At 71.1% G+C, this 203,495-nt stretch carries 185 protein-coding genes, 5 tRNA genes, 2 pseudogenes and 1 riboswitch; of the genes and pseudogenes, 62 read left to right on the forward strand and 130 right to left on the reverse strand.

Annotated elements, in window-relative coordinates; genetic code table 11:
* Positions 1-155: 155 nt before the first annotated feature.
* Positions 156-1,193: an adenosine deaminase gene (locus tag G3I78_RS28395; protein WP_164429596.1), complete on the forward strand. Its 1,038-nt coding sequence runs from the start codon at positions 156-158 to the stop codon at positions 1,191-1,193.
* 18 nt (positions 1,194-1,211) lie between these two features.
* Positions 1,212-1,943, forward strand: a complete 732-nt coding sequence (locus G3I78_RS28400) for a glycerophosphodiester phosphodiesterase (protein ID WP_164429598.1) — start codon at positions 1,212-1,214, stop codon at positions 1,941-1,943.
* A gap of 16 nt (positions 1,944-1,959) precedes the next feature.
* Here the strand turns inward: G3I78_RS28400 and G3I78_RS28405 are convergent, their stop codons facing one another.
* Complete coding sequence (locus tag G3I78_RS28405; RefSeq protein WP_164429600.1) at positions 1,960-3,636, reverse strand: sigma-70 family RNA polymerase sigma factor; 1,677 nt, start codon at positions 3,634-3,636, stop codon at positions 1,960-1,962.
* A 234-nt stretch (positions 3,637-3,870) separates the two neighbouring features.
* On the opposite strand from G3I78_RS28405, the gene G3I78_RS28410 reads away from it, so the two are divergent.
* Positions 3,871-5,016 (forward strand): serine hydrolase domain-containing protein, encoded by a 1,146-nt coding sequence (locus tag G3I78_RS28410; RefSeq protein ID WP_164429602.1) that lies wholly within the window; start codon positions 3,871-3,873, stop codon positions 5,014-5,016.
* On the opposite strand, the gene G3I78_RS28415 is transcribed toward G3I78_RS28410, so the two are convergent.
* The 8 genes from G3I78_RS28415 to G3I78_RS28450 form a co-directional block, all read right to left on the reverse strand.
* A complete protein-coding gene (locus G3I78_RS28415) occupies positions 5,009-5,524 on the reverse strand; it encodes a hypothetical protein (protein WP_164429604.1) in 516 nt (171 codons plus the stop codon). The two genes, G3I78_RS28410 and G3I78_RS28415, sit on opposite strands and share 8 nt — an antisense overlap.
* A gap of 125 nt (positions 5,525-5,649) precedes the next feature.
* A complete protein-coding gene (locus tag G3I78_RS28420; RefSeq protein WP_164429606.1) occupies positions 5,650-6,174 on the reverse strand; it encodes a hypothetical protein in 525 nt (174 codons plus the stop codon).
* On the reverse strand, positions 6,158-6,649 hold the full coding sequence (locus G3I78_RS28425; protein WP_164429608.1) for an RNA polymerase sigma factor: 492 nt from the start codon (positions 6,647-6,649) through the stop codon (positions 6,158-6,160). Before G3I78_RS28425 ends, G3I78_RS28420 begins: the two co-directional genes overlap by 17 nt.
* An 85-nt stretch (positions 6,650-6,734) precedes the next feature.
* A complete protein-coding gene (locus G3I78_RS28430) occupies positions 6,735-7,313 on the reverse strand; it encodes a class F sortase (RefSeq protein WP_239158107.1) in 579 nt (192 codons plus the stop codon).
* A 122-nt stretch (positions 7,314-7,435) separates the two neighbouring features.
* On the reverse strand, positions 7,436-7,813 hold the full coding sequence (locus tag G3I78_RS28435; RefSeq protein WP_164429610.1) for a Tat pathway signal sequence domain protein: 378 nt from the start codon (positions 7,811-7,813) through the stop codon (positions 7,436-7,438).
* Positions 7,814-8,001: 188 nt separating this feature from the next.
* Positions 8,002-8,940: a helix-turn-helix domain-containing protein gene (locus G3I78_RS28440; protein WP_239158097.1), complete on the reverse strand. Its 939-nt coding sequence runs from the start codon at positions 8,938-8,940 to the stop codon at positions 8,002-8,004.
* Positions 8,941-9,150: 210 nt separating this feature from the next.
* A complete protein-coding gene (locus G3I78_RS28445; RefSeq protein WP_164429613.1) occupies positions 9,151-10,341 on the reverse strand; it encodes a spermidine/putrescine ABC transporter substrate-binding protein in 1,191 nt (396 codons plus the stop codon).
* 152 nt (positions 10,342-10,493) lie between these two features.
* Positions 10,494-11,933, reverse strand: coding sequence for a gamma-aminobutyraldehyde dehydrogenase (locus G3I78_RS28450; protein WP_164429614.1), 1,440 nt, complete (start codon positions 11,931-11,933; stop codon positions 10,494-10,496).
* A 168-nt stretch (positions 11,934-12,101) separates the two neighbouring features.
* Here G3I78_RS28450 and G3I78_RS28455 point away from each other — a divergent pair, with 168 nt between their 5' ends.
* The 7 genes from G3I78_RS28455 to G3I78_RS28485 all read left to right on the forward strand — a co-directional run bounded on the left by G3I78_RS28455 (position 12,102) and on the right by G3I78_RS28485 (position 18,764).
* Positions 12,102-12,620, forward strand: a complete 519-nt coding sequence (locus tag G3I78_RS28455) for an Lrp/AsnC family transcriptional regulator (RefSeq protein ID WP_164429615.1) — start codon at positions 12,102-12,104, stop codon at positions 12,618-12,620.
* Between the two features lie 19 nt (positions 12,621-12,639).
* Positions 12,640-14,004: an aspartate aminotransferase family protein gene (locus tag G3I78_RS28460; RefSeq protein ID WP_164429616.1), complete on the forward strand. Its 1,365-nt coding sequence runs from the start codon at positions 12,640-12,642 to the stop codon at positions 14,002-14,004.
* Positions 14,005-14,194: 190 nt separating this feature from the next.
* Positions 14,195-14,935, forward strand: coding sequence for an ATP-binding cassette domain-containing protein (locus G3I78_RS28465; protein WP_164429617.1), 741 nt, complete (start codon positions 14,195-14,197; stop codon positions 14,933-14,935).
* Positions 14,917-16,254 carry a hypothetical protein gene (locus tag G3I78_RS28470; RefSeq protein WP_164429618.1) on the forward strand — a complete coding sequence of 446 codons (1,338 nt, stop codon included), beginning with the start codon at positions 14,917-14,919 and terminating at the stop codon, positions 16,252-16,254. The genes G3I78_RS28465 and G3I78_RS28470 overlap by 19 nt, the downstream gene beginning before the upstream one ends.
* 85 nt (positions 16,255-16,339) lie before the next feature.
* The gene (locus G3I78_RS28475; RefSeq protein WP_164429619.1) at positions 16,340-16,759 is read left to right on the forward strand and encodes a VOC family protein; all 420 of its coding nucleotides are present in this window, start codon (positions 16,340-16,342) and stop codon (positions 16,757-16,759) included.
* 37 nt (positions 16,760-16,796) lie between these two features.
* Positions 16,797-17,918, forward strand: coding sequence for an LOG family protein (locus G3I78_RS28480; protein WP_164429620.1), 1,122 nt, complete (start codon positions 16,797-16,799; stop codon positions 17,916-17,918).
* Between the two features lie 156 nt (positions 17,919-18,074).
* Complete coding sequence (locus G3I78_RS28485; RefSeq protein WP_203615641.1) at positions 18,075-18,764, forward strand: LAETG motif-containing sortase-dependent surface protein; 690 nt, start codon at positions 18,075-18,077, stop codon at positions 18,762-18,764.
* A gap of 65 nt (positions 18,765-18,829) precedes the next feature.
* Here G3I78_RS28485 and G3I78_RS28490 read toward each other — a convergent pair whose 3' ends face one another.
* The 13 genes from G3I78_RS28490 to rpsB form a co-directional block, all read right to left on the reverse strand.
* The gene (locus G3I78_RS28490; RefSeq protein ID WP_164429623.1) at positions 18,830-19,852 is read right to left on the reverse strand and encodes an ABC transporter ATP-binding protein; all 1,023 of its coding nucleotides are present in this window, start codon (positions 19,850-19,852) and stop codon (positions 18,830-18,832) included.
* On the reverse strand, positions 19,853-21,511 hold the full coding sequence (locus G3I78_RS28495) for an iron ABC transporter permease (protein WP_203615642.1): 1,659 nt from the start codon (positions 21,509-21,511) through the stop codon (positions 19,853-19,855).
* Positions 21,487-22,563 (reverse strand): thiamine ABC transporter substrate-binding protein, encoded by a 1,077-nt coding sequence (locus G3I78_RS28500; RefSeq protein WP_164429625.1) that lies wholly within the window; start codon positions 22,561-22,563, stop codon positions 21,487-21,489. The genes G3I78_RS28495 and G3I78_RS28500 overlap by 25 nt, the downstream gene beginning before the upstream one ends.
* Positions 22,560-22,667: riboswitch (TPP riboswitch) on the reverse strand. (Overlaps the previous gene by 4 nt.)
* 19 nt (positions 22,668-22,686) lie before the next feature.
* Positions 22,687-23,793 carry a 23S rRNA (adenine(2503)-C(2))-methyltransferase RlmN gene (gene rlmN / locus G3I78_RS28505; RefSeq protein ID WP_164429627.1) on the reverse strand — a complete coding sequence of 369 codons (1,107 nt, stop codon included), beginning with the start codon at positions 23,791-23,793 and terminating at the stop codon, positions 22,687-22,689.
* A 197-nt stretch (positions 23,794-23,990) separates the two neighbouring features.
* Positions 23,991-24,251 carry a hypothetical protein gene (locus tag G3I78_RS28510; RefSeq protein WP_164429629.1) on the reverse strand — a complete coding sequence of 87 codons (261 nt, stop codon included), beginning with the start codon at positions 24,249-24,251 and terminating at the stop codon, positions 23,991-23,993.
* Positions 24,252-24,260: 9 nt separating this feature from the next.
* Positions 24,261-24,509 (reverse strand): hypothetical protein, encoded by a 249-nt coding sequence (locus G3I78_RS28515; RefSeq protein ID WP_164429631.1) that lies wholly within the window; start codon positions 24,507-24,509, stop codon positions 24,261-24,263.
* The gene (locus G3I78_RS28520; RefSeq protein WP_164429633.1) at positions 24,506-25,630 is read right to left on the reverse strand and encodes a WXG100 family type VII secretion target; all 1,125 of its coding nucleotides are present in this window, start codon (positions 25,628-25,630) and stop codon (positions 24,506-24,508) included. The genes G3I78_RS28515 and G3I78_RS28520 overlap by 4 nt, the downstream gene beginning before the upstream one ends.
* Positions 25,627-25,956: an ESX-1 secretion-associated protein gene (locus G3I78_RS28525; RefSeq protein ID WP_239158098.1), complete on the reverse strand. Its 330-nt coding sequence runs from the start codon at positions 25,954-25,956 to the stop codon at positions 25,627-25,629. Before G3I78_RS28525 ends, G3I78_RS28520 begins: the two co-directional genes overlap by 4 nt.
* Before the next feature lie 191 nt (positions 25,957-26,147).
* The gene (locus G3I78_RS28530) at positions 26,148-27,338 is read right to left on the reverse strand and encodes a phosphatidate cytidylyltransferase (protein ID WP_164429637.1); all 1,191 of its coding nucleotides are present in this window, start codon (positions 27,336-27,338) and stop codon (positions 26,148-26,150) included.
* Positions 27,338-27,895 (reverse strand): ribosome recycling factor, encoded by a 558-nt coding sequence (frr, locus tag G3I78_RS28535; RefSeq protein WP_164429639.1) that lies wholly within the window; start codon positions 27,893-27,895, stop codon positions 27,338-27,340. The genes G3I78_RS28530 and frr overlap by 1 nt, the downstream gene beginning before the upstream one ends.
* A gap of 147 nt (positions 27,896-28,042) precedes the next feature.
* Positions 28,043-28,801 carry a UMP kinase gene (pyrH, locus tag G3I78_RS28540; RefSeq protein ID WP_030315804.1) on the reverse strand — a complete coding sequence of 253 codons (759 nt, stop codon included), beginning with the start codon at positions 28,799-28,801 and terminating at the stop codon, positions 28,043-28,045.
* 189 nt (positions 28,802-28,990) lie between these two features.
* Complete coding sequence (gene tsf, locus G3I78_RS28545) at positions 28,991-29,827, reverse strand: translation elongation factor Ts (protein ID WP_164429641.1); 837 nt, start codon at positions 29,825-29,827, stop codon at positions 28,991-28,993.
* Between the two features lie 158 nt (positions 29,828-29,985).
* Positions 29,986-30,921 carry a 30S ribosomal protein S2 gene (gene rpsB / locus G3I78_RS28550; protein WP_164429643.1) on the reverse strand — a complete coding sequence of 312 codons (936 nt, stop codon included), beginning with the start codon at positions 30,919-30,921 and terminating at the stop codon, positions 29,986-29,988.
* 281 nt (positions 30,922-31,202) lie between these two features.
* Here rpsB and G3I78_RS28555 point away from each other — a divergent pair, with 281 nt between their 5' ends.
* Complete coding sequence (locus G3I78_RS28555; protein ID WP_239158109.1) at positions 31,203-31,847, forward strand: M23 family metallopeptidase; 645 nt, start codon at positions 31,203-31,205, stop codon at positions 31,845-31,847.
* Between the two features lie 28 nt (positions 31,848-31,875).
* On the opposite strand, the gene G3I78_RS28560 is transcribed toward G3I78_RS28555, so the two are convergent.
* The 18 genes from G3I78_RS28560 to proS form a co-directional block, all read right to left on the reverse strand.
* On the reverse strand, positions 31,876-32,433 hold the full coding sequence (locus G3I78_RS28560; protein ID WP_164429897.1) for a TetR/AcrR family transcriptional regulator: 558 nt from the start codon (positions 32,431-32,433) through the stop codon (positions 31,876-31,878).
* Between the two features lie 105 nt (positions 32,434-32,538).
* A complete protein-coding gene (gene whiG, locus G3I78_RS28565) occupies positions 32,539-33,381 on the reverse strand; it encodes an RNA polymerase sigma factor WhiG (protein WP_164429645.1) in 843 nt (280 codons plus the stop codon).
* A gap of 243 nt (positions 33,382-33,624) precedes the next feature.
* Positions 33,625-34,782: a DNA-processing protein DprA gene (gene dprA, locus G3I78_RS28570; protein WP_164429647.1), complete on the reverse strand. Its 1,158-nt coding sequence runs from the start codon at positions 34,780-34,782 to the stop codon at positions 33,625-33,627.
* Positions 34,779-36,404: a YifB family Mg chelatase-like AAA ATPase gene (locus G3I78_RS28575; protein ID WP_164429649.1), complete on the reverse strand. Its 1,626-nt coding sequence runs from the start codon at positions 36,402-36,404 to the stop codon at positions 34,779-34,781. The genes dprA and G3I78_RS28575 overlap by 4 nt, the downstream gene beginning before the upstream one ends.
* 1 nt (position 36,405) lies before the next feature.
* The gene (locus tag G3I78_RS28580) at positions 36,406-36,768 is read right to left on the reverse strand and encodes a YraN family protein (RefSeq protein WP_164429651.1); all 363 of its coding nucleotides are present in this window, start codon (positions 36,766-36,768) and stop codon (positions 36,406-36,408) included.
* Positions 36,769-36,888: 120 nt separating this feature from the next.
* Positions 36,889-37,197: a DUF2469 domain-containing protein gene (locus G3I78_RS28585; RefSeq protein ID WP_003965949.1), complete on the reverse strand. Its 309-nt coding sequence runs from the start codon at positions 37,195-37,197 to the stop codon at positions 36,889-36,891.
* A 56-nt stretch (positions 37,198-37,253) separates the two neighbouring features.
* On the reverse strand, positions 37,254-37,778 hold the full coding sequence (locus G3I78_RS28590; RefSeq protein ID WP_164429653.1) for an NUDIX hydrolase: 525 nt from the start codon (positions 37,776-37,778) through the stop codon (positions 37,254-37,256).
* Positions 37,768-38,541 carry a signal peptidase I gene (gene lepB / locus G3I78_RS28595; RefSeq protein ID WP_164429655.1) on the reverse strand — a complete coding sequence of 258 codons (774 nt, stop codon included), beginning with the start codon at positions 38,539-38,541 and terminating at the stop codon, positions 37,768-37,770. The genes G3I78_RS28590 and lepB (G3I78_RS28595) overlap by 11 nt, the downstream gene beginning before the upstream one ends.
* 114 nt (positions 38,542-38,655) lie before the next feature.
* Positions 38,656-39,627 carry a signal peptidase I gene (gene lepB, locus G3I78_RS28600; RefSeq protein WP_164429657.1) on the reverse strand — a complete coding sequence of 324 codons (972 nt, stop codon included), beginning with the start codon at positions 39,625-39,627 and terminating at the stop codon, positions 38,656-38,658.
* Entirely contained in the window at positions 39,515-40,609 is a 1,095-nt protein-coding gene (gene lepB, locus G3I78_RS28605) for a signal peptidase I (RefSeq protein WP_164429659.1), read from the reverse strand. Before lepB (G3I78_RS28605) ends, lepB (G3I78_RS28600) begins: the two co-directional genes overlap by 113 nt.
* Entirely contained in the window at positions 40,602-41,297 is a 696-nt protein-coding gene (lepB, locus tag G3I78_RS28610; RefSeq protein ID WP_164429661.1) for a signal peptidase I, read from the reverse strand. The genes lepB (G3I78_RS28605) and lepB (G3I78_RS28610) overlap by 8 nt, the downstream gene beginning before the upstream one ends.
* Before the next feature lie 45 nt (positions 41,298-41,342).
* Positions 41,343-41,693, reverse strand: coding sequence for a 50S ribosomal protein L19 (rplS, locus tag G3I78_RS28615; protein ID WP_164429663.1), 351 nt, complete (start codon positions 41,691-41,693; stop codon positions 41,343-41,345).
* A gap of 136 nt (positions 41,694-41,829) precedes the next feature.
* Positions 41,830-42,663 (reverse strand): tRNA (guanosine(37)-N1)-methyltransferase TrmD, encoded by an 834-nt coding sequence (trmD, locus tag G3I78_RS28620; RefSeq protein WP_164429665.1) that lies wholly within the window; start codon positions 42,661-42,663, stop codon positions 41,830-41,832.
* A 3-nt stretch (positions 42,664-42,666) separates the two neighbouring features.
* Complete coding sequence (rimM, locus tag G3I78_RS28625; protein WP_164429667.1) at positions 42,667-43,209, reverse strand: ribosome maturation factor RimM; 543 nt, start codon at positions 43,207-43,209, stop codon at positions 42,667-42,669.
* Positions 43,210-43,305: 96 nt separating this feature from the next.
* Positions 43,306-43,545, reverse strand: coding sequence for an RNA-binding protein (locus tag G3I78_RS28630; protein WP_003973401.1), 240 nt, complete (start codon positions 43,543-43,545; stop codon positions 43,306-43,308).
* Between the two features lie 2 nt (positions 43,546-43,547).
* A complete protein-coding gene (gene rpsP / locus G3I78_RS28635) occupies positions 43,548-43,967 on the reverse strand; it encodes a 30S ribosomal protein S16 (protein ID WP_164429669.1) in 420 nt (139 codons plus the stop codon).
* A gap of 254 nt (positions 43,968-44,221) precedes the next feature.
* Entirely contained in the window at positions 44,222-44,824 is a 603-nt protein-coding gene (locus G3I78_RS28640; RefSeq protein ID WP_123991862.1) for a hypothetical protein, read from the reverse strand.
* 261 nt (positions 44,825-45,085) lie between these two features.
* Positions 45,086-46,501 carry a proline--tRNA ligase gene (gene proS / locus G3I78_RS28645; RefSeq protein WP_164429670.1) on the reverse strand — a complete coding sequence of 472 codons (1,416 nt, stop codon included), beginning with the start codon at positions 46,499-46,501 and terminating at the stop codon, positions 45,086-45,088.
* A 199-nt stretch (positions 46,502-46,700) separates the two neighbouring features.
* On the opposite strand from proS, the gene G3I78_RS28650 reads away from it, so the two are divergent.
* Complete coding sequence (locus G3I78_RS28650; RefSeq protein ID WP_164429671.1) at positions 46,701-47,558, forward strand: SAM-dependent methyltransferase; 858 nt, start codon at positions 46,701-46,703, stop codon at positions 47,556-47,558.
* A gap of 6 nt (positions 47,559-47,564) precedes the next feature.
* Here G3I78_RS28650 and ftsH read toward each other — a convergent pair whose 3' ends face one another.
* The 6 genes from ftsH to G3I78_RS28680 form a co-directional block, all read right to left on the reverse strand.
* On the reverse strand, positions 47,565-49,493 hold the full coding sequence (gene ftsH / locus G3I78_RS28655; RefSeq protein ID WP_164429672.1) for an ATP-dependent zinc metalloprotease FtsH: 1,929 nt from the start codon (positions 49,491-49,493) through the stop codon (positions 47,565-47,567).
* Positions 49,494-49,542: 49 nt separating this feature from the next.
* A complete protein-coding gene (ffh, locus tag G3I78_RS28660) occupies positions 49,543-51,090 on the reverse strand; it encodes a signal recognition particle protein (protein ID WP_164429673.1) in 1,548 nt (515 codons plus the stop codon).
* An 81-nt stretch (positions 51,091-51,171) separates the two neighbouring features.
* Positions 51,172-53,625: a [protein-PII] uridylyltransferase gene (locus G3I78_RS28665; RefSeq protein WP_164429674.1), complete on the reverse strand. Its 2,454-nt coding sequence runs from the start codon at positions 53,623-53,625 to the stop codon at positions 51,172-51,174.
* A 26-nt stretch (positions 53,626-53,651) separates the two neighbouring features.
* Complete coding sequence (locus tag G3I78_RS28670) at positions 53,652-53,990, reverse strand: P-II family nitrogen regulator (RefSeq protein WP_003997576.1); 339 nt, start codon at positions 53,988-53,990, stop codon at positions 53,652-53,654.
* Positions 53,987-55,315 carry an ammonium transporter gene (locus G3I78_RS28675; RefSeq protein ID WP_164429675.1) on the reverse strand — a complete coding sequence of 443 codons (1,329 nt, stop codon included), beginning with the start codon at positions 55,313-55,315 and terminating at the stop codon, positions 53,987-53,989. The genes G3I78_RS28670 and G3I78_RS28675 overlap by 4 nt, the downstream gene beginning before the upstream one ends.
* A gap of 313 nt (positions 55,316-55,628) precedes the next feature.
* Positions 55,629-57,119: a hypothetical protein gene (locus tag G3I78_RS28680; RefSeq protein WP_164429677.1), complete on the reverse strand. Its 1,491-nt coding sequence runs from the start codon at positions 57,117-57,119 to the stop codon at positions 55,629-55,631.
* 434 nt (positions 57,120-57,553) lie between these two features.
* Between G3I78_RS28680 and G3I78_RS28685 the strand changes: the two genes are divergently transcribed.
* Positions 57,554-58,210: a bifunctional DNA primase/polymerase gene (locus G3I78_RS28685; protein WP_164429679.1), complete on the forward strand. Its 657-nt coding sequence runs from the start codon at positions 57,554-57,556 to the stop codon at positions 58,208-58,210.
* Positions 58,211-58,328: 118 nt separating this feature from the next.
* Here the strand turns inward: G3I78_RS28685 and ftsY are convergent, their stop codons facing one another.
* Positions 58,329-59,522: a signal recognition particle-docking protein FtsY gene (gene ftsY, locus G3I78_RS28690; protein WP_164429680.1), complete on the reverse strand. Its 1,194-nt coding sequence runs from the start codon at positions 59,520-59,522 to the stop codon at positions 58,329-58,331.
* 62 nt (positions 59,523-59,584) lie between these two features.
* Here ftsY and G3I78_RS28695 point away from each other — a divergent pair, with 62 nt between their 5' ends.
* From G3I78_RS28695 to G3I78_RS28705, 3 genes are read left to right on the forward strand one after another with little or no spacing between them, the layout of a single operon-like run.
* Positions 59,585-61,000, forward strand: coding sequence for a cytosine permease (locus tag G3I78_RS28695; protein WP_164429682.1), 1,416 nt, complete (start codon positions 59,585-59,587; stop codon positions 60,998-61,000).
* Positions 61,001-61,053: 53 nt separating this feature from the next.
* Positions 61,054-62,025 (forward strand): LLM class flavin-dependent oxidoreductase, encoded by a 972-nt coding sequence (locus tag G3I78_RS28700; RefSeq protein WP_164429684.1) that lies wholly within the window; start codon positions 61,054-61,056, stop codon positions 62,023-62,025.
* A gap of 38 nt (positions 62,026-62,063) precedes the next feature.
* Positions 62,064-62,441: a hypothetical protein gene (locus tag G3I78_RS28705; protein WP_164429685.1), complete on the forward strand. Its 378-nt coding sequence runs from the start codon at positions 62,064-62,066 to the stop codon at positions 62,439-62,441.
* 126 nt (positions 62,442-62,567) lie between these two features.
* Here G3I78_RS28705 and G3I78_RS28710 read toward each other — a convergent pair whose 3' ends face one another.
* The 4 genes from G3I78_RS28710 to G3I78_RS28725 all read right to left on the reverse strand — a co-directional run bounded on the left by G3I78_RS28710 (position 62,568) and on the right by G3I78_RS28725 (position 68,866).
* Entirely contained in the window at positions 62,568-63,986 is a 1,419-nt protein-coding gene (locus tag G3I78_RS28710) for a sugar porter family MFS transporter (protein ID WP_164429687.1), read from the reverse strand.
* A gap of 204 nt (positions 63,987-64,190) precedes the next feature.
* Positions 64,191-67,775, reverse strand: a complete 3,585-nt coding sequence (smc, locus tag G3I78_RS28715) for a chromosome segregation protein SMC (protein ID WP_164429689.1) — start codon at positions 67,773-67,775, stop codon at positions 64,191-64,193.
* Positions 67,776-67,998: 223 nt separating this feature from the next.
* Positions 67,999-68,202, reverse strand: a complete 204-nt coding sequence (locus G3I78_RS28720; protein WP_057616507.1) for a hypothetical protein — start codon at positions 68,200-68,202, stop codon at positions 67,999-68,001.
* Between the two features lie 382 nt (positions 68,203-68,584).
* Positions 68,585-68,866: an acylphosphatase gene (locus G3I78_RS28725; RefSeq protein ID WP_164429690.1), complete on the reverse strand. Its 282-nt coding sequence runs from the start codon at positions 68,864-68,866 to the stop codon at positions 68,585-68,587.
* 171 nt (positions 68,867-69,037) lie between these two features.
* On the opposite strand from G3I78_RS28725, the gene G3I78_RS28730 reads away from it, so the two are divergent.
* Both G3I78_RS28730 and G3I78_RS28735 read left to right on the forward strand, forming a co-directional pair.
* Positions 69,038-70,111: a CAP domain-containing protein gene (locus G3I78_RS28730; RefSeq protein WP_164429692.1), complete on the forward strand. Its 1,074-nt coding sequence runs from the start codon at positions 69,038-69,040 to the stop codon at positions 70,109-70,111.
* Between the two features lie 128 nt (positions 70,112-70,239).
* On the forward strand, positions 70,240-70,641 hold the full coding sequence (locus G3I78_RS28735) for a helix-turn-helix domain-containing protein (RefSeq protein WP_164429694.1): 402 nt from the start codon (positions 70,240-70,242) through the stop codon (positions 70,639-70,641).
* Here the strand turns inward: G3I78_RS28735 and mutM are convergent.
* The 8 genes from mutM to recG form a co-directional block, all read right to left on the reverse strand.
* A complete protein-coding gene (gene mutM, locus G3I78_RS28740; RefSeq protein WP_164429695.1) occupies positions 70,614-71,474 on the reverse strand; it encodes a bifunctional DNA-formamidopyrimidine glycosylase/DNA-(apurinic or apyrimidinic site) lyase in 861 nt (286 codons plus the stop codon). The genes G3I78_RS28735 and mutM overlap by 28 nt on opposite strands.
* A 139-nt stretch (positions 71,475-71,613) precedes the next feature.
* On the reverse strand, positions 71,614-72,423 hold the full coding sequence (gene rnc, locus G3I78_RS28745; RefSeq protein WP_164429899.1) for a ribonuclease III: 810 nt from the start codon (positions 72,421-72,423) through the stop codon (positions 71,614-71,616).
* A 19-nt stretch (positions 72,424-72,442) separates the two neighbouring features.
* Entirely contained in the window at positions 72,443-72,616 is a 174-nt protein-coding gene (rpmF, locus tag G3I78_RS28750) for a 50S ribosomal protein L32 (RefSeq protein ID WP_007493396.1), read from the reverse strand.
* A gap of 2 nt (positions 72,617-72,618) precedes the next feature.
* Entirely contained in the window at positions 72,619-73,269 is a 651-nt protein-coding gene (locus tag G3I78_RS28755) for a DUF177 domain-containing protein (protein WP_164429697.1), read from the reverse strand.
* Between the two features lie 132 nt (positions 73,270-73,401).
* Positions 73,402-74,469: a cell division initiation protein gene (locus G3I78_RS28760; RefSeq protein ID WP_164429699.1), complete on the reverse strand. Its 1,068-nt coding sequence runs from the start codon at positions 74,467-74,469 to the stop codon at positions 73,402-73,404.
* Positions 74,470-74,526: 57 nt separating this feature from the next.
* Entirely contained in the window at positions 74,527-75,036 is a 510-nt protein-coding gene (gene coaD / locus G3I78_RS28765; RefSeq protein ID WP_164429701.1) for a pantetheine-phosphate adenylyltransferase, read from the reverse strand.
* Positions 75,033-75,635 (reverse strand): 16S rRNA (guanine(966)-N(2))-methyltransferase RsmD, encoded by a 603-nt coding sequence (gene rsmD / locus G3I78_RS28770; protein ID WP_164429704.1) that lies wholly within the window; start codon positions 75,633-75,635, stop codon positions 75,033-75,035. Before rsmD ends, coaD begins: the two co-directional genes overlap by 4 nt.
* 39 nt (positions 75,636-75,674) lie before the next feature.
* Positions 75,675-77,882: an ATP-dependent DNA helicase RecG gene (recG, locus tag G3I78_RS28775; protein ID WP_164429707.1), complete on the reverse strand. Its 2,208-nt coding sequence runs from the start codon at positions 77,880-77,882 to the stop codon at positions 75,675-75,677.
* Between the two features lie 168 nt (positions 77,883-78,050).
* Here recG and G3I78_RS28780 point away from each other — a divergent pair, with 168 nt between their 5' ends.
* Both G3I78_RS28780 and G3I78_RS28785 read left to right on the forward strand, forming a co-directional pair.
* A complete protein-coding gene (locus G3I78_RS28780; protein ID WP_164429709.1) occupies positions 78,051-79,886 on the forward strand; it encodes an HSP90 family protein in 1,836 nt (611 codons plus the stop codon).
* Complete coding sequence (locus G3I78_RS28785) at positions 79,886-82,918, forward strand: tetratricopeptide repeat protein (protein ID WP_164429711.1); 3,033 nt, start codon at positions 79,886-79,888, stop codon at positions 82,916-82,918. The genes G3I78_RS28780 and G3I78_RS28785 overlap by 1 nt, the downstream gene beginning before the upstream one ends.
* A gap of 31 nt (positions 82,919-82,949) precedes the next feature.
* On the opposite strand, the gene G3I78_RS28790 is transcribed toward G3I78_RS28785, so the two are convergent.
* Positions 82,950-84,644: a DAK2 domain-containing protein gene (locus tag G3I78_RS28790; protein WP_164429713.1), complete on the reverse strand. Its 1,695-nt coding sequence runs from the start codon at positions 84,642-84,644 to the stop codon at positions 82,950-82,952.
* 256 nt (positions 84,645-84,900) lie between these two features.
* On the opposite strand from G3I78_RS28790, the gene rpmB reads away from it, so the two are divergent.
* On the forward strand, positions 84,901-85,086 hold the full coding sequence (gene rpmB / locus G3I78_RS28795) for a 50S ribosomal protein L28 (RefSeq protein ID WP_003993230.1): 186 nt from the start codon (positions 84,901-84,903) through the stop codon (positions 85,084-85,086).
* 86 nt (positions 85,087-85,172) lie between these two features.
* On the forward strand, positions 85,173-85,364 hold the full coding sequence (locus tag G3I78_RS28800; RefSeq protein ID WP_239158099.1) for a hypothetical protein: 192 nt from the start codon (positions 85,173-85,175) through the stop codon (positions 85,362-85,364).
* A gap of 21 nt (positions 85,365-85,385) precedes the next feature.
* On the opposite strand, the gene thiD is transcribed toward G3I78_RS28800, so the two are convergent.
* Both thiD and G3I78_RS28810 read right to left on the reverse strand, forming a co-directional pair.
* A complete protein-coding gene (gene thiD, locus G3I78_RS28805; RefSeq protein ID WP_164429715.1) occupies positions 85,386-86,186 on the reverse strand; it encodes a bifunctional hydroxymethylpyrimidine kinase/phosphomethylpyrimidine kinase in 801 nt (266 codons plus the stop codon).
* Entirely contained in the window at positions 86,183-87,151 is a 969-nt protein-coding gene (locus tag G3I78_RS28810) for a thiamine-phosphate kinase (protein ID WP_164429717.1), read from the reverse strand. Before G3I78_RS28810 ends, thiD begins: the two co-directional genes overlap by 4 nt.
* A 203-nt stretch (positions 87,152-87,354) precedes the next feature.
* Here G3I78_RS28810 and G3I78_RS28815 point away from each other — a divergent pair, with 203 nt between their 5' ends.
* Positions 87,355-87,588, forward strand: a complete 234-nt coding sequence (locus tag G3I78_RS28815; RefSeq protein ID WP_003997603.1) for an Lrp/AsnC ligand binding domain-containing protein — start codon at positions 87,355-87,357, stop codon at positions 87,586-87,588.
* Positions 87,589-87,607: 19 nt separating this feature from the next.
* Complete coding sequence (locus G3I78_RS28820) at positions 87,608-88,099, forward strand: DUF3515 domain-containing protein (RefSeq protein WP_164429719.1); 492 nt, start codon at positions 87,608-87,610, stop codon at positions 88,097-88,099.
* A gap of 59 nt (positions 88,100-88,158) precedes the next feature.
* Here G3I78_RS28820 and G3I78_RS28825 read toward each other — a convergent pair whose 3' ends face one another.
* The 3 genes from G3I78_RS28825 to G3I78_RS28835 form a co-directional block, all read right to left on the reverse strand.
* Positions 88,159-89,316, reverse strand: a complete 1,158-nt coding sequence (locus tag G3I78_RS28825) for a D-alanine--D-alanine ligase family protein (RefSeq protein WP_164429720.1) — start codon at positions 89,314-89,316, stop codon at positions 88,159-88,161.
* 82 nt (positions 89,317-89,398) lie between these two features.
* Positions 89,399-90,409 carry an NAD(P)H-dependent glycerol-3-phosphate dehydrogenase gene (locus tag G3I78_RS28830; protein ID WP_164429722.1) on the reverse strand — a complete coding sequence of 337 codons (1,011 nt, stop codon included), beginning with the start codon at positions 90,407-90,409 and terminating at the stop codon, positions 89,399-89,401.
* A complete protein-coding gene (locus G3I78_RS28835) occupies positions 90,406-91,170 on the reverse strand; it encodes a lysophospholipid acyltransferase family protein (protein ID WP_164429724.1) in 765 nt (254 codons plus the stop codon). Before G3I78_RS28835 ends, G3I78_RS28830 begins: the two co-directional genes overlap by 4 nt.
* Before the next feature lie 155 nt (positions 91,171-91,325).
* Here G3I78_RS28835 and cofC point away from each other — a divergent pair, with 155 nt between their 5' ends.
* Both cofC and G3I78_RS52200 read left to right on the forward strand, forming a co-directional pair.
* The gene (cofC, locus tag G3I78_RS28840; protein ID WP_164429726.1) at positions 91,326-92,003 is read left to right on the forward strand and encodes a 2-phospho-L-lactate guanylyltransferase; all 678 of its coding nucleotides are present in this window, start codon (positions 91,326-91,328) and stop codon (positions 92,001-92,003) included.
* A gap of 5 nt (positions 92,004-92,008) precedes the next feature.
* Positions 92,009-92,200 carry a hypothetical protein gene (locus G3I78_RS52200; RefSeq protein WP_164429728.1) on the forward strand — a complete coding sequence of 64 codons (192 nt, stop codon included), beginning with the start codon at positions 92,009-92,011 and terminating at the stop codon, positions 92,198-92,200.
* 83 nt (positions 92,201-92,283) lie between these two features.
* Here the strand turns inward: G3I78_RS52200 and G3I78_RS28850 are convergent, their stop codons facing one another.
* The 4 genes from G3I78_RS28850 to leuC all read right to left on the reverse strand — a co-directional run bounded on the left by G3I78_RS28850 (position 92,284) and on the right by leuC (position 95,629).
* Complete coding sequence (locus G3I78_RS28850; RefSeq protein ID WP_164429730.1) at positions 92,284-92,931, reverse strand: HU family DNA-binding protein; 648 nt, start codon at positions 92,929-92,931, stop codon at positions 92,284-92,286.
* Between the two features lie 137 nt (positions 92,932-93,068).
* Entirely contained in the window at positions 93,069-93,299 is a 231-nt protein-coding gene (locus G3I78_RS28855; protein WP_028809826.1) for a hypothetical protein, read from the reverse strand.
* Between the two features lie 299 nt (positions 93,300-93,598).
* A complete protein-coding gene (gene leuD / locus G3I78_RS28860) occupies positions 93,599-94,192 on the reverse strand; it encodes a 3-isopropylmalate dehydratase small subunit (protein WP_164429732.1) in 594 nt (197 codons plus the stop codon).
* 6 nt (positions 94,193-94,198) lie between these two features.
* Positions 94,199-95,629 carry a 3-isopropylmalate dehydratase large subunit gene (gene leuC, locus G3I78_RS28865; RefSeq protein ID WP_164429734.1) on the reverse strand — a complete coding sequence of 477 codons (1,431 nt, stop codon included), beginning with the start codon at positions 95,627-95,629 and terminating at the stop codon, positions 94,199-94,201.
* Positions 95,630-95,820: 191 nt separating this feature from the next.
* Between leuC and ndgR the strand changes: the two genes are divergently transcribed.
* Entirely contained in the window at positions 95,821-96,537 is a 717-nt protein-coding gene (ndgR, locus tag G3I78_RS28870; protein WP_007384919.1) for an IclR family transcriptional regulator NdgR, read from the forward strand.
* A gap of 199 nt (positions 96,538-96,736) precedes the next feature.
* Here the strand turns inward: ndgR and G3I78_RS28875 are convergent, their stop codons facing one another.
* The gene (locus G3I78_RS28875) at positions 96,737-97,243 is read right to left on the reverse strand and encodes a DUF4188 domain-containing protein (protein WP_164429736.1); all 507 of its coding nucleotides are present in this window, start codon (positions 97,241-97,243) and stop codon (positions 96,737-96,739) included.
* An 80-nt stretch (positions 97,244-97,323) separates the two neighbouring features.
* Between G3I78_RS28875 and G3I78_RS28880 the strand changes: the two genes are divergently transcribed.
* Entirely contained in the window at positions 97,324-97,968 is a 645-nt protein-coding gene (locus tag G3I78_RS28880; protein ID WP_164429738.1) for a MerR family transcriptional regulator, read from the forward strand.
* 67 nt (positions 97,969-98,035) lie between these two features.
* Here G3I78_RS28880 and G3I78_RS28885 read toward each other — a convergent pair.
* The 6 genes from G3I78_RS28885 to G3I78_RS28910 form a co-directional block, all read right to left on the reverse strand.
* Positions 98,036-98,108: transfer RNA gene (locus G3I78_RS28885), tRNA-Glu, on the reverse strand.
* Between the two features lie 44 nt (positions 98,109-98,152).
* Positions 98,153-98,224, reverse strand: a tRNA-Gln gene (locus G3I78_RS28890).
* 20 nt (positions 98,225-98,244) lie between these two features.
* A tRNA-Glu gene (locus G3I78_RS28895) sits at positions 98,245-98,317 on the reverse strand.
* Between the two features lie 62 nt (positions 98,318-98,379).
* Positions 98,380-98,452: transfer RNA gene (locus tag G3I78_RS28900), tRNA-Glu, on the reverse strand.
* Positions 98,453-98,494: 42 nt separating this feature from the next.
* Positions 98,495-98,566 (reverse strand) — tRNA-Gln (locus G3I78_RS28905).
* A gap of 91 nt (positions 98,567-98,657) precedes the next feature.
* Positions 98,658-99,392 (reverse strand): HAD family hydrolase, encoded by a 735-nt coding sequence (locus tag G3I78_RS28910; RefSeq protein WP_164429740.1) that lies wholly within the window; start codon positions 99,390-99,392, stop codon positions 98,658-98,660.
* A 36-nt stretch (positions 99,393-99,428) separates the two neighbouring features.
* Between G3I78_RS28910 and G3I78_RS28915 the strand changes: the two genes are divergently transcribed.
* Complete coding sequence (locus G3I78_RS28915; RefSeq protein ID WP_164429742.1) at positions 99,429-99,713, forward strand: hypothetical protein; 285 nt, start codon at positions 99,429-99,431, stop codon at positions 99,711-99,713.
* 59 nt (positions 99,714-99,772) lie between these two features.
* On the opposite strand, the gene gltX is transcribed toward G3I78_RS28915, so the two are convergent.
* From gltX to G3I78_RS28930, 3 genes are all read right to left on the reverse strand, one after another.
* Positions 99,773-101,257: a glutamate--tRNA ligase gene (gltX, locus tag G3I78_RS28920; RefSeq protein WP_164429752.1), complete on the reverse strand. Its 1,485-nt coding sequence runs from the start codon at positions 101,255-101,257 to the stop codon at positions 99,773-99,775.
* The gene (locus G3I78_RS28925; protein ID WP_164429753.1) at positions 101,241-102,026 is read right to left on the reverse strand and encodes a fumarylacetoacetate hydrolase family protein; all 786 of its coding nucleotides are present in this window, start codon (positions 102,024-102,026) and stop codon (positions 101,241-101,243) included. Before G3I78_RS28925 ends, gltX begins: the two co-directional genes overlap by 17 nt.
* Positions 102,027-102,279: 253 nt before the next feature.
* The gene (locus tag G3I78_RS28930) at positions 102,280-102,462 is read right to left on the reverse strand and encodes a hypothetical protein (RefSeq protein ID WP_164429754.1); all 183 of its coding nucleotides are present in this window, start codon (positions 102,460-102,462) and stop codon (positions 102,280-102,282) included.
* Between the two features lie 565 nt (positions 102,463-103,027).
* On the opposite strand from G3I78_RS28930, the gene G3I78_RS28935 reads away from it, so the two are divergent.
* The 8 genes from G3I78_RS28935 to G3I78_RS28970 all read left to right on the forward strand — a co-directional run bounded on the left by G3I78_RS28935 (position 103,028) and on the right by G3I78_RS28970 (position 113,778).
* The gene (locus tag G3I78_RS28935; protein WP_164429755.1) at positions 103,028-106,918 is read left to right on the forward strand and encodes a nitrate- and nitrite sensing domain-containing protein; all 3,891 of its coding nucleotides are present in this window, start codon (positions 103,028-103,030) and stop codon (positions 106,916-106,918) included.
* A gap of 9 nt (positions 106,919-106,927) precedes the next feature.
* Entirely contained in the window at positions 106,928-107,341 is a 414-nt protein-coding gene (locus tag G3I78_RS28940) for a roadblock/LC7 domain-containing protein (protein WP_003973453.1), read from the forward strand.
* A 110-nt stretch (positions 107,342-107,451) separates the two neighbouring features.
* On the forward strand, positions 107,452-107,850 hold the full coding sequence (locus G3I78_RS28945) for a DUF742 domain-containing protein (RefSeq protein WP_003973454.1): 399 nt from the start codon (positions 107,452-107,454) through the stop codon (positions 107,848-107,850).
* Positions 107,831-108,406 (forward strand): ATP/GTP-binding protein, encoded by a 576-nt coding sequence (locus G3I78_RS28950; RefSeq protein ID WP_007384912.1) that lies wholly within the window; start codon positions 107,831-107,833, stop codon positions 108,404-108,406. Before G3I78_RS28945 ends, G3I78_RS28950 begins: the two co-directional genes overlap by 20 nt.
* A 402-nt stretch (positions 108,407-108,808) precedes the next feature.
* Positions 108,809-112,108 carry a nitrate- and nitrite sensing domain-containing protein gene (locus tag G3I78_RS28955; RefSeq protein ID WP_164429756.1) on the forward strand — a complete coding sequence of 1,100 codons (3,300 nt, stop codon included), beginning with the start codon at positions 108,809-108,811 and terminating at the stop codon, positions 112,106-112,108.
* Between the two features lie 10 nt (positions 112,109-112,118).
* Complete coding sequence (locus G3I78_RS28960; RefSeq protein WP_007384910.1) at positions 112,119-112,532, forward strand: roadblock/LC7 domain-containing protein; 414 nt, start codon at positions 112,119-112,121, stop codon at positions 112,530-112,532.
* A 96-nt stretch (positions 112,533-112,628) separates the two neighbouring features.
* Positions 112,629-113,216, forward strand: a complete 588-nt coding sequence (locus G3I78_RS28965; RefSeq protein ID WP_164429757.1) for a DUF742 domain-containing protein — start codon at positions 112,629-112,631, stop codon at positions 113,214-113,216.
* Complete coding sequence (locus tag G3I78_RS28970) at positions 113,197-113,778, forward strand: ATP/GTP-binding protein (protein ID WP_009314218.1); 582 nt, start codon at positions 113,197-113,199, stop codon at positions 113,776-113,778. Before G3I78_RS28965 ends, G3I78_RS28970 begins: the two co-directional genes overlap by 20 nt.
* A gap of 95 nt (positions 113,779-113,873) precedes the next feature.
* Here the strand turns inward: G3I78_RS28970 and G3I78_RS28975 are convergent, their stop codons facing one another.
* The 4 genes from G3I78_RS28975 to G3I78_RS28990 form a co-directional block, all read right to left on the reverse strand.
* A complete protein-coding gene (locus G3I78_RS28975; RefSeq protein ID WP_164429758.1) occupies positions 113,874-114,404 on the reverse strand; it encodes a hypothetical protein in 531 nt (176 codons plus the stop codon).
* 109 nt (positions 114,405-114,513) lie between these two features.
* Positions 114,514-114,705: an acyl-CoA carboxylase subunit epsilon gene (locus G3I78_RS28980; RefSeq protein WP_164429759.1), complete on the reverse strand. Its 192-nt coding sequence runs from the start codon at positions 114,703-114,705 to the stop codon at positions 114,514-114,516.
* Between the two features lie 57 nt (positions 114,706-114,762).
* Complete coding sequence (locus tag G3I78_RS28985; RefSeq protein ID WP_164429760.1) at positions 114,763-116,358, reverse strand: acyl-CoA carboxylase subunit beta; 1,596 nt, start codon at positions 116,356-116,358, stop codon at positions 114,763-114,765.
* Between the two features lie 151 nt (positions 116,359-116,509).
* On the reverse strand, positions 116,510-118,837 hold the full coding sequence (locus G3I78_RS28990; protein ID WP_164429761.1) for a polysaccharide lyase 8 family protein: 2,328 nt from the start codon (positions 118,835-118,837) through the stop codon (positions 116,510-116,512).
* A 135-nt stretch (positions 118,838-118,972) separates the two neighbouring features.
* Between G3I78_RS28990 and G3I78_RS28995 the strand changes: the two genes are divergently transcribed.
* The gene (locus G3I78_RS28995; RefSeq protein WP_164429762.1) at positions 118,973-119,527 is read left to right on the forward strand and encodes a YceI family protein; all 555 of its coding nucleotides are present in this window, start codon (positions 118,973-118,975) and stop codon (positions 119,525-119,527) included.
* 7 nt (positions 119,528-119,534) lie between these two features.
* On the opposite strand, the gene G3I78_RS29000 is transcribed toward G3I78_RS28995, so the two are convergent.
* Entirely contained in the window at positions 119,535-123,638 is a 4,104-nt protein-coding gene (locus G3I78_RS29000) for a helix-turn-helix domain-containing protein (protein ID WP_164429763.1), read from the reverse strand.
* A 251-nt stretch (positions 123,639-123,889) separates the two neighbouring features.
* On the opposite strand from G3I78_RS29000, the gene G3I78_RS29005 reads away from it, so the two are divergent.
* A complete protein-coding gene (locus tag G3I78_RS29005) occupies positions 123,890-125,209 on the forward strand; it encodes a glycosyltransferase 87 family protein (protein WP_164429764.1) in 1,320 nt (439 codons plus the stop codon).
* Entirely contained in the window at positions 125,140-125,505 is a 366-nt protein-coding gene (locus G3I78_RS52205) for a hypothetical protein (protein WP_239158100.1), read from the forward strand. Before G3I78_RS29005 ends, G3I78_RS52205 begins: the two co-directional genes overlap by 70 nt.
* Before the next feature lie 260 nt (positions 125,506-125,765).
* Here the strand turns inward: G3I78_RS52205 and G3I78_RS29015 are convergent, their stop codons facing one another.
* Positions 125,766-126,896 (reverse strand): FUSC family protein, encoded by a 1,131-nt coding sequence (locus G3I78_RS29015; protein WP_164429765.1) that lies wholly within the window; start codon positions 126,894-126,896, stop codon positions 125,766-125,768.
* 61 nt (positions 126,897-126,957) lie between these two features.
* Here G3I78_RS29015 and G3I78_RS29020 point away from each other — a divergent pair, with 61 nt between their 5' ends.
* Positions 126,958-127,389, forward strand: coding sequence for a MarR family transcriptional regulator (locus tag G3I78_RS29020; protein WP_164429766.1), 432 nt, complete (start codon positions 126,958-126,960; stop codon positions 127,387-127,389).
* A gap of 144 nt (positions 127,390-127,533) precedes the next feature.
* On the forward strand, positions 127,534-128,316 hold the full coding sequence (locus G3I78_RS29025) for a serine protease (protein ID WP_164429767.1): 783 nt from the start codon (positions 127,534-127,536) through the stop codon (positions 128,314-128,316).
* Between the two features lie 60 nt (positions 128,317-128,376).
* Here the strand turns inward: G3I78_RS29025 and G3I78_RS29030 are convergent, their stop codons facing one another.
* Together G3I78_RS29030 and G3I78_RS29035 are read right to left on the reverse strand one after the other, a co-directional pair.
* Positions 128,377-129,759: a hypothetical protein gene (locus G3I78_RS29030; protein WP_164429768.1), complete on the reverse strand. Its 1,383-nt coding sequence runs from the start codon at positions 129,757-129,759 to the stop codon at positions 128,377-128,379.
* A 37-nt stretch (positions 129,760-129,796) separates the two neighbouring features.
* On the reverse strand, positions 129,797-130,186 hold the full coding sequence (locus G3I78_RS29035; protein WP_343243875.1) for an ATP-binding protein: 390 nt from the start codon (positions 130,184-130,186) through the stop codon (positions 129,797-129,799).
* Between the two features lie 112 nt (positions 130,187-130,298).
* Here G3I78_RS29035 and G3I78_RS29040 point away from each other — a divergent pair, with 112 nt between their 5' ends.
* Together G3I78_RS29040 and G3I78_RS29045 are read left to right on the forward strand one after the other, a co-directional pair.
* On the forward strand, positions 130,299-131,105 hold the full coding sequence (locus G3I78_RS29040; protein WP_164429770.1) for a helix-turn-helix transcriptional regulator: 807 nt from the start codon (positions 130,299-130,301) through the stop codon (positions 131,103-131,105).
* Positions 131,102-131,353 carry a DUF397 domain-containing protein gene (locus tag G3I78_RS29045; protein ID WP_164429772.1) on the forward strand — a complete coding sequence of 84 codons (252 nt, stop codon included), beginning with the start codon at positions 131,102-131,104 and terminating at the stop codon, positions 131,351-131,353. Before G3I78_RS29040 ends, G3I78_RS29045 begins: the two co-directional genes overlap by 4 nt.
* On the opposite strand, the gene G3I78_RS29050 is transcribed toward G3I78_RS29045, so the two are convergent.
* The 11 genes from G3I78_RS29050 to G3I78_RS29105 all read right to left on the reverse strand — a co-directional run bounded on the left by G3I78_RS29050 (position 131,335) and on the right by G3I78_RS29105 (position 145,476).
* Entirely contained in the window at positions 131,335-132,228 is an 894-nt protein-coding gene (locus G3I78_RS29050) for a PQQ-binding-like beta-propeller repeat protein (protein WP_164429774.1), read from the reverse strand. The genes G3I78_RS29045 and G3I78_RS29050 overlap by 19 nt on opposite strands.
* Positions 132,229-132,308: 80 nt before the next feature.
* Positions 132,309-133,913: a citramalate synthase gene (cimA, locus tag G3I78_RS29055; RefSeq protein WP_164429777.1), complete on the reverse strand. Its 1,605-nt coding sequence runs from the start codon at positions 133,911-133,913 to the stop codon at positions 132,309-132,311.
* Positions 133,914-134,212: 299 nt separating this feature from the next.
* On the reverse strand, positions 134,213-135,457 hold the full coding sequence (locus G3I78_RS29065; RefSeq protein ID WP_164429781.1) for a PD40 domain-containing protein: 1,245 nt from the start codon (positions 135,455-135,457) through the stop codon (positions 134,213-134,215).
* Between the two features lie 26 nt (positions 135,458-135,483).
* Positions 135,484-137,514, reverse strand: coding sequence for a PD40 domain-containing protein (locus G3I78_RS29070; protein ID WP_164429783.1), 2,031 nt, complete (start codon positions 137,512-137,514; stop codon positions 135,484-135,486).
* Positions 137,514-138,539 (reverse strand): protein TolB, encoded by a 1,026-nt coding sequence (locus G3I78_RS29075; protein WP_164429785.1) that lies wholly within the window; start codon positions 138,537-138,539, stop codon positions 137,514-137,516. The genes G3I78_RS29070 and G3I78_RS29075 overlap by 1 nt, the downstream gene beginning before the upstream one ends.
* A gap of 124 nt (positions 138,540-138,663) precedes the next feature.
* On the reverse strand, positions 138,664-139,263 hold the full coding sequence (locus G3I78_RS29080) for a TetR/AcrR family transcriptional regulator (RefSeq protein ID WP_164429787.1): 600 nt from the start codon (positions 139,261-139,263) through the stop codon (positions 138,664-138,666).
* A 15-nt stretch (positions 139,264-139,278) separates the two neighbouring features.
* Positions 139,279-140,295 carry an agmatine deiminase family protein gene (locus G3I78_RS29085; RefSeq protein ID WP_164429789.1) on the reverse strand — a complete coding sequence of 339 codons (1,017 nt, stop codon included), beginning with the start codon at positions 140,293-140,295 and terminating at the stop codon, positions 139,279-139,281.
* An 8-nt stretch (positions 140,296-140,303) separates the two neighbouring features.
* A complete protein-coding gene (locus tag G3I78_RS29090; protein ID WP_164429791.1) occupies positions 140,304-142,016 on the reverse strand; it encodes an urease subunit alpha in 1,713 nt (570 codons plus the stop codon).
* A gap of 223 nt (positions 142,017-142,239) precedes the next feature.
* Entirely contained in the window at positions 142,240-142,935 is a 696-nt protein-coding gene (gene ureA / locus G3I78_RS29095; protein WP_164429793.1) for an urease subunit gamma, read from the reverse strand.
* A 152-nt stretch (positions 142,936-143,087) separates the two neighbouring features.
* Positions 143,088-144,176 (reverse strand): branched-chain amino acid aminotransferase, encoded by a 1,089-nt coding sequence (locus tag G3I78_RS29100; RefSeq protein WP_164429795.1) that lies wholly within the window; start codon positions 144,174-144,176, stop codon positions 143,088-143,090.
* Between the two features lie 256 nt (positions 144,177-144,432).
* Positions 144,433-145,476 (reverse strand): 3-isopropylmalate dehydrogenase, encoded by a 1,044-nt coding sequence (locus G3I78_RS29105; RefSeq protein ID WP_164429797.1) that lies wholly within the window; start codon positions 145,474-145,476, stop codon positions 144,433-144,435.
* A 142-nt stretch (positions 145,477-145,618) separates the two neighbouring features.
* Here G3I78_RS29105 and G3I78_RS29110 point away from each other — a divergent pair, with 142 nt between their 5' ends.
* On the forward strand, positions 145,619-147,181 hold the full coding sequence (locus tag G3I78_RS29110; protein WP_164429799.1) for a metallophosphoesterase family protein: 1,563 nt from the start codon (positions 145,619-145,621) through the stop codon (positions 147,179-147,181).
* An 82-nt stretch (positions 147,182-147,263) separates the two neighbouring features.
* Here G3I78_RS29110 and G3I78_RS52915 read toward each other — a convergent pair whose 3' ends face one another.
* The 3 genes from G3I78_RS52915 to G3I78_RS29120 form a co-directional block, all read right to left on the reverse strand.
* Positions 147,264-147,395, reverse strand: coding sequence for a hypothetical protein (locus G3I78_RS52915; protein ID WP_275424855.1), 132 nt, complete (start codon positions 147,393-147,395; stop codon positions 147,264-147,266).
* 259 nt (positions 147,396-147,654) lie between these two features.
* Positions 147,655-149,286 (reverse strand): L-glutamate gamma-semialdehyde dehydrogenase, encoded by a 1,632-nt coding sequence (gene pruA, locus G3I78_RS29115; protein ID WP_164429811.1) that lies wholly within the window; start codon positions 149,284-149,286, stop codon positions 147,655-147,657.
* 172 nt (positions 149,287-149,458) lie between these two features.
* Positions 149,459-150,385 (reverse strand): proline dehydrogenase family protein, encoded by a 927-nt coding sequence (locus G3I78_RS29120; protein ID WP_164429813.1) that lies wholly within the window; start codon positions 150,383-150,385, stop codon positions 149,459-149,461.
* 127 nt (positions 150,386-150,512) lie between these two features.
* Between G3I78_RS29120 and G3I78_RS29125 the strand changes: the two are divergent.
* From G3I78_RS29125 to G3I78_RS29135, 3 genes and pseudogenes are all read left to right on the forward strand, one after another.
* Positions 150,513-151,304 (forward strand): annotated as a pseudogene (locus G3I78_RS29125) (PucR family transcriptional regulator); the annotation flags it as partial.
* Between the two features lie 786 nt (positions 151,305-152,090).
* A pseudogene (locus G3I78_RS29130) lies at positions 152,091-152,504 on the forward strand (helix-turn-helix domain-containing protein); the annotation flags it as partial.
* Between the two features lie 268 nt (positions 152,505-152,772).
* Complete coding sequence (locus G3I78_RS29135; protein ID WP_164429815.1) at positions 152,773-154,278, forward strand: GMC family oxidoreductase N-terminal domain-containing protein; 1,506 nt, start codon at positions 152,773-152,775, stop codon at positions 154,276-154,278.
* Between the two features lie 120 nt (positions 154,279-154,398).
* On the opposite strand, the gene G3I78_RS29140 is transcribed toward G3I78_RS29135, so the two are convergent.
* Positions 154,399-155,403: a helix-turn-helix transcriptional regulator gene (locus G3I78_RS29140; RefSeq protein WP_164429817.1), complete on the reverse strand. Its 1,005-nt coding sequence runs from the start codon at positions 155,401-155,403 to the stop codon at positions 154,399-154,401.
* 111 nt (positions 155,404-155,514) lie between these two features.
* On the opposite strand from G3I78_RS29140, the gene G3I78_RS29145 reads away from it, so the two are divergent.
* From G3I78_RS29145 to G3I78_RS29165, 5 genes are all read left to right on the forward strand, one after another.
* A complete protein-coding gene (locus tag G3I78_RS29145) occupies positions 155,515-156,216 on the forward strand; it encodes an HAD family hydrolase (RefSeq protein WP_203615646.1) in 702 nt (233 codons plus the stop codon).
* 79 nt (positions 156,217-156,295) lie between these two features.
* The gene (locus G3I78_RS29150; RefSeq protein WP_164429819.1) at positions 156,296-157,777 is read left to right on the forward strand and encodes an ABC transporter substrate-binding protein; all 1,482 of its coding nucleotides are present in this window, start codon (positions 156,296-156,298) and stop codon (positions 157,775-157,777) included.
* A complete protein-coding gene (locus G3I78_RS29155; protein WP_164429821.1) occupies positions 157,774-159,549 on the forward strand; it encodes an ABC transporter permease subunit in 1,776 nt (591 codons plus the stop codon). Before G3I78_RS29150 ends, G3I78_RS29155 begins: the two co-directional genes overlap by 4 nt.
* On the forward strand, positions 159,539-160,477 hold the full coding sequence (locus G3I78_RS29160) for an ABC transporter ATP-binding protein (RefSeq protein ID WP_164429823.1): 939 nt from the start codon (positions 159,539-159,541) through the stop codon (positions 160,475-160,477). The genes G3I78_RS29155 and G3I78_RS29160 overlap by 11 nt, the downstream gene beginning before the upstream one ends.
* Positions 160,474-161,148: a dipeptide/oligopeptide/nickel ABC transporter ATP-binding protein gene (locus G3I78_RS29165; RefSeq protein ID WP_164429825.1), complete on the forward strand. Its 675-nt coding sequence runs from the start codon at positions 160,474-160,476 to the stop codon at positions 161,146-161,148. The genes G3I78_RS29160 and G3I78_RS29165 overlap by 4 nt, the downstream gene beginning before the upstream one ends.
* Here G3I78_RS29165 and G3I78_RS29170 read toward each other — a convergent pair.
* The gene (locus G3I78_RS29170) at positions 161,135-161,725 is read right to left on the reverse strand and encodes a TetR/AcrR family transcriptional regulator (protein ID WP_164429827.1); all 591 of its coding nucleotides are present in this window, start codon (positions 161,723-161,725) and stop codon (positions 161,135-161,137) included. The genes G3I78_RS29165 and G3I78_RS29170 overlap by 14 nt on opposite strands.
* 76 nt (positions 161,726-161,801) lie before the next feature.
* Here G3I78_RS29170 and G3I78_RS29175 point away from each other — a divergent pair, with 76 nt between their 5' ends.
* Positions 161,802-163,340 carry an MFS transporter gene (locus tag G3I78_RS29175; RefSeq protein ID WP_164429829.1) on the forward strand — a complete coding sequence of 513 codons (1,539 nt, stop codon included), beginning with the start codon at positions 161,802-161,804 and terminating at the stop codon, positions 163,338-163,340.
* Positions 163,341-163,407: 67 nt separating this feature from the next.
* Here G3I78_RS29175 and serA read toward each other — a convergent pair whose 3' ends face one another.
* The 6 genes from serA to G3I78_RS29205 all read right to left on the reverse strand — a co-directional run bounded on the left by serA (position 163,408) and on the right by G3I78_RS29205 (position 173,338).
* Positions 163,408-164,997, reverse strand: a complete 1,590-nt coding sequence (gene serA / locus G3I78_RS29180; protein WP_164429831.1) for a phosphoglycerate dehydrogenase — start codon at positions 164,995-164,997, stop codon at positions 163,408-163,410.
* 235 nt (positions 164,998-165,232) lie between these two features.
* Positions 165,233-166,231: a ketol-acid reductoisomerase gene (ilvC, locus tag G3I78_RS29185; RefSeq protein ID WP_164429833.1), complete on the reverse strand. Its 999-nt coding sequence runs from the start codon at positions 166,229-166,231 to the stop codon at positions 165,233-165,235.
* 117 nt (positions 166,232-166,348) lie between these two features.
* Positions 166,349-166,876 (reverse strand): acetolactate synthase small subunit, encoded by a 528-nt coding sequence (gene ilvN / locus G3I78_RS29190; protein WP_037712203.1) that lies wholly within the window; start codon positions 166,874-166,876, stop codon positions 166,349-166,351.
* Between the two features lie 21 nt (positions 166,877-166,897).
* Positions 166,898-168,742, reverse strand: coding sequence for an acetolactate synthase large subunit (locus tag G3I78_RS29195; RefSeq protein ID WP_203615647.1), 1,845 nt, complete (start codon positions 168,740-168,742; stop codon positions 166,898-166,900).
* Positions 168,743-168,955: 213 nt separating this feature from the next.
* Positions 168,956-171,946, reverse strand: coding sequence for an EAL domain-containing protein (locus tag G3I78_RS29200; RefSeq protein ID WP_164429837.1), 2,991 nt, complete (start codon positions 171,944-171,946; stop codon positions 168,956-168,958).
* A 441-nt stretch (positions 171,947-172,387) separates the two neighbouring features.
* Complete coding sequence (locus G3I78_RS29205) at positions 172,388-173,338, reverse strand: 2-hydroxyacid dehydrogenase (RefSeq protein WP_203615648.1); 951 nt, start codon at positions 173,336-173,338, stop codon at positions 172,388-172,390.
* Positions 173,339-173,413: 75 nt separating this feature from the next.
* On the opposite strand from G3I78_RS29205, the gene G3I78_RS29210 reads away from it, so the two are divergent.
* Together G3I78_RS29210 and G3I78_RS29215 are read left to right on the forward strand one after the other, a co-directional pair.
* Positions 173,414-174,412, forward strand: a complete 999-nt coding sequence (locus G3I78_RS29210) for an aldo/keto reductase (RefSeq protein ID WP_164429839.1) — start codon at positions 173,414-173,416, stop codon at positions 174,410-174,412.
* A 197-nt stretch (positions 174,413-174,609) separates the two neighbouring features.
* Complete coding sequence (locus G3I78_RS29215) at positions 174,610-175,821, forward strand: PQQ-dependent sugar dehydrogenase (RefSeq protein ID WP_164429841.1); 1,212 nt, start codon at positions 174,610-174,612, stop codon at positions 175,819-175,821.
* Positions 175,822-175,831: 10 nt separating this feature from the next.
* Here G3I78_RS29215 and G3I78_RS29220 read toward each other — a convergent pair whose 3' ends face one another.
* The 7 genes from G3I78_RS29220 to G3I78_RS29250 all read right to left on the reverse strand — a co-directional run bounded on the left by G3I78_RS29220 (position 175,832) and on the right by G3I78_RS29250 (position 183,686).
* Positions 175,832-176,113 (reverse strand): DUF6191 domain-containing protein, encoded by a 282-nt coding sequence (locus G3I78_RS29220; RefSeq protein WP_164429843.1) that lies wholly within the window; start codon positions 176,111-176,113, stop codon positions 175,832-175,834.
* Between the two features lie 35 nt (positions 176,114-176,148).
* Positions 176,149-179,211: a helix-turn-helix transcriptional regulator gene (locus G3I78_RS29225; protein WP_164429908.1), complete on the reverse strand. Its 3,063-nt coding sequence runs from the start codon at positions 179,209-179,211 to the stop codon at positions 176,149-176,151.
* A gap of 140 nt (positions 179,212-179,351) precedes the next feature.
* Positions 179,352-179,540, reverse strand: a complete 189-nt coding sequence (locus tag G3I78_RS29230; protein WP_164429845.1) for a hypothetical protein — start codon at positions 179,538-179,540, stop codon at positions 179,352-179,354.
* A gap of 196 nt (positions 179,541-179,736) precedes the next feature.
* A complete protein-coding gene (locus G3I78_RS29235; protein WP_164429847.1) occupies positions 179,737-180,354 on the reverse strand; it encodes a hypothetical protein in 618 nt (205 codons plus the stop codon).
* A gap of 35 nt (positions 180,355-180,389) precedes the next feature.
* Positions 180,390-180,965: a GNAT family protein gene (locus G3I78_RS29240; protein WP_164429848.1), complete on the reverse strand. Its 576-nt coding sequence runs from the start codon at positions 180,963-180,965 to the stop codon at positions 180,390-180,392.
* Positions 180,943-183,186, reverse strand: coding sequence for an MMPL family transporter (locus tag G3I78_RS29245; RefSeq protein WP_164429850.1), 2,244 nt, complete (start codon positions 183,184-183,186; stop codon positions 180,943-180,945). Before G3I78_RS29245 ends, G3I78_RS29240 begins: the two co-directional genes overlap by 23 nt.
* Positions 183,187-183,380: 194 nt before the next feature.
* The gene (locus G3I78_RS29250) at positions 183,381-183,686 is read right to left on the reverse strand and encodes a hypothetical protein (RefSeq protein ID WP_164429852.1); all 306 of its coding nucleotides are present in this window, start codon (positions 183,684-183,686) and stop codon (positions 183,381-183,383) included.
* 97 nt (positions 183,687-183,783) lie between these two features.
* Here G3I78_RS29250 and G3I78_RS29255 point away from each other — a divergent pair, with 97 nt between their 5' ends.
* On the forward strand, positions 183,784-184,563 hold the full coding sequence (locus tag G3I78_RS29255; RefSeq protein WP_164429854.1) for a methyltransferase domain-containing protein: 780 nt from the start codon (positions 183,784-183,786) through the stop codon (positions 184,561-184,563).
* 54 nt (positions 184,564-184,617) lie between these two features.
* Here G3I78_RS29255 and gatB read toward each other — a convergent pair whose 3' ends face one another.
* From gatB to G3I78_RS29300, 9 genes are all read right to left on the reverse strand, one after another.
* Complete coding sequence (gene gatB / locus G3I78_RS29260; protein ID WP_164429856.1) at positions 184,618-186,132, reverse strand: Asp-tRNA(Asn)/Glu-tRNA(Gln) amidotransferase subunit GatB; 1,515 nt, start codon at positions 186,130-186,132, stop codon at positions 184,618-184,620.
* 15 nt (positions 186,133-186,147) lie between these two features.
* Positions 186,148-186,387, reverse strand: a complete 240-nt coding sequence (locus G3I78_RS29265) for a hypothetical protein (RefSeq protein ID WP_164429858.1) — start codon at positions 186,385-186,387, stop codon at positions 186,148-186,150.
* A complete protein-coding gene (gene gatA / locus G3I78_RS29270; RefSeq protein ID WP_164429860.1) occupies positions 186,384-187,886 on the reverse strand; it encodes an Asp-tRNA(Asn)/Glu-tRNA(Gln) amidotransferase subunit GatA in 1,503 nt (500 codons plus the stop codon). Before gatA ends, G3I78_RS29265 begins: the two co-directional genes overlap by 4 nt.
* A gap of 5 nt (positions 187,887-187,891) precedes the next feature.
* Positions 187,892-188,188 (reverse strand): Asp-tRNA(Asn)/Glu-tRNA(Gln) amidotransferase subunit GatC, encoded by a 297-nt coding sequence (gene gatC / locus G3I78_RS29275; RefSeq protein WP_007384860.1) that lies wholly within the window; start codon positions 188,186-188,188, stop codon positions 187,892-187,894.
* A gap of 160 nt (positions 188,189-188,348) precedes the next feature.
* The gene (locus G3I78_RS29280; RefSeq protein WP_164429862.1) at positions 188,349-190,589 is read right to left on the reverse strand and encodes a bifunctional diguanylate cyclase/phosphodiesterase; all 2,241 of its coding nucleotides are present in this window, start codon (positions 190,587-190,589) and stop codon (positions 188,349-188,351) included.
* A gap of 273 nt (positions 190,590-190,862) precedes the next feature.
* A complete protein-coding gene (ligA, locus tag G3I78_RS29285) occupies positions 190,863-193,115 on the reverse strand; it encodes an NAD-dependent DNA ligase LigA (protein WP_164429864.1) in 2,253 nt (750 codons plus the stop codon).
* Positions 193,116-193,130: 15 nt separating this feature from the next.
* Positions 193,131-194,132, reverse strand: a complete 1,002-nt coding sequence (locus G3I78_RS29290; protein WP_164429866.1) for a methionine synthase — start codon at positions 194,130-194,132, stop codon at positions 193,131-193,133.
* 49 nt (positions 194,133-194,181) lie between these two features.
* On the reverse strand, positions 194,182-194,871 hold the full coding sequence (locus tag G3I78_RS29295) for an SDR family oxidoreductase (RefSeq protein WP_164429868.1): 690 nt from the start codon (positions 194,869-194,871) through the stop codon (positions 194,182-194,184).
* Between the two features lie 23 nt (positions 194,872-194,894).
* Entirely contained in the window at positions 194,895-195,434 is a 540-nt protein-coding gene (locus G3I78_RS29300; protein WP_164429870.1) for a TIGR00730 family Rossman fold protein, read from the reverse strand.
* 50 nt (positions 195,435-195,484) lie between these two features.
* Between G3I78_RS29300 and G3I78_RS29305 the strand changes: the two genes are divergently transcribed.
* Both G3I78_RS29305 and G3I78_RS29310 read left to right on the forward strand, forming a co-directional pair.
* Positions 195,485-195,814 carry a DUF427 domain-containing protein gene (locus G3I78_RS29305; protein WP_164429872.1) on the forward strand — a complete coding sequence of 110 codons (330 nt, stop codon included), beginning with the start codon at positions 195,485-195,487 and terminating at the stop codon, positions 195,812-195,814.
* 37 nt (positions 195,815-195,851) lie between these two features.
* Positions 195,852-196,634 (forward strand): alpha/beta hydrolase, encoded by a 783-nt coding sequence (locus G3I78_RS29310; protein WP_164429875.1) that lies wholly within the window; start codon positions 195,852-195,854, stop codon positions 196,632-196,634.
* Positions 196,635-196,662: 28 nt separating this feature from the next.
* Here G3I78_RS29310 and mnmA read toward each other — a convergent pair whose 3' ends face one another.
* Complete coding sequence (mnmA, locus tag G3I78_RS29315; protein WP_164429877.1) at positions 196,663-197,787, reverse strand: tRNA 2-thiouridine(34) synthase MnmA; 1,125 nt, start codon at positions 197,785-197,787, stop codon at positions 196,663-196,665.
* A gap of 60 nt (positions 197,788-197,847) precedes the next feature.
* Here mnmA and G3I78_RS29320 point away from each other — a divergent pair, with 60 nt between their 5' ends.
* Together G3I78_RS29320 and G3I78_RS29325 are read left to right on the forward strand one after the other, a co-directional pair.
* The gene (locus G3I78_RS29320) at positions 197,848-198,513 is read left to right on the forward strand and encodes a peptidoglycan recognition family protein (RefSeq protein WP_164429878.1); all 666 of its coding nucleotides are present in this window, start codon (positions 197,848-197,850) and stop codon (positions 198,511-198,513) included.
* A gap of 183 nt (positions 198,514-198,696) precedes the next feature.
* Positions 198,697-200,247, forward strand: a complete 1,551-nt coding sequence (locus G3I78_RS29325; RefSeq protein WP_203615649.1) for a multicopper oxidase domain-containing protein — start codon at positions 198,697-198,699, stop codon at positions 200,245-200,247.
* Positions 200,248-200,439: 192 nt separating this feature from the next.
* Here G3I78_RS29325 and G3I78_RS29330 read toward each other — a convergent pair whose 3' ends face one another.
* From G3I78_RS29330 to G3I78_RS51285, 4 genes are all read right to left on the reverse strand, one after another.
* Positions 200,440-200,817, reverse strand: coding sequence for a DUF1304 domain-containing protein (locus tag G3I78_RS29330; RefSeq protein ID WP_164429880.1), 378 nt, complete (start codon positions 200,815-200,817; stop codon positions 200,440-200,442).
* 26 nt (positions 200,818-200,843) lie between these two features.
* Positions 200,844-202,013, reverse strand: a complete 1,170-nt coding sequence (locus tag G3I78_RS29335; RefSeq protein ID WP_164429882.1) for a cysteine desulfurase family protein — start codon at positions 202,011-202,013, stop codon at positions 200,844-200,846.
* 66 nt (positions 202,014-202,079) lie between these two features.
* The gene (locus tag G3I78_RS29340) at positions 202,080-202,346 is read right to left on the reverse strand and encodes a DUF4190 domain-containing protein (RefSeq protein WP_164429884.1); all 267 of its coding nucleotides are present in this window, start codon (positions 202,344-202,346) and stop codon (positions 202,080-202,082) included.
* Between the two features lie 34 nt (positions 202,347-202,380).
* Positions 202,381-202,545: a hypothetical protein gene (locus G3I78_RS51285; RefSeq protein ID WP_203615650.1), complete on the reverse strand. Its 165-nt coding sequence runs from the start codon at positions 202,543-202,545 to the stop codon at positions 202,381-202,383.
* Positions 202,546-202,690: 145 nt separating this feature from the next.
* On the opposite strand from G3I78_RS51285, the gene G3I78_RS29345 reads away from it, so the two are divergent.
* Positions 202,691-203,317 carry a TetR family transcriptional regulator gene (locus G3I78_RS29345; protein WP_164429886.1) on the forward strand — a complete coding sequence of 209 codons (627 nt, stop codon included), beginning with the start codon at positions 202,691-202,693 and terminating at the stop codon, positions 203,315-203,317.
* Positions 203,318-203,495 lie beyond the last annotated feature (178 nt).

Consider the following 203,495-nt stretch of genomic DNA (forward strand, 5'->3'; position numbering starts at 1 on the left):
GAAGCCGAGCAGGCCGCCGCAGGCATCCAGGGGCGCGGGGAACTGCGCAAAACGCCCGCCCCCACCGCACCCGCAGACGACACACCCACCCGACCGACAACCACCCCCGCCTAACATGTTCCGCATCGATCAGCCGATCACCCGGGAAGGCCCCCATGACAACACCCGACCTCCACCCCTTCATCGCCACCCTTCCCAAGGCCGAACTACACGTCCACCACGTCGGCTCAGCCTCCCCCCGCATCGTCTCCGAACTGGCCGCCCGCCACCCCGACTCCAAGGTCCCCACCGACCCCGAAGCCCTCGCCGACTACTTCACGTTCACGGACTTCGCCCACTTCATCGACGTCTACCTCAGCGTCGTGGACCTGATCCGCACCCCCGAGGACGTACGGCTGCTGACCTACGAGGTGGCAAGGGACCTCGCCCGCCAGCAGGTCCGCTACGCCGAGCTGACCATCACCCCGTTCTCCTCCACCCGCCGCGGCATCGACGAACGCGCGTTCATGGAGGCGATCGAGGACGCCCGAAAGGCGGCGGAGTCGGAGTTCGGCACGGTCCTGCGCTGGTGCTTCGACATCCCCGGCGAGGCCGGCCTGGAGGCCGCGGAGGAGACGACGAGGCTCGCCACGGACGACCGCCTCCGCCCGGAGGGCCTCGTGAGCTTCGGCCTCGGCGGCCCCGAGATCGGCGTACCCCGCCCGCAGTTCAAGCCGTACTTCGACAGGGCGATCGCGGCAGGCCTGCACTCCGTCCCGCACGCCGGTGAGACGACGGGCCCGGAGACGGTGTGGGACGCCCTCACCCACCTCCGCGCCGAACGCATCGGCCACGGCACGAACTCCGTCCAGGACCCGAAGCTCCTCGCGCACCTGGCCGAGCACCGCATCCCGCTGGAGGTGTGCCCCACCTCCAACATCGCGACCCGGGCCGTCCGCACCCTCGACGAGCACCCGATCAAGGAGTTCGCGAAGGCGGGCGTCGTCATCACGATCAACTCGGACGACCCCCCGATGTTCGGCACCGACCTGAACAGCGAGTACGCGGTGGCGGCAAGGCTCCTGGACCTCGACGAACGCGGCCTGGCGGAGCTGGCGAAGAACGCGGTCGACGCGTCGTTCCTGGACGAGGCCGGCAAGTCCAGGATCAGGAACGAGATCGACACGTACACCGCCTCCTGGCTCGCCTCCTGAGCCCACCACAATGGACGCATGCAGAAGCTGACGGCCGTGGCACACCGCGGCGACCCCTACCGCGTCCGTGAGAACACGATCGACTCCCTGCGTGCCGCGCTCGACCGGGGCGCGGACGCGGTGGAGACCGACGTACGGCTCACCAAGGACGGCGTCCCCGTCCTGTTGCACGACGAGACGCTGAAGCGCCTGTGGGAGCACGACCGTCCGCTGCTGTCCCTGTCCGCGGCCGAGGTGCGGGGCCTGACGGACGGCAGGGTGCCGACGCTGGCGGACGCTCTCCAGGCCACCGACGGCCATCGCCTGATGCTCGACCTGCCCGGCACCAGGGAGGTGCGGGTCGCCCGCCGCGTGGTGGACGTGGTCCGTGAGCACGGCGCCCAGGACCGCGTCTACTACTGCGCCGACGCCACCGCGATGCTCGCCGTACGCGCGGCCGACCCGGCCGCCGAGATCGCCCTCACCTGGACGAGCCTCGCACCCCCGCGCCCCGCCCTCCTGGACGCGGTCAAGCCCCGCTGGCTCAACTACCGCTTCCCCCTGCTCGACGGCGCCCTCGCCGATCGCATCCACGCGGACGGCTACCTGATCTCCGTCTGGACCCCCGACACCCGCCGCTCGATGCGCCGCCTGACCGCGATGGGCGTCGACTCGATCACCACGAACCGCGTGGACGTGCTCTGCGCCCTACGCGCAAGCGCCAACGGGAACGCCAACGGGAACGCGAGCACGAACGGGAACGCGACCTGAGAGCCCCACGGCACCGCTACACCCGCGACCCCTGAGCCACGGTCGCCGCGTCGGCGGGAGTCGACCTGGTGACGTACTGCGGGACGGGGGTGTCGTCCGTGCCGGTGTCGCGGACCAGGCCGTAGCGGATCGCGCCGTTCGGGGGGCCGTAGTGGACGTCCTTGTCGACCGCGTCCCAGGTCGACGGGAACACGCTGAGGCCGTAGTCGGCGCCGCGTTCGTTCTGGACGAGGGTGACGCTGCCGTCGACGTAGAAGTACTCGTTCTGCCACATCTGCTGGGTGCCGGCGGGCGGGACGGCGTAGCCGGTGGTGGGGTCGCCCATGCCGGTGGAGGCGGTGTCGGCGGGGTTGAGCGGGTCGTCCATGCGGCGGCCGCCGCCCGAGGCGACGTGGAAGAGCTTGCCCTGGAGGCCGGTCCAGGCGGGCATGACCAGGCTGCCGGAGCGGGAGAGCGGTGCGATCTGCCAGCGGACGAGGACATAGCCCTTGCCGGTCAGGGTCACGCTGTCGCCACGGTGGTTCATGACGGCGTGCGCGCCGCCGGTGCTGGTGATGCCGGTCTCGGGGCGGTGCGGCAGGGCGGCGGGCGGGGTGTCCGGGTCAGGGGCCCGGTCGACGGCGTCCACGACACTGCCGTAGACGACGGTCTTCCGCCGGGTGGCCGAGGGCGACGGGGACGGGGTGGGCGAGGCCGAGGGCGTGGGCGTGGGGGACGCGGTGGGCGAGGGCGGCCGGTGGGTGCTGGCGGCCGTCGGCGAGATCGCCACGCGGGGTGCCGGGGTGTCCGGGGTCTGGGTGACGACGTACGCGCCGCCCGCGACGATCGTGGCGCCCGCGGTGGCCGCGACGACCGGCTGGGTGAGCGCGCTCATCACCTTGGCGGACCAGCTGACGGAGGCGACGGCGGTGGCGGCCGCGGCCGTCTTGCCGCCGAGGGCGAGGGACAGGGTGAAGCCGACCGGGACGGGCACGAGGGCGATCCCGACCAGCAGCCGCTCCGCCGGTACGACGGTCTCGCGGGCGTCGCCGCAGTAGCCGCAGCCGCGGATGTGCCGGGCGAGCCGCTTGCGCCAGACCGAGTCGGGGCCGCCGTCCCAGCGGCCGGTGAGTTCGCGCAGGTCGGGGCAGGCGCCGTCGAGGGCGCGGACGATGCCTCGGGAGGTCTCCAGGCGCTCCTTCATGCGCTGGACGCGGACGGCGGCGTGCTGGCGGCTGATGCCGACGGCGGCGGCGAGTTCACGCCGGGTGAGTTCGCCGGCGACCTCCAGCCACCACAGGGACAACAGTTGCCTGTCCTCGTCGTCGAGCCAGCGCACCGCCTCCGCGACCTCGCGCCGCTGTCCCTCCAACTGGAGCCGGAGCACGGTGAGTTCGGCGAAGTCGGCGGCCTCGCGCGCGGCCGACTCGTCCAGCGGGGCGGGGGTTCTGCGGCGGGCCCGGTCACGTATCTGGCGCATGGCGATGGCGACCAGCCAGGACCGGAAGCTGTCCGGGTCGCGCAGGCTGCCGAGGTTGTCGACGGCCCGCAGCATGGTCTCCTGGACGACGTCGTCGACGTCGGCGTGGCCGTTCAGGGCGCGGCCGACGATGTTGTACACCAGCGGCAGCCAGCCCTCGACGAGTTCGTCCAGCGCGCGCCGGTCGCCGTCCTGCGCCGCCGCGATGGTGTCGCGCCACTGCCGCGTGTCCACGTCGTCCTTTCCGGCCGGTGCCCCTCCGTGCGTGTTCGTGCGTGGAGACGGAGTGAAGGGCTCCGCGATAACACTTTTTTCGTCCCCTAGGGGGCCTCCCTCCACAACTCCCCTACGCTCAGCGGGAGTTGCTCAGGGTGAGACCAGGGTCGGGGCCCTCCTCGCCAACGATCCCGCCGCCTCGACGGCCCCGCAGGATGATCACACATATCCCACATCCGCAGGAGCCGCCCCATGCGTGACATCCGTCGCAGAAGCATCCTGACCGGCGCCCTCGCCGTACCCCTGAGCGCCGCCCTGCCGGTCTCAGTAGCACAGGCGCACACCACCGCCATCCCCACCGCCCCCGCGCCGGGCGCCGAGGCGCTACGCGCCGCCATCGCCGGACTCCCGGACGCGGACGCCACCGCGGCCCTCGTGCGGGTCGGTGGCAGCGGAGGCGGGTGGCGGGGCAGTTCGGGCGTGCACGACCTGGAGAGCCGCGGGCCCGCCGATCCGGCCGCGCGGTTCCGGGCCGGTTCGACGACGAAGGTGGTGACGGCGGCGGCCGTGCTGCGGCTGGCGCGGGAGGGGCGGATCGACCTGTGCCTGCCGGTCCAGCACTATCTGCCCGGTCTCCTCGGCAGGCGCTTCCGGCCGGTCACCGTACGGCAGTTGCTGAACCACACCAGCGGCATCCCGGCGGGCGACGGCCTCGGCACCACCTTCGAGGAGGTGTACGCCCACCGCTTCGACACACTCACTCCGCAGCGGGTGGCCGCGTCGGCGGGTGCGAAGGAGCCGGAGTTCCGCCCGGGCGGGGGCCAGCACTACCTCAACATCAACTACACGTTCCTCGGCCTGCTGATCGAGCGGGTGACCGGGCGGCCGTACGCCTCCGAGGCCACCCGGCTGGTGCTGGCGCCGGCCGGGATGCGGGACACGTACTTCCCCGGCACCGACCCGCGCATCCGGGGCCCGCACAACCGGGGCTACCAGGCGGTGCGGAGGGCCGACGGGACGACGGAGTTCCTGGACGTCACCGAGTGGAACCAGGCGGACCGGTTCGCCGCCGGGGACATGATCTCCACGACCGCGGACCTGGAGCGGCTGCTCACCGCCCTGTTCCGGGGCCGGATCGTGCGCGGTCCGCAGTTGGCGGAGATGTTCACGGTCCCCTCGGACGTCCCCGGCGCGAGCTACAGCGCGGGGCTCCAGCGTTTCGCGTCCGAGGGGAAGGTGTTCTGGGCCAAGTCCGGTGGCCGGTACGGCTACAACTCGGCGATCGCCGCCACCCGCGATCTGAGCCGCACCCTGGTCTGCTCGGTCAACTCCACCGACGCGAAGAGCCAGGACGCGAACCCGGTCGTGGTCAGGATCGTCACGGCCGCGCTCAAGTAGCGGGTACGGCGAGGGAGCCGGCCGGGGTGAGCGCCTCCAGCCGCTTGATCTTCCTGCGCACGACGTACAGCGGGATCACCCCGAACACCCCGAAGGCCATGTCGATCACGCTCCACCAGACCGGGATGCCCCGGATCGGTCCGCAGATCAGGGCGAGCGGGACGATCCCCGCGCAGGCGATCATGCCGAACTCGACGACCCAGATGTTGCGGACCGGGTCGCGGTAGGGGCCGTAGAAGGCGACCGCGATGACCAGGTGGGCGAAGGCCAGCCAGTCGGTGCCGTAGAGGAGGAAGGGGTAGTCGGAGTCGGCGGTGTCGAGGCCGCGCCGCACGCGGGTGATCCAGTCGGTCAGGGCGTCCGGCGCGGGGAGGTGCCGCAGCAGGTCCTCGGTCCAGCGCAGTTCGTGGACCAGCGGGAAGGCCGTGGCGCCGCTGAGCACCAGGCAGACGACGAAGAGGGCCAGCCACGCGCGGATGCCCCTGAGTTGGGCGGCTCTGTCGCTCATGGCAGCAGCGTACGCCTGGAGTTGAACACGTTCAAAAGAGGTTTCCGGTGGTGTGAGTCACCCTCCGATGTGGATCACCCTTCTGCGTGGGTCATCCTTCTGCGTGGGTCGCCCTTCTGCGTCGGTCACCCTTCCGCGTGGGTCACCCCCCCGCCACGGACCGCCGACGGCTCGTTCGACGGCGCCCGGGTCGCGGACGCCACGGCGGAGTCCGACGAAGCCGTGCGGGTGGGGGTCGGGTCCGACGGGGTGGCGCGGACGGCGGACGGGACCGTCGAGTCGGACGGGGCGGTGCGCGGGGCCTTCGACGGCCGGTCGCTGGGGCGCCGTTCGCTGGGCACGGGGCTCGGGGTGGGGGACGCGGACCGCTCGGGCGCGGGGCTGGTCACCGGCGGCGGGGCCATGGGGACGGTCGGGGCGCGGTGTGTGTCGGTGGCGGACAGACGCAGAGGCAGTACGGCGAGCGCGGCGACACCGACGGTCAGCGCGGCCCCGGCGGCGGCGCGCAGCAGCTTGCGGCGGGCGGCGCCGCGGCGGATCGCCTCGTAGTGGCCGGGCGGTGCGCCGAGGTAGTCGGCCGGTGGGCGCAGGAGGACGGTGAGCGGGTCGTCGGGGTCGCGGTCCGGGCCCTCGTCAGAGTGTGTGATCAAGGCTTCTCCTCAGATGGGCGCGGAGCAGTTCACGGGCCGCGTGGAGGTCGGCCTTGACGGTGCCCTCCTTGCGTCCGGTCAGCACGGACACCTCCCGGATCGGCATGTCAGCGTAGTAGTGGAGCAGGATCGGCACGCGCAGCCGTTCGGGCAGGGACTGCACGAGCAACCGGACCGAGGGGTCCGTCTGTTCGGTGGGCGGGCTGATCGCCGCCTCGGTGGTGGCGCGGCGCACGGCCTTGCGCTCGCGCTCCAGCTTGCGCCAGTGGTCGCGGACCAGGTTGGCCGCGGTGACGTAGAGGAAGCCGCGTGGTTCGTCGACGCTCGTCCAGCGGGCCCACAGGCGGGTGAACGCCTCCGAGGCGATCTCATGGGCGGTCCCGTCGTCGTCGACGAGCCGCCTGCACCAGCCGGCGAGGCGCGGGTAGAGGGCGGCGAACAGCTCGGACGCGGCCTTCTCGCTGGACCGTTTCAACGTTCTCCATAGGGTGGTGGCGTTCGCGGAGGAAGACCCCGGACCGGCGGGAGGGGTTCCCGCGCGGCCCGGGGCACGGACGCCGTCAGGGCTTCGCGGAGCGCAGGGCCGCGAAGACGATCACGTTGTCGAGGTAGCCGTCACCGGTGCGGGCGCCGCCGCAGGTGATCAGCCGCAGCTCCGGCCGGTCGACATCGCCGTAGACCTCCTCGGTGGGGAAGTCCGCCTTGGCGACCGTGCGCACCTCGGTGACGGCGAACACCGCCGACGTGCCGTTCTTCAGGCGCGTCACGATCTCGTCGCCCTTGCGCAGGTCCGTGAGGCGCCGGAAGACGCCGTCGCCGTAGGAGCCGACCGTGACATGGCCGAGGATCACCGACGGGCCCTTCTGCCCGGGGGTCGGCGAGTGCTCGTACCAGCCGGCCCGGTCGTGCGCGACGATCGGCGGCACCTGCACGCTGCCGTCCTTCGCGAGCCCGAGCCTCATGAGCGGGGTGTCGACGCCGATGGCCGGGACACTGAGCGCGACGGGGACCGAACGGCCCACGCCGGTACCGGACTTGGCGGCGGCGGTCGATCCACCGGCGGAGATTCCGCTCACTTCGCTCTCCCGCACGCCACTCCCGTCGGAGCCGCCCGGCCCACCGCAGGCGACCGCCAGCAGGGCCAGGAGGGCGACGAGGAGGGTGCGTACGGCCGCGGTGGCGCGGGTCCGCCGTGGCGGTGCTCCGACGGCAGCCCTCGGAGTGGTCCCGCCCGGCGTTCCGACGGCAGCCCTGTTGCCGGTCACGCCTCGTTCGCGCGCCGGCGACGGAGCAGCACGACCGTGCCGCCGCCCAGGAGGACGGCCGCGGCGGCGCCCCCGCCGATCAGGGCGCCGTTGGAGGAGCCGGAGGAGGTCGGGACCTCACCGGTGTTCGGGGCACCGCTGGGGACGACGGCGACCTGGCCCCGGGAGTCCGAGGGCACCGCGCTCGGAACTCGGGTCGGCTCGGCGACCTTGGACGGGACCGGGCTCGGCGCGGTGGTCGCGCCCGAAGCGTCCGAGGTGGCGGAGGGGACGGCGCTCGGGGAGTCGGACACCCCGTCGGCGAACGCGGGCATCGCGCCCGCCAGGACGGCGGTGCACGCGAGGGCCAGGGCACTGAGGCCGGTTCGACGCATGGATCGTTCTCTCTTTCGTCGTTCGCCCCACCGGCGCGGCCGGGGGGCGGTGGCGTTGATCGAGCGGAGAGACGACCCGGCCGGGAGCCAGGTTGTAAAGAGAAGGCAAAGACACGAGGGCCGTTCGCGCGGGCGAGCGGATACGTGGAACTGGCCCAAGACGCACGGCGCACGTCGGTGGCGCAGCGTCACCTGTTCGTCGACGCCGCTTCCACCGTCGTACCGGCCGTCCGCAGGGCCTGTCGCCGGTAGTCGCCCGGGGGTACGCCGTGCGCGGTGCGGAAGGCGCGGCTGAAGTCGGCGGCGTGCTGGAAGCCCCAGCGGGCGCCGAGGGCGTGGACCGGGTGGTGGCGCAGCAGCGGGTCGGCGAGGTCGGCCCGGGCGCGCTCCAGGCGCAGATGCCGTATCCAGGCGGCGACGGTGAGTTCGCGGTGCCGGAAGAGCCGGTGCAGATAGCCCAGGGATATGTGGTGGTGGGCGGCTATCACCGCGGGGGTCAACTCCGGGTCGGCGAGGTTGAGTTCGACGAACGCCTCGATCCGCGCGAGCAGCGCCTGGCGCCGGGTCTCCGGGGACAGCCGGTCCTCGGCGTCGACGTACGAGGCCAGGGTCGCGGCGGCCAGGTCGAGGGCCACCTCACCGAGCCGCCCGACCTCGCGCTCGCCGACCTCTCCCCGTCTGACGGCCCCGGCGACGCTGACGAGGTAGCGGGCGAAGACCGCGCTCATCCCGGTGGCGCCGGACATGGCGCGGGCGAGCAGCGGGTACAGCCGTTCGGGGCGTAACGGCAGCGCGGTCCTGGGCAGTTGGAGCATCACCATCTCTCCCCGCCCGGCGCCGGCGTGCGTCTCCAGGGGCTGGGAGGTGTCGTGGAGCAGCAGGTGGCCCGGGGTCAGCCGGGACTCACGGTCCCGCTGGGCGAAGCACAGGTCGTTCGCCATGACGACACTGAGTCCGTACCGCTCCGGGTCCGACCGGCGCACCAGGGCCGGCGAACGCACGGAGTGCAACTCCGGGTAGTCCAGCGCCGTCAGCACCACCGGCCCCAGCTCCGCGACGGTCACCACGGACCGGAAGTCGTCGGCGTGCGGGCTGCTGACCATCGACGGCACGATGTCCTGTGCCATCTGCTCACACCACCACGGAAACCGGTCGGCAGGCGGCAGATCCTCACTGCGCATGGTCACTATCACGTACTGTCCTCCCCCGGAAAGTCTCCGAAAACAGGACAGCACAGCAGTTTCAACGCCCTGTCATGGAATCCCCAAACAGGACCTTCACTCTCGCAACCACTGGGTCAACTCACCTGGCTCTTACGTCCCGTGGACCCCGGCCGCCTAAAGCCCCACGATCGCGTTCCACCGCTTCGCGTACCCCACCCGCTCCTTCGACGTGATGTCCCGGGCGATCACCAACCGCTTGCGCATCTCCGAGTCCGGGAAGATGAGCGGGTTCTCGGCGAGGGCGGCGGTGTCCTCGTCCTTGGAGGCGGCCAGGACGGACCGGGCGGCCGGGACCGGGCAGACGTAGTTGACCCAGGCGGCGAGTTCCGCGGCGACCTCGGGGGCGTAGTAGTAGTCGATCAGGCGCTCGGCGTTGGCCTTGTGGAGGGCGCGGTCGGGGATCATCAGGGAGTCCGACCAGAGCTCCGCGCCCTCCTCGGGGACGACGAAGCGGATGTCGGGGTTGTCGGCCTGGAGCTGGATGACGTCCCCGGAGTAGGCCTGGCAGGCCAGGACGTCGCCGGTGACGAGGTCCTTGGTGTAGTCGTTGCCGGTGAAGCGGCGGATCTGGCCGTTCCTCACGTACTTCTCGACCTGGTCGCAGACCTCGTCGAAGTCGGCCGCCGTCCACTTGGTGATGTCGACGCCGTTGCCCTGCATGAGCAGCGCGAACGCCTCGTCGAGACCGGAGAGCAGGGTGACCCGGCCCTTGAGGTCGCTCGCCCAGAGGTCCTTCACGTGCCGGATCTCGCGGCCCAGCTTCTTGTGGTTGTACGCGATCCCGGTGATCCCCGACTGCCAGGGCACGGTGTACTTGCGGCCCGGGTCGAAGGCGGGCGAACGCAGCAGCGGGTCCAGGTACTTCGTGACGTTCGGCTGGTTCGCCCGGTCCATCTCCTGGACCCAGCCCAGCCGCACGAACCGCGCGCACATCCAGTCGCTGATGACGATCAGATCGCGGCCGGTCTGCTGGTGGTTCATCAGCGCCGGACTGATCTTGCCGAAGAACTCGTCGTTGTCGTTGATCTCCTCGACGTAGTCGACGGAGATCCCGGTCTTCTTCTCGAAGGCGTCCAGGGTGGGTCGCTTCGTCGAGTCGTCGTCGTCCGTGTCGATGTAGAGCGGCCAGTTCGCCCAGGTCAGCCGCTTGTCCTCGGCGGACCGGTCGGTGACGGCCCGGTCCCCCGCATCCACGTACGCGGCGGGCACCCCGCACCCGGCGAGCCCACCCAGCACCGCCCCGCCGCCGAGTGCGCGCAGCAGGGTCCGACGGGAGAGCGGGGACGTCCGCGGTGTGAGTGGCATGGCCGCAGCATGCCGCCCCGCACCCCGGGCCGACAATCGACGCAGCGTCGAGCGGAGCGGGGTGGGGCGGACACCCTGTCGAGCGCGGCCGCACCCACCTGCCGGCGCGGGGCGCTGCACGACCGGCCCCCGCTCACCCGCGCGCAAAAGACCTACGCGTCCAACGAAGTCATCACATGCTTGATCCGCGTGTAGTCCTCGAACCCGTAGCCCGAGAGATCCTTGCCGTACCCCGACTTCTTGAACCCCCCGTGCGGCATCTCCGCGACCAGCGGAATGTGCGTGTTGATCCACACGCACCCGAAGTCCAGCTTCTTGGACATCCGCATGGCCCGCCCGTGGTCCTTGGTCCACACCGAGGATGCAAGCGCGTAGTCGACGCCGTTGGCCCAGGACACGGCCTGGTCCTCGTCGGAGAAGGACTGGACGGTGATGACCGGCCCGAACACCTCGTTCTGGATGATCTCGTCGTCCTGCTTCAGCCCGGAGACGACGGTCGGCGCGTAGAAGTACCCCTTCTCGCCCACCTGGTGACCGCCCGCCTCGACCTTGGCGTGCGCGGGCAGCCGCTCGATGAACCCGGAGACCTGCTTGAGCTGGTTCGGGTTGTTGAGCGGGCCGAACAGCACGTCCTCGTCGTCCGGCTGGCCCGTCTTGGTCTCGGCGGCGGCCTTCGCCAGCGCGGCCACGAACTCGTCGTGGATCGAGGACTGCACCAGCACGCGCGTGGCCGCCGTACAGTCCTGCCCGGCGTTGAAGAAGCCCGCCACGGAGATGTCCTCGACGGCCTTGGCGATGTCGGTGTCCTCGAAGACGACGACCGGCGCCTTGCCGCCCAGCTCCAGGTGGACCCGCTTGAGGTCCTTGGACGCCGACTCGGCGACCGACATGCCGGCCCGCACCGAACCGGTGATCGACGCCATCGCCGGGGTCGGGTGCTCGACCATCAGGCGGCCGGTGTCACGGTCGCCGCACACCACGTTGAAGACGCCCTTGGGCACGATCGAGCCGATGATCTCGGCGATCAGGACCGTGGAGGCGGGGGTGGTGTCCGAGGGCTTGAGCACCACGGTGTTGCCGGCCGCGAGCGCGGGGGCGAACTTCCACACGGCCATCATCATCGGGTAGTTCCAGGGCGCGACCTGCGCGCAGACCCCGACCGGCTCGCGGCGCACGATGGAGGTGAGGCCCTCCATGTACTCACCGGCCGAGCGGCCCTCCAGCATCCGCGCCGCACCGGCGAAGAAGCGGATCTGGTCGACCATCGGCGGGATCTCCTCGGACCGCGTGAGCCCGATCGGCTTGCCGGTGTTCTCCACCTCGGCCGCGATGAGCTCCTCGGCCCGCTCCTCGAACGCGTCGGCGATCTTCAGGAGGGCCTTCTGCCGCTCGGCCGGGGTCGAGTCCCGCCAGCCCGGGAAGGCCTCGGCGGCGGCGGCCATCGCCGCGTCGATGTCCTCCTGCCCGGACAGCGGCGCGGTCGCGTACGCCTCACCGGTCGCGGGGTTGACCACGTCCGTGGTCCGTCCGTCGGCGGCGTCCCGGAACTCACCGTCGATGTAGTTGCGCAGACGACGCAGCTCGGTGCTCACTGCCGGCCTCCTGAGGGTTGGAACTGTCCACTGGCTGAGACACCCACCCTAATCGTCAGCACCACGTTTTCAACACCCCCGATCGCGCCAAGGCTGCGAAATCCGCAGGTCCCAGTAGCGTAAACAACGGATTTCATCGCCCCGGCCTTGCGGAAGTGTCGAGACGTCGTGCACAGTGACGTCGTGGCCAGTCGAAGCGCAGACCCCAGGGACTCCCGTGAGTCCAGGAACGGCACCAGCCCCAATCTGGACGCCGTCTCCCTCGCCATCATCGAGCAGCTCCAGGAGGACGGCCGCCGTCCGTACGCCGCGATCGGCAAGGCCGTGGGCCTGTCCGAGGCGGCCGTGCGCCAGCGTGTCCAGAAGCTGCTCGACCAGGGCGTGATGCAGATCGTCGCCGTCACGGACCCGCTCACCGTGGGCTTCCGGCGTCAGGCGATGGTCGGCATCCACGTCGAGGGCGATGTCGAGTCCGTGGCCGACGCGCTGACCGCCATGCCCGAGTGCGAGTACGTGGTGATGACGGCCGGCTCCTTCGACCTGATGGTGGAGATCGTCTGCGAGGACGACGACCACCTCCTGGAGGTCATCAACCGCCGCATCCGGGCCATCCCCGGAGTGCGCTCCACCGAGAGCTTCGTTTACCTGAAGCTCAAGAAGCAGACCTACATGTGGGGAACCCGATAACCGTGAGGACCCGATAACCGTGAGCTCCAAGGACCTCAGCCAGACCGCGTACGACCACCTGTGGATGCACTTCACCCGCATGTCCTCGTACGAGAACTCCCCGGTCCCGACGATCGTCCGGGGCGAGGGCACCTACATCTACGACGACAAGGGCAAGCGCTACCTCGACGGTCTCGCGGGCCTGTTCGTGGTCCAGGCCGGCCACGGCCGTGTCGAGCTCGCCGAGGCCGCCTTCAAGCAGGCGCAGGAGCTGGCGTTCTTCCCGGTGTGGTCCTACGCCCACCCGAAGGCCGTCGAACTCGCGGAGCGCCTCGCGCACCACGCGCCCGGCGACCTCAACAAGGTCTTCTTCACCACCGGTGGCGGCGAGGCGGTCGAGACCGCCTGGAAGCTGGCGAAGCAGTACTTCAAGCTCACCGGCAAGCCCACCAAGTACAAGGTCATCTCCCGCGCGGTCGCCTACCACGGCACCCCGCAGGGCGCCCTGTCGATCACCGGCCTGCCGGCTCTGAAGGCCCCCTTCGAGCCCCTGGTCCCGGGCGCCCACAAGGTCCCGAACACCAACATCTACCGCGCCCCGATCCACGGCGACGACCCCGAGGCGTACGGCCGCTGGGCCGCCGACCAGATCGAGCAGCAGATCCTCTTCGAGGGCCCGGACACGGTCGCCGCGGTCTTCCTGGAGCCGGTCCAGAACGCGGGCGGCTGCTTCCCGCCCCCGCCCGGCTACTTCCAGCGCGTGCGCGAGATCTGCGACCAGTACGACGTCCTGCTCGTCTCCGACGAGGTCATCTGCGCCTTCGGCCGCCTCGGCACCATGTTCGCCTGCGACAAGTTCGACTACGTCCCGGACATGATCACCTGCGCCAAGGGCATGACCTCGGGCTACTCCCCGATCGGCGCCTGCATCGTCTCCGACCGCCTGGCCGAGCCGTTCTACAAGGGCGACAACACCTTCCTGCACGGCTACACCTTCGGCGGCCACCCCGTGTCGGCCGCGGTGGGCCTCGCCAACCTCGACCTGTTCGAGCGCGAGAACCTCAACCAGCACGTGCTCGACAACGAGTCCGCCTTCCGGAGCACCCTGGAGAAGCTGCACGACCTGCCGATCGTCGGCGACGTCCGCGGCAACGGCTACTTCTACGGCATCGAGCTCGTCAAGGACAAGGTGACGAAGGAGTCGTTCAACGACGAGGAGACCGAGCGCGTCCTGTACGGCTTCCTCTCCAAGGCGCTCTACGACAACGGCCTGTACTGCCGTGCCGACGACCGCGGCGACCCGGTCGTCCAGCTCGCCCCGCCGCTGATCTCGAACCAGGAGACCTTCGACGAGATCGAGCAGATCCTGCGCGCCACCCTGACCGAGGCCTGGACCAAGCTCTAGCCCCCGGCAGTTCAGCCGCTTATACGGCCCGGAGTGCGCCCGTCCGAGTGACAGGCACGCACCCCGGGCCGTGTGCTGTACGGCGTTCCGCCCCCGTCTCCTTAGCGTGCCTGGTAACCGATCGGCCCTGCTTTCGTTCCCCCGCACGGGGGATGGCAAGGCACAACGGACCAGAACGAGGTGTACGCCCATGGAGGCCCCGCCGGACAACGATGTGCTCTGGGCACGCTCCCTGCACTTCACCCACCGCGACGGCTCGCCGGCGCTCCAGGGCGTCTCCCTGGGCGTGCGCGAGGGCGAGATCCTCGCCGTCAGCGGCCCGCGCGGCAGCGGCAAGACCGCTCTGCTGCGCTGCCTTTCGGGGCTCGCACCGGCCCAGCGCGGTGAGGTCTGGTTCAACAGCGTGCCCGTGCACACCATGGGTCCGATGACCCGTGAGCGGCTGCGCCGGGACCGCTTCGGCTGGATCGACCCGGCCCCGGTGCTCGTCCCGGAGCTCAACGCCTGGGAGAACGCCGCGCTCCCCCTCATGCTGCGCGGCACCAGCCGCCGCCGGGCCAAGACGGCCGCGCTGGAGTGGCTGGAGCGCCTCGACATCGGCGACCGCACCCGCAGCCGCCCGCACGAACTGACCCGCTCCGAGCGCCAGCGCGTCTGCGTCGCCCGTGCCCTCGCCCCGGCCCCGTCGGTGCTGTTCGCCGACGAACCGACGGCTCCCCTGCACCGCGCGGACCGCGGCCATGTGCTGCGCACGCTCACCACCGCGGCCCGCTCGCACGGCATCACCGTGGTCCTGGCGACGCACGACCCCGACACCGCGGCCCTGGCGGACCGCACGGTCACCCTCCTGGACGGACGCCGGGTGCACACCGTCCACCTTCCCCCGATGGCCGACCCGGAAGGCCGCACCGCGTGCTCGCTCTCCGTCTGACCTGGGCCGCCCGTCCCGCCGTACAGCTGCGCCGCCTGCTGGTGGCCATGGCCTCGGCGGGCACGGGCTTCCTCCTCCTGTGCACCCTCGGCTACGCGATCAGCCACCCCGAGGACCCGTCCGGCGCGCTCCTGCGGCTGGCCTGGTGCCTGACCCCGTTGGCCGCGACGGTCTACTTCACCCTGGCGGTGGCACGCACCGACCCCGGCACCCGCCCCCGCCCGGGCCTCGCGGCGATCGGTCTGGGCCCGGCCCGGCTGATGGCCGTCTCGGCGGCGACGACGGCCCTGTCCTGCCTCCTCGGCTCGATGCTGGCGCTCCTCTTCTTCCTCCATCTGAGGGGCGACCTGACCGGTATGCCCTTCGACGGAGCGGCGGCGGACTTCCTCGCCGCGGACTCCCCGCTCCCCCTCCCGGCCGCCCTGACCCTCCTGGGCCTGGTCCCGGTGATCTCGTCGGTGACGGTGGCCCTGGTGCTGCGCCCCCGGGACGACAGGTCGGCGTCGGCGAAGCGGGAGGCACGGTCGTACGGCCGCTTCGGGGCGTACGGCAGGACGACGGCGAGGGAGCCCTTCGGGGCGTACGGCCGCTTCCGGGCACGCCGGACGACGGGCGAGCGCGCGGGCCCGGCCCCGGGCACCGACGAGGCCACCGCACCCCCCGCCGACGGGAACCCGGAGCCCGGCCAGGACACCGGTCTCCCGCCGGCACCCCGAGAAGCCCCCCGCGGTCTCCCCTGGGGCATCGCCGTCCTCGCCGCGGGCCTGGCGGTGGAGGCCTACGCCAACCGCGAGGGCACCGGCTCCGCCACCCCCCTCCCCGGCGGTCTCGCGGGCACCCCCTCCGTCCTGATCGGCTGGCTCCTGACCGCCGTGGGTCTGGCGGTGGCGGGTCCCGGCCTCACCCACCTCTGCGGCCGCCTCCTCCAGTCCGCCGCCCCGGGCGCGCTGCGCCTGCTCGCGGGGCGGGTCCTGATGACGGAGGCCGACCGGATCGGGCGCCCGCTCGGTGTCGTCTGCGCGGTGGCGTCCGGGGCGTACGCCATGACGACGCTCTACGACCCCACGGGCCCCGACGTCGGTCCGCTGACCACCCTCGGTCTGCTCCTGGTGACCTGCTGCACGCTCGCCACGCTGTTCACCGCCGCGGTGGAGGCCAGGCAGGCGAGGTCGGACACCACGGAGGCGCTGCTGCGCCTGGGCGCCCCGGCGGCCATGCTGCGCAGCGCGGCGGCGATCCGCGCCGGCGCCCTTCTCGCTCTCTTCGGCCCGCTCACCCTGGTCGTCGCCGAGCTGGCCGCCCTGCCCCTGACCCGCTGAGAAAAATCCGCGCGCACCGATGAGTTCCGCGCGGACCCCCGGTCTACCTCACCGAACAGCACGCATCCGACAGGGAGAGACCGCCATGACCGCGACCCAGTACCAGCAGATGATCTTCGTGAACCTGCCGGTGAACGACCTGGCCGCCTCGAAGAAGTTCTACACGGACCTCGGCTACACGCTCAACGAGCAGTTCAGCGACGACAACGCGGCCTCCGTCGTGATCAGCGAGACCATCGTCGCGATGCTGCTCACCAAGCCGTTCTACTCGACCTTCACCAAGAAGGAGATCGCGGACGCGACGAAGACCACCCAGGTGCTGCTCTGCCTGAGCGCCGAGAGCCGCGCCAAGGTGGACGAGCTGGTCGAGAAGGCGGTCGCCGCGGGCGGCACCGCCAACGACGACGTCCAGGACCAGGGCTTCATGTACGGCCGTTCCTTCGACGACCTCGACGGCCACGGCTGGGAGGTCGTGTGGATGGACCCGGCGGCCGTCCAGGGCTGAGCCACGGGCCCGCGGCACGGCGTGCAAGCATGGGCGGGTGCAGACGAGTCCCGCCCATGCGGCACACCACGACGACCGTGAGATCGAGACCGTCGAGGAGTTCGACGCGGTCGTCTCGGCCCGCGGCACCCTCACCGGCTTCCGCGTCCAGGCCGTCGATCTGACCGACCGGACAAGGGAGTTGCTCGCCACCGACACCGCGGGCGCCGTCTTCCTCGGCTGCCCCATGCGGGAGAACGCGGCGGCGAAGATCCGTACCGACGGCGCCCTGGTCTTCCCGCCCGTCCCGGGTCTCCCCTTCGACCCGTACCGCGGTCTCCTCTACTCCCCCGACGAGCTCTTCGACGGGCTGGAGAAGGGCTACGAACAGACCCCGGACGCCCTCGCGTACGCCTGGTTCCAGCGCACCAAGGCCGACCGCGACATATACGCCTCGACGCTGCGCGCCGTCCACGACGACGCCGTGTCCGACGCCCTCGACGAACTCCTGGGCGCCACCAGGGTCGTGGGGGTCATGGGCGGCCACGCGATGGCCCGCGGCACCGAGGCGTACGCCGGTGCGGCACGGCTCGGCCGTGAACTGACCCGTGCCGGGCTCACGGTGGCCACCGGCGGCGGCCCGGGCGCGATGGAGGCGGCCAACCTCGGCTCCTACGCGGCCCCCTTCGAGGACGCGATGCTCGACGAGGCGTGCGAACTCCTCGGCGGGGCACCGTCGTTCACGCCCTCGATCACCGACTGGGCGCGCGCCGCCTTCGAGGTCCGCGCCCGCTGGCCCCGCGGCGGCTGCTCGGTGGGCATCCCGACCTGGTTCTACGGCCACGAGCCGCCGAACGCCTTCGCCTCGCACATCGCCAAGTACTTCGCCAACGCCACCCGCGAGGACGGCCTGCTCGCCCGCTCCAGCGCCGGGGTGGTCTTCCTGCCGGGCGCCGCCGGGACCGTACAGGAGATCTTCGACAACGCGACGCCCAACTACTACGAGTCGCGCGGCGAACCGACACCGATGGTGCTCGTGGACCGCGCGCACTGGACGGAACGGCTGCCGACCTGGCCGCTGCTCCGGGCGCTCGCGCGGGAGCGGTCGATGGAGGCCCGAATCGCCCTGGTTGACCGGATCGAGGAGGCTCCGGAGGCGCTGAAACGTCTCACACCTTAATAAGAATGCAAAGCCAACGGTTGTAGGGCGCCTACACGTTGACACTTCTTATGCAGCGCTTATAGACCTGTGAGACTCCTGGGGATGGTGATGTCACATCACCACCCTCTCAGCCCCCCGCATTTGCGCATCCCGTGAAGGACGAACGTGGCATTCATGCCCATATCCCGCCGCACCTCCCGCGCCGCGCGCTTCCTCGGCGTCGCCGCCGCCTCGACCGCCATCGCGCTCGGCGCCTCCGGTAACGCGTTTGCCTGCAACATCAACGAGTTCTCCGCCGAAGCCAAGTGCGACGGCACCCAGGGCGTCATCACCGTCACCGACATCGACAAGTCCGGTGTCGAGGCGACCGTCTCCGTGTTCCTGGAGAGCAACGGCGCCGACGAGAAGAAGATCGGCGAGCAGACGGTCAAGGGCTCCGCCGACGGCACCACCATCACGTTCAACGAGGACTGGAAGCCCAACGCGGAGTACCGCATCCACGTCGTCGCCCTGCCCTACATCAAGGGCAAGGACATCACCCCGAACCTGACGACCCCGGCGACCGCCTGCAAGACCGAGGACACGCCGACCCCGACTCCCACCCCGACCCCGACCCCGTCGGACTCGGCCAGCACCCCGGCCGAGGACACCCCGACCCCGACGCCCTCCGAGAGCGACAGCACCGCTCCCGCGACCGTCGAGAGCAACGCCCCGTCGCCGGCCACCGGTGACTCCAACCTCGCCGAGACCGGCGCGAACTCCAACACCGGCCTGATCGCCGGTATCGCGGGCGCGCTGGTCGTCGTCGGCGGCGGCGCCGTGTTCTTCGGCATGCGCCGTCGTGGGGCGAGCAGCAACCGCTGACGCCACACCCGTACATGAGTCGTGGCCCGTCCCGGGTTCGGGGCGGGCCACGACCATGTCGGCGTTCAGCCCAGGACGACGATCTCGGCCGCGTCGAACTGCACCCCGACCGCGTCCCCGACCTCCGGCGCCTCCCGCAGCGCGCACGCCGCCTCCAACCGCGGCCCGTCGTCGGCGGGTTGCAGACGTACGGCGACATGGGTGCCCCTGAAGGTCCGCGCGGCGACCGTGCAGCGCAGCCCCTCGTCGGCCGCCACGAGCCGCACGCCCGCGGGCCGCACCAGCACGCTCCGGGCGCCCTGGGCGGCCCCTGAGGGCACCGGGACCTTGCCCCAGACGGTGTCCGCGGCCTCGCCCGTCACCGTCCCGTCGACGACGTTCTCGAAGCCGAGGAAGCGGGCCACGAACTCGTCCGCCGGACGCTGCCAGACCTCAAGGGGCGTACCGGACTGGGCGATCCGCCCGTCCCGCATCACCACGACCCGGTCGGCGAGCGCGAACGCCTCGCCCTGGTCGTGGGTGACCGCGAGCACGGTCGTGCCCAACCGCCCGAACAGCTCCCGCAGTTCGACGACCAGCCGCTCCCGCAGCGAGCGGTCCAGCTGCCCGAGCGGCTCGTCGAGCATCAGCAGCCGGGGCCGGGGAGCGAGCGCCCGGGCCAGTGCGACCCGCTGCTGCTCACCGCCGGAGAGCGCGCCGACGGCCCGGCGCCCGGCACCGGGAAGCCCGACCAGATCGAGCAACTCCGCGACCCGCTCGCCCTGTCGGGCCTTGGAGGCCCCGTGCATCCGCAGCCCGAACGCCACGTTGGCGCCCACGTCCCGCTGCGGGAACAGCTGATGGTCCTGGAACATCAGGCCGACGCCACGCCGGTGCGCGGGCACCCCCGCCTGGTCGAGCCCGTCGAGCGACACCCGCCCCTCGTCCAGCGGTTGGAGCCCGGCCACCGCCCGCAGCAGCGTCGACTTCCCGCTCCCGCTCGGCCCGAGCACACACACGATCTCGTGCTCGGCGACATCGAGCCCGACCGCGTCGAGCACGGCCCGCCCACCGAACCGTACGGTCGCGTCCTCAAGGCTCAGCAGCATCTAGAACTCCCCGGTCCGATCGGTCCGCAGCCGCTCAAGGACCAGCAGCGCCACCGCGCACACCACCATCAGGAACGTCGAAAGGGCCATCGCCTGGCCGTAGTTGAGATCACCGGCGCGGCCGAGTAGCCGGGCCACGGCGACCGGCAGCGTCGGGTTGTCGGGCCGTGCGATGAACACGGTCGCCCCGAACTCCCCGAGCGACACCGCGAAGGCGAACCCGGCCGCGATCAGCAGCGCCCGCCGCACCATCGGCAGGTCGACCTCGCGCCACACCCGCCAGGGCGAGGCCCCGAGCACGGCCGCCACCTCCCGCAGCCGGTGGTCCACGGCCCGCAGCACGGGCAGCATGGTCCGCACCACGAAGGGCACCCCGACCAGCGCCTGCGCGAGCGGCACCAGGATCCAGGACTGCCTGAGGTCCAGCGGCGGTTCGTCCAGCGAGATCAGGAACCCGAACCCGACGGTCACCGCGGACACCCCGAGCGGCAGCATCAGCAGCGCGTCGAAGCCCCGTACGAAACGCCCCGCGTCCCGTCGTGTGAGCGCGGCCGCCGCGAGTCCCCCGATCACCACCGCGATGGCGGTCGCGGCGAGGGCGTACTCCAGCGAGTTCCCGATCGCCTCGATCGGCGCGACCAGGAAGACCCCGCCGTCGCTGTGGGTCAGCGCCCGGTAGTAGCCGAAGTCGGGGGCGTCCAGGGACCGTTGGACCAGCACGGCGAGCGGCAGCAGCAGGAGTACGGCGACGCTGCCCACGACCCCGGCCAGCAGCCCCCACTCCCCCGCCCCGCGCGGCCGCCGGGCGGTGCCGGAGGCGTCCACGAGCCGGAGCGCGGTCTCCCGGCGCCGTACCGTCCACGCGTGCAGGGCGAGCACCGCGCCCACCGCGGCGAACTGGATCAGCGTCAGCACGGCGGCCGTGGAGAGGTCGAAGATCTCGGAGGTCTGCCGGTAGATCTCCACTTCGAGGGTGGAGAAGGTCGGCCCGCCGAGGATCTGGACCACGCCGAAGGAGGTGAAGGTGAAGAGGAAGACCATCAGCGCCGCGGCGGCCACGGCGGGCGCGAGCGCGGGGAGCGTGACCGAGCGCCAGGCCCTGAGCCGGGACGCCCCGAGCATCCGCGCGGCCTCCTCCTGGCGCGGGTCCAGCTGCGCCCACAGCCCGCCGACCGTCCGTACGACGACCGCGTAGTTGAAGAAGACGTGCGCGAGCAGGATCGCCCACACGGTGGTGTCGAGCCGTACGCCCCACAGCTCGTCCAGCAGTCCGCCCCGGCCGACGAGCGCCAGGAAGGCCGTACCGACGACGACCGTCGGCAGCACGAACGGCACGGTGACCACGGCCCGCAGGAGCTGCTTGCCGGGGAAGTCGAAGCGCGCGAAGACATACGCGCCGGGGAGCGCGACCAGCAGCGTGAGCGCGGTGGAGACGAGCGCCTGCCAGGTGGTGAACCACAGGACGTGCCGGATGTCGGCCTGCGTCAGGACGTCGACGATCCGGCCGAACCGCCAGCTCCCGTCCGTCTCGAGTCCGCGCCGGACGATCGCGGCGACGGGCCAGGCGAAGAAGACGCCGAAGAACGCGACGGGCCCGGCCAGGAGACCGAGCCGGGCCGCCGCGCCCCTGCGCGTCACTTGAGTACGAGCGAGGTCCATGACTTGACCCAGTCGTCACGGTGCTCGGCGATCTTCGCCGGGTCCATGGTCTCGGGATCCTTGGCCTGCGGGCCGTACTCGGTGAACTCGGCGGGCACCGAGGCGCCCTCGACGACCGGGTAGACGAACATGTTGAGCGGCATGTCCTGCTGGAACTCCTTGGTCAGCAGGAAGTCCAGCAGCGCCTTGCCGCCCTTGGTGTTCTTCGCGTTGCTCAGCAGCCCCGCGTACTCGATCTGCCGGAAGCAGGTGCCGTCGGCGACCCCGGTGGGGGCGGTCTTCGGCTTCGGGTCGGCGTAGATGACCTCGGCGGGCGGCGAGGAGGCGTACGACACGACGAGCGGCCGGTCCCCCTTGGCCTTCTTGCCGCCGGCCGACCCCGAGAACTCCTCGTTGTAGGCCTGCTCCCAGCCGTCGACGACCTTGACGCCGTTGGCCTTGAGCTTCGTCCAGTAGCCCTCCCACCCGTCGTCCCCGTACTGCGCGGCGGACCCGAGCAGGAAGCCGAGGCCCGGCGAGGAGGTGGAGGCGTTCTCGGTGACGAGGAGGTTCTTGTAGGCGGGCTTGATCAGATCGTCGTACGACGTCGGCGGCTGGAGCTTGTGCTCGGTGAAGTACGCCTTGTCGTAGTTGACGCAGATGTCGCCGGTGTCGATGGGCGTGACCTTGTCCCCGTCGACGCGGTACCCCGACGTGATCGTGTCGGCGCCCTTCGCCTCGTAGGACTGGAAGAGGCCGTTGTCGAGCGCCCTGGACAGCAGGGTGTTGTCGACGCCGAAGAAGACGTCTCCCTGCGGGTTGTCCTTGGTGAGGATGGCCTTGTTGACGGCCTGCCCGGCGTCGCCGTCCTCCAGGACCTTGACCTTGTAGCCGGACTTCTTCTCGAAGTCGGCGAGGACGTTCTTGGAGACGGCCCAGGAGTCGTGGCTGACGAGCGTGACGCTCTTGTCGGCGCTTCCGGAGCCCTCCGCACCGGAGGACGAGGATCCGCACGCGGACAGCGTGACGAGGCCGAGGCCCACGACGGCAGCAAGAAACTTCTTGTTGTTCACGGTGATGACCGAACTTCCTACCCAGAATGACCTGGGCGAGGTTCAGAGGGTCTGCGGCCCGGTCGCCGCACTCTCAGCGCTGTTGCGCTCCCCTGTCGGATATGAAGATGTACGTCCGTCAGACTACCGCTCGGTGGCCGCGAGCTGTCCGCAGGCCCCGTCGATCTCCTGACCACGGGTGTCCCGGACCGTCACCGGCACACCATGGGCGGCGATGGCCTCGACGAACGCCTTCTCGTCCTCGGGCCGGGAGGCGGTCCACTTGGACCCGGGAGTCGGGTTCAGCGGAATCAGGTTCACATGCACGGGCTTGCCCCTGAGCAGCCGCCCGAGCCGGTCCCCGCGCCAGGCCTGGTCGTTGATGTCCCGGATGAGCGCGTACTCGATGGAGAGCCGACGCCCGGACTTCTCGACGTACTCGAACCCGGCGTCGAGGACCTCGCGCACCTTCCACCGCGTGTTCACGGGGACGAGGGTGTCGCGCAGCTCGTCGTCGGGGGCGTGCAGCGAGATCGCGAGCCGGCACTTGAAGCCTTCGTCGGAGAACCGGTGGATGGCCGGCACGAGCCCGACGGTCGACACGGTGATGCCCCGCTGCGACAGCCCGAGCCCGTCGGGAGCGGGGTCGGTGAGCGCCCGAATGGACTGCGTCACCCGCTTGTAGTTGGCGAGGGGCTCGCCCATCCCCATGAAGACGATGTTGGAGAGCCGCGCGGGGCCCCCGGGCACTTCCCCGTCCCGCAGCGCCCGCATCCCGTCCACGATCTGGTGGACGATCTCGGCGGTGGACAGATTCCGGTCAAGACCGGCCTGCCCGGTCGCACAGAAGGGGCAGTTCATCCCGCACCCCGCCTGCGAACTGATGCACATGGTCACCCGGTCCGGATACCGCATGAGCACCGACTCGACGAGCGTCCCGTCGAACAGCCGCCACAGCGTCTTGCGCGTGGCCCCCTGGTCCGTCGACAGATGCCGTACGACGGTCATCAGCTCCGGAAGCAGCGCCTCCTGAAGCTTGCCGCGCGCCCCGGCCGGGATGTCGGTCCACTCCGCCGGGTCGTGCGCGAACCGCGCGAAGTAGTGCTGCGACAGCTGCTTGGCACGAAACGGCTTCTCCCCGATCCCGGCCACGACCTCCTTGCGCTCGGCAGGAGTGAGGTCGGCGAGATGCCGCGGCGGCTTCTTGGCTCCGCGGGGGGCGACGAAAGTGAGTTCTCCGGGTGCAGGCATAACCCTTCTAGTGTGGCAGATCATCACCGGGGGCCCGGGCCGGAGTGGGGTGGGGATGGTCACCTGGTGGTCGCCTGCGGGTGCGGACTGTCGGCGCCGGTCGGCTTCGGACGGTCCAGGGACGGCCCAGGACGGCCCGGAAGGCGTGCTCCAGGGGTGGGACATGCGCGGTGTCGTAGGTCATTCCGGGCCCGTGGTCAGAAGATCCACACACCGAAGGCGGCGACCGCCAGGCCGATCACCACGAAGATGCCGCCGGTCAGGGTGACCGGGAGGGTCTGGCCCCGGCGCCGCGCGAGCGCCAGGCCGCGCCAGGTGCTGATCGCCGCGTACAGACCGATGAGAGCGATCGCACAGCCGATGACAAGGGCGAGGACGCCGAAGAAACCGGACCAGGTGGAAGGGTGGTCCGGGTCAGGGGTGGAGACCGCCGCGAGGATCACTCGCTCTTCCACCACTGCCCTCTCCTAGAGCAGCGCGACACCGGCGTACCCGATCGCGAGCCCGACAGCGAGGATGAACGGTCCGATCACGAACGAACCCCACTTCCTCTCGCCGGGGCCGCGCAGCAGCGTCACCGTCGCGAAAGCGCCGGTGACCGTGATCGCGCCTCCGAACACCAGCAGGAGGAACCCGAGGAACATGGCCCAGGTGTAGGGATGGTCCGGGTTCGGGGTCCACACCGCGGCAAGCGTCACGTCGCTCAGAGCCCTCACTGGTCCTTGTCGCCCTTCGCCAGTTGTTGAAGATCTGCCTCGATGCCGGAGCCCGCGGCGTAGACGGTGGTGTTCAAGGTTGTGCCGACCGTGGTCGTGAAAGCGTCGTCGGCGAGCTTGCCCCGGTCACTGAGGTGCTCGCCGCCCAAGCTGCCGTGTTGCTCCAGAGCATGGTCGACGCCGTGGTTCTGGGCGTTCCCGAAGGCCCCCGTGGCCGCGTTCGTCAGCGCGTCCTGGGCGGACGTCGAACCACTCGCACCGCCCACGGTGTCGGCCGTGTAACCGCCCGCCACGTTGCCGACCGCACCGTTGAGGGTGGTGCCGAGGAGCCCCTCCCCTCGCAGAAGGTCGCCCGCCGTTCCCGTGAGACGGGCTCCGACGGCTCCGGCAACCCCGCTGAACGCGGCTGTGCCGGCCGCGGCCCGGCTGCCGTAGGTGAGGTCGTCCCCGACGGTCACCGGTTGCCCGTGGACCGACTGGTTCAACATCATGCTGCCCGAGTCGGCGACGAAGTTGGTGGCGAAGGTCTGCGTGAACTTGGCGGTGAAGCGCCCGAGCCCGGAGAGCAGCTTCGCCAGGTTCGCCGCCTTTTCCGCGCTCATCGCGTCGCAGCGCTCCAACAGCCCGGCCACCCGCTCCGCCGCCGACGTGAACAGCCCGACCAGGTCCACGACCTTCGCTACGCGCTCCGCCACCGCCGTGTTCGCGACGAGGTCGGAGATGAAGCCCGTGAAGAACGACAGCGCGACCCCGGCGATCTCCATCTCCGCGATCTCGACGCAGATGTCGATGATCTCCTTGTTGATCCCGTCGATCTCGTCCGCGTAGGACCGCAGGCCGTCGGCGACCTGATGGAAGTTGGCGGCGACGTCCTGGACGACCTTCCTCTGCTCGCCCCAGTGCTTCTCGAAAGCGTCCCGTGCGGCCCCGTGCCAACCCTGCTTGTCGACCCCGGCGATCGCGGAGTCCACGGCCCGTACAACATCCGTCAGTTCGGTGCCGGTGGCGTCCCAGGAACGGGCGACGGCCCGCAGGGTGTCGCCGTCGCCGCCGGGGAGTTCCACACCGGCGGCCTGGAGGATCTCCAGGACCTTGCCGTCGATCCACTCGTCGACGCTCACGGACGGCCGGCCGAGGCCGCGGCGTGCAGATGGCCGAGGGCGGTCCGGTCCGAGTCCGTGTAGTGGGTGACGTTCAGCCGCAGCCGCTCGCCGTCGCTCCTGAGCACCTCCGGGAGATGCCCGAGCGCCCTGACCGTGTTCTCCAGCAGCTGCCGGTACTTCTCCGACGCCCCGTCACAGATCCCCAGCAGCCCGAACGCCTGCCCGATCTCCGCCGCGCTTCCCGAGAACGCGCTGATGGGCCCGGCGAGCCCCGCCGCCTCCCGGTCGAACCGGCCCGCCAGATCCGTCAACGTGTCGGGGTCCACCCCGAACTGCCCGCTCATCCCGCTCCCCCGTTCGAAAACCGACGCGATGGTCAGCATCCCGGACAAGATCGCGCAGAAACGGCTCCTTTTACGTATGCGAAGCAGGGTCTGACCCACAATTTGCGTCGCTCTGGCCTGAGTCAAGCCCGTCTTTGCGCAACGCAAAAGGGCGACAGCCGTCGCTGTCGCCCCTCGCCCGCAGTCGTACGTCAGCCGCTGCCCACGAACAGCACCAGCAGCAGCCACACCACCGGAGCCGTAGGCAGGAGGGAGTCCAGCCGGTCCATGATGCCGCCGTGTCCCGGCAGCAGCGTGCCCATGTCCTTGATGCCGAGGTCGCGCTTGATCATCGACTCGCCGAGGTCACCCAGGGTGGCGCTGGCCGCGACCGCGAGGCCCAGGAGCAGGCCCTGCCACCACGTGCCGTCGTCGATCAGGAACTGCATGCACAGCGCGCCCGCGGCCATCGCGAAGGTGACCGCGCCGACCAGCCCCTCCCGGGTCTTGCCGGGGCTGATGCGCGGGGCCAGCTTGTGGGTGCCGAAGCGCCAGCCGACGGCGTAGGCCCCGGTGTCGCTGACCACCGTCAGGAGCAGGAAGGTGAGGACCCGGGCCGCCCCGTCGTCGGCCGTCAGCATCATGGCGACGAAGGTGGCCAGGAACGGGACGTAGAACGCGGCGAAGACGCCCGCCGTGACGTCCTTGAGGTAGCCCTCCGGCGGTTCCGTCATCCGCCAGACGAGGACGGCGAGCGCGGTGAGCGCCATGGCCACCCAGGCACCCTCGGCACCCCGGACGTACCCGGCGACGACCATCGCGGCCCCGCCGAGCGCCAGCGGCACCAGCGGCGCCTTGATGCCCTTGCGCTCCTGGAGCCTGCTGGTCAGCTCCCACAGACCGACGACGACGGCGACCGCTATCACGCCGACGAACACGGCCTTGACGAAGAACAGCGACGCGACGATCACCACGCCGAGCCCGACCCCGACCCCTATGGCCGCACCCAGATCCCGCCCCGCGCTCTTCTTCTGCGGCGCGGGAGCCGGCTGCGGGGCGTCGGGCATGGGCTCCGGATTCTGCGTCTGCGGCGCCGCCGGGTAGGGCTGCGCCGAGCTGGTCTGGTCGTGGAACGACGTCGTCCCTTCGCGGAACGTCTCGTCCCGGAACGTCTCGTCCCGGAACAAGGGACCGCTCAGCCGAGCGGCCCCCCGGTCGTCATCCTGGCCGTCGCCGAAGCGGGGTACGGCGGGTCCGTCGGGCACGATGGGCATGGGGCGAGTGTGCTGCGCGTCATGCGCATCGTACGCGGGACCCGCCGGGGCAGCCCCCTGGACAGGCCCCTGGTCGGACGGCCCCCAGTACCCGGCGTGTGGCGGAGTCGCCCAGGAAGAGTCGTTCATCAGACCTCGAGCAGCTCCGCTTCCTTGTGCTTCAGGAGCTCGTCCACCTGGGCGACGTACTTGTGCGTCGCGTCGTCGAGTTCCTTCTCCGCACGGCGGCCCTCGTCCTCGCCGACCTCGCCGTCCTTGACGAGCTTGTCGATCGAGTCCTTGGCCTTGCGGCGGACCGAGCGGATGGACACGCGCGAGTCCTCCGCCTTGCCCTTGGCGACCTTGATGTAGTCGCGGCGGCGCTCCTCGGTGAGCTCGGGGAACACCACCCGGATGATGTTTCCGTCGTTGCTCGGGTTGACGCCCAGGTCGGAGTCGCGGATGGCCTGCTCGATGTTGCGCAGGGCCGTCTTGTCGAACGGGGTCACGACCGCCATGCGCGGCTCCGGCACGGAGAACGAAGCCAGCTGGTTGATCGGCGTCGGCGCGCCGTAGTAGTCGGCCACGATCTTGTTGAACATCGCCGGGTGCGCACGGCCGGTGCGGATCGCGGCGAAGTCCTCCTTGGCGACCACGACGGCCTTCTCCATCTTCTCCTCGGCCTCGAGGAGGGTCTCTTCGATCACCACTTGCTCCTGCGTGTCTTGAGTAGGCCCGGCTGCTGTTCCGTATGCGTGGGGGCGGCGGCCGGCTGCGTCGCGTCTTCTTCCTGCACGGTTCCCGACCGGCAGGACATTGTCCATCCCCCGGTCAGGGACCGGGTCCATCTCGGGTCAGTCCCGGCTGCCCTGGTCACCCACCAGCGTGCCGATCTTCTCACCCTTGACGGCGCGGGCGATATTGCCCTCCGCCAGGAGCTCGAAGACCAGGATCGGGAGCTTGTTGTCGCGGCACAGTGTGACGGCGGTGGCGTCGGCGACCTTGAGGTCGCGGGTGATGACCTCGCCGTAGCCGAGGGCGTCGAACTTGACCGCGTCGGGGTTGGTCTTCGGGTCAGAGTCGTAGACCCCGTCCACGCCGTTCTTGCCCATCAGCAGCGCCTCGGCGTCGATCTCCAGGGCGCGCTGGGCGGCGGTGGTGTCGGTGGAGAAGTACGGCATGCCCATACCGGCGCCGAAGATGACCACGCGGCCCTTCTCCAGATGGCGCACGGCACGCAGCGGGATGTAGGGCTCGGCGACCTGGCCCATGGTGATCGCGGTCTGCACGCGCGAGTCGATGCCCTCCTTCTCCAGGAAGTCCTGGAGGGCGAGGCAGTTCATCACGGTGCCGAGCATGCCCATGTAGTCCGAGCGGGCCCGGTCCATGCCGCGCTGCTGGAGTTCGGCGCCGCGGAAGAAGTTGCCGCCACCGATGACGACGGCGATCTCGGCACCGTCCCGGACGACGGCGGCGATCTCACGGGCGATCTTGTGCACCACGTCGGGGTCCACGCCCAGGCCCCCGCCACCGGCGAACGCCTCTCCGGACAGCTTCAGCAGAAACCGGCCGCGTACTTTGCCGTCGTCGCTCTTCTGGGCCTTGGTGGTCATGGAGATCCCGCCTCTTTCACGTGTTGCACATACGAAGAAGGCCACTGCCGGTTGGGAACTGGTTCGCATCCCATGCGCGGCAATGGCCTCCTCGTCAGATCTGCTGTCGTCCGCCACGCGCGTGCGTGGCGGCGTACCGGACGACTGCTGACGACCCTATCGGGCCCGCGCGTCGCTCGCGGTACGGACTCAGATGCCGACCTTGATGCGCGTGAAGCGCTTCAGGGTGACACCGGCCTCGTCCAGAACCTTCTGGACCGACTTCTTGTTGTCCAGCGCGTACGGCTGACCGAGCAGCGTGGCGTCCTTGAAGAAGCCGTTGAGGCGACCCTCGACGATCTTCGGCAGGGCGGCCTCGGGCTTGCCCTCGGCGCGGGTGGTCTCCTCGGCGACGCGGCGCTCGGACTCGACGACCTCGGCCGGCACGTCCTCCTTGGAGAGGTACTTCGGCGCGAAGGCGGCGATGTGCTGCGCGACACCGCGGGCGACCTCGGCGTTCGGCTTGTCCAGCTCGACGAGGACACCGATCTGCGGGGGCAGGTCGGGCATCGTGCGGTGCATGTACGCGGTCACGAAGCCGTCGGCGAACTGCGCGAAGCGGTCCAGGACGATCTTCTCGCCGAGGTTGGCGTTGGCCTCGTCCACGAACGCCTGGACGGTCTTGCCGGCCTCGATCTCGGAGGCGAGCAGCGTCTCCAGGTCGGCCGGGGAGGTCGCGGCGACGTGCTCGGCGATCTGGTGGGCGACGGCCTGGAACTTCTCGCCCTTGGCGACGAAGTCCGTCTCGCACTTCAGCTCGACCAGGACGCCGGAGGAGTTGTCGTCGGCGATGATCGAGACCACGGCGCCGTTCTCGGCGGAGCGGCCCTCGCGCTTGGCGACGCCCTTCTGGCCCTTGATCCGGAGCGCCTCGACAGCCTTCTCGACGTCGCCCTCGGCCTCGTCCAGCGCCTTCTTGCAGTCCATCATGCCGGCGCCCGTGAGCTCACGGAGCTTCTTGACGTCGGCGGCGGTGTAGTTCGCCATGAGTCTGTGAATCTTTCTCGAAGTCTGGAAGATCGAAGATCTACGGGGTCTACGGCCCCCATCTAGCCCGGGGCCGCCGACTCTCCGCTGACCTACGGGTGAACGGCGGGAGCGGAGTTGATGCCTCCGCTCCCGCCGTCACCCCTGACGCTGACGGGTCAGGCCTGCTCGGCGTCCGCGGCCGGAGCGGCCTCGGCGGGAGCCTCGGCGGCCGGAGCCTCGGCCGCGGGGGCCTCCTCGGCGGCCGGGGCCTCGGCGGCGGGAGCCTCGACGGCCTCCGCGGCGGGAGCCTCAGCAGCCGGGGTCTCCTCGGCCTTCTTCTCGCCCCCCTCGAGCAGGTCGCGCTCCCACTCGGCGAGCGGCTCGCCGGCGGCCTTCTCGCCCTTGTCACCGGTGGCGACGCGCGAGCGGCTGATGAGGCCCTCGGCGACGGCGTCGGCGATCACACGAGTGAGCAGGGTGACGGAGCGGATCGCGTCGTCGTTGCCCGGGATCTTGTAGTCGACCTCGTCGGGGTCGCAGTTGGTGTCGAGGATCGCGACGACCGGGATGTTGAGCTTCCGGGCCTCGCCGACCGCGATGTGCTCCTTCTTGGTGTCCACGATCCAGACGGCGCTGGGCACCTTCTGCATCTCGCGGATACCACCGAGGGTCTTCTCCAGCTTGGCCTTCTCGCGCGAGAGCACGAGAAGCTCCTTCTTGGTCAGACCCGAGGCGGCGACGTCCTCGAAGTCGATCTGCTCGAGCTCCTTGAGGCGCTGCAGACGCTTGTAGACGGTCGAGAAGTTGGTGAGCATGCCGCCCAGCCAGCGCTGGTTGACGTAGGGCATGCCGACGCGGGTGGCCTGCTCGGCGATGGCCTCCTGCGCCTGCTTCTTCGTGCCGACGAACATGACCGTGCCGCCGTGGGCGACGGTCTCCTTGACGAACTCGTAGGCGCGGTCGATGTACGACAGCGACTGGAGCAGGTCGATGATGTAGATGCCGTTGCGCTCGGTGAAGATGAAGCGCTTCATCTTCGGGTTCCAGCGACGGGTCTGGTGACCGAAGTGGACGCCGCTCTCCAGCAGCTCCCGCATCGTGACGACGGCCATGGCCGTTCTCCTTGGTTTTCTCGGTTGTACCGCGGGTACCGGTGGGCACTCGCGCCTGACGCCCGCGACGCGCCTTGCCACAAAGGACCGAGAGGCGCTGACACCGACCGCTTGGCGGCCTGATGTCGGGGCGTGCGAAGTCGACCCGGTGACCCGGATCGCCAGAAGAAGTGTACGGGACCCGCGGGGTACCGGGTGACGCCGCTGTCCACAACCGGCCGGTACTCCACAGGCCCCGGCCACGACCGCCCCTGCTGAGGGACGGTTCTCGCATGCGAGTGATGCGATGCGGTACGTGGCTGGCGCTGGGGTTGCTCTGTGCGCTCCCCGTGTTCGCGCCCGAGCGCCCCCTGGTCCCCCTCACCCCGACGGCCACGGACACGTCGGTACCGGCCCTGGGCCGCACCTGGCCCGTGGGCGCCCGCCCGGCGGTCCTGCGCGGCTGGGAACCCCCGGCGACGGTGTACGCCCGCGGCCACCGGGGCGTGGACCTGGCGGCACCCGCCGGAACCCCGGTACGGGCGGTGGCGGCGGGACGGGTCTCCTTCGCGGGCCGGGTGGCGGGCAAGGGAGTGGTCTCCGTGGAACTCACCGGCACAGACCTTCGAACGACCTACGAACCGGTGACGGCGTCGGTGGAGAAGGGCGACGAGGTGGGGGCGGGTGAGGTGGTCGGAACGGTGGACCCGACGGGCTCCCACTGCTCGACGACGTGCGTCCACTGGGGCCTGCTGAGAGGCGAGACCTACCTGGACCCGCTGTCGCTGCTACCGCCGTGGCTTCTGCACAGGGGCCCGTCGAGACTGCTGCCCGTACTGGGCGTCCCCCTGCCCCAGCCGCCGTCGGCCACTGCCGTAGCTGCGGGCACTCGTGCCGCAGGGCGGCACGGGTGGGCGCAGCGGCACCCGGCAAGCGCCGGCGAGTGAAACCCACCCCGCCCGGCCCCGACACGCCTCAGCCCCGCACACCCCGCAGCGCCATGGAAACCGCAGCCTCGGTGATCACGCCGGGCTCCTCCGCGGCCCCCAGCTCGATCCGCCGCACAGCCGCGTCCACGACCCCCTGCACCAGCATCGCCGCCAGCCGGGGCTGCTCGTGCCCCATCTCCCCGAGCGCCGAGACGATCATCGCGACGAGCCCGCCGTGCGCCGCCCGGATCTTCTCCCGGGCCCCCGCGTCCAGCTCACTCGCGGAGATGGCGACCACGGCCCGATGCCGCCGGTCCCCGACCAGCGCCAGCTGCTGCCGCACATACGCCTCGACCTTGCCCTCGGCCGTGGACGCCCGCTCCATCGCGGCCGAGACGTCCGCTGCCCACACCGGGAAGTCGACCTCGCACAGCTCCTCGACCACGGCGGCCCGGGACTTGAAGTACTCGTACACGGACGACCGCGCGAGCCCCGTCCGCTCGGCGAGAGCGGGGAAGGTCAGCGCCTCCGTCCCGCCCTCGGACAGCAACGACCGAGCCGCGTCCAGCAGGGCGGCTCGCTGCATCGACCGGTGCTCGGCCACGGAGGCCGCTCGAATCCTTGGCACGTCAACCACTGTACGGACGCACCACTCGCAGCGGGAGTCACTCCACCCGACCAGCCCCCACCAGCCGGTCATCCGGCCAGGTCAGCGGCCGAAACTGGCCAGCTTCGCACGCAGCTGGAGCACGGACTTGGTGTGGATCTGACTGACCCTGCTCTCGGTCACCCCGAGCACGTTCCCGATCTCGGCGAGCGTGAGGCCCTCGTAGTAGTACAGGGTCACGACGGTCTTCTCCCGCTCGGGCAGCGTGTTGATGGCCCGCGCCAGGAACCGCCTGAGCTCCCGGTCCTCGGCGACCTCCACGGGGTTGTCCGCGGCGGTGTCCTCCAGCGTGTCCATGAGGCTGAGCCGGTCGCCGCCCTCGCCCCCGACATGCAGCAGCTCCTCCAGCGCCACCACGTTGGCCAGCGACAACTGGCTGAAGACCGCGTGCAGATCGTCCACCGCGATGCCCAGCTCGCCGGCGACCTCGCCCTCCGTCGGCGTCCGCCGCAGCCGCGCCTCCAGCGTCGCGTACGCCCGCTCGACGTTGCGCGCCTTCTGCCGCACGGACCGCGGGATCCAGTCCAGCGCCCGCAACTCGTCGATCATCGCGCCGCGGATCCGGGTGATCGCGTACGTCTCGAACTTGATCTCCCGGTCGATGTCGAACTTCTCGATCGCGTCGATCAGCCCGAAGACCCCCGAGGAGACGAAGTCCGCCTGCTCGACGTTGGGCGGCAGCCCCACGCTCACCCGCCCGGCGACGTACTTCACGAGCGGTGAGTAGTGCAGGATCAGCTGCTCGCGCAGCCGCTCGTCTCCCGTCGCCTTGTACGACCGCCACAGCTCGTCGAGCGTCGAGGGAGCGGGCGGCCGCACGCAGCCACCGTCACGGGCGGCTGGGGGGATCGCCGCCCGGTCGGACCCGGAGGTGTGCTGGGGCATTCGTCGCCTTGTGCCGTTCTGCCGTGAAGTACGCGTTGTGTGTGAAGTGCGTCGGAATCCCCGTGAGCGTAGCGTGACTGAAGAGTCGCAGTGCGCAAAGGGCGGGGCGGCACCCCTGCGCAGACGCGTTCCCCCGACACTCCGGGGAGTCGACGTCGACCACTGTGCGTGATCATCAGAATGCGCCAACTGCGGGAATTCCCAAGGGCTTCGAGGTTCCCCCGGACGGCCGAACACGCTCGGTCAGCACGGACCGCGACCGCCCCGGACGGAGATCATCGCCTGGCGTGTCAACTTCCAGCCGTCGCCGTGTCGTTCGACGTAACCAAGTGAGCGGAGTTCGTATAGTCTGGCGATCGCGTCGTCCCGCGTGGTCTGCGCGCCGCGTGCGATCTCGGCCGCATCCGCCTCCCTCCACCCCGGCAGCGCGGCCAGCACTCTCCGGGCCGCAGGGTCCAGCAGATCCCGCGGCAGCACCGGTCCGCGCCGGTCCGGTGCCAGCTCCCCCATGTCGCCGACCAGTTCGACGACTTCCGCCGCGTCGGTGACCAGCGTGGCGTCCCCGCGCAGCAACTCGTGCACTCCGGCGGACAGGCTGCTGGTGGCCGGCCCGGGCACGCCCATCGTGTGACGCCCGAGCCGCTGCGCCGCCCGCGCGGTGACGAGGGAGCCGCTGCGGTGGGCGGCCTCGACGACCACGGTGCCGCGGGTGAGGGCGGCGATCACCCTGTTGCGCAGCACGAATCTGCTGGGCGTCGGATGATCGCCGGGCGGCAACTCCCCGATCACCAGGCCCTGTTCCGCGATCCTGGTGATCAACTGGGCGTGTCCGCGCGGGTAGGGCCGGTCGACCCCGCAGGCCAGGACGGCGACGGTGGCACCTCCCGCGCCGAGGGCCCCGCGATGGGCGGCGCCGTCGACGCCGTACGCGCCGCCGGACACGACCACCCACCCGCGCTCGGCGAGACCCGTACCGAGGGTGGCGGCCATGTGGGCCCCGTACTCGGTACAGGCGCGGGCGCCGACCACGGCCACCGATCTCAGCGCCCACATCCGCAGGCCGGCCCGTCCGCGGACCCACAGTCCGATCGGCCGCGCGTCCCCGAGGTCGTCGAGCTGCCCCGGCCACTCGGCGTCCCCGGGGGCGACGAACCGCGCCCCGGCCTCCCCCGCGACCTCGAGATCGAACCGCGCGTCGGCCACGAGAGCCCGGGCTCTGAGCCCGCCCCACCGCTTCTCACCCACCCCGGGCAACGGCTCCCCACCGCCCCGCAACCGCGAGGCCACCTCCCGCACTCCCCACTCCCGGATCCACCGCCCCCCGACCTCGTCCCCGGGCTCGATCACCCGAGCCAGGAAGACCCGCTCGATCAACTCGTCGTCGGGTCCGCCGCCGCTCACGTCAGCGCCCCGAGGGCCATCGGCACGCCCCGTGGCACTCCGGTGCGCAGTTGCAGTGCGAGGGCGACGTCGGTCGCGTCGGGGCGGTCGTGGCCGACGAGGTCGGCGACGGTCCAGGCGACCCGCAGGACTCGGTCGAGTCCGCGCGCGGTCAGCACACCGCGTTCCAGATTGCGCTCGGCGTCGTCCATCGCCCCGGACACGGCGTGCCAGCGACTGCGCAGCTCACGCCCGGGCACCTCGCTGTTGGTCCGCCAGGGGGTGCCGGCGAACCGCGTCGCCGCCCGTTCCCTGGCCGCCCGCACCCGGTCCGCGACCACGGCGGTCGACTCGCCCCGGGCACCGCGTCCGGCCAGCTGGTCCCGGGTGACCCGGTCCACCTGGACCCGCAGGTCGACCCGGTCGAGCAGCGGGCCGGAGAGCCGGGCCTGGTAGCGCCGGATCGCCGAGGGCGGGCACTCGCAGAAGTCGTCGTTCTGGGAGAAGCGCCCGCAGGGACACGGATTGGCCGCAAGCACCATCAGGAACTTCGCAGGGAACCGCACGACCCCCGCACTGCGCGCGATCACCACGTGCCCCGCCTCCAGCGGCTGCCGCAGCGCGTCCAGGGCCTGGGTGTTGAACTCGGGTGTCTCGTCCAGGAAGAGGACGCCCCGGTGGGACAGCGACACCGCCCCGGGGCGGGCGATACCGGGTCCGCCGCCGACGAGGGCCTGCATGGTGGCCGAGTGGTGCGGGGCGCAGTAGGGGGCGATGTCCACGAGGGGCTTGCCCGGCGGCAGCAGGCCCGCCACCGAGTGCACCGCCGTCACCTCCAGCGACTCCTCCCGGGTCAGCCGGGGCAGCACGGCGGGCAGCCGCTCGGCGAGCATCGTCTTGCCGGCACCGGGTGGTCCTTCGAGGAACAGATGGTGGCCGCCGGCCGCCGCGACCTCGACCGCCGTGCGGGCGGAGAGCTGCCCGACCACGTCGGCCAGGTCGTGTCCGTGGTCCTGCTGTGCGGCGCCCGCGCTGTGCATCCCGGTGGCGGCACCGGTGCCGGGCACCCGCAGTCCGGCCAGCAGCGGGTCCGGGCGGCCCGGGTCGTCCGGTTCCTCGTCGGGCACCGGCTCGTCCGCGAGGACGGCGATGAGCTGGCGCAGGCTGCGCACGCCCAGCACGGAGACCCCGGGCACGAGGGCCGCCTCGGCCGCGGCGCACTCCGGCACGACGACCTGTTCGTAGCCGGCGTCGGCGGCGGCCAGCACCGCCGGCAGGATGCCCCGGACCGGACGCACCCGCCCGTCCAGGCCCAGCTCCCCGATCATCACGATGTCGGCGAGCACCCGCGGGTCGATCCGCTCGGAGGCGCCGAGCACGGCACACGCGACGGCGAGGTCGAACCCCGAGCCCGCCTTCGGCACCGACGCCGGGCTCAGCCCCACCGTGAGCTTCTTCTGGGGCCATTCACCGCCCGAGTTCACGACGGCCGCCCGGACCCGGTCCCGGCTCTCCGTCAGGCTCTTGTCCGGCAGCCCCACCAGCGTGAACGCCGCGACCCCCGGCTCCAGATCCGCCTGGACCTCGACCACGACCCCTTCGACGCCGACCAGCGCCACCGAGCACGTACGAGCGAACCCCATCTCAGGCCACCCCCCGCGCGTGCTCGACCACGGGTGCCCCGCGCTGCGGCAGCACCACGCCCACCAGGTCGATGCGGACGCCTCCCGGTGGCGCCCCTCCGTGGGCGTGGATCCAGGATGCGGCGAGGCACCGCAGGCGCTCCGCCTTCTCGGGGGTCACCGCGGCCATGGGGTGCTCGAAGGCACCGGCCCGCCGTGTCTTGACCTCGCAGACGACCAGGACCTCTCCGTCCCGCGCCACGATGTCGATCTCGCCGGTCCTGCCACAGCGCCAGTTGCGCTCCAGGACCGTCATCCCGGCCTCGGTCAGCCGCCGCGCGGCCAGACTCTCGCCGTACTTGCCGAGTGCACTGCGTGCGTTCATGTCGGCACCACCTCCGGCACCGACGATCACGCAATCCCGCCCACCGAGTTGATCTTGGTGGACTACTCAGCGGTTGTGGAGAACTCCGTCACCCACACGAGCGAAAACGCCCTGACCGGGTCACCCGCCCGGCAGCTCCAGATCGCTCTTGTTCAGCTCCTCGATGTTCACGTCCTTGAACGTCAACACCCGGACCTGTTTCACGAAGCGAGCCGGCCGATACATGTCCCACACCCACGCATCCGCCATGGACACCTCGAAGAACACCTCACCCTGGACCGAGTGCACCTGCATCTCGTAGTCGTTGGTCAGGTAGAAGCGCCGCTCGGTCTCGATCACGTATTTGAACAGACCGACGACATCGCGGTACTCCCGGTAGAGCTTGAGCTCCATCTCGGTCTCGTACTTCTCGAGGTCCTCGGCGCTCATGGCATGTTCCCCTTCAGCCGTGCGATCCCACTATTGTGCGCCAGTCCCGTCAGCCCCTAGACGATTTCCGTGTCCAGGGTCACGGGCCGGGCCGGGGGACCTTCGTCGAGCAGCCTGCGCAGCAGCTCGGCGAGTCTGGTCGGATACACCGTCTCATGTGCCCGGGTCAGTTCCTGACACGTCCACCAGCGCGCTCCGGCGACAGTGCGCCGCTCCAGCTCGGTGAGGCCCGTCGCCTCGGTGGCCGTCTGCGTCGTACGGGCCAGGTAGTACCACTCGTCCTGGTCCCAGCGACGGCCCGCGAACGGGAAGGAGCAGGTCCGCCGCCAGAGCACCGGACCGAGCTCGACCTCGGTGATGCCGGTCTCCTCGACGAGTTCCCTGAGCGCGGCCTCTTCACGAGTCTCGGCGCCCTCGACTCCGCCGCCCGGTGTGAACCACCAGTCGTCGGCCGGGTCGTCCGGCTCGTGCCCGTGCAGCAGCAGAATGCGGTCCTCGGGGTCGAGCAGCACCACCCGGGCCACCCTGCGCAGTCCGCCCTCGTACGACTCCCCGGAGGCCGCCGACGCCTCATGCGGCACCGACGGGCTCCGTCCGGGCCCGGGAGCGCCCGCCGAGCCGCTTGGCCACCGGCCCGTACGCCCCGCCGCCCAGCACCAGCACCGCGCCGACGACGATCAGGGCGATGACGATCCGCAGCGGCCCCGGCGAGGAGAGCGTGCCGAGCGCCTCGAAGCCGGTGGGGCGCTCCAGCATGCCCTTCATGGGCCACACGACGGCGTCCACGCGCGCGTTGACGGCCGAGACGGCGACGGTGCCCTGGGCCGCGTCGGTGAGGTGGGCGGAGGAGTCCAGCGAGCCCTGGCGCTCGTCACCGAGCAGGAACAACCGCCCCTTGGGCACCTTCACGGTCGGGATGGTCTTGTCCTCGACCGGGCGGCCCTTGAGATAGCCCTCGTCGATCTGCTTGCCGTTGACGGTCAGCTTCCCGTCCGTGCAGCAGGAGACGGTGTCCCCGCCGACCGCGACGACCCGCTTGACCACGGGGGCGTTGGTCACCCAGGTCGTGTCGGTGAAGACAACGACGTCACCCCGGCGTATCTCGTCGCCGTCGACGCGCTGCGCGAGCACCCGGTCGCCGGCGTCGATCGTGGGCGTCATCGAGCTGGTGGGCACGGTGTACGGCCGGTACAGCACCGCTCCCCAGGCGAATCCCCCCAGGAACAGCACGATGCCCAGTGCGACGGCCAGTCCGGACAGTCGCTGTCCGGTCCGGCTGCCCACCGGGCCCGTGCTGGTGCTCCCGCCGCGCGGGGCCGTACGTGCAGTGCTCTCGCCACCCATGGACCCGCACCCTACCCGGCGGTACCTGAGCGGGTCAGCCCCTCCTGCCCGGCCACGGCGACAAGCTCCGCAAAGCTTTCACCAGGCCCGTGGCATCCCGGACGGCCGGAAGTCTCAGCGAGTGCGTTCCGCGGCGATCTTCCTGCGACGCCACAGCGCCACCGGCAGCACACCGACGAGGGCGATCCCCTGCGGCGCGACGGACAGGACCGCGGACGCCGAAGCCTTGTCGTTGATGCCGGACTGGTCGAAGGTGTCCGGCTTCGGCAGCGTGCCCCAGCGGTTGATCGGCCAGGCCTTCACGATGGCGCGACCGACGACGTCGTCGACCGGGACCATGCCGTGGTGCTTGTCCGACTGGTTGTAGCGGGAGTCACGGGAGTTCTGCCGGTGGTCGCCCATCACCCAGATGTAGCCCTTGGGGACCTTCACGGTGAACTGGCCGCCCTGGTCGTCCTGGCTGCACGGGGTGTTGCCGGCGTAGACGTACGACGACTCGTCCAGTGCGTGGCCGTTGACCTTCAGCGGGCCGGTGCCCTCGCAGGAAATCGTGTCGCCGCCGACGCCGATAACGCGCTTGATGAGGTCCTTCTCCTCGGCGGAGGGCATCAGGCCGATCCAGGAGAGGAACGTCTGCACGGCGTTCGGGTCGGCCGTCGGCTCGCCCGCCAGCCAGTTGTCGGGGTCGTGGAAGACGACGACCTCGCCGCGCTCGGGCTCGGATCCGAACCAGGGGGTGAGCTTGTCGACCAGCACGCGGTCACCCTGCTGGAGGGTGTTCTGCATCGAGTCGGAGGGGATGGAGAACGCCTGCACCAGGAACGTCTTGATCAGCAGCGCCAGCACGAGGGCGATGACGACCAGGATCGGCAGCTCCTTCCAGAAGGAGCGTGGCTTCTTCGCCCTGGGGGCCGCGTCGCCCGGCCCGTCTCCCTGCACCTCCGTCGCCGTACCGTCCTCGGTCGCCCCGGAGTCACTCCCGGAGGTCACGGCGCTGTCCGTGGCCGGGTCGGCTTCGCCCACGGGGCGTCCGCGGTGCTCCTCGCCGTCGTGCCCGGACCGTGCGCCAACCGCCACATCCCCCACGCCAACTCCTTACTCTGTGCCGCCGCCTGCTCCGGATACGGCGCAGGCCCACCACTCCCATAACGAGCGGGAGTTCCGCAGGGCTCGGGAGTTGGATCGTTTCGTTCGGATCGTCGTGAGCAACCCTAAGCGACGGCTGGGAAGCTGCGGTCGCCCCGGATGCCGAGTCGGCAACGGAAGAGTAAGTTTTCGGTTCGTTCAGCGAGGTCCAGTGCCCGAAGGGCCACGCGATGACCCGGGCCCGTCCCACGACCGAGTCCAGGGAGACGGTGCCGCCGTAGTCGGTGTCCTGGTGCGCGCGGGAGTCCGCGGAGTTGGCGCGATGGTCGCCCATCACCCACAGCCGCCCCTTGGGGACGGTGATGTCGAACTGCTGGGTGGACGGGGCGTTCCCGGGATACAGGTAGTCGGTCTCGCTCAGGGGGACGCCGTTGACGGTGACCCGGCCCTGGGTGTCACAGCACTTGACGCGGTCGCCGCCGACGCCGACGACCCGCTTGATGAGGTCCTTCTCGTTGTCGGACGGCAGCAGGCCGATGAAGGTGAGCCCTTCCTTGACCTGCTTGACGACGACAGGGTCGTCCTTCCTCGTGGTGGTCTGCTCGTCCTGGAGCCAGCCGCCGGGGTCCTTGAAGACGACGACGTCGCCGCGCTTCGGCTCGGAACCGAACCACGGCGTGAACTTGTCGACCAGGACGCGGTCGCCGATCCGGATCGTCTGCTCCATCGAGCCGGAGGGGATCACGAACGCCTGGACCAGGAAGGTCTTCAGGACGAGGGCTATGAGGACGGCCACGCCGACGAGGAGCGGTATCTCCTTGACCGCGCCGCGCCTTCTGCGCCGCTTGACCTTGCGCTGGAGCTTGCGCCGCTCCGCGCGCGAGCGGCCGCTGGAGGAACCGGAGGCGCGCCGGACGCCGGTGGGCAGCAGCTGGTCGGCCGCGGTGGTCGGCACCCCGCGTGGTTTTCCACGGTTACCCATGCGCGCCCTCCACCGCGGGCACGCGCGCGTAGGCGCCGGTACGCGGCAGCCGGGTCGCGTGGCCGGCGGGCCAGACGATCCAGTCGGCCCGGCCGAGGACGTCGTCGACGGGGACCATGCCGCCGCCGGGCGAGCCCAGATGGTCACGGGAGTCGCTGGAGACACTGCGGTGGTCACCGAGGACGAACAGGCTGCCGTCGGGCACCTCGACGTCGAAGGGCACCGTGGACGGACTGTCGCCCGGGTACAGGAAGCCCGACTCGTCGACCGACCGGCCGTTCACCTGGATCCTCCCCTTCTCGTCGCAGCAGACCACGTGGTCTCCCCCCACACCCACAACGCGCTTGATGTAGTCGCCGTCCCCGAAATACCCAGTTCCGTCGAAGACCACCACATCGCCGCGCCGCGGCTCGGCACCGAAACGGTACGCCAACCTATTTACGAGAACGCGGTCACCGATCCTCAATCCGTTTTCCATGGATCCGCTGGGAATCTGGAAAGGTCTGACCACGAAGCTGCTCAGCAGCAGCAGAAACACCAGGCAGACCAGCAGGGCCAGGGTGATCCGGCCGCCGGGCAGCCACTCGGTGATTCTCGCCACCAACGCGAAACGCGACCGTCCCTCCACGGCCCCTGGTGCAGGGCGGGAGGAGCGGTCGCGCTCCGTCGGCTGTGCTTCGGTGTCCATCGGGGCCAGATGCTATCCGGCCCCGCTGTGACGCCCGGAAAGCGCTCAGTTCTCGCGCTTCTCCTTGATCTTCGCGGCCTTGCCGCGCAGCTCGCGCAGGTAGTACAGCTTCGCGCGACGCACGTCACCGCGGGTGACGAGCTCGATCTTCTCGACGATCGGGGTGTGCACCGGGAAGGTGCGCTCGACGCCGACGGAGAAGGAGACCTTGCGGACCGTGAAGGTCTCGCGGACACCGGCGCCCTGGCGACGGATGACCACGCCCTTGAACTGCTGCACACGGGAGCGGTTGCCCTCGATGACGCGGACGTGGACGTTGACGGTGTCACCCGGGCGGAAGGCCGGGATGTCGCTGCGCAGCGACGCGGCGTCGACGGTGTCGAGCAGGTGAGACATTTCGTCTGCTTTCTTCGCTGATGCCACAGGTCATCAACGGCATCTAGGTGTTCAGGTGAGAGTGGCCGTACGTGTCGGGACGGGCGTCGTGTCCCCCTGTGGCAGGGGCGCACACCGGACAGCGCACAACAGCGGCCTATTCTTCCATGCCTTCCGGCCTGCGCCAAAATCGGCCGTACGACTCCCCCGCGGGGTCCGGCGCCCAGCCCAGGATGGAGAGCATCTCGCGGTCCTTCTTGTCGAAGACCTTGGGATCGCAGCGCTCGACGAGGTCGGGCCGGTGGGCGGTCGTACGCCTGAGCGCCTCGTCGCGGCGCCAGCGGGCGATCTTGCCGTGGTGCCCGCTGAGCAGCACGTCCGGGATGCCCTGGCCGCGCCACTCGGGCGGCTTGGTGTAGACGGGCCCCTCCAGGAGGTTGGCCATGGCTCCGGGCGCGAAGGAGTCGTCGCGGTGCGACTCGGCGTTGCCGAGGACACCGGGCAGCAGCCGGGCCACGGCCTCGGTGATCACCAGTACGGCCGCCTCGCCGCCGGCGAGGACGTAGTCGCCGATGGACACCTCGTAAACGGGCATCCGGGTGGCGTACTCGTCGATCACCCGGCGGTCGATGCCCTCGTAGCGCGCGGGCGTGAAGATCAGCCAGGGGCGCTCGGAGAGCTCCACGGCGAGTTCCTGGGTGAAGGGACGGCCGCTGGGCGTGGGCACGATGAGGGCGGGCCCGTGGGAGCCGGTCTCGTAGCCGTCGGCGAGCGCGGAGTCCAGGGCGTCGCCCCAGGGTCCGGTCTTCATGACCATGCCCGGGCCGCCGCCGTACGGGGTGTCGTCGACGGTGTTGTGGCGGTCGTACGTCCACGCGCGCAGGTCGTGCACGCACACCTGGAGCTGCCCACGCGCGCGTGCCTTGCCGACCAGGGAGACGTTCAGGGGTTCGAGGTACTCGGGGAAGATCGTGACGACGTCGAGGCGCATCTTCTACGACTCTTCCCGCGAGGAGGCGATCTCGGCCCGGTCGTCGATCAGCCCGGGCGGCGGGGTGATGACCGCCTTCTGCTCCTCCAGGTCGATCTCGGCGACGATCTCCTCGACGAACGGGATCATCACCTCGCTGCCGTCGGGCCGCTCCACGATGAAGAGGTCCTGGGAGGGCAGGTGCGAGATCTCGGTGATCCGGCCGACCTCGATGCCGTCGGCGGTGACCACGTCGAGGTCCATGAGCTGGTGGTCGTAGTACTCGTCCTCCTCCTCCGGAAGTTCCTCCGGGTCGACCTCGGCGATGAGGAGGGTGTTACGGAGGGCTTCGGCGGCGGTGCGGTCCTTCACGCCCTCGAAGCGCAGGAGGAGCCGGCCGCTGTGGACCCGGCCGGTCTCGATGGTGAGCGGGCCGGTCGAGGCGGGGTCGGTCGCCAGCACGGCGCCGGGCGCGAGCCGGAGTTCCGGCTCGTCGGTACGGACCTCTACGGTGACCTCGCCCTTGATGCCGTGGGCGCGGCCGATCCGAGCGACTACGAGCTGCACTTTCCAAGATCTCCTGTGGTGAGGACCCTTAACCAACGACTACGGGCCGGGGACGGCCAGGCGGCCCTCCCCGGCCCGTGCCGGTGCTGTGCTGCGTCAGCGGACGTGGTCCACGTCGACGAGGTCGACACGGACACCGCGGCCGCCGATTGCGCCCACGACGGTACGCAGGGCACGTGCGGTGCGGCCGTTGCGGCCGATCACCTTGCCGAGGTCGTCGGGGTGCACCCGGACCTCGAGCACCCGCCCGCGGCGCAGGTTGCGCGAGGCGACCTGCACATCGTCGGGGTTGTCGACGATGCCCTTCACGAGGTGCTCGAGAGCCTCCTCGAGCATGCTCAGGCCTCGGTCGACTCGGACTCGGCGGCGGCCTCGTCCTTCTTCTCGGCCTTCTTCTTCTGGGTGATGGCCTCACCCTTGCCCTCGTCGTCGCCACCGAGGGCGTCGAACACCGGGCGCGTGGCCTTCGGCTCGGCCACGAGCAGCGGAGCCGGAGCCGGCAGGCCCTTGAACTTCTGCCAGTCGCCGGTCAGCTTGAGGATGGCGAGAACCGGCTCGGTCGGCTGCGCGCCGACACCCAGCCAGTACTGCGCACGCTCGGTGTCGACCTCGATGCGCGAGGGGTTCTGCACCGGGTGGTACAGGCCGATCTCCTCGATCGCACGGCCGTCACGGCGGGTGCGGGAGTCGGCGACGACGATGCGGTAGTGAGGCGAACGGATCTTGCCCAGACGCTTCAGCTTGATCTTGACTGCCACGGGAGTGGGTTCTCCTGGTTTTGACGTGGTTGGGCACGGCGAGATTGCCGCGTGGGGTTGCGGTACCCGAGTGCCCGATGGACGCGTCAGCCGGAGGCGAGAGGGTTCCTGTGCGGCTGTCGAGTACAGCTAGCCATTGTGCCACACCCCGCGGCTCCCCTCGGACCGAAGGCCGCGCACGCGCATGCCTGAGGGGCACCCGGCACACCGGGTGCCCCCGGGCAGGAGCGCGACTGCCACGAGCAGCCGCGATCTCAGCCCGCCGCGGCGCCCACGATCTCGGGGATCCGGAACGGCTTCCCGCAGCCCCCGCAGACGATCGGCGCCTGGGCGAGGACCGACGGGACGACCCGTACGTTGCGCCCGCAGTCGCAGACCGCCTTGACCCGGACGCCGCCCCCGGAGGAGCCGTGCCGGGCCGCCGGGCCCCGGAAGGAGCGGGCGGTGTCCGCGGAGGTGGCCGCGGTGTGGGCCTTCAGCGCGCGCTGGAGCCGCTCGATGGTCGGGCGGTAGCGGCGCTTGGCCTCGGGGGTGAGCGTGACCAGGGAGAAACCGCTGCTCGGATGCGGCTCCTCCGGGTGGTCCAGGCCCATCTCCTCGGCGATCGCGAGGAATCTGCGGTTGTGGTAGCGGCCGGCGCGGGAGGTGTCGCGAATGCCTCGCGCGGCGGCGATGCCGTGGACTGCCTCGTGAAGCAGTCGCTCGAAGGAGAGCTCGTGACCGCACGCGGACGACGACTCCCCGATCAGGGACTCTGGCGCGGCAAGGTCCGGCAGTTCGGGGTGGTACCGCTGAATGTCGGCCCACGCCTCTGCCAGCTCTGCGGCGAGAACAGGTGGTGTCTGTGTCGTGCTCACGTAATGACAACGAGCCAGAGTGCCGCTGTGTTCCTATTCCGGGGCATCCCAAATAATTTGCACGTACCCGTCAGTTGCCGCTGATGCGTGGAGACGAGGGCGGGTGCGCTGATCTGCGGAGAAGCCTCACAGCTCGTACCAAGCTGGTGCGTAGTGTGAGGTACGCCCCGGCGCGTAGATCGTGTCCACGCGCCGGTGCGGCTGTGATCCGCAGGTGCGCAAGAGGCGTTTCGGTCGCTCTCGCACCGGAAGGGCCCTGTCTCAGTAAGCGCGCGCGACAACTGCGACGTTACCGGGGGCGTCATCGGTTCCCGGCACCGACCCGTCCTCCGCGACCAGACACCGTACGGTCACCCCGTGCTCACCCAGCCTGGCCTCGCCTTCTTCGCCGAGCACCGCCCACGGAACCCGCGCCCAGCCGCCGCCGACCGCGGCCTCGACGGCCTCGTCGAACGTCGACACGTCGGCGGTACGGGACACACGGCGCTCCCGGGACTGGGCCAGCAGCAGCGCCTGGTCCTCCTCAAGGAGCCCGGGGAGCAGGGCCGCCAGGGAATCCAGCGCCACGGCCTCCTTGCCTCCCGGGATCCGGCGGGCCACCATCGCGGTGCCGTTCTCCAGGTCACGGGGCCCGACCTCGACCCGGACCGGCACGCCCTTGAGCTCCCAGTCGACCGCGCGGCGGCCGAAGGGGGTGTCGGTGCGGTCGTCGACGTGGACGCGCAGACCCGCGGCTTTCAGCTGATCGCCGAGCGCGCGGACCTTGGCCAGAACCGCTTCGTCGCCCTTGATGGCGAGTACGACGACCTGGGTCTGCGCCAGCCGCGGCGGGACCCGCAGGCCGTCGTCGTCGCCGTGCATCATCACCAGGGCGCCGATCATGCGGGTGGTCGAGCCCCAGGAGGTCTGCCAGACGAGTTCCTGGGTGCCGTCCTTCGACAGGTACGTGGTGTTGAAGGCCTTGGCGAAGTTCTGGCCCAACTCGTGGCTGGTGGCCATCTGGAGGGCCTTGCCGTCGCCCATCATGCCTTCCAGCGTGAGGGTGTTGACGGCACCGGCGAACCGCTCCTTGACGGTCTTGCGGCCGGGGACGACGTCCATGGCGAGGACGTTCGTCATGAAGTCCTCGTAGACCTCACGGTGGATGTGCGAGGCGAACGCGCGCGCGTCCTCCCGGGTGGCGTGCGCGGTGTGGCCCTCCTGCCACAGGAACTCCGTCGTACGCAGGAACAGCCGGGGCCGAAGCTCCCAACGCACCACGTTGGCCCACTGGTTGATCAGCAGGGGCAGGTCGCGGTAGCTCTGCACCCACTTCGAGAAGTAGTCGTTGATGATCATCTCGGAAGTGGGGCGGACGACCGCGGGCTCTTCGAGTTCCTTGCCGCCGCCGTGGGTGACGACCGCGAGTTCGGGCGCGAAGCCCTCGACGTGGTCGGCCTCGCGGGTGAGGTACGACTGCGGGATCAGCAGCGGGAAGTACGCGTTCTGGGTGCCCGTCTCCTTGATGCGGGCGTCCATCTCGGCCTGCATCCGCTCCCACAGCCCGTACCCGTACGGTCGGATGACCATGGTGCCGCGCACCGGACCGTTGTCGGCCAGTTCGGCCTTGGTGATCAGATCCTGGTACCAGCGCGGAAAGTCGTCCGCCCGGGGCGTGAGAACAGGTGCCTTTGCCATAGCGGGATGCTACGGGCACACGTTGCCGTCATGTGAATTCTTTTCGCCCGCGTGGCCGAGCCGCAAGCCGGGGCCCACACCCTCTGGACGAGCGGTCGAGTGCGGAGTTACCTGGCATACGGGGGGAGTGCGAGCGCACGTCACGGGGGCCACGTGATCGGGCACAGAGGCAACTCTCGGCGGATTGGGGCGCTTATCCATGACACCTACGCTCGTGCGGCAGCACCTGCCCTCGGCGGGAGACACCTCCCGCGCGGACCCCGGTGCACGCGCGCGTGACTGGTCCGAGATCCAGGAGCGGATGCTGGTTCCGCTGTACGAGGCCGTCTACGAGCGACTGGAAGTGGGCCCGGAGACACGGCTGTTGGGCCTCGGCTGCGGCAGCGGACTCGCCCTGCTGATGGCCGCCTCCCGGGGCGCCGCGGTCTCCGGTGTCGAGTCCTCCGCACCCGAGCGGCTGGCCCTCGCGAGAGAGCGTCTGCTGCCGGACACGTGGACCACGCGCGCGCGTGGCGGGACCCGGCTCGTCGACGGACCGCCCGAGGCCACCACGGGCGCCGGCACTCCCCCGTACACCGTCGTGACCGCCTTCGAGCCGATCGGGTGTCTCGCGGGCGACGCGGAGGGCCTGGAGGAGCTGCTCGGCTCGGCGACTCCGCTCGCCGCGCGGGGGGCGCCCGTGGTGCTCGCCGGCTGGGGTCCGCCGGAGCGGTGCGCCACGTCGTCCGTGCTGCGGGTGGCCACCAGGCTGGCGGATCCCCTGCGCAGCACGGGCAGTTGGCGCCCGGCCCTGCGCGACGACCTGGAGGAGGTCGCCCAGCGGGCCGGGCTCAGGCCGGACGGTTCGGGGCGGGTGTCCTGTCCCTTCGGGTACGCCGATCCCGACAGCGCGCTCAGGGGGCTGCTGTCGACCGGGCTCTTCGACGCGGCCGCCGAGGCGACCGACCAGGCCCAGGTGGACAAGGAGTTGGCGGAAGCCCTGCATCCTTACCAGCGCCGGGACGGCACGGTGTGGATGCCGAACGTCTTCCGGTACCTGATCGCGAGAGTTCCCTGAGTCCGCTCAGGAGTCCTTCGTCAGCCGCGTGACCCCCGCGATCCGGTACGCGTCCGCCTCCTCCAGCGTCTCGTTCTCCAGCAACGCCTGGGCCAGCGCGTCCAGTTGGCCCCGGTGCTCGGTGAGCTTGCGGCACGCCTCGTCGTAGCACTCGTCGACGATCCGCCGCATCTCGCCGTCGATCACGTCGAGGGTCTGGGGCGCGGCGGCGAGTCCGTACGCCTGCTGGACGTCGTTGGGGAGGGCGGACAGACGGCCCACCCGCTCGCTCATGCCCCACCGCGCGACCATCCCGCGCGCGATGTTGGTGACCTGTTCCAGGTCGCTCTCCGCGCCGGTGGTGATGACGCCGTAGACGACCTGCTCCGCCGCCATGCCGCCGAGCGCGCCGATGATCCGGCCGCGCAGGTACTCCTCGGTGTACGCGTACTTGTCGGCGTCCGGCGTCGAGAGCGTGACGCCGAGGGCCCGGCCGCGCGGGACGATGGTGATCTTGCGGACGGGGTCGGCGCCGGGCTGGAGCATGCCGAGGAGGGCGTGTCCGCTCTCGTGGTAGGCGGTGCGCCGGCGCTCCTCCTCGGGCATCACCAGGGGCCGTTCCGCGCCCAGTTGGACCTTCTCCAGGGCCTCCGAGAGGTCGGTCTGGGTGACCTGCTCCTGCTTGCGCTTGACCGCGAGGAGCGCGGCCTCGTTGGCGAGGTTGGCGAGTTCGGCGCCGGTCATGCCCGGAGTCGTACGGGCGACCTGGGCGAGGTTCACGTCCTCGGCGAGCGGGATCTCGCGGGTGTGGATCTCCAGGATGGCCTCGCGGCCGCCGCGGTCCGGGGGCGAGACCATGACGACCCGGTCGAAGCGGCCGGGGCGGGTCAGGGCCGGGTCCAGGACGTCGGCGCGGTTGGTGGCGGCGATGACGATGACGCCCTCGGACCCGGAGAAGCCGTCCATCTCGGTGAGGATCTGGTTGAGGGTCTGCTCGCGCTCGTCGTGGCCGCCCATGCCCGAACCGCCGCCCCGCGCGCGTCCGATGGTGTCGATCTCGTCGATGAAGATGATCGACGGGGCCACCTTGCGGGCCTCGGCGAACAGCTCACGCACGCGTGAGGCGCCGACGATCATCTCGATGAACTCGGACGCGGAGGCCGAGAAGAACGGCACCCCGGCCTCTCCGGCCACCGCGCGCGCGAGCAGGGTCTTGCCGGTGCCGGGCGGGCCCGCGAGGAGCACACCGCGGGGCATCTTGGCGCCCATCTTCCGGTACGCGTCGGGGTTCTTCAGGAAGTCGACGACGTCGTTCAGCTCGCCCTCGACCTCGTCGATGCCGGCCACGTCCTCGAAGGTGGTGCGCTTCTTGCCGGGCTCCAGCTCGACCGGTTTGGGCGGGGTCTTGCGGCCGAGCATGCCGCCCGCGCCGCCGAGCCCCGCGCTCATCCGCCGGGCGATGAAGATCCACAGCACCACCAGGAGCAGCATCGGGGCCAGCGCGATCAGCAGGTTGGCCAGGAAGCTGCGGTGCTGGACGACCGGCTCCGCGGTGACCGTGACACTGTGCTTGGTCAGGTCCTCCCAGAGCTGGTCGTCCGCGAAGGTCGGCCGCTCGGTGTTGAACTTGGTGTAGGTGCCGTCGCCCTCGGGGTTGTCCTGCTTCTTCTTGAGCTGGCCCTGGATGGCGTCGCCCTTGGCGTAGATCTTGCTGACGTTGCCGGCGTCGACCTGCTTGCTGAACTCCGTGTAGGAGATCGTCGGCTCGTCGCCCTCGTTGAAGAAGGACAGCACGAGGTTGGCGATCAGGTACACGACCAGCGCGGTGACGATCAGGCTCCACCAGCCGCCGCGCGGCCTGCGCCCGCCTGAGGGCGGCTTCGGCGGCTCCTCGGGGGTGCCCTCGGTACGCCAGGGCTGCTCGGGAGACTTGCGCGGCGGGGCGGGGTTGGTCATATCCGGACGTTACGACATGGGCCAAACCCCGGCACCCGCAGCGGTGAACTCAGCCCATGAACTTCTTGAACTCGTCCGGCAGCTCGAAGTCCTGCGGGGCCTGCTGGCCGGGCACCCCGAAGGCGCTGCCGCCCTGGGCCGCCTTGCGCGCGGCCTCCTCCTGCTCCTGCTGCTTGCGCTTCATCGGGTTGCCGGAGCGCTGCTTGCCCTTGGCCTGCTTCGGCTGCTTCTTGGTCCGGCCGGGGCCGCCGCCCATGCCCGGAATCCCGGGCATGCCCGGCATCCCGCCGCCCTGGGCCATGCGGGACATCATCTTGCGGGCCTCGAAGAACCGCTCGACGAGGTTCTTCACCGCGCTGACCTCGACGCCGGAGCCCCTGGCGATACGGGCGCGGCGGGAGCCGTTGATGATCGTGGCGTCGGCGCGCTCGGCCGGGGTCATCGACTTGATGATCGCGGCGGTGCGGTCGACGTCCCGCTCGTCGATGTTGTTGATCTGCTCCTTGATCTGGCCCATGCCGGGCATCATCCCGAGGAGCTTCGAGATGGAGCCCATCTTCCTGACCTGCTCCATCTGGGCCAGGAAGTCGTCGAGGGTGAAGTCCTGGCCCTTCTTGGAGGCGAGCTTGGAGGCCATCTTGGCGGCCTCTTCCTCGCTGAACTCCTTGCCCGCCTTCTCGAACAGGGTGGCGAGGTCACCCAGGTCGAGGATGCGGGAGGCCATCCGGTCCGGGTGGAAGACGTCGAAGTCCTCCAGCTTCTCGCCGTTCGACGCGAACATGATCGGCTTGCCGGTGACCGAGGCGATCGACAGGGCCGCGCCACCGCGGGCGTCGCCGTCGAGCTTGGAGAGGACCACACCGTCGAAGCCGACGCCGTCGCGGAAGGCCTCCGCGGTGTTCACGGCGTCCTGGCCGATCATCGCGTCGACGACGAAGAGGATCTCGTCCGGAGAGACCGCGTCCCGGATGTCCGCGGCCTGCCGCATCATGTCCTGGTCGATGCCGAGGCGGCCGGCGGTGTCCACGATCACGATGTCGTGGACCTTGGCCTTCGCGTGCTGGACCGAGTCCTTGGCGACCTTGACCGGGTCGCCCACGCCATTGCCCGGCTCCGGGGCGAAGACGGCCACGCCGGCGCGCTCGGCGACGACGCTCAGCTGGGTGACCGCGTTCGGGCGCTGGAGGTCGGCGGCGACCAGAAGGGGCGAGTGGCCCTCTTCCTTGAGGTGCTTGGCGAGCTTGCCCGCGAGAGTGGTCTTACCGGCACCCTGGAGACCCGCGAGCATGATCACGGTCGGCGGCTGCTTGGCGAAGCGCAGGCGACGCGTCTGGCCGCCCAGGATGGTGACCAGCTCTTCGTTGACGATGTCGAGGACCCGCTGGGCGGGGTAGCGCGTGTTGGCGAGCTCGGGGCCGAGGGCGCGCTCCTTGACGTTCTTGATGAACGCCCGCACGACGGGCAGGGCCACGTCCGCTTCGAGCAGCGCGATCCGGATCTCGCGCGCGGTGGCGTCGATGTCCGCCTCGCTCAGACGCCCCTTGCCGCGGAGGTTCTTGAAGGTCGCTGAGAGGCGATCGGAGAGAGTATCGAACACGGCGGCGTCGGTCCTCGGAGTCGGGGGCAGTGTGAGCGTCTTCCAGGGTATCCCGGCTCGGTGCTGAGCCGGGATCCCGTGTCAGCCCCGCAACGTCTCCTCTAGTCTCCGCGCCACGGAAGCCGCGTCCCCGCTCGCCAGCGGGGCGTCCTTGCCGTCGGTCACGTAGAACGCGTCGACCGCGTTGGCGCCCAGCGTGCTCACATGCATGCTGCGCACCCGCACCTCCGCGTCCTCCAGCGCCGATCCGATCCGGAAGAGCAGTCCGGGGGCGTCCTGGGCGCGTACCTCGATGACGGTGGCGTGCCGGGAGGCCGCTGGGGCGACCGTCACGCGCGCGGGGGGCGCGACGGCGCCCCGGCGTCTGGGGTAGGCGGCGTCGCGCTCGGCCAGCCGCCCGGCGATGTCCAGCGAGCCGTCCAGGGCCCGTACGAGGTCGGCGCGCAGCCGGGCGGCCTGCGGCAGCGAGCCGTACTGGGCGGCGACCCGCCAGTTCAGCAGGAGCACGGCGCCCTCGACGCCGTCGGGCAGGTCCAGGGCGCGCAGTTCCGCGGTGCGCACGGTCAGGCGGTGCATGGCCAGCACTCCGGCGACGGCGGGGAGCACGCCCGGCTGGTCCGGTACGGCGATGAGGAGTTCCACGCCGAGCGGCTCGGGGTCCCCGGCCGACGCGCCCTCGGGGGCGGCGGGCGGCTCGGTCTGCGCGCGCAGGGACAGCACCGGGCCGCCGGTGGCGACCGCCTCGATGGCGAGCCGCTCCTGTTCGGCGGTGGGCGCTGCGGCCTCGGGCTCGTCGAGGTCGTCCCCGGCGAGCACCGCACCGACCCGCTTGACCAGGTCGGCGACGAGCGAGCCCCGCCAGGACGACCAGGCGGCCGGCCCGGTGGCCAGGGCGTCCGCCTCGGTCAGCGCGTGCAGCAGCTCCAGGGTGCCCTGCGACCCGACCGCCTCGGCGACGGAGCGCACGGTGGCCGGGTCCTCCAGGTCACGCCGGGTGGCGGTGTCGACGAGCAGCAGGTGGTGCCGTACGAGAGTCGCCAGTACGGCGACGTCGTCGCGGTCGAAGCCGATCCGTCCCGCCACGTCGCGCGCGATGATCTCGCCGGCCACCGAGTGGTCGCCCGGCCAGCCCTTGCCGATGTCGTGCAGCAGCGCGGCGACCAGCAGCAGGTCGGGGCGGTGGACGCGCCGGGTGAACTCGGAGGCGCGCACGGCCGTCTCGATGAGGTGCCGGTCGACGGTCCAGATGTGCACGGCGTTGCGCTGCGGGCGGCACCGGACCCGCTCCCAGTCGGGCAGCAGCCGGGTGATCAGGCCCTCCGCCTCCAGCGCCTCCCAGACGTCGACGGTCGAGCGTCCGGAGCCGAGCAGGGTGACGAGCTGTTCGCGGGCCTCGGCGGGCCACGGGGTGGGCAGGGCGCGGGCGTTGGCCGCCATGCGCCGTACGGCATGCAGGGAGAGCGGGAGCCCGGCCTGGGCCGCGGCGGCCGCGGCGCGCAGCGGGAGCACGGGGTCGCGGTCGGGGCGCGCGGCACGGGCGAGCACCACCTCGCCGTCCTGCTCGACGACCCCCTCGGCCAGCGGAGACCTCTCGGCCACCGGCTTGCCGCCGCCGAGCATGGCCCGCAGCCGGGGCCGTACGGAACGCGACCTGAGCACGCGGCCGACCTCGCGCCAGGTGACGTCACTGGCGTACGAGATGACGCGGGCCGCTTCGTAGACCTGGCGCAGCAGGGTGTCGGCGTCCAGGAGGCCGAGTTCGGCGGCGACCTGGTCCTGCTCCTGGAGGGCGAGCCGGTCGGTGGCGCGGCCCGTGGTCAGGTGCAGGGCGTCCCGGACGTCGAGCAGCCGGCGCCGGGCGTCGTCGAGGCCCTCGCGCGGGGCGTCGGCCAGCCAGGAGGCGGCGACGGCGCGCAGGGCGGTGGCGTCCCGGAGTCCGCCGCGGGCCTCCTTGAGGTCGGGTTCCAGGAGGTACTGGAGCTCGCCCTGGCGCTCGGCGCGCTCGGCGCACAGCTCCTGGAGTTCGGGGAGCCGCTTGGGCGCCTGGTTGCGCCAGTCCGCGAGGACCGCCGTACGCAGTCCCGCTGTCAGCCCCAGGTCGCCGGCGATGTGACGGGCGTCCAGGAGACCGAGTTGGACTTTCAAATCCTCCCCGGCCGTCTTGCGCGCCTCCATAGGGGTGCGCACGGAGTGGTCGAGGGCGAGGCCGAGGTCCCACACCGGGTACCAGATGCGGTCGGCCAGGGCGGCGACCGCGCCCGAGTCGCTGCCGTCGTGGAGCAGGACCAGGTCCAGGTCGCTGCGCGGGGACAGCTCGCCGCGGCCGTAGCCGCCGACGGCGATCAGGGAGACCCCGCGCAGCTGCTCGGCGCCCGCGGTGAACAGCCCCGAGAGCCAGTCGTCCGTCAGTTCGGCGAGGGCGGAACGGCGCGGCGGCCCGGACCGCGCCCCCTCCTGGAGGAGGCGCAGCCGGGCCGCCGCGTAGCCGCTGGGTCCCGAGTCCTCTACGTCCTTGTGCACGTCCGTGCTCGTCACCCAGCAGCTCCTGTTCTGTTCTTCGGTCAGAGCGCGTCCGGGCCGCGCTCGCCCGTCCGGACCCGTACGGCCGTCTCGACCGGCAGGGACCAGACCTTGCCGTCACCGATCTTGCCGGTTCGGGCCGCCTTGACGATGACGTCGATCAGCTGCTCGGCGTCGTCGTCCTCGGCGAGGACCTCGATGCGGATCTTCGGGACCAGGTCGACGGTGTACTCGGCACCGCGGTAGACCTCGGTGTGGCCCCGCTGACGACCGTAGCCGCTCGCCTCGGTGACCGTCAGGCCGTGCACCCCGAAGGCCTGGAGGGCTTCCTTGATCTCGTCGAGCCGGTGCGGCTTGACGACGGCGGTGATGAGCTTCATGCGTCCACCTTCTTGCTCGCAGCGGCGGGGGCCGCGGCGGCGGTCCGGGCGGCGCCGCCGCCGGCACCGCTGAAGTCGTATGCGGTCTCGGCGTGCTCGGCCTGGTCGATGCCCGAGATCTCCTCGTCCTCGTCGACCCGCATGCCCATGGTCTTGTCGAGCAGGAAGGCGAGGATCGCGGAGGCGATCAGGGAGTAGGCGAGGACCGCGAAGACACCGGCGCACTGCTTCCAGAACTGGTCGAGGCCGCCGCCGTAGAAGAGGCCCTCGACGTCGGACTGGCCCTTGCCGCTGGCGAAGAAGCCGATCAGCAGGGAGCCGATGACACCGCCGACCATGTGGACGCCGACGACGTCCAGCGAGTCGTCGTAGCCGAACTTGTACTTGAGGCCCACGGCCGCGGCACAGGCGACACCGGCGATGGCGCCGACGCAGATCGCGCCGATCGGGGTGACCGCGCCGCCCGAGGGGGTGATGGCGACCAGGCCGGCGACCGCGCCGGAGGCGGCGCCCAGGGTGGTGAACGCGCCGTGGCGGATCTTCTCGTAGATGAGCCAGGCGAGCATCGCGGCCGCGGTGGCGATCTGCGTGTTGACGAACATCAGGGAGCCGACGCCGTCGTCGTTGCCGAGCCACGAACCGGCGTTGAAGCCGAACCAGCCGAACCACAGGAGACCGGCGCCGAGCATGACCAGCGGGAGGCTGTGCGGGCGCATCGGGTCGCGCTTGAAGCCGACGCGCTTGCCGATGACCAGGATCACACCGAGCGCCGCGGCACCCGCGTTGATGTGGACCGCGGTACCACCGGCGAAGTCGATCACCCCGAGCTCGAAGGCCCAGCCGCCGGTGCCCCAGACCCAGTGCGCGACCGGGAAGTACACGACGGTCGCCCACAGCACGACGAAGACGGACCAGGCGGAGAACTTCACGCGGTCCGCGATCGCGCCGCTTATCAGGGCGGGCGTGATGATGGCGAACATCATCTGGAAGACGGCGAAGGCGAAGACCGGGATCGTGTACCCGGACCAGATATCGGCCTTGTCGATGCCGGTCCAGCCGACGAAGTCGGACTCCCAGCCGATGAGCGAGCCGTGGTCCGTGCCGAACGCCATGGAGAAGCCGTAGAGCACCCACAGGATGGTGATGATGCCCATGCTGATGAAGCTCATCATCAGCATGTTGAGCGTGCTCTTGACGCGGACCATGCCTCCGTAGAAGAAGGCCAGGCCCGGGGTCATGAGAAGCACCAGGGCGGAACAGATGAGCATGAAGCCTGTGTTGGCCACAGACAGCTTGTCTGCGGCGAGCGTGATGGCTGGTGCCATCGGCGTCTCCTCGTCGTAGGTACGGCCCCGTGCGGGCGAAGCCAGAGCGGATTGAGGGGTGGGCCGGTTATGCGCCATGAGATTGGCGCAGCGCGGTTTCGGTGGAAGCCCCTCGTTGTTTCGCCGGGGTGACGAAGACGCCGTGCGTGTTACGCGTCGATGAACTGGCAGATACGGGCCGCCTCGATCGTTATCGTGGCGCAACCTTCATAGAAGGAGAAAAACCGGCCGCGGTCGGCCTTCCGATGACCTGGCATGGGGGAGCCGAGTCGGGCAGTTCGGGAGGGCCGGCCGCGGCCGGGGTTCTGGGGATTCAGACGGCTTCCGCGGTCTCCGGAAGCTCCACCGCGAGCTTCTCGGTGAGATCCACGACCTCGGCGAGATCACCGAAGTCGCGTACGGCGGTGTCGACCGTCTTTCGAATACGAGTGCTCACCCGCTCGGAGCGGACCTTCTTGGCGATGTGCATGGCCTGTTCCGCCAGGATCGTGCTCTGCTCGGGCTCGCGCTGGAGCAGGTGCACCGTGGCCATGCCGATGAGATTGAGTGCGTACGACCGCTGGTGCTCGCCGTCCTCCGCGAAGAGCTCGACGGCCTTCTGCATGAGGGGCTCGGAGAGGGAGGCGTAGGTCGGGCTGCGACCGGCGACGTAGGCGAGGTCGCGGTAGGAGTGGGAGTTCTCGCCGTACAGCTCGGCCTCGGAGAAGAAGCGGATCCAGTCGGGGTCCGGGTCGTCCCACTCGTCGGCGTCGGCGAAGGTGTCCTCGGCCATCCGGACCGCCCGCTTGCACTTGCCGGGCTGGCCCATGTTGGCGTAGGCGCGGGCCTCCATCGCATACAGCATCGACAGGGTGCGCGGGCTCGCGCAGTCCCGGCTGCCGTACTGCGCGAGGTGGATCAGCTCCAGGGCGTCCTCGGGCCGCCCTAGGTGGATCATCTGGCGGCTCATGCTGGACAGGACGTAGGAGCCGAGCGGCTTGTCGCCGGCCTCCTTGGCCGCGTGCAGGGCGAGGACGAAGTACTTCTGGGCGGTGGGCTGGAGCCCCACGTCGTACGACATCCAGCCCGCCAGCTCGGCCAGTTCGGCGGCGACCTTGAACAGCTTGCGGGTGGTGGCCTCGGGCTGGGGTTCCTGGAGGAGGTCGGTCACTTCGTGCAGCTGGCCGACGACCGCCTTGCGGCGCAGGCCGCCGCCGCACTGGGCGTCCCACTGGCGGAACATCACGGTCGTCGACTCGAGGAGGTCCAGCTCGGGTTTGGAGAGCCGGCCCACCCGGCGGGAGGAGGCGGGCTCGGGCTCGCGGTGCGGGGTGGCGGGTCCCGGGACGAGCCAGCGCTGCATGGGCTCGATGAGGGACGGGCCCGCGGACAGGGCCAGCGAAGTCCCGAGGAAGCCGCGCCGCGCCAGCATGAGGTCGCTGCGCGAGAACTCGCTGAGCAGGGCCACGGTCTGCGGGCCCGTCCAGGGCAGGTCGACCCCGGTCGCGGACGGCGACTGGCGGGCGGCGCGCAGTCCGAGGTCCTCGACGGAGACGACGCATCCGAACCGCTCGGAGAACAGCTCGGACAGGATCCTGGGGATGGGTTCGCGGGGGTTCTCGCCGTCCAGCCAGCGGCGCACCCGCGAGGTGTCGGTGGAGATGTGGTTGGCCCCCAACTGCCGGGCCCTGCGGTTGACCTGGCGGGCGAGCTCGCCCTTCGACCAGCCGCTGCGCACGAACCAGGAGGTGAGCAGTTCGTTGGGGCGCTTGTCGGACTGCGCGGCGCTGCCGGCGCCCGTCCCGCTTCCGCTGTTGCCGCCCACTGGAACGCCCCCATCCCTGAGACCACTTGTCGCCGAGTGCGCCAAGCCTTATCAGAATGCCGGTAAATACGGCCGTCCGTCCGGCGGTTGTCAGCCTTCGAACGGGGAACCGACTTGCCTCCGGCATACCCACAAGTGCATGTGCCCCCAGGACTCGTGCACTCAAAGTAATCCTACGATCACCCGTCCAGCCATGGCGATCCCGGAAACGCCACCATTCGCCACCCCTTCGAATGAACTCACGGTCGCCTCCACACGATTCACTTGACATAGACCGACCGGGGGTGGGCGGAGCGGTGCACTCAGGGGCGCACGCGGCCCGGCGCACCACCCGGGGCACTTCCGAGCGCCCACACCGCCCGGAAGAGGAAACGGAGAGTGACCGGCCGCGTCCGTCTCGTAACCACCGGCGCGGTGGACCCGTTGGAGGGGGCATGGGCTTCACGATCGGCGGCATTCGGGAGATCCGTTCCGGCACGCGCAGGCGCGGCCGCTCCTCGGAGTGCACCGCCGTCGCCGAGTTCACCGGACTCTGGGGCTGGGACGTGGTCCCGGGCGCGCGGGCCGCGGCGGGCGTCTGCTCCTGCGGTCGCGCCGACTGCCGTCAACCGGGCGCCCACCCGCTGGACTTCGCGCCTCCGGTCCCGGCCGGTGCCACGCTCGACGACGTGACCAAGGCGTGGGCGGAGTTCCCCGGCGCCGCGGTGATGCTGCCGGTGGGCCGCGCGTTCGACGTCATCGAGGTGGCCGAGCCGGCCGGGCGCCGCGCACTGGTCCGCCTGGAGCGCATGGGCCTGCCCCTCGGCCCGGTCACGGCGACCCCCGAGGGCCGCGCCCAGTTCTTCGTCGCCCCCGGCGCCGCGACCGACCTGAGCGAACTCCTCTACCGCATGGGCTGGGACGACGCCGCCTCCCTCGACCTGCGCGGCCTGGGCCCCGGCACCCACATCACCGCTCCCCCGTCGGACCGGGGCGGCCTGGGCCCGGTCCAGTGGCTCCGGTCCCCGTCCCTGGACACGGCGACGAAGCCACCGGCGGCCCGGCTGCTGCTCGGCACCCTGGCGTACGTGGCGCACCGGTCGCGCGCGTAGGCGTACGAAGACGCGCAGGCGTACGAAGAGACGTACACAGCGAAGCGCCCGCTCCCAACTGCACCTTGGGGGCGGGCGCTTCTTCGCATCTGCCGATACCGATGCGGGGACCTGATCCCTACTCGCCGATAAGCGCATCCACGAACGCCTCCGGCTCGAACGGCGCCAGGTCGTCGGCGCCCTCTCCCAGCCCGATCAGCTTGACCGGTACGCCCAGTTCGCGCTGGACCGCGATCACGATGCCACCCTTGGCGGTGCCGTCCAACTTGGTCAGGACGATGCCGGTGATGTCGACGACCTCGGCGAAGACGCGGGCCTGCACCAGGCCGTTCTGCCCAGTGGTCGCGTCGAGGACCAGCAGCACCTCGTCCAGCGGCGCGTGCTTCTCCACGACCCGCTTGACCTTGCCGAGTTCGTCCATGAGCCCGGTCTTGGTGTGGAGGCGGCCCGCGGTGTCGATGAGGACCACGTCGACCCCCATCTCCTTGCCCTCCTTCACCGCGTCGAAGGCGACGGAGGCGGGGTCGCCGCCCTCGGGCCCGCGCACGGTGTAGGCGCCCACACGCTCGCCCCAGGTCTGCAACTGGTCGGCGGCGGCGGCCCGGAAGGTGTCGGCGGCACCGAGGACGACGGTCCGGCCGTCGGCGACGAGCACGCGCGCGAGCTTGCCGGTGGTGGTGGTCTTGCCGGTGCCGTTGACCCCCACGACCATCACGATGCCCGGCTTGCGCTCCTCGGGCTCGGTCTTGACCGTGCGGTCGAGCTCGGTGCCGACCAGCTTGAGCAGCTCCTCGCGCAGCAGGCCGCGCAGCTCCTCGGGGGTACGGGTGCCGAGCACCTTCACGCGCTCGCGCAGGCCCTCGACCAGCTCCTGGGTGGGGGTCACGCCGACGTCGGCGGTGAGGAGGATGTCCTCGATCTCCTCCCAGGTGTCGTCGTCGAGATGCTCGCGCGACAGGAGCGCGAGCAGCCCCTTGCCGAGCGCGTTCTGCGAGCGGGAGAGCCGGGCGCGCAGGCGGACCAGGCGGCCGGCCGTCGGCTCCGGGACTTCGATCTCGGTCGGGGGGAGCTCTTCTGCGACGGGCGGCGCCGAGCCGTCCGGGAGATCGACCTCCTCTATGGTCCGGCGCGGTTCGTCGCGCGGCGTCTCGGCCTCGTCGCCGATGTGCGGCTCGGCCGGAGGGGCGGTGATGTCGGGCGCGGCGGGAGGTGGCGGGGGCAGCGACTTCTTGCGCCGGCTGCCGACGACGAGCCCGCCGAGCACACCGAGCACGACCACGGCGATGACTACAGCAAGGATGACGGTTTCCATAACGCGTCCAGTATCACAGGCCCTCCACCCGTGTCATTTCACCCCATATATGGTGATTAACCATGAGCTCCCTCGAAACCCACGGCCTGGAACCGGTGCCCGAGCGGGAGCGCACGGCCCGGACCCGCGACCTGTTCCCCACGTGGGTCGCCGCCAACATCACCGTGCTGCTGCTGACCATGGGAGCGGGCCTCTCGGTGGCGTACGGGCTCAGCTTCTGGCAGACCCTGGCGGTCGGCGTCACGGCGCCGACCGTGTCGTACGGCCTGGTCGGGCTGATCGGGATCGCAGGCAGACGGGGTGGCGCCCCCGGCATGGCGCTGTCCCGCGCGGTCTTCGGCCAGCGGGGCAATCTGCTGCCCGGGACGCTGATCTGGGTCGCCCGCTGGGGCTGGGAGACGATCAACGCGGTGACCGGCGCGTACGCGCTGCTGACCGTGCTGGACATCCTCTTCGGGGTCGGGAGCAGCACCGCCCTGATCGTCGTGACCCTGCTGCTCTTCGTGGTCACGACCTTCGTGATCTCGGGTCTGGGCATCGACGCCGTGCGGAGGTGCTCCCGATGGGCGTCCTGGCTCTTCGGGGCCTTCTCGGTGCTGGTGCTCGCGCATCTGATCGCCGAGACGGACTGGGACCGGGTCTTCGGCCGGGCCGCGGGACCGGCGTCGGCGATGATCACGGGCATCGGCCTGGTCGCCGCCGGCGGGATCAGCTGGGTGCCGACCTCCCCCGACTTCACGCGCTCTCTGCCGAGGTCGGCGTCGGCCGCGGCGATCGTACGCAACACGGTGGGCGGCGCCGGGATCGTCGTACTGCCGATGCTTCTCATGGGCATGGTCATGGCGTCCACGACCCCGGACCTGGCCACCGCCCCTGACCCGGTCTCCTTCCTCGGCGCGGTCCTCCCGCGCTGGCTGGCCGTCCCGTACCTGCTGATCGCCCTGGTCGGCACGCTGCTGATCAACTCGATGTCCATGTACTCCGCGGGCTTCACCGCGCAGACGCTCGGCCTGCGGGTGCCGCGGCACTGGGCGGTCTCGGTCAACGCGGTGATCTCGCTGGCCCTCGGCGGTGTCCTGATGCTGGCCGCGACGAGCTTCATGGGCACGTTCCTGTCCTTCCTGTCCCTCCTCGCGGTGACCTTCTCGGCCTGGGCGGGCGTCTTCGGCGCGGACATGCTCCGCCGCAGGCGGTACGACGCCGAGGCCCTCCTCGACACGAGCCGCGCCGGCGCCTACTGGTACCGGGGCGGCTTCGCCCCGGCGGCCGTCACCGCGTGGGCGGCGGGGCTCGGCGCGGGACTGCTGTTCACCAAGTCCGACTGGTTCACCGGGCCGCTCGCCGCCGGCAACCCGGTCGGCGAGTACGGCCTCGGCTGGGCGGCGACGATCGCGGTCTCGGGCCTGCTGTACGCGGTGCTGCCCAAGCCGCCGGTCGCCGTACCCGCATCCGACGAACCCCCGGCCATGGCCATCTGACGCCCCGTCAGCTACCGTCCCCCGCACCACCCGCCCGGTGAAGGGGGACCCCCATGCCCGTCACGGTCGTCCGTTTCAACCTCGTCGAGCCCGGCGCGACGCCCGCCTCCCTAAGCGCCCGCTACCGGGCCGCCCTGGACATGGCCGCGTACGCCGACGAGCACGGGATCACCACCGTGCAGACCGAGGAGCACCACGGCGTCGACAACAACTGGCTGCCGTCGCCGTTCGCCTTCGCGGGCGCGGTGTTCGGGGCGACGAAGCGGATCGCGGTGACCGTCTCGGCCGTCATCGGCCCGCTGCACGACCCGCTGCGCCTGGCCGAGGACATCGCCGTACTGGACCTCCTGAGCGGCGGCCGGCTGGTGACGGTCGCCGGGATCGGGTACCGGCCGGAGGAGTACGCCCAGTTCGACGTGGAGTGGAAGCGCCGGGGCAGGTTGCAGGACGAGCTGCTGGAGACCCTCCTCAAGGCCTGGACCGGCGAGGAGTTCGAGTACCGCGGCCGTACGGTACGGGTCACCCCGCGCCCCTTGACCGACCCGCACCCCCTGCTCCTGGTCGGCGGCTCCTCCGAGGCCGCCGCCCGCCGGGCCGCCCGCCTCGGCCTGCCGTTCTTCCCCAGCGCGCATCTGCCGGAGCTGGAGGCGTACTACAAGGAGCGGCTCGTCGAGTACGGCACCGAGGGCTGGACCATGATGCCGACGGCCGAGACACCGCTGCTGCACCTCGCCGAGGACCCGGACCGGGCATGGTCGGCCTACGGCGGGCACTTCCTCCACGAGGCCCGCACGTACGCCTCCTGGCAGTCCGGCGACATCCGCTCGGCGGTCCGCTCGGCGGCCACGTCGGTGGACGAACTGCGCGCGGAGGGCGTCTACCGGATCCTCACCCCGGGCGAGTGCGTGGAGCAGGGGCTCGACAACCTGGTCCTGCACCCGCTGGCCGGCGGGATGCCGGTGGAGGAGGGCTGGCGGAGTCTGCGGCTGTTCGCGGAGCAGGTGCTTCCGGCGCTGGAGGGCTGATCTGGCCCGGTCGAGCCCGGCGGTGGTCCACTGGGCCCATGAGTCTGTGCGTGGATGTGTTCGTGCGGGACGCGAACGGCCTGTGGGAGGTCCTCGACGTCCCCGAGGGCGCCGGCGACTCGGCCGGGTTCGAGTCCTGGCGCGAAGAGGTGTGGGGCTCCGGGACGGTGCGTTCACTGGGCGCCCGGTTCCTGCCCGCGCTCGCCGGGGGCGATCTGTACGTCGAGACCCACGACGTGGCGGACTTCCTGGCGGAGATCGCGCTGCTGCGGGCGAACCTGGACCTGATCGCCGCGACCACCGTGCGTCCACGGTCGATCGAGGAGCACCGCGGCGGGATCGAGCGGCGGCTGGACAACATCGAGGCGGCCGCGCTGCGTGCCCGGGACCTCGGGGCCGGGGTCCTCATCTGGTGAGACACCGCGGACCGGACAGGACACCGCCGCCCCCGGTCCTGGCGGTTGCCTGACCGGGGGCGGCGGAGGGTTCGGGGAGAAGGGCGGCGGGGTGTTGGCCCCTCCCCCCGGGCTCGTGGCGGGCCGTCAGCCCATCTCCTCCAGCGCCTTGCCCTTCGTCTCCTTGACGTACTTGAGGATGAACGGGATGGAGAGCGCGGCGAAGACCGTGTAGATCACGTAGGTCGCGGAGAGGTTCCAGTCGGCCAGCGACGGGAAGCTCGCGGTGATGGCCCAGTTGGCGATCCACTGCGCGGAGGCGGCCACTCCGAGGGCGGCGGCGCGGATCCGGTTCGGGAACATCTCGCCGAGGAAGACCCAGACGACCACACCCCAGGACAGGGCGAAGAAGAGGACGAAGACATGGGCCGCGATCAGCGCGGTCCAGCCCTGCGCGGCCGGGAGCTTGCCGTCGACCAGGTCGAAGGAGAACGCCCACGCCTCCAGCGCGAGTCCGATCACCATGCCGACCGAGCCGATCAGGGCGAGCGGGCGGCGGCCGATGCGGTCCACGAAGATCATCGCGATCACGGTGCCGACGATGTTGATGATCGACGTGGTGAAGGAGTAGAAGAACGAGTCCGTCGGGTCAACGCCGACCGACTGCCACAGCGTCGAGGAGTAGTAGAACGCGACGTTGATGCCGACGAACTGCTGGAAGACCGACAGGCCGATACCGACCCAGACGATCGGCTTGAAGAAGAACGAGCCGCCGAGCAGGTCCTTGAAGGTCGACTTGTGCTCGCTCTTCATGGCGTTCTCGATCTCGGTCACCCGCGCGCCGAGGTCGATCTTGTCGCCCTCGACCTCCTTGAGGATCTCCCGGGCTCGCTCGTGCTTGCCGACGGAGATCAGGAAGCGCGGGGACTCGGGGATGGCGAAGGAGAGCAGGCCGTAGAGGACGGCCGGGACCACCATGACGCCGAGCATGACCTGCCAGGCCTCGATGCCCATCAGCTTGCCGCGCTGGTCGCCGCCGGCCGCGTTCAGCAGGCCCCAGTTGACGAGCTGCGAGATGGCGATGCCGATGACGATCGCGGCCTGCTGGAAGGAACCGAGACGGCCGCGGTAGGCCGGCGGGGCGACCTCGGCGATGTAGGCGGGGCCGATGACCGAGGCCATGCCGATGGCGAAGCCGCCGACGATCCGCCAGAACGCCAGGTCGTACAGGGCGAAGGGGAGCGCCGAGCCGACGGCGCTGATGGTGAAGAGGACGGCCGAGATCTGCATGCAGCGGATACGGCCGATGCGGTCCGCGATCCGTCCGGCGGTCGCCGCGCCGATCGCACAGCCGATCAGGGCGATGGCGATGACCTGCGCCAGGGCCGCGGAGCCGATGTCGTAGCGGTCCCGGATGGCCTCGACGGCGCCGTTGATCACGGAGCTGTCGTAGCCGAAGAGGAACCCGCCCATCGCGGCCGCCGCCGCGATGAAGATGACGTGCCCGAGATGATCGGGGTGAGCCGTCCCGGCTCCTGACTGTGGTGCCTGCGCTGTGCTGGTCACGTGTACTCCTCGGGCCACCGGCAACGCTGCCGGCTGGGGGCGACCCTTCCAGTGGCGCATAGCTTGCCGCCGACCACCACCTGAAGGTAAGTGCAACATGCACGAGACTATGCCTTCAAGTTTCGAAGTCAAGGGTCGGTTCGGTGTGAGAAAAGAGGCACAGGTGACCGGCATGTGTTCAAGTCTTGAAGAATTGAAGACCGGTCAGCGAAGTCGCTGCGAAATCACCTTCGACACGCCGTCGCCCTGCATGGAGACGCCGTACAGCGCGTCGGCGACCTCCATGGTGCGCTTCTGGTGCGTGATCACGATGAGCTGCGAGGCCTCCTGCAGCTCCTGCATGATGCGGATCAGCCGCTGGAGGTTGGTGTCGTCGAGCGCGGCCTCGACCTCGTCCATCACGTAGAACGGGCTGGGCCGCGCCTTGAAGATCGACACCAGCAGCGCTACGGCCGTCAGCGACCGCTCGCCGCCGGACAGCAGGGAGAGCCGCTTGACCTTCTTGCCCGGCGGCCGGGCCTCGACGTCCACGCCCGTGGTGAGCATGTTGTCGGGGTCGGTCAGGATCAGCCGCCCCTCGCCGCCCGGGAAGAGCCGGCTGAAGACGCCCTCGAACTCCCGGGCCGTGTCCCGGTAGGCCTCGGTGAAGACCTGCTCGACCCGCTCGTCGACCTCCTTCACCACTTGAAGGAGGTCGGCGCGGGTCTTCTTCAGGTCCTCCAGCTGCTCGCTGAGGAACTTGTGCCGCTCCTCCAGCGCCGCGAACTCCTCCAGGGCGAGCGGATTCACCTTGCCGAGCTGCTGGTACGCCCGCTCGGCCGCCTTGAGCCGCTTCTCCTGCTCGGCCCGGTGGAACTGCTTGGGCTGGTTGCGCGGATGCTCCGGGTCCTCCGGCAGCTCCTCGCCCTCGGCCGGCAGGGAGGGCGGGACCAGCTGGTGCGGGCCGTACTCCTCGACGAGCCCCGCCGGTTCGACCCCCAGCTCCTCCAGCGCCTTGGTCTCCAGCTGCTCGATCCGCATCCGCTTCTCGGCACCGAGCACCTCGCCCCGGTGCACGGAGTCGGTCAGCTTGTCCAGCTCGGACTTGAGGTCGCGGCCGGTGGTGCGGGCGGCGGTCAACTCCCGCTCCCTGAACGCCTTGGCGGCGTCGGCGGCGGTGCGCTCCTCGTCCGCGCGCGCGAGGGACACCTCGACGTGCGCGAGGAGCTGCCGGGTACCGGACGCGACGGCCTCCGCCACGGCCGCCTCGTGCCGCAGCCTCGCCCGGCGCTGTTCGGCACGCGCGCGTGCGTCGCGCTCGGCGCGGGCGGCGCGGTCGAGGGAGTCGGCCCGTCCCGCGAGCCCCTTGACCCGCTCCTCGTGGGTGCGGACCTGGAGGCGGGCCTCCATCTCGGTCTGGCGGGCGTTGGCGCCGTCGGCGGCGAGACGGTCCCGTACCGACGTGTCGGGCTCCTCCTCGACCGGCATCTCCTCGGCCACGGCGAGGCGTTCGGCCAGTTCCTCGACCTCTTCGAGGGCCCTCTCCAGCGAGTCCTGCGCACGGGCGGCGGCCGCGGTGGAGCGCTCGGCCTCACCTGCGGCGCCTTTCGCCTGGCCGGACAGACGGCCGAGCTGCTGGGCCACGGAGGACTTCTCACGGTCCGCGGCCCGGCGGCGCTCGCCCAGCTCCTCGACCCGGGCGGCGGCGGCTCTGCGGTGCTCCACGGCTGTGTGCTGGGCCTCGGTGAGTTCCTCGCAGCGGATCGCCAGGTCTTCGAGTTCGGCTGCGGCCTCGTCGACCGAGGCCTGTACTTCGAGGAGACTCGGGGCGCCCGCGGAGCCGCCGTGGGCGAAGTGGGCGCCGAGGAGGTCGCCTTCGGCGGTGACCGCGGTGAGGTGGGGGTTGGCGTAGACGAGGTCTTCGGCGTCTTCGAGGGTGCCGACGATGACGATGCCGTGGAGGAGGCGCCTTACCGCGGCCACGAGGTCGGAGGGAGCGCGGACCAGATCTGCCGCGTGCTGATGGGTGGCGTCTGCGGGTCCGTTGTGGCTGGTCGCGCAGTTCCCCGCGCCCCTAGGTGTGTCTTCGGGAGCCCCAGCCAAGAGGAGTGACGCCCGTCCCGCGTCCTGTTTCCGCAGCAGGCGGATCGCGTCCGCCGCCGCCGCCGGTGATGTCACCGCCAACGCGTCTGCCGCCGCGCCGAACGCCGCCGCCAGAGCCACCTCGTGGCCCTGCGTCACCGTCAGGAGTTCCGCCGCCGGGCCCAGCAAGCCTGTCAGGCGGTCCTTCGCGCCGAGCAGCGCTCCCGTGCCGTCCTTCCTTCGCAACCCCATGGCCAGCGCCTCATGCCTCGCCTGCGTCGCCGCGCGCTTGCGTTCCGCTGCCGTGGCCGCCTCCCGGGCAGCCGTCAGTGCGGACTCGGCCTCGGCGAGCTGTCGCTTGGCCGCCTCATGCTGCTCGGCCAGCTCCGCGTCGCCCGCGTCGAGGCCGTCGACCTCGGCCTTGAGCGTCTCGTACTCCTCCTGCGCGGCGAACGCCCGCTCCTGGGCCTCGTCCCGCGCGGCGGCCAGCCGGTCGATCTCGGCCTGGGCGGAGGCGGCGCGCGAACGGGCCGCGTTGACCTGGCCGTTGAGGCGGGCCAGTCCCTCCCGGCGGTCGGCGATGGCGCGGGCCACGTCCTTGAGGCGGCGTTCCTCCTGGATGAGCGAACGTTCCAGCTCGGCGCGGTGCGCGACCGTGTCCTCCAAGGCGTGCTCGGCGGCCTCCAGGGCGGCTTCGAGCTCGGCCTCCTGCTCACGGATCCGGGCGGCCTCGCGCTCCATGTCCTCGGGGTCGCGGCCCCGGCGCTCCTCTGGAGGTGCCGAAGTCGCGCTCTTCACGCGCGCGTCGGCCAGCGAGATCGTGCCGCGCACCCGCTCGGCGAGCTGGGAGAGGTCGTACCAGGTCTGCTGGGCGCGCTGGAGCCGGGGAGTGAGCTGCCGTACCTCGTCCTCCAGAAGGGCCTCGCGCTGGAGGGCCTTCTTCAGCTCCTGCTCGGCGGCCTCCTTGCGCTCCTTCAGCGCGGCCTCGTCCGCGACCTCGGTCCGCAGTGCCTGGCGCAGTCGTACGAGATCGTCGGCGAGCAGGCGCAGCCGGGAGTCCCGCAGATCCGCCTGGATGACGGCGGCCCTGCGCGCCACGGCCGCCTGGCGCCCCAGCGGCTTCAACTGCCGCCGCAGTTCGTCCGTCAGGTCCTGCACGCGCGCGAGGTTGGCCTGCATCGCGTCCAGCTTGCGGAGCGCCTTCTCCTTGCGCTTGCGGTGTTTGAGGACACCGGCGGCCTCCTCGATGAAGGCGCGGCGGCCGGTGGGGTCGGCGTGCAGGACGCCGTCGAGCTGGCCCTGGCCGACGATGACGTGCATCTCGCGGCCGATGCCGGAGTCGGAGAGCAGGTCCTGGATGTCGAGGAGGCGGCAGGTGTCGCCGTTGATCTGGTACTCGCTGCCGCCGTTGCGGAACATGATCCGCGTGATGGTGACCTCGGCGTACTCGATAGGTAGGGCGCCGTCGGAGTTGTCGATGGTCAGGGACACCTCGGCGCGGCCCAGCGGGGGGCGGCCGGTGGTGCCGGCGAAGATGACGTCCTCCATCTTGCCGCCGCGCAGCGACTTGGCGCCCTGCTCGCCCATCACCCAGCTGAGGGCGTCGACGACGTTGGACTTGCCCGAGCCGTTGGGCCCCACGACACACGTGATCCCCGGCTCGAACCGGAGCGTGGTCGCCGAGGCGAACGACTTGAACCCTCGGAGGGTCAGGGCCTTGAGGTGCACGCCGCTGGACTCTACCTTCCGGGGGTGTCTCACTCCATGAACGCGCTGTCGCCCGCGGTTTCACCGTTGAACGTGCAGGGCACACCAAACGTTAAAGAGGGTGGGAGAGCGCACGGGGACAAGAAAGAAGGGACGCCGAAGCGTCCCTTGCAAACTCTGACAACTTAGCGGTTGATACAGGCCGCCCAACCACTGCGTGAGCTGTCGTGGAGCGATGCAGTGATCAGGTGAGCGCAGGCTCCGCCTGGTGTGCGTCGATGCTCTCCAGGAGACTTTCGTGAGAAGCGGCAGCCGCGAGCGCGTCGTTCTCGGCCTGGATCCGTACGAGCTCGGATTCCAGGTCCTGGACGCGCTGCTGGAGCCGTCGCATCTCGGCGAGGAGTCGAGGGTCGGAGCCGCCGACGTAACCGAGAAGCGCCTTTGCCATGATGGATGGTCCTCCACACTGAGTGACCGACCGAAGCGGTGTGGGTCGTGAGGGATTCGCACCCGCGGTGCTTGACACTCTTGAGTTCGTGCTGCCGTTCATCCATGCCAAACAGCTAAGGTGCGCGGGGTGCTTTCAGCGTCTCACCAAAAAGTTTGACGGTCAACACGATCACACCCCGTATTGGCGGGCGACCCGGGCCTGCGCGGCCTGGAACGGCGGCGGTGCGGCTTTCCCGGGGCTCTCGGGGCGTGACGATCATTCTTAGGTGCGGAGCCTGCCACGGAGCATCGTTCTTGGCAACCACCAGCGCCTTTCTGCTGCGGGCAGGTGCCGGTGGCATGTCCCTCCGCTTCCGCCTGGGCGGTTTTACAGAAACGGCTCATCGGATGGCGAAGCCGTCGTAACCCCCGCGAGGTGTGTCCCAGATCTCGGTGACGCCGTCCACGCGGCCGGGCGTGTCGTCACCCTGGAGCCAGTCGAGGAGTCCTTCGCAGCCCTTCCGCGGCCCTTCCGCGACCACTTGGACGCGTCCGTCGTCCAAATTGAGAGCAAAACCACTCAGGCCGCCGATCTCCAGGGCCTTGGCCCGCGTGAACCAGCGGAAACCCACACCTTGGACGCGTCCTCGCACCCAGGCGACCAGTCGCACATCCTCGCTCATGGGTGCAACCTAACCGGCCAATGTCTCTCTGGGCACTCCCTCCTCTGGCGCCATGCGGTACTGTCCGCTGCCAATGAATCTCATACGAAACTCACTCGATCGTGTGGGTTTTGTGACTTGGTTGACCGGGGGGACGCGTCGACCTCACGAACAGACGAGGAAGGCAAGGACATGGGACGCCACCGACGCTCCGCCGCCGGCCGCGCCGCCACGGGCCGCGCCACGGGGGTCACAGAGACGCACAGCTCCCACGGGGGCGCATTCGACCCACAGGACTCGTACAACTTCACCTCGGTGGGCGTCGCCACCTACCGGGGCCAGGAGGAGCCGGACCCCTACGCGCGCAGTGACGCCTACCTGTTCGCATCGGAGGAGGAGTACGCCCTCTACCGCGGCGAGGGCTACACGCCCGCCGACGGCCCCCGGCGCGGCGGCTCCCACCGCCGCCGCAAGCGGAACCTCGTGACGCCGGTCAAGACCGGTCTGCTCGGGGTCTCGGCGGCCGTCGCGATCGGCACGGTCGCGGTCGCCACGGGTGTCGTGCCCGGCCTGGACAACTACAAGCTCGGCGGCGGCACCAGCACCGGCGGCGACGTCCAGGCGGCCGGCTCGCCCACCAACTCCCCGGCCGAGCAGGGTGGCACGTCCGGCAGCGCCGAGAACCGCGAGGACGGCTCGTCGACCAGCCGGGACGCCGAGCGCGCCTCCTCGCCCACGCCGGCCCCCTCGACCTCGACGGCCGCGCCGACCGAGAAGCCGACGGAGAAGCCGGCCGCCACCCCGAGCGAGAAGCCGGAGACGACTCCCTCCCAGAAGGAGAAGGAGCCGGCGCAGCAGGAGACCACTGCGCCGGTGGAGGTCTCCACGGAGGCCGCCGCCGCTGCCGAGGTGCTTCAGCTCGTCAACGTCGAGCGGGCGAAGGTCGGCTGCAGCCCGGTCGCCGCCAACAGCGCGCTGGCCGACCTGGCCGCCGCCTTCAGCAAGGCCATGGCCGACCAGGGCTTCTTCGACCACACCGACCCGAGCGGCGCGACGCCGTGGGACCGGGCCGCGCTGGCCGGCATCACCAGCCTCGGCGGCGAGAACATCGCCCGGGGCCAGTCCGACCCGGCGGCCGTCATGGAAGCCTGGATGAACAGCCCCGGCCACAAGGCCAACATCCTGAACTGCGACTTCAAGACGCTGGGCGTGGGTGTTGTCTTCGGCGCGGGCGGCCCCTGGTGGACGCAGGACTTCGGGTACTAGACACCGACGGCACCACGACGTGGACACCGGCGGCACCACGACACCGGGCTTCGGCATCGATCGCGGTCGCACTAACTTCCGGTTAGTGCGACCTGTCGGTTAGTGCTGTATTCCAGTACGCTCGTGATATGGACACCACACAGCCGCCTCTGGAGGCGCAGGACCTCCCGTACGACGTGTTCGCCAAGGCCTGCCCCTCGCGCGGCACGCTGGAGCACGTGACGGGCCGCTGGGGCGGACTGACGCTCGGCGCCCTGTACGAGGGCTCGCTGCGCTTCAACGAACTGCGCCGCCGGGTCGACGGCGTCAGCGAGAAGATGCTCTCCCAGACCCTCCAGGCCCTGGAGCGCGACGGCCTGGTGCACCGCGAGGCCCAGCCCACCAACCCGCCCCGCGTCGACTACGAACTGACCCCGCTCGGCCGTGACGTCGCCGAGCGACTGCTCGGCCTCATCCATTTCGTGGAGGGCCGCATGGACGACGTACTGGCCGCCCGCGAGCGCTACGACGTGACGCGCGGCGCCCGCTGACACCGCGGGCAGAAGTAGCTGGACCGGTTCATCCACGGCCGCCGGCGCATCGGCGTACCGCACCTCTTGCACGGCAGCCCCTCACGGCCGTACGCGTCGAGAGACCGGTCGAAGTACCCTGACTCGCCGTTCACGTTGACGTACAGGCTGTCGAAGCTGGTGCCGCCGACGTCCAGGGCCGCGTTCATCACATCCCTTACGTGGCCCAGGAGTTCGGCCGTGCGCGGGCGCGTGAAGCCCGCCGTGGGGCGCTCGTAGTGGATGCGCGAGCGCCAAAGGGCCTCGTCCGCGTAGATGTTGCCGACTCCGCTGATCAACGACTGGTCCAACAGGGCCCGTTTGACGGTGCTGCGCTTGCGGCGCAGGGACGCGTGGAAGGCGTCGTCGTCGAAGAGCGGGTCCAGGGGGTCGCGGGCGATGTGCGCGATGACGTCGGGCAGTCCGTCGGGGGTGTTGTCGTGCAACGACAGTCCGCCGAAGGTGCGTTGGTCGACGAAGCGCAGTTCGGTGTCGACCTCGTCCGCGAACCGCACCCGGATCCTGAGGTGCTTCTCGTCGGGCGCCGCGGGCGGCTGGACCAGCAGCTGACCGCTCATCCCGAGGTGCGCGAGGATCGACTGGCCGGTGTCCTCCAGCGGCAGCCACAGGTACTTGCCGCGCCGGCTGGGCGTCCCCACGCGGTGCCCCTTGAGCCGGTGCGCGAAGTCGTCGGCACCGGCGAGATGCCGGCGCACCGCACGCGGGTGCAGCACCTCGGCATCGACGACCGTACGGTGGGCGACCCACCGCTCGAGACCCCGCCGTACGACCTCGACCTCGGGCAACTCGGGCATGGGGCTCCCCCGTCACAGACCGGTGTAAGAGCCGAGCGCCCGCCCCGGTGTACGGGGCAGGCGCTCGACCGCGCTGTTCTTCCGGACGCGCTGTCGTCCCAGCCGCGCTCTGTTTCAGGGCGCGCTGTCGCTCCAGGCGTCAGGCGGAGACGGACGACGGACCTTCGTCGTCGTCCTCGGCGGCTTCGACGGCTTCGACAGCCTTCTCCGCCGCCGCCTTGGCGCGCTCGTCCGCGGCGGCCCTGATGGACCTCCACGCGGACTCAGCGGCCTGCTGCTCCGCCTCCTTCTTGCTGCGGCCGGTGCCGGTGCCGTACGAGACGCCTCCGACGCGGGCGGCAGCAGTGAAGGTCTTCTCGTGATCGGGGCCGGTCTCCGTGACCAGGTACTCGGGCACGCCGAGTCCTTCCGTCGCGGTGAGCTCCTGGAGACTGGTCTTCCAGTCCAGGCCGGCTCCGAGGTTCGAGGACTTCTCGATCAGCGGGTCGAACAGGCGATGCACCAGTTCGGAGGCCGCGTCGAGGCCCTGGTCGAGATAGACCGCACCGATCACCGCTTCAAGGGTGTCGGCGAGGATGGATGCCTTGTCCCGGCCGCCCGTGCCCTCTTCACCCCGGCCGAGCCGGATGAAGGAGCCCAGTTCCAGTCCGCGACCGACCTCCGCCAGCGCACGCGAGTTGACCACCGCGGCCCGCAACTTGGCCAGCTGGCCTTCGGGCAGGTCGGGGTGGGTGGTGTACAGCGTGTCCGTGACGACCAGACCGAGCACGGAGTCCCCGAGGAACTCCAGCCGCTCGTTGGTCGGCAGACCGCCGTTCTCGTACGCGTAGGAACGGTGGGTCAGCGCACGCACCAGAAGGGCGGACTCGAGTTTGTACCCGAGCCGCCCTTCCAACAGCGTGTGGGACGAGGCCTGGTTGTCGCCCGAGTTCTTCTTCGGCGTGGACACAGTGCCTCTCACCAGCCGCTCAGACCTCGAGGACCTGGCGCTTGTTGTAGGTGCCGCAAGACGGGCACGCGATGTGCTGCAGCTTGGGCTCGTGGCAGCGCTCGCACGCAACCAGGGTGGGGACCGCAGCCTTCCACTGCGACCGGCGGTGGCGCGTGTTGCTGCGCGACATCTTCCGCTTCGGAACAGCCACGGCTACTTCTCCTGCTTCTCGTCGACGCCCGCTTCCGCGTCAGCGCCGCTGATCTCGTCCTTCTCGCCGTCTCCGAGTGAACCGGCGAGTCCCTGCAAAGCCGCCCAACGAATGTCGACGGCATCATGGTGGTGGTCCGGGTCGTCCGTGAGCCGCGCTCCGCACTCGGAGCACAGGCCCAGACAGTCGTCCTGGCACACCGGCTGCATCGGCAGTGCGAGCACCACCGCATCACGCAGCACGGGTTCGAGGTCGAACAATCCGTCCTCGATGAAGAGCCTGTCCTCGTCTTCCTCGGCGTCGTCGGCCGGTTCCGCCGCGGGGCGGCCACGGTCGTCGGCGTCAGGGTACGAGAACATCTCCTGGAAGTCCGCTTCGAGCGCCAGCTCAAGCGGCTCCAGACACCTTACGCACTCCCCCTTGGCCTGTGCACGGGCGGTGCCTGTGACAAGCACCCCTTCCATGACCGACTCAAGGCGGAGGTCGAGCTCGACCGGGGCGCCTTCCGGCACTCCGATCACTCCCTGGATCCCGAGATCCTTGGGAGCGTCGATCTCACGGGTCAGGCGCTGGAGCGCGCCAGGACGCCGGCCCAGCTCGTGTGTGTCGAACACGAGAGGGTTGCGGTGGTCGAGGCGGGCGTTCAGAGCCATTCCTGCTTTCGATCTTCGAACTCAGAGGGACGCTGCCCTTCGGTGTTCCCGGGCAGCGTTGATCGCGGACGTACACGCGACCGAAGAGCCAGGATACTGGACCTTTCGCTCACGGCCCAATCCGGTGGTCCCTTACTGGCCGCGACCCTGCTCGTACGCCCTCAGCTGCTCCGGCGTGATCATGCCGGTGTCGAAGAGGCTGGTCTCGTCCAGGGCGTAGCTCTGCTGCGCCTGGTGAGCCTGCTGTTGCTGCTGGGCCTGGTGCGGGTCGTACCCGGCCTGCTGCTGGTCGTAGCCCTGGTAGGCGTAGGGATCGGCCTGCTGGTAGCCGTACTGGTCCTGCTGCGCGTACGGATCGGGCTGCTGCTGGTAGCCGCCGTAGACGTCGGTCTGCTGCTGATAGCCGTACGCCGCCTGCTGGGCGTACTCCGGCTGCTCGGCCGGGGTCTGCTGCGCCCGGGCCGCGGCCCGGCTGTCCTGCTCGGCGAGGGCCGCGAGGTCGGCCAGGTAGTCGGCGTCGCTGGAGTGCTGGACGGTGGAGGTGTCGTCGGCGAGGGCGCCGAGGTCGTCCGAGGCGATACGGCCGTGCAGCTTCTGGCGGCCGCGGCCGACGGCCTCCAGGGTCTTGGCGAGGACCGCCTCGAAGGCGCCGAGCTTGGCGTCGACGTAGGAGTCGGCGTCCTTGCGCAGGGTCTCGGGGTCGTGGCTGCGCTCGGGGGCGTCCTCGTCCTCGTAGCCGTTCTCGTCGAGGCCGGGACCGGTGCCGAGGAGCTTCTCGCGGCCGCGGCCGACCGAGCCGAGGGTCTTGGTGAGGACGACCTCGAAGTTGGCGAGCTTGGAGTCGACGTAGTCGTCGGCCTCGGCGCGGACGTCCTCGGCCTCCTGACGGGCCTCGTTGAGGATCCGGTCGGCCTCGGCCTGGGAGCGGCGGGCGACCTCGGTGTCGGAGATCAGCGAGCCGCGCTCGGCGTGCGCCGTGGAGATGATCCGGTCGGCCTCCTGGCGGGCCTGCTCGACCATCTGCTCACGGCCGCCGATCAGCTCCTGGGCCTGCGCGAGGGAACCGGGCAGGGCCTCGCGCACCTCTTCGAGCATCGCGAGCAGTTCGGCGCGGTTGACCATCACCGAGGCCGACATGGGCATCGACCTGGCGCCGGAGACCGAGGCCACGATCTCGTCGAGCTTCTTCTGCACGTCCACCTGTGCTCGCCACTCTCTACAGCTGTGTTGGAGACGGACGGGACGACTGTAGCCCCATCAGGCTTGGTGGAGGCGCTCGTTCAGGGCTTCGAGGACCCGTGGGGGAACCAGGTGGGAGACGTCTCCGCCCCAGGTCGCGACCTCCTTGACGAGCGAGGAGGACAGGAAGCTGTAGGTGGGGTTGGTCGGTACGAAAAGCGTCTCGACACCGCTCAGGCCGTTGTTCATCTGGGCCATCTGGAGCTCGTAGTCGAAGTCGCTGACCGCGCGCAGGCCCTTGACGATGGCCGGGATGTCGCGCTGCTTGCAGTAGTCGACGAGGAGGCCGTGGAAGGCCTCGACGATCACGTTGCCGTACTCGGCGGTGACCTCGCGGATCAGGTCGATCCGCTCGTCGATCTCGAACAGGCCCTTCTTGGACTTGTTGATCATCACCGCGACATAGACCTCGTCGTACAGTCTGGAGGCGCGGGAGATGATGTCGAGGTGTCCGTTGGTGATCGGGTCGAACGACCCGGGACAGACGGCGCGGCGCACTTGAGATCCCTCGCTCTCCGGTCCGGTCATCGTGCGTCTTCGCACGTAGAGGCGTTGTCGCCCGTGGCGGCGCGACCGTACCAAAACGTTCCCTCGCCGTAACGACGGGCCTTGACCGGCTCGAAGCCGGGCGGCCAGCCGAATTCGCCGCCTCTGGTGCTGCGCTCCACGGTGACGAGGGCCTCCGGCGCGAGCCAGTGTTCCGTGCGGAGTGTGAGGAGAATCTCGCGAAGATCGTGATCTGTGACTCGGTAGGGCGGGTCCAGGAAGACGAGGTCGTACGGCTGTGCGGGCGCCCCGGTCCGGATGATCTGTTCGGCCTTGCCCGCGCGGACCTCGGCGCCCGGGAGGCCGAGGCTCTTGACGTTCTCGCGGATGGTGCGGGCGGCTCTGGCGTCGGCCTCGACGAGGAGGGTGTGTCCGGCGCCCCGGGAGAGGGCTTCGAGGCCGACCGCGCCTGATCCGGCGTAGAGGTCGAGGACCCGCTCGCCTGCCAGGGGGGCGCCGAGCAGGGACTGCCAGGTGGAGAAGAGACCTTCGCGGGCGCGGTCGGAGGTGGGACGGGTTCCGTTTCCCGGCGGGACGGCCAGGCGGCGTCCGCCGGCCCTGCCCGCGATCACGCGAGTCATCTTCGGTCCTTGTTCGGGGATGGTTGCCGGTCCATTTTCTCAGCCCTTCTCCAGGTACTGCTCCCTCTCCTCGTCCAAAAGCGCGTCCAGGGCCGTACGCAGGCCGGGGAGGTCCGTCAGCTCCGGGTCGGCCTCCACCACAGCCGTCGCCTCCTCCCTCGCCTCCGCGATGATCTCCTCGTCCTCGATGACGGCGAGGACCCGCAGGCTGGTCCGGGCGCCCGACTGGGCCTGGCCCAGGACGTCGCCCTCCCTGCGCTGTTCCAGGTCGATGCGGGAGAGCTCGAAGCCGTCCAGGGTCGACGCCACCGCGTTCAGGCGCTGGCGGGCCGGACTCGCCTCCGGCATCTCCGTGACCAGCAGGCACAGGCCCGCCGCCGAACCCCGGCCGACCCGGCCGCGCAGCTGATGGAGCTGGGAGACGCCGAAGCGGTCGGCGTCCATGATGACCATCGCCGTGGCGTTCGGGACGTTGACGCCGACCTCGATGACGGTGGTGGCGACCAGGACGTGGGTGTCGCCGGCGGCGAAGCGGCGCATGACCGCGTCCTTGTCGTCGGGGTGCATACGGCCGTGCAGGACCTCGACGCGCAGGCCGTTGAGCGCTCCCTTGACCAGCTGATCGGCGATCTCCAGGACCGCGAGCGGCGGACGCTTCTCCGCCTCGTCCTCGGGGGACTTCTTCTTGCCGGCCTTCTTCGGGTCGTCCTCCTCGTCGCCGATGCGGGGGCAGACGACGTACGCCTGATGGCCGTTCTCCACCTCCTCGCGGACCCGCTCCCAGGCGCGGCTGAGGAAGTGGGGCTTGTCGGCGGCGGGGACGACATGGCTGGCGATCGGGGAGCGGCCGGCCGGGAGCTGGTCGAGGACGGAGGTCTCCAGGTCGCCGAAGACCGTCATGGCGACCGTGCGAGGGATGGGGGTGGCCGTCATGACCAGGAGGTGCGGGGGCTGTTTGCCCTTGCCGCGCAGGGCGTCCCGCTGCTCGACGCCGAACCGGTGCTGCTCGTCGACCACGACCAGGCCCAGGTCCTGGAACTGCACCTTGTCCTCGATCAGCGCGTGCGTGCCGATCACGATCCCCGCCTCACCGGTGACCAGGTCCAGCATCGCCTGCCTGCGCGCGGCCGTCCCCATCGAACCGGTGAGCAGCACCACCTTGGTGGCGTGCTCGGACCCGCCCAGCATGCCGCCCTCGGCCAGCTCGCCCATCATCTCGACGATCGAGCGGTGATGCTGCTGCGCGAGCACCTCGGTGGGGGCCAGCATGGCGGCCTGCCCGCCCGCGTCGACGACGGCGAGCATGGCGCGCAGGGCCACCATCGTCTTTCCCGAACCGACCTCTCCCTGGAGCAGGCGGTGCATCGGGTGGTCCGTGGCCAGGTCGTCGAAGATCTCCTTCGAGACCTTCTGCTGGCCTTCGGTGAGGGTGAAGGGGAGGCGGTCGTCGAAGGCGGTCAGGAGGCCGTCCGGGGCGGGTCTGCGCGGGACCGCCGGGAGTTGGGCGTCCGCGTGGCGGCGGCGGGCCAGGGCGACCTGGAGGACGAAGGCCTCGTCCCACTTGAGGCGGGCGTGGGCGTCGGCGATGTCGGCCTTGGTGTGCGGGCGGTGGATCTTGAGGAGGGCCTCGGGGAGGGGGACCAGGCCACGGCCCTCGCGCAGGGACTCCGGGAGCGGGTCGACGGCCTCCTGGGCGCTCGGCAGGACCGTCTGGAGCGCCTTGCCGATCTTCCAGGACTCCAGCTTGGCGGTGGCGGGGTAGATCGGGATCAGGGCGCCCGCCCAGGTCTCGACCGTCTCCTCCGCGTCCCCCCGCAGCAATTCGTACGCCGGATGCGCCAGTTGGAGGCGGCGGTTGAAGAGGGAGACCTTGCCGGCGAACATCGCGCGGGTGCCCGGCAGGAGTTCCTTGTGGGGCTTGTGCACACCGCTGCCGAAGAAGACCAGTTGGAGGCGGCCGCTGCCGTCCGTGATGGTGACCTCAAGCCGCTGCCCCTTGCCGCGCGGCGCCTTGGCGGAGGCGAAGCTGTGCAGGCGGGCGTCGGCGACCTGGGCGACCACGGTGACGTGTTCGTCCAGGGGGAGGTCGGCGAGGTGGGTGAGCTGGCCCCGCTCCTCGTATCTGCGCGGGTAGTGGTGCAGGAGGTCGCCTACGGAGTGCAGGCCGAGGTGCTCGGCCATCACCTTCGCGGTGGCGGGGCCGAGCACCTTCTTCAACGGTTCTTCCAGTGCGGGCACGAGATCCATTGCACACCACGCCACTGACATTGCCGTATACATACCGGGAAACCCCTGGTCAGACGGCTGGTTGGGGACTTAGGATGACGCGCTCCGGCCATCCCCCGCGGTCACCGCCCCACCCGGGACCGCCCGACCCCGCGCCGCGCGAACGTTCCTCCCACCGGCGCTGCGACGATGGATTCCCAGACCTCACAGTCATCACAGACACCCCAGGTACCTCAGCAACCTCATACGTTCCAGGTCGACCTGCGCGGTCTGGTGGACCTCCTCTCCCATCACCTCTACTCCAGCCCCAAGGTCTATCTGCGCGAGCTGCTGCAGAACGCCGTGGACGCGATCACGGCCCGGCGGGCCGAGCAGCCGGACGCTCCGGCGAGAGTGCGGCTGTACGCCGAGGAGGGCGCCCTGCGGGTCGAGGACTCCGGGGTCGGGCTCACCGAGGAGGACGTGCACGACCTGCTGGCCACCATCGGGCGCAGCTCCAAGCGGGCCGAGGGACTTCAGGAGGTCCGCTCCGACTTCCTCGGGCAGTTCGGCATCGGGCTGCTCGCCTGTTTCGTGGTCGCCGAGCGGATTCGCGTGGTCAGCCGCAGCGCCCGTACGCCGGACGCGCCGCCCGTGGAGTGGACGGCGAGCGACGACGGCTCGTACCGGGTGCGGACGCTGCCGGACGAGGCCCGTCCGGAGCCGGGCACCACCGTGCACCTGGTCGCGCGGGCGGGCGCGGGCGAATGGCTCACCCCTGAGCGGGTCCTCCGGCTGGCCCGGGACTTCGGCTCGCTGCTGCCGTACGACGTCCGGGTCGGCGACGAGGCGGTCACCGATCTGCCGGCGCCCTGGGACCGGCCGTACCCCTCCCCCGCCAACCGCAGGGTGGCCCTGTCCCGGCACTGCCACGACCTGTTCGGCTTCACCCCGCTGGACTCGATCGAGCTGAACGTCCCGCTGGCCGGGATCCGCGGAGTGGCGTACGTCCTCCCGTCGGCGGTCAGTCCGGCGCAGCGGGCCACGCATCGCGTGCACCTCAAGGGCATGCTGCTGACCGAGCGGGCCGAACAGCTGCTGCCGGACTGGGCGTTCTTCGTGCGCTGCGTCCTGGACACCGACAGCCTGCGGCCCACGGCCTCGCGCGAGTCGCTGTACGAGGACGAGACGCTGGCGGCCGTCCGGGAAGCGCTGGGGGAACGGATCCGGTCCTGGCTGACCGGGCTGGCCGTCGGTGACCCGGAGCGGCTCGCGGCCTTCCTGTCGGTGCACCACCTGGGCGTGAAGTCGCTGGCGCGGCACGACCGGGAGATGCTGCGCACGATGCTGCCGTGGCTGCCCTTCGAGACGACCGACGGACGGCTGTCCCTGGAGGAGTTCGCGCAGCGGCACCCGGTGGTGCACTTCACGCGGACCGTCGAGGAGTACCGGCAGGTCGCGCCGATCGCGTCGGCGCAGGGTATCGGCGTGGTCAACGGCGGTTACACGTACGACAGCGACCTGGTCGAGGCGCTGCCCTCGGTGCGGCCCGGGACGGTCGTCGCCGAGTTGGACGCGGACACCGTGACCGCCCATCTGAACCTGGTCGACCCGGCCGAGGAACTGGCGCTGGCCGGCTTCCTGGCGGCCGCGCGGGCCAAGCTCGACCCGCTGGGCTGTGACGTCGTCCTGCGGGCGTTCCGGCCGCTGTCCGTGCCCGCGCTGCACCTGGACGACCGGGACGCCCGGCACGAGCAGGCCCGCGCGGACGCCGAGGAGCAGGCCGACGACCTGTGGGCGGGCATCCTCGGCTCGCTGCGCGGCAGCGCCCCACGCGCGCGTCTGGTGCTGAACCAGCTCAACCCGCTGGTACGGCGGATCGGTTCGCTGGGCGATCCGGAACTGATCGGCACCGCCACCGAGTCCCTGTACGGACAGGCGCTGCTGATGGCGCAGCGGCCCCTGCGGCCCGCGGACTCGGCGCTGCTGAACCGGGCCTTCATCGGACTGCTGGAGTGGGCCACGAACGGCGAGGAGGACCGCTGATGAGCGGAATCGACGGGACCGCCGGAATCACCGACTTCGACGCGCTGCGCCGGGCGATGGCCGAGAACTCCGAGGAACCGGAGGGGCCCGGCCGCAACGCGCGCGCGGAGCAGCTGCTCGCCGCGGCCGAGGAGCTGAACATCCCGCTCGCGGTGATCGAGGCGCTCGGCCACCAGCTGAAGGTCTACAACTACAGCTCCGAGAAGGACAAGATGTTCGTCCCCTTCGCGCGCCTGCTGCGCATGTGGGACGAACACCCCGAGGACTTCGACGAGTACGAGACGCACTCCCTGCACTGGGTCTTCAAGTGGATGACCACCGGCATGCTCGACCAGCCGCACATCCCGCTCGCCGCGATGGAGAAGTGGCTCGGCGAGATGGAGCACCGCTACCGGCTCGCCGGGCACTCCGAGCGGGCCGTGCGCAGCGCCGAGTACAGCGTGGCCGCGCACGTGGGGGACCTGGCGCGGGCCGAGCGGGCGTACACCTCCTGGCTGGCGGCCGACCGGGACACCATGGCGGACTGTCACGCGTGCGAGCTGCACGAACAGGGCTCGTGGCAGTCGCAGCGCGGCCGGGACGCAGATGCGCTGGAGCTGTGGGCGCCGGTCCTGGCGGGCGAGTTCACCTGCGCCCACGAGCCGCACGCGGCCCTCGCGTCCTCCCTGACGCCGCTGCTGCGGCTGGGGCGGCCCGACGAGGCACGCGCCAACCATCTGCGCGGCTTCCGGCTCGTGCGGTCCATGGAGAGCATGCGGGGCGCCTACGCGGACCACGTCGAGTTCTGCGTGCTGACCGGCAACGAGGCGCGCGGTCTCGAACTGCTCGCGGAGCGGCCCGCATACTTCACGGACGACGGCCATCCGCGCAGCAAGCTGGACTTCATGTCCGTGGTGGCCCTCCTCATGGACCGGCTGACCGCGCTCGGCCTCGGCGGGCAGTCGGTGCCGGGCCCCGCTAGCCGGTCCTGGACCGCCGCCGAACTCGCCGCCCACGCGCGTGAGGAGGCCCTCGCGCTGGCCGCCCGCTTCGACGAGCGCAACGGCACGGCCCACGTGAGCGAGCGGATACGCGCGCGCATGGCGCAGCGACCGCTGGTGGAACGGCTGCCGCTCGGAGTGCGGGCGGTCCGGACGGTCACCGCTCCCCCGGCGACCGTCCCCGTGACGGCTCAGGAGCCCGACCTTCCCGCGCTGATCGCCGAGGCCCGCCGTCTGTCGGACACCCTCCGGCCGAACGCCGTGGAGGCGTGGGCGGCCGTCGGACGGGCTGCCGAGGGCGTCGAGCTGGAGCCGCGCGACCGAGCCGAGATGGCTGACCACGAGGCGATGGACCTGGGCCCCGAAGGGCTCGAACTGTTCGAGCTGGCCGCCGAGTTGTACGCGGAGGCGGGTGACCCCGGCGAGGCGCTCGCGGCACGCACGCGTGCGGCGTACGTACGCGCGCTGGCCGGTGAGGTGGACGAAGCACTCGCGGCGGTCGCGGGGCCGTACGACGAGGTCCTCGCGCTCTACGCCGTGGACGGCACGGGCGTGCCTCAGACGGCCTCGGTGCTGATGTCCCGGGCGCGGATCCTGATGCGGCGGATGCACGAGGGCGACGACGAGACGTTCCCGTCCGACGCCGAGTCGGCCGTACGGGAGGTGCTCGCGCTCGTCGAGGGGCGCACCGGGGACGACGTACGGCTCGCCGCCCGGGTCGCCGAGGCGCGGGCGATGCTGGCGGAACTGGCCGCGCGCGGCGGGGACGTGGAGGCGGCGGCGGAGCTGTTCACGCGGGCGGCGGCGGGGTTCGTCGACGCGGGGCTGCCGTGGTTCGCCGTGGAGTACGAGGCCCGGCTGGCGGGACTCCGGCACCACCTGGGCGACCCGGCCGGGACGGAGCGGGCGCTTCGGGCGGCCCTGGAGCACGGCGGTCCGCACCTGGAGGCGGTCGGGCGGGCCCAGCTGCATCTCCAGCTCGCCGAGGTGGTCGGCGGCGCGGGACGGTCCGAGGAGGCCGCCGAGCACGCCCTGGAGGCGGCGCACTGGGCCGACGCGGCCGGTCAGGGTCCGGCGCTCGGCGCCCTGGCCCGGCACCAGCTGGGCGGGTTCCTGCTGCGGCAGGGCCGGTGGGCCGAGGCCGCGGAGGTGCTGGAGTCGGCGCTGCCCGACCTGAGTGCGGAGACCCATGGTGACGGCGCGGTCGTACAGGCCCAGTGGTGGCTCGGCGACTGTCTCAGCGAGCTGGGCGAGCACAGGGAGGCGGCCGAACGGCGTCTTCAGGCCGCCGAGATCGCCCGTCACTGGCCCGAGCAGCACGACCACGCGACCCTCGCCCACCTGGCCGCCGAGTCCCTCGGGGCGGCGGGCCTGCCGGCCGAGGCGGACCGGGCGTACGCGCGCGCGGGCGGTCTGTGGCGCGAGCTGGGCAACGTCCACGGCCTCATCCGCTCCCTGCGCGCCCGCGCGTGGCTCGCACTGCGCGCCGAGGACGACGGGGCGGACGCGGCGCGGGAGTTGATGGCGGACGCGGTCCGGGAGTGCGAGACCGCGCTGGAGGCCGCCCGGGACGACGCGGAGGCGCGGCAGCGGCTCGTCGGTGAGCTCGGGCACACCCACCGGCAGTTCGGGGACCTGCTGGCGCGGTCCGTGGCCGAGGACGCCGAGGACGACTCGATCCGGGCGGTGCTGGAGGAGGCGCTGGCGCAGATGACCGAGGCGATCGTGGTGTTCACCTCGGTCGGCGAGGACGCCCTGGACGCCCGGACCGGTGCCGAGCTCGCGGCGGGCTGGCTGGCGGCGGACCTGAGCCGGCCGGAGGAGGCCGCGGCGCGGGCGCGGGCGGTGCTGGCGGCCTATGGTGGGGGCGGCGACGACGGGACGGAACGGGATCGTCGCGACGTCGGCGATGCGACGGAACAGGTTCGTCCCGACGTCCGCGACACGACGCGACAGGATCGTCCCGACGCCCACGACACGACGGCACAGGCCCGTCGCGCCGAGGCCCGGCAACTGCTCGGCCTCATCGAGGAAGAGGCACAGGAAGGCTGACCGCTCCCGGCACCGCCGAAGACACCGGCACTCACTCGACCCCGATGAGCAGCAACGCCCCCTGCCGCCCACCCCGGTACACCACCGTGTCCACGGCAAGGTAGGACTCCCGCACCCGTGCCTCCAGCCGTTCGGCGACAGCCTCGGGAGCCTCGTCGCCGAGGACGAGTGTGACCAGTTCGCCGCCCGCCGAGAGCATGCGGTCGAGGACGGTCTCGGCGGTGACGGTGACGTCGGAGCCGATCACGGCCACGTCGCCGTCGATGAGGCCGAGGACGTCACCGGCCTGGCAGATGCCGGCCATGGTCCAGGACTGGCGTTCCGCGACGACGACCTCGGCGTGACGGGTCGCGCCGGCCGCGGAGGTCATCTGGACGACGTCCTCGTCGAACCGGCGCTCCGGCTCGTGCACGGCGAGCGCGGCGATGCCCTGGACCGCGGAGCGGGTGGGGATGAGGGCGACCCGGATGCCCTCGGTGCGGGCCTGCTCGGCCGCGGCGGCGGCGGTGTGGCGGAGTTCGGCGTCGTTGGGCAGCAGTACGACCTCGCGTGCGTGGGCCCGTCGTACGGCCTCCACCAGCTCCCCGCTCGCGGGCGGCTCGCCGGGGCGCGCGAGCACGGTGGTCGCGCCGGCCTCGGTGTACAGCCCGGCCAGGCCCTCGCCGGGCACGACGGCGACGACGGCCCGCTGGGCGCGCTCGCGGGGCGGCCGTTCGGCGCCGGTGGTGTGCACGTCCTCGACGCCGAAGTGGGTGATCCGGATCCGGTAGGGCCGGCCGGCCTCGACGCCCGCCTCCACGGCGGCGCCGGCGTCGTCGACGTGGACATGGACGTTCCACAGTCCGTCGCCGCCGACCACCACGAGGGAGTCCCCGAGCCCGTCGAGCCGTGCCCGCAGCCGGGCCACGGCGCTGTCGTCGGCCTCCAGGAGGTAGATCACCTCGAAGGCGGGGCCACCGGTGTCCGGGGCGTCGGCGCACTCTTCCGGGGGCGTCACGGGGGAGGTCCCAGCCGTGTCGTCCGTCACGCGCGCGTGCCCCGCGCCCGCCGCCACGGCGACCTCCCGGGGCATCTCCCCGGTGAACGTCTCCACCAGCGCCCCCAGCACCGCCACCAGTCCTCGCCCGCCGGCGTCCACCACTCCCGCGCGCTCCAGGACCGCCAGCTGCCCGGGTGTCTCGGCCAGTGCCGCCCGCGCCCCTTCGTAGGCGGCTCGGGCGACCGTCCCGCAGTCGCCGTCCGCTCCCCCGGCGGCGTCGGCGGCGGCCGCGGCGACGGTGAGGACCGTGCCCTCGACGGGGTGGGCCACGGCCTGGCGGGCGGAGTCGGCCGCGTGCCGCAGGGCGAGCCGCAGGCCGTCGCCGTCCGTGTGGGTGCTCTCGTCGTCGGCGGAGAGGACCTGGGCCATGCCGCGCAGCAGCTGGGCGAGGATCGTGCCCGAGTTGCCGCGGGCGCCTATGAGGGCGCCGTGCGCCATCGCGCGCGAGGCGTCGGCGAGCGTGGGCTTGCCGGAGTCGTGGGCGCCGTGGGCCTCGAAGACGGCCTCCACGGCGGCGGCGGCGGACTCGGCCGTCAGATACAGGTTGGTGCCGGTGTCTCCGTCGGCGACGGGGTAGACGTTGATCGCGTCGATCTCCTCGCGCGCCCGTCCCAGGGCCCGGAGCGCGAGACCGCACCAGGTGCGCACCGCGAGAGCATCGAAGAATGTCTGCGGCACCTGCGCCACCTGCGCCTCCTCGGGCTGCTGGACTGGACGCAGCGTAGACCCCGGGCGGGTGTCCGCCGGAAGAGGGCTGGGAGCGGGGGCCTGATCAGCCATGGTAGTTTCGTTCTACTGGCGCAGTCGTTGTATGCTGCTCCGGTTGCCCGATGCAGATCGGGCCATTCCCCTGGCAGCGCCACTCAGATCTCTGATCCTACGATCTCGATCCCGGCCCGCCGGGATCCAACCGTAAGTGCATCTGAAGTCTTTGGAGTGACCCGTGGCTGCCAACTGCGACGTCTGCGGCAAGGGGCCGGGCTTCGGCAACAACATCTCGCACTCGCACCGCCGTACGTCTCGTCGCTGGAACCCGAACATCCAGCGCGTCCGTACCGTGGTCGGCGGGACGCCGAAGCGCGTGAACGCTTGCACCTCGTGCATCAAGGCCGGCAAGGTCTCGCGCTGACGCACAGCTAAGCGCGCGGCCACTGCTGGTTCGCTGCACTGAGCCGGTCCACCTCGGTGGACCGGCTTTTTGCTGTGCCCTGCCGGGTGGGACGTTTCGCCGGGATGGGCCGGGAGGCCCCGGCCGCCCTCAAGGCCCTGGAGGAGGGGTGGCAGAAGATCTCGGGGAACGCGGGCCCGTTCGTCGCCCCGGCGATCGAGTGGCGCATCCGCGGCCGGGACCGGATGTACCGGGTCCTCGGCTCGCGTCCACCGGCGCCCGTTTCTGCAAGCGGCTGACCGAGAAGGCGGCCACCGGCGTCAAACTGCGGGCGTACCCGTTCTGAGCGCCCAGGCGTGGTCCACGGGCCCGATCCCGCCGCCGAGCGCGAAGCCGGCGGCGATCGCCCCGGTGACGTACTCCTTGGCGGCCGTCACGGCCTCCGGCACGGTCCGCCCCTTCGCGAGCTGCGAGGCGATCGCGGAGGCGAGGGTGCAGCCCGTGCCGTGGGTGTGCCGGTTGTCGTGCCGGGGCGCGCGCAGCCAGTGCTCCTCGGTGCCGTCGGTGAGCAGGTCGACGGCGTCGCCGGGGAGATGGCCGCCCTTGATCAGCACCCATCGCGGTCCGTACGACAGCACGGCCGCCGCGGCCTCGGGCAGCTGCTCCTCCGACTCGACGCGTACGCCGGTGAGTTGGGCGACCTCGTCAAGGTTCGGGGTGGCCACGGTCGCGGCCGGGAGCAGTTTCGTGCGCATCGAGTCCAGCGCGGACACCGCCAGCAGCGAGTCCCCGTGCTTGGAGACGCCCACCGGGTCGACGACCGCGGGGGCGTCGGTGGCGGCGATCAACTCGGCGACCGCCTCGACGAGTTCGGCCGAGGCGAGCATGCCGGTCTTCACGGCCTGTACGCCGATGTCGTCGACGACACTGCGGTACTGCGCCCGCACCGCCGCCACGGACAGCGGCCAAGCCCCCTGCACGCCCAGGGAGTTCTGCGCGGTGACGGCGGTGACGACGCTCATGCCGTGCACGCCGAGCGCGAGCATCGTCTTCAGGTCGGCCTGGATCCCTGCCCCGCCACCGGAGTCGGAGCCCGCGACGGTGAGCACGAGGGGCCTCACGACTCGATGTCCCCGCCGAAGTGGTCCCAGCCGCCCTTGCTCGTCCAGGGCGCCCCGTCGACCGTCACCTGGGGCAGCGCCGAGGGGTTGAGGACCTCGCCGATGACCTTCCAGCGGGCCGGGAGCTTCACGTCCGGCGAGAAGGTCGCCACGATCGCGTGGTCCTCTCCCCCGGTCAGCACCCACTGGATGGGGTCGACACCGACGGCCTGTCCGATGTCGTTCATCTGGGTCGGGATGTCGATCGCGTCGGAGCGGATGTCGATGCGGACCTTGCTGGCCTCGGCGATGTGTCCGAGGTCGGCGATCAGCCCGTCGCTCACGTCGCACATGGCGTTCGCGCCGAGCGCGGCGGCGGCCGGGCCCGCGTGGTACGGCGGTTCGGGGCGCCGGTGCGCCTCTACGAAGGCGCGGGGCGAGCGGAAGCCGCGGGAGAGCACCGCGTACCCGGCCGCGGACCAGCCCAGCCAGCCGGTCACCGCGACGAGGTCGCCGGGCTGGGCGCCGGCCCGGGTGACCGGCTCCTGGCCCCGCAGATCGCCGAGGGCGGTGATGGAGACCATGATGGTGTCGCCGCGTACGACGTCGCCGCCGACCACGGAGGCACCGGCGACCTGGCACTCGTCGCGCAGGCCGTCCATGAGCTCCGAGGGCCAGGTGACGGGGAGTTCGGCGGGCACGACCAGGCCGAGCAGCAGGGCGGTCGGCACGGCTCCCATGGCGGCGATGTCCGCGAGGTTCTGCGCGGCCGCCTTGCGTCCCACGTCGTAGGCCGTGGACCAGTCACGGCGGAAGTGCCGGCCCTCCAGAAGGATGTCGGTGCTCGCCACGACCCTGCGGTCGGGCGCGGCGACCACCGCGGCGTCGTCGCCGGGGCCGACCCGGACCGCGGGGGTGGTGGTGAGACGGGAGGTGAGCTCCCTGATGAGCCCGAACTCCCCGAGCTCACCAACAGTGCCCTTCATTGCCCTTACGCCCCTTCTGTGCCTTGCCGTGCCCGGTCGCGCGTCACCAGTGTCCTCGATACGGTCGAGGGGACCGTCAACTTCTGTCGCCCCGCCCCGGCGCGGGTGTCCGCGCCCCCGTGGGTCTCCCCGCGGCGAGCGGCGACGCGATACCGTGGCGTTCCTTTTCCCCACATGATCCTCGTGGCCGCCCTGGAGGTTCCGTGGTACAGGCGTACATCCTGATCCAGACGGAGGTCGGCAAAGCGTCGACCGTCGCCGAGACGATCAGCAAGATCCCTGGGGTGATCCAGGCCGAGGACGTGACAGGACCTTATGACGTGATCGTCCGCGCACAAGCCGACACCGTGGACGACCTGGGCCGGATGGTGGTCGCGAAGGTCCAGCAGGTGGACGGCATCACCCGCACCCTGACCTGCCCGGTCGTGCATCTGTAGCCCCCACTACCCTTGGCCGGTGAACTTCTTCCGTCACCGGCGCCTTGTCGTCCTCGGGCCGCCCGCGCTCGTCCTGCTGATCACGGCCGCGGGCTGCTCCTCGGCAGACGACGATGCCCGGGCCGCGGTTCCCAGTCCGGGCGCGCGGGTCGCCGGACTGTGCCAGAAGCTGGACAAGGCGCTGCCGTCCGAGGTCGACGGCCAGGATCGCCGGGATCCCGAACCCGCGTCGAGGCTGACCGCGGGCTGGGGGAACCCGGCGATCATACTGCGCTGCGGCATCGACCGGCCCACGAAGATGAACGACCCGAACGCCGACGGGGTCGAGGTCGACGGGGTGGGCTGGCTGCTGGAGAAGCAGGACGACGGGTCGTTCCGGTTCACGACGACACTGCGCAAGGCGTACGTCGAGGTGACGATCCCGAAGGGCCGCACCGGGGACGGCATGGCGCCTCTGGTGGATCTGGCGCCGGCGATGAAGAAGGCGATCCCCGAGGGGATCGCCGACTAGCGACCACCGACTAGCGACCAGCGACCAGCGACCACCGACCGCCCGCTACCGAAGTCCCGCTACCGAAGTCCCGTCCGCCTGCGCAGCGCCGCCTGGATCAGCAGGTCCACCAGCACCGGGTAGTCGATCCCGCTCTTCTCCCACATCTGCGGGTACATCGAGATGGGCGTGAAGCCGGGCAGCGTGTTGATCTCGTTGATCACGAACTCCCCCTCCTCGGTGAGGAAGAAGTCCGCGCGGACCAGGCCCTCGCAGGAGGCCGCGTCGAAGGCGTCCACCGCGAGCCGCTGGACCTCGGCCGTCTCCTCGGGCGTGAGCGGCGCCGGCACGATCCCCGGGGTCGAGTCGATGTACTTGGCCTCGAAGTCGTAGTACGCGTGCTCCTGCGGCGGCGGGATCTCCGCGGGCACCGACGCGCGCGGGCCGTCCTCGAACTCCAGGACGCCGCACTCGATCTCACGGCCGCGCAGGGCCGCCTCGACCAGGATCTTCGGGTCGTGGCGCTGCGCCTCGGCGATCGCGTCGTCGAGGCCGGAGAGGTCGTCGACCTTGGTGATGCCGATCGACGAACCCGCGCGCGCGGGCTTCACGAAGAGCGGCCAGCCGTGCTCGCCCGCGAAGTCGACGATCCTCTTGCGGGCGCCGGACTCGTCCGACTCCCACTCGCGCGGCCGGATCACCACGTACGGGCCGACCTTGAGCCCGAAGGAGGTGAACACCCGCTTCATGTACTCCTTGTCCTGGCCGACGGCCGAGGCGAGCACACCCGAGCCGACGTACGGGACACCGGAGAGCTCCAGGAGGCCCTGGAGGGTGCCGTCCTCGCCGTAGGGGCCGTGCAGGACGGGGAAGACGACGTCGACCTCGCCGAGGGCCTTGGGCACCGATCCGGGCTCGCTGTAGACGACTTCGCGGTTCGCGGGGTCGACGGGGAGCACCACGCCGCCCTCGTGCGACTCGGCGAGTTCGTCGACGTTCGGCGTACGGCGCTCGGTGATCGCCATGCGGTCCGGTTCGTCGGCGGTGAGCGCCCAGCGGCCGTCCTGGGTGATGCCGATCGGCAGGACGTCGTACTTGGTCCGGTCGATGGCCTTGAGGACGGCGCCGGCGGTGACCACGGAGATCCCGTGTTCGGAGCTGCGCCCGCCGAACACGACGGCCACGCGCGGCTTGCGAGCGGGCTGCTCAGGGCTCTGGGGGAGGTTCTCGGTGCTCATATCGCGTTGAGAGTACCCGTTGGTAGTGCCCTGAGACAGCGTCCGCCCCCGCGGCGTACGGGGCAAGGAGCGAGGTCGTGGCTCAGCGTCGCTCGGGCTTCGCGCTGCGCGACATCAGCTCCTTGACTGCGACCACCGGGGACTTGCCCTCGTGCACGATGCCGACGACGGTCTCGGTGATGGGCATGTCGACGCCGTGCCTGCGGGCCAGATCCAGCACGGACTCACAGGACTTGACGCCCTCGGCGGTCTGCTTGGTGACCGCGATGGTCTCCTGCAGGGTCATGCCCTTGCCGAGGTTGGTGCCGAAGGTGTGGTTGCGCGACAGCGGCGAGGAGCAGGTCGCCACCAGGTCGCCGAGACCGGCGAGTCCGGAGAAGGTGAGGGGGTCAGCGCCCATCGCGAGGCCCAGTCGGGTCGTCTCCGCGAGACCGCGCGTGATGAGCGAGCCCTTGGCGTTGTCGCCGAGTCCCATGCCGTCCGCGATGCCGACGGCGAGGCCGATGACGTTCTTCACGGCGCCGCCCAGTTCGCAACCCACCACGTCCGTATTGGTGTACGGGCGGAAGTACGGTGTGTGGCAGGCCGCCTGGAGCCGCTGGGCCACCGCCTCGTCGGTGCAGGCGACCACCGCGGCGGCCGGCATCCGGGCGGCGATCTCGCGCGCGAGGTTGGGTCCGGTGACCACGGCGACGCGGTCCTGGCCCACCTTGGCGACGTCCTCGATCACCTCGCTCATCCGCATGGCGGAGCCGAGTTCGACGCCCTTCATGAGGGAGACGAGGACGGTGTCGGGGGCGAGCAGCCCGGTCCACTCGGCGAGGTTGGCGCGCAGGGTCTGCGAGGGGATCGACAGCACCGTGAAGTCGGCCCCGGCGGCGGCCTCGGCGGGGTCGGTGGTCGCCCTGACGCCTTCCGGGAGTTCGACGCCGGGAAGGTAGTCGGGGTTCGTCCGGGTGGAGTTGACGGCCTCGGCGACCTCGGGGCGTCGCGCCCAGAGGGTGACCTCGCAGCCTGCGTCGGCGAGCACGACACCGAAGGCCGTACCCCATGAACCGGCGCTGAGAACCGCCGCCTTGACGGGCTTGCTCACTTGCTCTTCTCCCCCTCGTGGCCGCTCTGGGACTGGGTCCGGCGGCGCTGTTCGATCCGCTCGCGGCGCGGGTCGTACGCCGTGTCGGGTGCCTTCTCGCCCCGGATGTCCTCCAGCAGGACGGTGACGGCGGCCATGATGACCTCGGTGGCCTCCTTCAGGAGGTCCGGGGTCATCTCCCTGTCGTAGAACGGCGACAGGTCCACCGGAGGTCCCGCGAGGACGTGCGAGGTCTTGCGCGGAAGGACGTTGAGCTTCTTGGCGTACGGCGGCAGCAGTTCGTTGGCGCCCCACTGCGCGACCGGGACCACCGGGCACTTGGTCTGCAGGGCCACGCGCGCGGCGCCGGTCTTGGCGGTCATGGGCCACTGGTCGGGGTCGCGGGTGATGGTGCCCTCGGGGTAGAACGCGACGCATTCGCCGCGCTCGACGGCGTCGATGGCGGCCCGGAAGGCGCTCAGCGCGTCGGTGGTCTCGCGGTAGACGGGAATCTGCCCCGTGCCGCGCATCATGGCGCCGATGAATCCCTTGTTGAAAAGACCGCTCTTGGCGAGGAATCGCGGAACGCGCCCGGTGTTGTACTGGAAGTGCGCGTACGCGAAGGGATCGATGTGCGAATTGTGGTTGACCGCGGTGATAAATCCGCCGTCGGCCGGAATGTGCTCCATTCCACGCCAGTCCCGCTTGATCAGAACCACGAGCGGCGGTTTGGCGATCACCGCTGCGAGGCGGTACCAGAAGCCGATTCTGCGGCGGGGCACGCGGACACCTTCCTCTTGGGCCTGGCGGGCCGCACAAGTGTCGCCCCAGGCCGACGGTCTGTCGAGAACACCGTACGCCCCGCCGCCGACACCGCCAGATGGACCGTATGACGACTGAGTGACAATGGCCGCGAGAAGACAAGGACGGAACCCTCGTGCAGTGGACGTTGGTCATCCCGCTGAAACCCCTGGCGCGGGCCAAGAGCAGGCTCTCGGACACCGCCTCCGACGGGGTGCGCCCGGGACTGGCCCTCGCCTTCGCCCAGGACACCGTGGCGGCCGCGCTGGCCTGCCCGGCGGTCCGGGATGTGGCGGTAGTCACGGACGACGCGCTGGCCGCCCGCGAGCTGGCGGCCCTGGGCGCCCGCATCGTCCCGGACGAGCCCGCGGACGGCCTGAACGCGGCTCTCGCGCACGGAGCGGCCGCCGTACGGTCTTTGCGCCCCGAAACCCCCCTCGCGGCCCTGAACGCCGATCTGCCGGCTCTACGGCCGCTGGAATTGGCCCGGGTCCTGGACTCGGCGACGGAATTCCCGCGCGCTTTCCTCGCGGACGCGGCGGGCATAGGTACGACTCTGCTGACGGCCGGGGAGGGTCAGGAATTGCGTCCCGCTTTCGGCCCGCATTCCCGGCGGCACCACCGCTCCTCGGGAGCCGCGGAACTCCTCCTCACCGACGTCGATTCCGTACGACAGGACGTGGACACCGGCGAGGACCTGCGGGCGGCGCTGACGCTGGGAGTGGGAAGGCACACGAAGGCGGTCGTCTCGGCGATGGACCAGGCACCCGCCACGGATCGCCCGCGCCCGGCGCCGAGTCAGCCACTACCCTGACCGCCATGCAGGCAACCGCGTACACCTACGACCAGGAGAGCCGCAGCGGCCAGGTGCTCCTGGACGACGGCACGCCGCTGCCCGTCGACGCCCCGGCCTTCGACGCGGGCGGTCTCAGGCTGCTGCGCCCCGGACAGCGCGTCCGCATCGAGATGACCGGTGACAAGGTCACGCTCGTCACTCTCCAGACCTTCTGAGGGCCTTGCGTCGCACCCCCTGAACACGCCGCGGGCCGGACTCCGTCACGGAGTCCGGCCCGGCGCGTGAGTGCCCTGCGCCCTTACCTCTTGCGAGCGGTGGCCTTCTTGGCGGTGGTGGTGCGAGCGGCCGACTTCTTGGCCGGCGCCTTCTTGGCGGTGGCCTTCTTCGCCGGAGCCTTCTTGGCGGTGGCCTTCTTGGCCGTCGTCTTCTTGGCGGCGGCGGACTTGGCGGTCGCCGTGGTCTTCTTGGCGGGCGCCTTCTTGGCCGTGTTCTTCTTCGCGGCGGCCGTGGTCTTCTTGGCCGTCGTCTTCTTCGCCGTGGTCTTCTTCGCGGCGGCGGTCTTGGCGGTGGTCGCCTTCTTCGCGGCCGCCTTCTTGACCGTGGCCGAAGCCCCGCCGGTCAGGCTGCCCTTGGGCGCCTTCTTGACCGCGACGTCGTTCTTCGGGAGCTTCTTCGTGCCGCTCACCAGGTCCTTGAAGCCCTGACCCGCACGGAAGCGCGGAACGGAGGTCTTCTTGACCCGAACCCGCTCGCCCGTCTGGGGGTTGCGGGCGTAACGGGCCGGGCGGTCGACCTTCTCGAACGAGCCGAACCCGGTGACCGAGACCCGGTCACCCGCGACCGTCGCGCGGACGATGGCGTCCAGGACCGCGTCGACCGCCTCGGCGGCCTGCTGACGGCCACCGACCTTGTCGGCAATCGCTTCTACGAGCTGCGCCTTGTTCACGTCTTCCCCTTCGGAGACATTGCCGGAACGAAACTGTTCAGGCTTTTTCGCACGTTAGGCAGATATATACCGCAAATCAAACACGAAACGGGCTTATCACCCTTGTGCCGCAACGAACTCGGCTGCCCTGGACTTGTTCAGCGCTCCTCTTCCGGGATTCGACCCGCGTCGAGGTCAGCGGTGAACCGCTCCAGACGCCTTGTCGCTTCGACGACGTCGTGCTTGGCCGCGGCCGTTATGACCAGCAGCTTCCGGGTCAGCGCCATCCGTACGCCCTCCGGGACTTGCAGTGCGCGCACCCTTGCGTGCGCTTCCTTCAGTTGGTCCGCGACTGCCGCATAGAGCTCGAGTTGGCCGTCGTGTTCCATGCACAGATTGTGCCATCTGGGGCGAGTTGTCGCCTGCCAGGGGGGCAACTGCCACCTCAGACGGCCATCCGGGCATGTGCGAAAGCCACGGTCACAGGATCCGCGTACCCCCGCAACACCCTTTGTAACGTGGGAAGTTGAATGAAAGCCAGTGCCTGTGCGAAGACGTTCGGGCGCAGACACGGCTGTACCCCCGATCGGGCTGATCGGGGGTACAGAAGGGGGTTCGCGTGGCCGAAACTCGACCTGTTCAGTTGCTCCGAAGGAGGGTTCGGGTCACCCGGAGGGCGACCCCGGGGTCACGTCTGGAGCGTCCGGGGCTTGTACGACGGCCGCTTGGCCTCGTACGCCGCGATGTCGGCCTCGTTCTGGAGGGTGATGGAGATGTCGTCCAGCCCGTTCAGCAGCCGCCAGCGGGAGTTCTCGTCCAGCTCGAAGCTCGCGGTGACGCCCTCGGCGCGGACTTCGCGGGCCTGGAGGTCGACCGTGATCTCGGCCTCAGGGTCCTTCTCGCTCAGCTCCTGGAGGGCCTCCACGATCTTCTGGTCCAGAACGACCGTGAGCAGGCCGTTCTTGAGCGAGTTGCCGCGGAAGATATCGGCGAACCGGGACGAGATGACCGTCTTGAAGCCGTAGTTCTGGAGCGCCCACACGGCGTGCTCACGGGAGGAGCCGGTGCCGAAGTCGGGGCCCGCGACCAGGACCGTGGCGCCCTTGCGCTCGGGCTGGTTGAGGATGAATTTCTCGTCCTTGCGCCAGGCCTCGAACAGTCCGTCCTCGAACCCGTCCCTGGTCACCTTCTTGAGCCAGTGAGCAGGGATGATCTGGTCGGTGTCGACGTTGGAGCGGCGCAGCGGGACGACCCGGCCGGTGTGCGTGGTGAATGCTTCCATGGCTGATCAGACTCCAGCGGGCGTACGGGCGTCGGCGTCGGACAGGTCGGCGGGCGAGGCCAGGTGGCCCAGCACGGCGGTCGCGGCGGCGACCTGCGGCGAGACCAGGTGCGTACGACCGCCCTTGCCCTGCCGGCCCTCGAAGTTGCGGTTGGAGGTGGACGCGGAGCGCTCACCGGGGGCCAGCTGGTCCGGGTTCATGCCCAGACACATCGAGCAGCCCGCGTGCCGCCATTCGGCGCCGGCCTCCTTGAAGACGACGTCCAGGCCCTCGGAGACGGCCTGGAGACCGACCCGCGCGGAGCCCGGGACGACCAGCATCCGTACGCCGTCGGCGACTTTGCGGCCCTTGACGAGCTCGGCCGCGGCACGCAGGTCCTCGATACGGCCGTTGGTGCACGAACCTACGAAGACGGTGTCCACCTTGATGGAGCGCAGCGGCTGCCCGGCCTCCAACCCCATGTATTCCAGGGCCTTTTCGGCGGCGAGGCGCTCCGAAGCGTCTTCGTACGAAGCGGGATCGGGGACGTCCGCCGAAAGCGGCGCGCCCTGGCCGGGGTTGGTGCCCCAGGTGACGAACGGCGACAGCTCGTCGGCCTTGATGACGACCTCGGCGTCGAACTCGGCGTCCTCGTCCGTCCTCAGCGTCTTCCAGTACGCGACGGCCGCGTCCCAGTCCTCGCCCTTGGGGGCGTGCGGACGGCCCTTGAGGTAGTCGAAGGTGGTCTGGTCGGGGGCGATCATGCCCGCGCGGGCACCGGCCTCGATCGACATGTTGCAGATGGTCATCCGGGCCTCCATCGAGAGCTTCTCGATGGCGGAGCCGCGGTACTCCAGGACGTAGCCCTGGCCGCCGCCGGTGCCGATGCGGGCGATGATCGCGAGGATCAGGTCCTTGGCGGTGACGCCGTCGGGCAGTTCGCCGTCGACCGTGATGGCCATGGTCTTCGGGCGGACCAGCGGCAGCGTCTGGGTGGCCAGCACGTGCTCCACCTGGGAGGTGCCGATGCCGAACGCCAGGCCGCCGAAGGCGCCGTGCGTGGAGGTGTGGGAGTCGCCGCAGACGACGGTCATACCCGGCTGGGTCAGTCCGAGCTGCGGACCCACCACGTGTACGACACCCTGCTCGACGTCGCCCAGCGGGTGCAAGCGCACACCGAACTCGGCGGCGTTCTTGCGCAGCGTCTCCAGCTGGACCCGGGAGACCGGGTCGGCGATGGGCTTGTCGATGTCGAGGGTCGGGGTGTTGTGGTCCTCGGTGGCGATGGTCAGGTCGAGCCTGCGCACCGGGCGACCGCTCTTGCGGAGACCGTCGAAGGCCTGCGGGCTGGTCACCTCGTGCAGCAGGTGCAGATCGATGAAGAGGAGGTCGGGCTCGCCCTCGGCGCGCCGGACGACATGGTCGTCCCAGACCTTCTCCGCGAGTGTCCTACCCATCGCTTTCCCTCCGGTCGGCCAAAGGAGCGCCGACCCAACTAGAAGATCTTGTGGAGGCGACGCCCGTGGCCCCTGTTCCCGGGCACCCGCCGCCAGGCCCGTTGATCCGCGGGCCGCTGTGCCTACAAGGGTTGCGCGTCTCACGAAAAAAGGAACTTGCGTTTCACAGAGTGAGACGTGAGTATCGTTGCATGGACAACAGTAGCGGCGTCGGCGTTCTGGACAAGGCAGCCCTTGTCCTCAGCGCCCTGGAGTCCGGTCCGGCCACCCTCGCGGGCTTGGTCGCGGCGACCGGACTGGCACGACCCACGGCCCACCGGCTGGCCGTGGCTCTGGAACACCACCGCATGGTGGCACGCGACATGCAGGGCCGTTTCATTCTCGGCCCTCGTCTCGCCGAGCTGGCCGCGGCCGCCGGCGAGGACCGCCTCCTCGCGACGGCGGGCCCGGTGCTCACGCACCTGCGGGACATCACCGGCGAGAGCGCGCAGCTCTACCGCCGCCAGGGCGACATGCGCATCTGCGTCGCCGCGGCGGAGCGCCTGTCCGGCCTCCGGGACACCGTCCCGGTCGGCTCGACGCTCACCATGAAGGCCGGCTCCTCGGCCCAGATCCTGATGGCCTGGGAGGAGCCGGAGCGCCTGCACCGCGGTCTCCAGGGCGCCCGCTTCACGGCGACGGCCCTGTCGGGCGTACGGCGCCGGGGCTGGGCCCAGTCCATCGGCGAGCGCGAGCCGGGCGTCGCGTCCGTCTCCGCACCGGTCCGCGGCCCCTCCAACCGCGTCGTGGCCGCCGTCTCGGTCTCCGGCCCCATCGAGCGCCTGACCCGCCACCCGGGGCGCATGCACGCCCAGGCGGTCATCGACGCGGCGGCCCGCCTCTCCGAGGCACTTCGCCGCACGGGCTGAGGGCGCGTGTCCCTGGCGGTCCAAGGCCGGCCTCAACGCCGCGGCAGGCTTTGAACCAACGGGGAGATGCCTTCCCCAGGGGCGCGGGGAACTGCGCGACCAGCCCCCACCGGCCGGTCAGTCGACTGACCCACCGCCGTGGCTTGTCGCGCCCGCGCGGCGGAGCCGCATATCGATACAGCCCCGCGCCCCGAGCGGGTCACCTGCCCCCAGCCCGATGAGCGAACCTCTCCTTCGCGTACCGCCCGCGCGCAGCGACCGGCACCTGTCCGTGCGCCGCCGCCAGCCCGAACGCCGGCATGTCGGCGTAGATCGACTCGTACGACCCCTCCGGCACCACATACGTCTCGTGCCACAGCCCCACGTGCTGCCGGACCTTCCCCGCCTTCTCCTTGCGGTTGATGATCGACCAGGCGCGGTGGTGGAACATCTCCGGCGAGTGCGCGTACGCGTACAGCTTCTCCTTGGACTCCCAGTACTGGACGACGTAGTACGTCCGCGGTGACGCCGTCAGCAGTACGTGCGAGAGCAACCCACGCTCCGGCGCCCGCGACAGCTCCCGCAGCATCCGTGGCATGGCCAGCAGCACCGGACCCCAGTGGTGCACGGCCCAGAAGTGGTTGATGCGCATGCCGATCAGCAGCACCACCGCCTCCCCCTCCACGGACGCGGTGGTACGACCGGCGGCGACCTTCTTCCCGAACATGGGACCCCCTGGTTGGTGAGCGGCACTGTCCAAGTGCCGCATGCTTGGATAGTGCCGGTATCCGAGAGGGGGTGCAAGACATGCGGCTGGCCGAACTCAGCGAACGCAGCGGGGTGTCCACCGCGACGATCAAGTACTACCTGCGCGAAGGCCTGTTGGCGCCGGGCCGCCAGGTCAACGCGACCACCGCGGACTACGACGAGGAGCATCTACGACGACTGCGGCTGGTGCGCGCGATGATCCAGGTCGGCGGGCTGCCCGTGGCCACGGTCCGCGAGGTGCTCGGCCACGTCGACGACGACTCGCTGGGCCGGACCATCAGGATGGGCGCGGCCCTGTGGGCGCTGCCGCAGGTTCCGGAGCCGGACGAGCAGGACGAGTACGTGCGGGCGGCGCACCGTGAAGTGGCCGAGCTGCTGGAGGAGTTGGGCTGGACGAACGCGCAGGCCCTGGTGACGATCTCGCCCGCGTACCGCTCACTGGTCGTCGCGGTGGCGGCCTTTCGCCGGCTCGGCTACGACTGGACGTCCGAACGGATGCTGCCCTACGCGGAGTTGATGCACCGGGCGGCGGTCCTCGACCTGGACTTCGTGGAGACGCACACCTCGGAGGCCGAGAAGGCGGAGGTCGCGGTGATCGGTGCGGTGCTCGCCGAACCGATGCTCCAGGCACTGCGCCGGCTGGCCCAGGAGGAGGAGTCGGCGCGGCGGTACGGCTTCGAGTGACCTACGGCGGACGGCCCCCGGAGACGGAGAAAGGCCCCTCGCCGAAGCGAAGGGCCTTTCCTCTACGTACCCCCGACCGGATTCGAACCGGCGCTACCGCCTTGAGAGGGCGGCGTGCTAGGCCGCTACACAACGGGGGCATGGAGCCTGCAAGCGTTGAATACTACACCGCCGCAGGTCCGAGCTGGTCTACCTGGACTCGAACCAAGACTAACTGAACCAGAATCAGTCGTGCTGCCAATTACACCATAGACCAATGTGGTTTAGACCAGTGCGTACCCCCGACCGGATTCGAACCGGCGCTACCGCCTTGAGAGGGCGGCGTGCTAGGCCGCTACACAACGGGGGCCCTAGCGATCCTGCATGAGAGTCAGCGGGTGCGACCCTGACTGACCCTCCGGGAAGGATCTGTACCCCCGACCGGATTCGAACCGGCGCTACTGCCTTGAGAGGGCAGCGTGCTAGGCCGCTACACAACGGGGGCTTCGCGGAGTTGATCTCCGCCTTTGCAGATGAGCTCTGCGAGCTGGCCTACCTGGACTCGAACCAAGACTAACTGAACCAGAATCAGTCGTGCTGCCAATTACACCATAGGCCACTGGAACGCAAGCCCCTGCGGGGATCTTGTTCTAGTTTTGCTCCTCCGGTTCCGGCCTTTCGGCCCGCTCCCCGGCGGCGCAGGAAGAACATTACCCGAAGGTGGACGGGGCTCCAAAACGGGTATCCGCGCCGAGGATCGCGGGGAGTTCGGCGAGCGAGGCGATCCGGTGCGGCCCCGCGGGCAGGGCAGCGCCCGTGTGCACACCGCCCTCGCGATCGATCCAGACCGACAGCAGTCCGGCCTCGGCGGCGCCCCGGCCGTCGATCTCCGGGTGGTCCCCGACGTACGCCACCTGGTGCGGGGCCAGCTCCAGGGCGTCGCAGGCCGCGAGGAAGGCGCCGGCCTCGGGCTTGGAGACGCCCAGCTCGGCGGCGCACAGGATGGCCTCGAAGCGGTCGTGCACCCCGAGGACGCGGAGTTTGTGGTCCTGGACCCGGATGCTGGAGTTGGAGAGCACCGCGTGCCGGTGGCTGGCGGCGAGGGCGTCCAGGACGGGCAGCACGTCGGGGAACAGGGCCCAGGCGGTCTCGTAGTGCGCGATGTACCGCTCGAACCAGGCGTCCGCCTCCGCGTCGCTCAGCTCCTCCCCCAGGAACACCCGCACCCGGTCCCGCCGCTGCCCCTGGAAGTCGACCTCCCCCGCCGAGAACCGCGCCCACTGCGCGTCGGTGACCGCCCGCCACCGCGCGATGGCCTGCTCGACACCGTCGTACGCCGCCATCAGCCCCTCGGCCGTCAGATGCAGGCGCATGCCGATGCGGTCGGCGCCGGTGTAGTCGAAGAGGGTGTCGTCGACATCCCATACCACGGCTTGGATGCTCATGTACCCGACGCTATCGGAGGCTGGCACACTGAAGACATGAACGAGTACCGAGTCCAGTTCACCGTCGAGGCCCGTGCGGCCTACGACGGTCTGCCCGGCGAGCGTCGAGCCCAGCTGGACAGGGCCGTACGGATACTGGCACGTGACCCCTACCGCAAAGCCGCGACCGCGCAGCTCGGCCCCGACGAGCATCTGCGGAAGGCGTACGTGGCCCCTGGCGTGATGCTGGAGTACATGGTCGCGGGGGCTGTCATGGTCATCGTCGTTCTGGAGATCTTCGACGAGTTCGCGTATCTGATCGACGAGAGCGACGCGGTCTGAGACATGCCTGAGGGGCGGTACCCGGAACTCCGGGTACCGCCCCTGCGTACGTGCGTGACCTACGCCGTGAGCTTCTCCAGCGCCGCGTCGATCCGGGCCAGGGTCGTCTCCTTGCCCAGGACCTCCAGGGACTCGAAGAGCGGGAGGCCGACCGTGCGGCCGGTGACGGCGACGCGGACCGGGGCCTGGGCCTTGCCGAGCTTGAGGCCGTGGGTCTCGCCGGCGGCCAGGACGGCCTCCTTCAGGGACTCCGGCGAGGTCCAGTCCGCGGACTCCAGCTTCTCGCGGGCCGTACGGAGCAGGGCGTCCGAGCCCTCCTTCATCGCCTTCGTCCAGGAGGGCTCGTCGAAGACCGGCTCCGCGAGGAACAGGAAGTCGACGTTGTCGGTGATCTCCGACAGGACCTTGAGGCGGGTCTGGGCGTGCGGGGCGATCGCCTGCCACTTCGACTCGTCGAAGTCCTCCGGGGCCCACGGGGCGAAGGGGGCCCGGAGCCAGGGGGCGCAGCGCTCCGTGAAGTCCTTCACGTCCAGGAGACGGATGTGGTCGGCGTTGATCGCCTCGCACTTCTTCAGGTCGAAGCGAGCCGGGTTGGGGTTCACGTCGGCGATGTCGAAGGCCGCGATCAGCTCGTCGGTACCGAAGATGTCCTGGTCCGCGGAGAGCGACCAGCCGAGCAGGGACAGGTAGTTGAGCAGTCCCTCGGGCAGGAAGCCGCGCTCGCGGTAGAGGTTGAGCGAGGCCTGCGGGTCACGCTTGGAGAGCTTCTTGTTGCCCTCGCCCATGACGTACGGCAGGTGCCCGAAGGCGGGCACGGTCTTCGCGACGCCCAGCTCGATCAGCGCCTTGTACAGGGCGATCTGGCGCGGGGTGGAGGAGAGCAGGTCCTCGCCGCGCAGGACGTGGGTGATCTCCATCAGCGCGTCGTCGACCGGGTTCACGAGCGTGTAGAGGGGCGCGCCGTTGGCTCGTACGATCCCGTAGTCCGGCACGTTCTCCGGCGTGAACGTCAGCTCGCCGCGGACCAGGTCCGTGAAGGTGATCGTCTCGTCGGGCATGCGGAAGCGGACGATCGGCTCGCGGCCCTCGGCGACGTACGCGGCGACCTGCTCGTCGGTGAGGTCGCGGCAGTGGCCGTCGTAGCCGGAGGGCTTGCCGGCGGCGCGGGCGGCGTCGCGGCGGGCGTCGAGCTCCTCGGTCGAGCAGTAGCAGCGGTACGCGTGACCGGCGTCCAGCAGTTTGGCGGCGATGTCCTTGTAGAGGTCCATCCGCTGCGACTGGCGGTAGGGCGCGTGCGGGCCGCCGATCTCGGGGCCCTCGTCCCAGTCGAAGCCCAGCCAGCGCATCGAGTCGAGCAGCTGGTCGTAGGACTCCTCGGAGTCGCGAGCGGCGTCGGTGTCCTCGATGCGGAAGACGAGGGTGCCCTGGTGGTGGCGGGCGAAGGCCCAGTTGAACAGGGCGGTGCGCACCAGGCCCACGTGGGGGTTGCCGGTGGGGGAAGGACAGAAACGTACGCGTACGGGTGCGCTAGCCACGCTTGACAACCTTGTTGGTGAGAGTGCCGATGCCTTCGATGGTGACGGCGACCTCGTCGCCGACGGTGAGCGGCCCGACGCCTGCCGGGGTGCCCGTGAGGATCACGTCGCCGGGGAGCAGCGTCATGGCCTCGGAGATGTTGACGATCAGATCCTCGATGGAGTGGATCATCTCGCTGGTGCGGCCGAGCTGGCGTTGTTCGCCGTTGACCGTGAGCTGGATCGTCAGGTCGGACGCCGTCTCCAGGTCCAGGCCGGTCTCCACCCAGGGGCCGAGCGGGCAGGAGGTGTCGAAGCCCTTGGCCCGGGCCCACTGCTTCTCGCGCTTCTGGACGTCGCGCGCGGTGATGTCGTTCGCGCAGGTGAAGCCGAAGATCACGTCCTTGACGCGGTCGCGCGGCACCTCGCGGCACATCCGCCCGATGACGACGGCCAGTTCGGCCTCGTGGTGGACGTCCGCGGAGAAGGAGGGGTACTGGATCTCGTCGCCGGGGCCGATCACCGAGGTGGAGGGCTTGAAGAAGGCGAACGGGACGTCCGGGACGTCGTTGCCCAGTTCCTTGGCGTGGTCGGCGTAGTTACGGCCGTACGCCACGACCTTGTTGGGGAGCACCGGGGGCAGCAGCCTGACCTTGCTCAGCGGGACCTTCGTACCGGAGAGCTCGAAGTCCGCGAACGGGATGCCCTTGATGATGTCGAGGACGAGCTCGTCCGGCCTGTCGCCCTCGACCGCGCCGAAGGCGACGTTCCCGTCGATGGAGAATCTGGCGATGCGCACGGGATCTGGGCGCCCCTCTACTCGGCCGGTGGAGACTGACGCTCCAGGCTAACGCGGTGAGGGGTGCCCCGAGGCGCTGGGCCGGGTCGGCGAGCGGTGTCCGGTGGGTGCGTCGCCGGGCGGAGGGGCTGTGTCGTCAGCCGCGGCGCGGCGGGCGTCGGGGGTCTGCATCCGGAGCCTCGGGCGCCCTCGCAGGCTCACGCGATACGCCCGGGTCACCCGCCCCGAGGGCGGTGATCCGGGCGCGCTACGGTTACTTGGCTGCGGAGACCGGGATCTCCATCAGGACCGTGCGGCGGGGGTTGGCGGTCTGGGCCGGGAGGTCGAGCGTGTGCTCCGGCTGCTGCGGGGCCTCCAGCGCGTCGGCGCCCTCGAGGTGCGCCAGCGTGGTGCGCCGCGGGTTGGCAATGTTGCGGAACATCATCGTCGTCTTCACGGTTGTTCTCGACCTCAGCGGTGGTGGGTTGGGCAGAAGCGGCCTTCTTGTAAAGCGCCAGGCTAAACATGCCATTCCCCTCCCAGGCCGTGGAGACCTCATGATCGGCATGTGAGTTTCCTCACTGACCTGTGGGCAAACCGGACAATTACGAGTCTCAACTCACCCCAACGAAACGGACATTGACTCCCTGAAGCCATCATTCCGCTCCTGATCATGGCGACTGGGACACCCTTGACCGCGGGGTGACTCGCGGGGCCATGTCCGTTATCCACCGGAAAGCTTTCCACGGCCGGTGACTCGGCCCTCACGTGGTGTCACGTAGGTCACGGTCTGACCCATGGACCTTGTTGGAGATCCGGCACTGTGCTGGAATTCCACGGACCGCCGCGGGATCGAGCCGGCGCACAGGGGGCGCAGAGAAGCGCCGAGCGGCGGTGAGAAGGGGGAGCCAGCGCCGGTCACTCAGATCACCCGGGGCGCGCATTCAGGGCGCTCCCCACAACGCCGACACCGTGCTTCTCCGTCCTGCGGAGGGGTGCCTGGTCCAGAGGTTGCGACGCTAGTGCAGGGACGTTTCAAGAGGGATGGCAGCGCTTCGGCCGAGCCGGAGCAGCACGGCGGGACTGGCCCCCATGTCGGCAGTTCCTCGCCCCAGCACGCCCAGAACCCGGGCCCGGCCCAGTCCGTCGACGGCGGTGAGCGCCCCGGGCGCCTCGGCACGTCGGCGTCCGGCCCCTCGGGAACCGGCGGCCCCACCGGTCCGGCCACGCCGTCGGTGAAGCCCCCCAAGGGTCCGAGCGGACCGGGATCGCGAATAGCTCTGCGCAACTGGCGCATCTCCACGCGTCTGGTGTCGCTGCTCGCACTCCCCGTCGTCGCGGCGACCTCGCTGGGCGCGCTGCGCATCAACGACTCGATGGACGACATCCAGCAGCTCGACAACATGAAGCTGCTGACGGAGATGACCAAGCAGGCCACCGAGCTGGCCGCCGCCCTCCAGGAGGAGCGCGACCAGTCGGCCGGTCCGCTGGCCCACAACTCCACGGCGAGCGACATCACGGTCAAGGGCTACCGGGACAAGACGGACCGGGCCGCGACCAACTTCATCAACGCCGCCGAGGACATCGACACCTCCAGCAAGGACGGCAACCTCCAGGGCGTCCGCGACAGCCTCGTCGGCCTGGTCCGCGACCTGGACACGCTGAGCAAGATCCGCAGCGACGCCTACGAGTCCAAGGACAACTCCACCCAGACGGTGGAGTCCTACCACCGGCTGATCACCCACCTGCTGGACCTCTCCCAGGACATGGCCGAGGCCACCAGCAACCCGGACATGATCCAGCGCACCCGTGCCCTGGCGGCCTTCTCCTCGGCCAAGGAGTACGCCTCCATCCAGCGCGCGGTCCTGGCGGCGGCCCTGCCCGCCAACAACACGACCACCGGCACCATCAGCGACAACGACCGGCTCTACGCCCAGGGCGCTCTCGACAGCGAGGAGTCCGAGCTCAGCAGCTTCCGGAGCATCTACGGCGACGAAGGCGCCGAGGAGCTCCTCAAGCCCATCGAGAACGGCAACTCCACCATCGAGGCCACCGACACCTACGCCGGGCGCGCGCTCGGCCGGTCGGACGGTCTGGCCACCCTGGACAAGCGGTCGTACAAGGACTGGGTCGACGACAGCTCGACCAAGATCCAGCAGATGGGCAACATCGAGCACACCCTGCTTGAGGACATGGAGCAGAAGGCCCGCGAGCTGCGCAGTGAGTCCGAGCGCGAGGCGATCATCTCCGGTGCGCTGATCCTGCTCGTCCTCGGTGTCTCCCTGGTCGGCGCCTTCGTCGTCGCCCGGTCCATGATCCGCTCGCTGCGCCGCCTCCAGGAGACCGCCACCAAGGTCGCCCAGGACCGGCTGCCCGAGCTGGTCAAGCAGCTCTCCGAGTCCGACCCGCAGGACGTCGACACCTCCGTCGAGTCGGTCGGTGTGCACTCCCGGGACGAGATCGGCCGGGTGGCCGCGGCCTTCGACGACGTGCACCGCGAGGCCGTCCGCCTCGCCGCCGAGCAGGCCCTTCTGCGGGGCAACGTCAACGCGATGTTCACCAACCTCTCGCGCCGCTCCCAGGGCCTCATCCAGCGTCAGCTCTCGCTCATCTCCGAACTGGAGTCCCGCGAGGCCGACCCGGACCAGCTGTCCTCGCTCTTCAAGCTCGACCACCTCGCGACCCGTATGCGCCGGAACGGCGAGAACCTCCTCGTCCTCGCGGGTGAGGAGCCCGGCCGACGCTGGACCCGCCCGGTCCCGCTGGTCGACGTGCTCCGCGCCGCCGCCTCCGAGGTGGAGCAGTACGAGCGCATCGAGCTGGCCGCCGTGCCGACCACCGAAGTGGCCGGGCGTGTGGTCAACGACCTCGTGCACCTGCTCGCCGAGCTGCTGGAGAACGCGACCTCGTTCTCCTCTCCGCAGACCAAGGTCAAGGTCACCGGTCACGCCCTGCCCGACGGCCGCGTCCTGATCGAGATCCACGACACCGGCATCGGCCTCTCCCCCGAGGACCTCGCGCAGATCAACGAGCGGCTCGCCTCGCCGCCCACCGTGGACGTCTCGGTCTCGCGCCGCATGGGCCTGTTCGTGGTCGGCCGGCTGTCCCAGCGCCACGGCATCCGCATCCAGCTGCGCCCGTCCGACTCCGGTGGTACGACCGCGCTGGTCATGCTGCCCGTGGATGTCGCCCAGGGCGGCAAGAAGCCCCAGCCCAAGCCCGGTCAGGGTGTCCCCGGCGCCCCCGCCGCGGCCCAGGCCGCCGCCGGTGTGGCCGCGGCCCGCCGTGGCAGCGGAAACGGCCAGGGCGGCGGTGCCCTCGGCGGCGCTCCCGCCGGGGCCGGCGCGGGGGCCCTCGGCTCCGGTGCTCCCGCGGGCGGCCGGCTCAACTCCGGTCAGGGTCCGCGGGCCGCACTGCCCGGCAGCGGTCAGGGCGGTCGTCCCGGTGGACCGGGCGGACCGCGTGGACCGCAGGGTCCGGGTACGCCTCCGCAGGGCCGCCCCGCTCCGGCGGGCGCCGGCTTCGGCGGCCAGGCCCCGGGTGCCCCGCAGGGCCTCCAGGCCGCGGGTACGGGCATGCCGGGCCAGGACGCGTTCAGCAGCCAGGACGCCTTCGGTGGTGGTCAGGACGCCTTCGGCGGCCGGAGCCAGACGCCCCCGCAGTCGCAGCCCTCGAACCCGAACCAGGGCTCCGAGCAGGGCGGCAGGCGCCGTCGGCCGCAGCTGCCGGGCCGCGGTGGTCCGCGCGCCGAGCTGCCGGGCGGCAACGCACAGCCCCGCACGCCCAGCTGGAGCGACGAGAACGCCCAGCCGCCGGTGCCACGCGCCTCGCTGGACACCCCGCGCGGTCACGACGAGGACCCGGCCGCGACGTCCCGGATGCCGCGCATCGACGACCACCGGAGCCCGGCGGCCACGTCCGAGTTCCCGCGGCCCGACTTCGACGCGCCGCAGAACACGGGCCAGTTCCCGCGCCCGGACTTCGACGCACCGCAGAACACCGGGCAGTTCCCGCGGCCCGGTGGGAACGGCCCGCAGCAGACCGGCCAGTTCCCGCGGCCGGGTGCGAACGGCCCCCAGGACACCGGCGAGTTCCCGCGCCCGGGTGCGAACCCCCCGCAGAACACGGGCCAGTTCGTCCGCTCGGACGTCTTCGGCACCCCCGGCGGGCAGAACGGCAGCTCGCGGGAGACCGGGCAGTTCACCGGCCCGGGCTCCTACGACGCCAACGCGACGGGCCAGTTCTCGGTACCGGGCTTCGACGGCAGCTCCACCGGGCAGCACTCCCTGCCGGGCCGTCAGAACCCGTCGTCCACCGGCCAGTTCGAGCGGCCGCAGAGCAACGGCGCCGACTTCGGCGCTCCCCGTCCGCCCATGCCGCCGCGTCCGCAGCGGCCGGCCCGCCAGGAACCCGAGGCGCTGCCTCCGGCCTCGGGGCCCGGCGACGGCCGTACGCCGCTGTACGACACGCTGGAGACCAACTGGTTCCACGGCGCGGGCCAGGGACAGCCGGCCAACGGCAACGGCTCCTCGGCCCCCCGTACGCCCCAGCAGCCGCAGCAGGCTCCTGCGGCCCCACAGAGTTCCGCCGCCGCTCCGCAGCGTCCCACGGCCTCCGCGGCCTGGCGCTCCTCGCCGAACGACGACCTCGTCCGGCAGGCGGAGCGTGTCCGGCAGCCGGCGGCGGGCGGTGTCACCACCTCCGGTCTGCCGCGCCGGGTCCCCAGGGCGAACCTCGTCCCGGGCACGGCTCAGCAGCAACAGCACCAAAACGGTCCGCAGGTCTCGCGTTCGCCTGACGACGTACGCGGCCGGCTGACCAATCTCCGTCGGGGTATCGCGCAAGGTCGTCAGGTCGGCGGCAACGGCCAGACGGGCAGCTTCCCGAACCCCACTCACCAGCAGGAGCGTTAGTTGAGCCCGATGAGCCAGGCGGCACAGAACCTCAACTGGTTGATCACCAACTTCGTGGACAACACCCCCGGGGTGTCCCACACCGTCGTCGTGTCCGCCGACGGCCTTCTGCTGGCGATGTCCGAGGGTTTCCCGCGCGACCGTGCCGACCAGCTGGCGGCCGTCGCGTCCGGACTCACCTCACTGACCGCGGGCGCCTCCCGGATCTTCGAGGGCGGCAACGTGGCGCAGACCGTCGTGGAGATGGAGCGGGGATTCCTCTTCCTCATGTCCGTCTCGGACGGTTCGTCGCTGGCGGTCCTCGCCCACCCGGAATGCGACATCGGCCTCGTCGGCTACGAGATGGCGCTGCTCGTCGATCGCGCGGGCGCCGTGCTCACGCCCGACCTGCGAGCCGAGCTGCAAGGCAGTCTGCTCCACTGACCCGCCCGGTTCCACCCGCCTCACCAAATCACCGTCCGGCCGCCACAATCCCCCCACCGGCCTCTTCAGACGGCTTGCCCGACCGACTTGCTGTCCCGCCCGGAGGATTCATGACCCCGCCCACCGCCTCTCATGATCCGTACGCGGAGCCGTACGAGGATGAGGGCGACCAGCCGCTGGTACGTCCGTACGCGATGACCGGCGGCCGGACCCGGCCGCGCTACCAGCTCGCCATCGAGGCCCTGATCAGCACGACGGCCGACCCGGCGGCGCTGATGGGACTGCTCCCCGAGCACCAGCGCATCTGCCACCTCTGCCGTGAGGTGAAGTCGGTCGCCGAGGTCTCGGCGCTGCTCGCCATGCCGCTCGGCGTGGCCAGGATCCTCGTCGCGGACCTCGCCGAGGCGGGCCTGGTCGCCATTCACCAGCCGGGCGGCGACGAGAACAACGGCGGCGCTCCCGATGTGACGCTGCTCGAAAGGGTGCTCAGTGGACTTCGCAAGCTCTGACGCGGGGCGGGCCACCACCTCCGCGAAGATCGTGGTGGCGGGCGGCTTCGGCGTGGGCAAGACCACGTTCGTGGGAGCGGTCTCCGAGATCAACCCGCTGCGCACGGAGGCCGTGATGACGTCCGCCAGCGCGGGCATCGACGACCTCACCCACACCGGGGACAAGACGACCACCACGGTCGCCATGGACTTCGGCCGCATCACCCTGGACCAGGACCTGATCCTGTACCTCTTCGGTACCCCCGGACAGGACCGCTTCTGGTTCATGTGGGACGACCTCGTACGCGGCGCGATCGGCGCCGTGGTGCTGGTCGACACCCGCCGGCTCGCGGACTGCTTCCCCGCGGTCGACTACTTCGAGAACAGCGGCCTGCCGTTCGTCGTGGCCCTCAACGGCTTCGACGGACACCAGCCGTACGCTCCCGAGGAGGTGCGCGAGGCCTTGCAGATCGGGCCGGACGCACCGATCATCACCACGGACGCCCGGCACCGGTCGGACGCCAAGAGTGCCCTGATCACCCTGGTCGAGCACGCCCTGATGGCGCGCCTGCGGTAACGCCCCCGAGGCGTGTCGACCAGCTCCCAAATCAACAGCGTCATACGGCAGTTGTCGTAGATGTACCGGAGCCGGCTGTGGTCTTTGACACGGTCGGCCCCGGTGTTCATAACGTTTCGGCAGAGGAATCGGGTGGTACGGCCACGCGTGGTTGCCAACCGGTCTCGCTGCGCTCACAACGGCCCCGTCTTTTGACGGGGCTCGCTCTTTATGACCGTTTTATCTAGGGCTTACATCACTCGTAATCCCCGCGTACCACTGTTTGGAGGTGCGCAGGCCGTCGTGCTGGAATGCCTGAACTGCCCAATAGTCAAAGACGTACTCACTAGTCGATGGCGTACTGGGCTCTGAGAGACTGCGGCACAACGTAGGTGCCGACCCCTCCGAGAGGTTGTTGGTCGAGTGAGGCGAAGCAAGAACGGTCCCGAGCCGTCGGCCCGGGGCAACTTCACCCCGCCGCCGCGCGGAGCGGCGCCCACCCCTGTGCCCGGTTCGGAGCCGACGCCCGCGCCGGCGTCCAGCGGTGGCCGCTTCTCCCCGCGCAACTGGCGCGTGCCGACCCGGCTGAACGCGATCCTGCTCATACCCGTGATCGTCGGCCTCGTCATGGGCGGCTTCCAGGTGAAGAGCTCGATCGACACCTGGCGGGAGGCCGAGGACGCGGAGAACACCGCGCGTCTGGTGCGGGCCTCCCTCAGCTACGCCGACGCCCTCTACAACGAGCGCGACAGCACCGCCGCCCCCCTGCTCAGCGGGGAGGGCCAGGACAACGCCACGGTCGTCGCCGCTCGCAAGAAGACCGACGAGGCCGCCGCGGCCTTCGACGAGGCCGCCCAGAACATGCCGCAGAAGGCGGGCCTCCAGCGCCGCCTCAAGCTGTTCAGGGACGGCGAGGGCGGTCTCCAGACGCTGCGCGCGGGCGCCTACACCTCCTCCAAGTTCACCGGGGTGAAGACCGAGGAGGGCTACACCCAGGTCGCGCACCCGCTGACCGAGTTCGCCAACGAGCTCGGCCTCGGCACCGGAAACATCACCAGCTACGGCCGCACGGTCTACGCCATCGAGCTCACCAAGGCGGCCCTGTCGCTCCAGCGCTCCATCGGCATGCACCTGCTGATCAAGCCGGGCCCGGGGCTGAGCAGTTTCGCCAGCCAGAAGGTCGCCCTGTCCTCGTACGCGTACCTGGAGGGCATCGCCGTCGAGGAGTACGTCGGCGGTGGCACCGAGGCCGACGCCGCGAAGCTCGAGACCGCGAAGAAGCAGATCCAGACCGAGGGTGCCGCGCTGGCCAAGCAGGCCGCCACCGAGGCCGCCGCCAAGGGCCAGACCTACGTCCCGCCGCCCTCCGAGCCCACCGAGATGGTCACGAGCCTCGCCCAGCTGCCCTCCATGGACGACAGCGCCCGTGAGGCGCTCGCCAAGGACGGCATCACCGCCGAGAACTGGTGGGCGGTCAACACCCTCAAGTACAACGCGTACCGGCAGATCGAGACCGACTTGGCCGACACCGCGGTGAACGAGGCCGCGAGCATCGCCGACGACGCCAAGCGCGACGCGTTCATCGTGGGTGCCGCCGTCGTGGTCGCCCTCCTCCTGGCGTTCATCCTGGCCGGTGCGGTCGCCCGGCAGATGTCCCGCTCGATGCGTCAGCTGCGCAACGCCGCCTTCGGCATCGCCGAGCAGCGCCTGCCGATGCTGGTCGACCAGCTCTCCCGCACCGACCCCGGCCGGGTCGACACCCGGGTCGCGCCGATCCCCATCAACACCAAGGACGAGATCGGCGAAGTCGCCCGCGCCTTCGACCAGGTCCACCGCGAGGCCGTACGACTCGCCTCCGAGCAGGCCCTGCTGCGGGGCAACATCAACGCGATCTTCACCAACCTCTCCCGGCGCAACCAGTCCCTGATCGAGGGCCAGCTGACCCTGATCACCGACCTGGAGAACAACGAGGCCGACCCGGACCAGCTGGAGAACCTCTTCCGCCTGGACCACCTCGCGACCCGTATGCGCCGCAACGGCGAGAACCTCCTGGTCCTCGCCGGCGAGGAGCCCGGCCGCCGCTGGGACCAGCCGGTCCCGCTGGTCGACGTGCTCCGTGCCGCCTCCTCCGAGGTGGAGCAGTACGAGCGCATCGAGCTGTCCGGCGTCCCCGAGGCCGAGATCCACGGCCGCGCGGTCACCGACCTCGTGCACCTGCTCGCCGAGCTGCTGGAGAACGCGACCACGTTCTCCTCGCCGCAGACCAAGGTCCGCGTCACCGCGACCCGTCTCCCCGACGGCCGCATCATGATCGAGATCCACGACAAGGGCATCGGCCTCACCGCCGAGGACTTCGCGGACATCAACCACAAGCTGGCCAACCCGCCGACCGTGGACGCCGCGATCTCCCAGCGCATGGGCCTCTTCGTGGTCGGCCGGCTCTCCGACCGGCACGGCATCCGCGTCCAGCTGCGCCCCTCGGGCGAGCAGGCCGGCACCACCTCGCTGGTCATGCTGCCCGACGCGATCACCCACGGCGGTGGCGGCGAGCACCAGCCGGCCAGCGACGAGTTCACCGTCTCGCAGATCATGCCGGAGCAGCAGTACCAGGGCGAGGACTTCAACAACGGTCTGCCCATGCGTACGGCAGCGGAGCTCGGCTTCGACGACAGCCGCTACTCCGAGGTCCCGGACGACATACGCGAGCTGGACCCGGTGGGCCGCTCCCTGATGCGTGAGGAGCGCCGCGCGGCCCTGGAGGCCCAGCACCAGGACGAGCCGGCCGCTCTCCAGGGCCCGGAGACGCCGTCGTACGCCGACGCGTTCGACGCTCCCCACAACGCCCCGCAGACCGGTTACGACAACGGCCACCCGGGCTACGCCGAGCAGCAGCCCGCCTCCTACGACCAGCAGACGTCGTACGAGGAGGCGCAGCAGGCGCCGTACGAGGAGCAGCGGCAGACGTCGTACGACGAGCCGAAGCGCCCGGCGTACGAGGAGCCGTACTTCGCGCAGAACGGCGGCCTGCCGCAGAACGACACGTTCTCGCCGAACGGCGGTTACCCGGAGCCGTCGTATGCGGAGCCGGTCCAGGAGGAGCCCGCGGCGGTGCACGCGGCCGCGCCGGAGACCTTCTCGGGCTTCGAGGAGCGCCGCTACCAGGATGACTGGCCGCAGCCGGACAGTTACCGGGGCGGCTACCCGGACCAGTACGCTCCGGAAGCGGAATCTGCGCAGGCCGCTGACGTGAGTGAGCGTGACCGCGTAGGCTTCGACCGTCCGGGACCGGCCCCCGCCTCCGTGGGTCACGAGCTGACCGATGCCGGCCTCCCCCGCCGCGGATCCACCGCGGCCGGCGCGAACGGCTCGAACGGCACGCGGCACGCGAACCAGGAGCCGGCCACCTCCGCTCCCGAGAGCAACGGCGGCGACATCTGGCGCTCCTCCAACGACGAGCGGTGGCAGCAGGCCTCCCAGCTCCGCAAGCCCAAGGCGGGCGGGGTCACCTCCTCCGGTCTGCCGCGGCGGGTGCCCAAGGCCAACCTGGTCGAGGGAGCCGCCGAAGCCACCCCGCAGGGGGGCCCGTCGGTCTCCCGCGCTCCCGAGGACGTCCGGGGCAGGCTGAGCAATCTGCGTCGCGGGGTCCAGCGGGGCCGCAACGCAGGCAGTGAAACGAACGGTCAGGGCTTCGGTTCTGACAGCACCTACAACCAGGAGCGTTAGTGTGAGCCCGATGAGCCAGGCGGCACAGAACCTGAACTGGTTGATCACCAACTTCGTGGACAACACCCCCGGGGTGTCGCACACGGTGGTGGTCTCCGCCGACGGACTCCTTCTGGCGATGTCCGAAGGCTTTCCCCGCGACCGGGCCGACCAGCTGGCTGCCGTCGCGTCCGGTCTGACCTCGCTGACCGCGGGTGCCTCCCGCATCTTCGAGGGTGGGGCCGTGAACCAGACAGTTGTGGAGATGGAGCGGGGATTCCTCTTCATCATGTCCGTTTCCGACGGTTCGTCGCTCGCGGTTCTCGCACATCCGGAGGCGGACATCGGCCTCATCGGGTACGAGATGGCCCTTCTGGTGGACCGTGCCGGTTCGGTCCTGACGCCCGATCTGCGTGCGGAGCTCCAGGGCAGCCTGCTCAACTGACAGACAGACGGTGCGTTTTGGCGTCCCGGGGCCGTAAGGTTTCGGGACGCGGCTCCACAGTGATGGGTGCCCGGCACAGTCGGAGGAGGAGAGAAAGTGGCAACACCCCCAGGTGGTTCATCTGGCAATTGGTCGTACGGCCCTGGCCAGGGCCAGAACGACGGTTCCCAGAACCCGAACCGCTACAACTTCCCCTCCGCACCGAGCCAGCGGCGCCAGCAGCCGTACGCGCCCCAGGGTCCGCAGGGTCCCGGGCCGTCGCCGTACGACCAGCCGCCGGCCCCGCGCATCCAGCCCGTGCAGCCGCAGCGACGCTCCGAGCCGGCGCCCGCCGGGGCGTCGAACAACCCCCTGGTGCGTCCGTACGCCATGACCGGCGGCCGGACTCGCCCCCGCTACCAGCTCGCCATCGAGGCGCTGGTGCACACCACCGCGCAGCCGCACCAGATGCAGGGCCAGCTGCCCGAGCATCAGCGGATCTGCAACCTCTGCCGTGAGATCAAGTCGGTGGCCGAGATCTCGGCCCTCCTCACGATCCCTCTCGGCGTGGCCAGGATCCTCGTCGCCGACTTGGCGGAGGCGGGACTGGTCGCCATTCATCAGCCCGGCGGCGACGAGAACGCCGGCGGCCAGCCAGACGTGACACTGCTCGAAAGGGTGCTCAGTGGACTTCGCAAGCTCTAGCGGCGGTCCTTCCCGCTCCACCACCTCGGCGAAGATCGTGGTGGCGGGTGGCTTCGGCGTGGGCAAGACCACGTTCGTCGGGGCCGTCTCGGAGATCAACCCGCTGCGTACCGAGGCCGTGATGACGTCCGCGTCCGCGGGCATCGACGACCTCACCCACACCGGGGACAAGACGACCACCACGGTCGCCATGGACTTCGGCCGCATCACCCTGGACCAGGACCTGATCCTGTACCTCTTCGGTACACCCGGACAGGACCGCTTCTGGTTCATGTGGGACGACCTCGTACGCGGCGCGATCGGTGCGATCGTCCTGGTCGACACCCGGAGGCTCGCCGACTGCTTCCCGGCCGTCGACTACTTCGAGAACTCCGGTCTCCCCTTCGTCATCGCCCTCAACGGCTTCGACGGCCAGCAGCCGTACAACCCGGACGAGGTCCGCGAGGCGCTCCAGATCGGCCCGGACACCCCGATCATCACGACGGACGCACGCCACCGGGCGGACGCGAAGTCGGCGCTGATCACGCTGGTGGAGCACGCGCTGATGGCGCGGCTCCGGTAGGACGCACGCGAGAGACGGCCCCCGCGCCTCCTTCGGGAGGTACGGGGGCCGTTGTGCTGTGTCGGGGCAGAAGGGCGGGAGGCAGGGGCGGGGGGCTACCAGAGTCCGGCGGGGTCCCGGTCGGCGGCCCTGCGGAGGATGTCCCGGACGGAGCCCATCCCGTACTTGTCCTCGTCGCTGGAGAGAGCGGCCACCTCCAGCAGGAGCGGGCGGATGTCGACCCCCGCGTCCCGGGCCTGCGCGCACAGGTCGTTCAGCAGGACCATCTCGTCCCGGGTGTCCTTGCCGTGGTCCCGCGCGGACAGGTGGAGCAGCTCGCGGCGGAGGGAGTCCCCGGACACCGGCCGGGACGGCAGGCCCGTGACCGCCGAGAAGTCGGAGCAGCGGTTCAGCAGGGCTCGTACGGCGGCCCGGGTGGGCTCGTCCCCCTGGTCGTAGCAGGCGAGCAGCGCGCGCAGTCCCGTTTCGGCCTCCGCCCGGACGTGCGCCTCGTCCAGCGGATGCGGCGCCGCGCTCACCTTGGCCATCCAGTCGGGGTCCCGCATGTCCACCTCCCGGAGGGAGACGGATCGGAGCAGCTCGTCGACGCGCTCGACCTCGGCCGTCAACTCGCCAGGCACACCCATCGGTTCCCCCCTCCGTCGCGGTCGGTGGCATCACCGTACGCGTACGAAGGCCCCGGCCGCCCTCTCGGCGGCCGGGGCCTTCGTCACGTGCTGAAGGCGCTGGAGGTGCTCAGTGCCAGCTGTGCGGGGCCCGGAAGCCGCCCTCGCGCTCCAGGCGGCGCCAGCCGGCCTTGGGGCGGCCTCGGTGGGTCGGGGTGGACGACGGGGCGGCCGCGGCGCGAGCCAGGAGGATCGCCGTGATGGCGGCGACTTCCTCGGGCTCGGCGTGGCCCTTCTCGACGCGGATGTCAGGGGTGTTCATAGGTCACAGTCTCCGTGAGAGAGGTTTCCGCGAGGGTGTCGCGGAGGGTCCGCCGGGTTACTGCGGGGGGTTGCCGTGCTTACGGGAGGGCAGGTCGGCGTGCTTGGACTGGAGCATCGCGAGGGACTTGATCAGGACCTCGCGGGTCTCCGCCGGGTCGATGACGTCGTCGACCAGACCGCGCTCGGCCGCGTAGTACGGGTGCATGAGCTCGGACTTGTACTCCTTGACCATGCGGGCCCGCATGGCCTCGGGGTCCTCGGCCTCGGCGATCTGACGCCGGAAGATGACGTTGGCGGCACCTTCGGCGCCCATCACGGCGATCTCGTTCGTCGGCCAGGCGTAGGTGAGGTCGGCGCCGATGGACTGGCTGTCCATGACGATGTAGGCCCCGCCGTACGCCTTGCGCAGGATCAGGGAGATCCTCGGCACGGTGGCGTTGCAGTAGGCGTAGAGGAGCTTCGCGCCGTGGCGGATGATTCCGCCGTGCTCCTGGTCGACGCCCGGGAGGAACCCGGGGACGTCCAGGAGAGTGACGATCGGGATGTTAAAAGCGTCACACATCTGGACGAAACGTGCAGCTTTTTCCGACGCCTCGATGTCCAGGACACCGGCGAGCGTGGAGGGCTGGTTCGCCACGATGCCGACCACCTGGCCGTCCAGGCGGGCCAGCGCGCAGATGATGTTGCGGGCCCAGCGCTCGTGGACCTCGAGGTAGTCGCCGTCGTCGACGATCTCCTCGATCACCTTGGCCATGTCGTAGGGCCGGTTGCCGTCCGCCGGGACCAGGTCGAGCAGCACGTCGCCGCGCCGGTCGGCCGCGTCCGTGGACTCCGCCCGCGGCGGGTTCTCCCGGTTGTTCTGCGGGAGCATCGCCAGCAGGTAGCGCACCTCGGCGAGGCAGGTCTCCTCGTCGTCGTAGGCGAAGTGGCAGACGCCGGAGGTCTCGGCGTGCACGTCGGCGCCGCCGAGGCCGTTCTGGGTGATCTCCTCGCCGGTCACCGCCTTCACGACGTCCGGTCCGGTGATGAACATCTGCGAGGTCTCGCGGACCATGAACACGAAGTCCGTGAGGGCGGGGCTGTAGGCCGCGCCGCCCGCGCACGGGCCGAGCATCACCGAGATCTGCGGGATGACGCCGGACGCCTTGGTGTTGCGCTGGAAGATGCCGCCGTAGCCGGCGAGCGCCGAGACGCCCTCCTGGATACGGGCGCCCGCGCCGTCGTTCAGGGAGACCAGCGGCGCACCGGCCGCGATGGCCATGTCCATGATCTTGTGGATCTTCGTGGCGTGGGCCTCGCCCAGCGCGCCGCCGAAGATGCGGAAGTCGTGGGCGTAGACGAAGACCGTACGGCCCTCCACCGTGCCCCAGCCGGTGATCACACCGTCGGTGTACGGCTTCTTGGCCTCCAGGCCGAACCCGGTCGCCCGGTGCCGGCGCAGCTGCTCGACCTCCTGGAAGGAACCCGGGTCGAGGAGCAGCTCGATGCGCTCCCGTGCGGTCAGCTTGCCCTTGGCGTGCTGCGCCTCGGTCGCCTTCTCGCTGGGGCCGGCCAGGGCCGTCGCACGGATCTCGTGCAGCTCGGCCACCCGCCCGCGCGCGTCCGTCGGCTCACCCGTCGACTCACCCGGCGCCTCATCCAAAACGGTCATGTAGCGACCTTACGAAGACCCGCGAGGAAAGCGAGCCGTCGACTCCGTACAGTCTCCGGCCCGTTTTCCTGGTGCCACTGAACAGAACCCGGCAGGCATGCAGGCGTTCCGACTGCTCAGGGGGCCTGCCGCTTGTAGGGGTCGCACAAAGTCAGGGTGTGAGAGCCAGCTCACACTCATGCGAGGCGCAGGCCGTTCCGGGAGTGACGCGCAGGTGCAGCAGGCGGCCGGTGGCGAGCACCTCGACGGTGTCGTCGGCCCGCAGGACCGCGCGCACCGGGTGGTTCCAGACGATCTCCAGCGGTTCACCCGTTCGAGGGGGTTCGCTCACGCAGAGCGTAGCGGTCCGGCCCCGGCGCCGGACCAGCACACTCGCCCCCGCCGAGGCGGTGAACGGACCCGCCGTTCCGGCCCGCCAGAAGTTCGCGGCGGTGAGGCCGAGGCGGTCGACACGGACCGCCTGGCAGGCGCTGTCGTTGGCGAGGACCGACAGCCAGTGGCGGTCGGCGGCCCGGGCGGCGACGGTACGGCGGGAGGCGCCGGGCAGCAGGACATAGGCGTACGTGGCGTCCACCGGGTCGGTGCCGTGGTCGAGCCAGAGGGTCTGCCACCGGCGGGTACGCCGTTCGTCCGTACTGGTGGTGTTGATGTCGGACCAGGCGCCGGTCCGGTCCTCGCGCAGGGCCCGCAGCCCCTCGGGGACGAGCCAGCCGCCGTGTCCCTCCAGATGGGCCCAGCCCCTTCCCCGTACGAACGTCCGCGTGCCGTCCTCCCCCAGGTTGCGGTTGTCCACGACCGTCTCGACCGGAACGCCGTCCGTGCAGGTGATGCCCGCGCCGAGGCAGATCACCGCGTCCTCGGCGCAGAACCACGACTTGCGGGCCTGGAGCGTCGATGCCAGGCCCTTGAGATGCTGGCCGACCGCCGCGTACTCGCCGTCGGTCGTGCCGCCGACCCAGCGGACGTCCGGCTTGGGCTCGCCCCACTCGCCGCCCGCCCGGTCGGGCAGGCGCCCGGTGGAGACCGTCGTCCCCGGGAGGCGGTACCAGTCGACGGTGGGCCAGTACCAGTCCGTGTACTGGTCGCCGCCGCCCGGCACCCACCAGGAGAGCATTCCTGCGCCGGTGTGCCAGCCGCGCGGGTTCTCGCCGTTGCCGCACTCGTAGTGGGCGATGCGGTCGCTGGCCATGGCGATGTTCGCGACGAATCCGGGGCGGCGGTGGACGGCCCGGTCCATGGCGGCGAAGAGGTGGTGGCCGACGGGCTCGGGGGCGGCCGGGACCGGCGAACCGGCCACCGTGTGCAGCCGGGCGAGGTCGGCCACGCCGAACTGAGGGGCCGTCAGGACCGGGGCGACGGTGTCCCGTTCGATCCAGCCCTTCACCATCCCGTACCAGCGGTCCCGCTCCCCCGCGTCCGCCCCGCCCGCGAGCAGCGCGACGGCGGCGATGATCCCCTGGCCGTGGAAGTGGTCGCTGCGCATGACGTGCCGGTCGTCGCTCTTCAGGTAACCCCGGCTGACGGCACGGCCGTTGACGCTGTCCATCACCAGCCCGTCGTGGATCAGCGGGGCGTAGGCGCGCTCGACGCTGTCGAGGACGATCCGCCTGGCCGGGTCGGTCACCTCCCACGCGGAGCCGGCGAGGAGGGCGAAGAGGCGGCCGAGGCCGTCGAGCATGACCTGGCCGTAGGTGCCGGAGTAGGCGACCCAGGTGTGCTGGACGAAGGACCCGTCGGCGTAGAGGCCGTCGCCCTTCGTGACGTACGGGAAGACCGGTGAGAGCGCGTCGCGGGCGAGGGCGATCCGGTCGGGGGCGGCGCCGAGGATGCCGCGCAGGGCGACGGAGCGGCACAGGTCGACGCGGTTGGCGCCGGTGGAGGTGCCGGAGTAGTCGGTGAGCGCGGTGTCGGGGATGAAGTGGTCCACGGCGGCGCAGGCCGCCTCGACGCGCCGGGCGCCGAGGTGGTCGTAGAGCGCGATCGTGGTGTCCATGAGGAGGCGGGGGCTGCCGATCTGCCATTCCCACCAGTTGCCGTAGCGGGTGGTGGCGGGGTGGTAGACCGTGGCGGAGAGGTGGTCGAGGCCGCGCAGGACGTCCGCGAGGAGGGTCTCGTCGCCGGTCGAGCCGGTGCCCTGCTGGAGGTAGGCCTGGGTCATGGTCCACAGGCGGCTGTAGCTCTGGGTGATGCCGGTCGGGGGGTCGTAGGGGAAGCCGGGCCACAGGGAGGCGGAGGCCGGGGTCATGGTGGCGCGGAAGGCGCGGGCGAGTGCGCCGGTCTCGGCGAGGCGGGCGGCGTAGGGCTCGGCGGTGGGGTCGTAGCCGGTGCCGAGGGCGATGTCGAGCCAGCGTCGGCGCAGGACGGCGTAGGGGTCGGCCGCCGCGGAGGCGGGCGCGGGGGCCGCCGCGGCGAGGAGTGCGGCCGCGATCAGAACGGCCCGGCGGGTGGGGTGCGGGTGGGCTCTGCGCTGCGGGTTCATATCGGGGCGTGTACCACCGGGAGACCGTCGGGCCAACACTTCGCGGATGATGTTGAAAGGCCCGCGGAATAGGTCTACGGTCGTTCGCGTTGAGTGGTTCAAGATTCAACATACTCACCTCTAGGGAGTCTCGTCATGGCGAACACCGACCTGACCGCACTGACCGGCGACTACACGATCGACGCCGCGCACTCCACGATCGGCTTCACCGTGCGCCACGCGATGGTGACCAACGTCAAGGGCAAGTTCGGCGACTTCAGCGGCTCGCTGCACCTGGACGGCGGCGACCCCGCCGCGTCGACGGCGTCCATCGACGTCAAGATGGACAGCATCGACACCGGTTCGGCGGACCGGGACGGCCACCTCAAGAGCGCCGACTTCTTCAAGATCGACGAGTTCCCGACGATGACCTTCCGCTCCACCAAAGCGGAGGCGCTCGGCGACGAGGACTACCGCATCACCGGTGACCTCACGATTCTCGGCACCACCAAGCCGCTCACCATCGACCTGGAGTTCAACGGCGCCGCGAAGGACCCCTTCGGCAACGAGCGCGTGGGCTTCGAGGGCAAGGCCGAGATCAAGCGCTCCGAGTGGGGCCTGACCTGGAACGCCACGCTGGAGACGGGTGGCGTCCTGGTCTCCGACAAGATCAAGCTGAACTTCGACATCTCGGCGATCAAGAACGCCTGATCCCCCGTCAGCAGGTGCGCCGGTACGGCAGATCCGGGAGGTACGTCTTCCAGGCGGCCTCGGAGAGACCGGAGCCGGCGCGCTCGCAGACCTCGCCGGCCAGCCGGTCCGGGGTCAGTTCGTAGCGCTGCACGGGCACGTTGGTGCCGGTGGCGTGGAGCGTGCCGTCGGGGCCGAACGCGAGGGCGAGGATCTGGTCGCCCGGGGTGGGCAGGGCAGTGCCCAGGGGCCGTTGCGAGGCCAGGTCCCAGAGTTGCAGGCTGCCCTGCGATCCGGCGACGGCGAGGGTGCGGCCGTCGTGCGAGAACGCCAGCGCGGTCACCGAGCCGGTGGTGTCGGACGCGGTGCCGTCGAGCACGCCGAGCCGTTTGCGGGCCCCCGCGTCCCAGAGCGTGACCCGGCCCAGGACGTCACCGACGGCCAGCCCGCTGCCGCCGGGACCGTAGGCCGCGGTGGTGATCAGGTCCTCGCCGAGCACCCGCGGTTCCATGCGCCCGGTGCGGAGGTCGGCCAGCAGGCCCTCCTGGGTCACCAGACTCCGGCCGTCGGGGCGCAGGGCGAGGCGTTCGCCGTCCGAACCGGAGGAGACGACGTCTGCGGCACGGACGCTGCGCGCGGTCCGCACGTGCTTCTCCTCGCGTACGTCCCACACCTCGACGGTCGAGCGTTCCGCCGACCGGTACACCAGCAGGGTGCGGCCACGGTCGTCCAGGGCCAGGCCGTCCATCGTGGAGGTTCCGTCACCTCCCGCGGCCAGGGTGGCGTGCACGCGACGGGCCCGGATGTCCCACACGGTGACCCGGTCCTCCGCCCCCTTCCGGCCGGCGTACGGGCCGGGAGTCGTCGCCAGGTATCTGCCGTCGCCGCTGAGCGCCATGAGACCGGCGCAGGACTCGGCGCCGGGGCACGGTCGCGCCGGCGTCTCGAAGAGCGGGTGTCCGTCGCGGGTGTCCAGCACCTGCGTCCGCTGCTCGCCGTCGCGCCGCACGGAACGGGCCAGGACCCGGCCGTCGCCGGAGAGTTCGGCCCGGTACGCCGAGAGGTCCTGCCAGCGCGCGGTCGTCGCGGTGCCGAGGGTCAGTGAGCGCACGACCGTGCCGGACCCGCCGAGATAGCGGACGGCGCCCGCGCTCCCGTCGTAGGCGACGTCGGACCACTCGTCCGAGACGATCCGCCGGCTCAGCACGGGTGTCTCCGGATGGGCCGCCCGCCACACCAGCAGCCGGTGCGGTCCGGTGCCGACGAGAAACGTGCCGTCCCCGCCGGACCACACCTGCGTCAGCCCCTCGGCCTTCAGGGACCGGGTCGCCCGCCCGGTGCGTACGTCCCAGCCGTGGACCCCGTCGGCGGTGGCGACGGTCAGGGTCCGGCTGTCCGGGGTGAACGTCACGGAGTGGTCGCGGCAATCGGCGGCCCGTGCCTTCTCCAGCCAGGGCGCCTCGGCCCTACGGCGGTGCGCGAGATCCCAGAGTTCCAGCCGGTGCCCGCCCGTGCACAGGGCGAGCCAGCGGCCGTCGGGGCTGGCGGAGAGGCCGCTCACACCGCCGTCCGGTGCGGGGACGCGCAGCGTCGGGCGTCCGTCGCGCGGGTCCCAGGCGTGCACCGAGCCGTCGTCCCAGTCGACGGCGGCCAGGGCGCGGGCCGTGAAGGTGAACGGGGTCTGCATGGCGTCCACGCCCCGCAGGGTCCGGATCACGTGTCCGGTGCGTACGTCCCACAGGTCGACGCGGTCCCCGGCCAGCAGCGCGAGCGTCCTGCCGTCCGGTCCCACGGCGACCGGGACGCCGTCCATGAGCTTGCCGGGGCCGGGCTCGGAGAGGGTGAGGCGCCGTGTCCTCAGGTCCCAGATCCGGACGCGGTCCGCGGTGACGGACACGACGGATGCGCCGTCCGCCGTCAGGCGCTGCGCGTCGTTGTCCGAGCCGTCGAAGCCGGCGTCCGCGCCCGGTACCGCGAACACGTCCTCCTCCCGCTGGGCCATCGCGCCGATCAGCGCCGAGCGGGTCTCCGTGGTGTCGGCCAGCCGCGCGGCGGCGACGCTGAGCCGCATCGCGGTGCGCGGGTCGGAGTACCGCATGCCGTCCGCGACGGCGGCGACCCGGCGGGCCTCGGCCTCCACCTGACGCCGGTCGCTGGTGCGGCTCTGCTGCCAGGCGGTGGCCCCGGCGACGAGCGCGAGCACGAGGAGCACGGCGAGGGCGCCGACGAACCCGCGCCGTCTGCGCAGTTCGGCCCGCCGCGCACCGCTGCTCGCCGTGAGGAACGCCCGCTCCGGCGGGGTCAGCGAGGCCCCGGCCAGCTGCTCCTCCGCCGCGGCCAGCCGGGTCCCGCGGTACAGCGCGCCGGGGTCCCGCCCGAGGTCGTCCCAGACCCGGGCCGCCTCGGTCAGCCTCCGGTGCGCCCGCAACTGCTCACGCTCCTGGTCGATCCACCCGGACAGCCGGGGCCAGGCGGTGATCAGGGCCTCGTGGGCGAGGTCCACGGTGCCGTGGTCGAGGGTGACGAGGCGGGCTCGGGCGAGTCGGTCGAGGACCAGGTCTATGTCGGGGGTGGGGTTCGGTGGGGTGGGGTTCGATGGGTCGGGGTTCGGTGGGGCGGAGGGCGGGCCTGGGGTGACGCGCTGCTTCGGCGGGCGCGGGGGGTCGGTGGGGTCTGTGTGGTCGGTGGAATCTGTGAGGTCGGTGGGATCTATATGGCCGGTGGGATCTGTGTGGTCGAAGGGGTCTGTGTGGTCGAAGGGGTCTGTGTGGTCGGAGGGGTCCGTGGAATCCGTGGGACCGCCCCTCTCCCGGCCGAACGGCCCACCGGAACCCGTCGATCCGAAGTCCAGTTCCCCCCGCTCCACAGGCCGACGGGTGTCCTGTGACCCCTCCCCCGGAGTGATCAACCGCAGCAGCACCAGGCGGGCCACTTCCGCGTGCGCGGTGGAGAGGCCGGACCAGACCTCCTCCGCGCTCTGGGCGATGGCCCCGTGGACACCGCCCGCGGCCTCGTACGCCTCCTCGGTCAGTGCCCGGCCCCGGCGGCGGCGCCAGGTCTCGCGCAGCACGTGGGACAGCAGCGGCAGGCCGCCGGGCTCGTCGGCGATCTCGTCGACCAGGCGGGCGGTCAGGGTCCGTTCGACTATGTACCCGGCGCTCTGGGCGGGCTTGACGATCGCCTCGCGCAGCTCCGCCGGGTCCATCGGACCGACCAGCAGCCCGGCCTCCCCCAGCGCGTCCGCCAGACCCCGGTGCTCGGCGCAGCGGCCGTAGAAGTCCGCCCGTACGGCGATGACGACCCGCAGTCCGCTGCCCGGTTCGCGCGCGGCGAGCAGCAGGTCGAGGAAGGCACGGCGTTCGTCGGGGTCCCGGCAGAGGGTGAAGACCTCCTCGAACTGGTCGACGACGATCAGGGTGTCCCCGGCCCCGACCGTGCCCGTGCCTTTCCCCACCGGGGCCGTGTCCGTACCCGTGCCCGCCGGTACCAGCGCGGCACCCGGCGTGCCCGCAGGAACCAGCGCCGCACCCTGCGTCCCCGCAGGTACGAGCACAGCCCCATGCGTCTCCGCAGGAACCAGCACGGCCCCATGCGTCCGCGCCGGACATGCCCCCGGCGTCAGCACCCGGATCGCGGCCAGCTCCCCCTCGGCGCGCAGGACCGGGATCAGTCCGGCCCGCAGGAGTGAGGACTTGCCGCTGCCGGAGGGGCCGAAGACCGCGGTGAAGCGGTGGTCCCTGATCCGCTGGCGGAGTGCCGTGACGAGTCGGTCGCGGCCGAAGTACCGGTCGTGGTCGTCGGGTTCGAAGCGGGCCAGGCCCTGGTACGGCGGCTCCACGTCGTCCACCTCGCGGGCGGCGCCCGCGCGGACCTCCCGGTCGGCCTCCTGCCACCGGCGCTCCCACTCGTCCGGGTCGCCTCCGCAGGCCCCGGCGTAGGCCAGGGCGACCTGGAGCGAGGGCAGCTGATCTCCGGCGGCTGCCTGGGAGAGCGCGGTCACGGAGAAGTGCGCCCGGCGGGCGAGTTCGCGGTAGGTCGGGCCGCCGGCCTCCTGACGGAGCTTGCGGAGTTCGTACGCGAACCTCGGCACCGGTCCCGCGGCCGGATCGACCGGAGTCTCCCGACGGCCCATGTGCGCTCGTCTCCCCCGTGTCCGCCCCTGCCGGGTGGCGTGGACGCCTGTTCGCCGTCGCCACCCTAAGGAACCGTCCGGACCGCCCGCAAGGTTCCGCCGCGCCCACGACCAGGCACTTTGTTTTGTTCAGAGTGGCGGGCGGTGGCTGCTGAACAACGCGCGGGCCGCTGGACTCGTGGTCACGGCCCTCGCTCCGGGGGCCGCACCGCATCGGGCGGTTCCTGCGCACGGAGGCCACGAGACACCACATGACCCTCACGAAGTGGGCGGCTTCTCCGCCCTCGCGCACGGCCCGAGGTGTCCTCACGGGGGTGGGACACCTCGGGCAGGCCGTTCCCCGGGTGCGCCGGGCGTGGCTGTACTGGCTCGGGTGCGCGGCCTTCGCGCTGGTGCTGGCGCTGACGACCGGACTCGGCCCGCACCGGGTCTGGGGGACCTGCGCGGCGGCGGGATACGGCGCGGCGGCGCTGCTCGCCGCTCCGAGCGGGCGTGTCTGGCGGCGGGCCGCGGCGCCGGTCGCGCTCCTCGGGGCGGTCCTGGTGCCGCTGGCGCTGCTCGTCGCGTCGGGCGCGGCCCAGTCCGAGGTCGGTGTCGTCGAGCGCTCCGGGGACCTGCTGCTGCACACCGGCAGCCCCTATCTGCCGGACCCGCACCGGACCGTGGAGTACAACCCGTACCTGCCGGGGATGGCGCTCTTCGGCGTCCCCCGCGCGCTGCTCGGCGACAACCCGCTCGCCGACGCCCGCGTCTGGTTCTGCCTGACCTTCCTGATCTGCATGTTCTTCGCGGCGAGACGGACCGCGGAGTCCGGGCGGACCCTGTCGGTGCTCGCCGGCTTCCCCGCGGTGGCGCTGCCGCTGGCTGTCGGAGGGGTGGACCTGCCGGTGGTGGGGCTGATGTGCCTGGGTCTGGCGCTGGCGGGCCGGCGCGGGTCGGGTACGGCGGCCGGGGTCGCCATGGGCGCGGCGGCGGCGTTGAAGTGGACGGCGTGGCCGCTGCTGCCGGTGGGGCTGGTCCTGCTCGCGGTCACGGCGGGCCGCCGCGCGGCACTGCGGGCTGCCGTGGCCGCGCTGTCGGTGGCGGCCTTCGCGGTCCTGCCGATCGCCCTGGCCGACCCGCACGCCTTCCTGGAGCACGTGGTGCTCTTCCCGCTCGGCGAGGGCGGTCTCCGCTCCCCCGCGACGAGCCCCCTCCCGGGCCGCCTCCTGGCCGAACACGTCCCGGGCGGCGCCGCGCTCGCCACCACCGCGCTGGCAGCGGCCGCCACCGGCATGACGGCCTCCCTCCTGATACGCCCGCCCCGAACCGTCCGCACGGCGGCGAACCGCCTGGCCCTCGGCCTCACGATCGCCATCTGCCTGATCCCGGCGACCCGCTTCGGCTACCTCGTCCTGCCCCTGGTCCTCGCGGGCTGGTTCCGCTACACGGCACAAACCACCGACTCCGCCGCCCCGGCCCCGGCCGGCCTGCCTCCGTGTCCGGCCCCGAAGCAGAGTTCATGCTGGCCGGTCTGGTGCCGGACATCGCACGGGAGTTGGGGGTGTCCGTCGGTGCGGCGGGCGCGCTGACGTCCGGTTTCGCTGTGGGGATGGTGGCCGGGGCGCCCCTGATGGCAGGGCTCGCCCGCCGATGGCCGCGCCGGGGAGCCCTGTTGGGGTTCCTGGCGGTGTTCCCGTCCGCGCATGTCGTCGAGGCGTCGACCGACGGCTTCCGGGTGCAGCCCTTGGCCCGGCGGCACTGCGATCGACTCCGGGGCGGGGTACCGGTCGCCGGGCTGGTCGGGCGGGCGCTCGTGACCATGGCGGCCGTACGGCTCAAAGGGCGTGCGCGGCACGGCCCTTCGCCCGCATCATGGGCCGTATGACCCCCGCTTGGATCACTGTCGTGACGTACGAGAACATCGGCCGCCGGCCGACTCCCCGGGCCGCGCTGCGGGGTTGACTGCGGGAGCGGGGGATCGACTGGATGCCCTTCGACACGAGGGCCGAGGTGCGGTTCGGTCTCGCGTGCGGGCCGGGGGCCGACGGGCGGTGGCGGGGGTGGTTCCGGGTCGAGGTGGCCGCGGGGGCGCTGTGGCGGCTCGGGTTGCATCCGGATCAGCCGTCCGCTGTCGTCGGCGGCCCCTCACCGCCCGGATGGTGGCATGCCGCCGCCGAGCGGAACGCCCTCGGGTGACGGCTGCTGTGGACCAATTCCCTTGCGGCGTACGGCGTTCCGCAGCGGCCCGCGTCGTCTCGGGACCGGCAGCAGCCACCACGCCGACGCCACCGTGAGGACCGCGCCGACCGCGATGGCGGCGAGCCGCGTGGGGAGGAGGCTGGTGGCGTCCTGGCCGAAGTAGCCGAGGAGGAGGGAGAGGGCGGTGGTCATTCCGGCCGCCCAGTAGGCGTAGTTGAGGGGGCGCAGCCACAGGGCGATCGCCAGGACCGTGAACATGAGGGCGACGGCGGTCCGGCCGGTGACGCCCGCCGCCGCGACTCCGGTGGCCAGCAGGGTGCCCGCGGTCGCTCCGATCAGGCGTTCAATGCCCTTGCGCAGTACGTCCGTTCGGCCGCGGTTGCCGCTCGCGGCGACGTACGCCGTCAGGACCGCCCAGGGCCAGTGGTCGTCGAAGAGGAGCCTGCCGAGGACGAAGGCGGCGGCGATCGCGGCGGCCATCTGCAAGGCCATCCGGGTGCTCGGGCGGGGGTGGAGGCGGGACGCGCGGTGGGCTGCGGCGGGCTGGGTCTCCGGGTCCGGGCGCCAGGGGCCGTAGCGGTCGGCCAGCCCCTGCACCAGCCAGACGCTGCACACCGCCAGCACCCCGATCAGCGCCGCCCAGGCCCAACTCACCAGTCCGCTCTGCGCCTTGGGCGGCAGCGCGGGGCCGGGGACGACCAGGAGGGCGATGAAGGGCAGGGTCATCAGCGTGCCCGCCTTGGCCGCGGCCCGGCCGTAGCGGCGGATCCAGATCGGCACCGCCATCCCGGCCGTGAAGACCGCCGCGCCGAGGAGGTAGTGCGCGCCGATCAGCCGGCCGACGAGGATCGAGACCGCCGCCGTCGCGGGCAGCAGGACCAGCGCGGTGAGGCGGCGGCCGGTGTCCGCGGTGCGCTGGGTTCCGGCCAGGGTGAGGGAGAGGGCGACGGCGAGGACGAGGACGTCGGTGTGGAGTCCGGCGACCGTCTCCAGGCAGAGGGCGGCGGCCCAGGAGAGCAGTACGGCCGTCGTCGTCAGAGCCGCTTCGTACGCGTTGCGTATGGATGTGGCGGGCATAGTGGCGAGATTACGGGCATCAAGCCGGGAGAGGTAGTAAGGGGATGCGTACGATATCCCCATGGATCACCTCCCCTCCGCCGCCCGCATCCGCCGTGGCATCGTCCGGCTGAACCGTCGGCTCCGGCAGGAGCGCGGTGACGGCAGCCTCTCCCCCAGCCGGCTGGAGGTGCTCGGGCATCTGCACCGGCACGGGCCCGCCACCCCCGGCGAGGTCGCCGCGGCGCTGCGCCAGCGGCCCCAGTCGCTCACCCGGGTCTTCGCCGAACTGGAGGCGGACGGGCTGGCGGCGCGCACGGCGGGGACCGTGGACCGGCGGCAGTCGGTGCTGTCCCTCACCGAGGCGGGATGGCGCGCGCTGGAGCGGGACATGGCCGACCGGGACGCCTGGCTGGCTCGGGCGCTCGCGTCGCTGAGCCCGACGGAGCGGGGTGTGCTGGAGCTGGCCGCGGAGTTGATGGAGCGGGTCGCCGACACCGAGACGCTTGGCTGATTCGCACCCCTTGTGCGCCGCATCACAGGGTTCTCATAATCCTTCAACAGATTTGACCGGCCCATGCCAGAACTTGGGCATTTCTTTGATGCCCGTCTTGGCATGGACTCGTCAGAGCCACCCCCCACCCCGGAAGGCATCACGTTGAAGAGATTCGTCACGGCCCTCAAGAGATGTCTGGCGGTCGGAGCAGCCGCGCTCGCGATCGCCAGCCTCCAGCCCGTATCGGCCGCGCAGGCCGCCCCCTCGCCCGTCGTCGGCGGCACCCGTGCCGCGCAGGGAGAGTTCCCGTTCATGGTCCGGCTCTCCATGGGCTGCGGCGGGGCGCTGTACACCCAGCAGATCGTGCTGACCGCCGCGCACTGCGTGAGCGGGACCGGTGCCAACACGAGCATCACCGCGACCGCCGGGGTCGTGGACCTCCAGTCCACCAGCGGGCGCGTGCAGGTCCGGTCGACGTACGTCTACCGGGCCCCCGGCTACAACGGCGACGGCAAGGACTGGGCCCTGATCAAGCTCGCCTCGCCGATCAACCTCCCCACGCTGAAGATCGCGACGACCACGCAGTACAACACCGGGACGTTCACCGTCGCCGGGTGGGGTGCCGCCACGCAGGGCGGTGCTCAGCAGCGGTATCTGCTGAAGGCGACCGTGCCGTTCGTGAGCGACGCGACCTGCCGGTCGTACAGCGGTTACAGCGGGCTCATCGCCAACGAGGAGATCTGCGCGGGGTACGCCTCGGGCGGGGTCGACACCTGCCAGGGCGACTCCGGCGGCCCGATGTTCCGGCGTGACTCCGCGAACGCGTGGATCCAGGTCGGCATCGTGAGCTGGGGCATAGGCTGCGCCCAGCCGAACGCGCCCGGCGTGTACACCGAGGTGTCGACGTTCGCCTCGGCCATCGCGTCCGCGGCCGCGTCGCTCTGAGGTCCGGTTCCTTTCGTACGGTCTTCCGCGGGTCCGGTGTGTGGTTGCCGGGCCCGCGGTTCAGAAGCCGCCGCCCCCGAAGTCGCCCCCACCGCCACCGCCGAAGTCCCCTCCGCCCCCGCCGAAGTCGCCCCCGCCCCCGAAATCACCGAAGTCCCCGGAGTCGAAGTCCGAGCCCGACAGGTCGCCGCCGGTGAAGTCGCCGTAGCCGGAGCCGTAGTCGGCCGCGTAGGCAGGGGTGGACATCATGCCGCCGAGGACCGTGCCGAGGAGGAGGCCCGGGAGGATGCCGCCGCCGAAGTAGCCCCCGGCCCAGGGACCGTAGGCCGGGCCCGCGTCCCAGTAGGGGCGGCGGCCCTGGTCGGTGTCGACCTCGCGCATGACCGGGTCGCGGCCGTCGGCGAGGCGGGTCGCGTCGGCCGCGCAGACCGGGACCTCGCGCGGGGCGCCGCCGGGCGGGGTCCAGGCGGCGTCGGTGACGGAGGGGCCGTGGCGTGGATCGAAGAAGCAGGGGACCCGGCGCTCCGGGAGCGGGCGGCCCTCACGGCGGGCGGCCAGCTGGGCGAGGGAGAAGCGGCCGTCCTCAAGAGCCTGGGTGACGGCCCGGACGTCCTCCGGTCTCGTGGCCGCCGCCATGAGCGACTTCGCCTGTTCGTAGGCGTCCAGCGCGCGCTCGTAGTCCGCACGCATCGCGTCGTCGGCGCCGGCCTCCGCCGGGTGGAAGTCCAGCCGGTCCAGTTCCTCGCCGAACGCCGTGATGTCCTCGTCCACCACCACCCGCAGCTTCTCCAGCGCGGCCCGCTGCTCCTCCGCGTGCCGTCGGCGGTTGCGCCGCACCAGCGTGTACGCGCCCGCGCCGCCCGCGACCAGCACCGCGCCGACCGTGATCAGCGCCGTGCCCGACACCCCGCCCCCGTCGTCCGACGTGCTCCACGTGGACGGCGCCGAGCCGCCCATGTTGGTCACCGCGGCGGCGGTGAAATCGGTCAGCTGGGCCCGGGTGTCCTCGCCCCGGACGGTGGTTACGAGGTTCCGTACGGCCGCGCGCGGCAGCACCGAGGAGTCGGCGCGGGCGTCGAAGGCGTCGCCGAGGCGGACCGCGTACAGGCCCGTGACGCCGGTCGCGGTGCGCAGCTTCGTGAACAGGTCCTGCTTCGGGTAGTCGGCCGGCAGCACCGCCACGAACAGCGGCTTGTCCGCCTTCGCGATCCGGTCGGCCAAGGCGTCCGCGTCCTTCGCGGACAGCTGGGCCGCGGCGGCCGGATCGACGTAGACCGGGCTCTTGCGCAGGGCCTGGCCGATCGCCGAGACGCTGGTGACACCGGGCGCGGCGGAGACAGGCGGGGCACCCGCCGCCAGGACGGCCAGCGCCGCGACCACCAGGGCGAACAGCAGCCCTGGAAGACTTCGGGTCCGTACGGCGGCCTGTGCGCTGCCCTTCATACCTCGACGCTACCCGAAGCCTCCCAAAAGCCGCCTCTCAGTTCACCCGGCACCCCTTGAACTCACACCAGACGACCTTGCCCGGTTCCCGCTCCCTGACGCCCCAGTCGTCGGCCAGCGCGGCGACGAGGAGCAGACCCCGGCCGTTCTCGGAGTCGGGATCGGCGTCCGGGATGCGGAGTTCACCGGGGCCGCTGTCGTGGACCTCGACACGGAGGACTCCGTCGGCGGTGAGGTCCAGGACGAGCCGGAAGCAGCGGTTGGGCGGGACGCCGTGGAGGAGGGCGTTGGTGGCGAGTTCACTCACGCAGAGCAGGACGTCGTCCTGACGGTGGGTCATCCGCCAGTCGGCGAAAGTCACGCGTGTGAAGTCGCGGGCGACGGCGACCGACCTGCGGTCTCGGGGGTAGAGGGCGATGCGGTTCACGGGGTGAATGTCACAGGGGGTGACTATCGTGGGGCAGTGAGTGAGGTCGTAGTTCTGATTACTACGACCTCACTACGAGGGCTGCGCGTATGCACGGGGGAAGAGGTCGACCATGGCGAAGAAGGTCGGGGCATGGCAGGCGGTCGGTGCGCTCCTGGCGCACTATCGGAAACTCGGCGGTCTCACACAGGAGCAGTTCGCGGAACTGGCGAACATCCACGTCGACACGGTGGGATCGATTGAACAGGGGAGGCTGGCGCTTCAGCCGGATCGGGCGGATCAGTTCGACGAACTGCTGGAAACCAAGGGTTCGTTGACGTTACTCGTGGAGCGGATGCCGGTGCGGGAGAAGGTGGTGCAGTTCGCGCAGTCGTTGGTGGACCACGAGCAGGAGGCGCTGAGCGTCTTGTCGTACGAGAGTCTGGCGGTGCCCGGACTGCTTCAGACACAGGATTACTGCCGTGCCGTTTTCGACTATCGGTATCCGGCGATCGGCACGGAGACTGCCGAGCAATGGGTAAGCGCCCGCATGGAACGGCAGTTGGTACTGCAACGGGAACGGCCTCCTGTGTGCCACTTCGTTCTGGAGGAGAGCATCCTCCAGCGGCCCGTCGGCGGTCCGGAGGTGATGCGGGAACAGTTCCGCCGGATCTTGGAGTACACCGAGCCCATCCACATGAGCTTTCAGATCATGCCCACGTCCGTGGCACCACACGCAGGGCTCGGCGGGCCCATGGTGCTGCTGGTGACGCCTCATCACGATCGTCTGGCCTACCTGGAAGTGCAGAGCGCCAGCTTCCTCGTTGAGGATCCCAACGAGGTCAGCGACTATGAACTGAAGTATGGAATGCTGCGGTCACAGGCCCTCTCACCGGATGAGAGCGTGCGCCTCGTGCACAGATTGCTAGGAGACCGATGAGCACCGCACTTCAGTGGTTCAAGTCCAGCTACAGCAGCAGCGAGGGCGGCAACTGCATCGAGGTCGCCCACACCTGGCGCAAGTCCAGCTACAGCGGCAGCGAAGGCGGCGACTGCATCGAGGTCTCCGCCCACCCCGTCGCCATCCACGTCCGCGACTCCAAGGCCACCGGCCCCAACTTCACCGTCTCCCCCGGTACTTGGTCCGCTTTCCTCGGGCTCGCCCGCGATCACGCGTCCAACGTGTAGACGCACCCGTTCTCGCAGGCCACATGGACGAGGCCCGCGGCCACCACTAGGGACACCGTGCCGTCGGACAGCGCGGGCGCGGAGCGGATGTCGCTGTCGGCGGCGGCACGCCAACGCTCTTCGCCGGTGGCCGCGTTCAGGGCGTACAGGTGGGAGTCGCCGGCGACGTAGAGGGTGTCGCCCTGGATCGCCGGGGTGGCCCTGAAGTCGGAGCGGGCCTGCTGGGGCCGGACCGACCAGCGCTGCTCGCCGGTGCCGGCGTCCAGGGCGTGGACCTCGGGGCGCACGCCTCCGCCCAGGTACAGGGTGCCGTCGTGGACCAGGGGCGTGCCCGTCGAGTGGGCGGAGGTCGGCCGCTGCCAGTGGACGGCGCCCGTGGCCGGGTCGAGGGCCCAGACGGTCGACCGGTCGTCGACGGCGTAGAGCGTGCCGTCGGCCAGTACGGGTCCCGCGAGGTTCACGCCCGGGCGCCGGTATCTCACCCGCCGCCTGCGCTGTCCGGTGGCCGCGTCGAAGGTGCTGAGGTGGCGGCCGCCGTCGACGTGGTGGACCAGGCCGTCCGCGACGGCGGGCGGTGTCAGCGAGACCGAGGTGGTCCGCCTGCGCCAGCGGACCCGGCCGTCGGCGGTGTCGAGGGCGAAGAACCTGAACCCGCCGTATCGGCCCTCGCCCGCGAGGTGGACGGTGTCACCGGACACCGTGGGTGAACTGAGCCGTCCCACATCGCCGTTGTGCCACCGGTGGGTCCCGTCGGCCGCGTCGAAGGCCCAGGTACCGAGGCCCACGGCGTACACGGTCCCGTCGTGGACGTACGGCGCCGAACCGATCGGGCCGACCCACGCCCACCAGCGCACGGTTCTGGTTCGTGTCCTCATCCGAGCCCCCTCCGTCAGCCTGTTCCGGTACACCGCGGCGGGAGCCCGCGCCGAACGCGGACCCCCGCCCGAGCGACGGACTACTCCGCGGGTTCCACCCCGGCCCGCAGCAGCCCGTAGGCGTAGGCGTCCTCAAGTGCCTGCCAGGACGCGGCGATCACGTTCTCCGCGACGCCGACCGTCGACCACTCGCCCGCCCCGTCCGACGTGGAGATGAGGACCCGGGTCGTGGACTCCGTGCCGTGCACGCCCTCCAGGATGCGGACCTTGTAGTCGACGAGGTCGAGCTTGGCGAGCTGGGGGTAGATCTTCTCCAGGGCCACGCGCAGGGCGCGGTCGAGGGCGTTGACGGGGCCGTTGCCCTCCGCGGTGGCGACGATCCGCTCGCCCTTGGCGAAGAGCTTGACCGTGGCCTCGTTGGCGTGGGTGCCGTCGGGGCGGTCCTCGACGATCGCGCGCCAGGACTCGACGGAGAAGTACCTCAGCGGCTTGCCCTCGACCTCACCGCGCAGCAGCAGTTCGAAGGAGGCGTCGGCGGCCTCGTACGTGTAGCCCCGGAGCTCGCGCTCCTTCACCCGCTCGACGACCCGGCCGACCAGCTCGCGGTCGCCGCCCAGGTCCACGCCCAGTTCCTTGCCCTTGAGCTCGATCGAGGCACGGCCCGCCATGTCGGAGACCAGCATCCGCATGGTGTTGCCGACCTGCTCGGGGTCGATGTGCTGGTACAGGTCCGGGTCGACCTTGATGGCGGAGGCGTGCAGGCCGGCCTTGTGGGCGAAGGCGGAGACGCCGACGTAGGGCTGGTGGGTGGAGGGGGTGAGATTGACGACCTCGGCGATGGCGTGGGAGATCCGCGTCATCTCGCGCAGCTTGCCCTCGGGCAGGACCTTCTTGCCGTACTTCAGCTCCAGGGCCGCCACCACCGGGAACAGGTTGGCGTTGCCGACCCGCTCGCCGTAGCCGTTCGCCGTGCACTGGACGTGGGTCGCGCCCGCGTCCACGGCGGCCAGGGTGTTGGCGACCGCGCAGCCCGTGTCGTCCTGGGTGTGGATGCCGAGCCGGGCGCCGGTGTCGGCGAGGACCGTGGCGACGACCGCCTGGATCTGGGCCGGGAGCATCCCGCCGTTGGTGTCGCAGAGGATGACGACGGAGGCGCCGGCCTCGTGGGCGGCCCGTACGACGGCCTTCGCGTACTCGGCGTTGGCGCGGTAGCCGTCGAAGAAGTGCTCGCAGTCGACGAAGACCCGGCGGCCCTGCTCCTTGAGGAAGGAGACCGTGTCGCGGACCATCTCCAGGTTCTCGTCCAGGGTCGTCCTGAGCGCCAGCTCGACGTGCCGGTCGTGCGACTTGGCGACCAGGGTGATCACCTCGGCGCCGGAGTCCAGGAGCGCCTTGACCTGCGGGTCCTCGGAGGCCTTCGCTCCAGCCCGGCGGGTCGCGCCGAACGCCACCAGCTGGGCGTGCTTGAAGTCGATCTCCTGCCGGGCGCGGGCGAAGAACTCGGTGTCCCGCGGGTTGGCGCCGGGCCAGCCGCCCTCGATGAAGCCCACGCCGAAGTCGTCCAGGTGCCGTGCGATGGCCAGCTTGTCCGCGACGGTGAGGTTGATGCCCTCCCGCTGGGCGCCGTCGCGCAGGGTGGTGTCGAAGACGTGGAACTGATCGTCGAGCTCGCTGGTTGCGGTCATGGTCAAGGCTCCTGAGGATTGGATCTCGGTCGTACCGGAATGACCGGCTCCACCGCCCCCACATACTCCCTCGCGCTCTCGCCTCCGGCTGCGGGTGGGCCAGAAAAGCGAAAAACCCCTCGCGGGTGCGAGAGGTCTGCGCGCGGGTCGAGGACGACGGTGTCCGCCCGTACCTGGTCGTACGTGGCGGTCACTGCGGACCGGCGCGCCTGCTGCCAATAATCATGGCGAACGAGAGCACGGGGGCAGTCTGGCACAACCCCCGTGCCTCGCTCACGGTTGTCTCAGGATTCGGTCGATCACTTCAGGTGACGGACGAACACATGGGTAGTGAAGTCGGTCTGCCCGGCGTCCTCGGGCACCAGGTCGTTGGACCAGCTGCTGAAGGCGACCGTACGGCCGTCCCGGTCGACCACCGGGAAGTTCGCGGCGTTGTCGGCGGCCGGGCCGCCCTCGACCGAGGGGCTGGCGAGCACCGTGCGTCCGGTCCGCAGGTCGCGGACGTACACCTGGTAGGGGTGGTCCGGGTCCGCGGCGGCGACGTAGACGAGGTGCCGGCTGTCGGCGCTCAGCCCCGGGTACACGGTGGAGCCCGTCGGGGCGGCCGCGTCGATCCGGCGCACCTGTCCCGTCCGCAGGTCCCGCACGAAGACGTTGTGCCCCTTGTTGGTGTCGTCCGGGGTCAGCTGTGAGTCGAGCGAGTTGAAGACCATGTACCGGCCGTCCGCGCTGACCTGCGGGAACTCGGTCTGCGCGTCGGAGACCTTGCCGTCGGGCGCCTTGTCGGCCTGGATCAGCCCGCCGGTGCGCACGTCACGGACGTACGCGTCGCTCCAGTCGCCCGAGGTGGGGTACGGCACGAAGAACTGGTAGCCGATCCGGTTGCCGTCCGCGCTGATGGTCGGGTGGGCGGCCGAGGACTTCCGCGCCCCCTCCCCCGGCACCTGGCTGACGCGGACCCGCTCCCCGGTGACGCGGTCGAGGCGGTAGATCCGGGTCCAGCGGTCACCCTCGGGTCCGTCGAAGCCGGTCTGCGCGGAGGAGAAGGCGAGGTAGCGGCCGTCGGCGCTGAGCACGGGCTCGCCGGACGCCGTGTAGCCCGCCCCGGGGTCGACGGCGTCGTCGATCCGCTGGACGGCGCCGGTCTTGAGGTCCTTGACCCAGACGTGGTTGTCGGCGGTGTCGTAGGTGGGGTTGACGGTGAACGCCAGATACCGGCCGTTCGCGCTCAGGGACGCGTCCAGCACCTTGCCGTCCCCGGCGGTGCTCGCCAGGCGTGTGGTGCCGGTCCTCAGGTCGCGCACGAAGGCGTCGGCGGTGCCGTCGGTGTCGCCCGCGACGAGGTTGTCGGCCGCGGAGACGAAGGCCACGTGGCGGCCGTCCGCGCTCAGGGACGGTCCGCCTGCGGAGGCGTTGCCCTCCGTGCCGTCCGGAGCCACGCTCACCTTCTCGGTGGACGGGGCCCCGGGCCCGGCGCTCGCCGTGGGTGCGGTGAGCGCCACGGCGGCGACGGCGAGCGCCACCAGGAGTTTCTTGCGGTGCATGGTTCTTCCCCCGTGATCGGTTGTTGTCATTGCACTGTCCGCAGGAACACGTCCGACACCCCGTCGGAGTCCCCCTCCACCAGATCGGGTGACGCCGACTCGAACGCGACGACCGTGCCGTCCGCGTTGACGGAGGGGTGCGCGGCCGGCCGGTCGTTGCGGCCGCCCCAGCGGTCGACACTGACCAACTGGCGCTTTCCTGTGGCGAGTTCGACGAAGTACACGGAACGGCCCGAGGTGTACGCGAGAGCCGTGCCGTTCCCGGCGAGCGAGGGCTGGGTGCCCCTGACGCGGGTCGTGGTGCCGGTGTCCAGGTCGCGGACCACGGCGTACCGGCCCTGCTGGTAGGCGACCTTGCGGCCGTCCGCGGCGAGCGAGGGCGCCTTCGCGTGCGCCGCCGCCTTCTCCAGGGTGCCGGTGTCCAGGTCACGGACGTACACGGCATCGCCCTGCTCGAAGGCGATGTACCGGCCGTCGTAGTCGATGGACGGGTTCCCGGCGGGCTCGCCGGTGGGCGCGCTGACCACGTCGGTGTCGCCGCCGTTGAACTTGAAGCGGTAGACCCGGGGTTGGGGCGACGGGTCGGCGTCGGTGGCGGGCAGGGTCGCCGCGTAGGTGATCCACTGACAGGTGGGGTCCACCACGGGCTGCCCCATCCAGGTGAAGCGGACGCCCTGGTAGGAGTGGAGCCTGGAGAGCTTGCCGACCGAGCGGTTGCGGATGTGGACCTCGGGCCCGCCGTCGGTCTCGGACAGGGCCACATAGCCGACCATGCGTCCGCTGTAGCAGGGCGTGCCTTCGGAAGAGGGCTTCTGCGTACCGGAGTTGACCTGGTACTGAACACCCCGGACGCTCACGAACACGTCCCCCTCCGAAGTGAAGGCGACGTTCTTGTCCTCCCCCATGACCGGGTCGTACGACGGACCCGTCCTGGCGATCCGCTCGGTGACGGACGCCATCGGCGCCGGGTGCCCGCTCAGCTCGCCGGAGAAGGCGAACACGTCCGTCTCCAGGTTGGTGTCGCCCGGCACCAGATGGGACTCGCGGGCGCTGAAGACCACCGTGCGCCCCTTGTCGGCCAGTCCGCCCTCCGTGACCTGGGCGGTCGGCGGCAGAGCGGCACCGTGACGCCCGGTCCGCAGGTCGCGCACCCGCTGTCCGTCCTCGCCCGCGACGAGGGCGTACCGGCCGTCCGCGGTGGCGGTGAACACCCTTCCGTCGGCCACCCGGCGCGATGTGCCGGTGCGCAGGTCGTGGACGTACAGCCCGCTTTCGGCGTCGAGGAGCACCCGGCGGCCGTCCGCGGTGATACGGATCAGAGAGGCCGCGCCGAGGCCCTTGTCGACCTGGGTCCGCTCGCCCGTCGCCCGGTCGAACACGAAGACGTCGTTCGGGTCGCTCGCCTCCACGTCCCCGCGGATCGAGTAGGCGACCCGCTCGCCGTCACCGCTCACCGAGGCGCCGCCCTTCTGGCCCTCCTCGGCGGGCGAGATCAGCGTGTCGGCGCCGGTCTCGGTGTCGCGGACGTACAACAGCCGGGTGTTCTCGGGGGCGTTGCGGTTGCCGATGGTGTACGCGACATGCGTGCCGTCCGGGCTCATCGACTGCACCCGGCCCAACTCGTTGAATCCGGGCGGGTCCTGGGGCCACAGCTTCTCCGCGCGGCCGGTGGCGCGGTCGTACAGGTAGGGAGCCAGGAACCGGGTGCCGGCGGAGAAGGCGACACGGCTTCCGTCGGCGCTCGGCGTGGGTGAGCTGTAGAGGTTTCCGCTGCCGAGGTCGATCCGCCGGACGGCGCCGGTCTTCAGGTCCTTCACCAGCAGACAGGGCGTGACGCGCCCGCAGCCGAGGCTGGGCGCGTCGGAGACGAACGCGACGGTGCGGCCGTCGGCGCTGATGGCGGCGTCGTCCGACGACCCGTCAGCCTGGCCGCCGTCGGCGGCGGTGCTCACGCGCTGGGTGTGCGGCCTGTCCGGGCCGGACCGGGCGTGGGCGGTGGTACCGGCCAGGGCGAGGACAACGGCGGCCCCCAGCAGGGCTCTTGGGAGGCGGGACATCAGCGGGACCTCCACCGGAACACGTCGTACACGCCGTTGGTGTCACCGGGGACGACGTCCGCGTCCTCGGAGGACCACACGACCGTGCGGCCCTGGGCGGACACCGATCCGTCGGCCGCGCTGCCGTGGCCGACGCGGACCCGGTGGCCGCCGTGCAGCAGCCAGAGGTCCGACTGCGCGTCCTGGAGCAGGAGTCGGCGCCCGTCGGGGCTGACGGCCCGCACCTTGTCGCCGGGGAAGTGCCGGACGCCACCGGTGCGCAGGTCGCGTACGTACGAGCCGTCCGCCGAATCCATCACCAGGACACGGCCGTTGACGCTCAGCTGCACGACGGTCGAGGGTGTCCCGTCGTCGGCCTCGGTCCGGGTGCCCGTCGCACGGTCGGCGACCCACACGTCACCGGTACCGCCGTCCTGGTAGGCGACGAGGCGGCCGTCGCCGCTGATCGACGGGTTGGCCATGTCCCTGGTCGAGTCGGCGGGGCCCTCGCTGACGGTCTCGGTGGTGCCGGTGACCCGGTCGTAGAGGTCGATCCGGGTCGGGAACTGCGGGTGTCCCGACCACTGGTAGGCGATGTAGCGGCCGTTCGCGCTGATCTCCGGGGAGCCCGCGGTGTCCTGCGCGTCGCCCCCGATCCGGGTTCTCGTGCCGGTCGTCAGGTCGGTCAGATAGACGTTGATCTTGCGGATGCCCCAGTCGGTGTACGTGGCCCAGCGGCCGTCGGCGCTGAGCCGGGGCGTGCTCAGCGCGTTCTCCATCTTGGTGGTCGCGCCGGTCCGCAGGTCGCGGACGTACGCGTAGGTGCCCGGGTGGGTGATGCCCTCGGGCACCAGGTTGGTCGCCGACGAACGGAACGACACATAGCGGCCGTTGGGCGTGGTGAAGGCCGCGCTGGAGGCGCCGTCGCCCTGGGTGCCGTCGGCGGCCGTGCTGACCCGGTCGGTGTGCGGTGCGGCTGATGCGGTGGTACCGGTGAGCGCGACGAGCAGGGCCGCGCCTAAGAGACATGCGGTCGCTCTCTTCATGTTTCCCCCTGTGGTCCCCGGTTGACGCACTGCCCCCGGCCCCGCGCCGAGGGCTCCCCACGAGGCAAACGCACCACCGGCCACAGGGTCAATCGGCCTTATTGCGTACAACCCGGGCGCGAGGTCACGCGTCCGCGAGAAGGCCCTCGTCCAGGAACTCCCGTACGTGGCCGAGAATCGTCCCCCGGTCCGTGCCGCGCAGTCCGATCGCCACATGGATGGAGAACCCGTCGAGCAGCGACCGCAGCCGGGCCGCGAACCGGTCCGGGTCGACCGCCCTGAACTCCCCGCGCGACACCCCCTCGGCGAGCAGCGCGACCAGGTCCCGGTGCCAGGCGCCCTCGATCGCGGCCTGCCGGTCGCGGGCCTCGTCGTCGGCGTTCTGCGAGCGGTTCCAGACCTCCAGCCACAGGGTCCAGTGCGGATCGCGGTGGCCGTCGGGGACGTACAGGTCGACGTACGCGTCGAGCCGTGCGCGGGCCGTCGCCGTACGGGTGAGCAGCCGCCCCCGCTCGGCCCCGAGCCGCCCCTCGCTCCACTCCAGGGTCTGGAGCAGCAGTTCGTCCTTGGAGCGGAAGTAGTAGAGGAGGTGCCCGCTGCTCATGCCGACCTCCCGCCCGAGAGCCGCCATGGTGAGCTTCTCCAGCCCGCGCTCGGCGATCATCTCCATGGCCGCGCCGAGGACTTCCTCACGGGGCGGGGCCTGTCTGCGCCCACCGGCCATGTGTCGCTCCTCGGACTAGATACTCGGCTGCTGCTGGGTGATGCAGTGGATGCCGCCACCGCCCGCGAAGATCGTACGGGCGTCCACCGGGGTCACCGTGCGCTGCGGGAACAGCCGCCGGAAGATGCCGGCCGCGAGTTCGTCGCGCGGGTCGTCGAAGGCGCAGAGCACGACACCGCCGTTGCAGAGGTAGTGGTTGATGTAGGAGTAGTCGACCCAGTGCCCGTCGGCCTCCAGGACGGTCGGCGCCGGCACCTCGACGACCTCCAGCCGCCGCCCGCGCGCGTCGGTCGCCGACCTCAGCAGTCCTACGACCTCCTTCGTCACCTCGTGGTCCGGGTGCGCGGGGTCCGGCTGGACGTGGGCCACCACGACACCGGGCCCGGCGAAGGCGGCGACGATGTCGACGTGGCCCTGGGTGCCGTAGAGGCCGTAGTCGGAGGTCAGGCCGCGCGGGAGCCAGATCGCCCTGCCGGTGCCGAGCCTGGCGTGGATCTCCGCCTCGACCTGCTCCCGGGTCCAGCCGGGGTTGCGGCCCGCGCCGAGCTGGACGGTGTCGGTGAGCAGGACGGTGCCCTCGCCGTCGACGTGGATCGCGCCGCCCTCGTTGACCAGGGGGCTGCTCAGCACGGGTACTCCGGCGAGGTCGGCGACCTGGCGGGCGATCTTGGAGTCGTGCTCCCAGCGGGCCCAGTCCTGGCCGCCCCAGCCGTTGAACACCCAGTCCACGGCGGCCGGCCTGCCCTGCTCGTCCGTCACGAACGTCGGACCGATGTCACGCATCCAGGCGTCGTCGAGCTCGCGCTCCACCAACTCGACGTCAGGGCCGAGCAGTTCGCGTGCGGTGGCGCCCTGGCCCGGGCCGTGCACCATCGTCACCGGCTCGAAGCGGCGGACCGCGCGGGCCACGGCCGCCCAGGCGGCGCGGGCCTCGGCCAGCTCCTCGTCGTCGGTGAAGGTCGGGTTGGGGCCCGGCCAGGCCATCCAGGTGCGTTCGTGCGGGGCCCACTCGGGGGGCATGCGGTAGGTCATGGCGGGTCCTAGAGGAAGTACAGGCGGTTGAGGGAGACGGACTCGGCGGGTTCGGAGCGGATCGGCTCGCCGTCCAGCGTCACCAGGCCGGTCCGCTGGTCCACGTCCACCGCTCCGGTACGGGAGTTGAGGCGCAGGTCGGCGGGGCCGATGCCCCGGGTGCCGCGCACGGCGACCCTTCTTCTGCGGGTCGGCATGCCGTCGTCGCCCTGGTCGAGGGCGGCCCGGGCGACGAACGCGACGGATATCTCGGCGGGCGTGGCACCGTGCGCCCCGAACTGCGGTCCCAGGACCAGGGGTTCACAGGTGTCGGTGGCCGCGCCCGGGTCGCCGACGACGCCGTAGGCCGGGAAGCCGGACTTGAGGACGAGCTGCGGCTTGGCCCCGAAGTACTCCGGCCGCCACAGCACGAGGTCGGCCAGCTTGCCCACCTCGATGGACCCCACCTCGTGCGAAAGCCCGTGGGCGATGGCCGGGTTGATGGTCAGCTTGGCGATGTAGCGCAGGACGCGTTCGTTGTCGTGCCCGTCGGTCGGCGCGCCGAACTCGGCCTTCATCTTCCCGGCCATCGCGAAGGTACGGCGGACCGTCTCCCCCGCCCTGCCCATGCCCTGCGCGTCGGACGAGGTGATGCCGATCGCGCCCAGGTCGTGCAGTACGTCCTCGGCGCCCATGGTCCCGGCGCGGATGCGGTCGCGGGCCATGGCGGCGTCGCCGGGCAGATCGGTCTTGAGGTCGTGGACGGAGACGATCATGCCGTAGTGCTCGGCGACGGCGTCCCGGCCGAAGGGCAGGGTGGGGTTGGTGGAGGAGCCGATGACGTTCGGGACGCCGGCCATCTTCAGCACGTTCGGGACGTGTCCGCCGCCGCAGCCCTCGATGTGGAAGGCGTGGATGGTACGGCCTTCGAGGACGCGGAGGGTGTCCTCGACGGACAGGCATTCGTTCAACCCGTCGCTGTGCAGGGCGACTTGGACGTCGTACTCCTCGGCGACCCGGAGGGCGGTGTCCAGGGCGCGGGTGTGGGCGCCCATGTCCTCGTGCACCTTGAACCCTGAGGCGCCGCCCTCGGCCAGGGCCTCGACCAGAGGGGCCTCGTGGGACGACGAACCCCGGCCCAGGAAGCCGATGTTGACCGGCCAGGCGTCGAACGCGCCGAAGGCGTGCCCCAGCGCCCAGGGCGAGTTGACCCCGACGCCCCACACCGGCCCGAACTCCTGGCCGATGATGGTGGTCACCCCGGACGCCAGCGAGGCCTCCATGATCCGTGGAGACAGCAGATGGACATGGGTGTCGACGGCTCCGGCGGTGGCGATCAGCCCCTCGCCGGACACGATGGACGTACCGGTGCCGACGACCACGTCGACCCCGTCGAGGGTGTCGGGGTTCCCGGCCCGTCCGATGCCGCAGATCCGCCCTTCCCGAATCCCGATGGAGACCTTCCGGATCCCCTGCACGGCGTCAATCACGACGACATTGCTGACGACGACGTCACAGGTCTCCCGCACGGCGGCCGCCTTGAGATGCAGCCCGTCCCGCGCGGTCTTCCCGAACCCGGCGAGGAATTCATCGCCATACCGCTGCGAGTCCTCCTCGACCCGCACCACCAGCCCCGAATCACCGAGCCTGACCCGGTCACCGGCGCGGGGGCCATGGGCGGCGGCGTACTCATGGGGACTGAGCCGCCGCGCTTCGGCGGGATGCGTTCCGGGACGACTCATCGGATGGCCTCCTGTGCTCGGGCGGCCGGGTGACGGACCTGGCCCGGACGGCTCATGGGACGCTCGTCCCCGCGCGAACGGCCACGCGGACCTCGGCACCACAAGTCACCCGGCACCCCCTCCGACACAGCCGGCTCCGGCCGCCCGACCCGCGGCCCAGCCCCCACACCGCGCACAGCCACCCCCGCGACCTCACCCGAACGCCCACCCGACCCGGCCGACCTCATCGCGCCGCCTCCCCGTCCCGCGCACCCAGGTACCCGCAGGCCGCAGCCCTCCGCAGTGCCTCTTCCCGTGTGCCCGGCGCGTCCAGTGGGCCGTCGACCAGGCCCGCGAAGCCGATGGCGATGCGGTCGCCGCCGATGGGTACCAGGCCGACCTGGTGGGACTCCCCCGGTCCGAACCGCACCGATGAGCCGGCGGGCACCGCGAGCCGCATGCCGTAGGCCTCGGACCGTGCGAAGTCCAGCCGGGGGTTGGCTTCGAAGAAGTGGAAGTGGGAGGTGACGGACACGGGGACGGTGGCCGTGTTGGTGACGGTCAGCCGTACGACCGGTGCGGGCTCCTCGTGCTCCGGGCCCGGCAGCAGCGCGCCCGGGGCCGTGTCACCGAGCCGTCCGCCGATCGGATCGGTCACGACCGCGAGCCGTGAGCCGTCGTCGAAGACCGCCTCGACATGCACCTCGGTGACCACGTCCGCGACACCGGGCAGCACGTCGTCGGGCCCGAGCACGGACCGCCCGGCCGCGACGGCCTCCGCGAGCCGCTGCCCGTCCCGGGCGGCCTCGCACACGGTGTCCGCGATCAGCGCGGTCGCCTCCGGGACGTTCAGCCGCAGCCCACGGGCTCTGCGCGCCCGGGCCAGCTCGGCCGCGCCGAAGAGGAGCAGCCGGTCGCGTTCGGTGGGGGTCAGCCGCATGTCATTCCCTCCTTTAGAGCAGCACTCTAAAGGAGAGGCGTAAGCAAGGAAAAGGCCCGCTTCCATCGGGCACATCACATCGAGCGTCGCTCAAACACACGACGGGCCCGCCCGGACATCGTCCGAGCGGGCCCGTGGCACGTCCGTGGGCGTCAGCCCAGCTTGTGCATCCAGCCGTGCTTGTCGTCCCGGACACCGCGCTGGACGCCGAGCAGGGCCTCGCGCAGCTTCAGGGTGACCTCACCGGGGTTGCCGTCGCCGTGGGTCCAGCCGTCGGTCTTGGTCTTGACGTGGCCGATCGGGGTGACGACCGCCGCGGTGCCGCAGGCGAAGACCTCGGTCAGGGCGCCGGAGGCGGCGTCGGCACGCCACTGGTCGAGCGTGATCACGCCCTCCTCGGCGGTGTACCCGAGGTCACGGGCGACCTGGAGGAGGGAGTCACGGGTGATGCCCTCCAGGATCGAGCCCGTCAGCGAGGGGGTGACGATCCGGTCGCCGTAGACGAAGGCGATGTTCATCGAGCCGGACTCCTCGACCTTGGTGCGGGTCACCGCGTCGAGGTAGACGACCTGGTCGCAGCCGTTCGCGGCGGCCTCGGCCTGCGGGAGCAGGGAGGCCGCGTAGTTGCCGCCGGTCTTCGCGTCACCGGTGCCGCCGGGGACCGCGCGGACGTAGTCCTCGGAGACCCAGATGGTGACCGGCTTGACGCCCCCGGCGAAGTACGCGCCGGACGGGGAGGCGATCAGCATGAAGAGGTACTCGTTGGCCGGGTGGACGCCGAGCGCCGCCTCCGTGGCGAACATGAACGGCCGCAGGTAGAGGGACTCCTCGCCGCCGTGCGGCGGCACCCAGTCGGCGTCCTGGCCGATCAGCGCGTCGAGGGCCTCCAGGAACAGTTCCTCGGGCAGCTCGGCCATCGCCATCCGGCGGGCGGAGTTGCGGAAGCGCCGGGCGTTGGCCTCGGGCCGGAAGACGGCGACCGAGCCGTCCGCCTGCCGGTAGGCCTTGAGCCCCTCGAAGATCTCCTGGCCGTAGTGGAGCACGTGGGTGGAGGGGTCGATGGAGATCGGGCCGTACGGGACGAGCTGCGCGTCGTGCCAGCCGCGGCCCTCGGTCCACTTGATCGTCACCATGTGGTCGGTGAAGTGGCGGCCGAACCCGGGGTTGGCCAGGATCGCCTCGCGCTCGGCGGCGGCGAGCGGACTGGCGGAGGGCTTGAGCTCGATCGTGGGCGTCGTCATGAGTGGTTGTCCTTCACCGGTTGTGTAGTGACGGGCCGCGCTCACGCCCTTTTACTGTCAGTGACCAGTGCTAGGACGTCCGAGCATTCCCTCATTCCGCGGCTCCGCGTTCGATTATCGCAAGCGGGGAGCCGGGGAAGAAAACGGCGTGAAATGCGACCCAGGGGATGATGGTGACACCCGGCGGGGGACATGCGAAAGCCGCCGGGTGCGAGTGACCCGGCGGCTTCGAATGCTTTTCGAGTAGGCCGCCCGGTCAGCCGGCTACTCGTACGGCCAGCGCGTCGCCGATCTCGGCGGTGCTGCGGGCGGGCTTGCCGGTGCGCTCGGCGAGGTCGGCGGAGACCGCCTCGTCGATGCGGGCGGCCTCGGCGTCGTAGCCGAGGTGGCGCAGGAGCAGGGCGACGGACAGGACCGTGGCGGTGGGGTCGGCCTTGCCCTGGCCCGCGATGTCCGGGGCCGAGCCGTGGACGGGCTCGAACATCGAGGGGAACTCGCCGGAGGGGTTGATGTTGCCGCTCGCGGCGACGCCGATGCCGCCGGAGACGGCCGCGGCGAGGTCGGTGATGATGTCGCCGAAGAGGTTGTCGGTGACGATCACGTCGAACCGGGCCGGGTCGGTGACCAGGTAGATGGTCGCGGCGTCGACGTGGATGTAGTCGGTGGTGACCTCGGGGAAGTCCTTCGCGACCTGGTTGAAGATGTTCGTCCACAGGTGACCGGCGAAGGAGAGCACGTTGTTCTTGTGGACCAGCGTGAGCTTCTTGCGCGGCCGGGCCTGGGCCCGGGCGAAGGCGTCCCGGACCACGCGCTCGACACCGAAGGCCGTGTTCACGGAGACCTCGGTGGCGACCTCGTGCGGGGTGCCCTTGCGGATGGTGCCGCCGTTGCCGGTGTACGGGCCCTCGGTGCCCTCGCGGACGACCACGAAGTCGATGGCGGGCTCGCCCTTCAGCGGTGTCTCGACACCGGGGAGCAGCTTCGACGGACGCAGGTTGACGTGGTGGTCGAAGAGGAAGCGGAGCTTGAGCAGGAAGCCGCGCTCCAGCACACCGGACGGGACCGACGGGTCGCCGATCGCGCCGAGCAGGATCGCGTCGTGCTGCTTGAGCGCGTCCACGTCGGCGTCGGTGAGGGTCTCACCGGTCGCGTGGTAGCGCTTGGCACCGAAGTCGTACTCCTTGGTCTCCAGCTTCACATCCTGCGGAAGGACGGCGGAGAGGATCTTGAGACCTTCGGCCACGACCTCCTGGCCGATGCCGTCACCGGGAATCACTGCGAGATTGATGCTGCGAGACATGCGGGAACCCTACTCCGCGTCCCATGGGATGACACGCCCTGTCCGCGATACGGACAGCCGCGCAGGGACCGGCGTCAGCCGTTCGATCCTCGTTCACCCTTAGGTGTGGCGGGCGTTGGTGTCCGCTGGGAACTTCACGGACATGGACCTTCCCGACTTCGGCATCCCGCCGCGGCTCGCACGCCGGATGAGCATGGCCGAGCAGCACGAGTACCTGCGGACGAAGCTGTCCCGGCGCCGCACGCTGGTGACCGCGGGCGCGGTGGCCGGCGGCCTGCTGACGGGCTGTTCCGCCGAGGGGGCGTCCACCGCCGTCCCCTCCCCCACCCCCACAGCCACCGGCTCGGTGCACGGCTCCGTCGTCTCCCCCTTCGGCCGCCATCTGGCCTTCGGCGCGGACCCGCGGAGCCAGCTGCGGATCTCCTGGCAGGTGCCGCTCGCGGTGAAGAGGCCGTACGTCCGGGTGGGCCTGAAGCCGGACGACCTGAGCCGCAAGATCGAGGCCGAGGTCCGCGATCTGCACACCCCGGGGCAGACCGGCGTACGCCTCGCCCTGGACCAGTACTACCTGCACGCCGCCCTCGACGGACTGCACCCCGGGACGACGTACTACTACGGCGTCGGCCACGACGGCTTCGACCCGGCGGACGCGCGGCACCGCTCGACCGTCAGCAGCTTCCGCACGGCCCCGGCGCGCCCGGAGAAGTTCGTGTTCACCGCCTTCGGCGACCAGGGCGTGGGCACGGCGGCGGCCGCCAACGACAACCTCCTGCTGCGCCAGAAGCCCGCCTTCCACCTGCACGCGGGGGACATCTGCTACGCCGACGGCAGCGGCCGGGGCCAGAAGTCGGACGGCTACGACCCGGGCTTCTGGGATCTGTTCCTCAAGCAGAACGAGCCGGTCACCCGGACCGTGCCGTGGATGGTGACGACCGGCAACCACGACATGGAGGCCTGGTACTCCCCCGACGGCTACGGCGGCCAGCTGGCCCGCTGGTCCCTCCCGGACAGCGGCTTCGACCCGCGCTCGGCGCCGGGCGTGTACTCCTTCGTGTACGGCAACGTCGGCGTGGTGGCGCTGGACGCGAACGACGTGTCGTACGAGATCCCCGCCAACTTCGGCTGCACGTCCGGGAAGCAGACGAAGTGGCTGGCCAAGAGGCTGGGTGAGCTGCGGGCGGCGAAGGACGTCGACTTCGTGGTCGTCTACTTCCACCACTGCGCGTACTCGACGTCCTCGCACGCCTCCGACGGCGGGGTGCGCGCGGAGTGGCTGCCGCTGTTCGAGAAGCACCAGGTGGACCTGGTGATCAACGGGCACAACCACGTCTACGAGCGCACGGACGCGATCCGCGGCGGCGAGGTCGGCCGGAAGGTGCCGGTCGGCGGCGCCACGGATCCGACGCGGGACGGGATCGTGTACGTGACGGCGGGCGGGGGCGGCCGGGATCTGTACGGCTTCCCGTCGGGCGTGCGGGAGAGCTACGAGGGACATGTGCACGACCACGAGTCCGTCGAGAGCTTCCACTGGACGGAGTCGCAGCAGTCGGCGAAGGAGACGGTGGAGTGGTCGCGGGTGCGCTACCGCGGGTTCTCGCTGCTCTCGGTGGAGGCGGAGAGCGGCACCCGGCCGCGGCTGACGGTGTCCGCGCTCGCGCAGGACGGGAAGCGCGTCGACCATTTCGAGGTGCGGCGCGGCACGTGAGGCCGCGCCGCACCCCGAGCGGGGCGGCTCCCGGCTCTGGGTTTCCGGCTTCCGGTTTCCGGCTTCCGGCTGGAGCAGCTGCTCAGTGGCCGGTCGAGCCGCCGTTGTCACGGCGGTCGAGGGCGCGCTGGAGAGCGGCTGCGGCGTTCTTGCGGTCGTTCTCGCTCGTACGGGAGATGTGACGGACTCGACGGCGGGCGGTCGTCTCGGCCATGAGGAATCGACTCCTTCGAACAAAAGGGAAGGGGACAACGAGACGCCGGAAGGGGCGGGGAGCGATGGGCCGCAGGGGTTGCCTGCACGGGCCCGGCTCACGACCGCCATTCGCTTGATCGAGCGAGACGTTCGGCTTCTACCAAGCTAAGCGAGGACAGCCGGTCTGTCTCCACAATTACTCGGACTTCCTACTATCTGAGACGGCACCACGAAGGGGCCGGGCTTCAGCCCGGCCCCTCATGACAGATTCCCGCAGGTCAGCCCATGTGTGGGTACGGGTAGTCGGTCGGCGGGACCAGGGTCTCCTTGATGGCGCGGGTCAGAGTCCAGCGCTGGAGGTTCTGGGGGGCACCGGCCTTGTCGTTGGTGCCGGAGGCCCGGCCGCCGCCGAAGGGCTGCTGGCCGACCACGGCACCGGTCGACTTGTCGTTGATGTAGAAGTTGCCGGCCGCGTAGCGCAGCTTCTCCATCGTGTACGCCGCCGCCGCGCGGTCGCCCGAGATCACCGAGCCCGTGAGCGCGTAGTCGGAGGCCGACTCCATCTGGGTCAGCATGTCGTCGTACTTCTCGTCCTCGTAGACGTGGACCGCGAGGAAGGGGCCGAAGTACTCGGTGGTGAAGACCTCGTTGGCCGGGTCCGTGCACTCGACCACGGTCGGGCGGACGAAATAGCCGACCGAGTCGTCGTACGAACCGCCCGCGACGATCGTGCAATTCGGGTCCGACTTGGCACGGTCGATGGCGGCCTTGTTCTTGGCGAAGGCACGCTCGTCGATGACCGCGCCGATGAAGTTCGACAGGTCGGTGACGTCACCCATGGTGATGCCGTCGACCTCCGCGGCGAACTCCTCGCGGAAACCGCTGTTCCAGATGGAGGCCGGGATGTAGGCGCGGGAGGTCGCGGAGCACTTCTGGCCCTGGTACTCGAAGGAGCCGCGGGTCAGGGCGGTCTTGAGGATCGCGCGGTCGGCGCTCGGGTGGGCGACGACGAAGTCCTTGCCGCCGGTCTCGCCGACCAGGCGCGGGTAGGTGCGGTACTTCTCGATGTTGGCGCCGACCGTCTTCCACAGGTGCTGGAAGGTCTTCGTCGAGCCGGTGAAGTGGATGCCGGCGAGGTCCCGGTGCTCCAGGGCGACCGCGGAGACGTCGAGGCCGTCGCCGGTGACGAGGTTGATGACGCCCTTGGGCAGGCCCGCCTCCTCCAGGAGCCGCATGAGCAGCACGGCGGCGTGGGTCTGGGTGGGGGACGGCTTCCAGACGACCACGTTGCCCATGAGCGCGGGCGCGGTGGGCAGATTGCCCGCGATGGCCGTGAAGTTGAACGGCGTGATCGCGTAGACGAAGCCTTCGAGCGGGCGGTGGTCGAGGCGGTTCCAGACGCCGGGGGCGTTCGCCGGGGGCTGCTCGGCGAGCAGGTCACGGGCGTACTTGACGTTGAAGCGCCAGAAGTCGATCAGCTCGCAGGGCGTGTCGATCTCGGCCTGCTGGGCGGTCTTGGACTGGCCGAGCATGGTGGACGCGGCGAGGGTCTCGCGCCAGGGGCCCGCGAGGAGTTCGGCGGCGCGCAGGATGATCGCGGCGCGGTCGTCGAAGGCCATCGCGCGCCAGGCGGGCGCGGCGGCGAGGGCCGCGTCGATGGCGTCCTGGGCGTCCTGCCGGGTGGCGTTGCGGTAAGTGCCCAGCACCGCCTTGTGGTTGTGCGGCTGCACGACCTGGAAGGCCTCGCCGCCGCCGAGGCGCTTCTCGCCGCCGATGGTCATCGGCAGGTCGACCGGGTTCTCGGCCAGCTCCTTGAGCTTCGCCTCCAGCCGGGCCCGCTCGGGCGAACCGGGGGCATAGCCGTGCACCGGCTCGTTGACGGGGGTGGGGACCTGGGTCACAGCGTCCATGGGTTCCGTAACTCCTTGCACTTGAGCGGGTGTTCGGGCTCAGCCCTTGCTGATCATGCTGCGCGCGAAGAAGCGCAGGTTCGCCGGCTTCTCCGCGAGCCTTCGCATGCTGTGCCATCCCGGGGGACAACCCCCGGACCCCCGGCCGAAGACGCGGCACAACCTCGTTTCCTCAGCCATGCGAGATCATGCTCCGGACGAAGAAGCGCAGGTTCGCCGGCTTCTCCGCGAGCCGTCGCATGAAGTAGCCGTACCAGTCGGTGCCGTAGGCCGTGTAGACGCGCATGCGGTGGCCCTCGGCGGCGAGGCGGAGGTGCTCGTCGCCGCGGATGCCGTAGAGCATCTGGAACTCGTACTCGTCCGGCTTGCGGCCGGCCTTGCGGGCGAGTTCCTGGGCGATGGAGATCAGGCGCGGGTCGTGGGAGCCGACCATCGGGTAGCCCTCGCCCTCCATGAGGACGCGCAGGACCCGGACGTACGCCTTGTCGATCTCGTGCTTCTGCTGGTAGGCCACCTCGGCGGGCTCCTTGTAGGCGCCCTTCACGAGCCGCACCCGGCTGCCGGCCTCGGCGAGCCGGCGGGCGTCGGCCTCGGTGCGGAAGAGGTAGGCCTGGATGACACAGCCGGTCTGCGGGAAGTCCTTCCGCAGCTCCTCGTGGATGGCGAACATCGAGTCGAGGGTGGTGTGGTCCTCGGCGTCGAGCGTGACGGTCGTACCGATGGCGGCGGCGGCCTCGACGACGGGCCGGACGTTGGCGAGCGCCAGCTCGTGCCCGCCGGGGAGCGCCTGGCCGAACATCGACAGTTTCACGGACATCTCGGCCCTGGTACCCAGTTCGAGGTCCTTGAGCCGTTCGATCAGCGCGAGATAGGCGTCCCGGGCGGCCTCGGCCTGCTCGGGCGTGGTGATGTCCTCGCCGACGACGTCCATCGTCAGCTCCAGACCACGGTCGGTCAGCTCGCGCACAATCGGCACGATCTCGTCGACCGTCTCGCCCGGGATGAAGCGGTCGACGACCTGCCTGGTCACCGGGGCCGCCGAGATCAGGCGTCGCATCCGGTCGCTGCGCGACGCGGCAAGAATCACGGGACCCAGCACGGGGCACCTCCACAGACCAGCAGACAGAACCACCGTGAAACCTAAGGATCGCTTCGATCGTCGACCATCGACAGCTGTCACGCATCCGTGCCGCAGATCTCAGACAGATGTATGAAGGGGCGCGGAATTGCGGGAGAATGCCCGGGTGACGTCCGATGCCGCATCTTTCAGCCACGCAGGTGACTACCAGGAGCTGGTCGACGAGATCTCGGAGCTCCTGGGCGTCCCGGCGACCCTGGAGAACCGTGACTTCGAGCTGATCGCCTTCGGTGCGTACGACAGTGAGGGCGACCTCGATCCCTCCGCCCTGGACCCCGTCCGCACCCGCTCGATCCTGACCCGGCGCTCCACGGCCACGGTCCGGACCTGGTTCGAGGGCTTCGGCATCACGCGGGCGACCGCCCCCGTACGCATCCCGCCGACCCCGGAGGCAGGGGTGTACCGGGGCCGGATCTGCCTTCCCGTACGGCATCGCGGAGTCGTCCTCGGTTACGTCTGGCTCCTGGACTCCGACCCCGGCCCGACCGACCGGCAGCTCGACGCGGCCATGCGGGTGACCACCCGGATCGGCGCCCTCCTCGCGGACGAGGCCCAGCACGGGGCCGACCTCAGCCGGGAACTCCGGGCCGTCCTCACCGCCGAGCGCGGCTGGCAGTCCGACATGGCGGTGGCCGCCCTGCGCACGGCCCTCGGCTCCCGCGCCGACGGCCCGTACGCGGTGGTCTGCGTCGCCCCCTGGCCCTCCCCCGACCCGGACGACGCCCCGTCCGCCCGCACGCTCCCCCACACGACGGCCCTGTGCACGGTCCCGTGGGGCACGGCAGGCCAGTCCCTGGCGGCCCTGGTACGCCTGCGCGCGACGGACACCCTGACACCGGCGACGTCTGCGGCGACACGGCTGCTGGAGCGGGCTCGGGGGGCCGGGGCCGGGAGCGGGGTCGAGGGGCGGGCTGCGGAGTACAGCGGCGCGGTGGGGGCGGGTGCCGGGAGGTATGGGGTGGGCGGCGAGATGGGTGAGGGGCGAGGCGAGGGCAGGGGCGACGATCGGTCGGGGAAGGGGCGGGGGCCGGGGGGCGGCACGGTTGGGAGCGGGAGGCCGGGGGGCGCGAGCAGGAGCGGGGAGTCGGGGGGCACGGGCACAGGTGGCGGGCCCAGCGGCACAGGGGGAAGCGGGAGGCCGGGCGGCGAGGGCAGAAACGATGGGCCGGGCGGCACAGCCGGAGACGGGAGGCCGGGCGGCACGGTCACGATTGGCGGGCCGGGCGGCACAGCCGGAGACGGAAAGCCTGACGGCACGAGCACAAGTAGCGGGCCCAGCGGCACAGACACAAGTGGCGGGCCCAACAGCACAGCCGGAAGCGGGAAGCCCAGCGGCGAGGGCAGAACCGATGCGCCCAGCGGCGCAGCCGGAAGCGGTAAGCCGGGCAGCACGAGCACGAGTAGCGGGCCCAGCCACACAGCCGGAACCGGGGCACCGGGCGGCACAGCCGCGACCGGGCAACCCGGCGCCTCAGCCGGAACCGGGAAGCCCGACGGCACAGGCACGAGCGGCGGGCCCAGCCGCACAACCGGAACCGGGGCACCAGGCGGCACAGCCGCGACCGGGCAGCCGGGCGGCACGTCAGGCAGCGCTCCGATCAGCGGTACGCCGAGAAGGGCGGCGGCGCCAGGACCCGTGCCTCTCCCCGCGCCCCCGGAGACGGCGGCCGCCGGTGTCGCCGCCGCGCGGGTGGGGCTCGCCGAGCTGGCCGCCGCCTGGCAGGAGGCGTCGGCCGCCGCGAGGGCCGCGCTCGCGGAGCCCGGGTTCGGCCCGGTCGCGGAGTGGTCCCGCATCGGCCCGTACCGCCTCCTGACCGCACTCCCCCCGGAGACGGCCCACGACCCCGCCGTACGCCCCCTCCTCACCCCGGCCCACCGCGACCTCGCCCGCACCGCCGAGACCTACCTCGACTGCGCGGGCCAGGCCACCCGCACCGCCACCGAACTCGGCATCCACCGCCAGACGTTGTACTACCGGCTGTCCCGGGTGGAGCAGCTCACGGGCCTGGACCTGGACGACGGGGAGGACCGGCTGCTGCTGCACATGGCGCTGAAGGGGGCGCGGCTCTCCAGCCGTTGACGGACCTGCACGATCCGCTACTTCGTCAGCAGCGAAGGCAGCCGGGTTCTTCTGAAGCACGGCTCCGACACCGGCCCTTGGCGCCCATGTTCCGATCGGACGGCGCCGTGGTTCAAGCGTGTGCCGTATCGATCTTCCTAGGCTTCGACGGCGGAGGGGACCCGATTTTCCCTGTCCCTTCGGCACATGATCGGCTCCTCGACCGTCGAGGAGCCGTCTTTCTGAATCCGGCTGGTCGGGCAAGGCTGCCGTGGGAAGCGGAGACATGATGGGCAATCGTCCTTACGACTGTGTCGTGGTGGGAGGGGGCACCGCGGGATGCGTGATCGCCTCCCGGCTCTCGGAACGCCCCGGCGTGCGGGTGCTGCTGCTGGAGGCGGGAACCCGCGACGCCACCGAGGCCATGGCGTCTCCCTGGGGTTTCCTGCAACCCGATCCGGCATCCCTGTGGCCGGGTGTCTCGACCGTGCAGGCCGGTACGGGCAGCGCCGTGGACCTGCGGCGCGGCAAGGCGCTCGGCGGATCGTCGAGCGTCAACGGCCTCCACCACCTGCGGGGACACCGTTCCGGTTACGACGTCTGGCCCGGCCTCGGCGCTCCGGGCTGGGGTTTCGACGATCTGCTGCCCTATTTCCGCCGCAGCGAGAGCGCGCCCGGCCGTGACGCCTCCGTGCGGGGCACCGACGGGCCCGTCGTGGTCGCCCCGGTCCCGGTGCCCCATCCTCTGACCGCGGCGGGCGTCGAGGCCGCGGTGGAGACCGGGTTCGCACGCGCCGACGACATCAACAGCGGGCTGGAGACCGGGTTCGGGTGGAGCGACATGAATCTGCCCGGAGGCGCCCGCCAGAGCGCGGCCGACGCCTACATCCGTCCGTTCCTCGACCGGCCGAACCTGGATGTCGTCACGGACGCGACCGTGCACCGGCTGCGCACCGCCGAGGGCCGCTGCACCGGCGTCGAGTACACCGTCGGCGGCGAGCACCGGTCCGTCGACACCGCCGAGGTGGTGCTGACCGCGGGAGCCATCGGCTCCGCACACCTTCTGATGCTGTCGGGGATCGGCCCGGCACGGCACCTGGAGGAGCACGGCATCGACGTCGTCGCCGACCTGCCGGGCGTGGGCTCCCACTTGCAGGACCATCCGCTGGTCGGCGTGGTGTACGAGGCCGTCCAGCCCGTACCGTTTCTTCCCGCCAACCCGCCGAGCGAGATGATGGGCCTGGTCCGCAGCGATCCCGGCGCGGCCCGGCCGGACCTTCAGATCTTCTTCGTGCCCGCACCGCTCCCCTCGCCCTGGGGCGGGCTCCCGGCCAACGGCTACACCATCTGTTTCTCCGCGGTGGCTCCGCACAGCAGCGGCACCGTGCGCCTGTCCGACGCCCGGCCCGGCAGCGCTCCCGTCGTCGACCCCGGCTACCTGAGCGACGAACGCGACCTGGAGGTCATGCGCAGGGGTCTGGTCCTGGCGCGCCGGATCGGACAGGCCGACGCACTGGCCGAGTGGCGCAAGCAGGAGGCGGTTCCCGGCTCCTGGACGCGCCGCGAAGCCGAGGACGACTACATCCGCAGGTCCCTCGGCGCCTACTTCCACTTCACCGGCACCTGCCGCATGGGGCACGGCCCCGACACCGTCGTCGACCCGGCGGACCTACGCGTCCACGAGATGGCCGGCCTGCGGGTCGCCGACGCCTCGGTGATGCCGTCCATCCCCTCGGCCAACACCAACGCGACCGTCTACGCCATCGCCGAACGGGCCGCCGAACTGATCGCCTGAACCCGCTTCAGCGCCCACGGCGCGTCCATGACTCGCTCATCCCCGGCGCGTTGACCGCCGTGCGGCTGGTCTGAGCCCTTCGTCCGGCCGCAGGGCATCCCGCTCGCCTCCCAGGAGTGTCTACGGCCGGTTCGGCGCATCCGGGTCCGTTCCGGTCGAGCGGACGTACTCGGAGGGAGTCCGGCCGTAGTACTTCTTGAAGGCCCGGGTGAAGTGGCTGCCGTCGGCGAACTGCCAGTGTGCCGCGAGTTCCGAGATGCTCAGGCGGCCGGACGGTGCGGTGAGAGCGAGCCGGGCCTCTTGCAGCCGCCGTCGGCGGATGTAGGCGGTCAACGGCTCGCCCGTCACGCTGAAGGCCCGCTGCAACGTACGGGCAGAGGTGTGGAGTTCACGCGCGAGCATCGCCGGAGACAGCTCGGGATCAGCGAGCCGACTGTCCACGAGGTTCCTGGCCGCCTGGGCGAGCGCGGGAGCCAGCCGAGGTTCCACGTCGTCGAACCGGCCCCGCGCCACCGCCTTGGTCAGCTCGATCAGCGTGCTGTGGGCGGCTTCCACCCCAGCCGGGCCGAGATCGGCCACGGTTGTGTGGATCATGTCCGCGAAGGCCGTCAGCAGGCGTGTCTCGGCCGCGTCCACCGGCCCGGTGATGATCCGGTTCCCGAGCAGGGGTTTGAGCATCGCGGAGGGCAGGACGAAGAACTGTGCCCTGATGTGCGGCGCCGTCTCGAACGCCGACTGGCGCCCGGCGTGCCGGAGGAGGAACTGCCCGGCCGACACGGTCCGTTCGCCGCGATCGGGCGGGCCGCCCAGGGTCCATGCGCCGTGCCGCACCACGTACATCTCCACCAGGTCCTGATCGCCGCCCGGGGCGTCCGCGGTCCGGGTGGCCGACGCGGCATGGAGATCGGCGATCGCCGCTCCGCGCACCTTGGCGACGCGGCCCTTGACCCGGAAGTCGGCGGCCGTGTCCGGGCTGTAGGCAGGCAGCTTGAAGACGTCGTCGCCGATATGCGTCTCCCACCCGCGCCGGAAGGCGTCGGCTCCTCGCGGTGCGGCGTCCGGGAGCGTCGAGTCCGGCAAGAACACCCCGCGCGACCCGTCGGCCTCCGCGACAGTGCTGTTCATCGCTCTCCGATCCCTTGGCGTCCAGTGGTTCAACGCCGTCCTGTGACAGTCGAGTTCCATGGTGACCGCACGAAGTCGCGGATCCCGCAAAGTCGTTGACAGACCGCGGGCATGCTCGATCCCGAGCAACATCACCGCCGTACCGACCGCTTCCCGCCTCGCCCGCCCCCGGAGACCGCCGTGCCTCTGCTGATGATCGATCTCGACAACACCCTCGTCGACCGCGACGCCGCCTTCCGTGCGGCCGCGGCCGCATTCCTCGCCGAACACGGCCTGCCCGAGGCGGACTTGGACTGGGTGACGGACCTCGACGGGAGCGGTTACACGCCGAGGCCGGAGGTCGCGAGGGCGTTGGCCGAGCGCTACGGCGGCATCGACACCCGGGGTTTCCTCGACCACGGCACGGTCGAGCGGATCGGCCTGGCCGAACCGGTGCGCGGGGCGCTCGTGGAGGCCGTCGCCGGTGGCTGGTCCTGTGTGATCGTGACCAACGGGCGGACCGTCCAGCAGGAGGGGAAGATCCGCAACTGCGGTCTCGACCGGCTCGTCCACGGCTGGGTGATCTCCGAGGCCCTCGGCTGCAAGAAGCCCGCGCCGGAGATCTTCCACGCGGCGGCGGACCTCGCCGGAGTCCCGCTCGACGGCTCGTGGATGATCGGCGACTCGGCCCCTGCGGACATCCGCGGGGCGCTGGGGGTCGGGGCGCGGAGCGTGTGGGTGTCGGGCGGCCGGACCTGGGCGGAGACCGGCTACCGGCCGACCGCCACCACCCCGGACACGGCGTCCGCCATCCGGCACGTGACCAGCACCTGAGAACAATTACTGAAAACGATTGTCATCATGCTACGGTCGGCGCACCGACTCTTGACCACCCCTTTACCCGGAGGGTCCCGTGCGCCTGCCCGCCCGCCACCTGCTCCCGGCCGCCCTCGCGTCCACCCTGCTCACCGGCTGCTTCTCCGGGACGTCCGCCGAGTCCGGCGACCACGGCAAGCGCGTCCGGGTCGCGATGATGCAGCCCCCGCGCTCCGGCCTGTCCCCCCTCTCCGACGACGCGTTCAAGCTGTCCCGCTGGTCGGCCGCCGAGACCCTGGTCAAGCTGGACGCCGACGGCGACGCCGAGCCCGCGCTCGCCACCAAGTGGCAGCAGCAGGGGCGTACTTGGACCTTCGAGATACGCGACGGCGTGACCTTCCACGACGGCACGAAACTGGACGCCGAGGCCGTCGTACGCTCCCTCACCCGGGCCGCCACCGCCGCCCCCAAGCCCCGCATCCTGGACGGCGTCGAGCTGACCGCGAAGGCCGTGGACACCGGCACGGTCAGCGTCACCACCGCCGTGGCCGACCCCCTGGTCCCGCAGCGGCTCAGCTCCCCGCAGCTGTCGATCCTCGCGGCGAAGGCTTACACCGGGAAGACCGTGGACCCGGTCGGCGCCGGCACCGGCCCCTTCGAGCTGACGCAGGTGAACGGCACCGCCTCCGCCACCCTCGACCGCTACGACGGCTACTGGGGCGCCAAGGCCAAGTCCCCGGGAATCGACGTGAAGTTCGTGCCCGACGGCACCGCCCGCGCCGCCGCCCTGCGCAGCGGCGAGGCCGACATCGTCGAGGCGGTCCCGGTCTCGCAGGCCGCCGTCCTCGACCAGGACCTGATCACCGAGGTCCCGATGCCGCGCACCAACACGCTGTACCTGAACACCGGCAAGGGTGCCTTCAGGGACGCCTCGCTGCGTGCCGCCGCCCGCGAGGCGATCGACGCCGAGGCGCTCGTCGAGGGCGTGTACGAGGGCCGGGCCGATGTCGCCGAGGGGCTGCTCGGACCGGCGCTGCCCTGGGCCGCCGAACTGCGGTCCCCCGTACGGCACATCGAGGCCGGTGAGCCGAACGGCCGGACCGTCACCATAGGCACCTACACCGACCGCGCCGAACTGCCCGAAGTCGCGGCGGCGCTGCAACAGCAGCTCCAGAAGGCAGGGTTCAGGGTGAAGCTGGACGTCCGCGAGTACGCGAACATCGAATCCGACGCGCTGGCAGGGGAGTTCGACGCGTTCGTCCTCTCCCGGGCCACCGTCCTGGACTCCGGCGACCCGGCCGCCTACCTCTACAGCGACTTCGCCTCCGACGGCACCTTCAACCTCTCCCGCTTCTCCGACCGCACGACCGACACCGCGCTGAAGAAGGCCGCCGACGCCCCGGTCGGCGACACCCGGCGCGCCGCGGTCATCGCCGCCGAGGCCGCCGTACTCGCCGCCGACGCGGCCGTCCCGATGCTCCACGAGCGGGTGATCCAGGGGGACTCGGCCGCGGTCGTGGGCGCCGCGCACGACCCGCGCGAGCGTGAGCTGGTCACCGCCGCCACCTATGTGAAGTGAGGCCCACGTCCGCCGGGTCGACCCGGTTCCTGAGCCTGCTCGCGGTCGTCGCCGCCGTGGGACTGCTGCCCTGGCTCTCCCACCGGGACCCGGCGCTGACCGTGCTGCGCGCCCGGTCGGCCGAGCAGGAGGCGACCGAGGAGGCCCTGTCCGCGATCCGCGCGGACCTCGGCCTGGACGCCGGTCCCCTTCGGCTGCTGGGGAGTTGGGCCACCGGTCTGCTGCACGGCGACCTCGGCACCTCCTGGGTGTCGGGACACGACGTCCTGCCGTCCGTGCTCGCCGGGCTCCAGGTGTCGCTGGCCCTGATGGGCGCGGCCCTCTCCGTGGCGGTGCTGCTGGCCGCCGCGCTGGTGGCGCCGGTGCTGCTGCGGGGCCGCGGCTCGGCCGGTGCCTTCGCCGCGATGCTCGCCGCGGTGCCGGAATTCCTGCTGGCCACCGTCGCACTGCTGGTCTTCGGGGTGTGGCTGGGCTGGCTGCCGACGTCCGGCTGGGCGGGCCCCGCGTACCTGGTGCTCCCCGCGCTCGCCCTCGGCGTACCGGCGGGCGGCCTGCTCGGCCGGCTGGTCGCGGACGCGCTGCCCGCCGTGCTCGACGAGCGCTGGGTGGAGCTGTGGCGGGGCGCGGGAGTGAGCCGTACGAGGATCTCGGCGGCCGCCCTCAGGCGTGTACTGCCGCCGCTGGTACCGCAGTTCGGCATGGCCGCGGTGGGCCTCGCGGGCGGCGCGGTGGCCGTGGAGCTGGTGTTCGCGGTGCCCGGCATCGGGCGTACGGCCCTCGGCGCGGCCCGCTCCCAGGACCTGCCGCTGCTCCAGGGCTCGGTGCTCGCCCTGCTGCTGCTCGGCCTGGTCGCGGGCGCGGTGGCGGCGCTCGCCCGGCGCCGGCTGCTGGGCCCCGCCCTGCGGGACGCCGGTCTGGCCCTGCCCCCGCCCCGCCCGGTCCGCACCCACCCGGCCGTCCCCGCGGCCCTGTTCACCGTCCTCGCCGTGACCGTCGGCTGGGGCCTGCTGCGCGACCCGTACACCGTGGACACGGCCGCCCGTCTCACCGCCCCCTCCTGGGCGCACCCGCTCGGCACCGACGCCCTCGGCCGTGACGTGCTCGCCCGGCTCGGGCACGGCGCCGCGTCGACGGTCGGCACGGCGACGGCGATCTGCCTGTTCAGCCTGGTGACGGCGCTGGTGCTGGGCTTCCTGCCCGGTGTGGCGGCGGGCGCGGCGGACACCGCCAACGCCCTGCCCCCGGTGATCGTCGGCATCCTGGTCGCCGCCGCGACCGGACCCGGCACCAGCGGCGCGGCCCTCGCCGTCGCCCTGATCTCCTGGCCCGCCCTGTCCGCACACGCGGCGGCCCTCGTCCAGGAGGTCCGGGCGTCCGCCTTCCTCACCGCCCAACGGGCCATCGGCGCACCGCCGTTGTGGATCCTCACCCGGCACGTCCTGCCCTCGGTCGCCGCCCCGGTCGCCGACCACGCCCTCCTGCGCCTCCCCGGCATCGCCCTCGCCCTCGCCTCCCTGGGCTTCCTCGGCCTGGGCGCCCAGCCCCCGGCCCCCGAATGGGGCCTGCTCCTCGACGAGTCCCGCGCCTACGTGGAACGCGCCCCGTGGGCCGCCCTCGCCCCGGCCGTGGCACTGGCCCTGCTGGCGGGGCTGGCGGTGTCGGGGGCGTCGTACGCACAGGGGCGGAGCACTCGAAGCCCCCGGAAGTCCAGGAATCCCCGAAGCACCCGAAGCACCCGAAGCACCCGGAAGGTGGCCGGAGTTGGAGCCTGAGGTACTGCTGTCGGTGCGCGACCTGCGGATCTCCTTCGCCGGAGCCGTCGTCGGCCAGGCAGCCGAGGCCGTGCGCGGAGTGTCCTTCGACGTCCACGCCCGCGAAGTGTTCGCCCTGGTGGGCGAGTCCGGCGCCGGCAAGAGCCTGACGGCACGCGCGCTCCTCGGCATGCTGCCCAGGGAGGCCACCCGCACCGGAACGGTCGACCCCGACCTGTCGGGCGCGCGGGGCCGACAGATCGCCCTGGTCCCGCAGGACGCCCTCTCGGCGCTGTCCCCCGTCCACCCCGTCGGCGACCAACTCGCCGCCGCCGTACGGTCGGTACGGCGCGTGGGCCGCCGTGAGGCCCGTGCCGTCGCCGTGGCCGCGCTGGAGCGGGTGGGCATCCCGGACGCCGCCCGCCGGGCCCGCGCGTACCCGCACGAGTACTCCGGCGGGATGCGTCAGCGGGCGGTCGTGGCGATGGCCACCGTCAACGAACCGGACATCCTGGTCGCCGACGAACCGACCACCGCCCTGGACTCCGACCACCGCGAACTGGTCCTCCAACTCCTCGCCGAACAGCGGGAGTCGAGAGGGACGGCACTGGTGCTGGTCACCCATGACATGGACGCGGTACGGCAGCACGCGCACCGGGTGCTGGTGATGTACGCGGGGCGCGCGGTCGAGACGGGCCCGGCACGCGAAGTGCTGACGCGCCCCCGGGCCCCGTACACCGCGGGCCTCCTCGCCTCCCTCCCGGAGAACGCCCACGGACGCCGTCTCACCACCCTCCCCGGATCGCCCCCGGCCCCGGACTCCCTGCCCCCGGGCTGCGCCTTCGCCCCGCGCTGCCCGCTCGCGACGGACCTCTGCCACCACGAGGACCCGGAGCCCCGGCGGGTGGAGGACCGGCTGGTCGCCTGTCACCACGGGGAGAACGTGTGAGCGCGCCCCTTCTCGAAGTCCGCGACCTGGTCGTCCGCTACGGCACGGTCACCGCCGTGGACCACGTGTCCTTCTCCCTGGCGCGCGGCGAGACGCTCGCCCTCGACGGCCCGAGCGGCTGCGGCAAGTCGTCCACCGCCCACGCGGTACTCCAGCTGCGCCGCCCGTCCGGCGGCGAAGTCCGCTTCGAGGGACGGGAGTTGACCACCCTCACCGAACGCGAGCTGCGCCCCCTCCGCCCCCGTATGCAGCCCGTCCTCCAGGACCCGTACGGTTCCCTGAGCCCCCGCCACCGCATCCGGGACGCGGTGGCGGAACCGCTGCGGCTCAGAGGAGTGCGCCCCACGCCCGCGCAGATCGCCGAACTCCTCGACCGGGTCGGCCTGGACCCGTCGTACGGCGACCGCCGCCCGCACGAGCTCTCCGGCGGCCAGTGTCAACGCGTGGGCATCGCACGGGCGTTGGCCTGTGAGCCGCGCCTGCTGGTCCTGGACGAGCCGGTGTCGGCCCTCGACCCCTCCGTGCGGGCCGGCGTCCTCAACCTCCTCGCGGACCTCCAGGACGAGCTGGGTCTCGGGTACCTGTTCATCTGCCACGACCGGGCGGTCGTACGGCACTTCGCGGACCGGGTGCTGGAGATGCGGGACGGGCGGGTCGTCAGCCCTTCCTGACGCCGTCGACCACCCGGCGCAGCCCCTCGGTGAGCTGTGTCGCGTCCGTCGCCGTCTCCGGGTTGAAGAGCCACTGGACCATGAGCCCCTGGAGCAGGGTCTGGTAGAAGCGGCCCTCGGTGTCGACGACGTCCTTGCCCTGCTCGTCCTCCGGGACGCCGTTGAACAGGGGCAGCAGTCCGGAACGGCCCTGCTCCTCCGCCTCGACGAGCATCCGGCGCACCTCGGGCATCCGGTCGCCCTGGATGATCAGTTCGAAGCTGAGCATCCAGATCGCCCGTGACTCGCCGACCGCGCTCACGATGTGCGTCCACACCTCCTGGAAGCGCTCCAGCGATCCGGGGGCCGTCTCCATGGCCCGCTCCCCCGCCCCACCCGGGTCGAACCGGTCCCCCGTGGCCTCGACGAGCGAGACATAGGCCTGCACCAGCAGCGCGTCCTTCGAGCCGTAGTGGTAGCCGATCGACGCCAGGTTCGTGCCCGACTCCTTGACGATGTCCCGCGCGGTCGTGCGCAGGAACCCCTTCTCCAGCAGGCAGCGCTTGGCGCCTTCGAGCAGATCCTCGCGGTGTCCCATGCGCTCAGCCTATCTAGACAAGCGATTTATACAAGCGTCATAGACAAGCGTTTAAGACGCTCGTATAGTCACCGTCATGACGAACCCGACGAGCACCACCACCCCGTCCGGCCGCGCCGGGCGCCGCGAATGGACCGCACTCGGCGTGCTGATGCTCCCGCTGCTGCTGGTCTCGATGGACGTCTCGGTCCTCTACTTCGCCATCCCGGCGATCAGCGCCGATCTGGAGCCGAGCGGCACCCAGCAGCTGTGGATCTTCGACATCTACGCCTTCGTCCTGGCCGGTCTGCTGATGACGATGGGCTCCCTGGGCGACCGCATAGGCCGCCGCAAGCTCCTCCTGATCGGCGCCGCCGCCTTCGGCACCGCCTCCCTGCTCGCCGCCTACGCGAACAGCGCCGAGACCCTGATCGCGGCCCGCGCGCTGCTCGGCATCGGCGGCGCGACCCTGATGCCGTCAACGATGGCGCTGATCCGCACGATGTTCACCGACCCCGGCCAGCGCGCGAAGGCGATCGGCATGTGGTCCGGCGTGATGACGGCCGGCATCGCGCTCGGCTCGGTGATGAGCGGGGTGCTGGTCGAGTACTTCTGGTGGGGCTCGATCTTCCTGGTCAACCTGCCCGCGATGGCCCTGCTGCTGGTCCTCGGCCCGCTCCTGCTGCCGGAGTCCCGCGACCCGGCCCCCGGCCGCTTCGACTGGCCGAGCGTCCCCCTGTCGATGGCCGCCGTGCTGCCCGTCGTCTACGGCCTGAAGGAGATCCCGTCCGAGGGCTGGCACGTCGGATACGTCGTCTCGATCACCGTGGGCCTGCTCTTCGCGACCCTCTTCGTGCACCGCCAGCGCACCACGGCCTCCCCGATGATCGACCCGGCGCTGTTCCGGGGCCACGGCTTCGCCCCGTCGGTCGCCCTCAACCTCATCGCCTCGTTCGCCATGATGGGCTCGGCCTTCTTCACCACGCAGTACCTCCAGTCGGTGCTCGGCAAGAGCGCGCTGGAGGCGGCCCTGTGGGCCCTGCTCCCCTCGGTACCGATCGGCGCGGCGGCCCCGACGGCGACCGCGCTGGTCCAGAAGGGCGTCAACCGCGCCTACGTCGTCACCGCGGGCTTCGTGATCGGCGCGGCCGGCTACACCCTGCTGACCTTCGCGGACACGCACTCCCTCTGGCTGGTCCTGGTCGCCTGCGGAGTCCTGGCCTGCGGAATCGTCGTGGTCATCTCCCTGATCATGGACCTCGCCCTCAGCAGCGCCCCCGTGGAACGAGCGGGCTCGGCCTCCTCCCTGATGGAGACCGCGGCGGAGTTCGGCGGCGCCCTCGGAATGGCGGTCCTCGGCTCCATCGGCACGGCGATCTACCGTCACGACATTCCGAGTTCGGCCCCGTCCCCGGCCCGCGAGACCCTCGGCGGAGCGCTGGCGATAGCGGACCGGGTACCGGGTCTGGCGACGGCGGCGAGGGAGGCGTTCACGAACGGTATGCAGGGGGCGGCGATCGCGGGTGCGGTGCTGCTGGTGGGAGCGGCCGGGTTGGCGGCGATGACGTTGCGGCGAATCCCGGTGCACAGCAAAACGCCGGACGAACCGAGTTCACTCAGCCCCTCCGGCGTTTGAGGACGAGGCCCCTTCAGGGGCCGACGCGGGGGCCTGGGGGCGGCAGCCCCCAGGCCCCACAGCAACCTCAGACCAGGTTCACCGCACGCGCCGACGTCGCCCCGATCTCCTCGGCGGTCTCGGCCAGCACCCCGGCAGGAACCGTGTCGTCCACCGTCAGAACCGCAAGCGCCTCACCACCCGCGACGGCCCGGGAGACCTGCATACCGGCGATGTTGATCCCGGCCTCACCGAAGATCCGCCCGACCGTGCCGACGACACCGGGACGGTCCTCGTACCGCAGCACCACCATGTGGTCGGCGAGCGCCAGGTCCACGTCGTACTCACCGACGGCGACGATCTTCTGGAGGTGCTTCGGACCGGCCAGCGTGCCGGAGACCGACACCTCCTCGCCGCTGCCGAGCGTGCCGCGCACGGTGACGACATTGCGGTGGTCGGCCGACTCGGAGCTGGTCGTCAGCCGCACCTCGACACCGCGCTCCTGCGCGAACAGCGGGGCGTTGACGTACGACACGGTCTCGTCGACGACGTCCTCGAAGACACCCTTGAGGGCGGACAGCTCCAGCACCTTCACGTCGTGCTGGGTGATCTCGCCGTACACCTCGACGTCGAGGCGGACGGCGACCTCACCGGCGAGCGCGGTGAAGATGCGGCCGAGGCGCTCGGCGAGCGGGAGGCCCGGCTTGACGTCCTCGGCGATGACACCGCCCTGGACGTTGACCGCGTCGGGCACGAGCTCACCGGCGAGGGCGAGACGCACCGAGCGGGCGACCGCGATACCGGCCTTCTCCTGGGCCTCGTCGGTGGAGGCACCGAGGTGCGGGGTGGCGACGACCTGGTCGAACTCGAAGAGCGGGGAGTCCGTGCAGGGCTCCTTCGCGTACACGTCGAGACCGGCACCGGCGACCCGGCCCTCCTTGAGGGCGGAGTACAGCGCCTCCTCGTCGACGATCCCGCCACGGGCCGCGTTGACGATCCGCACGCTCGGCTTGACCTTGCGCAGCGCCTCGTCGCCGATGAGGCCGACGGTCTCGGGGGTCTTCGGGAGGTGCACGGTGATGAAGTCGGAGACTTCCAGCAGCTCGTCCAGCGACAGCACCTTGACGCCCATCTGGGCGGCGCGGGCGGGCTGGATGTAGGGGTCGTAGGCGACGACCTTCATGCCGAAGCCGGACATGCGCTGGGCGACCAGCGCGCCGATGCGGCCGAGGCCGACGACACCGAGGGTCTTCTCGGCCAGCTCGACGCCCGTGTACTTGCTGCGCTTCCATTCGCCGTTCTTCAGCGCGGCGTTGGCCTGCGGGATGTGGCGGGCGGTGGCGACGAGGAGACCGCAGGCCAGCTCGGCGGCGGTCACGATGTTCGAGGTGGGGGCGTTGACGACCATCACGCCGGCCTTGGTGGCGGCGGAGACGTCGACGTTGTCCAGGCCGACGCCGGCTCGTGCGACGACCTTCAGCTTGCGCGCGGCGGCGATGGCCTCGGCGTCCACCTTGGTGGCGGAGCGGATCAGGATCGCGTCCACGTCGGCGATGGCGGGCAGCAGCTCAGCCCGGTCGGCGCCGTTGCAGTGCCGGATCTCGAAGTCCGGACCAAGCGCGTCCACGGTCGCGGGCGACAGCTCTTCAGCGATGAGTACGACAGGTTTCGAGCTCACGTGAGTCCTCACAAGTCCAGTGCGTGCGGACGGCCGTCCCGACGGCCGCAGGCGGTGGAGGGTACTGACCGCGTGGAAGACGCACGACGCTGTGGGCCTGACGCGAATGGTTGTCCGCCAGTGTAGTGGCGCTGCGAAGGCCGTATCGCGCCTCCGCGGAAGGATCACCCGGACGTGATCCGCCAGGTTGGACAACGGGACCGGAGCTGACCGCTCCGGCCCCGTCACCTGAGACTTACGCCTCTTCGTCGACCCAGCTCATCAGCTTGCGGAGCTGCTTGCCGGTGGTCTCCAGCAGGTGCTCGGAGTCCGCGGTCTTGTACTCGTTGTACTTCTTCAGGCCGCCGTGGTACTCGGCCATCCACTCACGCGCGAAGGTGCCGTCCTGGATCTCGGCGAGGACCTGCTTCATCGTGGCCTTGGTCTCGTCCGTGATGATCCGCGGGCCGGTGACGTAGTCGCCCCACTCGGCGGTCTCGGAGATCGACCAGCGCATCTTCTCCAGGCCGCCCTCGTACATGAGGTCGACGATGAGCTTCAGCTCGTGCAGGCACTCGAAGTACGCGATCTCCGGCTGGTAGCCTGCCTCGGTCAGCGTCTCGAAACCGGCCTTGACCAGCGCGGCCGTACCACCGCAGAGAACGGCCTGCTCACCGAACAGGTCGGTCTCGGTCTCCTCGGTGAAGGTCGTCTTGATGACGCCGGCGCGGGTGCCGCCGATGCCCTTGGCGTACGACAGCGCGAGCGCGAAGCCATTGCCGGTCGCGTCCTGCTCGACGGCCGCGATACACGGAACGCCGCGGCCCTCCTCGTACTGGCGGCGGACGAGGTGGCCCGGGCCCTTCGGGGCGACCATGCAGACGTCGACGCCGGCCGGGGGCTTGATGAAGTCGAAGCGGATGTTCAGGCCGTGCCCGAAGAACAGCGCGTCGCCGTCGTTGAGGTTGTCCTTGATGGACTCCTCGTAGACCTGGGCCTGGATCGGGTCCGGGACCAGGATCATGATGACGTCGGCCTCGGCGGCGGCCTCGGAGGGCGTCACCACACGCAGGCCCTGCTCCTCGGCCTTGGCCTTGGACTTGGAGCCCTCGTGCAGACCGACGCGCACGTCGACACCCGAGTCACGGAGCGACAGCGCGTGGGCGTGGCCCTGGCTGCCGTAACCGATGACCGCGACCTTGCGGCCCTGGATGATGGACAGGTCGGCGTCGGCGTCGTAGAACAGCTCGGCCACTTTGGGTTCTCTCCTTGTGTGCAGGTGTTGCGTCCCACCGTATGACGGCGGGGTGACATGAAGTCTTCGGGTCTCGGCATACGGGCGGCCGACGACCGCCCGTGCACCACTACAGCCTTACGCGCTGCGGTCGAGGGCGCGCAGCGAGCGGTCCGTGATCGAACGGGCCCCGCGGCCGATCGCGATCGTGCCGGACTGGACCAGCTCCTTGATGCCGAAGGGCTCCAGCATCTTCAGCATCGCGGACAGCTTGTCGCTGCTGCCGGTGGCCTCGATGGTGACGGCCTCCGGGGAGACGTCCACGGTCTTGGCGCGGAACAGCTGGACGATCTCGACGATCTGGGAGCGCGTCTCGTTGTCGGCGCGCACCTTCACCAGAACGAGTTCGCGCTGAACCGCGGAACCCGGCTCCAGTTCGACGATCTTCAGGACGTTGACCAGCTTGTTGAGCTGCTTGGTCACCTGCTCCAGCGGCAGTTCGTCGACCACGCTGACCACGATCGTGATCCGCGAGATCTCGGGGTGCTCGGTGACACCGACCGCGAGCGAGTCGATGTTGAAGCCGCGGCGGGAGAAGAGGGCGGCGATCCGGGCCAGGATGCCCGGGGTGTTCTCCACCAGGACGGAGAGCGTGTGCTTGGACATGATCTTTTACGTCTCTCTCGCTCAGTCGTCTTCGTTGTCGCCGAAGTCGGGGCGGACGTCCCGGGCGGCCAGGATCTCGTCGTTGGAGGTGCCGGCGGCGACCATCGGCCACACCATGGCGTCCTCGTGGACGATGAAGTCGACCACGACGGGGCGGTCGTTGATGGAGTTGGCCTCCGCGATGACCTTGTCCAGGTCCTCGGGACGCTCGCAGCGCAGGCCCACGCAGCCCATCGCCTCGGACAGCTTCACGAAGTCCGGCACCCGGGTGCCCTTCGCGTCCGGGTTGACGTTCTCGGGACCGGAGTGCAGCACGGTGTTGGAGTAGCGCTGGTTGTAGAAGAGGGTCTGCCACTGGCGGACCATCCCGAGGGCGCCGTTGTTGATGATGGCGACCTTGATCGGGATGTTGTTCAGGGCGCAGGTGGTCAGTTCCTGGTTGGTCATCTGGAAGCAGCCGTCGCCGTCGATCGCCCAGACGGTGTTGCCCGGGGCGCCGGCCTTGGCGCCCATGGCGGCCGGGACCGCGTAGCCCATGGTTCCGGCGCCGCCGGAGTTCAGCCAGGTGGAGGGCTTCTCGTACTGGATGAAGTGCGCGGACCACATCTGGTGCTGGCCGACGCCCGCCGCGAAGATCGTGTCCTCGGGGGCGAGCTGTCCGATCCGCTCGATGACCTGCTGCGGGGAGAGCGAACCGTCGGCGGGCAGGTCGTACCCCAGGGGGTACGTCTCGCGCCAGCGGTTCAGGTCCTTCCACCAGGCGCTGTAGTCGCCCTGGTGGCCCTCGCTGTGCTCCTTCTGGACGGCCTGGACCAGGTCGGCGATGACCTCGCGGGCGTCCCCGACGATCGGCACGTCGGCGGCGCGGTTCTTGCCGATCTCGGCCGGGTCGATGTCGGCGTGGACGATCTTGGCGTGCGGGGCGAAGCTGTCCAGCTTGCCGGTGACGCGGTCGTCGAACCGGGTGCCGAGGGCGACGATCAGGTCGGCCTTCTGCAGCGCGGTGACGGCGGTGACCGCACCGTGCATGCCCGGCATTCCCACGTGCAGCGGGTGGCTGTCGGGGAATGCGCCGAGCCCCATCAGGGTGGTGGTGACGGGGGCTCCGGTGAGTTCCGCGAGGACCTTCAGCTCGGCGGTGGCGCCGGACTTGATGACTCCGCCGCCGACGTAGAGGACGGGCCGCTTCGCCTGGGTGATCAGCTTGGCGCCCTCGCGGATCTGCTTGGCGTGCGGCTTGGTCACCGGGCGGTAGCCGGGGAGGTCCATGACCGGCGGCCAGGAGAAGGTCGTCTTCGCCTGGAGGGCGTCCTTGGCGATGTCGACCAGGACCGGCCCTGGACGCCCGGTGGAGGCGATGTGGAAGGCCTGCGCGATGACCCGGGGGATGTCCTCGGCCTTGGTGACGAGGAAGTTGTGCTTGGTGATCGGCATGGTGATGCCGACGATGTCCGCCTCCTGGAAGGCGTCCGTGCCGATCGCCTTGGAGGCCACCTGGCCGGTGATCGCCACGAGCGGCACCGAGTCCATGTGGGCGTCCGCGATCGGGGTCACCAGGTTGGTGGCACCGGGTCCTGAGGTCGCCATGCAGACGCCGACCTTGCCGGTGGCCTGCGCGTATCCGGTGGCCGCGTGGCCCGCGCCCTGCTCGTGACGGACCAGGACGTGCCGCACGCGGGTGGAGTCCATCAGCGGGTCGTACGCCGGAAGGATGGCACCGCCGGGGATACCAAATACCGTCTCGGCGCCGACCTCCTCGAGAGAGCGGATGAGGGACTGCGCGCCCGTGACGTGCTCGGGGGCGGACTGCTGTCCTCCGGATCGGGGCCGCGGCTGCGGATGGGCCCCGGTGGCCTGCTCGGTCATCGTCATTCTCTTCTCGATGCTGAGGGTGAGGGTGTGAAGCTGAGGTGAGGAAGCTGGGCAACAAAAAACCCCTCGTGCCATAAGGCAAGCGAGGGGAGCGCGCCGGGTGGGGATCGCTGAGCGGTCTGGGGCTCAGCGTCAGCCGACGCGCTTTCCAAGTACGAGAATTCGGGTGCGCATGAGACTGACCCTCCCCCCGGCACGCACCCACTGTCAAGTGGGTGGGACGGGAGTCTCATTATGTGAGCGGAGGGTCGTCCCACCACCGAGTACCGCCGTCATGCTTCCGGTGTACACCCCCGCGCCGCCGCCCGCGAACGCGGGCTCCGCCGGGCAGTGCGGCACCGGATAGCGGCCCGAGGCCAGCGCCCTGCGCAGCCGGTACTCGTCCAGCGGCCCCGAGAACGCCATGCCCTGTCCATGGGTGCAGCCCATCGCGCGCAGGGCGACGACCTGCTCGGGCAGATCCACGCCGTCGGCCACGGACTGCAGCCCGAGGTCGCCGGCGATCCTGAGCAGACCGCTGGTGATCTTGTGCAGCCGGGCCGACTCCACGACGCCCTCGACCAGACTGCGGTCGATCCTGAGCACGTCCACGGGGAGTCTGCGCAGTGCGGTGATCGCCGCGTACCCGCTGCCGAACCCGTCCAGGGCGATGCGTACGCCGACCCGCCTGATCGCGGCCAGCCGCCGCTCCAGCTCGTCCAGGGAGACCCGGGGGTCGGTGTCGGAGAGCTCGATCAGCAGGGAGCCCGACGGCAGCCCGTGCCGGGTCAGCAGCGCCTCCACCGAGCCCAGCGGCAGCGAGCGGTCCAGCAGCCGCTGGGCGCTCATCCGGACGGCCACCGGCACGGTGAGCCCGCTCGCGGCCCGCTCGGCGGCCTGTTCCACGGCCTCCTCCAGGATCCAGCGGCCCAGCTCCTGCGTCTTGTCGCTGTCCTCGGCCACCCGCAGGAACTCGGCGGGCGTGAACAGCACCCCTTGCGAGGACCTCCAGCGCGCCTGGGCGGTGACCGAGGTGATCCGGCCGTCCTCCAGGGACACCACGGGCTGGTGCAGCAGGGCGAACTCGCCGTCGTGCAGCGCCGCACGCAGGCGCGTGGCCAGCTCCGCCTTGCGTACGACGTCCTGCTGCATCTGTGGCGCGTACAGCTCGACCCGGCCCTTGCCGCCCGCCTTGGCGCGGTACATCGCGAGGTCCGCGTTGCGCAGGATCTCGCCCGCTCCGAGGCCCGGTTCGGCGAAGGCGACGCCGATGGAGGCGGCGACCCGGACATCGTTGCCGTCGATGAGGTAGGGCTGCGAGAGGGTGACCCTGAGGCGGTCGGCGAGCTCCAGGATGTGGCCTTCGCGGGCGGTGCGGTCGCGGGTGCCGTCCCCGACGATCAGGGCGGCGAACTCGTCCCCGCCCAGCCGGGAGGCGGTGTCCCCGTACCGGACCGCGTCCTGCAGTCTGCGGGCGGCCTGGACGAGCAGCTCGTCCCCGGCCTGGTGCCCGATCGTGTCGTTGACGGCCTTGAAGCCGTCCAGGTCGATGAAGAGGACGGCCGTGCCCCGGTCGGAGGACCGGCGGCCGGACAGGGCCTGCTGGACGCGCTGGGTGAACAGGGCGCGGTTGGGCAGGTCGGTCAGCGGGTCGTGCTCGGCGTTGTGCTGGAGCTGTGCCTGGAGGCGGACCCTCTCGGTCACGTCCCGGCTGTTGAAGATCAGGCCGCCGTGGTGGCGGTTGACGGTCGACTCGACGTTCAGCCAGCCGCCGTCGCCCGAGCGGAAGCGGCACTCGATGCGGGTGGTGGGTTCTTCGAGGGGGCTGGCGACGAGGAAGCGGCGCACCTCGTGCACCACGCAGCCCAGATCCTCCGGGTGGATGAGACCGGCCAGTTCGGTGCCCACCAGGTCCTCGGCGGAGCGTCCGTAGACCCCGGCGGCGGCCGGGGAGACGTACCGGAGGATGCCGTTGGGCGCGGCGATCATGATGACGTCGCTGGAACCCTGCACCAGAGAGCGGAAGTGGTTCTCCTTCTGCGCCAGTTCCTGGGTGAGGGTGATGTTGTCGAGCAGCATGATGCCCTGGCGCACCACGAGGGCGAGCACGACGGTACCGCCGGTCAGGAGCACCACGCGGTCCACGCTGCGGCCGTTGAGGACGTTGTAGAGAATCCCCAATGTGCAGACGGCGGCGGCGAGATAGGGCGTGAGGGCGGCCAGCGAGCCGGTGATGGGCCGGGTGGCCGGGTACCGGCTGTGATCACCGCCCTGCGCGGGTGCGTGGTGGTGGACTCCGGCGCGCGGCCTGGGCAGGTGTTCGTGCACCACGCGCGTGTGCCCGGCCGGGTGCCGCCGGTCGTCGTCGTGGTGCCGGGGTGTGGCCCAGGGGGCGTAGGCGAGGAGCAGGGAGCCGGCGAACCAGCCCGCGTCCAGCAACTGGCCGGAGTGGTAGTTGTTGTGGAGCAGTGGAGAGGTGAACAGGGCGTCGCACATCACGGTCAGGGCGAGCGCGCCGATCGCGGTGTTCACCGCGGTGCGGTTGACCGCCGAGCGCCGGAAGTGCAGCGCGAGCACCATGCTGACCAGCGCGATGTCCAGCAGCGGATACGCCAGTGACAGCGCGGTGTGCGCCACGCTCGGCCCCTCGGACTTCGCCGCCTGGGCGAGGGCGAGGCTCCACGAGAGCGTGAGCAGGGAGCCTGCGATCAGCCAGGCGTCGAGGGCGAGGCAGATCCAACCGGCCTTCGTCACCGGCCGCTTGGCGAGGACCAGCAGACCCACGATGGCGGGCGGCGCGAAGCACAGGAAGAACAGGTCGGCGTAGCTGGGGCTGGGCACCGGCAGTCCGAGGACGACTTCGTACCACCCCCAGATGAGGTTGCCGAGAGCCGCCATCGCCGAGGAGAGCGAGAAGAGCAGCCAGGCGGGTCGAAAGCGGATGCGGCGGTTGCGGGCGTAGAGGAAGCACGAGACGGCGGCGGTGCCGGCCGCGGCGCTGAGCCCGAAGTCGCCCATGATCAGGGCGGCTTCGCGCGACCCCCAGCCGAGCGCGGAACCGACGGCGTATCCCGCGCAGACGACGGCCAGGAGGAGCTGGTGGACCAGGTGCGGCGAACCGCTGCCGGGAGCCGGCCGCCTGGAGGGCAGCGCCCCCCGGGCAGGCTGGGCCCGCAGCGCTCCGTCGAGGGTGGTCGCGGGAGACGGGGGCGAGCTCACCGGGCCCTCCCGGTCCGCGCCGCTCCGGGGTCCCGGGGGTCCGGGTGCGCCGGGTGCGCATGCCTCCTGCGGCTGCTGTGCCTGCGGTGATGGTGGGTGTGGTGACCGCCGTGACCGGCGTGGTGACCGCGTCTGCGCGCGGCCGTGTGCCAGGGTCGCCGTCGGCGGCCTCGCCGCGTCGGATCGTTCGTCCATAGGCCGTGCATCGCCCGTCGCCCCCCTCACAGTCTGCAATGTTCATCCCCTGCCGCCGAACGGTGCGCGGCGCAGCCCCTGTCGGGACGATACACCAGTCTCGTCACTCAGGGACATAGTTCCTCTACGCTCCGTGACGACCAGCGGCGATGCGGGCACGGACCGCGTCCGAAAAGTTGCGGAGGGTACCGGAAACGGATTACACGCCCGTTGCGCGCCCGCGCCCGACAGTGCGCTCGGTGCGGATCACGCGCCGGTGTCACCCGTCGTAAGGATCACGTTGCGCAAGGGCTTCCGGTTCACGAAACGGTTCAGCTGATCCACCAGCAGGCGCTTGGCGCGCGGCAGGAACGCGGATGTGGGTCCGCCGACATGGGGACTGATGAGCACGCCGGGCGCCTGCCACAACGGGTGCCCCTCGGGCAGCGGTTCGGGGTCGGTGACGTCGAGGGCCGCGGTGATGCGGCCGGTCTCCAGTTCCGCGAGCAACGCCTTGGTGTCGACGACCGGGCCGCGGGCGACGTTCACCAGGAGCGCGCCGTCCTTCATGCGGGTGAGGAAGTCGGCGTTCGCCAGGTGGCGGGTGGTGTCGTTGAGGGGGGTGATGAGGATGACGACGTCGGCCTCGGGGAGCAGGGCGGGCAGGTCGGTGAGCGGGTGCACGGGCCCGCGCTCCGTCGTGCGCGCCGAGCGCGCGACCCGCACCACCCGCGCGACCTCGAAGGGAACGAGCCGATCCTCGATCGCGGACCCGATCGAGCCGTAGCCGACGATCAGGACGGTCCGGTCGGCGAGCGCGGGCCGGAACCCGCCGCGCCACTCCCCCTTGTCCTGGCCGCGCACGAAGTCGGGGATGCCGCGCAGCGAGGCCAGCGTCAGGGTGAGGGCCAGCTCGGCGGTGCTGGCCTCGTGCACCCCGCGCGCGTTGCACACGCGCACACCGGCGGGCAGGTCCTTCAGGCCCGGTTCGATGTTGTCGATGCCGGCCGACAGCGTCTGCACGACCTGTACCGAGCTCAGCCGGGACAGCGGCCGTACCGCGATCCCGACGGGCTGCATGTAGGGCACGACGTAGTAGGCGCAGTCGGCCGGGTCGGCGGGGAAGTCCTCCTCACCGTTCCAGAAGCGGTAGTCGGGGCCCTCGGGGAGCCCATCGATCTCGTCGGGCGGGATGGGAAGCCACACGTCAGCACTCATGCTCCGGAGGCTATGTCAGGCGCCCGTGACCGCAGAGGTTAGGTTGGGGGCCGGGAGAGGGAGGGTCACGAGCAGGTGGAGCGCAGGACGATCGGCGCGGCGGCGCTCGCGGTGGGAGCCGTCGGACTCGGGTGCATGCCGATGAGCTGGGCCTACAGCGGGTCGCGGCAGCGGGGCGACGAGTCGGTCCGGGCCGTGCACCGGGCGCTCGATCTGGGCTCGACGCTGCTGGACACGGCCGACATGTACGGCCCGTTCACCAACGAGCTGTTGCTGGGGCGGGTGTTGAAGGAGCGGCGCGCGGACGCGTTCGTGGCCACGAAGGTCGGTCTGCTGGTCGGCGAGCAGCACATCGTGGCCAACGGCCGCCCCGGCTATGTGAAGCGGGCATGCGACGCGTCGCTGCGGCGGCTCCAGACGGACGTGATCGACCTCTACCAGCTGCACCGCGAGGACCCCGAGGTCCCGGTCGAGGAGACCTGGGGCGCGATGGCGGAGCTCGTACAGGCGGGAAAGGTACGGTCGTTGGGGCTGTGTGCGATGGCGGCGCGCGGCGGCCGGCGCTCGGGGGCGCGGCTGCACGACGCGACGGTCCGTCAGCTCCAGCGGGTCCAGCAGGTCTTCCCGGTGAGCGCGGTGCAGGCCGAGCTGTCGGTGTGGTCGCCGGAGGCGCTGGAGACGCTGCTGCCGTGGTGCGCGGCCCGCGGGATCGGCTTCCTCGCGGCGATGCCGCTGGGCAACGGCTTCCTGACCGGCACGCTCACCCCCGGCGAGGGCTTCGAACCGGACGACGTCCGGGCCCGCCATCCCCGCTTCACCGGCGAGATGATGGCCGCGAACCAGCCGATCGTCGTCGGCCTGCGCCGGGTCGCGGCCCGCCACGGCGACGGGGTCACCCCGGCCCAGGTGGCCCTGGCCTGGGTCCTGGCGCAGGGCCGGCACGTGGTCCCGGTGCCGGGCACGAAGCAGGAGCGCTGGGTGACGGAGAACGCGGCGGCGACCGGCCTGCGCCTGACGCCCCAGGACCTCACCGAGCTGGCGGAGCTGCCGGTGGCCCGGGGTTCGTGGGACTGAACCCCGGCGGGTCCGCGCACGAGACACCGGCCCACCCGACCCGCGCCACCCCACCACCCCCACCACCCCCACCACCCCTACCACCCCCGCCCGCACGGCCGACTCCGACCGGCTCCCCGCCCCAGGTCACCGAGCCGGCCCCGCCCGGTCGCGCATCGGGTGGCGGAGATCGGGAACCTGTGGGGCGCGAGCGGTGTATGACAGGTAGAACCCGCCGCTTCGAAGGGACCAAGATCGTGCATCGTCGAGCTGTGACGGCCGTACTGGCCGCGACCACGCTCCTGCTGACGGCCGGCTGCTCCTCCGACGGCGACGGAGGGTCGTCCGCGACCGGCTCCGACAGCGCCGCGCCGAGCGGCGGTACGCCGTCCGGGTCCACCCCCACCCAGCAGGCCGCCGAGGCGACCCCGCCCGCCAAGGGCTCGGTGAAGGTGGTGCGGACCGTGGCCACCGGTCTGAAGACCCCGTGGGGCCTCGCCCCGCTCCCCGACGGCGACCTGCTGGTCTCCTCGCGCGACGAGGGCACCATCAGCCGGGTCGACGGGAAGACGGGCCGCAAGACGGAGCTGGGCCAGGTGTCCGGCGTCTCCGCGGCCGGCGAGGGCGGCCTCCTGGGCATCGCCCTGTCCCCGGACTACGCCTCGGACCACATGGTCTACGCCTACTTCACCTCGGCCTCGGACAACCGCATCGCGCGCATGGTCTACGACGAGCGGAAGCCGTCGGGCGACCAGCTGGGCGCCCCGGACACCGTCTTCAAGGGCATCCCGAAGGGCTACATCCACAACGGCGGGCGGATCGCCTTCGGCCCGGACAAGATGCTCTACGCGGGCACCGGCGAGAGCGGCAACACCGGCCTGTCCCAGGACACCAAGTCCCTCGGCGGCAAGATCCTGCGCCTGACCCCGGAGGGCGACCCGGCCCCGGGCAACCCGTTCCCGGGCTCCGCGGTGTACTCCTACGGCCACCGCAATGTGCAGGGTCTCGCCTGGGACTCCAAGCAGCGCCTGTTCGCCTCGGAGTTCGGCCAGGACACCTGGGACGAACTGAACGCGATCAAGCCGGGCGGGAACTACGGCTGGCCGGACGCCGAGGGCAAGTCCGACGACAAGAAGTTCCAGAACCCGATCGACCAGTGGCACACCGACGACGCCTCCCCCAGCGGCATCGCCTACGCCGAGGGGTCCGTCTGGATGGCCGGTCTCAAGGGCCAGCGGCTGTGGCGCATCCCGCTGAAGGGCACGGAGGAGTCCGCGGACCCGCAGGACTTCCTGAAGGGCGAGTACGGCCGGCTGCGCACCGTGGTCTCGGCGGGCGGCGACAAGCTGTGGCTGGTCACCAGCAACACCGACGGGCGCGGCAGCCCCCAGCAGGGGGACGACCGGATCCTGGAGATACAGGTCAGCTAGGCCGGGGCCGTCACTCGGGGGCGATCTGCGCGGAGCCCGCTGCGTCCGCGCCCGAGCCGTCCGCGCCCGAGCCGTCCACAGTCGAGCCCTCATCCGTGTCCGAGCCCTGATCCGTGTCCGCATCCGTGTCCGGCTTGGGGCGGCGGACGACGACCTTCCCGGACGTGAGGTCTATCGGCCCGCGTCCGGGGTCGCCGTCACCGACGTCCTCGCGGGTCAGCTCCAGCCGGTTCTGCTCGTCCTGGGTGTGCTTGCGGCCGGGTGCGAACAGCTCCTCGAACATGTTGAACATGCAGCCTCCCCTGCCGGTCTCCTACACCGTACGCCTCACTCTGTGATCGGCGCGTGGAGAGCCTGCGCCGGGAACAGCCCCAGCCGGTGTGCCACGGCCGCCGCCTCGCCCCGTCCGGAGACCCCGAGCTTGGCGAGGATGTTGGAGACATGGACGCTGGCGGTCTTCGGGGAGATGAAGAGTTCCTCGGCGATCTGGCGGTTGCTCCGGCCGAGGGCGACCAGGCGCAGGACGTCGCGTTCGCGGCCGGTGAGGCCGAGGGCGGCGGCCGGGTCCGTCCGGGCGGGGGCCGGGGCCGCGGTCAGGCTGAGGCGGGCACGCCGGGCCAGCAGGGCGACGGCGTCCGCGAGGGGCCGGGCGCCGAGGTGGTCGGCGGCCGCGTGGGCGAGGCGCAGGAGTTCGGTGGCCCGGTCGCGGTCGGACTGCTCGGGGCCACCGGGTGCGGAGAGCAGGGCCTGGGCGAGCCGGTGGCGGACGCGGGCGAGGTCGTAGGGGCGTTCCAGGGGCTCGAAGGCGGTGACGACCTCGCACCAGTCGTCGGAGGTGTCCGCGCTCTCGGCACGCAGCAGTTCGGCGCGGACCCAGCGTTCGTGGGCCAGCCAGACGGGAGCGTTGGTGGTGAGGGTGCGGGCGGTCTCGCGGAGGCGGGCGAGGATCTTCGCGCGGTCCTGTTCGGCGGCGGGCAGGCCGAGGGCGTCGGCCTCCATGGTGGCGGCGGTGAGGAGCAGGGGCCAGGCGTAGCGCTGGGTGCCGAGCGGGAAGCCGGTGTCCAGGACCCGTTCGAGTTCGGCTCGGGCGTCCAGGAGGCGGCCTTCGGCGGCGGCGATGCCGATGGCGAGTTCGGTGAGGGGGAGTTCATGCTGGGGGGCTCGGTCGTGGGTGCCGAAGTAGCCGCGTGCGGCGCCGAGTTGCCGGGCGGCCTCGGGCAGGTCGCCGCCGGCGAGGGCGAGGGCGGCGCGGTTGCCGGCGTGGAAGCCGCGGGGCTGGGCGCTGCGGCCGACGAGTTCCGCCCGGGTGGCGGCTTCGGCGGCCCGGTCCCAGCGGCCCAGGGAGTACAGGGACTCGGCGAGGTTGCCCCAGATCCAGGCCTCCTTGTCGGAGAGGCCGAACTTCCGGGCGTAGTCGAGGCCCTCCTCCAGGATCGGCACGGCCTCCCGGGAGCGGCCGATGGCTTCGAGGGCGTTCGGCAGGTTCACGTAGACCCGGCTGGCGACGGCGGAGATGCCGTCCTGGAGTGTCTGCCGCAGGATCTCGAACATGTCGGCGAGCCCGGTCTCCACTCCGCCGGACTCGACGACGAGGCCCGCGTAGGTGAGGCGGGCGTTCATCTCGGTCTCGCGGGCGCCGACCATGCAGGCGTACTCGACGGCGCGTTCGGCGGCCGAGACGGCGTCGGGGCCGGGCACATGGACCATCGACCAGTGGGCGACGTTGGCGAGGACCTCGGCGTGCACCTCCGAGGGCGGCAGTCCGCGGACGAGTTCCTCGGCGGTGGCGAGTTCGCTCCAGCCGTCGCCGCGGGCCAGGGACTGCAGGAGATGGGAGCGCTGGAGCCAGAACCAGGCGGCGCGCAGCGGGTCGCCGTCGTCCTCCAGGAGGTGCAGGGCCCGCTTGGTGATCTTCAGGGCGCGTTCGCGTTCACCGCCCAGGCGGCCGGCGACGGCGGCCTCGGCCATCAGGTCGAGGTAGTGCAGCGGGGTGGTGGCGGGGTCGCAGCCGCAGGGCGGGTAGACCTCGGTGAAGTCGACGGGGCGCAGGGCGGCCCTGACCTCCTCCGGGGCGGTGTCCCACAGCTCCATCGCGCGTTCCAGGAGCCGCAGTTGCTCGGAGTAGGCGTGCCTGCGGCGGGCGGTGACCGAGGCGTCCAGGACGGCGGGCAGGGCCTTGGCGGCGTCGTGGGCGTGGTACCAGTAGCTGGCCAGCCGCATGACCCGGGCGTCGGCGGGGACCAGCGTGGGGTCGGCCTCCAGGGCCTCGGCGTAGCGGCGGTTGAGGCGGGAGCGTTCGCCGGGCAGCAGGTCGTCGGCGACGGCCTCGCGGACCAGGGAGTGCCGGAAGCGGTAGCCGTCGCCGTCGGGCGCGGGGATGAGGATGTTGGCGTTCACCGCGGCCCGCAGCGCCTCGATGAGGTCGTCCTCGGCGAGCCGGGCGACCGCGGCGAGCAGCCGGTACTCCACGGTGGAGCCGCCTTCGGCGACGACCCGGGCGACCCGCTGGGTGCTCTCGGGCAGACCCTCGACGCGGACCAGGAGCAGATCGCGCAGCGAGTCGGTGAGTCCTCCGGTGCCGCAGCCCTCGGTGGCGCAGACGGCGAGTTCCTCGACGAAGAAGGCGTTGCCGTCGGAGCGCCGGAAGATGTCGTCGACCTGGGCGGGGTGGGGTTCGGCGGCGAGGATGCCGGCTATCTGGCGGCTCACCTCGTCCCGGTTGAAGCGGCCGAGTTCGACGCGGCGGACCGTGCGCAGCCGGTCGAGTTCGGCGAGCAGGGGGCGCAGCGGGTGGCGGCGGTGGATGTCGTCGGCGCGGTAGGAGGCGAGGACGACCAGCCGGCCGGTGCGCAGGGTGCGGAAGAGGAAGGAGAGCAGATGCCGGGTGGAGGCGTCGGCCCAGTGCAGGTCCTCCAGGGCGACGACGACGGTGTGCTCGGCGGCGACCCGCTCCAGGAGGCGGGCGGTGAGTTCGAAGAGCCGGGCCGTGCAGTCCTCGTCGTGCCGGCCCGAGCCGTGGGAGGGGACGGCCTCGTCCAGTTCGGGCAGCAGCCGGGCCAGTTCCTCCTCCTGGCCCGCGGCCGCGGCGGCCAGTTCGGCGGGCAGTTCGCGGCGCAGGGCGCGCAGGGCGGTGGAGAAGGGGGCGAAGGGCAGTCCGTCGGCGCCGATCTCCACACAGCCGCCGAGGGCGACGACCGCGCCCTGCCGGCAGGCGGCGGTGGCGAACTCCTCGATGAGCCGGGTCTTGCCGACGCCCGCCTCACCGCCGAGCAGCAATGCCTGCGGCTCGCCCGCGGCAGCGCGGGCGAGCGCGTCGTTCAGGATGTTCAGTTCTTCTGCGCGGCCGACGAACACCGGACTGACGGACCTGGTCTCCACAGGCCCGAGCATCGCACGCGGGTCCGATGGCGCGGCACCCGTTTTCGGGGCGGGCCCGGCCGCCGGGCCCGCCCCGGTCACCGGGAGGACGGCCGCGGTGGTGACCGCGGGGACGGACAGGGCCGTACGGCCGTCCTCCCTCCCCCCGGCGCTCACGCCGTGCGGAGGAACCGGTGCCGCCGTGGGCGGCCGGTATGCGAATCGGCCTCCGCGGTGCGTTCGGCGGCCTCGCCGAGGGCGGCGCGGCGACCACGCAGGGTCGCGCGGACCAGCCGCTCGTGCTCGGCCTGGCGGATGAGTTCGGCGGAGCGGTACTGCGAGAACTCGTACTCGGCATACATGGCGTGGTCCTTGTCGGAGTCGGTTTCGGGCTTCGCTTTCTGCGATGCCTCTACCTTCGTCTCCAAGGCGGGTGCGCCACATCGGGAGAGTTCCGCATCTTCGGGGGCCGTGGGGGCCTTAGACGCGCGGGAGGGGCCTCAGGTCGTCCGTAAGGTGCTCACGGACGCCCTAAGACCCCTCGGGACCTGCGGTGATTCAGGAGGCCGCCGGCAGGCTGACCAGCACGTCGGTGTACTTGAGTACGGCGATCAGCAGCCCTACGACACCGAGCGCGACGCCCGCCCAGGCGACCGACTTGATCCAGCCGGCCTGCGGCTTGCCGGGCGCCCCGAAGGCGGGCCGGACCAGCACGAGGACACCCGCGAGCAGGGCGAGGAGGGCGAAGACGCCGGCGTACACGGCCTGGACGTTCCAGACGTCGCCGTAGCCCTCCTTGAGCAGCGTGGCGACGCTGGAGCTCTGCGAGGAGTTGTGGAGCTGGCTGAGCAGGCTCTCCTTCTGGGCGGCGACGGTGCCGATCCAGCCGCCGGTGAGCGACACCAGGCCGAGCGCGGCGGAGACCACGGCGCCCGCGCCCTGGCCGACCCCGGTGGGGCCCTCCTCCTGGGCGGGTTCGAGCAGCTCGTCCTCGGCGTCGAGCTCGTCGTCGGCGGTGTCGGCGGTGTCGGCGGACGTGCCCTCGGCGTCCTCGGACGTGCTCGCGGACCCGGCCTCGGGCGCCTCGTCGGTCTTGGTGACGTCCACCTTCTCCTGGTCGGTCACGGCCTCGGTGCCCGTCTCGGCACCGGTCTCGTCAGCTGTCTTCGTTCCCATGTCGGGCACGGTACGGATCCTGTCTGAGAGGTTTCTTAATGATCGTTCCGGGCTGCACGCGCGCGTGCCTCACGCCATTCGGGGGCGAGAATCGACCACACCTCGAGGTCGTGCCGTACGCCACGATAGGGGTGCGCCTCCCGGTGGACTCCGTCGCGGGTCATTCCCAGGCGCCGGGCGACGTTGATGCTGGGCGTGTTCCCGGCGGCGGCGATCCATTCGACGCGGTGCGCACCGCGCTCCTCGACCACCCAGTCGATCAGCACCCGCATGGCCCGGGTGATCAGTCCGCGGCCGGTGGCGGCGGGCTCCAGCCAGCAGCCGACCTCGCAGTTGCCGCGTTCGGCGTCGAAGTTGAGGGTGAGGACCCCGCCGACGAGTTTTCCGTCCAGCCAGATGCCGTGGTAGCCGCCGGTGTCGTCGGCCCGCATCTGCGCGTACCGGCGCAGGGTCTCCCGCGCGGAGGCCACGTCGACGGCCTGGGAGCCGAAGGGGATGAACTGTCCGATGAAGTCCCGGCCCCGCTCCAGGTTCGCCAGGAACTCCTCCGCGTGCCAGGGCTCCAGCGGCCGCAGTTCGGCGCCGTCGTCACCCAGGGATATCGCGTACATCCTCGTCCCGCTCCCTCTGCATCTGCTCCACGACGTCCTGCTCCAGGACATCGGTGAGCCTCTCATGGGCGGCGCGGCACTCGGGGGGTTCGATGCTGATGCGGGGCATCCGGCGCTCCAGCCAGCCCGGTAGCCACCAGTTGGCGCCGCCGAGCAGGTGCATGAGGGCGGGGACGAGCAGGGTGCGCAGGACGAAGGCGTCGAGGGCGACGGCGGCGGCGAGGGCGATGCCGAACATGGCGATCACGCGGTCGCCGCTGAGGACGAAGGCGAGGAAGACGGAGATCATGATGACCGCGGCGGAGTTGATGACCCGGCTGGTCTCGGCGAGGCCGACACGCACGGCCCGCCGGTTGTCGCCGGTCTCCAGCCACTCCTCGTACATCCGGCTGACCAGGAAGACCTGGTAGTCCATGGAGAGCCCGAAGAGCACCGAGACCATGATCACGGGCAGGAAGGGCTCGATCGGCCCGGCGCGGCCGAGGCCCAGCAGCTCGCTCCCCCAGCCCCACTGGAAGATCGCCACGACCACTCCGAAGGCGGCGGCGACCGCGGCGACGTTCATCGCGGCGGCCTTCAGCGGGATGCCGACGGAGCGGAAGGCGAGCAGGAGCAGCAGACAGCCGAGGCCGATGACCACACCCACGAACAGGGGCAGCTTGCCGACGATGACGTCCGCGAAGTCGTCGTACGACGCCGTCATCCCGCCGACGTGGATGTCGAGGGAGGTGCCGGTCTCGGCGCGCGGCAGCACCTCGGTGCGCAGCCGGTCGACGAGTTCGCTGGTCTGCTGGGACTGCGGGGCGGACTCGGGGACGATCGTGAAGTAGGCGAGGTCGCCGCCGGTGTCGTAGGTGACCGGGGTGGTGGAGACGATGCCCTCGGTGGTGCGGATGGTGGCGTCGAGGTTGTCGAGGAGGAGCTTGTCCTCGGCGCCGTCGACACGAGTCACCAGCGTGAGGGGGCCGTTGACGCCGGGACCGAAGCCCTCGGCGAGGAGGTCGTAGGCCTGCCGGGTGGTCGAGGAGCCCGGGTCGTTGCCCTGGTCGGAGGTGCCGAGGCGCAGGCCGAGGGTGGGCAGGGCGAGGACGGTGATGACCAGCAGGGCGAGGGCGCCGAGCAGCTTGGGGTGGCGCTCGACGAAGGCGGACCAGCGGTGGGCGAACCCGGTCGGCAGCTCCGGCTCGGGGCCGTGCTCGGCGAGGCGGCGGCGCTCGCGGCGGCTCAGGGCGCGCATGCCGATGAGGGAGAGCAGGGCGGGCAGCAGGGTCACGGAGGCGGCGACCGTGAGGACCACGGTCAGGGAGGCCGCTATCGCGACGCCGTTGAGGAAGCCGAGCTGGAGGATCAGCATCCCGAGCAGGGCTATGCAAACCGTGGCACCCGCGAAGACGACGGCGCGTCCGGTGGTGGTGACGGCGTTCTCGACGGCCTCGGCGACACCGAGCCCGCGTTTCAGCCCGCGTCGGTGCCGGGTGACGATGAACAGGGCGTAGTCGATACCGACGCCGAGCCCGATCAGCATGCCGAGCATGGGCGCGAAGTCGGCCACGGTCATGGCGTGCCCGAGGAGCACGATCCCGGCGTACGCGGTGCCGACCCCGACCAGCGCGGTGGCGATGGGCAGCAGCGAGGCGGCGAGCGAGCCGAAGGCGAGGAACAGCACGAGAGCGGCGACGAGTACGCCGACGATCTCGGCGACATGCCCGCCCGAGGACTCGGTCAGGGCGACGGCGCTGCCGCCCAGCTCGACCTGGAGCCCGTCGGCCTCGGCGTCCTTCGCGGTGTCGACGACGGCCCGCGCCTCGGACTTGTCGATGTCCTCGGCGGAGTGGGAGAAGGTGACGGTGGCGTACGCGGTGTGACCGTCGGAGCTGATCAGGCCGCTGCCCGCGGAGTCGTAGGGACTGACCACGGCGGCCACACCGGGCAGGTCCGCGATCTTCTCCAGGGTGTCCGTCATCGTCTGCTCGACGTCGGCGGCACGGACGGTGCCCGACTTCACGTGCCAGACGACGGTGTCGGTGTCGCCGCCGAGGTCCGGGAAGCCGTCCTGGAGCAGCTGGGTGGCGCGGCCGGACTCGGTGCCCGGGACCTCGTAGTCGTTGGAGTACGCGGACCCGGCGACGGCGGCGCCCGCGCTCACCCCGCCGAGGGCGAGGAGCCACAGAACGACGACGACCAGGCGTCGTCGTACACACCAGCGTGCGAGGGCTGCCACGAACGTGCTCCCAGGGGTGGTGAATTGTGGATCTTTGACCGGGAACAGTCGTTCATGTCGTGAACGGCCCGCAAAGAACGCATGAGCAATGCGTGGACCACTCTTGCAGGCGAAAGTGATCGTTTATCGCGATCGTGCGTTTATTCACAGGAGTGGGAGGCAGATCACAGGACAGTAACGGCCACTCTGTCACATCAGTCGAACTGGTCGCCCAGCGCCATCACCATCACGCCGGCGATCAGCAGCCACAGCGCTCTGCGGGTGCGGCCGTGGGAGCCCAGGACCGCCGCCAGCGCACAGACGGCGGCGCCGAAGGCGTAGGCGGCCGGGACCAGGGCGGGGGCGGAGCCGCTGAGCCGGAGTGCCGACGCGGCCAGGCCGGCGAGGGCCAGCAGGGCCCCGGTGCCGGACGCGGTCCAGCGGGCCCGCCGGGCGTCCAGCGCCTGGTCGTCGTACTCCTCCTGTATGTCGGATGTCTCGGAATTCCCAGGACCGTTCATGGCGGGCGAGCGTAGCCTGTCCGCCTGTGTTTGAGCGTCCGGCCGAGCTCCTCCGTATCCCTCTCCGCCTCTCAGGACTCAAGGAGCCCCTTCACCGATGCCAGACGATCTCGCCCGGCGGCTGACCCAGGACCGCTACCCGCGCAGCAACAGCTACGACGCCCGCTGGGTCGTCGAGAACCAGATGGGCCCGAACGCGCTGTGGCTCCTGGAGTGGCTCGCGCCCGCCCTCGGCCTGGACACCCTGCGGCCCTGCGCCCGGGTGCTCGACCTGGGCTGCGGCCGGGCGATGACCTCGGTCTTCCTGGCCAGGGAGTACGACGTCCAGGTCACCGCGGCCGACCTGTGGGTCAAACCCGACGAGAACGCCAAGCGGATCGCCGAGGCCGGTTTCGCCGACCGGGTGCTGCCGGTGCGCGCCGAGGCGCACGACCTGCCGTTCGCCGAGGCGAGCTTCGACTCGGTCGTGAGCATCGACGCGTACCAGTACTTCGGCACGAACGACCTCTATCTGCCCACGCTGACCCGGCTGTTGAAGCCGGGCGGGCGGATCGGGATCGTCGTACCGGCGCTGCGGGAGGAGCCGGACGGCACCGAGCCGCCGGGGCATCTCGCGAAGTGGTGGCAGCCCGACTACTGGTGCTTCCACTCCGCCGACTGGTGGCGCCGCCACTGGACGCGCAGCGGAGCCGTCGAGGTCGAGGCGGCCGACTGGCAGCCGGACGGCTGGCGGGACTGGCTGCTGTGGTGCGACGTGATCGCCGAGGAGAGTCCCGAGGAGTTCCATCGCACGATGGCCCGCGAGGTCGGCGAGATGGTCCGGGCCGACGAAGGGCGGGCACTGGGTTTCGTACGGCTCGTGGGACGCCGTAAGTAAGCAGCGGTACGGCCCCGGAGGGCATCCCGTCCGGGGCCGTACGCGCGCGTGTGCTCAGCCCTCGCTGACGCCCAGCTTCTCCAGGATCAGCTCCTTGACGCGGGCCGCGTCGGCCTGGCCTCGGGTGGCCTTCATGACCGCGCCGACCAGGGCGCCGGCCGCGGCGACCTTGCCGGAGCGGATCTTGTCGGCGATGCCCGGGTTGCCGGCGATGGCCTCGTCGACGGCGGTGCCGAGGGCGCCGTCGTCGGAGACGACCTTCAGACCGCGCTTGTCGACGACCTCGTCCGGGGTGCCTTCGCCCGCGAGGACGCCTTCGATGACCTGGCGGGCCAGCTTGTCGTTCAGGTCGCCCTTCGAGACCAGCTCGGAGACCCGCGCGACCTCGACCGGCGTGATCGACAGCTCGTCCAGCGCCTTGCCCGACTCGTTGGCGCTGCGGGCGAGTTCGCCCATCCACCACTTGCGGGCGGAGGCCGCGTCGGCACCGGCGTCGATGGTGGCGACGATCGGGTCCAGGGCACCGGCGTTGAGGATCGCCTGCATGTCGAGGGCGGTGATGCCCCACTCCGCGACCAGGCGGTTGCGGCGGGCCAGCGGCAGCTCGGGCAGCCCGGCCCTGATCTCCTCGACCCACTCGTGCGAGGGGGCCACCGGAACGAGGTCCGGCTCGGGGAAGTACCGGTAGTCCTCGGCCTCCTCCTTCACACGGCCCGAGGTCGTGGACCCCGTGTCCTCGTGGAAGTGCCGGGTCTCCTGGATGATCGTGCCGCCCGAGTTCAGCACCGCGGCGTGGCGCTGGATCTCGAAGCGGGCGGCGCGCTCCACGGAACGCAGCGAGTTGACGTTCTTCGTCTCGCTGCGGGTGCCGAACTTCTCGCGGCCGTGCGGGCGCAGCGACAGGTTCACGTCGCAGCGCATCTGGCCCTGCTCCATGCGGGCCTCGGAGACACCGAGCGCCTTGATGAGCTCGCGCAGCTCGGCGACGTACGCCTTCGCGACCTCGGGAGCGCGCTCGCCGGCGCCCTCGATCGGCTTGGTGACGATCTCGATGAGGGGGATGCCGGCGCGGTTGTAGTCGAGGAGCGAGTGCGAGGCGCCGTGGATACGGCCCGTCGCGCCGCCGACGTGCAGCGACTTGCCGGTGTCCTCCTCCATGTGGGCGCGCTCGATCTCCACGCGGAAGGTCTCGCCGTCCTCCAGCTGCACGTCGAGGTAGCCGTTGAAGGCGATCGGCTCGTCGTACTGGGAGGTCTGGAAGTTCTTCGGCATGTCCGGATAGAAGTAGTTCTTCCGGGCGAAGCGGCACCACTCGGCGATCTCGCAGTTCAGCGCGAGACCGATCTTGATGGCCGACTCGACGCCGATCGCGTTGACGACCGGGAGCGCGCCGGGCAGGCCGAGGCAGGTGGGGCAGGTCTGCGTGTTGGCGTCCTGACCGAGCTCGGTCGAACAGCCGCAGAACATCTTGGTCTTGGTGCCGAGTTCGACATGGACCTCAAGGCCCATGACGGGGTCGTACGACGCGAGTGCGTCCTCGTACGACACCAGGTCGGTCGTGGTGGTCACGGTGGAAGTTCCCTCTCAGCCCAGCAGGACGTCGTCGTCGCCCAGCCGCTTCAGCTCGCGGTACAGGATGGCGAGGCCGGTGACGATCGCGACCGCGGAGACGGTGGCGTCGATCAGCCGGAGCGTGTCCTGGTCGGCGCGGGCCTTCTTGATCTGCTTGGCGACACCGAGCGCGCCGAACGCGGTGGTGGCCATCGACAGGTACGTACCGGACTTGGACTTCTTGAAGTCCTTCGCCTTGGTCAGCTTGCTCACAGCGACGGTGCCTCCTCGAGGAGCGGGTGCCCCCACTTTTCCACGAAGGCGGCCTCGACGGCGGCGCCGACCTTGTAGAGCCGGTCGTCCTTCAGGGCCGGGGCGATGATCTGGAGCCCGACCGGGAGGTTGTCCTCCGGGGCGAGACCGCAGGGCAGCGACATGGCCGAGTTGCCCGCGAGGTTGGTCGGGATGGTGCACAGGTCCGCGAGGTACATCGCCATCGGGTCGTCGGCACGCTCGCCGATCGGGAAGGCGGTGGTGGGCGTCGTCGGCGAGACGATGACGTCCACCTGCTCGAACGCCTTCTCGAAGTCGCGCGTGATGAGCGTACGGACCTTCTGGGCGGAGCCGTAGTACGCGTCGTAGTACCCGCTCGACAGGGCGTACGTGCCGAGCATGATGCGGCGCTTGACCTCGGGGCCGAAGCCCTCCGCGCGGGTCAGCGAGGTGACCTCCTCGGCGGAGTGCGTGCCGTCGTCACCGGTACGACGGCCGTAGCGCAGGCCGTCGAAGCGCGCGAGGTTGGAGGAGCACTCGGACGGCGCGATCAGGTAGTACGCCGACAGGGCGAGGTCGAAGGACGGGCAGTCCAGCTCGACGATCTCGGCGCCGAGGTCCTTCAGCAGCGCGACCGACTCGTCGAAGCGCTGGATGACGCCGGCCTGGTAGCCCTCGCCGCGGAACTGCTTGACGACACCGACGCGCATACCGGCGACGCTGCCGTTGCGGGCGGCCTCGACGACCGGCGGGACGGGCACGTCGATCGACGTCGAGTCCAGCGGGTCGTGTCCGGCGATGACCTCGTGGAGGAGCGCCGCGTCCAGGACCGTACGGGCGCAGGGGCCGCCCTGGTCGAGGGAGCTGGAGAAGGCGACCATGCCGTAGCGGGAGACCGCGCCGTACGTCGGCTTCACGCCGACCGTGCCGGTGACGGCGGCCGGCTGGCGGATGGAGCCGCCGGTGTCGGTGCCGATGGCGAGAGGCGCCATGTGCGCGGCCAGCGCGGCGGAGGAGCCGCCGCCGGAGCCGCCGGGGATCCGGGTGAGGTCCCAGGGGTTGCCGGTCGGCCCGTAGGCGCTGTTCTCCGTCGAGGACCCCATGGCGAACTCGTCCATGTTGGTCTTGCCGAGGATGACGACGTCGGCGGCCTTCAGCTTCTTGGTGAGGGTCGCGTCGTACGGCGGGATCCAGCCCTCGAGGATCTTCGAGCCGACGGTCGTCGGGATGCCCTCGGTGGTGAAGATGTCCTTCAGCGCGAGCGGGACACCGGCGAGCGGGCCGAGCTTCTCGCCGCGCTCACGCTTCTCGTCGACGGCACGGGCCTGCGCGAGGGCGCCCTCGCGGTCGACGTGCAGGAAGGCGTGCACCTTCTCGTCGACGGCCTCGATCCGGGCCAGGTGGGCCTCGGCGACCTGCACGGCCGTGAGCTCACCGGAGGCGATCCTCGCGGCGGTCTCGGCGGCGGTCAGCTTGATGATGGTGACGTTGTCCGTCATGGCGGTTAGTCCTCCCCCAGGATCTGCGGCACCTTGAAACGCTGCTGCTCCTGGGCCGGGGCGCCGGAGAGCGCCTGCTCGGGGGTGAGCGACGGACGGACCTCGTCCGCCCGCATGACGTTGGTCAGCGGGAGCGGGTGCGAGGTCGGCGGTACGTCTTGGTCGGCGACCTCGCTGACGCGGGCGACCGCGCCGATGATGTCGTCCAGCTGTCCCGCGAAGTGCTCTAGCTCTTCGGGCTTCAGCTCCAGACGCGCCAGCCGGGCGAGGTGGGCGACCTCCTCGCGCGTGATGCCAGGCATGCAGCGATCCTCTGGGGTGAGTGTGGGTGGTTCGGGGCCCAATCCTATTGCGCCGGGGGGTGTGGCCGTTAAACGGATTCCCGGGCATGTGGTTCGGCCGTCAACCGACTGCGGGCCCGCTGTGGCTGATCGCGCAGTTCCCCGCGCCCCTACGGGGCGCTCACTCCGCCGCCGGGAGCGCTGCCCTCGGCCTCTGCCAGCCCCTTGAACCCCTTGCCAGCAGCCACGCCGTCGTCTCCTCCGGGGGCATCGCCGCCGCCACCAGCCAGCCCTGTACGGCGTCGCAGCCCATGTCGCGCAGGCGCTCCCAGGTCTCGTCGTCCTCCACGCCTTCCGCCACGACCAACAGGCCCAGGGAGTGCGCCAGATCCACCGTGCAGCGGACGATCTCCGCGTCCTCGGTGTCGACGGCCAGCTTGGCCACGAAGGAGCGGTCGATCTTCAGTTCGCTGACGGGGAGGCGGCGGAGGTGGACCAGGGAGGAGTAGCCGGTGCCGAAGTCGTCGAGGGACATCTTCACGCCGTGCCCGGTCAGCGCGGCGAGGGTGTCCGCCGCGCGGGAGGGGTCCTCCAGGAGGACGTGTTCGGTGATCTCCAGTTGGAGCGCTCCCGCCGGGACTCCGTGCCGGGCGAGGCGGGCGGCGACCGAGCCGGCGAAGCCGGGGGTGTGGACGTCACGCGGGGAGACGTTGACCGCGACCGGGACGAACAGGCCCTGCGCGCGCCACTCGGCGACCTGCGCGAGGGCCGTGTCCAGGACGTACTCGGTGAGATGGGGCATCAGTCCGGACGACTCGGCGATCGCGATGAACTCGTCCGGCGGCACCTTCCCGCGCTCGGGGTGCACCCAGCGCACGAGAGCTTCGAGACCGGCGACCTGTCCGTCGAAGCGGACCTTGGGCTGGTAGTGCAGCTGCACCTCGTGGGCGTCCAGGGCCCGGCGCAGATCGCCCAGCAGGCCGAGGCGGTCGGGGGTGTTGGAGTCCCGCTTGGACTCGTACACCTCCACTCCCGTACGGTCCCGCTTGGCCTGGTACATCGCCACGTCCGCCCGCCGCAGCAACCCCTCGGCGTCCACGGCGTGGTCGGGGAAGACGGCGACCCCGGCGCTGGCCTCCAGGACGAGGGTGAGTCCGTCCAGGTCGAGCGGGGAGCTGAGCGCGGAGACGAGGTTGCGGGCGACCCGGGTCGCGGAGGTCGTGGAGTCGGCGACCGGCAGTAACACGGCGAACTCGTCGCCGCCGAGCCGCGCCGCCTCCGCCCCGCGGGGCAGGGCGATCCGCAGCCGGTCGGCGATCTGGAGGAGCAGCCGGTCACCGGCGAGATGGCCCAGGGTGTCGTTGACCGAGCGGAAGCGGTCGAGGTCGATGAGCATCAGGGCGGCCCGGGCGCCGATGCGCTCGGCGTCGTCCAGGGCGGTCCAGATGCGCTCCAGGAGCCATACCCGGTTGGGCAGTCCGGTGAGCGGGTCGCGCAGTTGCTCCTCGGCGCGGGCCCGGGCCATCCACAGGGTGGAGTCGAGGGCGACGAGCGGGATCGCGAAGAGCGGGAGCAGCAGGGGCTTGGCGACGGCGACCACGCAGACCAGCGGGGCGATGCCGAGCAGCGCGACCGCGACCAGGCCCTGTCTTACCAGGGCGGTGCGGGCCATGGTGGGCAGTCCCGCGTGGCGCGAGGAGTGCAGGTACCAGCCGAGGGCGCGGGTGACGGCGAGATAGGCGGCCGCGACCAGCACCACCTCGGGGGCGGTGTAGAACGTCCAGGTGTCGGGGTTCCAGGGGTTCTCGACGGACGGCACCCGGCCGAACGCGCCGAGCACCAGGGCGCCGGTGGCTATGCCGAGGATGTCCACCGCGCCGTGCTGGATGCCCTGCCGCCAGCGGTGGCGCCGGGCTATGCCGACCAGCAGGACGACGGTGAGGCTGACCATTCCGGCGGGCACCCAGCCGTACAGCAGCAGGACGGCGAGGGTGAGGGCGGCGCCGGAGCCGGTGCCGCCCCACCAGCGGGCCCGGCCGAGGGCGACCAGGTGGCCGACGATGACTCCGGTCAGCACGGCCAGCGACCAGCCGACCGTGCCCGACGGGAAGAGGGCGTGGCTGCCGGTGAAGGCCCGGTAGAAGCCGGCGCCCAGGACGAACCCGGCCGCGGCGATCACCGCCGCGGGCAGCGCGGGCCAGGACGGCTGTCGGTCGGGGTCGGGGCCGGAGCCCGGCAGGCCGGGGACCTGCTCGACGGTGAGCCGGTCCGCGCCGAGACCGCCGGCCGCAGTGTACGGCCCCGCGACGCGTCCCTCCGGGTCCGTGTGGTCCGAAGGCCGTCCGGTCCACCGGGGCGTGCGCCATGCGCCGGTGAGCCGGCGCAGGCGTGAGTCCGGGGCGGCGCTCTCGGTCGGTTCCATTCCCGTCCCTCTCACAGCCGGCGGTGCCCACGCCACGCGGCTCGTTCGCCCGACAAAAACCCTCGACGGCGCCGCGTTGGAAAGCCCTTCCCCTTGCTCATCAAGAGCACGGGGATGCCCCGACCGCAGCTGGGCACGGCAGGCGCACATCTCAACAGTAGGCCGCAGAAGGCTTCCACGGGCAGCGGTCGTCGACGGTTGCCCGAATGCGCCCCGGCCACCCGTATGCATCTGGTATGCGCCGATCGGGTGGCCTTCAACCGCCGCTCCCCGCTACTCCTGTGTCGAATCCTCCGCCGGACCCGCTGCCGGTTCCGCCGTCGGCTCCGCTGCCGGCTCCTCGGTCGGAAGCGCGACTTCGGCCGCCGCCTCGGGTCCCTGTTCCAGCAGGACGTGGAAACCGTCCTCGTTCAGAACGGGCACCTTGAGCTGCATCGCCTTGTCGTACTTCGAACCAGGATTGTCACCCACAACCACGAAAGACGTCTTCTTCGAAACCGAACCGGTCACTTTCGCTCCCCGGGTCTGGAGCTCCTCCTTGGCCCCGTCCCGGGTGAAGTGTTCGAGGGTGCCGGTCACGACGACGGTCATGCCTTCGAGGGGGCGCGGGCCCTCGTCCTCGCCGGAGCCCTCCTCCTCCATGCGGACGCCCGCGGCCTTCCACTTGCGGAGGATCTCCTGGTGCCAGTCCTCCGTGAACCACTCCTTGAGGGACTTGGCGATGATCGGGCCGACCCCGTCGGTGTTCGCCAGCTCCTCCTCGCTCGCCTGCTCGATGCGGTCGATCGAGCGGAAGTTGCGCGCCAGCGCCTCGGCGGCGACCGGGCCGACATGGCGGATCGACAGACCGGTCAGCACCCGGGCGAGCGGGCGCTCCTTGGCGGCCGCGATGTTCTCCAGCATGGCCACGGCGTTCTTCTTCGCCTCGCCCTGCTGGTTGGCGAAGACGGTGGCGATCTTCTCCTCGCCGGTCTTCGGGTCCCGCTTGGGCAGACCGCTGTCCTGGTCGAGGACGTACGCCTTGATGGGCAGCAGCTGCTCGATGGTCAGGTCGAACAGGTCGCCCTCGTCGGTCAGCGGCGGGTCCGCGGGCTCCAGCGGCTTGGTGAGCGCGGCCGCGGCGACGTACCCGAAGTGCTCGATGTCCAGCGACTTGCGGCCCGCGAGGTAGAACAGGCGCTCCCGCAACTGGGCCGGGCAGGTGCGGGCGTTGGGGCAGCGGAGGTCGATGTCGCCCTCCTTCATCGGCCTCAGCGGGGTCTGGCACTCGGGGCACTTCTCCGGCATGACGAAGGGCGTCTCGCTGCCGTCGCGCAGGTCGACCACCGGGCCGAGGATCTCCGGGATGACGTCACCGGCCTTGCGCAGCACCACGGTGTCGCCGATGAGGACGCCCTTGAGCTTGACGACGTCCTGGTTGTGCAGGGTGGCGAACTCGACCTCCGAGCCGGCCACCGTCACCGGCTCGACCTGGGCGTACGGCGTGACACGGCCCGTACGGCCCACTCCCACACGGATGTTGATGAGCTTGGTGTTGACCTCCTCCGGCGCGTACTTGTACGCGATGGCCCAGCGCGGGGCGCGGGAGGTGGAGCCGAGTCTGCCCTGGAGCGGGATCTCGTCGAGCTTCACGACGGCCCCGTCGATCTCGTGCTCCACGGAGTGCCGGTTCTCGCCGAAGTACGCGATGAACTCCCGCACGCCGTCGAGTCCGTCGACCACCCGGTTGTGCTTGGCGGTGGGCAGGCCCCAGGACTTGAGGAGGTCGTAGCCCTGGGAGAGGCGGGTCATGCCGTCGAAGCCCTCCAGGGCGCCGATGCCGTGCACGACCATGTGGAGGGGGCGGCCGGCGGTGACGCGCGGGTCCTTCTGGCGCAGCGAACCGGCCGCCGCGTTGCGCGGGTTGGCGAAGGGCTTGTCGCCGGCCTCGACCAGGCGGGCGTTGAGCTCCTCGAACTTCTCCATCGGGAAGTAGACCTCGCCGCGGATCTCCACGAGGTCGGGGACCTTGTCGCCGGTGAGGCGGTCCGGGATCTCGGCGATGGTGCGGACGTTGGGCGTGATGTCCTCGCCGGTGCGGCCGTCGCCGCGGGTGGCCGCGCGGGTGAGCCTGCCGTGCTCGTAGGTGAGGTTGACGGCGAGGCCGTCGACCTTGAGCTCGCACAGCAGGTGGTAGTCGGTGGTGCCGACGTCCTTGGCGACGCGCTCGGCCCAGGCCGCCAGCTCCTCGTCGCTGAAGGCGTTGTCCAGGGAGAGCATGCGGGAGCGGTGCTGGACCGCCGTGAACTCCGTCTCGTACGCCCCCGCGACCTTCTGGGTCGGGGAGTCGGGCGTGCGCAGCTCGGGGTACTCCTCCTCCAGCGCCTCCAGCGTGCGCAGGAGCTTGTCGAAGTCCGCGTCGCTCACGACCGGGGCGTCGTTCACGTAGTACCGGAAGCGGTGCTCCTCGATCTGCTCAGCGAGCTGCGCGTGCTTCTCCCGCGCCTCCGCGGGCACCGTCGTCTCCGCTTGCTTGTCGCCGGCCACCGTGTTGTCCTCCCGTTACTCTGGGTTGTCCGCGAGGGATCTCGCCGCCTGGACGCAGTGGGCGAGCACCCTGCGGGCGTACTCCGGGGAGGCCCCCGCGAGTCCGCACGCCGGGGTGACGGTGACCGCCTCCGCGAGAAGTCCCGGATGCAGCCCCAGCCTGCGCCACAACGTCCTGACACCCATGACGCTACCGGCAGGGTCTGACAATGCCGTGTCCGTGCCCGGCACGACACCGGCGAAGAGCCTCGTGCCCCCTTCCACCGCCTCGCCGATCGCGTCGTCGTCACGCTCGGTGAGGAGCGAGAAGTCGAAGGAGACCGCCGTCGCACCCGCCCTCCGCAGCAGGGCGAAGGGGACGTCCGGTGCGCACGAGTGGACCACGACGGGGGCGTCCGCGTGAACCCCGACGACGTCCCGGAGCGTGGCCTCGACGAGCTGCCGGTCGACGGCGCGGTGGGTGCGGTAGCCGCTGGCGGACTTCACCTGGCCCCGGAGGACGGCGATGAGGGAGGGCTCGTCGAGCTGGAGGACGACCTGCGCGCCGGGCACGCGCCGCCGGACCTCCTCCAGGTGCAGCCGCAGCCCCTCCGCGAGCGAGGCGGCGAGGTCCCGGCAGGCGCCGGGGTCGGAGAGGGCGGCCTCGCCGTTCCTCAGCTCCAGCGCGGCGGCGAGCGTCCAGGGCCCGACGGCCTGGACCTTGAGCTGTCCCTCGTACCCCTGGGTGAACTCCTCCAGCGCGTCGAGGTCCTCCCCCAGCCACGACCTCGCCCGCTTGGTGTCCCGGCCCGGCCGGTCCCCGAGCCGCCACCCGCTGGGCTCCACGCGCGCGTACAGCTCGACCAGCATCCCGGCGGTCCGGCCGATCATGTCGGCGCCCGGTCCGCGGGCGGGCAGTTCGGGCAGGAACGGGAAGTCCTCGAAGGAGCCGGTGGCGGTCTTCACGGCTTCCCTGGCGTCGCCGCCGGGGAGCGAGCCGATGCCGGTGGCGGGGGCGAAACTGAAGTCTGCGGTCACGTGCGAAGCCTACGTAGGTGACCGCGGGCCGCCGCCCGCCCCCAGTCCCTCAGCGCCCCGGACGCACCGTCAGGTCGTTGATCTCCGCGTCCCTCGGCAGGTCGAGCGCGGTCAGGATCGCCGTGGCCACCGACTCCGGGTCGATCCAGCGCGAGGCGTCGTACTCCTTGCCCTCCTGCTGGTGGACCTTGGCCTGCATGGGGCTGGCCGTGCGGCCGGGATAGACCGAGGTCACGCGGACTCCGTTGCCGTGCTCCTCGTGGCGCAGGGAGTCCGCGAGGGCCTTCAGGCCGTGCTTGGTGGCCGCGTACGCGGACCAGCCGGCGTGGGCGTTGAGGCCCGCGCCGGAGTTGACGAACAGCACATGGCCCCGGGCCGCCCGGAGCTGGGGCAGGAAGTGGCGGGTCAGCTCGGCCGGGGCGATCAGGTTGACGTTCAGCTGGTGGCGCCAGGTCTTCGGGGTCAGGTCGCCCACCGGGCCCAGGTCGACCACGCCCGCGATGTGCAGCAGGGAGTCCACCTGGTCCGGCAGCGACTGGTGCGAGAAGGCCCAGGAGAGCTTGTCCGGGTCCGCGAGATCACCGACCAGCGTCCGCGCCCCCGGGAACTCGGCGGCCAGTTCCTTGGCCCGGCCCGCGTCCCGCGCGTGCAGCACGAGTCCGTCCCCGCGCGCGTGCAGACGGCGGGCCACCGCCGCGCCGATGCCGGAGCCCGCTCCGGTGATCACATGTGTAGCCATGCCGTCATGCTCGCACCACGCCGTCACGCGGTACCGAGCGACTCCTCCAGGTACGCCAGCGCCCCCACCGGCTCCTCCGCGAAGAACACCAGGTCGGTGAGCGGGCGGGGCAGGAAGCCCTCGTCCTCCATGCGGCGGAACTGCTCCTTGAGGCCGTCGTAGAAGCCCGCCGTGTTCAGCAGCACCACCGGCTTCTCGGTGTGCCCGTGCTTCTTCAGCTCCAGGATCTCGGTCGCCTCGTCGAGCGTGCCGGTGCCGCCCACCATGACGACGACGGCGTCGGCCTTCTCCAGGAGCAGCTTCTTGCGCTCGGCGAGGTCGGCGGCGATCACCATCTCGTCGACGCCTGGACGGACCTTGGACGCCAGGAACTCCACCGAGACCCCAACCAGGCGCCCGCCCGCCTCGTGCACCCCGTCGGCCACGACCTTCATCAGGCCGACGTCCGAGCCGCCCCACACGAGCGTGTGCCCGCCCTTGCCCAGCAGTTCGGCGAACTCGCGCGCGGGGCGCGTGTAGCGGTCGTCAAGGTCGGCGGCGGAGAGGAAGACGCAGATTCGCATGAGGTCACCGTACGCGGGAAGAACCGGGGGCCCGCGAGCGCTTCTCCGGTATGGCAGACGGACACACGATCACCATCGAGCAGATCGAGCGGCACGTGCGCGTGGTGCACGGCGACCAGGTCCTGGCGGAGAGCGAACGGCCGCTGGTCCTCAGGGAGACCGGCTCCCCCGTGCGCTACTACCTCCCCGCCGAGGACGTACGCCTCGACCTGCTGACCCCCTCCGACACCCACACCTACTGTCCCTTCAAGGGCACGGCGTCCTACTGGTCGGTGCCGGACGCGCCCGACCTGGTGTGGTCCTACCCGGACCCCAAGCCCGCCGTCGCGGAGATCAAGGACCACCTCTGCTTCTACGAGGTCGAGGTCGACGTGTCCTGACCGATGAGTTCCGTGTTCTGCGGCAGTCTCCTCAGGCATGGACAAGAAGACCCTTTCCCATGACGGCACCCCGATCGCGTACGAACACTCCGGGCAGGGCCCGGCCGTCATCCTCGTCAGCGGCGCGATGTCCACGGGCGGCACGGTCGCGCCCCTGGCCGTGCCGCTGTCGGAGCGGTTCAGCGTGCTCGTGTACGACCGCCGCGGCCGCGGCGAGAGCGGTGACACGGCCCCCTACGCGGTGGCCCGCGAGGTCGACGACCTGGCCGCGCTGATCGGGGCGGCGGGCGGCGAGGCATGTCTGTTCGGCGTCTCGTCGGGCGGCGCGCTGGTCCTGGAGGCCGCGGCGAGCGGGCTGCCGGTCCGCCGGGTCGCCGTCTACGAGACGCCGTACGCCGACTTCCTGGACGGCGGCGCCGAGCAGAACGCCGAGTACACCGAGAGCCTCACCGCGGCGCTCTCGGAGGGCCGGAGCGGGGACGCAGTGGAGCTGTTCCTGCGGCTCACCGGCATGGGCGAGGAGATGATCAGGGGCGCCCGCAACTCCCCCATGTGGCCCGGCATGGAGGCCGTCGCACCGACGCTCGCCTACGACAACTCGGCCATGGCCGGCGGCCTGGTCCCCCGGGAGCGGCTGGCCTCGGTCACGGTCCCGGTGCTGGCCGTCGCGGGCGGCGCGAGCCCCGGGTGGATGCGCGAAGGCACCAGGGCAGTCGCGGACGCGGCGCCGACGGGGTCGTACCGCGTCCTGGAGGGCCAGACCCACATGGTCGACCCGGCCGCCCTGGCACCGGTTCTGGCGGAGTTCTTCGCCCGGTGACGCGGCCGGGTCCCGTGAGCCAGGTGGCTCAGGCCACCCCGGCCGTCGCGCGCGTGGTCGACGCGATCGTCGCCGAGCCCACCACGCGGGTGCCGTCGTACAGGACGATCGCCTGGCCCGGGGCGACCCCGCGGACCGGCTCCGTGAACGACACGCACAGTTCGCCGTCGACCAGCTCGGCGGTGACCTCGGTCTCGCCGCCGTGGGCGCGGAGCTGGGCGGTGTAGGTGCCGGGGCCCTCGGGGGCCGTGCCGCACCAGCGGGGCTTGATGGCGCGCAGCCCGGTGACGTCCAGGGCCGCGGCCGGGCCGACCGTCACGGTGTTGTCGACCGGCGAGATGTCGAGGACGTAGCGCGGCTTGCCGTCGGCGGCCGGGGTGCCGATGCGCAGCCCCTTTCGCTGGCCGATGGTGAAGCCGTACGCGCCCTCGTGGGTGCCGACCTTCGCGCCCGCCTCGTCGACGATGTCGCCCTCGGCCTTGCCGAGCCTTCGCGAGAGGAACCCCTGGGTGTCGCGGTCGGCGATGAAGCAGATGTCGTGCGAGTCGGGCTTCTTGGCGACCGCGAGGCCCCGGCGCTCGGCCTCGGCGCGGATCTCGTCCTTGGTGGTGACGGTGTCGCCGAGCGGGAACAGGGCGTGCGCCAGCTGCTTCTCGTCCAGGACGCCGAGGACGTACGACTGGTCCTTGGCCATGTCGGAGGCGCGGTGCAGCTCACGGGAGCCGTCCTCGTCCACCAGGACCTTGGCGTAGTGGCCGGTGCAGACCGCGTCGAAGCCCAGCGCGAGCGCCTTGTCGAGCAGGGCGGCGAACTTGATCTTCTCGTTGCAGCGCAGACAGGGGTTGGGGGTGCGGCCGGCCTCGTACTCGGCGACGAAGTCCTCGACGACGTCCTCGCGGAAGCGGTCGGCGAGGTCCCAGACGTAGAACGGGATGCCGATGACGTCGGCGGCGCGGCGGGCGTCGCGGGAGTCCTCGATGGTGCAGCAGCCACGCGCGCCCGTGCGGAACGACTGCGGGTTCGCGGAGAGCGCGAGATGGACGCCGGTCACGTCATGACCGGCTTCGGCGGCGCGGGCGGCGGCTACGGCGGAGTCCACTCCACCGGACATGGCGGCGAGTACACGAAGAGGGCGCGGCGTGGTGTCAGTCATAACCCTTCAAGAGTACGGGGACTCGGGAACCGGGGCCGCCGGGTATCCGTTGACGATCACATGGGGGCGACAGAGGGTTCCAGGGACGGCGACCGGCGCATCGGGCGCCGGGCGCTGATCATCGGCGGGACGGCGGCCGCGGTGGGCTCCGCGGTGCTGGCCCGTGACGAGCTGGCGCGGCTGTGGTGGCGGACGCCGGGGGTGGAGAAACCGCGCGTCGCGGGCGCGGTCGACTTCGCCGGCGCGCGGTGGGTGGCGGCCTCCGAAGCGAACTGGCGGCGCGCGGACCGGCCCTACGACTACGGCGTGGACATGGTGATCATCCATGTCACGCAGGGCAGTTTCGCCAGCGCGGTGAAGGTGTTCCAGGACCCGGGACACGGTGCGGCGGCGCACTACATCGTCCGCAAGGACGGGCACATCACCCAGATGATCCGCGAGCTGGACGTGGCGTACCACGCGGGCAACCGCTCCTACAACGAACGCAGTGTGGGCATCGAGCACGAGGGATTCGTCGACCGGCCCGAGGACTTCACGGACGAGATGTACGCGGCCTCGGCGCGGCTCACCGCCCGGATATGCGCGCGGTACGACATCCCCGTCGACCGCGAGCACATCATCGGCCATGTGGAGGTGCCGGGGACGGACCACACCGACCCGGGCAGGCACTGGGACTGGGACCGGTACATACGGCTGGTGCGTGAGGCGCGGAGTACGTCCGCCTAGCCAGGTATGAAATTCGGGCGGGAATCGCGCGCCCGACATGTCCCGCGCGCCGATCATGACCTGCGGAGCGTCAACTTGGCTTTTCTTCAGGGCAGTTGACCGGACACCGGCTTCACAGGTTCCCGGGCTCGCACCTAGTTTCGGCTCAGTGTGCCCACAGGCCGTGGCCTGAGGCTCCCGGCCATGACACACACCACAGAGCCGGACAGAGGCGCGCACGCGCGCGACGGCAGCACAGCCAAGAGCGAGCACTCCAAGGAGGTCAGGGGCCACAAGAAGGGCCTGCACCGGCGGAAGTTCCTCGGCGGGATGGCCGGGGTGGGCCTCGGGGCCGTGGCGGCGGCGGGGGCGACGTTCTCACTGCTGACCGACAGCACCCGCAGCAAGGCGGCCGCCGCGACCGACGGCACCCTCACCATCCCCGACCTGCTGGAGGGGACCACCACCGACGGCACCACCACCTTCACCCTGGCCGCGCAGACCGGCACCGCCGAGGTGCTCAGCGGCGTCACCAGCACCACGGCCGGCTACAACCAGTCGTTCCTCGGCCCCACGCTGAAGTGGACCAAGGGCGACGCCGTCCTGCTGAACATCACCAACAGCCTCAGCGAGGACACCACCGTCCACTTCCACGGGGCCCATGTCCCGCCCAAGATGGACGGCGGCCCGCAGAACGCGTTCTCCGCCGGGACGGTCTGGTCGCCGACCTTCACCGTCCTGGACGAGGCCAAGACCCTCTGGTACCACCCGCACGCCCTGGGCACCACGGCCAAGCAGGCCACCCACGGCCTGGCCGGGATGATCATCGTGGAGGACGACTCCGACACGTCCGCGGCGCTGCCCGGCGACTACGGCGTGGACGACATCCCGCTCATCTTCCAGTGCCTGGCCGTGGACAGCGCCGGGGACATCAAGTACGACCAGAGCGGCTATCTCAGCTCCGGGCTGAGCTTCCCGGTGCTGGTGAACGGCGAGAACGTCGACGACACCACCCTCGCGTTCGCCGCCACCAAGACCCGCAACCGCTTCCGGGCGCTCAACGCCTCGCCGTCCGACATCATCACCATCCAGCGCAGCGACGGCGGCACGCTGACCCAGATCGCCACCGACCAGGGCTACCTGGCGGAGGCGGCCGAGGTGACCACGATCCGGCTGGTGGCCGGCGCCCGCGCCGAGTTCGTCATGGACGTCACCGCGGACGTCACGCTCCAGGTGGTCATCACGACCGGCTGGATCCGCGGCGGCTCCGGGACGTACGACTTCCTCACGGTCACGGCGGGCGGCACCGACACCCCGGACGACCTGCCGAGCACGCTCAACACCATCGAGCGGTACGACACCTCCGACTTCACCGCCCGCACCATCACCCTCAGCAACACCGGCGCGACGATGAAGATCAACGGCTCGGCCGGACTCACCATGTCCAGCATGGCCATGATCAGTACGACGCTGGGCGCGAAGGAGATCTGGACGATCGCCAACGCGAGCCAGCTGGAGCACTCGTTCCATCTGCACGACGTGCCCTACCAGTTGATCTCGATCAACGGCGAGGACCCGACCGGGGTCGACCTCGGCTGGTACGACACGTTCGAGGTCGTCGGTGGCGGCACGATCCAGATCGCCATGGAGTTCACCGACTTCGCCGACGACACGTACATGTACATGCTCCATTGCCATCTGCTCCAGCACGAGGACGAGGGAATGATGGCTTCCCTCATGGTCACGGAGAGCTGACCGGAACAGACGGTCAGCCCAGGCCTCATCAGCAGGCTGCCGCCGGCAGTGGAAGTGCCGGCGGCAGCCCCCGGCCCGAAGTGCCTGGGCCAGGTCTGTGTGACCCCGGAAGGTAGTCCATCAAGCCGTCAACTGTCGACAGCTGGCCTTAATTTCAGCCGTAGTTGAGCATTGAGCGCAATTCTGTCGACACTAGAGAACAGCGGCGGCCAGAAGAGCCAGCACCGGCGGCAGCCCCTGGCCGAGCGCCCCGCGCCACAGTCGCGGAAACGACGCGGCGAAGGCGAGCGCCGAGACGACGAGGAACGCGCACAGGCCGAGGACCAGCGTGCGGCCCGCCGTGGGATCACCGGCGTGCAGTGCGACGACCCCGGCGACCAGACCGAGGCCGAGCAGGATGTTGTAGACGGCGACGCCCGAGCGCCACAGGGTGACCTCGGGGGCGTCGGCGTCGGACGTGGTCAGGAAGACACGGACGGCCGCACGGTCGTAGAAGAAGCGTTCCAGTGTGCCGACGACGAGATGGATCACGGCCGCGAGCAGGGCGAGGACCTGGGAGGCAAGGTTCACGCCCGGAGTGTCCCGCCGCCCGGGTGTTACGTCAGCCCCGCCGCGCGGGCGCGTTCCACCGCGGGCCCGATCGCCTTCGCGACCGCCTCCACGTCCGCCTCGGTGGAGGTGTGCCCCAGCGAGAAGCGCAGGGTGCCGCGGGCCAGGTCCGGGTCGGTGCCGGTGGCCAGCAGGACGTGGCTGGGCTGGGCGACCCCGGCGGTGCAGGCGGAGCCGGTGGAGCACTCGATGCCCTGGGCGTCCAGGAGGAGGAGCAGGGAGTCGCCCTCGCAGCCCGGGAAGGTGAAGTGGGCGTTGGCCGGAAGGCGGCCGCCCGGCGCCGGGTCACCGCCGAGGATCGCGTCCGGGACCGCCGTACGGACCGCGTCGACCAGGCTGTCGCGCAGGGCGCCGATCTCCGCGGCGAACCAGGCGCGTTGCCCGGCGGCGAGCCGGCCGGCCACCGCGAAGGAGGCGATGGCGGGGACGTCGAGGGTGCCGGAGCGGACGTGCCGCTCCTGGCCGCCGCCGTGCAGGACCGGGACGGGGGTGTGCTCGCGGCCGAGCAGCAGGGCGCCGATGCCGTACGGGCCGCCGACCTTGTGGCCGGAGACCGTCATCGCGGCGAGTCCCGAGCCGGCGAAGTCGACGGGCACCTGACCGAAGGCCTGGACCGCGTCGGCGTGCAGCGGGACGCCGAACTCGGCGGCGACGTCGGCGAGTTCACGGACCGGCATGACGGTGCCGATCTCGTTGTTGGCCCACATCACGGTGGCGAGGGCGACGTCGTCGGGGTCGCGGGCGATCGCCGCGCGCAGGGCGTCGGGGTGCACGCGGCCGAACTTGTCGACGGGGAGGTACTCGACGGTGGCGCCCTCGTGCTCGCCGAGCCAGTGGACGGCGTCGAGGACGGCGTGGTGTTCGACGGGGCTGGCGAGGACCCGCGTCCTCGCGGGGTCCGCGTCGCGCCGGGACCAGTACAGGCCCTTCACGGCGAGGTTGTCGGCCTCGGTGCCGCCGGAGGTCAGGACGACCTCGCTGGGGCGGGCGCCGAGCGCCTCCGCGAGGGTCTCGCGGGATTCCTCGACCGTGCGGCGGGCCCTGCGGCCGGATGCGTGGAGGGACGAGGCGTTGCCGGTGGCGCCCAGGTGCGCGGTGAGTGCCTCGACCGCCTCGGGGAGCATCGGGGTGGTCGCGGCGTGGTCGAGGTATGCCATGGTGACGCCGATTCTACGGGGCGTGTCCGGACCGCCTCGGGCCAGGACCGTCCGCCGACGGCCGGCTCAGAAGCTCCAGGACAGCGTGGAGTCGACCTGCACGAAGGCCAGCAGGACCAGGAGGTCGGCCACTCCGAGGCCGAGGCCCAGGTAGGCGCGGCCCCGGCGCTGGGTGCCGCGCCACAGGGCGACGGAGGCCAGGACGATGGCGATCGGGCCGAGGAAGACGTTCAGGACGAGAAGGCCGACGAGGCCGAGGATGAAGGACGCCACGGCCATGCCGTCGGCGTCACGGGCACCGGTGCGGGGGGTGGCCTGCGCGGTGAGCTGCATGGTGATCAGTGCTCCTGGGGACGGTGGGGCGGGTTCAGTGGACCGAGCCGCGGCGGCGGGCGTGGCGCTCGCGGAGCGCGAAGACGCCCAGCCAGGCGGCGATGACGGCGGCGGCGACGGCGGTGAAGGCGAACGGCGCGTGGGCGACGGTGCCCAGGACGACGCCGAGCAGCATGAGTGCGGCGACGAGGAACAGCATGGGACGGATCCCCCTCCGGTACGGCTGTCGTGACGTGGGTCGTTACTTTTGGGTGAACAGTTGTGGTTACAGTTGTTCACTGACTCCAGAGTCTAGCGCGCCGCACGGCTTTCCAATTACGGAGAACAGTTGTTAACTGGATGACATGAGTCACACCCTCGGCATCCGGCAGGCACAGAAACAGAAGACCCGGCAGTCGCTCCTGGACGCGGCGCTCGGACTGCTGGAGGAGCAGAGCCTGAGCAGCCTGGGCCTGCGCGAGGTCACCCGGGAGGTCGGCGTCGCCCCGACCGCCTTCTACCGGCACTTCCGCTCCACCGCGGACCTCGGCGTGGCCCTGGTCGAGGAGGCGCTGGGCAGCCTGCACCCGATGATCCGCACCACCGTGTCCTCGACGGAGGGCAGCGACCGACGCATCGAGCGCGCCGTCGAGTTGATCGCCCGTCACGTGGAGACCCACCCCGCGCACGTCCGCTTCATCGCCCGTGAGCGGCACGGCGGGGTCCAGCCGGTCCGCGAGGCCATCCAGGACCAACTGGCCCGGTTCGGCGAGGAGGTGCGCGACCAGCTCGCCAACGACCCGGAGTCCGAGGGCTGGAGCGGCGACGACCTCCTCATGCTGGCCAACCTGTACGTCGACCAGATGCTGATCACCGCGTCCCTGTTCCTGGACGCCCAGGACGCCCCGGAGCCGGAGCGCGAGCGGATCGCGCAGGTGGCACAGCGCCAGATGCGGCTGATCAGCGTCGGCCGCCGGCACTGGCTGGACTGAGCGAGGACCGACGCGCAGGGGCGGCACCCCCGTTCACCGGGAGTACCGCCCCTGCCGTACGACGTCCCGCGACGCCGCACCGGCGTCCGCTACGACGCCCCGTCAGCTCTTCGTGGCCGCCGCGCTCGGCGCCCCGCTGGGCGCGCCGCTCGGGGCCGCGCGGTCCTGGCCGGCGCCG

It is taken from the genome of Streptomyces sp. SID13726, from assembly GCF_010548375.1.
GTDB lineage: Bacteria > Actinomycetota > Actinomycetes > Streptomycetales > Streptomycetaceae > Streptomyces.

Excerpts from the sequence above, each read along its gene's own strand:
- G3I78_RS29020 (WP_164429766.1), top strand. The coding sequence starts at position 126,958 with ATGGATCACCTCCCCTCCGCCGCCCGCATCCGCCGTGGCATCGTCCGG.
- G3I78_RS29100 (WP_164429795.1), bottom strand. The coding sequence starts at position 144,176 with ATGACGACGCCCACGATCGAGCTCAAGCCCTCCGCCAGTCCGCTCGCC.
- G3I78_RS28720 (WP_057616507.1), bottom strand. The coding sequence starts at position 68,202 with ATGGCAAAGGCGCTTCTCGGTTACGTCGGCGGCTCCGACCCTCGACTC.
- G3I78_RS29235 (WP_164429847.1), bottom strand. The coding sequence starts at position 180,354 with ATGGGAACGAAGACAGCTGACGAGACCGGTGCCGAGACGGGCACCGAG.
- lepB (WP_164429661.1), bottom strand. The coding sequence starts at position 41,297 with ATGGACACCGAAGCACAGCCGACGGAGCGCGACCGCTCCTCCCGCCCT.
- G3I78_RS29255 (WP_164429854.1), top strand. The coding sequence starts at position 183,784 with ATGCCAGACGATCTCGCCCGGCGGCTGACCCAGGACCGCTACCCGCGC.
- G3I78_RS28940 (WP_003973453.1), top strand. The coding sequence starts at position 106,928 with ATGAGCCAGGCGGCACAGAACCTCAACTGGTTGATCACCAACTTCGTG.
- G3I78_RS28705 (WP_164429685.1), top strand. The coding sequence starts at position 62,064 with ATGAGTCTGTGCGTGGATGTGTTCGTGCGGGACGCGAACGGCCTGTGG.
- G3I78_RS51285 (WP_203615650.1), bottom strand. The coding sequence starts at position 202,545 with ATGCTGTTCCTCGTCGCCGCACTCATGCTGCTCGGCGTCGTCCTGGGC.
- G3I78_RS28875 (WP_164429736.1), bottom strand. The coding sequence starts at position 97,243 with ATGTTCGGGAAGAAGGTCGCCGCCGGTCGTACCACCGCGTCCGTGGAG.
- G3I78_RS29340 (WP_164429884.1), bottom strand. The coding sequence starts at position 202,346 with ATGCAGCTCACCGCGCAGGCCACCCCCCGCACCGGTGCCCGTGACGCC.
- G3I78_RS28630 (WP_003973401.1), bottom strand. The coding sequence starts at position 43,545 with ATGCTCGAGGAGGCTCTCGAGCACCTCGTGAAGGGCATCGTCGACAAC.
- G3I78_RS28960 (WP_007384910.1), top strand. The coding sequence starts at position 112,119 with ATGAGCCAGGCGGCACAGAACCTGAACTGGTTGATCACCAACTTCGTG.
- G3I78_RS28755 (WP_164429697.1), bottom strand. The coding sequence starts at position 73,269 with ATGGCTCTGAACGCCCGCCTCGACCACCGCAACCCTCTCGTGTTCGAC.
- G3I78_RS28985 (WP_164429760.1), bottom strand. The coding sequence starts at position 116,358 with ATGACCGTTTTGGATGAGGCGCCGGGTGAGTCGACGGGTGAGCCGACG.
- G3I78_RS29220 (WP_164429843.1), bottom strand. The coding sequence starts at position 176,113 with ATGTTCAACATGTTCGAGGAGCTGTTCGCACCCGGCCGCAAGCACACC.
- G3I78_RS29170 (WP_164429827.1), bottom strand. The coding sequence starts at position 161,725 with ATGGGACACCGCGAGGATCTGCTCGAAGGCGCCAAGCGCTGCCTGCTG.
- G3I78_RS52915 (WP_275424855.1), bottom strand. The coding sequence starts at position 147,395 with ATGGCCGAGACGACCGCCCGCCGTCGAGTCCGTCACATCTCCCGTACG.
- G3I78_RS28785 (WP_164429711.1), top strand. The coding sequence starts at position 79,886 with ATGAGCGGAATCGACGGGACCGCCGGAATCACCGACTTCGACGCGCTG.
- G3I78_RS28485 (WP_203615641.1), top strand. The coding sequence starts at position 18,075 with ATGCCCATATCCCGCCGCACCTCCCGCGCCGCGCGCTTCCTCGGCGTC.
- G3I78_RS29230 (WP_164429845.1), bottom strand. The coding sequence starts at position 179,540 with ATGTATGCCGAGTACGAGTTCTCGCAGTACCGCTCCGCCGAACTCATC.
- gatA (WP_164429860.1), bottom strand. The coding sequence starts at position 187,886 with ATGACGGACAACGTCACCATCATCAAGCTGACCGCCGCCGAGACCGCC.
- G3I78_RS28575 (WP_164429649.1), bottom strand. The coding sequence starts at position 36,404 with ATGGGGTTCGCTCGTACGTGCTCGGTGGCGCTGGTCGGCGTCGAAGGG.
- G3I78_RS29030 (WP_164429768.1), bottom strand. The coding sequence starts at position 129,759 with ATGAAGGGCAGCGCACAGGCCGCCGTACGGACCCGAAGTCTTCCAGGG.
- G3I78_RS28880 (WP_164429738.1), top strand. The coding sequence starts at position 97,324 with ATGCGGCTGGCCGAACTCAGCGAACGCAGCGGGGTGTCCACCGCGACG.
- G3I78_RS29015 (WP_164429765.1), bottom strand. The coding sequence starts at position 126,896 with ATGCCCGCCACATCCATACGCAACGCGTACGAAGCGGCTCTGACGACG.
- G3I78_RS28990 (WP_164429761.1), bottom strand. The coding sequence starts at position 118,837 with ATGAACCCGCAGCGCAGAGCCCACCCGCACCCCACCCGCCGGGCCGTT.
- G3I78_RS28415 (WP_164429604.1), bottom strand. The coding sequence starts at position 5,524 with ATGAGCGACAGAGCCGCCCAACTCAGGGGCATCCGCGCGTGGCTGGCC.
- G3I78_RS29215 (WP_164429841.1), top strand. The coding sequence starts at position 174,610 with ATGACAGGTAGAACCCGCCGCTTCGAAGGGACCAAGATCGTGCATCGT.
- G3I78_RS29320 (WP_164429878.1), top strand. The coding sequence starts at position 197,848 with ATGGGGGCGACAGAGGGTTCCAGGGACGGCGACCGGCGCATCGGGCGC.
- G3I78_RS29335 (WP_164429882.1), bottom strand. The coding sequence starts at position 202,013 with ATGGCATACCTCGACCACGCCGCGACCACCCCGATGCTCCCCGAGGCG.
- G3I78_RS28945 (WP_003973454.1), top strand. The coding sequence starts at position 107,452 with ATGACCCCGCCCACCGCCTCTCATGATCCGTACGCGGAGCCGTACGAG.
- G3I78_RS28735 (WP_164429694.1), top strand. The coding sequence starts at position 70,240 with ATGGACACCACACAGCCGCCTCTGGAGGCGCAGGACCTCCCGTACGAC.
- gatC (WP_007384860.1), bottom strand. The coding sequence starts at position 188,188 with ATGCCTGGCATCACGCGCGAGGAGGTCGCCCACCTCGCCCGGCTGGCG.
- G3I78_RS28555 (WP_239158109.1), top strand. The coding sequence starts at position 31,203 with ATGCGATGCGGTACGTGGCTGGCGCTGGGGTTGCTCTGTGCGCTCCCC.
- rlmN (WP_164429627.1), bottom strand. The coding sequence starts at position 23,793 with ATGCCTGCACCCGGAGAACTCACTTTCGTCGCCCCCCGCGGAGCCAAG.
- leuC (WP_164429734.1), bottom strand. The coding sequence starts at position 95,629 with ATGGGTAGGACACTCGCGGAGAAGGTCTGGGACGACCATGTCGTCCGG.
- ftsH (WP_164429672.1), bottom strand. The coding sequence starts at position 49,493 with ATGACCAACCCCGCCCCGCCGCGCAAGTCTCCCGAGCAGCCCTGGCGT.
- G3I78_RS28580 (WP_164429651.1), bottom strand. The coding sequence starts at position 36,768 with ATGAACGCACGCAGTGCACTCGGCAAGTACGGCGAGAGTCTGGCCGCG.
- G3I78_RS28725 (WP_164429690.1), bottom strand. The coding sequence starts at position 68,866 with ATGAGCGAGGATGTGCGACTGGTCGCCTGGGTGCGAGGACGCGTCCAA.
- G3I78_RS29310 (WP_164429875.1), top strand. The coding sequence starts at position 195,852 with ATGGACAAGAAGACCCTTTCCCATGACGGCACCCCGATCGCGTACGAA.
- G3I78_RS29140 (WP_164429817.1), bottom strand. The coding sequence starts at position 155,403 with ATGAACAGCACTGTCGCGGAGGCCGACGGGTCGCGCGGGGTGTTCTTG.
- G3I78_RS29050 (WP_164429774.1), bottom strand. The coding sequence starts at position 132,228 with ATGAGGACACGAACCAGAACCGTGCGCTGGTGGGCGTGGGTCGGCCCG.
- G3I78_RS29110 (WP_164429799.1), top strand. The coding sequence starts at position 145,619 with ATGGACCTTCCCGACTTCGGCATCCCGCCGCGGCTCGCACGCCGGATG.
- G3I78_RS29105 (WP_164429797.1), bottom strand. The coding sequence starts at position 145,476 with ATGTCTCGCAGCATCAATCTCGCAGTGATTCCCGGTGACGGCATCGGC.
- mutM (WP_164429695.1), bottom strand. The coding sequence starts at position 71,474 with ATGCCCGAGTTGCCCGAGGTCGAGGTCGTACGGCGGGGTCTCGAGCGG.
- G3I78_RS29225 (WP_164429908.1), bottom strand. The coding sequence starts at position 179,211 with ATGCTCGGGCCTGTGGAGACCAGGTCCGTCAGTCCGGTGTTCGTCGGC.
- G3I78_RS29040 (WP_164429770.1), top strand. The coding sequence starts at position 130,299 with ATGGCGAAGAAGGTCGGGGCATGGCAGGCGGTCGGTGCGCTCCTGGCG.
- G3I78_RS28810 (WP_164429717.1), bottom strand. The coding sequence starts at position 87,151 with ATGAAGGGCACTGTTGGTGAGCTCGGGGAGTTCGGGCTCATCAGGGAG.
- coaD (WP_164429701.1), bottom strand. The coding sequence starts at position 75,036 with ATGACCGGACCGGAGAGCGAGGGATCTCAAGTGCGCCGCGCCGTCTGT.
- G3I78_RS28910 (WP_164429740.1), bottom strand. The coding sequence starts at position 99,392 with ATGAGCATCCAAGCCGTGGTATGGGATGTCGACGACACCCTCTTCGAC.
- G3I78_RS29250 (WP_164429852.1), bottom strand. The coding sequence starts at position 183,686 with ATGAACGGTCCTGGGAATTCCGAGACATCCGACATACAGGAGGAGTAC.
- lepB (WP_164429659.1), bottom strand. The coding sequence starts at position 40,609 with ATGGGTAACCGTGGAAAACCACGCGGGGTGCCGACCACCGCGGCCGAC.
- G3I78_RS28410 (WP_164429602.1), top strand. The coding sequence starts at position 3,871 with ATGCGTGACATCCGTCGCAGAAGCATCCTGACCGGCGCCCTCGCCGTA.
- G3I78_RS28915 (WP_164429742.1), top strand. The coding sequence starts at position 99,429 with ATGAACGAGTACCGAGTCCAGTTCACCGTCGAGGCCCGTGCGGCCTAC.
- G3I78_RS29005 (WP_164429764.1), top strand. The coding sequence starts at position 123,890 with ATGACCCTCACGAAGTGGGCGGCTTCTCCGCCCTCGCGCACGGCCCGA.
- leuD (WP_164429732.1), bottom strand. The coding sequence starts at position 94,192 with ATGGAAGCATTCACCACGCACACCGGCCGGGTCGTCCCGCTGCGCCGC.
- G3I78_RS28700 (WP_164429684.1), top strand. The coding sequence starts at position 61,054 with ATGCCCGTCACGGTCGTCCGTTTCAACCTCGTCGAGCCCGGCGCGACG.
- G3I78_RS28440 (WP_239158097.1), bottom strand. The coding sequence starts at position 8,940 with ATGGCACAGGACATCGTGCCGTCGATGGTCAGCAGCCCGCACGCCGAC.
- mnmA (WP_164429877.1), bottom strand. The coding sequence starts at position 197,787 with ATGACTGACACCACGCCGCGCCCTCTTCGTGTACTCGCCGCCATGTCC.
- G3I78_RS28435 (WP_164429610.1), bottom strand. The coding sequence starts at position 7,813 with ATGCGTCGAACCGGCCTCAGTGCCCTGGCCCTCGCGTGCACCGCCGTC.
- ilvN (WP_037712203.1), bottom strand. The coding sequence starts at position 166,876 with ATGTCCAAGCACACGCTCTCCGTCCTGGTGGAGAACACCCCGGGCATC.
- proS (WP_164429670.1), bottom strand. The coding sequence starts at position 46,501 with ATGGCAAAGGCACCTGTTCTCACGCCCCGGGCGGACGACTTTCCGCGC.
- tsf (WP_164429641.1), bottom strand. The coding sequence starts at position 29,827 with ATGGCGAACTACACCGCCGCCGACGTCAAGAAGCTCCGTGAGCTCACG.
- G3I78_RS29135 (WP_164429815.1), top strand. The coding sequence starts at position 152,773 with ATGGGCAATCGTCCTTACGACTGTGTCGTGGTGGGAGGGGGCACCGCG.
- G3I78_RS28650 (WP_164429671.1), top strand. The coding sequence starts at position 46,701 with ATGACACCTACGCTCGTGCGGCAGCACCTGCCCTCGGCGGGAGACACC.
- rsmD (WP_164429704.1), bottom strand. The coding sequence starts at position 75,635 with ATGACTCGCGTGATCGCGGGCAGGGCCGGCGGACGCCGCCTGGCCGTC.
- G3I78_RS28695 (WP_164429682.1), top strand. The coding sequence starts at position 59,585 with ATGAGCTCCCTCGAAACCCACGGCCTGGAACCGGTGCCCGAGCGGGAG.
- G3I78_RS28525 (WP_239158098.1), bottom strand. The coding sequence starts at position 25,956 with ATGAGCGGGCAGTTCGGGGTGGACCCCGACACGTTGACGGATCTGGCG.
- ftsY (WP_164429680.1), bottom strand. The coding sequence starts at position 59,522 with ATGGAAACCGTCATCCTTGCTGTAGTCATCGCCGTGGTCGTGCTCGGT.
- pyrH (WP_030315804.1), bottom strand. The coding sequence starts at position 28,801 with ATGACCACCAAGGCCCAGAAGAGCGACGACGGCAAAGTACGCGGCCGG.
- G3I78_RS28825 (WP_164429720.1), bottom strand. The coding sequence starts at position 89,316 with ATGAGCACCGAGAACCTCCCCCAGAGCCCTGAGCAGCCCGCTCGCAAG.
- G3I78_RS29075 (WP_164429785.1), bottom strand. The coding sequence starts at position 138,539 with ATGAAGAGAGCGACCGCATGTCTCTTAGGCGCGGCCCTGCTCGTCGCG.
- recG (WP_164429707.1), bottom strand. The coding sequence starts at position 77,882 with ATGGATCTCGTGCCCGCACTGGAAGAACCGTTGAAGAAGGTGCTCGGC.
- G3I78_RS29085 (WP_164429789.1), bottom strand. The coding sequence starts at position 140,295 with ATGACCTACCGCATGCCCCCCGAGTGGGCCCCGCACGAACGCACCTGG.
- G3I78_RS29080 (WP_164429787.1), bottom strand. The coding sequence starts at position 139,263 with ATGGCCGGTGGGCGCAGACAGGCCCCGCCCCGTGAGGAAGTCCTCGGC.
- G3I78_RS52200 (WP_164429728.1), top strand. The coding sequence starts at position 92,009 with ATGCAGGCAACCGCGTACACCTACGACCAGGAGAGCCGCAGCGGCCAG.
- G3I78_RS29195 (WP_203615647.1), bottom strand. The coding sequence starts at position 168,742 with ATGACCGAGCAGGCCACCGGGGCCCATCCGCAGCCGCGGCCCCGATCC.
- ndgR (WP_007384919.1), top strand. The coding sequence starts at position 95,821 with ATGGACAACAGTAGCGGCGTCGGCGTTCTGGACAAGGCAGCCCTTGTC.
- G3I78_RS28995 (WP_164429762.1), top strand. The coding sequence starts at position 118,973 with ATGGCGAACACCGACCTGACCGCACTGACCGGCGACTACACGATCGAC.
- G3I78_RS29065 (WP_164429781.1), bottom strand. The coding sequence starts at position 135,457 with ATGCACCGCAAGAAACTCCTGGTGGCGCTCGCCGTCGCCGCCGTGGCG.
- rplS (WP_164429663.1), bottom strand. The coding sequence starts at position 41,693 with ATGTCTCACCTGCTCGACACCGTCGACGCCGCGTCGCTGCGCAGCGAC.
- G3I78_RS28530 (WP_164429637.1), bottom strand. The coding sequence starts at position 27,338 with ATGAACGACTCTTCCTGGGCGACTCCGCCACACGCCGGGTACTGGGGG.
- G3I78_RS28670 (WP_003997576.1), bottom strand. The coding sequence starts at position 53,990 with ATGAAGCTCATCACCGCCGTCGTCAAGCCGCACCGGCTCGACGAGATC.
- G3I78_RS29345 (WP_164429886.1), top strand. The coding sequence starts at position 202,691 with ATGAGTCACACCCTCGGCATCCGGCAGGCACAGAAACAGAAGACCCGG.
- G3I78_RS28495 (WP_203615642.1), bottom strand. The coding sequence starts at position 21,511 with ATGGACCTCGCTCGTACTCAAGTGACGCGCAGGGGCGCGGCGGCCCGG.
- lepB (WP_164429655.1), bottom strand. The coding sequence starts at position 38,541 with ATGGGTGGCGAGAGCACTGCACGTACGGCCCCGCGCGGCGGGAGCACC.
- G3I78_RS28780 (WP_164429709.1), top strand. The coding sequence starts at position 78,051 with ATGGATTCCCAGACCTCACAGTCATCACAGACACCCCAGGTACCTCAG.
- G3I78_RS28475 (WP_164429619.1), top strand. The coding sequence starts at position 16,340 with ATGACCGCGACCCAGTACCAGCAGATGATCTTCGTGAACCTGCCGGTG.
- G3I78_RS29300 (WP_164429870.1), bottom strand. The coding sequence starts at position 195,434 with ATGCGAATCTGCGTCTTCCTCTCCGCCGCCGACCTTGACGACCGCTAC.
- G3I78_RS28445 (WP_164429613.1), bottom strand. The coding sequence starts at position 10,341 with ATGCCACTCACACCGCGGACGTCCCCGCTCTCCCGTCGGACCCTGCTG.
- G3I78_RS29240 (WP_164429848.1), bottom strand. The coding sequence starts at position 180,965 with ATGTACGCGATATCCCTGGGTGACGACGGCGCCGAACTGCGGCCGCTG.
- G3I78_RS52205 (WP_239158100.1), top strand. The coding sequence starts at position 125,140 with ATGCTGGCCGGTCTGGTGCCGGACATCGCACGGGAGTTGGGGGTGTCC.
- G3I78_RS28980 (WP_164429759.1), bottom strand. The coding sequence starts at position 114,705 with ATGAACACCCCTGACATCCGCGTCGAGAAGGGCCACGCCGAGCCCGAG.
- whiG (WP_164429645.1), bottom strand. The coding sequence starts at position 33,381 with ATGCCCCAGCACACCTCCGGGTCCGACCGGGCGGCGATCCCCCCAGCC.
- G3I78_RS29205 (WP_203615648.1), bottom strand. The coding sequence starts at position 173,338 with ATGAGTGCTGACGTGTGGCTTCCCATCCCGCCCGACGAGATCGATGGG.
- G3I78_RS28585 (WP_003965949.1), bottom strand. The coding sequence starts at position 37,197 with ATGAGCGCCGAGGACCTCGAGAAGTACGAGACCGAGATGGAGCTCAAG.
- G3I78_RS29070 (WP_164429783.1), bottom strand. The coding sequence starts at position 137,514 with ATGTCCCGCCTCCCAAGAGCCCTGCTGGGGGCCGCCGTTGTCCTCGCC.
- G3I78_RS29325 (WP_203615649.1), top strand. The coding sequence starts at position 198,697 with ATGACACACACCACAGAGCCGGACAGAGGCGCGCACGCGCGCGACGGC.
- G3I78_RS29280 (WP_164429862.1), bottom strand. The coding sequence starts at position 190,589 with ATGGAACCGACCGAGAGCGCCGCCCCGGACTCACGCCTGCGCCGGCTC.
- G3I78_RS28395 (WP_164429596.1), top strand. The coding sequence starts at position 156 with ATGACAACACCCGACCTCCACCCCTTCATCGCCACCCTTCCCAAGGCC.
- G3I78_RS29295 (WP_164429868.1), bottom strand. The coding sequence starts at position 194,871 with ATGGCTACACATGTGATCACCGGAGCGGGCTCCGGCATCGGCGCGGCG.
- cimA (WP_164429777.1), bottom strand. The coding sequence starts at position 133,913 with ATGACCGCAACCAGCGAGCTCGACGATCAGTTCCACGTCTTCGACACC.
- G3I78_RS28400 (WP_164429598.1), top strand. The coding sequence starts at position 1,212 with ATGCAGAAGCTGACGGCCGTGGCACACCGCGGCGACCCCTACCGCGTC.
- G3I78_RS28675 (WP_164429675.1), bottom strand. The coding sequence starts at position 55,315 with ATGGCACCAGCCATCACGCTCGCCGCAGACAAGCTGTCTGTGGCCAAC.
- G3I78_RS29090 (WP_164429791.1), bottom strand. The coding sequence starts at position 142,016 with ATGAGTCGTCCCGGAACGCATCCCGCCGAAGCGCGGCGGCTCAGTCCC.
- G3I78_RS29045 (WP_164429772.1), top strand. The coding sequence starts at position 131,102 with ATGAGCACCGCACTTCAGTGGTTCAAGTCCAGCTACAGCAGCAGCGAG.
- G3I78_RS28465 (WP_164429617.1), top strand. The coding sequence starts at position 14,195 with ATGGAGGCCCCGCCGGACAACGATGTGCTCTGGGCACGCTCCCTGCAC.
- G3I78_RS28490 (WP_164429623.1), bottom strand. The coding sequence starts at position 19,852 with ATGCTGCTGAGCCTTGAGGACGCGACCGTACGGTTCGGTGGGCGGGCC.
- trmD (WP_164429665.1), bottom strand. The coding sequence starts at position 42,663 with ATGCGCCTCGACGTCGTCACGATCTTCCCCGAGTACCTCGAACCCCTG.
- rpsB (WP_164429643.1), bottom strand. The coding sequence starts at position 30,921 with ATGGCCGTCGTCACGATGCGGGAGCTGCTGGAGAGCGGCGTCCACTTC.
- G3I78_RS28685 (WP_164429679.1), top strand. The coding sequence starts at position 57,554 with ATGGGCTTCACGATCGGCGGCATTCGGGAGATCCGTTCCGGCACGCGC.
- G3I78_RS29000 (WP_164429763.1), bottom strand. The coding sequence starts at position 123,638 with ATGGGCCGTCGGGAGACTCCGGTCGATCCGGCCGCGGGACCGGTGCCG.
- G3I78_RS29305 (WP_164429872.1), top strand. The coding sequence starts at position 195,485 with ATGGCAGACGGACACACGATCACCATCGAGCAGATCGAGCGGCACGTG.
- G3I78_RS28975 (WP_164429758.1), bottom strand. The coding sequence starts at position 114,404 with ATGGGTGTGCCTGGCGAGTTGACGGCCGAGGTCGAGCGCGTCGACGAG.
- G3I78_RS28855 (WP_028809826.1), bottom strand. The coding sequence starts at position 93,299 with ATGGAACACGACGGCCAACTCGAGCTCTATGCGGCAGTCGCGGACCAA.
- ureA (WP_164429793.1), bottom strand. The coding sequence starts at position 142,935 with ATGCGGCTGACCCCCACCGAACGCGACCGGCTGCTCCTCTTCGGCGCG.
- G3I78_RS29175 (WP_164429829.1), top strand. The coding sequence starts at position 161,802 with ATGACGAACCCGACGAGCACCACCACCCCGTCCGGCCGCGCCGGGCGC.
- pruA (WP_164429811.1), bottom strand. The coding sequence starts at position 149,286 with ATGGACGCTGTGACCCAGGTCCCCACCCCCGTCAACGAGCCGGTGCAC.
- G3I78_RS28730 (WP_164429692.1), top strand. The coding sequence starts at position 69,038 with ATGGGACGCCACCGACGCTCCGCCGCCGGCCGCGCCGCCACGGGCCGC.
- G3I78_RS29145 (WP_203615646.1), top strand. The coding sequence starts at position 155,515 with ATGCTCGATCCCGAGCAACATCACCGCCGTACCGACCGCTTCCCGCCT.